The following is a 224,310-nucleotide window of genomic DNA, read 5'->3' as shown; positions in this document are numbered from 1 at the left end:
GGCTGCGGGCGGATGTCGAGCTGGGTGACGCGCACCGCGCCCTGGCGGAAGGCGGTGCCGACGCAGTCGGACGCGGTATCGCCGCCGCCGACGACGACGACATGCTGGCCGCCGGCGATGATCGGATGCGACGGCCAGGCCACCGACTGGATCGGCTCGCCGCCGACGCGACGGTTCTGCTGCACCAGATAGGGCATGGCGTCATAGACGCCGCCGAGATCGTCGCCCGGAATGTTGGCCGGACGCGGCGATTCCGAACCGCCGCAATAGAGCACCGCATCGTATCCGGCGAGCAACTCTGCCACCGGCTTGTCGACGCCGACATTGACGCCGCAATGGAAGGTCACGCCCTCGCCCTGCATCTGCTCGATGCGGCGGTCGATATAGTGCTTCTCGATCTTGAAGTCGGGAATGCCGTAGCGCATCAGCCCGCCGGGACGGCTCTCACGCTCATAAACGCTGACCTCGTGGCCGGCGCGGCCAAGCTGCTGCGCCGCCGCCATCCCTGCCGGGCCGGAGCCGATGACAGCGACCCGCTTGCCCGTCTTCTTCTCTGGCGGATAAGGCCGGATATGGCCGGTTTCATAAGCCTTGTCGGCGATTGCCTGTTCGACAGTCTTGATGGCAACCGGAATGTCCTCGAGGTTCAGCGTGCAGGCTTCCTCGCAGGGCGCGGGGCAGATGCGGCCGGTGAACTCGGGGAAATTGTTGGTCGAATGCAGGTTGCGGATCGCATTGTCCCAGTCGCCATTGTAGACGAGGTCGTTCCAGTCCGGGATCTGGTTGTGGATCGGGCAACCGGTCGGCCCGTGGCAGAACGGGATGCCGCAATCCATGCAGCGCGCCGCCTGTTTCTCGACCTCCTTGTCCGACATCGGCAGCGTGAATTCACGAAAATGCCGGATGCGGTCGGAGGCCGGCTGGTACTTGTGCACCTGCCGGTCGATTTCGAGAAAGCCTGTTACCTTGCCCATAGTCCAGTTCCTGCTGTCCAGATGGTGCGGTTTTCGCACCCGTTAACCCCTTGAGGCAGCCGTGGCAACCTTGCATCCGAGGTCAAACTGTCGCTGAAAGTTCCGCCGGGAAGCCTGCGCCTCCCGGCAAGTCGAAAAACCTATTCCGCCGCCACGCCCATGCGCATGCGTTCCATCTCGATCAGCGCGCGGCGGTATTCGACCGGCATGATCTTGCGGAATTTCGGCCGGAAGGTCGTCCAGTCGTCGAGTATCTCGCGGCCGCGTACCGAACCGGTGAAATGGACGTGGTTCGAGATAAGCTGGTAAAGCCGTTCCTCGTCATGGGTGGTCATGTCGCCCGAGACGTCGACGCGACCCTTGTGGTCGAGGTCACCGCCATGATGCAGCAGCCTTTCCATCAGATCGTCTTCTTCCGGAACCGGCTCCAACTCGACCATCGCCATGTTGCAGCGCGCGGCGAAATCGCCGGCCTCATCCAGAACATAGGCCACGCCGCCCGACATGCCGGCAGCGAAGTTGCGACCGGTCTGGCCGATGACGACGACGATGCCGCCGGTCATGTATTCGCAGCCATGATCGCCGACGCCTTCAACGACGGCGGCGACGCCCGAATTGCGCACCGCGAAGCGCTCGCCGGCGACACCTGCGAAATAGGCCTCGCCCTCGGTCGCGCCATAGAGGACGGTGTTGCCGACGATGATCGATTCCGCCGCGACGATCCTGGACTCCTCCGGCGGCCGGATGACGATGCGTCCGCCCGACAGGCCTTTGCCGACATAGTCGTTGGCCGCACCGACGAGATCGAACGAGATGCCGCGCGCCAGGAAGGCGCCGAACGACTGGCCGGCGGTGCCGGTCAGCTTCACCTGGATCGTGTCCTCGCGCAGGCCCTTGTGCCTGAAGCGCTTGGCGACTTCGCCCGACAGCATGGCGCCCGTGGAGCGATCGACATTGCGGATGTCGACCTCGATCTTGACCGGCTGCTTGCTTTCGAGCGCGGGCTTCGCCAGTTCGATTAGCTTGCGATCGAGTACATCGTCGATCGGGTGTTTCTGCCGTTCGGTCCAGTGCACCGCCTCATGCGGCGCGTCCGGCTTGAAGAACATCTTGCCGAAATCGAGCCCGCGCGCCTTCCAATGCTGGATCATCTCGCGCTTTTCCAGCAGGTCGCTGTCGCCGATGATCTGGTCGATATGGGTGTAGCCCATCTCGGCCAGCAGCCCCCTCACCTCTTCCGCAACATAGAAGAAGAAGTTGATGACATGCTCGGGCGTGCCCTTGAAACGCTTGCGCAGAACCGGGTCCTGCGTCGCGACGCCGACCGGGCAGGTGTTCAAGTGGCACTTGCGCATCATGATGCAGCCGGCCGCGATCAGCGGCGCGGTCGAGAAGCCGAACTCGTCGGCACCGAGCAGCGCACCGATGATGACGTCGCGCCCCGTGCGCAAGCCACCATCGACCTGCAGCGCAACGCGCGAGCGCAGCCCGTTCAGTACCAGCGTCTGGTGCGTCTCGGCAAGGCCCATTTCCCATGGACTGCCGGCATGCTTGAGCGAGGTCAGCGGCGACGCGCCGGTGCCGCCATCATAGCCGGAGATGGTGATGTGGTCGGCGCGCGCCTTGGCGACGCCCGCCGCAACCGTACCGACACCGACTTCCGACACCAGCTTTACCGAGACGTCGGCCGCCGGGTTGACGTTCTTCAGATCGTAGATCAGCTGCGCCAGATCCTCGATCGAATAGATGTCGTGATGCGGCGGCGGCGAGATCAGGCCGACGCCGGGCGTCGAGTGCCGGACCTTGGCGATGGTGGCGTCGACCTTGTGGCCGGGCAGCTGGCCGCCCTCACCGGGCTTGGCGCCCTGCGCGACCTTGATCTGCATGACATCGGAATTGACGAGATACTCGGCGGTGACGCCAAAGCGCCCCGAGGCGACCTGCTTGATCGCCGAACGTTCGGGGTTCTTGCTGCCGCCGGGCAGCGGCAGATAGCGGTCGGCCTCTTCGCCGCCCTCGCCGGTGTTCGACTTGCCGCCGATCTGGTTCATGGCGCGCGCCAGCGTCGTGTGTGCCTCGCGCGAGATCGAGCCGAACGACATCGCCCCGGTCGAGAAGCGCTTGACGATATCGGCCGCCGACATCACGTCCTCTATCGCCACCTTCTTGCGGCCGGTCTCTTCCGCAAGCTTGATCCTGAACAGGCCGCGTATGGTCTGGGCACGGGCCGTCTCGCTGTTGATCTGCGCGGAATACTCCTTGAACGTCTCCCACGAGCCCTGACGCACGGCGTGCTGCAAGGTGGCGACGGCGTCGGGCGACCACATATGGGCTTCGCCGCGCATGCGGTACATGTACTCGCCGCCGACCTCGAGGCTGTTGCGCAGCACCGGATCGTTGCCGAAACCGTCGGTGTGGCGGCTGAGCGTCTCGGCCGCGACCTCGTCCAGACCGACACCTTCGATCAGCGTCGCTGTGCCGGTGAAGTACTTCTCGACGAAATCCGACTTCAGCCCGATGGCGTCGAATATCTGCGCGCCGCAATAGGACTGGTAGGTGGAGATGCCCATCTTCGACATCACCTTGAGGATGCCCTTGCCGATCGACTTGATGTAGCGCGAGACCACCTCGTAGGCGTCGACCTCAGCCGGCAGTTCGCCACGCTTGTGCATGTCGAGCAGCGTATCGAAGGCAAGGTAGGGGTTGATCGCCTCGGCGCCGTAGCCGGCGAGACAGCAGAAATGATGCACTTCGCGCGGCTCGCCGGATTCCACGACCAGGCCGACCGCGGTGCGCAGACCCTTGCGGATCAGATGGTGGTGCACGGCAGCCGTCGCCAGCAGTGCCGGAATGGCGATACGGTCGGGACCGACCTGGCGGTCGGACAGAATGATGATGTTGTAGCCGCCGGCAACGGCCGCCTCGGCGCGCTCGCACAGACGCTCGACGGCGCCCTGCATGCCGGCCGCGCCCTCGCTCGACCCGTAGGTGATGTCGATGGTCTTGGTGTCGAAACGGTCCTCGGTGTGGCCGATCGAGCGGATCTTTTCCAGATCGCCATTGGTCAGGATCGGCTGGCGCACTTCGAGCCGCTTGCGGCGCGAATTGCCGACCAGGTCGAAGATGTTCGGCCGCGGCCCGATGAACGAGACAAGGCTCATCACCAGTTCCTCGCGGATTGGGTCGATCGGCGGGTTGGTGACCTGGGCGAAATTCTGCTTGAAGTAGGTGTAGAGCAGCTTCGACTTGTCCGACATCGCCGAGATCGGCGTGTCCGTGCCCATCGAACCCACCGCTTCCTGGCCGGTGGTCGCCATCGGCGACATCAACAGCTTGGTGTCTTCCTGGCTGTAGCCGAAAGCCTGCTGGCGATCGAGCAGGCTGACATCCTTGCGCAGCGCGCGCGGCTCGACCGGCTTCAGATCCTCGAGGATCAGCTGCGTGTTGTTGAGCCAGGTCTTGTAGGGATGCCTGGTGGCGATCTCCGACTTGATCTCCTCGTCGGAAATGATGCGGCCCTTGGCGAGGTCGATCAGAAGCATGCGGCCGGGCTGCAGCCGCCACTTCTTGACGATCCTCTCCTCCGGCACCGGCAGCACGCCGGCCTCTGACGCCATGATGACGCGGTCGTCGTCGGTGACGATGTAGCGCGCCGGCCGCAGCCCGTTGCGGTCGAGCGTGGCGCCGATCTGGCGGCCGTCGGTGAAGGCGACCGCGGCCGGCCCGTCCCACGGCTCCATCAGGGCTGCATGGTATTCGTAGAAAGCCTTGCGGTCGGCATCCATCAGCTTGTTGCCGGCCCACGCTTCGGGGATCAGCATCATCATGGCATGGCTGAGGCTGTAGCCGCCCTGGAACAGGAATTCGAGCGCATTGTCGAAGCACGCCGTGTCGGACTGGCCGTCATAGGAGATCGGCCACAGCTTGGAGATGTTGTTGCCGAACAGTTCGGAATCGACCGAGGCCTGGCGCGCCGCCATCCAGTTGTTGTTGCCGCGCACCGTGTTGATCTCGCCATTATGCGCGACCATGCGGTAGGGGTGCGCCAGCTTCCAGGACGGGAAGGTGTTGGTCGAGAAGCGCTGGTGGACGAGGATCAGCGCGGTCTCGAAACGCGGATCCGACAAATCCTTGTAATAGGCGCCGACCTGGTAGGCCAGGAACATGCCCTTGTAGACAATGGTACGCGCCGATAGCGACACACAGTAGGCGCCGATATCCTTGTTGTTGTTCTCGGCGTAGATACGGCCGGAAATCACCTTGCGCAGCAGGTACAGCCTGGCCTCGTATTCCTCGTCATCTGGAATGTCTGATGTGCGGCCGATGAAGACCTGGCGATGGAACGGTTCGGAGGCCGCAATATCGGGCGCCTTCGACAGCGATGAATTGTCGACCGGCACGTCGCGAAAGCCGAGCAGCGGCAGCCCTTCTGACTGCGCCGATTCGGCGATGATCTCTTCGATATGGGCGCGCAGTGCCGCATCCTGCGGCATGAACCAGTGGCCGACGCCGTATTGGCCTGCCGCCGGCAGTTCGACGCCCTGGGCCGCCATCTCTTCGCGGAAGAAATGATCGGGGATTTGCACCAGCACGCCGGCGCCGTCGCCCATCAGCGGATCGGCGCCGACAGCGCCGCGATGCGTCAGGTTTTCGAGCACGAAGAGCCCGTCCTTGACGATCTGGTGCGACTTAACGTTCTGCATGTTGACGATGAAGCCGACGCCGCACGCGTCATGCTCGTTGCGCGGATCATAGAGACCCTGCGCGGCCATGCCATTGGTGGTCAGGCCGTTGGTGGTCTGGCCTTCTTTGGTCAGAACGGTATTTTTAACGGCTGCCGCTTTCGTCTGCGCGGCCTGGCCGATAATCGCAGATGGCGTCAGTTCCGTCATCGTCCTGTCCTCCGTTCCGGCCCCTTGCACGTCTAGCATTTGGGGCGCTGGTCTACCTTGGGAAGCGCCTGGCTTCCGCTCTCATTCTTGCGGCACGTCTTTTCGAAATCCTTGGCGGACCGTGCGGTGCACCGCCGGTTCGTATCCGGTATCGTACAGGCCACAGCCGAGCCGTCTACCCGTCGCTCGCGGCAACGGCCGGAGTGGCCTAAATGATACGCCAATCCAGCCTGACTTGTGCGACAAAATAAGACAGCACTACTGTCCTAAATTTTTATGTCAGAAATCCTGGGCGTACACAAGACCGATTCACCAAATTCTTGGACGTTTGGCGACAGAAAATTACGTCAGGCGCTGTTGAAACGAAATTTCGGTCCCGGCACTCCTTCGTGATCGCCTTCGGCTTTACCGCTTTTTCAGCCCTTGGCCCTTGCGCGTCAAACCCCGAAACGGCCATGGTCGCGCTCTTGTCGCAACCAGACTTTCTCAACTAGACAGGGACTTTCCTGATGTTCTTTGCATCCGACAACTGGGCGGGCGTCCATTCCAACATTGCCGCCGGGCTGTCAGCCAATGCCGGCGGCTTTTCGACCGCTTATGGCGATGGCGATCTCGACCGCGCCGTCTACCAGCGTTTCAGCGAGATCTTCGAACGCGAGGTCGCGGTGTTCTTCGTCGCTACCGGCACGGCGGCCAACTCGCTGTCGCTGGCCGCTTACAACAAGCCCGGCGGCATTTCCTTTGCGCACCGGGAATCGCATATCATCGAGGACGAATGCGGCGCGCCGGAATATTTCAGCGGCGGCTCGCGTCTCCATGCTGTCGACGGCGCCCTGGGCAAGATCGACCCGCACAATCTTGAACGCGCCGTCGCCCGTTTCGCACCCGAGATCGTCCATTGGGGACGCCCGACGGCCGTCTCGATCACCCAATCGACCGAAGTCGGCACAGTGTACGGGCTCGACGACATTTCCATCATTTCGGAGATCGCTAAACGCTTCTCCCTGCCGCTGCATATGGACGGCGCCCGTTTTGCCAACTCATTGGTCGCGCTTGAGACGACGCCGGCCGAAATGACCTGGAAGCGCGGCGTCGACATCGTCTCGTTCGGCGGCACCAAGAACGGCTGCTGGTGCGCCGAAGCCATTGTGCTGTTCGACCTCGACCGCGCCAAGGAGCTGTCCTTCCTGCGCAAGCGCGCCGCACAGCTGTTCTCCAAGTCGCGTTTCATCGCAGCGCAGTTCGACGCCTACTTCAAGGACGGCCTGTGGCTGGACACGGCCCGTCATGCCAACGCCATGGCTGCGCGCCTGGCGGCTGCGATCGAGGATTCGGCAGCGGCGAAGCTCGCCTGGTTGCCGCAGGCCAACGAGGTGTTCGCGGTGATGAAAAAGGCGGAAGCCGAAAGGCTGCAATCCGCCGGCGCCGCCTTTTACGACTGGCACAGGCCGCACGGCTTCGACGGCCATGTCGGCGAGGACGAGTTGCTCTATCGCTTCGTCACCAGCTTTGCCACGACTTCAGATGAGGTCGATCGCTTCGGCCAGATGATCGCCTGAACTCGCGAGACCGCGCCAATGACAAAGCCACCTCTCGGCTCAACCATGCGGCTGGTTCGCCCGGCGCCAAACGTGCTCGGCTTCTACGATGGCCGCGTTGACGGCGTTCGCGCCTGGTCGGACGAGCCGAACTGGCTGGACGACGGCGCCTATGCCCTCGGCATCTGCACCTATGCGATCGTCGATGGCTCGCAGGCGCTTGTCTACGACACGCATATTTCGCTGCCTCACGCGCGCTTCATCAGGCAGACGCTCGAAGACATGGGCGCAACATCGATCCGAGTCGTGCTCAGCCACTGGCATGACGATCATCTTGCCGGCAATGAGGTGTTTCAGGATTGCGAGATTATCGCCAACACGCTCACCGCCTCGGCGCTCGCGAACAACCGGGCCGAGATCGAAAGCGGTGTTCCACCGATCAATCCTCTCGTGCTGCCGAACAGGACCTTCGAAGGCAGTCTTGACCTCACCGTTGGATCAATCGCCGTCGAACTGCGTCAGGTCGAAATCCACAGCCATGACGGCACGGTGCTGTTCATGGCTGGGATCGGCCTGCTGCTGGCAGGCGACACGCTGGAGGATCCGATCACCTTTGTCAGCGAGGCGGATCGGCTGGCGCAACATCTGGTCGATCTCGAACGCATGAGCGGGTGGCCGATAGACCGCATCTTGCCCAATCACGGCTCGCTCGAAGCGATTGAGCGAGGCGGCTACGACAAAGGCCTCATCGCCGCCACGCAAGCCTACGTTCAAAAACTGCTTCGCTGCCGGAATGAGCCTGATCTTGCGAAGCAGGATCTGAAAACCTGCGGCGCCGACATGTTCGCCACGGGCGCGGTCGAGTACTTCGCGCTGTACGAGCCCGTCCACCGGCAAAACGTCGAGGCCGTTCTCGCAACCGGCACCGATCGCTAAGCAAGGAAAGGCCGCGCCAAAAGCTCGAGGCCAAGCAAGATCAGGAAAATAAGAAACCAGCGCCGGAAGGTCGCCGGGCTGATCCGCTGCCGGAGCAACTGTCCGAGCCACATGCCGAGCAAGGCCGGCGCAACCGCCAGCGACGACATGGCGACATGCCCGACCTGGAACGCGCCGTGCGAGGCAAGGCCGGCAGCGAGCGCGATCGTCGACACGGTGAAGGACAGGCCGAGCGCCTGGATCAGATCGTCACGGCTCAAGCCCAGCGCCTGAATGTAAGGTACAGCGGGCACGACGAACACGCCGGTGCCGCCGGTGACGATGCCGGTAAGGAAACCGACGATGGGCGACGACCAGCGCTCGGCTGACGCGGGAACCGTCAACTGCCGCGCCAGCAGCGTATAGACGGCATAGACGATCAGCGCCGCCCCGAGGCCGGCCGTCGTCCATTTGACATTGTCGCTGGCCAGCAGCCATGAGCCGGCCAGCGTGCCGGCGACGATGCCGACCATCATCAGCCACAGCCGCCTGAGGATCCATCCGAAGCTCGGGCCGGCAAACAGCTGCCAGATATTGGTGACGAAGGACGGCACGATCAGCAGCGAAGCCGCGGCGACCGGCGGCATGATTGTGCCCAGCAGCCCCATCGCCAACGTCGGCAGTCCCATACCGGTAACGCCCTTGACGATGCCGGCCAGCAGGAAGGTCACCGCAATGGTTGCCGTTAGGGCCAGGGAAAAATCAGCCGAAAGATCAGACATCGCCCTTCATGGGAAGACGGCGCCCGCCGCAAAAGAGCCAGAACTCTTCGGTTGGGGTGACAGAGGCTGCGGCGAAAAAAAGCGGCGCCTCGCGGCGCCGCTTTCGTCTCGGGAGGAGACGCTTTCAACCTTGGGCGTTGTGACGCCGCCCTCTTGATCACGCGGCGTTCTTGGCCTCGATCTGCTTGGCGTTGGCCGAAGAGGCGGTAATCGCGATCTTGCGCGGCTTCAGCTCCTCGGGGATGTTGCGCTTAAGGTCGACGAAAAGCAGGCCGTTCTTCAGGGTGGCGCCGACGACCTCGACATGGTCGGCAAGCTGGAAGCGGCGCTCGAACGAACGCGAGGCAATGCCGCGGTAGAGCAGCTCGGAGCCTTCGCCATTGCCCTCTTCCTTGCGCTCACCCTTGACGGTCAGCACGTTGCGGTGGGCTTCGATCGAAATCTCTTCGTCCGAGAAGCCGGCAACCGCCATCGAGATGCGATAGGCGTCCTCGCCGGTGCGCTCGATGTTGTAGGGCGGATAGGTCTGCGCGCCATCGGGCTGGGCCAGCGAGTCGAGCATGGTGAACAGGCGGTCGAAGCCGACGGTCGAGCGATAGAGCGGGGAAAAATCAACGTGACGCATGAGGTGTTCTCCTGTTGAGCAACATGTTTGCGTGTGGCCGGTGCGAAACCCTGGAAAGGCGTTTCGGGTGGACCAGCAGCCCCGACATCGGCGGCTGCATCCGACATTTGGGGAGCGCAAAAGCGCATTTCAAGGATTTTTGAAGAGCGCCAATCGAGGCGTCGATGAACGGCAGATGAACCGCTGCTTCGGCGCCCGTTCAGCCGGCCGGCGCTAGAGTGCCCCCAGGATAAAGAACCAGGCGGCGCCGGATGAAAGCGCCGCGACGAGGCCGACCGGGTGTAACGTCCCTTCCTCCCGGATCGACAGAGGCCGGAAGCACGCCGCCGCAGGCTGCTTCCGGCCTTGCTTGTTGTTCGTCCGCCCCCTTGGCGTCCTCCCTTTGCTTTTCATCCATTGGCGTCTATCACCATGCCGACGCCCTGCCGGGTGAGACACCACGAAGACGCAAGCGCCTAATGACGGATCTCTTCCATCCCACGCCAGGCAATCCGCCGCCGCAAAATGTCGCCGGCGGCTTTTTCACCACGCGCGACGGCAAGAAGATCCGCTACGGCCTGTTTGCCGCGGTCACCCGGCCGCTGAAAGGCACCGTCGTGCTGCTGCCCGGCCGCAACGAGTGCATCGAGAAATATTTCGAAACCATCCGCAACCTGACCGACCGCGGCCTCGGCGTCGCCACGCTCGACTGGCGCGGCCAGGGCGATTCCGACCGGCTGATCGCCGACCCGCAACGCGGCTATGTCCGCTCCTTCTACGATTACACCGGCGACCTCGAACAGTTCTTCGAGGACATCGTGCTGCCCGACTGCCGCGGCCCGTATTACATCCTCGCCCATTCGATGGGCGCCGTGATCGCGCTGCTCGCGGCGCCGTCGATGGTCAACCGGGTGCGTCGAATGGTGCTGATTGCGCCTTTCCTGACGGTGCCCGACTCGCCCGTGTCGGCAAAAATGGCGCGCCGCGTCTGCTCGGTATTGTGCTTTCTCGGCTTCGGTCGGCTCTACGCCGCCTGGGGTCCGCGTCCCAGGGAAACCCTGCCCTTCGCCCTCAACAAGGTGACATCGGACCCCGGGCGCTATCAGCGCAACACGAAAATCTACGAGCACTATCCGCAACTGGCGCTCGGCGGGCCGACGATCCGCTGGCTGCAGGCGGCAATCAAGGCAGGCGAAGCCATCAGCGAGCCCGACTTCATGGCCAGGATCCAGGTGCCGCTGCTGATGATCGCCGCCGGCGCCGATCAGGTCGTCTCGACCAAGGCCGTGGAAGCCTACGCCAGGCGTCTGCGCCTCGGCTCGCTGCTGATGATCGATGGCTCGAAACACGAGATCCTGCAGGAGGCCGATGTCTATCGCGAGCAGTTGCTCGCCGCCTTCGACGCCTTCATACCCGGCAACGACGACCCCACAGCCTGATGCCACCGGCGCTGCATGTTGCGGCGCCTTGAGCTTGCGCCTGCTGACAGCCTTCTGTCAGGAGCAGCGTCGGCAGCACACAAAGAGCTAAAGATTCTGACAGCCGGTGCCGCCCCGGAATGCTCATCTCTCCGTGTCGAACCGAACGCCAAGGAGATGACGTCATGACCGAGAAAACCTGCGCTGCCTGCGATTGCCAGCTGGACGCCAATCCGATCCGCGTCAAGGTCGGCGGCAAGACCGTCGAGGTCTGCTGTGAGGAATGCGCGATTGCGCTGAACGAAGCCGGCGCATCAGTGGCCGGCGCATCAGTGGCCGGCAACGGGGAAGCCTGAGCGATGCGCCCCGATCATGCAGCGGCGGCGCAATGCCTCGCACATCAGCCGACAACTCAAACCGCGACGTTCCGGCGGTCCTTGCGGACACAAGGCATCGCGGCGGCCAACTGGATCGGCCGTCAACTGGAAAGGCGCCGAAGCCGCCTTGCCTTGCTCGAAATGACCGACGAACAGCTCAAGGACATCGGCCTGTCGCGCAGCCAAGCTCACTGCGAATACATGCGCCGTTTGTGGGACTGAGCCATGGCCGTACGAAGGGCCCGACAGGTGAAGTCTCCTGACAGGTTTGGACAAGCCAATCGCCTAATGTGCCGGAGCAGCTTTCGGCGCAAGGGTAGAATGCAACGGCCATGTCTCAGCTCACCATGTCGCAGTTCACGGTACAGACGCTTCTGGACACCGGCACCGTCAGGGTGAGGGATGTCCTCTGCAGCGGCGAATGCCGGCACAAGAGCGAAGAAGAGTGCACCGCTGCCACGCATCTTGTGTTTCCCTATCGCGGCGTCTTCGTGCGCCATGTCGGCCGCAACGATGCGGTCGCCGAAGCCAACCAGTTGTTGTTCTTCAACAACGCCGAAGGCTACCGGATCAGCCATCCCGTCGAGGGTGGCGATTCCTGCCTCGATCTCGTTGTCGAGGAGGCGCAACTGCAGGAGCTGACGCCGAAGGAGCAGTTGCGCTCGGGCAGCGCCGTGGCGTTTCGTCGTCAGCGCCGCCGCATCGACCCGCGGGCTCAGGCGCTGGTGGCGGTGCTGCGCTACAGCCTGAGCCGCAACATTGCCGAAACGCTGGAGGCCGAAACCCTGGCGCTGACGCTGGTGCGGCGCTCCCTCGGCGAGAGCACCTCGCATGCCGCCGGCGCCAGCGCTGGCCGGCAGAAGCTGGTCGATCGCGCCAAGCTCGTCCTGTCCTCGGATCTTTCGCGGCGCTGGACGCTGGCCGAGATCGCCGCTGAAGTCGGGGTATCACCGGTTTATCTCACGCAGGTTTTCCAGCAGGTCGAGGCGATGCCGCTCTATCGCTACCATCTGCGCCTGCGGCTGGCGCGCGCGCTCGACCTGCTTGGCCGCTACGACAATCTGACCACGCTCGGCCTGGACCTCGGCTTCTCCAGCCACAGCCATTTCAGCTCCGCGTTCAGGCAGGTCTACGGGCGAACGCCGGCGGAATTCCAGCGCTCGATCAAGCCGCGCTGATCGGGTCGACTATCAGCCCCGCAGGGCTGCCATTGCAGCCGCATGAAGCTCCGGCGTTGCGGCGGCCAGGATGTCGCCGCCCTTTTCCGCCGGACCGCCCTCGAATGTGGTGACGACGCCGCCGGCCTTTTCGATGATCGGGATCAGCGCCACGATGTCGTAGGGTTTCAATCCGGGATCGGCGACGATGTCGACGCTGCCCGAGGCAATCATGGCAAAGGCGTAGCAATCGGCGCCGTAGCGGGCGAGCTGGATCTGTTCCTCGAACGCGTCGTAGCGGGTGCGCGCCTCGCCCTTGAAAAGCGCCGGCGTGGTGGTGAACAAGGTCGCCTCGTCAAGCTTCGTCCTCTTGCGGGTCGACAGCTTCCGCGGCCCACCGGGGCCTTCGTAGTGGGAGCCGGAAGCGTTGGCGTAGAACAGCTCGCCGGTGAACGGCTGCGCCATCATGCCGGCGACGGCGTCACCGTCGACCGTCAACCCGACCAGCGTTCCCCACACCGGCAGGCCTGAGATGAAGGCGCGGGTACCATCGATCGGATCGATCACCCAGACATGCCTTGAGGAGATGTTTTCGCTGCCATGTTCTTCGCCAAGGATACCGTGATCGGGATACTCAGCCGAGATCAGCGCCCGAATGGCGCGCTCGGCCTCGCGGTCGGCCTCGGTGACCGGGTCGAAACTGCCTTTTTCCTTGTTGGCCACGGCGCCCTGTGCGCGGAAACGCGGCAAGGTTTCAGCCGCCGCTGCTTGCGCGATCCGGCGCATGAAATCGATGCTGATGTCCACGTGATTCTCCCGCATTACAGAGTGCCAACCCGGTCTGCCGGCACTTTCCCGCCAAAACAAGCCGGTTTATCGATTTATCAGAGACATCAGCGTTGCTGAAATGTCACACATCGGGACCATCGAAACGCATTTTCACATCAGAGTGAATTAAAAAAGCGTGGGATCGATTGACATTTGTGCATCGCACAATAAATTTGTTCTCGGACAGGTTTTCCTGTCCATGCCCTCCTTGGGCGTTTCCTCCCTAGACTTCGACCGTGTCGTGCAAACGATGCGGTCTTTTTTTACGCTGCGGGATGGCCAGCGCGGGATTGCATGAACAGCCGCCGCTCCGGCGTCATTCGGCGGCCAGCGGCAGGTCGACGAAGTGGTGGTCGGGCATCGCCATCAGGTCGGCCGAAAAGCGCGCCATATCGTCGCCCAGCGCATCGAAGCCGGCCGATTTCTGGAACGTCCGCTCATTCATGTAGAGGCCGCGATTGACCTCGATCTGCAGCGCATGCAGATGGCGCGCCGGCCGGCCGTAATGCTCGGTGATGAAGCCGCCTGCATAGGGTTTGTTGTGCGCGACGGTGTAGCCCATGCCGATGAGCAGGCCGATCGCCGTCTCGGTCAGGGCCGCCGTGGCCGAGATGCCGAAACGGTCGCCGACGATGAAATCCGGCCGCAGGCCGCTGTCGCCCACCCTGATGCTCGCCGGCATCGAATGGCAGTCGATCAGCACGGCATAGCCGAACCTGGCATGGGTTCTGGTCAAAAGCCGCTTCAGCGTCTCGTGATAGGGTTTGTAGACCGCCTCTATGCGCTGGACGGCCTCCGCCAGCGGCAGACGGCCGGAATAGATGTCGAGCCCCTCGCCCACCAGCTTGGGCACGGTGCCGAGCCCGCCGGCGACGCGCGCCGAGCGGATGTTGCAGAAGGACGGCACCGGCTCGGCGAACATGCGCGGGTCGAGTTCCCAGGGTTCGCGGTTGACGTCGAGATAGGCGCGCGGAAAATTCGCCGCCAGCATCGGCGCGCCCAGCGCCACCGCGCTGCCGAACAGCTCGTCGACATAGCAATCCTCGGAGCGGCGGATGGCGTTCCGGTCGAGCCGCGCCATGGCCAGGAAGCGGTCTGGATAATAGCGGCCGCTATGCGGTGAGTTGAAGACGAAGGGAACGCGCTGCTCGGCGCCCGATCGGATTTCGAAGGGTGGAACGACCGAAAAATCTTCGGCTGCCGTCGTCAATTTGAACGAACCCGGAAACAGCAATGCATCATGATGGGAAACTGCCACCTCATCGGCCGCATGTCCAGCATTTCGGCATGTCAGGAACCCCGTCAAATCAGGATTAATGCCGCCAACGTTCACTTGATGTTTACCGTCAGCTCCTCATATACAGGATGGTTAACGGGCTTGCCGGACGGCAGGCTTGGCTGGGGTGATTCGGACGGGACAAGATGGCACGCATTCTGCTGGCGGAAGACGACGACGACATGCGCCGGTTCCTGGTCAAGGCACTGGAGCGGGCCGGCTACCACGTCAGCGATTTCGACAATGGCGCCAGCGCCTACGAGCGGCTGCGCGAAGAACCTTTCTCCCTGCTGCTGACCGATATCGTCATGCCGGAGATGGACGGCATCGAACTCGCCCGCCGCGCCACCGAGATCGATCCCGACCTGAAGGTGATGTTCATCACCGGTTTCGCGGCCGTCGCGCTCAACCCCGATTCCAAGGCGCCGAAAGACGCCAAGGTGCTGTCCAAGCCCTTCCACCTGCGCGATCTCGTCAACGAGGTCGAAAAAATGCTGCAGGCCGCCTGAAGCACGCACAGTGTGATCTCGCCGCTTCGTCGGCGGCGCGACAAAACGAGCCTTTCTTTCCCTTTCCGGCTATTGACGCGCTGGACCAAAAATGGTGTATGCGCGGCTTCGGATGGGCGTGTAGCTCAGCGGGAGAGCACTGCATTGACATTGCAGGGGTCACAGGTTCAATCCCTGTCACGCCCACCATCCTTTCGATAACTTGGCCAAGCCCGTTTTTGGCGCACCCCTTCGACAACTTAGCCGGTAAGGCGGCCACCGCTTGTGGCAGCCGCCTCGTGTTTGTGGACATTCTAATGCTTGGCGCTCAAAAGTGGCCCCGGTTTTGAGACGACGACATGCATAAAAACAAAGACCTAAAGCGCGTCGTCTGAGTCCGTTCAAACGCGACGCGCTTTAGACGTGGTGCGGGCTTAGCGTCCTTGAAGGCGCAGGCTCGATGCCGTCCTCCATAAGAATATCCTTCTTGCGAGCGAACGCGACGAAGACGCCTCGTGCTGTCTCGGGTTCCACATCACCAATCAGAGCGGCTTTGCAAGCGCGAATAGCAGCTCTCTGCTCCGGGCTGTTGCCACACCATTCGGCTGCGAATTGATAAGCATCCGCGACCGTGTTGAGTTGGCGGGGGAAGCCCAATCCCACCCACACCCGGACTGGCTTTTCAAAAGGTTTCGATAGCATCATGACCTCCTTTCCTAATGCATGTCACCCAGAAGTATGCCGCGGTTCTGGGACAACGACATGCATCAAAACAAAGACTTAAAGCGTGTCGCATGAATCCGTTTCGCGACGCGCTTTAGGCAGTCACTCCTCCGCCTTCGCCACCTCTGCCCATCATCCACGGCATTGTCGTGGATACTTCTTCCTCAAGGATTCTGGCTGCTTTCGCAAAACCGCTGAACGCGTCTCTGGCTGCGGAAAGCGGATAATCGCTATCGAAAGCTCGCTGGCAGGCCCGCAATGCGGTTTGGTGAATGGGGCCGCGCCTGTCCTTCGGCCATTCATAGAGGAACTCCAGAGCGTCCTCGAGACACGTGATTTCCTGAACAAGGTTATCGCCGCTTTTCACGAAAACGGCGCTGTCAAACATCCGATCGTTCATATGATCCTCCAAATTGAACGAACCATTGAGTTTCATGGTTTGCGCGGTCCAGGCCAACTGCAGGCGCGCGACAGAGGCGCGCCAGTACGTCCTGCAGTGATCATCTTCGTTTCTCCGCAATCACAGCCTCCCGGCCGGAACCGGGAGGCGGACCCGCAGTTCAAAGTGTGACAGATCGACAGGATTACGCGGCTTTACGCGCGCGGTCCGTGTCTTGCGTGATCTGAGTGGCGGCCGTCGGCGTGTCGCCGACGCCGATGCTAATGCGGCGCGGTTTCAGCTCTTCGGGAATCTCACGGACGATGTCGATCGAGAGGAGGCCATTCTCCAGTTTGGCTGCCTTGATCTTCATGTGGTCGGCAAGCTTGAACGTCTGCCTGAAACTGCGATAGGCGATGCCCTGGTGCAGCAGCTGGCGTCCGCTCTGATCATCAGCCTTCTGGCCTACCACGACCAGTTCGGGTCCATGCTGGGTCAGCTCAACCTCATCCTGGCTGAAGCCTGCGATGGCCATCGAGATACGGTAATCGTTCTCGTCGACCTTCTCGATGTTATAGGGCGGCCAGTCTGGACGCGTGCCGCTGTCGAGCATGTCGAAAAGCCGGTCGAAACCGACGGTGGTCCGATAGAGGGTATCAAAGGTTCTCATAGCCACATCCTCCTTGAAGCAACATGGGTACAAGGACGCCGCCCCGTGCGGCGCCGCCATTTTTTGCCGAGCCTTATGGCCTTGGCGGAAATCGAATTAGGAGGCGCCCCAAATGAGTTCAAGAGCATCTCGAATTTTTTTTCGTAGCATCCTTCGCATCGACGGAAAGCGAAATCTGAGTTTCTACGGGACCTTCCCTTCGAACAGTCGAACAGCCCCTTGAAGTACAGATCCGGCGGGAAGTTTTCGCGCGATCTGCGCGACCGCATCGTCTACTGCCCCGCCGTCCCGTTTCGTATTCAAATGCCGGCCAGCAAGGAACCGGGTAGCGGCCTTCCGATCCGTAAATCCACCCTGTCGGGGCCGAAACGTCCCGGCACGTGCCGGGACGTTTCTGGCTCGCGGATCACTGTGGCCGCGGATCGGGCCTGTCGGGCTTGTCATGAGGGGTGTTGTTGCCTTCACGGCACGGTGTGCCGATGCCGCAGCATTTGCCGTTGTAGGTGACACCGGGCTTGGTCTTCTCGCATTCCCTCGGCGGTGCCGTTTGACACCCTGCCAGCACCGAAACCGCGATGGCGGCGAGAAATGCGTTTCTTGAAGTGATAAACATTGACGTTCTCCTTGATGGACCGTGTTTGCTACACACCGCTTGGTCGCGGGCGGCAGCGAAATGGTTCAAGGAAAATTGGAATCAGGCCGCGCCGAGGCGGACATCACCCTTCTCAATATGGTTGAGAAACCACGCATATGTCTGTTCCAATCCATCGCGAAGCGCGTAGCGCGGGCGCCATCCCGTCGCAAACAGCCGCGAAACATCCATCAACTTGCGCGGCGTGCCATCTGCCTTGGTCGTATCGAAGGCGATATCAGCCTCGACGCCGGCGACCGATGCGACGGTCTGGGCAAGCTCGGCAATGGTGACATCCTCGCCCGAACCGACATTGACGTGGCTGTCGCCGGCATAATTCTTCAACAGCCAGACCAAGGCACCGGCGGCGTCGTCGACATGCAGGAATTCACGCCGTGGCGTGCCCGAGCCCCAGACCTCGAGGCTGTTGCCGCCGCTCAGCGCCAGTGCATGCGCCTTTCGCATCAGGGCCGGCACGACATGGCTGGACTGGAGATCGAAATTGTCGCCAGGACCGTAAAGGTTGGCCGGCATCGCCGAGATGTAGTCGACGCCATGCTGGCGCCGATAGGCCTGGCACAGTTTGAGCCCGGCGATCTTGGCGATCGCATACCATTCATTGGTGGGTTCGAGCGGACCGGTCAGCAGCGCGTCTTCCCTGATCGGCTGCGGCGCGAGCTTTGGATAGATGCAGGACGAGCCGAGAAACAAAAGCTTGCCGACCTCGCTGCGAAAGGCGCCGTCAATGACATTGCCCTGCATAACCAGGTTTTGCTGCAGGAAATCGACAGGGAACCGGTCATTGGCCAGGATACCGCCGACTTTGGCGGCCGCCATCACCACCGCATCCGGCCTGTGCTCGGCCATCCAGCGCCGCACCCCTGCCTGGTCGAGCAGGTCGAGCCTGTCGCGCGATACGGTGAGTATCTCGCAGTCCTCGCTCGCCAGCCGGCGCACGACGGCCGAACCGACCATGCCGCGATGCCCGGCGACGAAGACACGCTTGCCTTTCAGATCAAATGTCGCGTCCATGAACCTGCCTCACGCAGAACGGCTGTTCTGCCGCGTGCCGCCGGCGGTGCGCGCCAGATCGGCCTGCACCATTTCCGCCACCAGATCCCTGAAGCCGGTCGTGTGCGACCACCCCAGCCTGGCTTTGGCCTTGGCGGGGTCGCCGAGCAGCAGGTCGACCTCGGTCGGCCGGAAATAGCGCGGATCGATGCGCACCAGGACAGTGCCCGAACCGGCATCGACACCGACTTCATCGACACCCTCGCCTTGCCAGCGGATGGTGCGGCCGGTCTCGGCAAACGCCAGCTCGACGAATTCGCGCACCGAATGCGCCTCGCCGGTCGCCAGCACGAAATCGTCGGCTTCGCTGTGCTGCAGAATGCGCCACATGCCCTCCACATAGTCGCGCGCATGGCCCCAATCACGCTTGGCGTCGAGATTGCCGAGATAGAGCGTGTCCTGCAGGCCATGATGGATCGAGGCGACGGCCCGCGTAATCTTGCGGGTGACGAAGGTCTCGCCGCGTGTCGGGCTTTCGTGGTTGAACAGGATGCCGTTGGCGGCGAACATGCCGTAAGCCTCGCGGTAGTTGACCGTGATCCAGTAGGCGTAAAGCTTGGCCGCGGCATAGGGCGAGCGCGGATGGAAGGGCGTCGCCTCGCTTTGCGGGACCTCGCGCGCCTTGCCGTAAAGCTCCGACGTCGATGCCTGATAGAAGCGCACCGACTTCTCCAGGCGCAGGATGCGGATCGCCTCGAGCAGCCTGAGTGTTCCCAGCGCATCGGCATTGCCGGTGTATTCCGGCGTCTCGAAACTCACCTGGACATGACTCTGGGCGCCGAGATTGTAGATCTCGCCGGGCTGTGTCTCCTGCACCAGGCGAATAAGGTTGGTCGCGTCGGTCAGGTCGCCATAATGCAGGAAGAAACGCGCACCGCGCTCGTGCGGATCGACATAGATGTCGTCAACGCGCTCGGTGTTGAACGAGGACGAGCGGCGTTTGACGCCATGGACAATATAGCCCTTCTGCAGAAGCAATTCTGCGAGATAGGCCCCGTCCTGCCCGGTAACCCCGGTGATGAGCGCCACTTTTTCCGTCATTGCCGCTCCGTCCGCATCCAATCCCGGCAACCGAATACAGATTTGGCGCGAGAACGCAAATCCCCCATACGGGGGACAGGTTTCAGCCAGCGATTGTGTCGTTCTCAGGCACCTGCAACCGCGCAGAAATGCTTCATCCTGGCCAGCGCAAGCTCGGGATCGGCGAGCAACCCTGCCTGGTCGGCAAGGCGGAAGATGTCGGCATAGTGCAGGATGCCGCGCGCCGACTGCATGCCGCCGACCATGGCGAAATGGTCCTGATGGCCGTTGAGCCAGGCCATGAAGACGATGCCGGCCTTGTAATACTCCGTCGGCGCCTCGAAGATCTTGCGCGACAACGGCACTGTCGGCGCCATCAGCGCGTCAAATCCGGCGCGGTCGCCGTCAGCCAGTTTCGCGAGCGCCGCACTGGCGACCGGCGCGATGGCGTCGAATATGCCGAGCAAGGCGTGCGAGTGCCGCTTCCCGTCGCCGGCAATCAGTTCGGGATAGTTGAAATCGTCGCCGGTGAACATGACGACGCCTTCCGGCAACCGGTTGCGCAAGGCAACTTCCTTGCCGGCATCGAGCAGGGAAATCTTTATCCCCTCGACCTTGCCGGCATGACGCTCGATGATGGCGACGACGGTGTCGAGCGCGGCCTCGAAATTGCCGCTGCCCCAATAACCTTTCAGTGCAGGATCGAACATGTCGCCCAGCCAGTGCAGGATGACCTTGCCGGATGCCTGGCTGAGGATGCGATCGTAGACCCTGATATAGTCGTCCGGACCCTTTGCGACCGCTGCCAGCGCCCGGCTGGCCATCATGATCGCCTTGCCGCCCTCGCCTTCAATGAAAGCGAACTGCTCCTCATAGGCGGCGATCACATCTTCGAGTGATCTCGAATTGGCCGGCGCCAGATGATCGGTGCCGGCGCCCGAGGCGAGGTCTGCGCATTCGACGCTGCGCGCCTCGGCGATCGAGCGCCGGATCAATTCCTGCGCATTCGCCCAGTCGAAACCCATGCCGCGCTGCGAGGTGTCCATCGCCTCGGCGATGCGGAAGCCAAGCCGCCACAAATGATGCCGAAACGCCATCGTCTTGTCCCAGTCGACCGCAGGCTTCGACCAGGGGTCGGTCATCGCGAAAGGGTCGGCGACGACATGGGCCGCGGCATAGGCGATGCGCGGGAAAACCGCACCGATTACGGGCTCGACCGGACTGCCCGCGAGCTTGTAGCTGACGCGGCCGCCATTCTGCGTAGGCAGGGTGATATCCATGGCAACCTCCGTTTTCGGCATCCTATAAATGGAACGTTCCAATAAATCAAGAAACTTTATGATTCCGGCGATTGAACCGGCCCAAACGTTGAAGAAGGCTAAGAGTCCTTGCTAGGAACCACATTCATCACCTTTTCGATCTCCGCAAGAATCCCGATTGACTCTCGTTTGGCAGAGTGATTAGAACGTTCCAATAGATTTTCTCATTTAGGCGGAGGAAACCACCGACATGGCCAGCCGGGCCAAGGCAACGATCCTGGACATCGCCCGCGAGGCTGGTGTGTCCAAATCGACGGTGTCGCTTGTGCTGCAAGGCTCAGGGCTGATCCGGCCTGAAACCGCGGTCAAGGTTCGCAAGGCGATCGAGGATGTCGGCTATGTCTACAACCGCGGCGCCGCCAATCTGCGCAAAGCCCATTCCAACGTCATCGGCATGGTCATCAACGATCTCACCAACCCCTTTTTCGCCGAGCTGGCGGTCGGCATGGAGCGCGTCTTCCAGTCGGCCGGCATCGTGCCCTTCATCGCCAACACGGCGGAGAACCCGGTGCGCCAGGAAGAAGTGCTGAAGTCGCTGATGGAACAGGGCGTCGCAGGCCTGATCGTGTCACCGGCACGCGGCACCACGCCGGGCGCCTTCCGTCGCCTCGAGATGGCGGGCGTGCCGGTCGTCTTCGCCATGCGCCGCCTGCCGGACAGCCGCATCCCGGTGATCGCTCCTGACAACCATCGCGGCGCGTATCTCGCCGCCGCCCATCTGATCGGCAAGGGCCATCGCCGGCTGGCCTTCTTCGGCGGCACCTCCGACCTGGTCGTCTATCAGGAGCGCCTGGGCGGTTTTCGTGAAGCTTGCGAAACATTGGGCATTGCCAGGCGCGACGTGCTTGTCGTCGAAGGCGAGACCAGCCGCAGGGGCGGCATCGCGTGCCTGGAAACCGCCCTTGCCATGGCCGAGCCGCCGACGGCGGCACTGTGCTTCAACGATGCCGTCGCCTTCGGCGTCATGCTGGCGCTGCGCAAGCGCGGGCTGGAGCCCGGCGCGGACTTTGCCGTCGTCGGCTTCGACGACGTGGTCGAGGCCGAGCATTATATGCCGGCGCTGACCAGCGTCTCGGTCGACACACCCGGCCTCGGTGAACGCGCCGCCCACGTCATGCTGAAGATGATCCAGTCGCGCATCACGCATGCCGAGGACCATATCGGCGCCGTCAATCTGGTCGTCAGGGACAGCTGCGGTCCCGATCGCGGCGCCCAGGACACATCAGCAGGAATGGGAGACGCGGCATGAGCGTCAAATGGGGACTGATCGGCGCCAGCACGATCGCCAAACAGTTCATGATCAACGCCATCCGCGCGCAAGAGGGTGGCGAGATCGCGGCGGTGATGAGCTCCAGTCCGCAGCGCGCCAAGACTTATGCCGCGGAACAGAATATTCCGCTTGCCGTCTCGACGCTGGACGATTTGCTCGGCGCCGAAATCGACGCCGTCTACATCTCGACCACCAATGAACTGCATCTCGAACAGGCATTGGCTGCGATCAAGGCGGGAAAGCATGTTCTGTGCGAAAAGCCGCTGGCGCTGAACAGCGCCGACGCGCGCACAATGGTCGCCGCCGCCAAGGAAGCCGGTGTCGTGCTTGGTACCAATCATCATCTGCGCAATGCCGGCGCCCACCGCGCCATGCGCGACGCCATATCAGCCGGCCATATCGGCAAGCCGATTGCCGCGCGCGTCTTCCATTCCGTCTATTTGCCGGAAAACCTGCAGGGCTGGCGCATTACCAAGCCTGAGGCCGGCGGCGGCGTGGTGCTCGACATCACCGTGCATGATGCCGACACGCTGCGCTTCGTGCTCGGCGACGACCCGGTCGAGATTTCGGCCTTCACCCAGTTGGCCGGCATGGCCAGCAGCGGGCTGGAAGACGGCGCCATGTGCATCTGGCGCTTCGGGTCGGGCATCATCGCCCAGTCGCATGAAGGCTTCACAACCAAGTTCGCCGATACCGGCTTTGAGGTGCATGGTTCCGAAGGTTCGCTGATCGCAAAAAATGTGATGACGCAGAAGCCAGTCGGCTCGGTGCTGCTACGCACCGCCAAAGGCGAGGAGGAACTGAGCTTCGACCGCGAAGACCTCTACGCCAGGTCGCTGCGCCAGTTCCATGCGGCCATGCGTGGAGAAGGCCAGCCCTCCGCCACCGGCGAGGACGGCGTCTGGTCCCTGGCGTCGGCCGAAGCAGCGTTGCAGTCGGCAAAATCCGGCAAGGCCGTCACTATCGATCCGAAAGGTGTCGCGTGAGCAAGCTCGTCTCCGCCGCTGAAGCAGCAAGCCTGATCAAGGACGGCATGACCGTCTCCGTCTCGTCGTCGAGCGGCCTCGGCTGCCCGGATGCCGTGCTGGCCGCCATCGGCGAGCGCTTCGACGCCGAAGGCCATCCCAAAGACATCACCACGCTGCACCCCATCGCCGCCGGCGACATGTATGGCATCAAGGGCATCGACCATCTGGCCAAGCCCGGCTTGTTGAAGCGCACGCTCTGCGGCTCCTATCCCTCAGGCCCCTCCTCGTCCGAGCCGCCGCAGATATGGAAGATGATCGGCGACAATTCGGTCGCCGCCTACAACGTGCCCTCCGGCATCCTGTTCGACATGCACCGCGAGGCCGCCGCCAAGCGGCCGGGCGTGCTGACCAAGGTCGGCCTCGACACTTTTGCCGACCCGCGCCACCAGGGCTGCGCCATGAACGCGGCGGCAAGCGAGCCGATCGTCTCGGTGCAGCAGTTCGACGGCGAGGAATGGCTCTATTTCCGCTCGATCGTGCCTGACATTTCGATCATCCGCGCCACCACCGCCGACGAGCGCGGCAACCTGACCTATGAACATGAAGGCGCCTATCTCGGCGGCCTCGAACAGGCGCTCGCCGCGCGCAACAATGGCGGCATCGTCATTGCGCAGGTCAAGCGCGTCGTCGAGAACGGCACGCTGAGGCCGCATGACGTGCGCGTGCCCGGCGTGCTGGTAGACCACATCGTGGTGGCGCCGGACCAGTTGCAGACGACGCTGACGCCTTACGACCCGGCGATTTCGGGCGAGATCTTCCGCCCGCTGTCAAGCTTTCGCAACGCCGAGATGAACGTCCAGAAAGTAATCGCGCGCCGCGTCGCCATGGAGTTGCGCGATGGCATGGCCGTCAATATCGGCTTCGGCATCTCGGCCAATGTGCCGCGTATCCTTCTCGAGGAAGGCCAGCACAGCAAGGTCACCTGGGTGATCGAGCAGGGCGCGGTCGGCGGCGTGCCGCTGCTCGATTTCAAGTTCGGCTGCGCTTCCAACGCCGAGGCGATCATGCCCTCGCCGCACCAGTTCATCTATTTCCAGGCCGGCGGCTTCGATGCCTCGCTGCTCTCCTTCTTGCAGATCGACCGCCATGGCTCCGTCAACGTGTCGAAACTCTCGGCCCGGCCACATGTCACCGCCGGGGCCGGCGGCTTTGTCGACATCACGGCACGGGCGAAAAAGATCGTCTTCTCCGGCTTCTTCAATGCCGGCGCCAAGCTTTCGCTCGCCGATGGCGGCATCCGCATCGACGCGGAAGGCAAGGTCAAGAAGGTCGTCAACGAGGTCGAACACATCTCCTTCTCCGGCAAGCGCGCCGTCGCTCAAGGCCAGGACATCACCTACGTCACCGAGCGTTGCGTGATGAAGCTGACGCCGGACGGTCTGATGGTGACGGAACTTGCGCCGGGCGTCGACCTCGAGCGCGATGTGTTGGCGCAGTCAGAGATTCCGCTCGGCATCGCCAACGATCTCAAGGTCACGCCGGCGGCTCTCTATCAGGACCGGCCGATCGGCCTGTCGCTGAATGGTGGCGCTTCGCTCGGAGGCGCGCATGGCTGAGCGCCTCGTCACCTTCGAGCAGGACGGCGCCATCGGCATCGTCACGCTGCGCCGGCCGGAGAAGTTCAACGCGCTGGACATTCCGATGCTGCGCGCGCTCGAGACAGCGCTCGACGAAGCCGAAATGGCTGAAGGCGTGCGCGTCGTGCTGATCCGCGGCGAAGGCAAAGGCTTTTGCGCCGGCGGCGACGTCGAGGCCTGGGCACAAATGAGCGCTGCCGACTTTCAGGTGCAATGGGTGCGCTACGGCCACCGTGTCTTCGACCGACTGGCGCGGCTGCGGCAGCCGACCATCGCGGTGCTTTCCGGCCATGCGTTGGGTGGCGGGCTGGAGCTGGCAGTCGCCTGCGACTTCCGTGTCGCCGAAACGCAGGTGAAGCTCGGCTTTCCCGAGACATCGATCGGCGTCGTCCCCGGTTGGTCCGGCACGCAGCGCGCCGTGCGCCGCTTTGGGGCCCAGATCGTGCGCCGCATGGCGCTCGGCGGCGAGCTCTTTGCCGCCTCCGACGCGCTTGCACTCGGCGTCGTTGACCGCGTGGTCGAGACCGGCCAGGCGCTGGCAGAGGCCAGGACTTGGGCCGAAAAAATCGCCGGGCGCGGGCCGCTCGCAACCGAAGCCGCCAAGCTGATGATCGCAGTCGCCGAAGGCGAGGAAAGTGCGGCCGCCACCGAGGCGCTCGCCAGCGGCTTCGTTGCGCTGACCGGCGACCTCAAAGCCGGCGTGAGCGCCTTCAAGGCCAAGCAGAAGCCGGCCTTTTCAAGATCCTAGAGAAAGCATGATGAACGCACCGCTCAACATTTCCATGCCGGCCGAGGCGTCCAAGGCGCCGAAGGCTTACAAGCTCCTGATCGACGGCAAGCATGTCGATGCCCGTGACGGCCGCACGATTGCGCGCAACAGCCCCGGCCATGGCTTCACCGTTTCGCGCTATGCGCAGGCCGGCGAGGCCGAGGTGGAGGCGGCCATGCAGGCCGCGCACAAGGCATTCGAGACCGGCCCGTGGCCGCGCACGAAGGCGGCCGAGCGCGCCGCCATCCTGCTCAAGACGGCCGACCTGATCGAGGCCCAGCTCGAAGACATCGCCCGACTCGATGCGCTGGAATCCGGCAAGCCGATCGCCCAGGCGCGCGGCGAGATCGGCGGCGCCATCGACATCTGGCGCTATGCCGCCTCGCTCGCCCGCACGCTGCACGGCGAAAGCTACGCCAATCTCGGCGACGCCATGCTGGGCGTGGTCCTGCGCGAGCCGATCGGCGTCGTCTCGATCATCACCCCGTGGAATTTCCCGTTCCTGATCGTCAGCCAGAAACTGCCCTTCGCGCTCGCCGCCGGCTGCACCGCGGTGGTCAAGCCGAGCGAAATGACCTCGGCCTCGACCTTCGTGCTCGGCGACATCCTGATGCAGGCCGGCCTGCCCGCGGGCGTCGTCAACATCCTGGCCGGCCTCGGCGCCGATGTCGGGGGGCCGATGGTCAGCCATCCGCTGGTCGAGATGGTGTCGTTCACCGGCTCTACCCGCGTCGGCAAGATGACCATGGCTTCCGCCGCGCAGTCGCTGAAGAAAGTCTCGATGGAGCTCGGCGGCAAGAACGGCCAGATCGTCTTCCCCGATGCCGATCTCGAGGCGGCCGCTGACGCAGCAGTGTTCGGCGGCTTCTTCAACGCCGGCGAATGCTGCAATGCCGGCAGTCGGCTGATCGTGCATGAAGCCATCGCCGACGATTTCCTCGCCACTGTCAAGGCCCTGACCGCCAAGGTAACGGTCGGCGACCCACTCGACGACCGAACCAAGGTTGGCGCGATGATTTCCGCCGACCATCTGACCAAGGTCGCAGATTACGTTGCGGCAGCAGCAAAAGACGGCAGCAATGTCTATAGCGGTGGCGGCCAATTGGCGTCCAATGCCGGCCAGTACCTCGATCCGACCATCATTCGCGGCGTTACCGAAGACATGGCTATTGCGCGCGAGGAAGTGTTTGGCCCGGTGCTCTCCGTGCTGACTTTTGGATCGATTGAAAAGGCGTTGCACATCGCCAACAACACGCCCTATGGTCTGTCGGCAGGGGTGTGGAGCGCCAGCATCGACACTTGTATGTCGGTGGCGCGTGGTGTGCGTTCGGGGACCGTTTGGGTGAACACATTCATGGAAGGCTTTCCCGAGCTGCCATTCGGGGGCTACAAGCAGTCCGGCATCGGACGCGAACTCGGCAAACGCGCTGTCGAGGATTATACCGAGGAAAAGACAATCCAGTTTCATCGCGGCCAGCGCACCGGTTGGTGGGTCGGCTGAGTTTGGAAGAACCCGGTGGGCTTCCACCGGTCGTGTAATGCAACAAGGGAGGTAGAACATGTTGCGCAAAATGCTTATCGGAACGGCTCTGGCGACGGCCTTTGCTTTCTCGGCCCATGCCGAGGACGTCAAGGAAGTGCAGATGCTGCATTGGTGGACGTCGGGCGGCGAAGCGGCTGCTCTCAACGTCCTCAAGGGCGACCTTGCCAAGGAAGGCTATGCCTGGAAGGACGTGCCGGTGGCCGGTGGTGGCGGCGACGCCGCCATGACTGCGCTGAAGGCGATGGTCGCGGCCGGCAATTACCCGACCGCGTCGCAGATGCTCGGCTACACCGTGCTCGACTATGCGGCGGCCGGCGTCATGGGCGACCTGACCGAGACGGCGAAGAAGGAAGGCTGGGACAAGTCGGTTCCGGCAGCCCTGCAGAAGTTCTCCGTCTATGACGGCAAGTGGGTCGCTGCTCCAGTCAACGTCCACTCCGTCAACTGGCTGTGGATCAACAAGGCGGTGATGGACAAGATCGGCGGCACCGAGCCAAAGACCTTCGACGACTTCGTCGCCCTGCTCGACAAAGCCAAGGCGGCTGGCGTTATTCCGCTCGCCCTTGGCGGCCAGAACTGGCAGGAAGCCACCATGTTCGACTCGGTTGTGCTGTCGACCGGCGGACCTGAGTTCTACAAGAAGGCCTTCAACGACCTCGACGACGAGTCCCTCAAGTCGGACACGATGAAGAAGTCGTTCGACAACCTCGCCAAGCTCGTCACCTATGTCGACCCGAACTTCTCGGGCCGCGACTGGAACCTTGCCACCGCCATGGTCATCAAGGGCGATGCCCTGGTGCAGGTGATGGGTGACTGGGCCAAGGGCGAGTTCAACGCCGCCAAGAAAACGCCGGGCACCGACTTCCTGTGCTATCGCTTCCCGGGCACGGAAGGCTCGGTGGTCTACAACTCCGACATGTTCGGCATGTTCAACGTTCCGGACGACCGCAAGGCCGCCCAGGTCGCGTTGGCCACCGCCACCCTGTCGAAGAGCTTCCAGTCGGCCTTCAACGTCGTCAAGGGTTCGGTTCCCGCCCGTACCGACGTTCCGGACACCGACTTCGACGCGTGCGGCAAGAAGGGCATCGCCGACCTGAAGGCTGCCAACGAAGGCGGCACACTGTTCGGCTCGCTTGCCCAGGGCTATGGCGCGCCTCCGGCGGTCGCCAATGCCTACAAGGACGTCGTTTCGAAGTTCGTCCACGGTCAGATCAAGACCTCGGACGAAGCCGTGACCGAACTGGTCAAGGCAATCGACGACGCCAAGTAAGCCCTGGCCGGCAAGACACCTTTCCCGCTTCGGCGGGGAAGGTTCGCCTCAGGATTGGCCGGCTGGCGCAATTCCAGGAAAAGTGTGAGCGGTTTTCCGGCCGGAATTGCGTAAAAGAAAGAGTTAGAGAGGTTCGCCGTTTCCGTGAAACGGTGAAACCCTCTTGAACACCATGCCGACCAGAGACCCGTATGCACGGGGCCGCCTTGCCTCCTGACGGCAGAGCACGGACGACCCTAACGGGAGGAGCCTCATGAGCAGTGTAGCGACGACCCAGATCAAGCTGACACCCGAGCGGTCTCGCCCCTCCGTGCGCGCGCGATTGCAGGACGCGCTGCCGAAGATCGTGCTGGCGCCGAGCTTCGCCATCACCATCGTCTTCGTCTATGGCTTTATCCTGTGGACTGTCTATCTGTCCTTCACTAATTCCAAGACCTTCCCGTCCTATGTCATTACCGGACCACGCGCGTATCTACGGCTGTGGGGCTGGACGTTCGACTCCGACCCGCCATCGAGCTGGTACACGTCGATCGTCAATATGGGCATTTTTGGCTTTCTCTACATCGCCATCTGCCTGGCGCTCGGCCTGTTCCTGGCCATCCTGCTCGACCAGAAGATCCGCGGCGAAGGCGTGCTGCGGCCGATCTATCTCTACCCGATGGCGCTGTCCTTCATCGTCACCGGCGTCGCCTGGAAATGGTTCCTCGACCCCGGCCTCGGTCTTGAGCAGACCTTGCATCAGTGGGGCTGGACGAGCTTCCATTTCGACTGGATCAAGAACAAGGATTTCGTCATCTACACGGTGGTCATTGCCGGCGTCTGGCAGGCCTCCGGCTTCATCATGGCGATGTTCCTGGCCGGCCTGCGCGGCATTGACGGCGAGATCATGAAGGCGGCGCAGATCGACGGTGCCACCACCTTCCAGCTCTATCGCCGCATCGTCATTCCGCTGCTGCGGCCAATCTTCCTGTCGGCCTTCATCGTGCTCGCCCACCTCGCCATCAAGTCGTACGATCTGGTGGTGGCGCTGACCAGCGGCGGCCCCGGTGGCTCGGCCTGGCTGCCGTCCAACTTCATGTATGAGTACACGTTCAAGCGCAACGAAATGGCTGTCGGCTCGGCCAGTGCCGTGATCATGCTGATGACCATCGTTGCCATCATCGTGCCTTATCTCTATTCGGAACTCAGGGAGAAGCCGCGATGAGCGCTGTCGCCACCCCTGCCCGCCCCGCTGCTTCCCAAAAGGCCTCCGGCGGCATGAGCACCAAGACCCTCAACCGCATCGTCATCTACGGGCTTCTGGCGCTGTTTGCGCTGTTCTATCTGATGCCGCTGTTCGTCATGCTGGTGACCTCGTTCAAGACCATGGACGAGATCCAGAACGGCAACATGCTGGCGTTGCCCACGGCGCCGACCTTCGACCCGTGGCTGAAGGCCTGGGGCGAGACCTGCGTCGGCCTCACCTGCGCCGGCATCAAGGGCTATTTCTGGAACTCGATCAAGATGGTGGTTCCAGCCGTACTGATCTCGACCATGCTCGGCGCGCTCAACGGCTACGTCTTGACCAAATGGCGTTTTCGCGGCGCCACGCTGGTGTTCGGGCTGATGCTGTTTGCCTGCTTCATTCCGTTCCAGTCGGTGCTGCTGCCGATGGCGACCATCCTCGGCAGCCTGGGACGTTTCGGCGTGAAGCTGCAGAATGCGACGGGTACGAGTTTCGGTCTCGGCAATCCGACGGTCAACCTGGTCTTCGTCCATGTCGTCTACGGCATCGGCTTCACTACACTGTTTTTCCGCAACTATTACGAGGCATTCCCGAACGAGCTGATCAAGGCCGCACAGGTCGACGGCGCCTCCTTCTTCCAGATCTTCCGCCGCATCATGCTGCCGAACTCGATGCCGATCTTCGTCGTCACCGTCATCTACCAGTTCACCAACATCTGGAACGACTTCCTGTTTGCTTCGGCTTACGCCGGCACAGGCGACTCCATGCCGATGACGGTGGCGCTCAACAACGTCGTCAACACCTCGACCGGCGTCGTCGAATACAACGTCAACATGGCGGCCGCGATGATCGCGGCTCTGCCCACCCTGATCGTCTATGTCGTCGCCGGCCGCTATTTCGTGCGCGGGCTGATGGCTGGCGCGGTCAAGGGCTGATCAATTCGGAAGGAACGACCATGGCTTTTCTGGAAATTGATGGGCTGAAGAAGCGCTTCGGGAATGTCGAGATCCTGAAGGGCATCGATGTCGAGCTCGAAAAGGGCGGCTTCCTGGTGCTGGTCGGCCCGTCCGGCTGCGGCAAGTCCACCTTGCTCAACACGATTGCCGGCCTGGAGCAGATCACCGAGGGCGAAATCCGCGTCGACGGCCGCGCCATCAACGATCTGCACCCATCCAAGCGCGACATCGCCATGGTGTTCCAGAGCTATGCGCTCTATCCGAACATGACGGTGGCCGGAAACATCTCCTTCGGCATGGAGATGCGCGGCGTGCCGGCCGACGAACGCCAAAAGGCGATCGACAAGGTGGCCAAGGTCCTGCAGATCGGCCACCTCCTGCAGCGCAAGCCGAGCCAGCTTTCCGGCGGCCAGCGCCAGCGCGTCGCCATGGGCCGGGCGCTGGTGCGCGACCCCAAGCTGTTCCTGTTCGACGAGCCTTTGTCCAACCTCGACGCCAAATTGCGCGTTGACATGCGCATCGAGATCAAGCGCCTGCATGCCACCACCGGCACAACCATCGTCTACGTCACCCACGACCAGATCGAGGCGATGACGCTGGCTACCAAGATCGCCGTCATGCGCGACGGCGAGGTGCAGCAGTTCGGCACCCCGGCCGAGATCTACAACAACCCGACCAATTTGTTCGTCGCCGACTTCATGGGTTCGCCGGCGATGAACCTGATCCCGGCGACCATTGCCACGTCGGGCAATGCGCTGTCCGTCGTGTTGGAGCGCGAGGCGCGCGAGCCGATCACGCTGCCGATGGCCAACGCGCCGGCGGGTCTTTCGGCATTCCAGGGCAAGCCGATCATCTTCGGCGTGCGCCCGGAAGCGCTGACCGATCCGGAAGGTGCGGAACGCAACGCCTCCAACATTGCCACTGCCGACCTGCACATCGAAGTGGTCGAGCCGGCAGGGTCCGACACGTTCGCGGTGACCAACCTCGGCGGCAAGGGCGTGGTGGCGCGGTTGCGGGCCGACGCCAACATCCAGCCGGGCACCAGCACGCCGCTCGCCTTCAACCTGACCAAGGCCGTGTTCTTCGATCCGGCGACCGAACACCGCATCCGCTGATCGAGATGGTCAGCCCCGATATCGTCATCATCGGCTCCGGCATCGGCGGCGCTACGATCGCTTCCGGCCTGGCCGGCAGCGGCGCCTCGGTCCTGATGCTGGAGCGCGGCGAGCCCTTGCCGGCAACGCCGCATGCCCGCGACACGCGCTCGATCTTCGTCGATGGCCACTACCGTCCGAAGGAGATGTGGCGCGAGCCCGGCGGCGGCGCCTTCAACCCCGGCAATTACTACTATGTCGGCGGCAATTCGAAATTCTACGGCGCGGTGCTGATCCGCTACCGCAAAGAGGATTTCGCCGCCATGGAGCACTTCGGTGGCGTCTCGCCGGCATGGCCGTTTTCCTACGATGAATTCGAGCCTTGGTATTCGAAAGCCGAGCAGCTGTTTCGCGTCCGCGGCTCGCTCGGCGAGGACCCGACGGAACCGTTCCACTCGATCCCCTATGCTTTCAAGCCGGTGCCCGACGAAGCGCCGATTGCGCGCGCCCGCGCCGAGCTGAAGGGACTGGGCCTGCACCCCGCCTCGCTGCCGCTCGGCGTCGACATCGACACCTGGCTGAAAGAGGGCAAGACCGGCTGGGACGCATTCCCCAACACCGCCCAGGGCAAGGTCGATGCGCAGACCGGACCGCTGACGGCTGCACTCAAGGACAGCAATATCCGGCTCGAAACCGGCTGCCATGTCGAATATCTCGAAGCGCCGTCCGACGACAAAAGCATCGCTGCCGTTCACTACCGTCAGAATGGCGAGCTGAAGAAAGTCGCGCCGAAGCTGGTCATCCTGTCCGCCGGCGCGGTCAATTCCGCCGTCATCCTGCTGCGCTCGCCTTCACCAGACGGTAAAGGCCTCGCCAACCGCTCCGACCAGGTCGGCCGCAATTTCATGAACCATAATTCGAGCGCCATGCTGGCGATCGATCCGCGCCGCAGGAACGACAGCGTCTACCAGAAGACGCTGATGCTGAATGACTACTATCTCTCCGACGGCAAAGGCGGCAAGCCGCTCGGCAACGTCCAGCTGCTCGGCAAGATCGACGGCAACATGTTGAAGGCCAACGTCAAACGCGTGCCGAAATTCGCGCTCGATTACATGGCCGGTCACGCCGTCGACTGGTATCTGATGTGCGAGGATCTACCCGATCCGGAAAGCCGCATCATGGTCGACGGCAAGGACATCGTCATGCAATGGCGGCGCTCCAACATGCAGTCGCTGGACGGGCTGACCAGGGTGATGCGTGAGAACTTCCGCGCCTGCGGTTATCCCATCGTGCTGTCGCGTCCCTTCGACAAGCGCACGCCCTCGCACCAGTGCGGCACGGTGAAAATGGGCGACCATCCGGCGACGTCGCCGCTCGACCCTTTCTGCCGCGCCTTCGACCACCCGAACCTGTTCGTTGTCGACGCCAGTTTTTTGCCGAACTCGGCCGCCGTGAATCCGGCGCTGTCGATTGCGGCACAGGCGCTGCGCGTGGCCGAGCATATTCGCCGAACGGACCTCGCGGCATGACCCGCCCCGCAGCAATCGTCACCGGCGGTGCGCGCGGCATTGGGCTCGCCTGCGCCGAGGCGCTGGCCGGGGACGGCTTCGACATTTTGATCGCCGACCTTGCCGAACAAGCGCCGGACGAACTGGCCGCCAACATCACCGCACGGGGTGCGGAGTTCGCCTATGTCCGTTGTGATATCGCCAACCTCGAGGATCACACGGCCCTCGTCGACGCCGCCATACGTGCCTTCAGCCGCATCGACTGCCTCGTCAACAATGCCGGCATCGGCGCCGTGGTGCGCGGCGATCTGCTGGAGCTGAAGCCCGAGAATTTCGACCGTGCGCTGGACGTCAATCTGCGCGGCACAGTCTTCCTTAGCCAGGCCATCGCCAAGGCGATGCTGGCGGCTCCCAGCAATCATCCGCGCTCGATCATCACCATCACCTCGGTCAGCGCCGATATGGCCTCGCCGGAACGCGCCGACTACTGCATCTCGAAAGCCGGCCTTTCGATGTGGGTGAAGAACCTGGCGCTACGGCTTGCGCCGGAAAACATCGGCGTGTTCGAACTGCGGCCGGGCATCATTCGCACCGACATGACCGCGAGCGTATCAGCCAAATACGACGCGCTTATCGACAGCGGCCTGGTGCCGGCAAAACGCTGGGGCGAAGCATCGGACATCGGCGCCGTGGTGGCGACGCTTGCCGCCGGCAAGCTCGGCTTTTCCACAGGCTCGATTATCAATGTCGACGGCGCGCTCTCCGTGCCTCGACTGTAGGTGGATAGGGTTATGACCGACTACATCATCGTAGGTGCCGGCCCGGCCGGCTGCGTTCTGGCCAACCGGCTGAGCGAGGATCCAGCGAACTCCGTGCTGCTGCTCGAGGCCGGCGGCAAGGACTGGCACCCCTACATCCACATGCCGGCGGGCTTTGCCAAGATGACCAAGGGCATCGCTTCCTGGGGCTGGTCGACCGTGCCGCAGAGGCACATGCAGGACCGCGTCTTCTGGTATACGCAGGCGAAGGTGGTCGGCGGCGGCTCGTCCATCAATGCCCAGATATACACGCGCGGCAACGCTCGCGACTACGACGCATGGGAGAAGGAAGAGGGCCTCGCGGGCTGGGGCTATCGCGACGTGCTGCCTTATTTCAAGCGCGCCGAGAACAACCAGCGCTTCGCCAACGATTTTCACGGCGACCAGGGGCCACTCGGCGTGTCGAACCCTATTTCGCCGCTGCCGATTTGCGAAGCCTATTTCCGCGCCGGCCAAGAGATGGGCATCCCCTTCAACCCGGATTTCAACGGCGCTAGCCAGGAAGGCGTCGGCTACTACCAGCTGACCCAGAAGGACGCCCGGCGCTCATCCGCTTCGGTCGCCTATTTGAAGCCCATCCGCGCCCGCAAGAACCTGACGGTCCGAACCGATGTGCTGGTCACCCGCATCGTGGTCGAGAAAGGCCGCGCCATCGGCGTCGAGATCGTCGACAAACCCGGCGGCGAGGAGACCATCATGCGCGCCGAGCGCGAAGTGATCGTCTCGTCCGGCGCCATCGGTTCGCCGAAGCTGTTGATGCAGTCGGGCATCGGCCCGGCTGATCACCTGAAATCGGTCGGCGTGACGCCGGTGCATGATCTGCCCGGTGTCGGCTCCAACATGCAGGACCATCTCGATTTGTTCGTCATCGCCGAATGCACCGGCGACCACACCTATGACAACTACGCCAAGCTCCACCGCACCGCGTGGGCCGGCTTGCAGTATCTGCTGCTGAAGAAAGGGCCGGTCGCCTCCAGCCTGTTCGAGACCGGCGGCTTCTGGTACGCCGATCCGACCGCCGCCTCGCCCGACATCCAGTTTCATCTGGGACTCGGCTCCGGCATCGAGGCCGGCGTCGAGAGGTTGAAGAACCCCGGCGTGACCTTGAACTCGGCCTTCCTGCGCCCGCGCTCGCGCGGCACGGTGCGGCTGAGCAGCGCCGACCCGGCCGACCACCCGCTGATCGATCCCAACTATTGGTCGGACCCTTATGACCGCGCCATGTCGATCAAGGGCCTCAGGCTTGCGCGCGAGATCATGCGGCAGAAGGCGCTTGCACCTTACGTGTTGCGCGAGGTGCTGCCCGGACCATCGCTCGCCAGCGATGACGAGCTGATCGACTATGCCTGCCGCACCGCCAAGACCGACCATCACCCTGTGGGCACTTGCCGCATGGGCCATGACGATATGGCGGTGGTCACACCGGACCTGCGCCTGCGCGGCATCGAGGGCCTGCGCGTCTGCGATGCCTCGGTGATGCCGCGCGTGCCTTCCTCCAACACCAATGCGCCGACCATCATGGTCGGCGAAAAAGGCGCCGACATCATCCTCGGCCGCGAGCCGCTGCCGCCGGCGGTGTTCTCCGGCAATCGGGCCGCATAGCCACTTAGGAGAACCACCAATGATCAGACACTGCGTCTTCGTACGCTTCCGCGGCGATGTGCCCGCCACCGAGCGCACGGCAATCCACGCCGATCTCGAAGCACTGCGCTCCGTCGTCGACGGCATGGACACGGTCCATTTCAGCACCAATGTCAGCCCGGAGCCGTTCGCGCGCGGCTTCGGCCATGCCTTCACCATAGACTTCCGCGATGCCGCCGACCGCGACGCCTATCTCGTGCATGAAGCGCATCAGCGCGCCGGCGCCCGATTGGTCGCAGCGCTCGAAGGCGGCACCGACGGGCTGATGGTGTTCGATCTCGACATTACGAAAAAGTGACCGCGCTTCTTTCGAAAGCCGGCTGACGCCTGTTCTCTTTTGCGCCCCAAGGAACATATCGTTCCCCAGGGGCGTTTAGGAGGAACGTCGTGGCTCTCACCGCGCAGCAGAAGAAAACCGTCCTTGCCTCCTTCCTCGGCTGGACGCTCGACGCTTTTGATTTCTTCCTTCTGACCTTCCTGCTCACCGATATCGCAACCGATTTCAACACTGACGTCCCGGCAGTCTCCAAAGCGTTGTTCCTGACGCTGGCGACACGCTTCATCGGCGCCTTCTTCTTCGGCAGGCTGGCCGACAAATATGGCCGCAAGCCCATTCTGATGCTCAACATCGTCAGCTATTCGGTGATCGGCGCGCTGGCTGCCTTCTCGCCCAATCTCGTGGCTACGCGCTGGCGCTGTTTGCCGGCGTGGTCGCCGTCTGCATCATCGTCGTCATCCGCTTCAGTCCGGAACGGCGCGGACAGGTGATGACAGTGCTCGGCTGAAGTATCAGGCTCTCAGCCCAGTCTGAGGGCCACGACACCGGCGACGATGCTGAGCGCGGCGGCGCCGCGCCAGCCTGTCATTTTCTCGCCGAGCGCGAAAACCGAGATCATCATGGCAAACAGGATCGACGTCTCCCGCAACGACGCCACCGAGGCGATCGGCGCCTTGGTCATCGCCCACATGACGATCCAGTAGGCCGCGCCGCTGAGCACGCCGGTGAACAGGCCTGCTTTCCAGTCACGCGCCAGCACGGGCAGCGCCTTGGGCCCGCGAAAGATGAGGCACAGCACCAGCGCCCACGTGGCATCGCAGATGAACAGCCATGCGGCATAGCTCGTTGCCGTTGCGGCCAGCCGCGCGCCGCTGCCGTCGGAGAGCGTGTAGCTGGATATGAAGATCGAAGTGCCGAGCGCAAAGCCGACTGCGCGCACATTGATCCGCTCCAGATGCGCGCCGCCGCGAAACGACATCACCAGCGTGCCGGCCGACAGCAGCAGGATGCCGAGGATGGCGAAAGGCGCCGGCATCTCCTGCACCACGACAACGCCGCCGAGGGCGGTCAAAAGCGGCGCCGTGCCGCGCGCCAGCGGATAGGTTTGGGCGAAATCGCCGGCCTTGTAGGCGCCGATCAGGAAAGTCCGGTAGCCCATGTGGAAAATCACCGAGGCGATGATGAAAGGCCACACTTCGGCCTTTGGAAACTCGACGAAGGGCAGCACGAAAAGCGCGGCAAACCCCATGCCCAGTGTCATCAGCGTGATCGACAGGAAGCGATCGAGATGGACCTTGACCAGCGCGTTCCAGATCGCGTGCATGGCGGCGGCGGCAAGCACCGCGAAGAAGACGAAAAGCGTCATCGAGGGCTCACCGATCTCCCGAGCTCAAAGGCGTTTCGAGATCGATATCGATCCGGACCGGAAAATGGTCTGAAGCGATCTCGCCTATATCGGCACTGACCGAGCGCACACGGTCCACGAACATGCCGCCGACGAAGCAATGGTCGAGCCGGCGTTTTGCCACTTTCCCGTCGATCGTTTTCACATGGGTGTGGAAATCGGCAGCCGGCTCGCTAGCGACGGCAGCGGCATCAACAAAGCCGTCGAGATAGGCCGCCCCGCGATGATAGGGCGTGCTGCCGACGATGCGGCTGTATTCGGCGCTGCCAGGCTCCATGTTGAAATCGCCCATCCAGATCGCAGCCGTCGGGTTCTCCGGCTCGGCCTCGCCACTGGTCCAGTTGCGCGAAGGCTCATCGTCCGCGCCGCTCCACGGGCCTCCCTCGAACGGCGCGCGGCGATGCTCGGCCAAGAGATAGTCGATCTGCTCCAGCCGCTCCTCCGCCGCGATATGGGCGAGGTGCAGCGACAGGACCCTTACCGGTCCGGCGGGTGTGCGGATCATGCATTCCAGCGCCGCATTGCGGGTGTTGAGCGGCTTGAGCGTGCGGCGCATGGGCAGCGCGTGCAGCCGCGACCAGGCGATCGGCAGCTTCGACAGCAGCATGGTGCCGAACTGGCGGCGGCGGTTGACGACCCGGCCGTCGCGCCGCTCACTGGCGTCCATGTCGAAGGCCGGGCCATAGACCCAGTAATAGCTAGGCAGCAGCTTGGACAGGACCTCCGGCTGGTCGTCCTCATTGGTGCGCTGCCAATGCCGCTCGACCTCCTGCAGCGCGATGATATCGGCGCTGTCGACCAGCTTGGTGCAGCGCGAAAGATCGTAACGGCCATCGCCGCCGAACCCGTACTGGATGTTGTAGCTGACCAGCTTCATTGCTTATCCGGCTCAATTTGGCTTTGGCAGTAGCGGTTCGGCAGATGGGTTGCAATGTACCGGCACGACGGCGGAACTGGGCCAGCGTCTATGATGTGGTCAGCGGCTGGAACCGGCCCGCCGGCGATGCCGCCAGTTCGGCCCAGTCGATCTCTTCCTCCAGCCGGTGGTAGGCTTCGTCGCCGATCGTGCCGTTGCTGCGCAACTCCTCGAGCGTGTCGCGCTGGCGGTTGATGGCATAGAGGCGCAGCCGGTCGTATTCGGTCGCGGCCTGAGCGTCCTCCGGGTTTTCCGCAATCAGGCGCTGCGCTTCATACTGTTCGCGCACGACGGCGGCGGCCGCAGATGTCTTGCGGCTCAGCACGTCCAGTGCTGCCTGCATGATGGCGACGCGCGCCTGCGCCACCTCATTGTCGACGGTTCTATCGGGGTCGAAGTTGATCCAGCGCAGCAGCGGCTTCAGCGTCATGCCTTGCAGCACCAGCGTGCCCAGCACCACCGCGAAGGCGGCAAGCACGATCGGGTCGCGGCCGGGAAAATCGGCCGGCAGCGCAATGGCCACCACCAGCGTCACCAACCCACGCATGCCGCACCAGCCGACAATGACGGCGCCGCCGAATGTCGGCAATTCCCGCCTTGCCTCTTGGCTGCCGAAGCGGGCAAGCCACCGGATGATCGCGACGTAACTCGCCACCCAGACAAGGCGCGCGACGATAACGACGACCAGCACCGTTGCGGCGAAAAGGAATGCTTCGCCTTGCCCGTCGCCGGCCAGCCTGCCAACGATCGTGCGTGCCTGCAGGCCCATCAGCACGAAAGCCAGCACGTTGAGCACGAACACGGCCGACTCCCAGACCGAATAGGTGCTGACGCGGCGTCTCGCCGACGACTGGCGCGGCGCCCTGCGCGCAATGGTCATGGCATAGACGACGATGGTGATGATGGCGGAAAGGCCGAGCCTGTCGGCGATGATCCACACGGCGAAGGTTCCGGCAAACTGCACCACCGTGCTGCTCGCCGCATCCTCGATGCGGCCGAGCGCCAGCAGCGAGACGCGGCCAAACAGATAGCCCGCGACCAGACTGCCGATCGTTGCCAGCAGGATCACCGGAACGGCGTTGCTGAGCATGATGGTGCCAAGCGCGGCCGAAACCGCCAGCCGGTAGATCAGCAGCGCCGTGGCATCGTTGAGCAGGCTCTCGCCCTGCAGGATGGCGGTGATGCGGTGCGGTACCTTGAACTGGCTGAGCACGGCGGATGCGGCCACCGCATCCGGTGGCGCGACGATGGCGCCAAGCGCGATTGCCGCCGCGATCGGCAGGCCGGCCATCTTCCAGCCGACGAAGGCAACCACCACGGTGGTGAAGACGACGGCGCCTAGCGCCAGCAGCGCGAGCGACAGCCGGTAGCGCTTGAGGTCGCGCAGCGACGTGTCATAGGCGGCGTCGAGAAGCACCGGCGCGATGAACAGGGCAAGCGCCAGTTCCGGATCGATCTCGATCGTCGGCGCACCGGGTACGAAGGCAATCGCGACCCCGGCCAGAGCCAGCAGGGACGGATAGGGGATTTCCAGCCGCCGCGACAGCGCCGTCAGCGCGACGGCAGCCAGAAGCAGGATGAGGGTAAGTTCGAATAGCGCCATGGCCCATCGTATCGGCGAAGCGGCATCATGGGCAGTGGCTGGATGGCAAGATGCTGTTGATTATCCAGCACTCGGGGTCCGGCAATGATACGGCCGTTCATCGCGCCAGCTCGAATCGACCGCCTCGGTCGCGCCAAAATGCTGCTTGCTAGTGCAGCACCAGCATATCGCTCGATGAGAACGATATGTCGGCCTTCTCGCCGACCGCGGGCGGTGGCGTTGCCGGGCTGTTGAAGGTGTCGAGCGACACCGTGTTGCCGCCGATGCCGACGCGAACGCGAATGACCGAGCCGAGGAAGTGCACTTCGGAGATTTCGCCCGACAGGCTTGAATCGCGCCCGGGTTGGCGTCCGAGCGAAATCGCCTCCGGTCGCAGCGCCAGCGACAGCGTGTCACCGGACTTCGAGCCGTTGAGCTTGCCCATTAGCGAGACTTCCTGCGTGTTGACGCGCACCTTGCCAGACGCGGCATCGGTGACAGTGCCTTCGAGCACGTTCAGCGTGCCGACGAAATTGGCGACGAACTTGGTCGCCGGCCGGTTGTAGATCTCGAACGGCGTGCCGACCTGCTCGGCCTTGCCGCCATACATCACCGCGATGCGGTCGGAGATCGACAGCGCCTCTTCCTGGTCATGTGTGACGAAGATGGTGGTGATGCCGAGCTTCTTCTGGATCGAGCGGATTTCCTCGCGCAACGACACACGTACCTTGGCGTCGAGCGCCGACAGCGGCTCGTCGAGCAGAAGCAGCTTCGGCTTCGGCGCGATGGCACGCGCCAGCGCGATACGCTGCTGCTGGCCGCCGGAGAGCTGGTAGGGATAGCGGTCGGCCATCTGCGGCAGCTTGATTATGTCGAGCATCTCGGCCACGCGTCTGTCGATGTCCGCCTTGGGCATGCCGGCGACCTTCAGGCCAAAGCCGATGTTTTGCGCCACCGTCAGGTTGGGGAACAGCGCATAGGCTTGGAACACCATGCCGACATTGCGCTGGTTGGGCTTTAGCCTCGTGATGTCCTTGCCTGCGACGACGATCTTGCCCGCCGACGGCTCTTCGAAACCGGCGACCATGCGCAGCACGGTGGTCTTGCCGCAACCCGATGGCCCAAGGAAGGAAACGAACTCGCCCGGCTCGACATCAAGATTGAAATCTTCGACCACGGTGGTGGCGCCGAAGGATTTTCGCACATGCTGGATGGAGAGGAATGGTTCGGCCATGGCTTTTTCTTTCGATCAGTACTTTGTCGATCAGTTCGGGCGGTTCGCCGATCTCGGCGCGAAACGGGACAGGATCTGGATCAGCGACATACAGCCCCAGGTGATGGCGAAGGCGATGATGGCAAGCGCCGCCGGCTCATAGGCGCGGTTGGCGCCAACGTTTTGCAGATAGGGGCCGAAGGCGGGCCGGTTGAGCAAGCTGGCCATGGTGAATTCGCCAATGACGATGGCGAAGGTAAGGAAGGCGCCCGACAGCACGGCGATCAGCACATTGGGCAGGATCACACGACCAATGATCGTGCCCCAACCGGCGCCAAGGATCTGCGCCGCTTCGGTCAGCGTCCTGACGTCGATGGTGCGCAGTCCGGTATCGACCGCGCGATACATGTAGGGCAGCGCCAGCATTGCATAGCCGATGACCAGCAAGGCATTTGTGCCCATGTCGGTCGCCAGGAACGGCAGCGGCGAATTCGAACCGTACATCCTGATATAGCCGAAGACGATGACGATCGCGGGAATGACCAGCGGCAGCAGCGTGATGAACTCTACGATCGGCCGCAGTTGCGGCAGGCGCAGTCGAATCCAGTAGGCGGCGGGCACCACGATCAACACGCCCAGAATGATGGTGAAGATGGCGGCAAGCACTGAGTAGCCAAAGGTCGCCTGAAAACGAGGGTCGCCAAGCACGATCTGATAGGCGTCGAAGGAATAAGCGCCGCGCCGCATGCGCAAGGAAAATTCCACCGTCGCGATCAGCGGAATGAAGAAATAGGCCGCGCCCAGCCCGAAGACGACCCAGGCCCAGAATTTTCCGGACTTCATTTCAGCCACCTCTCCGAGCGCGTCCGGAACCAGATGTAGAAGACATTGGCCAGCCCAGTGATGACGATCATGCCGAAGGCGATCGCATAGCCGAGATGGGCATTGTGCAGCACGTCACCGCGTATCTGCGCATAGAGCAGGATCGGCACGATGTTGAGTGAAGAGCCGGTCAGCGCATAGGCGGTGGCGATGGCGCCGAAGGCATTGGCGAAGAGCAGGATGACCGTGCCGAGGAAACTCGGCCAGATCACCGGGATGACCACCATGCGCCAGTATTGCGTCTGGGTGGCGCCAAGCGTCGCCGCAGCCTCGCCCCACTCCTTCTTCAAGCCGTCGATCGCCGGCGTGATGATGACCACCATTAGGGGAATCTGGAAATAGACATAGGTCAGCGTCAGGCCCCAGAACGACAGGATGTTGAAGCCGTGCGCGTAGATATTAAGACCGAAAAAAGTGTTCAGCATCACCGTGGCAAGGCCCAGCCGGCCGAGCGTGGCGATGAAGGCGAAGGCCAGCGGTACGCCGGCGAAATTGGAAGCCACGCCGGAGAATGTCAACGTCGCCGAACGTATCCACTCCGGCAGGCCGCCGCGCACGATGGCGATGGCGATGCCGAGACCTGCGAAGGCGCCGATCAGCGACGAGGAAAGGCTGACCTTGAGCGAGATCCAGTAGGCGGCGACAATCGATGGCTGCGCCAGTGCTGCTATGTTTTCGAACGTGAATTCGCCGGCATCGTTCTGGAATGCACCCAGCATCAGATAGAGCGTGGGTAGGATCAGGAACATGATGGCGAAGATGAAGAATGGCGCAACGCCGAGCCATTGCGTCGGCAGTCGCATTGCACGCGCCTCGCTGGGGGGCGCGGTCTTCCCGGCAACTGCGTGATCGGAAAGCGAGATATCTGTCATGCGCCGGCTACCGTCTCCGAGGAACACCGGGCGGCCGCGAGGCCGCCCGGTTGGTTTCAAGCCTTACTTGACGTTGGCGCCGACGACGGCATCCCAGTTCTTGGTGACGGCTTCCTTTGCCTTGCCCTGCTCGTCCAGCGTCGGGAACACCGCGGCAGCGTAAGCCTCGGCCGGCGGCAGCTTGGCCATCACGTCCGCCGGGAGCTTGCCGTTCTTGGCAAGATCGTTGAAGCGGATCGGGTGGCAATAGCCCTTCAGCCAGCCGATCTGGCCTTCGTCGGAGTAGAGATACTCCAGCCAGAGCTTGGCAGCGTTCGGATGCGGTGCGAAAGCACTGATCGCCTGCACATAGACGCCGGCAACGACACCGGTCTTGGGCACGACGACGTCGACGGGCGGATTGCCCTTCAGCGTGTCGCGACCGGCAAGTGCATTGTAATCCCAGGTCACCAGGATCGGCGTCTGGCCTTGTGCCAGGGTCGCCGGTTTGCCGATGACCGGCACGAAATTGCCGGCGGCGTTAAGCTTCTTGAAGAAGTCGAGACCAGCAGTGCCAGCAGCTTCGCCGGCAGCCGCACCACCGGAAATGCCGGCCGCGTAGACGGCCTGGATGGCCTGGTTCGAGGCGCGCGGGTCGCCGGCAAGCGCCACGGTGTTGGCGAATTCCGGCTTCAGCAGGTCAGCCCAGTCAGCAGGCGCTTCCTTGACGAGGTCCTTGTTCACCAGGAAGGATAGCACGCCATAGTAGTCGCCGGTCCAGTAACCATCGGCATCCTTGGCGCTGTCGGGGATCGAGTCCCAGGTCGACACTTTGTAGGGCTGGATCAGGCCGTCAGCCTTGGCGGTCGGGCCGAAGGACAGGCCAACGTCGATGACGTCGGGCGCCTGCGGGCCCTTGTTGTCCTTGTTGGCCTTGATCGCCTCGACCTCGTCGCCGGAGCCGGCATCGGGGTTGAGTTCGTTGATGGTGATCTCAGGATACTTTGCCTTGAAGCCGTCGATGACGGCGCCGTAGCCGCACCAGTCATGCGGCAGCGCGATGGTCGTGAGCTGGCCTTCCTTCTTCGCAGCGGCAACCAGTTCATCCATGGACTGGGCCGACGAGATAGCAGAGGTCGCCATGAGGGCGACGGCCGAAAGGGAAAGCACTTTCCCTGTGAACTTGAACATGTGTTCTCTCCGTTGAACTGGCGTCCTGGACGCCTGCGATGCGGTATCGGTTTCATATGACAGCCAGATGAAAGCTTTTTGAAACTGGCCCCCGGCGGTACGAAAAGTTAACTCTTTTTAACCGGCTGTAGCAATTAGCCTCTACTTAATTTCCCGGCTAAAGGTTTATTGCCTTGCTTTTTGCCCCCTTGCCCTTCCTTTCCCTTCGTTTTTAGATCACGTCCGGCGCAGAAACCGCCTCAGACAGTGCCGGCGATAGTGTTCTCGAGCAGCGTCAGCGCCGCCTTTTTGGTCAGCCTGACCGGGTTGCCGCCGGCGGTCGGATCGACCACCGCCATGTCGGCGATCAGCCCTTTGCGCTTCTTGTCCATGTCGAGCCCCTTGATCAGATCGGGCAGCGCATGCGGCACCTTCAATTCCTTGCGCAGCTTGATGATCGCTTTGGCAAAGCCGTCGAAGCCACCCTTGATGCCGCAATAGGCAGCGAGCCGGGCAATCCGCTCCTCGATGGAGTCGCGATTGAAGGCCAAGACATAGGGCATGAACACCGCATTCGTCATGCCGTGATGGGTGTCGTAGAGCGCGCCGATCGGATGCGACAGCGAGTGGATGGCGCCAAGACCCTTCTGGAAGGCGGCAGCACCCATGGCGGCCGCACTCATCATGTGCGCGCGCGCGACAAGGTCCTTGCCGTTGGCGTAGGCCTTGGGCAGGTTCTCGAACACCAGGCGCACACCTTCCACCGCAATGCCGTCGGCCATCGGGTGATAGCCCGGCGCGCAATAGGCTTCGAGGCAGTGCGCCAGCGCATCCATGCCGGTGCCGGCGGTGATGAAGCCGGGCATGCCGACCGACAGTTCCGGATCGGCAATGACGATTGCCGGCAAAAGCTTCGGATGGAAGATCACCTTCTTAGTGTGCGTCGCCTCATTGGTGATGACGCCGGCACGCCCGACTTCCGAGCCTGTGCCGGCAGTGGTCGGCACGGCTATGATCGGCGCGATGGCATCCGAATTGGCGCGCGTCCACCAGTCGCCGACATCCTCAAAGTCCCAGATCGGCCGCGTCTGGCCAGCCTGGAACGCGATCAGCTTGCCGAGATCGAGCGCTGAACCGCCGCCGAAGGCGATGACGCCGTCATGCTTGCCCTTCTTGAACACGGCGATCCCGGCGGTGAGGTTAGAATCGACCGGGTTCGGCTTCACCTCGGAGAACACGCCATAGGATACCTTGGCGTCGTCGAGGATTTTCAGCGTCGAAGCGACGACCGGCAGTTTCGCCAACCCCGGATCGGTGACGAATAGCGGCCGCTTAATGCCGGTGGCAGCGAGCACCTCAGGCAGTTCCTTGATGCGCCCGGCGCCGAAGCGGACGGTGGTCGGGTAGTTCCATTTGGAGATCAGCTTGGACATGTCTTGTCTTTCAAAAAATCAGATGGCTTCGCGCAGATGGAAGGATTTCGGCCGGGTCAGATTGTCGTAGCCGAGCGCCGAAAGGGCGACGCCTTTGCCGGTGTCCTTGACGCCGGTCCAGACCAGCGCCGGATCGAGGTAGTCGCAGCGGTTCATGAACACGGTGCCGGTCTCGACGCGGTCGCCGATCGCCACCGCATGCTCGATATCGCCGGTCCAGATCGAAGCGGTCAGCCCGTAGGGGCTGTCGTTCATCAGCGCGATCGCCTCCTCGTCGTTGCGCACCTTCATGATGCCGACGATCGGGCCAAAACTTTCCTCGCGCATGACGCTCATCTGGTGGTCGACGCCGGTCAGCACTTCCGGCGCCAGATAGGGCGAGCCGGCCTTGTCGTTAGCCACCTTCATATTGATGTGTGCGATTGCACCCTTGCGCAGCGCCTCGGCCTTCTGCTCGCGGATCAGGTCGGCAAAGCGCGCCTGCGCCATCGGCCCCATTGTCGTCGCCTGTTCTAGCGGATTGCCGACGGCATAATTCTTCGTCTCGGCGATGAAACCTTCGACGAACTGGTCGTAGACCTTCTCATGCACATAGACGCGCTCGATGCCGCAGCAGCACTGGCCGGAATTGTAGAAGGCGCCGTCGACCAGATTGGCCACCGCATGGTCGAGTTTGGCGTCGGGCAGCACATAGGCCGGATCCTTGCCGCCGAGTTCGAGCCCGAGCGTCATGAAGGTGCCGGCCGCCGCCTTCTCGATGGCGCGGCCGCCGCCGACCGAACCGGTGAAATTGACATGGTCGATCTTGCCCGAGCCGAGCAGCTTCTCGGTCTGGGCATGGTTCAGCACGACATTCTGGAACACGCCCTTGGGCAGCCCAACCTTGTCGAACGCCTGCTGGAACCGTTCGCCAACCAGCAGCGTCTGCGCCGCATGTTTGAGGATAACGGTATTGCCGGCCATCAGTGCCGGCACGATGGTGTTGACGGCGGTCAGATAGGGATAGTTCCACGGCGCGATCACCATGACGACGCCGAGCGGATCCTTCTTCACATAGCGTCGGAAGCCGTCCTTCGGGTTGGATGCCGGCACGGATTTCAGCGCGGCTTCAGCGATCTCGACCATGTAATTGGTGCGTTCCCTGACGCCGCCGAACTCGCCGCCATAGCGCACCGGTCGCCCCATCTGCCAGGCGATCTCCGGCACGATCTCGTCGGTCATCGCGACCAGCGCTTCGAGCATCGCCAGCATAAATTTGCCGCGCTCGACGATCGGCGTCAGCGCCCACTTCTCCTGCGCCGCCTTGGCGCGCTCGACCGCGGCATTGATCGCCTGGTCGGTCGCGATCGGCCGCTCGGCGTAAATCGAACCATCGATGGGCGATTTGAGTTTTACGGTTTCCAAAGGATACTCCAGTTTAGCAGGCTAGGGTGCGCAGATGGCCATTGCGGCCATAGCGAAGGATGGGCTCGTCACGCGTCACCAGAACCATGTCCAACGCTCTCGCACTTGCCATCAGTATCCGATCCATCGGATCACCATGAGGCGGACCGGGCAGGTTGGATGACGCAATCAGAATGGCTGGTGAGATAGCGCTGAGCTTTGCCGACATTCGCTCGATGAATCGCTCCACGAAGTCGAGTGGCGCCAATGGCAGATTGAGCCGGCCCTTGGCTACGCCAATTCCGATCTCCCATGCCGACATCGGCGAAAGATACAGACGGCCGTCATAGGCCGCTTCCGAAATCTCCCGGCTTGCGTGCGGATCGATCAGACTATCGTTGGCGACAAAGATCATCGCACATGTATCCAGAAGCAGGTTTGGCCCTTCGCTCATTTACGCACCGCAAGTTTGCCGTCACGCGCGTCAGCCTCACCGCCCAGATAGCCTCGGTCCCATGGCTCGTCATCGAAAGGTTTGGTGATATCAAATCCGGCTTCGATTGTTATTAGGCCCTTCATGAAACCAAAACCGGGGTGGCGATCCGCGCGCGCCTCCTTTGGCGCGGCAGGCACGCTACCACTGGGCGGCGTCGAAATGGGCACTTTGCGAACGCGGCGAAATACCAGTTTCCCACTCCCTATATTGACGGATTCGGTCTCGAACCCAGCCTCAAGCCACTCCCTTGTCATGGGATTGTTGCTCGGATTGTTGCTCCACCATGCAGGGTATTGCTTCGATGCGGGCAGCGGCAGATTGAGCACTCTCTCGATTTCGGCGAATGACATCGGAACGCGATCGACATTTTGGGCAATGAGAAAGTCCTTGAGCGGCGCATATTTGGACATTGCAAACTCCTCAATGTAGCGCACTGCAGTTTACAGGTACCATATGGTACTAACTTCACTACAGTGTCAACATTAAAGCTGTATAAAGTTTAATACCGCTCGAACCCCCTGTGCAGTTCCCAATCCGTAATGCGGCGGTCGTATTCGAATTGCTCCCACTTTGCGGTGTGGACATAATGTTCGAGCACATCGTCGCCGAGCGCCTGCTTCAGCATCTTCGACTTGGCCAGCGTCTCGGTGGCGTCGCGCAGCGTCTTCGGGATCTCCGGCAGGCGCGAGGCCTGGTAGGCATCGCCGACGAACGGCTTCTGCAGTTCGAGCTTCTCGTCGATGCCGGCAAGGCCGGCGGCGATCAGCGCCGCGAAAGCGAGATAGGGGTTCAGGTCGGCGCCGCCGATGCGGCATTCCATGCGGATGCCCTTGGTGCCCTCACCGCACAGGCGGAAGCCGGCGGTGCGGTTGTCCTCGCTCCACATGATCTTGGTCGGTGCGAAGGTGCCGGCCTGGAAGCGCTTGTAGGAGTTGATGTAGGGCGCCAGGAACCAGGTAAACTCCCTGGCATATTTCAGTTGCCCAGCCGCCCATTGCTGGCCAAGCGTGGACAAAGTCCAGTCCGCCTTCTTGTCGAAGAACAATGGCGTCTTGCCATCGGCGCTCCACAGCGAATTGTGGATGTGGCTGGAATTACCGGCGAGCCCGTAATTGTATTTCGACATGAAGGAAATCGACTTGCCTTCGGACTCGGCAATCTCCTTGGCGCCGTTCTTCAGGATGACGTGGCGGTCCGCCATGTCGAGCGCCTCGGCATAGCGCACATTGATCTCTTCCTGCCCCGGGCCCCATTCGCCCTTGGAGTTTTCGATCGGAATGCCCGCCGCTTCCATCTCGTTGCGAAGCCGGCGCATGACGCCTTCTTCCTTGGTGGTGATGCCGATCTGGTAGTCGCCGATATAGGGCGACGCGGTGTCGAGCCCCTGCCAGTGCTTCTTGCGGGCGGAATCGTAGGTCTCGTTGAACAGGTAGAATTCGAGCTCGGAGGCGAAGTAGCCGATATAGCCGCGTTCGGTGAGCCGCTTGACCTGCTTTTTCAGCATCGCGCGCGGCGAATGCGGAAGGTCGTCATGGGTGTGGTGGTCGAGCACGTCGCAGATCACCAGCGCGGTCTTTTCCAGCCACGGAATCCGCCGCAGCGTCGCAAGGTCCGGCTTCATGACGAAGTCGCCATAGCCCTTCGACCAGCTTGCCGCCTTGTAGCCCGGCACCGGCTCCATATCGATGTCGGCGGCGAGCAGATAGTTGCAGCCATGCGTCTCGTCATGAGCAGAATCCACAAAGTACTGCGCCAGGAAACGCTTTCCCGCGAGCCGCCCCTGCATGTCGACGATGCAGGCCAGCACCGTGTCGATCTCGCCACTGGAGACCGCTTTCTTCAACTGATCGAACGAGAAATTTCCGGCCATTCCTTTGGCACTCCAGCTAGCCGCTTTGGGCTTGTCACTTTGAAAGGGAAAAAGCCGTGGCTATCGAACTCGCCACGGCTTTGATTGTTGCTCAGGCAGATTCGCCGACAGCCTTTTCAGCGGCTGCAATGATCGCCTTGCGCTTGGCGATTGCCGCCTCGCCGATTGGCGGACCCTGGAAACGCCGGTTTTCAGTGGCGAACCAAAGAATTGCCAGGATGATGGCGAAGCCAACCGAATAGTACCACAGGCCCGGCACGAAGCTTGTGGCGGCAACCGGCGGATTGGCGGCAGCGTCGCCCGGTGTGCCGGGGATCGACACGACGAAGGCATGACCACCGATCGTGACCAGGACGGTTCCGATCATGACAATGACCGCGAAGACTTTTGACAAACCGCCCAGACGGAAGCTGCCAAAGGTGGTCCAGGTTTTTCCTTCGGCAAAGAAACCCGCAACAATCGGCATTGCATATGAAATGTAGAGATACATAGCGCAGCCGGTCGAGAGCGCGGCAAAGGCATTGAGTGGCGTCGTCACGGCGGTCAACACGACCGCCATGATGGCGGAGAACCAGATCGCCGCCACCGGCGTGCGATATGTCGGGCTGACCGAGCTCAGCAGGCCCGAGAATGGCAAGCCACCATCACGCGCAAACGCATAGATCATCCGTGATGTGGACGTCACGGCGGCTAATGCGCAGAGGAAGTTGGAAATGATCACACCGATCAGCATCAACTTGCCGATAAACGACGTCATGATGGCTGCGATGAAGAGATTGTTGAAGGAACTCCAGCCGGAGGCGGCGGCGGCATTCAGATCCGGGATGGCCATGATCATGACAAGGATCAGCACAAAACCGAACACGCCGGACCAGAAGACTGAATGCAGCATGCCCTTGTGCACCGTGTCGCGCGCATTGACTGTTTCTTCCGCCGTGTGTGCGGACGCGTCAAAGCCGGTAATGGTGAACAGCGGATAGAGAAGGCCGATGATGATCGCCATCAATGGACCGGTTTGCGGGGAAACGCCACCACCAGAAGCCCCGGTGTTGTTTACGAAGGTGAACGCCTTGCCGATGTCCAGGCTTGGCGCCGCCATCAGAAACATGATGATAAGGATGACGGTGACCCCGAGGATCAGGTAGCCGGAGAAATCCGTCAGTATGGTCGTCAGCCTGATGCCGAAATGGTTCAGCAGGGCTTGCGCCGCGGTGATGACGGCGACCGATAGAATTTGCGTCCCCATCCCCCAGCCGGAGACGTCCCAGCCGAGTACCGAACCGAAGAACAGATCACGCGTGATGAGATAGAGAAACACATTCACGGCCGGGATGACGAACAGCAGTCCCAGCAGATTGACGTAGGCCGTTGCCCAACCCCAGAACCGGCCGCCCAGGATTGACGACCAGTGATACAGGCTGCCTGCCGTCGGGTAGGCTGACGCGATCTGGCCAAGACAGGCCGCAACGACAAGCGCATACGCGCTGCCGATGATCCAGCCGATGGTCAGTGAGAATGGACCGCCCGTCGAAAGCGCGATCGGGAATGATCCAAACCCGCCGGACAGGATGCAGATGATCGAAAACGAGATCGCAAAGCTTTGGAATGCTCCCATGCGCCGCGATAGTTCCTGGGCGTAGCCCATGCTGTGAAGGACCTTCACGTCCTCCGATGTGTCCGTGTGTATCGGTGCTGCCATTTGAAGTCCCCTTTTTAACGTTCTTAGCTGGCCGATTGAACTGACTTTCCCATTGCTTGTCGCCGGGAACCCTTGGCCTCCTCGGGTTCCAGGTCAGAAAAAATGCCTGTGAGCAGATCCGCCCATTTCCGCTGCCCGGTCTCGCCGGAAATCTCGTCGTTGCGGATTTCGATCATCGCGCAGGCAAGGCCGCGCGAGCGTGCATGGCGCTCCAAAGTGAAATAGACGCGGTCGGCCGGCGAATAGGGCTCGTTGATGCCGACAGTGACGCCGGAGAGCCGCTGCAGCGCCGCTATCAGCGGCGACGCCAGCCGGCGGTCGTCATCATGGATGATGCCGATATGCCAAGGCCGGTTCTTGCCCTTGTAGACCGGCGTGAAGGAATGCACCGACACCAGCCGGGTGTCCTGCCCACGCGCCTGCCGGTCGTCGATGATCGATGCGATCGTGTCGTGGAACGGCCGCCACGACAAAGCGATGCGCTCGGCGCGCTCACTGTCCGACAGGCCGGCATTGCCCGGAATGGCCGTCGTCTCGCTGACCGGCGGCACCAGGTCCGGTGCCTCGAGCGGACGGTTGCAGTCGATTATCAGGCGCGAGATGCGGGTTTCGATGAGCGTCGCATCGAGGGCGGTCGCGATGCGGCGCGCCACCGGCAGCGCGCCGGGGTCCCAGGCGATGTGGCGGGAGAGGTCCTCGGCCGGCAGGCCAAGCGTGCCGAATTCGGACGGCAGGAAGTTGGAAGCGTGGTCGCAGGTCAGCACGAAAGGGCTGGACCCGCCGGGGTTCGTCACCCCTACGGTATCAGACGATGCAAGGCTGGCGGGCCGTGCTCTCTCCATAGTCTGCCGTCCCCTGGGGAGCGCTGTATCTTATGTTACGTATTTTGCCTCATTGCGTCCCTGTGGATGATTTCATACAGTTTGTCCGGCTTTGTCAAACGCGATTTCGGGGAAGCGGTCTGGACGGGCTCAGGGGTGGGGAAAACGATGATTTCCAGCATTGCCGAACTGATTTCGGACCGCATCGGCACGATGCCGGCCGGCGAGCGCCGCGCCGCGCAGACACTGATTGCGAACTATCCGCTGATCGGGCTGAAGACGGTCGCCGAGTTCTCGACCGCCGCCGGCGTATCGTCGCCGACCATCCTGCGCTTTGTCTCCAGGCTGGGGTTCCAGAACTATCCCGAATTCCAGTCGGCGCTGCAGGACGAACTGGCGGCGCAATTGCAGTCGCCGGCATCGCGCACGCTCAACCCGGCCTCCCCAAGCGGTGCAGTATCGCCAATGCTGGAGGCGACGCTGGACAATATGCGCGAGACCTTCAGGCATCTCTCCGACAGACAGCTTGCCGACATCGCCGCAAGGCTTGCCGACCGGCGCGGCAAGACATTCCTGATCGGCGGCCGCTTCACCGATCCGTTGGCACGCTACATGGCCGCCCATCTCGCCATCATCCAGCCCGATGTCTATCACCTTGCCGGCCAGGAGAGCATCTGGCGCGACCGGCTGATCGACATGGGCAAGCGCGACGTGCTGGTGATCTTCGACATCAGGCGCTATCAGGACAGTCTGGTCCGCTTTGCCCAGACCGCGCATCAGCGCGGCGTTCAGATCGTGCTGTTCACCGACCAGTGGCTATCGCCGATCGCCCGCTTCGCCCGCCATGTCATTGCCGGACGCACCGCCGTGCCTTCGGCGTGGGACTCTTCGGCCGCTCTGTTCGTTGTCGCCGAGACGCTGATCGGCGCCGTCACCAGGCAGCTCGAGGCCGACAGCGCCAGGCGCATCCGCGACCTCGAAAGCCTGCGCTGACACGTTCAATCCCCGCCGCAGGTGCGCAAAATTACGCAGATTTAATGTGCATGGAAGCGGCAGAATTGCCATAAAGCCATGATATTGCGGCCGCTTCGCACATACCGGGTGCGTCGCTGCGCGTTTTTTTGCTTGGCGAAACCGGTAGACGTTTTGCCAACCGGAGTGTCGATGGTCGCCTGGAAACAGATCGTTTTTGCGCTTGTGATCCTGGTCGCGGCTGTCCTCGCCTGGGCGCGATTCTTCCCGGGCGCGCCGGAGGTTCTGGCACGCTGGGGCATCGACTGGACCTATGCTTCGGCGCCCGCCACAACCGGCGCGGTCGACACGACGAAACAGGCAGGCGGTCGCAACGCTGCCGGCCGGCCGGCAAATGTCGTTGCCTTGCCGGCGGGCACGGCCACCATCAACGATCGCCTGCAGGCGATCGGCACCGGCCGCGCCAATGCCTCGGTGACGGTCAACCCGTACAGCTCCGGCCGGCTGGTTGAATTCCTCGTCCAGTCCGGTACCCGCGTCGACAAGGGGCAGATCATCGCTGTTCTCGATTCCGAGACCGAGGTGATCTCGCAGGATCGTGCCAAGCTCGCCTTGCAGGATGCCCAGGACAAGCTCGAGCGGGTGAAATCATTGAGGGCCTCCAACGCCGCGACCCCGGTCGCCGTCGCCGATGCCCAAGTGGTGCTGGCCGGCGCCAAACTGGCGCTGCAGGATGCCGAACTCGCCTTGCAGCGTCGTTCGATCGTCGCCCCTATCGCCGGCACGGTCGGCATCCTGCCGATATCGGCCGGCAATTACGTCACCAGCCAGTCGGCGATCGCCACGCTTGACGACCGCTCCTCCATCCTGGTCGATTTCCTGGTGCCCGAGCGCTTCGCCGCCGCCGTCAAGGTCGGCGCGCAACTGTCGGCGACGCCGATCGCCAATCCGAGCAAGGCCTATACCGGCACTGTGTCGGCCATCGACAACCACATCGACGAAAAGAGCCGCACTCTGCTGGTCAAGGCTGCAATCGCCAATCCAGCGGATTCGCTGCGCGCCGGCATGTCGTTCGGCATCACCATGCGCTTCCCCGGCGACACCTACCCGGCCGTCAGCCCGCTGGCGATCCTGTGGGGTTCCGACGGCGCCTATGTCTGGCAGATCGAGGACGGCAAGGCCAGGCGCGTTCCCGTGCGCATCATCCAGCGCAACACCGAGACGGTGCTGATCGACGCCGAGATCGAGGATGGCGACATGGTTGTGACCGAGGGCACCCAGAGCGTCAGCGAAGGCGGCGCGGTCCGCATCGCCGGCCAGGATCAGCGCGCCGCGGACGCGGCCGAAGGCTCATGACCGCGCCTGTCAGCACCGCCAGCGAAACCGGCTTCACCGCTCTCTTCATCCGCAGGCCGGTCATGGCCTTCGTGCTGAACACGCTGATCGCAGTGGCCGGCCTTGCCGCTTTCTACGGCGTCGAAATCCGCGAACTGCCCGATGTCGACCGCGCCGTGGTCACCGTGTCGACGGCCTTCGAGGGTGCCGCCGCCGAAACCGTCGACCGTGAACTGACCGACACCATCGAGGGCGCGGTCGCCCGCGTCTCCGGCGTCAAGTCGATCTCGTCGACCTCTTCCTTCGGCCAGAGCCGCGTCACCATCGAGTTCAACGATGGCGTCGATTTGAACGTCGCCGCCTCCGACGTGCGCGACGCGGTCGGCCGTGTCGCCAACATGATACCGGAGACCGCCGACCCGCCGCGCATCGTCAAGGCCGATGCCAATTCCGATGCCGTGATGCGACTGGCCGTCACCTCCGACACCATGTCGGTGCAGGACATGACGGTGATCGTCCAGGACCAGATCGAGGACGAACTGGCTGCCGTGCCTGGCGTCGCCGACGTTCAGGTCTATGGCGACCGCGACAAGATCTTCCGCATCGATGTCGACCAGAACAAGCTCGCCAGCCTCGGCTTCACTGTCGCCGATCTGAGGGCAGCGCTTGCCTCGGTCGCTTTCGATTCACCAGCCGGTTCGATCACCACCACCAACCAGGATCTCATCGTCCGCACCACGGCCGATGTGACGACGCCGGAAGAATTCGAAAACATCATCATCGGCGGCACGACGCGCATCCGCGACGTCGCCACCGTCACGCTCGGTCCCGACATCGGCCAGACCTCGTTGCGCTCCGACGGCAAGACCGGCATTGGCCTTGGCATCATCCGCCAGGCGGAATCGAACACGCTGGATATTTCCACCGGAGTGAAGGCAGCCGTCGCCAAGCTGCAGGAAAACCTGCCCAAGGGCATGTCGATCAAGATCACCAGCGACGACGCAGTCTTCGTCAACGGCGCCGTGCACGAGGTCGAGATCGCGCTCGGCCTGTCGATCTCCATGGTGCTGATCGTCATCTACATCTTCCTGCTCGACTGGCGCGCGACGCTGATCCCTGGTCTGTCAATGCCGGTCGCCATGATTGGCACCATCGCCGCCATCTATCTCGCCGGCTTCTCCATCAACATCCTGACGCTTCTGGCGCTGGTGCTGGCAACCGGCCTTGTCGTCGACGACGCCATCGTCGTTCTGGAAAACATCGTGCGACGGCGCAACGAAGGCATGGGGCCTCGTGCCGCCGCCGTGCTCGGCGCCCAGGAAGTGTTCTTCGCCGTCATCGCCACGACGCTGACGCTCGTTGCCGTTTTCGTGCCGATCTCCTTCCTGCCGGGACAGACCGGCGGCCTGTTTCGCGAATTCGGCTTCGTCCTCGCCATGTCGGTGCTGCTCTCCTGCGTGGTGGCGCTGACGCTGTGCCCGATGCTGGCCTCGCGCATGTTGACCGGCGCATCGCTCCACCATGAAGGCGGTCACGGCATTGGCGCGCACATGGGCGGTGCGCTGAACGCGGCCTACAAACGCGCCCTGCATGCCTGCCTTGGCGCGCCGTGGATCGTGCTGCTGGTCGCGGTGCTGTTTGCAGGCATCGCCTTCATGCTGTTCGGCACTATCCGCCAGGAGCTGACGCCGAGCGAGGACCGCGCCGTCGTGCTTCTGCGCATCAACGCGCCGCAAGGCGTCAGCCTCGACTACACCACCCAGCAAATGCAGAAGATCGAGCGGCTGATCCAGCCGCTGCGCGATTCCGGCGAGATCGTCTCGACCTTCGAAAATGCCGGCCAGAACGGCGCCTATAATTCAGGCTTCATGGTTATGACGCTGGCGCCGTGGGACGAGCGCACGCGCAGCCAGCAGGAGATCATGGCGCAGATAAGCCAGCTGACCCGGCAGGTGCCATCCGTGCGCATCTTCCCGGTGCAGGCCAATAGCCTCGGCATTCGCGGCGCCGGCAACGGCCTGCAATTCGCGCTGGTCGGCAACGACCGCAAGGCGCTCGGCGACGCGGCGGTGAAGATCATCGCCCGGATGCAGGCCGATCCGCGCTTCCAGACGCCGCGGCTTTCCATCGACCCGACGCAGCCGCAGTTGGCGGTGGCCATCGACCGCGAGCGCGCCTCCGATCTCGGCATCGACATATCGGGGCTCGCCAACACCTTGCAGGCGATGCTCGACGGCAACGATGTCGTCGATGTCTACATCGCCGACCGCAGCTATGGCGTGAAGCTGGTCTCGACCACCAACCCGATCAATGATCCGACCGATCTGGAAAACATCTTCCTGAAGACCGCCGACGGCCGCTTCGTGCCGATGTCGACCATCGCCACGCTGACCGAGCGCGCCGTGCCGCCGTCGCTGACCCGCGAACAGCAGCAGCCTTCGGTGGCGATCACCTCGAACCTGAACGGCAATTTCGCACTGGGTGACGCGCTCGGCGTTGCCGAGCAGATCGCCGCCCCGCTGCTGCCGCCGGGCAGCCACGTCCTGCCGCTGGCCGAAGCCGCGACGCTCGGCGAGACCAACAGCGCCATGATCACCATTTTCGGCTTCGCGCTGGTCATCATCCTCCTGGTGCTTGCCGCCCAGTTCGAAAGCTTCGTCAGCGCCGTCATCATCATGGCGACGGTCCCGCTCGGCCTTGCCTGCGCAATCTTTGCGCTGCTTTTGTCAGGCACCAGCCTCAATGCCTACAGCCAGATCGGCCTCGTGCTTCTGGTCGGCGTCATGGCCAAGAACGGCATCCTCATCGTCGAATTCGCCAACCAGCTGCGCGACCGCGGCCTCGGCGTGCGCGAGGCGATCGAGCAGGCCTCGATCATCCGCCTGCGGCCGGTGATGATGACGATGATCTGCACCATCCTCGGCGGGGTCCCGCTGGTGCTGGCCGCCGGCGCCGGTGCCGAAGCGCGCATCGCGCTCGGCTGGGTCATCGTCGGCGGGCTGGGTCTCGCCACCGTCTCGACGCTTTTCCTGACCCCGGTCGCCTACCTCCTGCTCGGCCGCTTCGTCACGCCGAAGACGCATGAGGAAGCGAGGCTGAAGCGGGAGCTTGAGGAAGCGGCGTACGCCAATGTCGAGCCGGCGGAGTAGCTCCGCTTACCCTCCCCTTGTGGGGAGGGTCGGACCGCAGGTCCGGGTGGGGGTGCAGCGCCAACTAACGTCGGTCCAGCGCTCCCGCGAATAACAGAGGTGGAGCCAAGACCCCCACCCCGACGAACGAGCAAAATTGCTCTTTCGTCGACCCTCCCCACAAGGGGAGGGTAGAAAGTCACGGCCTAATAAACACCTTCCCGTTCGGCTTGGCCAGCTCCGCCGGGGCCTTCGCCATCGCCTCATCCAGCGGTAGCACCGCCGTCACGTCGGTTGACCAGCGCCCATCCGAAAAGCGCTTCTGTGCTTCCATGATCGCCGGGCCGCGCTTGTCGCGGAACTGGCGCATCCATTCGACCAGCCAGAAGCCTTCAATGTGCTTGTGTTGGAAGATCATCTGGCCGGGCTCACGGATGACAGTGGTGTCCGGATCGAGCCGTCCATAGATGATCCAGCGCGAGCGCTTCGGCATGGCGTCGAAGATCGCCGAGGCCAGCGGCCCGGTCACGGCATCGAGGAAGATGCGCGGCTGCTCGGCCTTGACCACATCGCGTAGTGCTGCCTTGAAATCCGGCGCCTTCTCGTTGAGCACATGGGCAGCCCCGATCTCCTTCAACAGCGGAATCTGCTCGTCGCGGCGCACGGTGACGATCGGCCGGAACCCAGCCTCCTTGGCGAGACCCGCGATCAGCTTGCAAAGCTGGCTGGCACCGGCGGTCATGATGAAGGCTTTTTCGCCCGTCTCCTTGACGATGTCGAACATGGCGAGCGCCGTGAGCGGGTTGACGATCATCGCCGCGCCATCCTCGTCGCGGACCGTGTCGAGCAGCGGAATGCAGCCGGCAGCTTCGGCAACTGCATAGTCCGCCCACGCGCCCCAATTGGTGACGCCGGTGGTGAAGGCGATGCGCTTGCCGATCAGGCTTTTCGCATAGGGCTCGTCGCCGCTGGCAACGACCGTGCCGACACCCTCGAAGCCGGCCGGCTGGCCCTTGGCGCGCGGCTGACCGTACTGGCCCTTGATGAACATGACGTCGGACGGGTTGATCGAGGCGAGGCTGACCTTGATCAGAACCTGGCTCGGTCCGGGCGTCGGCACGCCGATGCTGCCAAGCTTGAGGTACGGCTCCATCGCCTCCAGCGCACTGCCGGAGGGCGTCCTGGTGTAGCCGTCGCCGGTCAGCAGCAGTGCTTTCATGTCTGAGGGGATCGCCATGGCGGGGCTCCTTACAGTTTGAGGATGAGCTTGCCGGATGCGCCACGGCCAAGCACGCGCGTCACCACGGCGGCGGCATCGGCCAGCGGATAAGTGCCTTCGATGGCCGGCCGAACCTTGCCGGCGAGATGCCAGCCGACCAGCGCCTTCAGATTGTCGGCATGGACGATCTGGTCGAGCGGCGCGAAATCGCGGGCGATAATGGCCTTCATCCGCTCAGACCTTTTCCTGCGTGTATTTCCTGAGCTCCGTACGCGCCACCTGCCGGCGGTGCACCGCGTCCGGCCCGTCGGCAAGGCGCAGGGTTCGCAGATGCGTCCATGAGCGTGCCAGCGGCGTGTCCTGGCTGATGCCTTGCGCCCCGAACATCTGCACCGCCTCGTCGGTGACCTTGAGCGCGACGCGCGGTGCGATGACCTTGATCTGGCTGATCCAGGGCGCGGCTGCGCGCGCATCGCCCTGGTCGATCATCCACGCCGCCTTGAGGCAGAGCAGCCGCGCCATCTCGATCTCCATGCGGCATTCGGCGATGATATCGAAATTGGCGCCGAGCCTGGCCAAGGGCTGGCCGAAGGCCTCGCGGCGCACCGAGCGCTGGCACAGCAGCTCCAGCGCCATTTCGGCCTGGCCGATGGCGCGCATGCAATGATGGATGCGGCCGGGGCCAAGCCGCCCCTGCGCGATCTCGAACCCCCTGCCCTCGCCGAGGATCAGGTTTCCCGCCGGCACCCTGACATTGTCGAAGCGAAGATGCATGTGGCCGTGTGGCGCGTCGTCATCGCCATAGACCTGCATCGGTCGCAGCTTGGTCACGCCCTTGGTACCGGACGGCACCAGGATCATCGAATGGCGGCGGTGCTGCGTCTCGGCTTCGCCGGTGCGAACCATGACAATGTAGATGGCGCAGCGCGGGTCCCCGGCCCCCGACGCCCACCATTTCTCGCCGTTGAGTACATAGTCGCCGCCTTGCTTTTCGCAGCGCATGGCGATGTTGGTGGCGTCGGAGGAGGCGACATCCGGCTCCGTCATCAGATAGGCCGAGCGGATTTTCCCCTCGAGCAGCGGCGCCAGCCATGCCTGCTTGTGGTCCTCCGAGCCATAGCGCTCCAGCACCTCCATATTGCCGGTGTCGGGCGCCGAGCAATTGAAGGTCTCCGCGCCGAGATGCGCCTTGCCCATCTCCTCGGCGAGATAGGCATATTCGACGGTTGACAGCCCATAGCCGCGCTCGGAGCCGGTCAGCCAGAAATTCCACAGGCCGCGATCCTTGGCCGTTTTCTTCAACCCTTCGAGGATCTCGGTCTGCCGCGCGGTGTAGACCCAGCGGTCGCCGCCCTTGCCGACCTCGCTCAAAAACTCATGATCGAGCGGCATGATCTCGTCGCACACCATGGCGGCGACACGGGCGTGGATCGGCTTCAGCCGCTCGGTCATGCCGAGATTCATGTCGCTCATCGCTCGCTAACCCTTCACGCTGCCCGGACATTTATCCGTGGCAAGGATGACCGTACTTCGGATAGCCTTGTCAACGCGAACTGTTGCCGGGCGGCAAGGAAGAGGCGGAGGATCGATGAGCTATCTCGACGAGCTGTTCTCAGTGGTCGGCAAGACCGCGCTCGTGACGGGAGCCGCGACCGGCATCGGCCGCATGGTGGCGACCGCTTTGGTCCAAGCCGGCGCCACCGTGATGATCGCTTCGCGCAAGGGCGAGGATTGCATCAAGGTCGCCGCTGAGTTGAACGGGCTCGGCGGCTCCGGCAGTGCCGAAGGCTTCGCCGGTGACGTCTCGAGCGAAGCAGGCATTGCCGCGCTGGTCAGCGAGGTCAAGGCGCGCACCGAGAAGCTGCACATCCTCGTCAACAATGCCGGCATATCCTGGGGCGCCTCGCTGGAGGATTTTCCCTATAGCGGCTGGGCCAAGGTGTTCGCCGTCAACGTCACCGCCGTCTTTCATCTGACGCGCGAATTGCTGCCGCTGCTGGAAGCCGCGGCCAGCGATGCCGATCCGGCCCGCGTCATCAATCTGGGCTCGGTGATGGGCACGCAGCCGCTGGCCGACGACGCCTATTCCTATACCGCGTCCAAGGGCGCCGTTCACCACCTGACGCGCACGCTGGCGATCGAACTCGCGGCGCGGCGCATCACCGTCAACGCCTTCGCGCCCGGTCCCTTCCAGAGCCGGATGACCGCCTTTGCCACGGGCACCGACGAAAAGGCCAGACATGTCGGCAGCCATGTCCCCATCGGCCGTATCGGCGTGGCGGATGACATCGGCGGCGCAACGCTCTATTTGTGCAGCCGTGCCGGTTCCTATGTCACCGGCGCCATCCTGCCGATCGACGGCGGGCAGTCGGTGCAGCATGGGCTGACACTGTTCAAGGAATGAGCCGCGGTCGGCGGCGAGGGGAGGACACCGCAGTGGAACCGATCAGTCTCGATGTGCTTCTGGCCAGCGTCGGCAAGGAAGTCGGCGTCTCGCCATGGCGCGAGGTCACACAGACCATGATCGACCAGTTCGCCGACGCCACCGACGACCACCAGTTCATCCATTGCGACCCCGAGCGGGCCAAAAACGAGACGCCGTTCGGCGGCACCATCGCGCATGGCTTCCTGTCGTTGTCGCTGCTCTCGGCGATGACCTTCGAGACCATGCCGCCGCTGGAAAAGGGCAAGATGGGCGTCAACCACGGTTTCGATTCGCTGCGCTTCCTGGCGCCGGTGAAGACCGGCGCGCGCATCCGCACCCGCTTCGTGCTGGCCGACGTCAAGGTCAGGCCGTCGGGCTGGGTGCAGACGGCGCATGACGTGACCATCGAGATCGAAGGCTCGAAGAAGCCGGCGCTGACGGCGCGCTGGCTGACGCTGACGCTGATCGAGCGTGAGCCGGAGACCGCATGAGCGGCGACGCCAACGCGCTGGACCAGACGGCACTAGCGCCCTATCTCGAGGCGCACATCCCGGGTTTTGCCGGGCTTCATTCCATCGAAAAATTCAAATCCGGCCAGTCGAACCCGACCTATCTGCTGACCGCGGCCAGCGGCCGCTATGTCCTGCGCGCCAAGCCGCCGGGCCAGTTGCTGAAATCGGCGCATCAGGTCGACCGCGAATTCACGGTCATGAAGGCGCTGGCCGGCACCGCCGTGCCGGTGCCGGCGATGCTGCATCTGTCGGCGGAGGCGACGCCGATCGGCCGCATGTTCTACGTCATGGATTTTCTCGACGGCCGCATCTTCTGGGATCCGGCAGTGCCGGAGGCCGCTGGCAACGATGAGCGCGCCGCCCTCTACGATGCCATGAACGCCACCCTGGCCGCCCTGCACGACGTCGATGTCGAGGCGGTCGGGCTCGGCGATTTCGGCAAACCCGGCAATTACTTCGAACGCCAGCTGGCACGCTGGACCAGCCAGTACCGCGCCTCGGAGACCGGCACGGTCGCCGACATGGACCTGCTGATCGCGTGGCTGGAGACGCATATGCCGGCCGATGACGGCCGAAAATCTCTCGTGCATGGCGACTACCGGCTGGACAACATGATCTTCGCGCACAATGAGTCGAAAGTGCTGGCCGTGCTCGACTGGGAACTGTCGACACTCGGCGATCCCTTCGCCGACATCGCCTATCAATGCATGCAATGGCGCCTGCCGCACGCCTCGGGCTTTCGCGGTCTTGGCGGCGTCGACCGCGCCGCCCTCGGCCTTCCTTCCGAGGACGCGTACGTCGCCGCCTATTGCCGGCGGCGCGGGCTGGGCGGCATCGACAATTGGAGCTTCTTCCTCGCCTTCTCCTTCTTCCGCTTGGCGGCCATCTGTCAGGGCGTCTACAAACGGGCGCTCGACGGCAACGCCTCCAATCCCGAAAAGGCCAGGACCTATGGCGAAGCGGTGAAGCTGCTGTCGCACCTTGCCGCCAAGCTGATCGACCGAACCTGAGTAGACAATGAGATAGTGTGGTCGGCGCGATTTGATGACAGATCGGATCAGTTCCGTTCCCCGACCGGGGAGCAAGCCCACACGGAGGCGGTGGCAACCGGCCTGGAAACAGGACGCAAACCGATCACCGTCTGTAGACAGAGCATGATGCCGAAAAGTGTGAAGCGGTTTTCGGACGACATCATGCTCTATCTATTTGATTTAGAGCCGGATTCAGATTCAGGTCAATTCGACCTGAAATCATCCGGCTCTAGCGCGCATCGCTGGAAATGAACTTCATGTGCCGGCTGACTTGCAGGGCGATGTAGACGACCAGCGAGCATCCGATCGGAAACACGATCTCAATGAGGCCGGTGGCGACAGCCTGCGGCAATGCCAGCGCAATGTCCTTGGCTGCGGCGGTCTCGATCGTCAGCGCCGTGATCCCGCCGCCGAACACCGCGCCGGCCAAGGCACCCGCCAGCATGAAATGCAGCGAGCGAGGTTCTTCCTTGGATGCCAGCGAAGCCAGCATCCAGCCCAGCAAGCCATACTCGATCGCCCGCAACATACCGAGCGTAGTGAGCGACAGGATCACGGGCTTTGCCGATACATCAAGCGCGCTCACCATCACCTTTTGCGTACCTTTGGCGATGCCCATGGCCAGCGGCCCCGAGATCATGGCGATCAGGCCGCCAAGCGAGGCTCGCACCTTGGTGATCGCCGTGCCGAGGCTGACGCCGGCGCAGACGAAGAATGACCAGGTCACGCCTTGCGCCAAGTCGATCAGAACCTGGGTTGGCGCCGGGTGCGAACCTGCCGCAAATCCGGCAGTCAGAATAAGCGCTTCCATGGCGAAGCCGATTGCGATCGCCAGCCATGCGACTATCACGACTCGCCTGAGCGCCAGCCTGGCGCCATGAGAAAGTGGATGTGCGCCCGGCAGCCCGGACGAAAGCTCTATCGCAGCCATAGAGGCCCCCCAAAACCGAAATTTCTTGCAGAGCCGCCAGATAGGCTTTGTTTGTAACGGTCCGATGTTGCCTGCGAGCGCCCATGTTACACATGCTGTGACATAGATGCTGGCGAAATAGACCAGAACGGACACGACTATTCGAGAGAAAGCTTGAGGTCGCTTTTTGATGTCCCTGGCAGCGCCCTTGCCCGTTTCCGTACAGCGTATATATTTAGCCATGCACAACCAACCAAAGGCACCGGGTCTTGCCACTGAGCGTCCAGAAACGCCGCGAAAAACAAAAAGCCGAACTGCGTTCCGAATTGCTCGACGCAGCCCACAAGCTCGTCAAGGAAGAAGGCTATGAAGGGCTGACCATCCGCAAGTTGGCCAAGCGGGTCGGCTATGCTCCGATGTCGGTCTATTCCTACTTCGCCGACAAGCAGGACATCCTGTTTGCGCTGGCCGAGGATGCCTTCGAAACACTTGCCCGCCGCATCGAGGAGCATCCTTCCGACGATCCGATCGAGGCCTTGCGTGCGGTGATGACCGAATATGCCGCCTTCGGGCTCGGCAACCCCAACGAATACCGCACCGTGTTCATGACCGAAAAGACCAAGCTGCCGGAAGGCAGAAGCTATGAGGACATGGAAGAGGCCAACCCGGCGATGAAAGCGCTGATATCCAGGGTCGAGGCCTGCGTTGCTGCAGGCAAGCTGCAGGGCGATCCGCGCGCCATCGCCACCATGCTTTGGGCAGTCGGCCACGGCACCATCTCGCTTTTGATCACGTTCCCGTTCTACCCCTTCGGCGATCCACAGGCTTTCGTGACGCGGATGTGCGATTTCACACTCGCCACGCTCAGCACCCAGAATGTGCCGCCGCTGACCGAGACCCCGGTCGACTGCTGAGCATCCCCGCCCCTCCAATTCAACGTCCGGCCTGACAGCTTCGGCTGTGTCAGTGCGACGCAATTTTCGGCATTCAAAAAATTTGTCGTACGCGTACGTTTTCCGACTTGAAAACCCATCTCGGTGGACGTATGTGTACGTTGTATCGTACATGTACGAAAAGAATTTAACCGATGGAGACTGACATGAACAAGACCCTTCTCGCCCTCGCCACCGTGCTGGCTCTCTCCGGCTCGGCTTTCGCCGCCAACAACACACACTCGACCAAGCAGGCCGCCACCTGCGTCGACACCACGACCAATGCCAAGCTCGATTGCGCCGTGACCGGCTCGGTCGAAAAGTCCGACGTCAAGGCCAAGAGCCCGCGTCTCGGCATCGAGATCAACCCATGGATCGTGCCGAGCACGTTCTAAGTTGATCGAGCTCGACCACCGAACAGCACAACGACTAATTTAAGGGCGGCAGGATAATCCCGGCCGCCCGTTTTTTCCTCAGCGCCCCCATTTTCTCAGCGCAAGCTGGGCTTCTCCGAGTTCAAACCTGGCGTAGCCGAACGGTTATTTCTTGCGCGGTTTGCGACCCGGCACCGTCTTGGCCTTGCCGGGTCTTGCCGGCGCGCCTGGGATGGCGGTCGAGGTGATCGACACCGGATCGCTGGCCGGAAACGTGTCCTCGAGGCCTTCCTCGAGTTCCTCTTCGGCAGTCACCTCGTGATGCTGCTCATGTTCGAGTGAGCGCACGGCGGACGTCTTGCCAGCTGACTTCGGCGGCGCTTTCGACGGCATCGTATGTTCTCCCTGATGAGGGAAGCAGAACGGCTTGACCCGTCAAACGTTCCTACGCCGCCGCGTCGCTGGCTGCTTCCGACAGGAAAGTAAAGACATAGTCCGAGAAGGAACGCCAGCACTCGACCCGGAAAGCGTCGGCTGCCGTGCGCAACAGCAGGATTTCGCACTTGCCGAGAATGGTGCGCGACGCCGCGCCCACCGGAAAAGCCTCGAGCGACAAATCCTGCGGGCAGCCTGCATTGATCGCGGCGGCAGCCGCCGGGCCGGTGACGGCGAAGGCGACGTTGCGGTGCGAGATGCCGACCGCCGAATGCAATGCGGTCACCTTGGCGCAGTCGGCAAGCGGATCCTTGCCGGCTTCGTCGATCACAAACCATTCGTCCGGTCCGAGCCACAGCGCCGTGCGGCCACCCTTGGCCGCCGAGGTCTTCGGCTGCTTCGGCAAGGTCAGGCCGAGCGCCTTCGACAGCGCCGCGACGGAAGCCTCCGGCGCGCGCAGCGACATGCGCTCCGCCGGCGGCAGCACCTCGACCTTGACATCCGTTGCGGAAACGACGCGTCCAGCCAGGGCCGGGCGGCGCTCGACCGACGGCGCTGCAGCTGGGGCCGTCTTCTTTGCAGCAGCCTTAGCCATTGAGGCGCCCTCCCGTCTCGTCGAAGAACACCATGCCGGTAACCTCGACTTCGATCACCCCGTTCGGCATCGGCACATAGAGCGTGTCGCCCATCCGGTCGCGGCCGCCGGCAACCAGCGCCAGCGCGATCGAGCGACCGCAATTTTCCGACCAGTAGCTGGATGTGACGTGACCGATCATCTTCATCGGGATCGCCTGCTTCGGGTCAGCGACGATCTGCGCGCCTTCCTCAAGCACCACTTTCGGGTCCTTGGTCTTCAAGCCGACCAGCTGCTTGCGGCCCTTGGCGACCAGATCGGGCCGCGTCAGGCCGCGAATGCCGACGAAATCGGTCTTCTTCTTGCCGACCGCCCAGTCGAGCCCGGCATCGTTCGGCGTCACCGTACCGTCCGTGTCCTGCCCGACGATGATGTAGCCCTTTTCGGCGCGCAGCACGTGCATCGCCTCGGTGCCGTAGGCAGTCGCGCCATGCTTTTGGCCCTCGGCCCACAGCGCTTCCCAGACGGCCTGGCCGTGATCGGCCGGCACGTTGACTTCAAAACCGCGCTCGCCGGTGAACGACATGCGAAACAGCCTGGTCGGCACGCCGCTGATCTTGCCTTCGCGCACCGACATATGCGGCAGCGCCTCGTCGGACATGTCGATGCCTTCGACCAAAGGCGCGATGATGTCGCGCGACTTCGGCCCCTGCACGGCGATGACCGCCCACTGTTCGGTGATCGAGGTCAGCCAGACGTTCAGATGCGGGAACTCGGTCTGGAGATAATCCTCCATATGGTTCATGACGCGGGGCGCGCCACCCGTTGTCGTCGTCACATGGAAACGATCCGGCGCCAGCCTGCCGACGACGCCGTCATCATAGATGAAACCATCCTCGCGCAGCATGATGCCATAGCGGCAGCGGCCGCGTTCCAGCTTCTCCCACGGATTGGTGTAGAGCAGTTCCATGAACCTGGCCGCATCCGGCCCGACCACTTCGATCTTGCCCAGCGTCGAGGCATCGAACAGGCCGGCATTGCTGCGGACCGCGACGCATTCGCGGTCGACCGCCTTGTGCATGTCTTCGCCCGCCTGGGGGAAATACCAGGCGCGCTTCCACTGCCCGACATCCTCGAACACCGCACCATGCGCTTCCGCCCAGGGATGGATCGCGGTCTTCCGTGTCGGGTCGAACAGCGGACCGCGCGAATGGCTGACTATCGCGCCGAAAGTGACAGGCGTATAGGGCGCGCGGAATGTGGTCAGCCCGACCTCGGGGATCGGCTTGCCAAGCGTCTCGGCGGCAATCGCAAGGCCGTGCATGTTGGACGTCTTGCCCTGGTCGGTCGCCATGCCGTTGGTGGTGAAGCGCTTGACGTGCTCGATCGAGCGCATGCCTTCATGCACCGCCTGGCGGATGTCCTTGGCGGTGACGTCGTTCTGAAAATCGACGAAGGCCTTGACCGTCTTGTCCGGCCCGGCGCCGGGCGCCGCGCCCAGCATGCCGCGCGACCAGCTTTCCGACGCGTCGACCTTCGGCTTTACGCCCTTGGCCACTTTGCCGCCCGCATCCTTCGCCGCCTTTGCGCCGGCCGCATAGGCCTCATCGATCGACGCCGAGAGCCCATCCGTACCGTTGCAGGCGCCGACCGAAACGCAGTCCTGCGCATAGATGCCCGGCACGAAGCGCTTGGTCTCGTCATTGAAGGCGACCTTGCCGCGCGACTGTGAGAACAGATGCACCGACGGCGTCCAGCCGGCCGACATCAGGATGGCGTCGACCGGAATGGTGCGCTCGCCGCCCCCATTCTTCGGCTGCACCGTCATCGAGGTCACGCGCAACTTGCCGCCGGCGCGGATCACCGCGCGGCCGAAATTGACCTCGATCCCGAGCGCCCTCGCCTCGTCGATCACAGGTCCGGTCGGATGGTCGCGCAGGTCGACGATCGCCGCCACGTTGACGCCGGCCTTCTTCAGGTCGATCGCGGCGGAGTAGGCCGAGTCATTTGCGGTGTAGACGCCGACATTTTTGCCGACCGCGACACCGTACTGGTTGAGATAAGTCCGCGCCGCCGAGGCCAGCATGATGCCGGGCCGGTCATTGTCGGCAAACACCATATGGCGTTCGATGGCGCCGGTCGCCAGCACCACGCGCTTGGCGCGTACCTGCCATAGGCGCTCGCGCGGCAAATCGTGGCCGGGGTTTTGCAGATGGTCGCTGACCCGCTCGACCAGGCCGACGAAGTTCTGCGCGTAGTAGCCGAACGCCGTCGTCCGCGACAAAACGCGGACATTGTCCAGGGCGGTGAGCTTGGCCACCGCGCCTTGCGCCCAGGCATAACCGTCCTGGCCGTCGATCTTCGCCCCGCTCTCGAAGCGCAGGCTGCCGCCGAAGCTGGCCTGTTCATCGGCGAGGATGACACGCGCGCCGGTTTCGGCAGCGGCGAGCGCTGCCGCAATGCCGGCCGCACCGCCGCCTAGCACCAGTACGTCGCAATGCGCATAGCGCGACGAATAATGGTCGGGATCTGGCTTGTCAGGCGAAACGCCGAGGCCGGCCGCGGCGCGGATCTTCGGCTCGTAGAGGCTCTTCCAGGCCGCCTTCGGCCACATGAAGGTCTTGTAGTAGAAACCGGCCGAAAACAGCGGCGATGCAATGTCGTTGACCGCGCCGACGTCGAAGGCGAGCGACGGCCAGCGGTTTTGCGAGTTGGCGACGAGCCCGTCATAGAGCTCCTGCACCGTGGCGCGGATGTTGGGCGCCTTGCGTGCCGCGTCGCGCTTGACCTCGACCAGCGCGTTGGGCTCTTCCGCTCCGGCCGACAGGAAGCCGCGCGGACGGTGATACTTGAACGAACGTCCCACCAAATGCACGCCATTGGCAAGCAGCGCCGAGGCCAGCGTGTCGCCTTCGATGCCGGTGTAAGACTGGCCGTCGAAAGAGAACCGCGCGGTCTTCGCCTGGCTGAGACGGCCGGCGCTCGGAATGCGGAACGCGCCGCTCATTTGGAAGCCATTTCGTTGGAGTTTTTGGGCAGCTTGGACGGTTTCGGCTCGCCGGCTTTGTAAGTCATGACGAACTTGTCGGTGACGGTGTCGCGCACCGCATTGAAGAAGCGTGCGCAGCCATGGATGTGGCGCCAGCGCTCATAGATGATGCCCTTGGGGTTCGAGCGGATGAAGAAGAACTTTTCAAAATCGTCGTCGCTCTCGCCCGCCATGTTGGCCGAACGCGCAATATGCGCCTCGCCGGCGTTACGGAACTCGAGCTCCGGGCGCTCTTCCTCGCAATAGGGGCAGCGGATGAGAAGCATTATCGTTCGTTCCTACAATTCGCCGTGGCCGACATGCGCGCCGGCCGGTTGGTTGCAAAGCCTCTGGCCCATCGCAGCAAAAGGCGCGACGAGCCGAATGCGCTCCTCTACACTTGCGGCGGGGCGAAACAGCTCGCGATACGCCATGTTGCCGATCGTGAGCTGAAACGGATCGGTCGTCACGATGACGCTGCGCGCATCGAATGTGTCGTCCTCGCCGAGATCGGAGGGCCTGTTCTCCATGAAGATGACCACCTTCTGGCCACCGCTCCACACGCATGCCAGAATGCCGGCGTCGATCGAAAACGGCCAATCGGCTTCGTTGCCGGCGCGGCTGATCGGCTGCGTCCGCACCTCGTCCGGTGACGGAAAATGGAACAGGTCCTGCTCCCCCGCCAGCACCAGCGGCACCGCTACAGCCAGTTCCACCATCATCAGTGCGCCACCGCCGCCGCTGCTGCCTCGTCGATGAGGCGCCCGGTGCGGAAGCGCTCGATGGTGAAGGGCGCGTTGATCGGATGCGGATCGTCCTTGGCAATCGTGTGGGCAAAGACATGGCCTGAGCCGGGCGTTGCCTTGAAGCCGCCCGTGCCCCAGCCGCAATTGACATAGAGGCCTGATACCGGCGTCTTGGCCAGGATCGGCGAACGGTCGGGCGTCACGTCGACGATGCCGCCCCACGAGCGCAGCATCTTCATGCGGGTGAAGATCGGGAACATCTCGCAGATGGCGTCCAGCGTATGCTGCAAAATGTGCAGGCCGCCGGTCTGCGAATAGGAGACATACTGGTCGGTACCGGCGCCGATCACCAGTTCGCCCTTGTCGGACTGCGAGATGTAGGCGTGCACCGTGTTCGACATCACCACGCAAGGCACCACCGGCTTAACCGGCTCCGACACCAGCGCCTGCAGCGGATAGCTTTCCAGCGGCATGCGCACGCCGGCCATGTTCATGATCACCGAGGAATGGCCTGCAGCCACCACACCGACCTTCTTGGCGCCGATGAAGCCGCGCGTCGTGTCGACGCCCATGACCGCGCCATTGGCCGCCCGCTTGACGCCGGTGACCTCGCAATTCTGGATGATGTGGACGCCGCGGGCCGAAGCGCCGCGCGCATAGCCCCAGGCCACCGCATCGTGACGCGCCGTGCCGCCTCGCCGCTGCAAGGCGGCGCCGACGACGGGATAGCGCGCCTGCCTGGAAATGTTGAGCGGCGGGCAGAATTCCTTCGCCTGCTCAGGCGTCAGCCATTCATTGTCGATGCCGTTGAGGCGATTGGCGTGGACATGGCGCTTCAGCACCTGGATGTCGTGCACATTGTGCGCCAGCATCATGACGCCGCGCGCCGAATACATGACGTTGTAGTTGAGTTCCTGGGAGAGCCCATCCCACAGCTTCAGCGCATGGTCGTAAATGCCGGCGCTCTCGTCGTAAAGGTAGTTGGAGCGGATGATGGTGGTGTTGCGCCCGGTGTTGCCGCCGCCTAGCCAGCCCTTTTCCAGCACCGCGACATTGGTGATGCCATGCACGGTGGCGAGATAGTAGGCGGTGGCCAGGCCATGACCGCCGGCGCCGACGATGATGACGTCATATTCCTTCTTCGGCTCCGGCGAGGACCATTGTTCCTCCCAGCCCTTGTGGCCGCGCATGGCCTCGCGGGCGATGGCGAATACCGAATATTTTTTCAACGTTCCAGCCTCGCAAATGGCGATGGGGTATTTTACGCAGCCCCGGCGCGCGAGGTGTATCACTAGCGAAACGGCGCTTCCACCCTTGCGCTGTTTGCGACGGCGCTTGCCGTTTTGCGCCGCGGTGGAAAAGACCTGCCCGGGCTGGCAGGCATGGCTGCGTTCGGACACACTGGCGATCGCGAGACTCTGGAGGACGAATATGGGCAACGCCTGGTGGAATCTGACCTTGCGTTTCCTGCTGGAACTTGCCGCCTTGCTTGGCCTCGGCTTTGCCGGCTGGAGCCTCTCCGGCGGATGGTGGCGCTGGCTCTTCGCCTTGGCCTTGCCGTTCATTGCAGTTGCGCTGTGGGGAACCTTCGCGGTGCGCGGCGATCCGAGCCGGTCCGGACGCGCGCCGGTTCCTGTACCAGGCGCAGTCAGGCTGGTGCTTGAACTGGCCATCCTGTTTGGCGGTGCAGCCGGATTCTATGCCGCCGGTCACACGACTACGGGCGTTGTCATCACGCTGCTCATCGCCATCAGCTACGCATTTTCGCTCGATCGCCTCGGCTGGCTGCTGAGCAATAGTCCGGCGCGCGGCGCTTGTGCCGCTGCGAAGCCATTCAGCAAGTCGAGCACGTATCGGGTGGCTAGCACCGTCCCGAACTGCGATCAACATCCCGGTTGCCGGCACAGCCGGCGCGATGAAAGGATGTAAAAAATGTTCGCACTCACCAATAAAATAGCGATCGTCACCGGCGCCAGTTCCGGCATCGGCCGCGCCACCGCAAAACTCTTCGCCGAAGAAGGCGCCAGGGTCGTCATCGCCGCCCGCCGCCAGGCCGAACTCGATGCGCTGGTCGTCGAAATCGAGGACGCCGACGGCACGGCAGTCGCGCTTGCCGGCGATGTCCGCGACGAAGCCTATGCAAAAGCCCTCGTCGATCTCGCCGTCGAAAAATTCGGCGGGCTCGATATCGCCTTCAACAATGTCGGCTCCGTCGGAACGATGGGTCCGATTTCGGAACTGTCGCTGGACGGATGGCGCGAGACGCTCGACGCCAATCTGACCAGCGCCTTTCTCGGCGCGAAATACCAGGTGCCGGCGATGGTCGAACGCGGTGGCGGATCGCTGATCTTCACCTCGACCTTCGTCGGTCACACAGTCGGCATGCCGGGCATGACCAGCTATGCCGCGAGCAAGGCCGGACTGATCGGCCTGACGCAGGTGCTGGCCGCCGAATACGGCCCCAGGGGCGTGCGGGTCAACGCGCTGATGCCGGGTGGCACCGACACGCCGTCGGCAACATTCAAGACGCCGGAATCACGCGCTTTCGTGGAAAACCTGCATGCCTTGAAACGTGTGGCTGTGCCTGAAGAGATCGCCCGCGCTGCGCTCTTCCTGGCATCGGATGCGTCGAGCTTCACCACAGGATCGGCGCTGTTCGCCGATGGCGGCGTCTCGATCACCCGGACGTGAAGCATTTCGCGGGTCATCGCCCGCGCCGATCAGCCATAGAACCCGAAACCGGACTTGCTTTTTCCTCGCGATTTGGCGATTCGGTTTCGGGTGAGGAGGACGGACATGCTGCTGATCAGGACCTATGTCGCCCAGAGCGCAATCGAAGGCGTCGGCGTGTTCGCCGCCGAGCCGATCAGGAAGGGCGCCTCGATCTGGCGGCTCGATCCGGATTTCGACCGGCTGATCCCGATGGACAAATACGAGGCGGCGCCGCCGCACCTCAAGGAATTGCTCGACCGCTATGCCTATCCGAGCCCCGACCGTCCCGGCTTCATGGTCTATGAAGTCGATAATGGCCGCTTCATGAACCACGCCGAGCGGCCGAACACGGATTTTTCGCAATATGGCGGCGCCACCGCCACTCGAGATATATCAGCCGGCGAGGAAATTACCTGCGATTACGGCGAATTCTTCGAGGATTTCGCACGGCTCCATCTGGCCAGCGCCTAGTTGGCGCCCTATCTCGGGGCTGCCGTGGCAAATTGGCGGTTGTCCTTCATTTCCAGTGTGGACAGCGCGGCCTGATTCTGCTATCAGCCGCCACAATTCGTGGTGTAAAGCGCCGCGGAGGCATGTGGCTATGGTCACTTGCCTGTTGATATCAAACCCGAAAGACAGGATTGCCCGTGCAGGTACTCGTCCGCGACAATAACGTTGATCAGGCGCTTCGCGCTCTCAAGAAGAAGATGCAGCGCGAAGGCATTTTCCGCGAAATGAAGATGCGCGGCCATTACGAGAAGCCTTCCGAGAAGCGCGCCCGTGAAAAGGCCGAAGCCGTTCGCCGCGCCCGCAAGCTGGCCCGCAAGCGCGCCCAGCGCGAAGGCCTGCTGCCGATGACGCCGCGCCCGGTTGCTGCCGGCGCCGCCGGTGGTCCTGGTGGTGCTCCGCGTCCGCCGCGGTTCTGACGCCAATTTTTCGTCCTTTTCGAAGGATACTCAGAGGTGGCGCGATGCGGAATCGCCGCCACCTTTTTGTTTGGAGCGCCGCCATTCTGTTGGAGGCCGTTCCCTTGAACGCGCAAACGGCGTTCTAGATTTTGTTACGAGAATCTGTGACCCGGCCCGGAGGGGGACCTGGACGGCGCGGCTGAAGTGAGGACAGGGCAGACATGAACGCAATCGGCGTAGAGCGCAGAACCACAATGCGCGGTTTGGCCCTGGCGGCAGCCCTGATGTCCGGCCTGGTGCTTGCCAGTTGCCAGAGCGTTCCGACCGGCGAATTCAACAACATCGACAAGGCGCAAGGCTCGAGCGAGAACATCTCCTCGCTGTCGGCGGTGATCCAGCGCAATCCGCAGGATCCGGAAGGCTACAATGTGCGCGGCTCGGCCTATGGCCGTGGCGGCCAGTATCAGGCGGCGCTGAAGGATTTCGACACCGCCATCCAGCTCAACCCGAATTTCTACCAAGCCTATTCGAACCGGGCGCTGATCCAGCGCTTCCTCGGCAACCAGGCGGCCGCCCTTGCCGACTACAACCGCTCGATCCAGATCAATGCAAATTATGACGCCGCCTATATCGGCCGCGGCAACCTTTATCGCAAGGCAGGCCAGACCCAGCAGGCCTTCAACGATTTCCAGAAGGCGATCCAGCTCGACACCACGGATGCCCGCGCCTACCACAATCGCGGCCTGATCTATCAAAGCCAGGGCCAGCACAAGTTTGCCATCGAGGATTTCTCGACCGCCATCTCGCTGGCGCCGGACGCCGCCGAACCCTACAACGGCCGCGGCCTCTCCTATCTCGCCATGAATGACGAGGACAACGCCTTCTCCGACTTCAACATGGCCATCAAGCTCGACGGCAAGAACGCCGAAGCCTGGTCCAACCAGGCGCTGATCTACGAGCGCCGCGGCGACAAGGTCAAGGCCTCGAAGGCCTACCGCGAAGCCGTCCATCTCGACCCGACCTACCAGCCGGCCAAGGACGGCCTGTCGCGCACATCGGGCGCCACCGCCGGCTGAGATGCAGCCGGCGCGCCGCCATCCGCGGCCTTTTATAACAACGTTCCATTCCTGATGCAGTGCGCCGCTTGAGCGGTTTCTCCCCGGGAAAGCGCAGAGCGCTTCCGCTAGGGATGCGTATCCAGAAAACCCCACTATCACCCAATCTTAACCACCGGGGGCAAAGCGTTAACCCTTGCCTTGATCGCGCCAAGTTTTCAGCGGAACGCTCCGGGCCATTCAACCGTTGTTGAAGGCATTTTTCGAAAGGACTGACCCATGATCAAGAAAATCATCTGTGCCGCGGCACTTGCCACGACGCTGCTTGCCGTTCCCGCCAGCGCCGGCAAGCTTCAGCTCGGCACGCTCGATTGCACCATCGACGGCGGCGTCGGTTACGTCATCACGTCGAACAAGGGCGTCGACTGCACGTTCCGTCCTTATCACCATGGGCCGTCCGAGAAATACACGGGGATGATCTCCAAGCTCGGCGTCGATCTCGGCCAGACGCATCAGGGCCAGCTGGTGTGGGCGGTTCTGGCCGCCACCCGCGGCCATGACGAGGGCGACCTTGCCGGCCATTATTACGGCGTCAACGCCGAGGCGAGCGTGGTGACCGGCGGCGGCGCCAATCTGCTGGTCGGCGGGCTGGACGGCGCCTTTGTGCTGGAGCCGCTCAGCGTCCAGGCGCAGACCGGCGTCAATGTAGCGGTCGCCGTGACCTCCCTGGAGCTGATCCACTCGTTCAAATAAGCATCGGCAAATAAGGATCGACTGATCCCTCTACGCGCGGCGCGGAACAGGTTACTGTTTCGCGCCGCATGCTTTTTGGGGGATCCGCCGTGCTGAAACCAGCCATCGCCGCCGCTATCACCATCATCTGTACCGCCCAGGCCCAAGCGCAAGGCCAGGGTATCGAACTCGGTGTGCTCGATTGCGCCATCGGCGGCGGCACCGGCTTCATCTTCGGCTCCAGCAAGGATCTGAGCTGCACCTTCACGCCGGCCGACAAGAGCTTTTCGCCGGAAGCCTATTTCGGCGCCGTCAACAAATACGGGCTCGACATCGGCACCACCAAGCAGACCGTCATGCAATGGCTGGTGCTGACGCCGCTGAGGAACATCTATGCGCCCGGCGCGTTGGCCGGCGACTATATCGGCGCCAGCGCCGAAGTGACCGCGGCGGTCGGCGCCGGCGCCAATCTCCTGGTCGGCGGCTCCTCGCAGGCCTTCACTCTGCAGCCGCTCAGCCTGCAGACGCAGACCGGTATCAACATTGCCATCGGCGTCAGCCAGTTTCAGCTGCGCAGCATTGAGAACTGACCGGCGCATCAAGCGGAGAGGTTTCCGGCCAATCTCGACCGTCTGCACTTCGACAAAAAGCCACTTGAGCTCAACTGCGCTTGAGGTTTTACAACTCGCCTGACTGAAACAGCGCGCATGGCCCCGCCGGAAAGCCCCCACTGGCTTCTGGCGCCATGCGCCGGCATCGAGATATGCAAAGGCAGGGTAAAAGAATGACTGAAATCACCAGCAACAAGGTCGACTGGCGGGCATTGTGGGCAAGCGGCGACCTCGCGCGCTTCTGCTTCATCAGCCTCGGCATCCTGCTGCACGCCACCAACGAGACGATGGTGGCGACGGTCATGCCGGCCATGGTCGGGGACCTCGCCGGTGTGCAGTTCGTCGGCTGGTCGCTGGCCGTCTACGAGCTCGGCGCCATTGTCGCCGGCGCAGCGGCCGGGCGGCTGGTCAGCTATGTCGCTCTACGCTCCAACGTCACGGTCGCCGCCCTGCTCTATGCCGTGGGCGCACTGATCTGCGCCACCGCGCCGTCCATGCCGGTGTTTCTTGGCGGCCGTCTGGTCGAGGGTCTCGGCGGCGGTGCGCTGGTGTCGCTGGCCTTCGTCTCGGTCGAGCGGCTGTTTAACCGCAGCATCTGGCCACAGCTGTTCGGCATCATGTCGGCGATCTGGGGCGTCGCCGCCTTCAGCGGCCCGATGCTCGGCGCGATCATGGTCGAGCTCCTGTCCTGGCGCTGGGCCTTCGGCGTCTTCGTGCTGGGTGGCATCGCCATGGCATCGGCAAGCTTCATCGTCCTGAACACGCCGGAAGCGACGAAGCCGCAAGCCGCCGCCGGCACCTCGCCGCCCTTCCCCTTTGCAGCACTTGGCTGCCTCGCCATCGCCGTCGTGCTGATCGCCACCGCAGGCGTCGACGTCGCCTTGCTTCGATCGTCGCTGCTGCTGGTCCTCGGCCTCGCCGGCCTGGCGCTGTTCGTTTTCGTCGACGCCATGAAGCCGCAATCGCGACTGTTCCCGTCGGGCCTGTTCTCATGGCGCTCGCCGGTCGGCAGCGGCATGAGCATGGTTGCCGCCTTCTCGGTGGCGACAGTCTCTTTTTCCATCTACGGGCCGCTTCTGCTTACCACGCTGCACGGCATCCCGATCCTGACCACAGGCTACATCATCGCCGCCGAATCGATCGCCTGGTCGATCCTGTCGATCGCCGTCGCCAATGCGCCGCTGCAGCGCGAACGGCAGATCCTCGTCATCGGCGCGCTGATGATTGCAGCCGGCCTCGCCGGTTTCGCCTATGCCATCCCCGCCGGCTCGATCCCGGTGATCCTGCTCTGCGCTTTGTTGCAAGGCGGTGGCTTCGGCGTGTCATGGCCCTTCCTGACCCGCATCATCGTCGCCTCGGCCCGCGACGGCGAGCAGACGATCGCCTCGGCCGCCGTGCCGACCATGCAGCGCATCGGCTACGCCGTGGGCGCCGCCATGGCCGGCATCATCGCCAATGCCAGCGGCTTTTCGGACGGGCTGAACCGCGAGGCAGCAGCGCACGTCGCCGGCTGGCTGTACCTGGCCTTCGTGCCACTTGGCATTGTCGGTTGCCTGGCGGCGTTGAAGATGGCTTTGGCGGCACGCCGGCCGCAATTGGCGACAGGCTGAGGGCACGGCGGATGGAGAATTTGGCGACAGCATTCCGCCGGCGCTGTCGGCGTCAAATGCCCTCGACCACAAGGCTGCTTGCAAGACCATGGCCTGCCCGATTGCGGAACCGGCGGCCGCTCAGGCTTGCAAACGCTCGGCGATGAGCGCGGCGAGCCGCGCCGCCACCTCGTCCTTGCCCATCTCAGGCCATTCCTCGACGCCGTCCTCCGAGACGATGCGCACCTTGTTGCGGTCGCCGCCCATGACGCCGGTGGGGCCGACGCCGCTTTCATGCGAGACATCGTTGGCGACAATGAAATCGGCGCCCTTCTTCTTCAGCTTGGCCTCGGCATTGGCAATCAGGTCCTGCGTCTCGGCGGCGAAGCCGACAACCAGCCCCGGCCGTTGCCCGTGATGACCGACGCCGGCGAGAATGTCGGGGTTTTCGACCATTTGCAGCGCCGGTGGGCCCTGGCCCGCCACCTTCTTGATCTTCTCGCCGGCCGTGCCAGCGGTGCGCCAGTCGGCGACGGCAGCTACGAAGACCGCGGCGTCCGCCGGCAACAACTGTTCGACGGCCGCTTTCATCTCGGCCGCGGTCTCCACATGCGTCGTCACAACGCCGGCCGGATCGGCAATGCCAACCGGACCGGAGACCAGGCGTACATCCGCGCCCAGTCTTGCCAGCGCTGCCGCAATCGCATGGCCCTGCTTGCCCGAAGAGCGGTTGGCGATGTAGCGCACCGGGTCGATCGGCTCATGCGTCGGCCCCGAGGTGACGATGATCCTGCGGCCGGCCAGCGGCTTCGGCCTGCTGTCGAGCAGTGCCTCGATCACTGCCACGATCTCCAGCGGCTCGGCCATGCGGCCCTCGCCCGCCTCGTTGCTTTCCGCCATCTCGCCCTTGGCCGGGCCGACGAAGGCGATGCCATCCTTGGCGAGCGTCGCCCGGTTGCGGCTCGTCGCGGCATGCGACCACATTTTCGGGTTCATCGCCGGCGCCATCAGCACCTTCTTGTCGGTGGCGAGCAGCACCGTCGAGGCCAGATCGTTGGCATGGCCGTTGGCGAGCTTGGCCATCAGGTCGGCGGTGGCCGGCGCCACCACCAAGAGGTCGGCCTCGCGCGACAGGCGGATATGGCCGACATCGTGCTCGTCACTGCGGTCGAACAGTTCGGTGAAGACATGGTCGGCCGAAAGCGCGCCGACCGAAAGCGTGGTGACGAACTCCTGCGCCGCCGATGTCATCACGACGCGCACCGCCGCACCGCGCTCGCGCAGCCGGCGGATCAGGTCCAGCGCCTTGTAGGCGGCGATGCCGCCGCCGATGATCAGCAGGATGCGCTTGCCGTCGAGGGTGCTGTGCGTTTTTGTGGATTGACCTCGCTGGGACAGATCGTTGTCAAAACCTCCATGAGGCTCAACCAAGCGGCGGATTGTTGCATGGAGGGTTTCGCTCTCGGGCATGCCGGCTTCCGCCGACAGCACGCTTTTGGCAAGCGCATCACGCGCCTCTTCCTCCATCGACACCCCGCGCGCCGCAGCGCGCTCACGCAATTTCTGCTTCACGTCGTCAGCTAGATTGCGGACAGTAATGGTGCCCATGACTTGCTCCGCGACATCAATAGCGCGACTGCAACGCTAGCACCACAGTTGCTAGCGTTGCAAGCGATCAGAGCAGCTTCCACGCGATATACACCAGCGTCAGCGCGATGACCCACAGCGCCATGCGGCCGGAGCGGGTGTAGCGCGCTTCGGCCTTACCGATGGCGCGCGATGTCGCTTCGTCGAAGCGCAGGCCGTGTTCGGCCATAAAATCGATCTCGCGCGACAGCCGTTCGGTGCGGGCGGCAAGATCGGGCGCTTGGCGGGCCAGCGCCAGCAGCGCCTTGGCGCCGTCGCGCGCGTCCATCAGCAGGCCGCTCGGGCCGAGATTGCCGGCGATCCACTGGCCGACCACCGGCTCGGCCGTCTTCCACATGTTGAAGGCCGGGTCGAGCGTGCGCGCGACGCCTTCGACCACCACCATGGTCTTCTGCAACAGGATCAGTTCCGACCGCGTGGCCATATCGAACAGTTCGGTGACCTCGAAGAGCAGCGTCAGAAGCTTCGCCATCGAGATGGTTTCAGCCGGCTGGCCATGGATCGGCTCGCCGATGGCGCGAATGGCCTGCGCGAAAGCCGCGACATTGTGCTGACGCGGCACGTAGCCGGCCTCGAAATGCACCTCGGCGACGCGCAGATAGTCGCGCGTGATGAAGCCGTAGAGGATTTCGGCGAGGAACCGGCGCTCCTTCTTGCCGAGCCGTCCGGCAATGCCGAGATCGACGGCGACGATATTGCCATTGGCCTCGACGAACAGATTGCCTGGATGCATGTCGGCATGGAAGAAGCCGTCGCGCAGCGTGTGACGCAGGAACGACTGGATCAGGTTGGTGGCGATCGCCTTCAGATCGTGCCCCGCCGCCGCGAGGCCGGCGATGTCGTTCATCTTGACGCCGTCGACCCATTCCATGGTCAGCACATCGCGCCCGGTGCGCTCCCAGTCGACCGACGGCACGCGGAAGCCCGGATCGTCCTTGGTGTTTTCGCCCAGTTCCGAAAGTGCGGCCGCCTCGAGGCGAAGATCCATCTCGATCTTGGTGGTCTGCGCCAGCGTCTCGGTCACCTCGACCGGCCGCAGCCGGCGCGACGACGGGATGTATTTCTCCTGCAGCCGGGCGGCGAGGAAATAGCTTTCGAGATCCTGGAAGAAGCGGCGGCGCACGCCAGGCCGGATCACCTTCACCGCCACCTTGGTATCGACACCGTCATGCATGGCTTGCGCGGGATGAACCTGGGCGATGGAGGCCGCCGCGACCGGCCCGCCGAACTGCGTATAGAGTTCGCCGATCTTGCGCCCGAGCGAGCCCTCGATCGCCGCCACCGCTTCCGCCTGCGAAAAAGTGTGCATCTTGTCCTGCAGCATGGCGAGGTCGAGCGCCATGTCGTTGCCGACGACATCAGGCCGCGTCGCCAGGAACTGGCCGAGCTTGACGTAGGAGGGTCCGAGCCGGACCACCGCCTTGGCCAGCCGGTCGCTGCGCTCATAAGCGAGCGCGCGGCGGCGGGTGAAGAGCCGGGCCATGCGCCAGCCGAATTTCGGCAGGCCGCCGAGTTCGTCGCCAGGCAATGCTGCGATCACGCCTTCGCGAACCAGCACCCAGCCGGCCCGTGCGAGCCGAAAGGCGGCGCCGACGCTGCTCATCGCCTACCCTGCTGCTGCAAACTGTGGTGCCTCAAAGCTTCCAGCCCGAATGCAGGGCGGCAATGCCGCCGGAATAGTTGCGGAACGACACGCGCCCGAAGCCCGCGCGGGTGATCATGGCAGCAAAGTTCTGCTGATTGGGAAATTTGCGGATCGATTCGACCAGGTAGGAATAGGGTTCGCCCTCGCCCGTCACCATCTTGCCGATCTGCGGAATGGCGTTGAACGACCAGGCTTCGTAGACCTTGTCCAGCAGCGGCATCTCGACCTCGGAAAACTCCAGGCACAGGAACCGTCCGCCGGGCTTCAGCACGCGAAAGGCTTCCGTCAGCGCGACATCGATGCGCGGCACGTTGCGGATGCCGAATGCGATGGTGTAGGCGTCAAAGGTGCTATCGGTGAAAGGCAGTTCCTCGGCATTGGCCTCGACGAAATCGGTGTTGCCGGACAGGCGCTTTTTCTCCGCGCGGTCACGGCCGACGCTGAGCATCGAGCCGTTGATGTCGAGCACCGTGGCATGCGCGTTGCCATGGCTGGCGTCTACAATGCGGAAGGCGATGTCGCCGGTGCCGCCCGCCACGTCAAGCACTTTCCAGCCCGGACGTTTCGGCGGATTGAGCCATGTCACCATGGCATCCTTCCACAGCCGGTGCAGCCCGGCCGACATCAGGTCGTTCATCAGGTCGTAGCGGTTCGCCACCTTGTGGAAAACATCGTTGACCAGAGGCTGCTTGTCGCCTGGCCCTACCTTCTTGAAACCATAGGAGGTTTCCATGCCGCCCGCGGCCGTGGTTCTCTCAACTGACATTATTTTGATCCGTCATAAAACCGGCGGGACCATAGCCGATCGATGGTGCGGGCGCTATTGTTTAAGGCGCGGTGTTCGGCCGCGCTTCCAGGTGGTGGGCTTTACGGCCTGGACTGATGAGACGGGATAACTGCATGCCTTTGAAAGCAGAACTGCACTGCCACATCGAGGGGGCAGCGGCGCCCGAACTCGTCATCCGTCAGGCGCAGAAATACGGCAAGGACACCTCGCTTTATATCCAGAACGGCTCCTTCGTCTGGCATGATTTCACCTCGTTCCTGGCGGCTTATGATTTTTCCGCCGACCTGTTCCGCACCGAGGAGGATTATGCCCGCCTCGCCGACCATTATCTGACCAGCCTTGCCCGCGACGGCGCCATCTATTCCGAGGTCTTCACCTCGCCCGACCATGCCGTCAGGGCCGGCCTGTCGCCCAAGGCCTATACCGATGCGCTCGGCGAAGGCATGCTGCGCGCCAAAGCCAAGACCGGCATCGAGGGCCGCATGATCGTCACCGGCGTACGCCATGTCGGCGTCGAGTCGATCGAGCAGGCGGCGCGCTTTGCGGCGCGCTGCGGAAATCCGCTGGTCACCGGCTTCGGCGTCGCCGGCGACGAGCGCATGGGCGAGATGGAGGATTATGTCAGGGCCTTCGAGATCGCCCGCGAAGCCGGCCTCGGCATCACCATCCATGCCGGCGAGCTGACCGGATGGGAGACGGTGCAGGCCGCACTCGACCATATCCGCCCGTCGCGCATCGGCCATGGCGTGCGCGCCATCGAAAACCCCGATCTGGTGCGGCGCATCGCCGATGAGGGCATCGTGCTGGAATGCTGCCCCGGCTCCAACATCGCGCTCAAGGTCTACGACAGTTTCGCCGATCACCCTTTCCCTGCGCTGCAGGCAGCCGGCTGCAAGGTGACGCTGAATTCTGACGACCCGCCCTATTTCTGGACTTCGCTGAAGCGCGAATACGACATCGCCGCCGAGCATTTCGCCATGAACGAAAAGGCGCTGGCCGCCATCACCCGAACCGCGATCGAGGCGGCTTTCGTCGACAGGAAGACGAAAAGCGCGCTGCTTGCCCGGCTCGATGCGAAGAGGTGAATGGTGAATGGTGAATGGTGAATGGTGAATGGTGAATGGTGAATGGTGAATGGTTTGCCGGCGCTTCGGCCTGTCAACCGCAATGATCGATCCATCGGGACTCGCAAACCTGCTCACTATTCACTATTCACTATTCACCATTCACTGGAGCAACCCATGCAGGGCGTCACCGTCGTCGACCACCCGCTTGTCCAGCACAAGCTCACCATCATGCGCAAGAAGGAGACGTCGACCGCCGGTTTCCGGCGGCTGCTGCGCGAGATCTCGCTCCTGCTCGGCTACGAGGTCACCCGCAACCTCGAACTGACGACGACGACCATCGAAACGCCGATGGAAACCATGGAAGCGCCGACGCTGGAGGGCAAGAAGCTGGTCTTCGCCTCGGTGCTGCGCGCCGGCAATGGCCTGCTCGAAGGCCTGCTCGACCTGGTCCCGGCGGCCCGCGTCGCGCATGTCGGCCTCTACCGCGATCACGAAACGCTGGAGGCGGTGGAATATTTCTTCAAGGCGCCGAGCGATCTCGCCGACCGGCTGGTGATCGTCGTCGATCCGATGCTGGCGACCGCGAACTCGGCCATCGCGGCCATCGACAAGCTGAAGGAGCGCGGCGCCACCAACATCCGTTTCCTTTGCCTGCTGGCGGCGCCAGAAGGCATCGAGCGCTTCACCAAGGCGCATCCGGATGTTCCCGTGTTCACCGCTTCCATCGACCGCCAGCTCAACGAGAAGGGCTACATCATGCCCGGCCTCGGCGATGCCGGCGACCGCATGTACGGAACCAAATGACGGCGGCTGGCAAGGCCAGCTGACATCCAGTCGTTTACCGCCCGTTTACGCAAAGCCGCGGTTTCGGGTTGGCGTTAAAGCGGCACACACCATACGTGGGCAAGAATGGGCCTTCACGAAGGTCCATTCATGCTGCGCAAGCTTGTCATTCTGGGCGTGTTCGCCGGAACGTCGGCATCGATCCCGATCGTCTATCAGTCGAATCCGCAGATTCTCGACAACCTGTTGAAGTCGACCGTCGCCGGCAAGCCGTCCGCGCAGCCTCAGCCCGAACTGAACATGGCCTCGGTTCCCGGCAAGCCGGCCGCACCGCTGCCCACTGGGCGCAAAGTATTGGTGGCGGCTGACGAGCGCGGCCATTTCACCTCCGCCTTCAAGCTCAACGGCCGCCAGGTCGACGGCATGATCGACACCGGCGCCACTTTGGTCGCCATCAACACCTCGACGGCGCGCCGCATCGGCATCTCGCTCAACCCGTCGGACTTCAACCAGCAGGTCAACACCGCCAATGGCGCGATCAGGGCCGCCGTGGTCAACATCGATCGCCTGCAGATCGGCAAGATCAGCGTCGACAACGTCCAGGCGGTAGTGCTCGACGACAAGGCTCTGCGCACCAACCTCATTGGCATGAGCTTTTTGCAGCGGCTGGCAAAATACCAGGTCGAAAACGGCACACTGTTGCTGGTGCAGTAGCGCGTTCCGCTACCCGCGCGGCAGCACGCGCCGGATGACAGTCTTGTCGGCGGCTGGTTTCGACGCCCCGATCGTATAGGCCGAAAGCACGGCGGCTGCGGCCGCTTCGGCCTCCACTTGCGTGCGGGCGTGGACCAGCGCCAGCGGCTCGCCGGCCCGCACCTCGGCGCCGAGCGGCAGCAGCCTGGTGATGCCGACCGCATGGTCGATCCTGTCGTCCGGCCGCGTGCGCCCGCCACCGAGCCCGACCACAGCAAGGCCGATATCGCGGGTGGCAATAGCGGTGGCAAAACCGTTGCCTGTCGCCTTGACCGCAAACTCCACCGCCGCTTTCGGCAGGTATTTTTCCGGCTTCTCGACTAAATCGGCGGGACCGCCAAGGGCTGCGACCATACGCGCGAAGGCGGCTGCCGCGCGGCCGCCGGCCAGCGTCTCGGCCGCGCGCCTGAGACCGTCCTGATTGGAGGACGCCAGCCCTGCCGATTGCAGCATCTCGGCGGCCAGCGCCAGCGTCACATCCTCCAGTCGCTTGTCGCGGAGCCTTCCGGTGAGGAAATCGACGGCGTTGCGCACCTCGACCGCGTTGCCGGCCGCCGACGCCAGCGGCTCGTTCATGCCGGTGACCAGCGCCGAGGCCTTCAGGCCGGCGCCGTTGGCGATCTCGACCAGGCTGTTGGCCAGTGCTGTCGCGTCGCGCGACTTCTCCATGAAGGCGCCATTGCCGACCTTGACGTCGAGCACCAGCGACTGCAGGCCAGCCGCGAGTTTCTTCGACAGGATAGAAGCAGTGATCAGCGGCACCGATTCCACCGTTCCGGTCACATCGCGGATCGCATAGAGCCGACGGTCGGCGGGCGCGAGATCGGCGGTCTGGCCGATGATGGCACAGCCGGTCTCGAGCACCGTCTTGCGGAAGCGCGCGATATCCGGCTGGCTGATATAGCCCGGGATGGCGTCCATCTTGTCCAGCGTGCCGCCGGTATGGCCAAGGCCCCTGCCGGAGATCATCGGCACATAGGCGCCGCAAGCGGCGACGATCGGCGCCAGCATCAGCGAGACATTGTCGCCAACGCCGCCGGTCGAATGTTTGTCGGTGACCGGACCCGGCAGGTCCGACCAGTCGAGCACATCGCCGGAATCGCGCATGGCGAGCGTCAGCGCCACCGCCTCGTCGCGGTTCATGCCGTTGAAGAACACCGCCATGGCAAAGGCGCCGACCTGACCGTCCGAGACGCTGCCCGAAGTCACGCCGGCGACAAAGGCCGAAATCTCCTGCGCCGACAGTTTCTGGCCATCGCGCTTGCGGCGGATGATTTCCTGCGGAAGCATCAGGCGTCGCCCTTCGGCTCCGGCAACCCATCCTGGAACACATGCGCAAGGATCGTCGCCAACCGTGCGCCGCCGATCGGCGCCATGTCCTTGGTCTCCTGGTGCGACAGTTCCGCCCCGGTCATCCCGGCGGCGAGATTGGTGATCACCGAACAGGCGGCTACGCGAAGCCCAAGGAAGCGGGCGAGAATGACCTCCGGCACGGTCGACATCCCTACCGCATTGGCGCCCATGATGCGCGCCATGCGGATTTCAGCAGGGGTTTCGAAACACGGACCGGAAAACCACATATAGACGCCCTTGTGCAGCGCCGTCCCTGTCGCCTTCGCCGCCCGTTCGATCGCCGCGCGCAAGCCGGCATCATAGGCTTCGGTCAGGCCGACGAAGCGGCGGTCGCTCGGCTCGCCGATCAGCGGGTTGGAGCCGGAGAAATTGATGTGATCGGTGATCAGCATCACCGATCCTGGCAGCATGTCGGGATCGACCGAGCCGGCGGCATTGGTAAGGATCAGCTTGGTGATGCCGATGCCGGCAAGCACCTCCAGCGCCGGCCGCATTGCAGCAGCAACGCCGTGCTCGTAGTAATGGGCGCGGCCGGACAGCATCAGCACCGGCGTGCCGGCGAAAAGCCCCGCGACCACCTCGCCGGCATGGCCAGTCACCCCGCTGCGGGGGAAACCCGGCAGGTCGGCATAAGAGATGCGCACGGCATTCTCGACCTGGTCGACAAGCCCGCCAAGGCCCGACCCCAGCACCATCGCCGTTGTTGGCGCCAACCCGTCCAGTCTTTCAACGAGGTGGTCCAGAGCTTCCTTCATATCAGCCAACTCTCACTTCAAAATGTCGCCACGAAACCCGTAGGGCAGCATGTCGCCCATGGTCACGGTCTCGACCACGCCGGTGTTGTCGCAAAGATAGAGCTTTGTGTCCGGCCGGCAGAATTCCGCCAGCCTTTGCCGGCAGCCGCCGCAGGGCGAGCATTTCGCCATGCGTGAGGCAATGACGGCGATTTCCACAATCTTGCCGCCACCGCCCATGATGTAATGGCCGAGCGCCGTGGTCTCGGCGCACCAGCCTTCCGGATAGGACGCGACCTCGATGTTGGCGCCGGTGAAGACACGGCCGTCTTCGGTGCGCAACGCCGCACCCACCGGAAACTTCGAATAGGGCGCGTAGGCCTTGGCCATGGCCTCCTGCGCGGCTTCGAACAGATCATGCGACATCTAGACGTTCTCTCCGACGATCGTGTTCAAAACCCGGCCATTTGCGTTTCCTGGCGCCTTTCGAGCACCAGCCGCATGTTCGACACAGTGCTCCTGGGCGCCCGGATCAACGTTCCTTGACATAGGGCACGCCGCCGGCGCGCGGCGGGATCGCCTTGCCGATGAAGCCGGCAAGCAGGATCACGGTCAGCACATAGGGCAGCGCCTGCATGAACTGCACCGGCACCTTGCCGATCAACGGCAGCGGCGAACCCTGCAGGCGGATCGCCGCCGCGTCGAGGAAGCCGAACAGAAGACAGGCGAACATAGCGTTGACCGGCCGCCATTTGGCAAAGATCAGCGCCGCCAGTGCGATGTAGCCCTTGCCCGCGGTCATGTCCTTCACGAAGCCGCCATTCTGCACCATCGAGAGGTAGGCGCCGGCAATGCCGGTCAGCACACCGGTGCAGATCAGGGCCCGGTAGCGCAGCCAAGCGACCGAGATGCCGGCGGTGTCGACGGCGGCCGGGTTCTCGCCGACGGCGCGTAGGCGCAGGCCGAAGCGGGTGCGAAACAACACCCACCAGGTGAACGGCACCATGGCGAAAGCGAGATAGACCAGGATCGAATGGCCAGAGAGCAGCTCGGAATAGATCGGCCCTATGATCGGCACGTCGTGGATCGCGGCAGCACCAGGCAGAGTGATGGCCTCGAAACGCTCGCCCGGCTGCAGCGCCGGCGTTCGCCCGCCCTGCTGGAACCAGGCTTGGCCCAGAATGATGGTCGAGCCGGCGGCGACGAAGTTGATGGCCACACCGGAGACGATCTGGTTGCCGCGATGGGTGATCGAGGCGAAGCCGTGCACCAGGGCAAAGGCGACCGACATCACGATCGCCATGCCGAGACCGAGGAAGGCCGAATGGAAGACCGAAGCGGCGGCCGCACCTGCAAAGGCGCCGACCAGCATCTTGCCTTCCAGCCCGATGTCGAAAACGCCGGCGCGTTCCGAATAGAGGCCGGCGAGGCAAGCGAGCAGCAGCGGCACCGACAGGCGTATGGTCGAGTCCAGGATCTGCACGATGGCGATGAAGACGTCCATCTCAGGCGCCCTTCCCTTTGACCGCTTCGATGCCGACCGACCTTGGACTGAACGAGGCGAACAGCGCCTGGACGTAGGGCCGGAACATGTGCTCCAGCGCACCGGCAAACAGGATGACCAGGCCTTGGATGATGACGATCATGTCGCGGGAAATCGCCGGCATTTCGAAGGCAAGTTCGGCGCCGCCCTGGTAGAGCATGCCAAACAGGATCGCCGCCAGCACGATGCCGACCGGATGCAGACGGCCCATCAGCGCCACGGCAATGCCGACGAAGCCGGCGCCGGAGACGAAATCGATCGCCACATTGTGCTGGTCGCCCATCACCGGGTTCAGCGTCATCATGCCGGCCAGCGCGCCCGAAATCATCATCGCGATAATGATGATGCGGGTCTCCGAAATGCCGGCATAGCGCGCCGCTTTCGGGCTGTGGCCATAGGTGCGCATCTCGTAGCCGAGCTTGGTGCGCCAGATCAGCAGCCAGACCAGGAATGCCATGAGCAGCGCCAGCAGGAAGCAGATGTTGAACGGCGCCGAGCGGATCTTGGCGCCGAACAGTTCGATGATCCAGTTGAGTTTGGGCAGTTCGGCGCCGGCGAGGAAGTTGCGCGTCTGCGGCGCCTGCGACGCCGCCGGCTTCAACGGCCCGACCAGGAGGTAGACCATGATCGAGGCCGCGATGAAGTTGAACATGATGGTGGTGATGACGATGTGCGACCCGCGCTTGGCCTGCAGATAGGCCGGGATCAGCGCCCACAGCGCACCGACGGCGGCTCCGGCGACGATCGCCAGCGGAAAGGTCAGCCACCACGGCAGCACAGTGTCGAAGGCGAGGCAGACCACGCCCACGCCAAGGCCGGCAATATAGGCCTGGCCCTCGGTCCCGATGTTGAACAGGCCGCAATGCGCGGCCACCGCCACCGACAGGCCGGTGAAGATGAAGGTGGTGGCATAGAACAGCGTGAAGGCAATGCCGGTTCCCTTGCCGAAAGCGCCCTCGACCAGGATGACGGCGGCACGAAACGGGTTTTCGCCGACCAGCATGACGACGAAACCGGCAACGATGAAAGCCACTGACAGATTGATCAGCGGGATCAGCCCATAATCGGCCCAGGCCGGCAGTTTGGCGTAAGGCGTGCTCACTCTGCCGCCTCCTGGCGATCGACACCTGCCATCAGCAGGCCAAGCTCGCCTTCGGTCGCCTCGGGGCCACGTTCGCCGACGATGCGCCCGGCAAACATCACCAGGATGCGGTCCGACAGCGAACGGATCTCGTCGAGCTCGACCGACACCACCAGCACCGCCTTGCCCTGGTCGCGCATTGCGATCAGCCGCTTGTGGATGAATTCGATGGCGCCGACATCGACGCCGCGCGTCGGCTGGCCGACGATCAGAACACCGGGATCCTGCTCCATTTCTCGCGCCAGCACGATCTTCTGCTGGTTGCCGCCGGAGAAATTCGCCGTCTTCAGACGCGGATTGCCGGGACGGATATCGTACTTCTCGATCTTGTCCTTGGCATCGGTCATGATGGCGTCGATGTTGAGGAACGGCCCTTTGAGGTAGCGCGGGTCGTCATGGTAGCCGAGGATCGAATTCTCGTTCTCCTCGAAGGCCAGCACCAGGCCGACATGATGGCGGTCCTCCGGCACATGGGCGAGCCCACGGTCGCGCAACTCGCCGGGATCGGCGGCCCCGGTCAGGTCGATCGGCTTGCCATCGAGCATCACCGAGCCGGAAACCGCGCGCCTGATGCCGGAAATCGCCTCGATCAGTTCGGACTGGCCGTTGCCGGCGACACCGGCAATGCCGACGATCTCGCCGGCGCGGATATCGAAGGAGATGTCGTCGACCATGGTGACGCCGCGCTGGTCTTTCACCGTCAGGTTCTTGACCGCGAGCTTGACCGCGCCGGCCTCCGTCTCGCCCTTTTCGACCCGCAGCAGCACGCGCCGCCCGACCATCAGTTCGGCCAGTTCGCCGACTGTCGTCTTGCTGGTCTCGCGCGTCGCCACCATCGTGCCCTGGCGCATGACCGAGACATTGTCGGTGATGGCCATGATCTCGCGCAGCTTGTGGGTGATCAGCACCACCGTTTTGCCCTGGTCCTTCAATTGCCTGAGGATGCGGAACAGATGGTCGGCCTCGGCCGGCGTCAACACGCCCGTCGGCTCGTCGAGAATCAGGATTTCGGCGCCGCGATAAAGCGCCTTCAGGATTTCGACACGCTGCTGCAGGCCGACCGGCAATTCCTCGATGATGGCGTCGGGATCGACTTCCAGCCCGTATTCGCGCTCGAGCCGCTCCAGTTCGGAGCGCGCCTTGGCGATGCTCTTTTTCAACAGCGCATCGCTTTCGGCGCCGAGGATGATGTTTTCCAGCACGGTGAAATTGTCGACCAGCATGAAGTGCTGGTGCACCATGCCGATGCCGAGCGCGATGGCGTCGTTGGAAGTCTTGATCGACGCCGGCTTGCCGCCGACACGGATCTCGCCGCTGTCGGCCTGGTAGAAGCCGTAGAGGATCGACATCAGCGTCGACTTGCCGGCGCCGTTCTCGCCGACGATGCCGTGGATGGTGCCGCGTGCGATCTCCAGATTGATGTCGCGATTGGCGCGAACGGCGCCAAAACTCTTGTTGATGCCGATCAGTTCGATTGCGGCTTGCGCCATGCAGCCTGTCCCACTCTTATTTTTTTATCGCTTGGTCAAAACGCCTAGCATGATGCCCCACCCGTGCCAATTGGCGGCGCAGTGGCCACTCTCGACAAATCCCGGTGCGCTTGTCAATTTCGAACGTGGCCGCAGACCTTCACATTCACTAATATGCAAGGCTCAACAGTCGCATCATGCTGCAACCGCGTGCACCAAGACCTGAGGAGTTTTGAATGATCATGCCTGTCGACCGGCTGACGACGCTGGAAATCCGCGCCGCTGAACAGGAAAAGACCATCGAGGAACTGTCGGGCCAGATCGTCGAGCAGTGGACGGCGATCGAACGCATGCAGCGCAAGCTCGATGCGCTGACCGGGCGCTTCATGGCGCTGGAGGAACAATCGGTACCCGACGTGCCGATAACCAAACCGCCGCACTGGTAGCAAGGAGAAGCCTATGGCCAGTGAAAGCGATCGCATTGCGCGGGCGGGCGATTATGTGCTTGGCCTGATGAACGATCGCGACCGCGAACGTGCCGAGCGCGACCTGGAGATCGATCCCGCCTTCCGCGACACGGTGATGCGGCTGGCCGAGCGCATGCATGTCCTCGACCGTGGTGCGCCATCGGGCGGCAGCGATCGCTGGCGGCTGATCTCGCAACGCATCGCCGAACTGCCGCAGATGCGTGTGATTGGCCAGGACGAAGCGAAGCCGGTGATCGGCAGACTGGAGCGGAAGCCCTATGGCGTCGGCGTGCATTCGCTCGGTGGCCGACGCGGCGCCGTCATCGCCATCGCGCTGATGGTAGTGTTTGCGCTGGGTTATCTCGTCGGACAGCTATAGGCCGAGTTCGCGCGACATCAGCAGCATCGGGTAGCCGTCCTGCTCAAACGACTCGACCACTGCCCAACCGAGCCCGGCATAGAAGTCTCGCGCCACCCACGTATAGAGGTAGGTCCTCTCCACACCGATCGCGGTTGCATGCGCTTCGATGGCTGCAACCAGCGCGCGGCCGATCCCTTTGCCGCGGTGGTCGCTATCGACGACCAATCCCGCCAGCCAAGGCGTCAGCTCATGCGCGGGTTCAATTTCGTGGCGAACCAGCAGGCAGGTCCCGACCGGGACCTCCCCTATCCGCGCCACAAGCGCCGCCTCGAAGCCATCTCCATTGAGCAACTCGCGAAGCCCGGCGACGTCCTCATTCAGCGTTCTTGCGCTGCCCTCGAAAAAGGCGGCGATGCGCAGTCGCGCCACTGCATCAACATCGCGTTCGGTCATCGGTCCGATGGTCGGCTTCACTCTCGCCTCTCAAGTTGCGGCCCCCGTCAAAACCCAAAAACAAAACCGCCGGACTCTCGCCCGGCGGTTTCAACTCTAATGGATAGAGATCAATACGGGCAGGCGTTGTCGGCGGTATAGTCGTGCACCTGGATCGTGCCGGCGATGATGTCGGCCTTGGCCTTTTCGACGGCAGCCTTCATCTCGTCGGTGACCAGCGCCTTGTTGTTGTCGTCCATGGCGTAGTCGACACCGCCTTCCTTGAGGCCGAGATTTTGCAGGCCGCCTTTGAAGGTGCCGTTCTTGCCGTCCATGAAGGCGGTGTAGACGGCCACGTCGACACGCTTCAGCATCGAGGTCAGCACCTTGCCGGGCTGCAGGCCGTTCTGGTTGGAATCGACGCCGATGCCGAGCTTGCCGGCATCCGCCGCCGCCTGCAGCACGCCGACGCCGGTGCCGCCGGCCGCGGCATAGACCACGTCGGAGCCCTGGTCGATCTGCGTCTTGGCGATCTCGCCGCCCTTGGCCGGATCGTTCCACGCCGCCGGCGTGTCGCCGGTCATGTTCTGGATGACGTCGGTCGCACCGGCTGCCTTGGCGCCGCCGACATAGCCGCATTCGAACTTGCGGATCAGCGGAATGTCCATGCCGCCGATGAAGGAGACCTTCTTGGACTTCGAGGCCATCGCCGCCATGATGCCGACGAGATAGGAGCCTTCATTTTCCTTGAAGACAAGCGAGCGGACATTGGGCATATCGACGGCATCGTCGATGATGGCGAAGTTGAGATCGGGATATTCCTTCGCGACCACCTTCAGCGCATCCTCCCAGGCAAAGCCGGCCATGACGATCGGGTTGCGGCCGTCTTCGGCGAAGCGGCGCAGCGCCTGCTCGCGCTGCGAGGCATTGGACACTTCGAACTCGACATAGGCGGTGCCGGTCTCGGTCTTGAACTTTTCGGCGCCGTGATAGGCAGCCTCGTTGAAGGATTTGTCGAACTTGCCGCCGAGATCGTAGAGGATGGCCGGCTGGACATCCGCGGCGAAAGCCGGAAGAACCATTGCGGTTGCGGCCAGGAGGCCGAGAACGATACGTTTCATGTGATCCACACCCTGTCGGTTATTTTTTTCCGTTACGCGCCGCCCGCCTGCCCGGTTCTCCGGCAGACATGCGGCATCAGCCAGGAGTGTACTCCCCTCCCGCTCAGGGCAATCTGGCACGGCCCGAAACAAAATTCACGCGGAATTTTGACCTTTTGGAAAAGCATGCCTCCCCTTGGAAAAGCAGGCTTGGGCAATGACTGCCGCGGACGATTGCCGCATTGTCGTCGCAAGTCCGCCGGGACAACCCATCAGCCCGGCGCGAATTCTCCGCCGCGCCGCCGGCGCCGGTAGCCGATCGCATAGAGGATGAAGGCAAGCACCGCGAACACGGCAAACCCCGGCTGGGCAAGCACCCAGGCGATGCCGCCATCCCATATCATCGGATTGACCTTGGCGCGCACGAAGGTCTCGAAGGCCGCGCGGGTGTCGGGCGAAACCGCCAGCCAGCTCGAATTCAGCGGCGTCATGACCAATGCGGAAGCCGCCACCGAGCGCGTCGCGTCGAGTACCGCCATGATGACGGCGACCGAGAGTGCGACCATGGCCGCGAGGCGAAACAAAAAACGCAACATCAGATCTTTCCCCCGGCCTGGTCCTCAAGCTCCTCCCGAGGACCTTCCGGTCACAGGCGAGGAATAGAATGCGTACGCCCGGCGCGCAATCGGCTTACGCGAATTTGAAGTCTATCGCTTGCGCCGATGAACGAGCCAGACGCCGAGGATACCGCCGACGATGGCGCCGACCACCAGCCCGACAAGGCCGATGAACACCGCGAAATAACCGCAGCCGCCTTCGAAACAGCTGATGTCGGTGACTTCGGCGATCCCTGCCCCGAGCGCGAAGCCGGCCACGGCGCCGACGACGGCGCCGAGGAGGATGCCGACCAGCGCGGCGACAACCGAGGCGAAGACCTGCGGTGTTTGCGCTTGCCGCTCGGTATAGACGGCTGCGGGTCCGGCATGGCGGCGCAGCAGGTAAATGCAGAACAGGCCGATACCGATTTCGGCGCCGGTGATGGTCAGGCCCCTGGCGGAGAAGACGAAATCGGGCACGGCCAGGGTATAGGCTTGCCGCGCCAACAGAAAGACGATGATGGCGATCTGCCAGATGATGAATTGGCGCGGAAAGTGCTCCGAGCGGCCGAAGGCGAGGCCGAGCAGGTAAAGCCCCCACAGGATGGTGATGATGTTGGCGGCGAGCCCGCCCAGCAGCAGGTAGAAGACTGTATCCGGCAGGCCGGAGCTGCCGACCAGCCACCGGGCCGAGACCAGCCCGTAGGCCGACCATGCCATGACGACGACAAGCCAGCCCACCGGGATGAAGGACAGGTCCGAACGCCCAGGCAGCGGCAGCCCGCTGCCTGGCACGCCTGCGGCCGGCGTTCCGCTGGCCGGCTGTTCATTGCTCGATGTCATGCCTGGACGTTGCCCCCGCAAAGCCTCCGCCTCACTCGACAGGGGGCCCGGGCCGAAGTCAAGCGCGCCCGGCTCTGCCGCCTCGCCCGTGCACACCATTCAGAGCCGAAAGCACCTTTGAAGCGGAGGCGTTGGCGGCCCCGCGAAACGATGCATGGCCGGCAAAGCGAATAGACTGCCGTTATGGCTTGGCATTCGGCGCCGGATCGACTAGATGAGCCCCGCGCCTGTTTGATTGACGGGCGCCGGGAAGGGCATCCGCTGGTTGGCGGTGTCCATCAAGCGGGTCTTCCCGCAAATCCCAAAGGGATGCATCTCCCCAACCCGCGTGGCAAAACCGGCCGGGCGCGAATGCAAGGACGGAGAGGTGGCCGAGTGGTTGAAGGCGCACGCCTGGAAAGTGTGTTTACGGGAGACCGTAACGCGGGTTCGAATCCCGCTCTCTCCGCCATTTATCGAGGAAAATCCAACAAAATCAACAGGTTATAAGGGTCGCTGCCACCATCCCACATTCCTACCCACATAGGAATATTTTCCTATTTATACACCTGACGTACCGGGAAGAATTCCTATGAATGAGTCGCGACAGGCCGGCACGGATTATGGTTCAGGTGAAGATGCCCACTATCGCCTGAACATGGCGCGTGAAATCGCTTAGCACGGTCGAGACTGGGCGTCCGCGAATGAACTCTGGTTCGGACAAGCTAAGATCGATCCCTACGGACAAATCGATGTAGGAACCCTTTCCGACTCTCGCGAAGGGTTGGCGTTTCTCGGTGATGGTGCTCGCACCCAGAAGCGCGAGGGATGTAATTCGCGCCTCTCCGAGGGCGAATCGTTTGATTCCGCTGGACGAGGCGATCAGCCTTTGATGCTTTCGAACGAGGTCGCAGGCGTGGAGGGAGAAGAGCAGTTGATTGCCACCGTCATAGGGTTTGAACGTGGCAATGGTCTCTCTGTCTGCATCCGAAAGATTGCGGAGTTTGCGTTTGATCCCGTCGTCCTCGAAGATGGCGAGCGATCGGGATATGGGAAAGTAAGTGTTTTGAGCACTCTTGCCGTTCCTAATCGCCAGAACACACGCTAGATTGTCTAGCGTGGCGCGTAATTCATGCACGATACTGCCGGCCTCTATGCGAAAGTCTGAAGGTATTTTCTTCACTAGCTGGACGTAAAAGGTGCCGTCTCCGCTATCCGCGTCCACTTCGTGCGATATGTGATAGGCGCCGGAACTTATGAACTGATCGATCTGCGCGCTAAGCGTCAAGCTGCGATTGCCGCACCACGTTATGCGATCTTGGGTTTCATCTAGGTCTGAAGCCATGCCAGAAACCCCCAAGGACAAAGACCTGGAAAAGGGCGACGAGGTTTTGCGTCGCCTGTTGAAGACGCCACCGAAGCCGCACGGCGATAAAGCTGCGAAGGAAAAGCCGGAAGCAAGACCGGCTAAACGTTCTCAGAACGCGAAGGCAAAGTAGCCATTAACTGGCCATCCAACCGCCGCCGCCGCGATTGCCCCGTTGGGGCGTAATGAAGGTTCCTGTCTTCTCATCAAAACCGCAGGAATGACACCTCCAATGAGTGAGGCCATTAGCTTGACCGCGATTATGCAGCAGCGATTTGATGCCTTTGTTATAGCAATTGGCACATATCTTATGAGGCGGTTCGCCGTTCTCCATACCAGCCTTCAGACGGTACATAAGAATACCGGGTGGCAGCTCCTCAAGCTGGTAGCGCTGTTTCTCAGCCTCCCATGTTTCGAAGCGTCTCACCTGTGCTTCAAGCTCGCCTACGCTGCCGGCCAACGTCGCATAAGCTGCTTGAGCCGTCATGATCCTCTCTTGCAAATCCATGACGGCGTTATTCCGAATGTTCGCGGCGTCCATCTCCTTAAGAGCCTTCGCCAAATCGAACATGGTCTTAAATGCGCTTATTCCCGCGAAGACTTCACCAACCATCGCCATTCTCCAAGAATCGAGAGATGACGACTTTACTTCTTTTTTCGCAAATGTAGGAGTCGGCGCGCTTTCTGCTTAGGCGTGACTGGCTTCACCAATTCGCCGATAGGCAAGGCGCTTGCCTTCATCGTTGCAAGCAACCGGTCATGGCGCTCGGGGTAGACACCAACTATGCCGCGCTTGAACCAGATAACATCCCCCAACCGCGTTTGAGGCATAGCCTCGCCACCTTCGGAGCGAACGCCGGGCTAGCGGCGTATTGGAGAGCAAGCTGTACAGGTCTGGTATGGCTTTAGTGCGCCGCACAAAGCCCATACATCCGACTCCCCGCGCAAGTGCCCCAGGTGGGACTCCGCCTGCAATCGCTACTCACTAGGAGTCGCGGAGGAAAGCAGAAATCCAAGAACCCAAATAAAAATGTAGTTCAAAGTATGGCTCCACGTTGTGCGACGTTGTGTCGCAGGGAAAATCTAGGGGACAAAAAAGGACAAACCGCCATTTCCGGGATTTTCCACGCGGAATTGTCTGGTATTATTGCGTTGTGTAATTGGCAATACTGCCGACTAGGAGAAAGCCCAATGAGTAACGAAAGTAATACTTTCATCCGCCGCCCAGATGTCGAAAGACTCACTGGGCTAAAGACCAGCTCTCTTTACGAACAGATGAAGGAGGGGAATTTTCCCAAGCCGATCAAGATCGGGGCGAAGGCAGTCGCGTGGCGGCTCGCGGACGTGACCGAATGGCAAGAACGCAAGATCGCCCAGCGCGATGCCGCAGCGGCATAAGGAGGAACGCACATGGCCGACGAAACATCTTTCAGCGCCCTCAAGAAGGGCATCGCCCCGGACCCGAAAGGTCCCGCACCCTCGGCGCCGCGTCGTGGACAATATTACGAGTCCTTTGTCGACTTCATGGCCGACAAGGAATTTTACAAGGGTGCCCACAAGAACGAGGTGCCTTATGGCGCAGAGCCTTGGCGCGGCGAGATGCAGGAAGGCAATAGGCGCGATCTGGAACTCCAGCGCGAAACACAGGCCAAGCAACAGCGGATTAAAGCCGCCGGCGCACCGCACGTCATCGTGGCGATAGCGGGCGAAGACACTGAAACGAGGGATTGGCTTATCGGGCTGATCGAGGGGAACGGCCATGCCGAAGGCTAGGCGGAAAAGCACACAGGTCGAGGCTCGGCGTATTCTCGCCGGGCTTCGTCTCGCCGATGGCGACTTGGCGAGCCAAGTGATGGCTGCGTCCGACAATGTGCCGGCTGTGATGATGGCGCTGATGTGGCTGGCGGCTGCCTGGGTCGAAGTGGAAGGGGCGTTCCGGCGGCTCTTTGTTGAGCACCATAAAGAGTGGCTGGCCGAGATCGAGCCCGCGAAGCTCGACCCAATGGCGGCGTTGCTGGAAGCTTGTCGTGCGATCGACGCGACGATGCGGATCATGGGCGTCGAGCCCAGCGCTGAACAGCAGGCCCTCGAAGCGCGCGCGAGGGCGTTGGCGGAGGCGGAACTTAGGCGGCGCGGCTTCTTTGACGAAAGCGTCCCGCTTGAGCCGGTCTAATTGGGTGAGGCCGAGAGATCTTCCTGCGCTCGCGACCTGAAGGAGTCGAGGAAATGGGAACGGTAATCAACCTCAATGAAGTGCGGGCGGCGCGGCAGCCGCCGCCAGACCCGCCGATTGATGAGGCGTTTGTGGCAGCGTGGCAGCCCATCTTCGAGGCGCTGGAACTCGTGGAAACCATTCAATTGCCGAGGACGGCGCGAGCGCGGGAACTGCTCTTGCGCGGATTGGCGGTGATGCTTGAGAGGGAACAGAGGAGATTGAGCCAGTGCGCGAAGCGATGAAAGCTGAGGCTTTCGATTGGGAAGTGTTGGGGCCGATCACGGAGGAGGACCTGGCAGCGCTGACGGCGGATGCCGAGGCGGAATGGAGGGCGTTTGAACGCGGGCAAGAACAGCCGACGGCGCGCGGCAACGGACCTCTAGTAAAGATGTTCGCGGAGCAACTGACCCGCAAGCAGCAGGCGTCCGCAGTCCCTGCCCCAGCCAAGACGGCGGACGCCACATCGGGACTTAGCCGCGTCCGAAATCCCAGCGGCATTGTGGCTTCACTGGACAACGCGGTGATGGCCATTCGGAAACTTGGAGTAATTTTTCGGTTCGATGAGTTCCGACAGAAGGTCATATGCGAGGGCCTTGAAGGGCGGCTCGGAGTGACGATGGATGACATCGTGCTGCACGTGCGCCGCGCGGTCATAGAGACGCTTGGTTTCGATCCTGAGCCATCGCACACTCGCGACGCGATCCGTCTTCTGGCGCAAGAGAATTCCTTCAATCCGGTGCTCGATCGAATTGAGGCGCATCCTTGGAACAAGGTGCCGAGGATCGACACTTGGTTGAGCGCGTATTTGGGCGCAGATGACAACGAACTCAATCGAGCCTTCGCGCGAGCGGTCTTGATTGCTGCCGTTCGAAGGGCGCGCCGCCCCGGATGCAAATTTGACTGCGTGCTTGTCCTGGAAGGCCCGCAGGGGCGCGGTAAGTCGAGTGTTCTGAAGATCATGGCCGGGGGCGAAGATTTCTTCTCGGACGAAATCGCTATTGGTGTGAGTTATAGGGAGCAACAGGAGCTCCTTCAGGGTAAATGGATTGTCGAACTCCCGGAACTGGCGGGTCTGCGGAATGCCGACATCAGGGTAGTGAAACAGTTCGTTTCGAAGACTCATGATCGGGGGCGGCCGGCGTTCGGGCGCTCTGTGGAGGAGATGCCCCGCCGGTGCATTTTCATCGGCACGACGAATGACTCTCAGTATCTCCACGACGCGACCGGAAACCGACGGTTCTGGCCGGTGACGGTGGGCAAGATTGATCTAAAGGGGCTGGCGGAAGACATGCCCCAACTTTGGGCAGAGGCCGCAGAGGCAGAACGCCAGGCCCCCGAGCCGATTTCAATCCCGGAAAGGCTTTGGGCAGCGGCGGCGGAACGACAGGCCGAAAGGGTGTCGGGCGACCCGTGGGAAGATTTGCTGCTCAGCGCCCTTCCCTTCCATGCGAAGCTTGCGGAGGGCGAACTGCGGATTTCAACGCAGACTGTCTTCGAGAAGGTAATGGGCATAGAGATGCGCTATGCGCGGATGGCCGACTACCGGCGCCTGGGCGATTGCATGCGCAAGCTTGGCTGGAGCGGCCCGAAGGTCCTCCGACTGGATGGCGCCAACGTGAAGGGCTACTGGAAAGCGCCCCTCACGTTGAGCGGGTGATATGGCTCTCGGGTGTGCGCTACCGGTGTTACCGGTCGCTACCGGTAGCGCCATAGACCTTTCCCCCGGATCATCGTTTCCATTCACAACGGTTTTAGACCGGTAGAACCGGTAGAACCGGTAGAAGCCATTCAAAATCAACGGTTTAATCGCTACCGCCCCGCTACCGCATCTACCGCTTTTAGCGGGCAAAACGAGGAAGAAAATGGCCGAACCTGAAATTAGCAAAGCGCTTCAGAAACTACTCGACATCATGACTTCGCCAGACGTGGCGGTCGAGCGATCGATTGAGGCAGCCAAGGCTATCATTGAATATGAAACGGTGCCGGAGGTCTTCGACCTAACGTACCAGTTCTTGATGGGCGTGGCACATGACCCCAAGACAGATGTTGGGCTACAACTGGAGGCGCTGAAGCTCATTCGAAAGGTCGAGGCCAGGCGCGTGTCACCCGGAACCACGAAGGGCGCGGACCCGATGGAAGGCCTTGGCCTACGGCTGGAGGCGGCGCGGCTGCGGATGGAGGCGAAGCGGAAGTTAGTGAACTAATTAACTGCTTGGAGGCCCTTTTACCTACAGAGTCCAATGCATACGTTCCAGTAAAGCGCGGGAGAATCACCATGCCGGAAGACCTTCTTATTGGACGATATATCCATGGTGAGGCTACAGTGGGCCCGCTTCAGGATGGTATGCACATAGTCTTCGAGAAGTCCCTGACACCGGTGTTCGAGGGGGACATGCTCATTGTGGAGATGCCTAAAGGTGAGATGATCCTTCACGTCATTGAAAACTTGGGCGATACCATTTCTGTCAACGGGCTGGGACCGAATTCGGCATCATGGAATTTCCATATCGAGCGAGTGGAAGGCAATGCCTGGGCGGTTCGGCTTGATCCTCAGCATAAGGAATTGCTTGCTTTCACAGGTAAGCGTCCGAGTAGGGGTTGAGGCAACTTTTTCACCGAAGGTGGCGATACAATTTTCCAATCTCACCGGCCTCTGCCGCTGACCATCGCTGAGGCATTGCGCGGAAATCTGCAAACGGTGGTCCGGCGTACCCTTACTGCTCTTGTGGCACCCCACCGGCCTGAGCCTAGAAATCGCCATCGATGAGCTCTTGCGAATGACTGACATCTTGCGGTGTTGCCGCCCCGCTGCAACAACTGTAAACCGGTATTGGTAGCTGGGGGCAAGGATGGCTTATTTACCGGACAACAATCTTAACTATCCCGTTCACATACAAATCGGCGGATCAACTGGAAGTGGCTTTCACCTAAGAACCGAGACCGCCCTTTGGTTAATCACCGCGAAACATGTTTTGTTTCGGGCGGACGGAACGCTGTACAACAACACCGCAGAGACCACGTCCTTTTGGGCCAAATTTTCGGCGCGCAATCTTATCTCTCTTGACCTTGCCGTTTTGACAGCAGCGGGCTCAGTTCGGCGGCACGCGGCAGCGGACGTAGCAGCGATAAAGCTTATGACTATCGCTGCTGGCGCTGCTACTGGAGAAAGTGATCCGGGAGTCACCGCTACCATTCCACAAGGGTCGCACCTTGTGGGCGTAAATGCGCTCGAAACAGTGCTGCCCTTCGACGAGGTCGGCATTTCGAACGAAGCCTTCTTGTTTGGCTATCCCGTGTCGATCGGTCACGCTGGGCAGTTAGAACCCGACAAACCGTTGATTAGGCGTGGAGCTATCGCAGGGCTAAACGAAGCAAACAGAACGATAATTCTTGATGCGCCGTCGTATCAGGGAAACAGTGGAGGCCTTGTTGTTGAATGCATCGATGAGGTCTTCGAAAGGCGCTTTCGTGCCATCGGTATCGCAGTAGCGTTCGTGCCGTTCTATGAGAAAATGCAAAGTCTCCATTTCAAGACAGTCAATACGAATATCGAAAATTCGGGCTACACTATCGTCGAGCCAATCGACAAGATTCTAGAGACCATCGCGTGAAAGCAGGCGCAAATCGTTCTCCCCGCATATGTGCTTCACCCGCCCGATACGCTGTCTTTGCGTTTGGAAACCACCCTCCAGCCCGCTTGATCGATGGGGTGGAAGATCGATCCGCATCCCCCTGCAAGGCCTCGCTAAGGCGAACTGCATTTCATTCGCAGCACTCAGCGACTAGGTAATCCGATGCAGCCAATGCAGCTGAAAAGTCACTGTTCTTGAGCCTTGCCGCTACCTTTTGCGATGCGTTCGCCACGTTGGCGTCAATCACACACAAAAGCTGATGAATGGCCTGTAATGCCCCTGGGTTCTTGGAGTGGGCCCTCCTGTCGGGGTGCATTGACTTGAGGCTTCGAAGCCCTTCGGAAGCGCTTATTAGGCCTCTCGCGGCTTCAACAAAATCAACGAACGGGTCTGAGACAGGAGACCCAATGTAGACCGCTCCCTGCTCGCCGCCTCTGCCAACCAGGATTGCGTATCCTCGGATCTCGTTCACGCGCCGCATGACCGCTTCGATCTGCGTGTCTATAAGCTTGTCGATTTCGGCTGCTTGAAGGATCGCAGTTTGCGTTCCGATAAATCGCGCCTGACTCCGGGCCTCCTCGGCTTGCTGCATGGCCACATCTCGGTTCAGCCGAAATTCCTTCCGCGTCAGCCGCAACTCCTCCCGCTGCAATGCGAGTTCCTGCGACTGAACCATCGTGGCTACGAAGAGCCAGAGAAACGCGAGTGGCGCGCACACGCCTGCAAGGAAATCGCCAAAGGTGTTCAGCGAGAGCTTGTCATTGGTGATGTGAAGAAAGCCTTCGGCCCCGCTGTCCATCAACACGAACGCAATGAAGGCAACATAGATTGCTGTCACTATGCCCCCGAACTTCACCCATCCTGATGCTCTTTGTGGGCGAGCCGGCAAAGCTTCCACGTCCATGTATTCTCCCCCTTCAACCCAAGGCGAGAGCTTACGCCGCATTCCTTCAGAATGCGAAACACGCTGCCCGCCCAATCCCCAACTTCTCAGCGATGGCTTCGCCCGCCCCTCACCTTTCAGCGGTGCTTGATCCGCTGCACAGTACCGACGCTAACGCCGTGCCTGGCAGCGAGCGCGCGGACGCTGCCCTCATCACAAGCGATTGCCTGCTCCGTCGCCTTGGCAACGCGAGGGCGGCCCAGCCTCTTCCCCTTCGCCCGCGCCGAGTTGAGGCCTGATTTGACGCGCTCGCTAATCATCGCGCGCTCGAACTCCGCGAACACGCCCATCATCTGAAACATGGCCTTGCCCGCAGGCGTGGTCGTGTCGATGCCCTGCTGATGGAGGAAGAGATCAACGCGAAGCGCGTGGAGGTCGGAGAGGAAGGCAACGAGGCCCTGAAGTGAACGGCCCAATCGATCAACGCTCCACGCCATCACGACGTCGAAGCGCCGGCGGGCAGCATCTTTGCAGAGCGCGTCGAACGCGGGGCGCTTGGCGCTGGCTCCGCTAACGCCGTGATCGCGGTAGACTTGGACAATGTCCCACCCAGTGCGGCCCGCAACTTCGCGCAATTCGCGCTCTTGTCGGTCGGTGGTCTGCTGGTCGGTCGATACGCGAAGATAGAGTGCGGCGCGCATGGCGTTCGCCCTTTCCATGATGTGGCATAGCGTTCAACCGGACGGCCAGCTTTCACGAGCCGCCCAGCTGAACATTCGCGATGCGCCGGTTAGATGGTTAGCTCGAACTCGGTCGCAGCCTTGGCGGCAAGCGATGCCTGATGGGCAGTCCTAGCCTGAGCGTCGAGGCGGTCGCGTTCAGCGTTGGGAAGCCCCGTGAAAAGCCCCATGAGGAACTTGTTCCGGTCCTTCGCGTCGGTCTGCTCATACCGAGCCTTGCTCTCGGGGCTGAGCGCGTTGCGAACCATCTGGCGGATGAACCGAACGTGCGGCTCTTCCGCAGGACCAGCCGTCCTGCCGATCGCGCCCTCGATCAGCCGCTTGCGCTTGGCATCGAAAGCGGCGCTGGCCGCCTCCTGACTCTTCGCGCCCGCGTATGCGTCCTGCAGAGATTGGAGCGCGAAGCCCATCAGGTATTCAACCGAGGCGTCAGGAAGGGCTTGGCCGTCCAACGTCCATTTGCCCTTTTCGACGGCCAAAGTGGCCTCGCCTAAATGGCCGAACTCGCGATGTGAAAACGTGCGCACTACTTGCATAGGTGTATCTCCTTCAATGGTGCGGCTGCGCCGCGTTAAGTGACTGAATTTACTCGAAAAATGTCCCTCTACTATGCGCGGCAGTCAAGCGCAATGTGCGAAAAACAAATGGTTTTTGAACGCAAAAATGACAGGCTCAAAAGCCCGGATTTCCGCGCTTTCAGCGGGGGCGTTTCGGAGGGGTTTTTTGAACACGCATTCCGCGTGTCGCGGATCGGTTCGGAGGCCTGGGGTATGGCTCAATGCGATGTGTTGGCGATCATCGCGGATGGCGGGCGGGGCGACCGTGCGCGGCGTGGCCGTGGGCGGGCCGTGTACGCGCGTTCATGCCATCGACCGTCCATATGACCGGGACAATGCGCCCGCCCACCACGCGGCCAATGCGGGCAACGAATGCGTATGGTCTTTGAACTCGAGACCCCCCACCCCCTTTTCACAATTCGGTGGGGGGCCTTTCGCTGGTGCCACCGGGACGCCCCGCCCCGGCCTGGTCCCTCGCAAATTTTGTGCGAAATTCCGGAAGTCCTTCAGCGGGCCACCCTTGCTGCGTGGTCTGCCAAAGGTTGGAAGCCCCAACTTCATTCAGAGAGCCGACCGGCCTTACGGATCATTACATTCAGGTTTCGAAGAAATGAATTTACATGGCCGTAATGCGCGCTGCCAAAAAGCGAAAATTCTCTGGACCTAAAATCTTCTGCGTACCGTCCAGCTGGGGAAGAGTCGTTTATGCGCGCCGTCAATCCGTTGTTAAGAATGCTCTGCATTTGAACAGCGAAATCGTAAATTGATACAGCCTCCTTGTTTCCAGTTTTATTCCCAGAATGATCGATTTGTTCGAGTTCAAACATTGGCCTGGTTGACAAATAATCCCTAAAATCCTTCGGCGTGGGGACGTCAAAATCTCTGGTCAAGTGCTCAAAAATCAACATCCGTCTCTGCTGGTACGCAACTATTGCAGGGAAAGCCAACAGCATCGGAAACGGGATATTATTATCCGACAGCTCGACGATGCTCCAAAGGATGCCCAAGCACTGGTCGATATCGCGCAGAGATAATCCGAATCCGGTAGCCATCGCGGCAATTGATTCAGTGTGCGTTTTGCCACGGAAATCCATAATGCGGTCGTTGTCGAAACCCAAGGATACCCAACGGGCGGCAACGAACGCATTCAAACTCGGCTTATCAAACGTGTAGGTCCGATCGAAAAACCGGAGTAAGTAGCGCTCCGCATCGAATCCTTGGCCATAAACCGCCTTGATCGTTTCTGCCAACTGATCGGAATGTGTGGCAGCTATGAAAATGACGTTGGGGACATCGAAGAGGTGTTTAATCCTCTCCAACAGGGCAACCGCGTAAATTGGTCGGCAGCGGTCCAGTTCGTCTACGATAACAAACAATGGCTGCTCGTCTTTCACGCCCTCCGAGAGCCTGCGCCGAAAATCGTCTATTGCTTCTTGTCCCTCGTCAAACAGGCGGAGCGCTCGTTCAGCATAGTCGTTGGCAGACTCAAGGCTGGCGTCAGCAACCGATTTAATGACTTCCTCAGCGATCCCATCGACAGCTGACTGTCCGATCACAAATGCGGCGCCGCGACTGAGTAGGCCCTTGCCAGCTCGGATTGCAATTTTGCCGGCATTGTCTTTCAGCGCCTTTTTGAAAGACGCTTTCTTCCCCGTCTGCCCAAGGGCTTTAAGTACAGCGGACATAACGGCGAAGATTGGATCTTCTGCGTGATCGTCACGCCAGGCATCAACCAGCGCTACGTTGCAGCCGTCCGCCTCGAGTTGCTTGGCCATCTGGTTCACAAAGTACGTCTTGCCGGCTCCCCATGGGGCAGTCACGTTGATCGACGTTCCCCGCTCACCGACGCGAACCGCGAGCTCGTTACGGCGAAGCAAGTAGTCGATCAGAAATTTAGCGTCATCTCTGCGGTTAAGAAGATCGCCCAGCCAAATGTCCGACACCAGCTTACCTCCTCTAACTCGGGGCATCACTGGTGGAGGTGATAGCGGTGTTTGGATCAATTCAGCAACAGCGAATGACACCGACTCGGTCGCTTGTTAGCCCTTTCGCCGTCCTGGGTTCAGCGGGGCAATCGGTTCAGCGTCTTTCGGGGGAATGGCGAATAACTCAGAGACGTCGTGACCAAGAACCTTCGCTACTTTTTCGAGCGTCGTGAGCGTCGCATTCCGCTTGCCGCGCTCTAGGTAGCCGACATACGCGCGTTCGATCTCGGCGACATACGCAAGGTGGTCTTGCGACATGCCCTTCTCAACCCGCAAACGCCGGACATTCCAGCCTACCCGTTCCCTGACATCCATTTAGTCAGAGCAACATCTGGCACTCTATGAAACCACGTCATATAAGACGAGTATTGGTGACATCGAAGGCGCGGGCATGGGCCTCAAAGGACATTCGATCAGAGGCGGTTTCTTTGTGGCGGCGTGGCTTATTCTGACGCAAGGACAAGCGCTACCCCAAAGCCAGGGGCAGTCACAATATGACATCGACCCAAAGCTCGTGGGGCTCAGCGCGACTGAAAGGAAATCCGTACTGCTCTGCGTACGTGGAACCATCAGCATAAACTATCGCGACACCGTCGCTCAAAACTTTCTGAAGGGTGGAAACGATGCCGCTTGGGCATTGAAGGTCAGCGGCTTCGAGAGCTTGCAGATGTCGGAGCTGGCCAAGGCGGCCGACTGGCCGGATATGGAGACCTATTACAATGCCGAAACCAAGGCCGCCGAGCAGCTGATAGAAGGCAAACTTAGTCGGGATGGCTATGAGGACGTTGCGCGACAAAATAAGGGGGCCTTGAAAAGAATCTTCGACGCCGACTCAACCGGGCTTGATGAGCACAAGAGAAATTTTCAGAGATTTCAGGCGATCTGCAATGACATCTCTTCCACATTTATCGTCCGAGCCAAGGGCTCAGCCTCATCCAAATAGGACATGCGCTAAGTTGGGCCGCTGTGGCACCTATCTTGCTGTCGCGGCAAAGCCGGCCCATGCGGTCATAAGCTTGCGGCGCTTCTCCAAAAGGTCGCCGCGCTGGTACGCAGCCTCCGTCTTGTCAGATAGGACGTGGGCTAACGCCGCCTCTGCAATCTCGCGCGGGAAATTTGACCTCTCGGCGGCCCAATCGCGGAACGTAGAGCGGAAGCCGTGGACTGTCAGACCCCTCATTCCCTCCATGCCGCGTAGCAGTTCTAGCATCGCCATGTTGCTCAGCGGCTTCCCGGTTCGGGCGCCGGGGAAAAGATAGGGGCTATCCGCCTCGCGCGGAACGCTCTTCAAGATGTCGATCGCACGATCCGAGAGCGGGACGCGATGCGGTCGGTCGGCCTTCATGCGCGCGGCCGGGATGGTCCAGAGCTTGTTGGCGAAATCAATCTCGCTCTCCATCACCCCGATAGCCTCACCTGTGCGGACGGCAGTAAGGATTGTGAACTCAAGCGCTCGGGCCGAGATGCTATCCATCGATCGGAGCTGCGACATGAATGCGGGAAGCTCGGCGTATGGCATCGCTGCGTGGTGCTCGACTTTGGCGACTTTCGACCGTGCCGGAAGCAGCTTGTCGAGGTGCCCGCGCCACCGTGCTGGGTTGTCACCGCTGCGGTAGTGTCGTGCCTTCGCCCAATCGAGCACCAATTCGACGCGACCTCTGACGCGGGTAGCTGTTTCAGTTTTCGTCGTCCAGATCGGCTCAACGATTTGCATCACGTGGGCGGTGTCCACCTTCGCGACCGGCAAGTCGCCGATTACAGGCCACGCATAAGTTGCGAGCGTATTGCGCCACTGCTCCGCATGTTTGACGTTCTTCCACCCCGCCTTCTGCGCCGCGATGTAGCGTTCGGACGCCTGCTTGAACGTGATCCGCTTGGCATCGTCGGCGCGGAGAGTAGCTGTGCGCTCGTGGCGCTCCTCAATAGGGTCTTTGCCGTCCGACACGAGTTGCCTTGCCGCCCGCGCCCTCTCCCGCGCCTCCTTAAGGTTGAAGGTCTGAACGTCCCCAAGCCCCATGTACCGGGCCTTGCCAGCAAGCATGAAGCGGAAGAGCCAGGACTTTGTGACGTCGCCGTCTTGCGCACCCTTCGCGGTACTCTTCGCCACTTGCAAATAAAGCCCGCCGCCGTCACCGTACGTGCCTGGCTTTGATTTCTTCGCCACCTCGACGGCGCTTAGATTGTTGATCGACCTGGCCATACGCCCGCCCAGCACTATTGTTTGCGATGGGCAAAACATACCTACAATCCAACCCACAAACAAGCATTGGATTTAGCTGGAATTGGGCAGAACTCTTCGGATTGATTTTGGCTATTTTTCCGTTGTATTTGTTGCGTTTTCGGAACTCGGCGGAACCTGTCGTGAGTGCGGCGGACGGACGCTCTCTCCGCCATTATCAAGCCATTGAAACCGCTGCGATTTTCCATCCCAGCGGGTGCGGCTGACTTTACTTCACATGCTCGCCCTGGGTTCATGGCGGATTGCCGGCTTGCTCGCCAAGCCAGGCGCAGAAATGCCGCGGAGCGATCCGGCGGTCGCCGTCACCTGTTCAACCGCCAGAGTTTCAAAGGCGTAGCCGGACCTCTGTCTTCACTCTTCGTGCCCCATCTGTCACCGTCGCAACCAACGCGTTAGTGCCGCCTGGTGCGGTCTCAGGTCGCAGATGAGGTAATTCCATGAATTATAACGATATCGACCTCAATCTATTGCGGGTCTTTGACGTGATGATGCGGGAAAGGAGCGTGACGCGGGCGGCTACCGAATTGGGCAGAACACAATCAGCTGTAAGCCACTCCCTGTCGAAGCTTCGGTATCTATTGCGGGATGAATTGTTCACCAGAGATGGCGGCGAGATGCGGCCGACTCCCCGGGCAGTTGAGCTGCTGTCGAATATTTCCGCCGCACTCGCAACGATCCGCGCATCGATCGACCGGCATCAGATCTTCAATCCAGCAACGACGCGGCGCAACTTTCGCGTTGGACTTACAGATTATCATGCCATGGTTTTCATCCCGGGCCTCATTCGAGAATTTTCCAGGCAAGCTCCTGGCGCGACGCTGAACGTCATTCCCGCAAACGGACCCGAAATCGGTTCATCGGTCTATCTGAGACAAGTTGACTGCGCGCTGACGGGAGCAGCGATACGCGACGACCCAGGTCTCTTGAAGGTGGAGCTTGGCCAGGACCGATTGTTTTGCGCAGTGTGGAGCGGAAGCAAGATCGCCAGAAGCGCAATGACGCTGGAAACCTATCTGGCCAGTTCCCACCTCCAGATTTCCGCAGATGGCCTGGCGGAAGGCCTCGCGGATGCCGCCCTCAAACAGATGGGTCTTCGCCGCAATGTCGTTGCGACCATCTCGAACTATCCGGTGCTGCCCTGGGCGCTTCGCGGCACTGAACTGATTACCCATTGCGGTGATGCCATCCTGCAAATGCTGGATGAGAGGAGTGAGGTGACGTTGGTCCCGCCACCCCTTCCGATAGCGAATGTGAATGCCTGGCTTATTGTTCACCGCCAGATGGCGAATGACCCGGGAACCAGGTGGCTCCGGGAAATCATCGTGGGAATCTACAACGAATCGCGGAGCAAGAGACACCAAGGCACCCTCGGAGCACCGGGGTCGGCCGTAAAATAAGTCGCGGGCGCTGCTTCACCACTCAACCGCTTTTCAGCTGGGAGTGCTTCGCAACTATGAGCAGCGCTCATTTTCACAATGAGAACAATCGATTTGACGAATACTTGGGCTGGAGAGCACATTCCCTTCAACAATAACAGGGGAATGCCGAAATGAGATCAACGTTCAAGGGCCTACTTGCCCTCGCCATCGCGTGCACCGCCTCCTCGGCGTGGTCCGCAACCCTCGACAATGTCAAGAAAAATGGCGTGCTGACCTGTGGCACGAATTCGGCCACGGCTGGCTTCAGCCTTCCCGACAATGAAGGCAAATGGACCGGATTTGTCGTCGATTATTGTCGCGCCGTGGCCGCTGCCGTGCTCGGGGACGCGCAAAAGGTCAAGTTCATCCCATTGACGCCAAAGGATCGCTTCACCGCCTTGCAGTCGGGAGAGATCGACATTCTCGCCCACAACGCAACCTGGACATCGTCCCGCGATACGTCGCTAGGCATACTGTTTGCCGGCACGTATTTCTATGACGGCCAGGGGTTCATGGTGCGCAAGGCGGACAATATCACGTCAGCCAAGGGACTTGACGGCGCATCGATATGCGTCACCCAGGGCACCACGACCGAGTTGAACCTTGCCGACTATTTTCGCTCGCAGTCGATCAAGTACACGACGGTTGGTTTCGCAGACGAGGAAGCTGTCGTGAAGGCTTATGAGGAGGGACGTTGCGACGTCTTGTCCGCAGACACCTCCACCTTGAACGCGTCGCGGCTTCGCATGGCCAAGCCGGACGACAGCATTGTTCTTCCCGAGCTGATCTCCAAGGAGCCGCTTGGCCCGGCCGTGCGGCAGGGTGACGACCAGTGGCTCAATGTGGCGAAGTGGACGCTCTACGTCATGGTGGCCGCGGAGGAATACGGGGTCACCTCCAAGAACGTCGATGCCATGAAATCGTCGGACAACCCCAGCATCCGCCGCTTGCTTGGCGTGGACGGCAGCATAGGCAAGGACATCGGGCTCGGCGATAACTGGCCGGTCGAGGTGATCAAGCAGGTCGGCAATTACGGCGAAGTGTTTGATCGCAATGTCGGCAAGGATTCGCCGCTGAAAATGGAGCGCGGCATGAACGCGCTCTGGAACCAAGGCGGCGTTCAATACGCTCCGCCGATCCGCTAACGCATGTCGCTCAAAAATGGCCCCGGTTTTGAGACACGACATGCATAACGAAGACCCTAAAGCGCGTCGCCTGAGTCCGTTCAATGGCGACGCGCTTTAGGCAAAGGCATGGTTGCAAGGCGCTGGCGTGTTACCGTCAGCGCCTTGCACGGACCCGATAGGAACAGCCCATGTCCCATTTGTCGCTTCCCGCGCCGTCGCGCAGGAGGTTGTCGCTGCACGATACGAAGGTGCGGGGCATCTTCTACCAGCTCTTGCTCGCCGGCTGCCTGCTGGCCTTGGCCCTGGGCATCGGCATGCAGACTGCATCGAATATGCGGGTCCGGGGGATTCCGCTCTCATTCGACTTTTGGAATGAGTCTGCCGGCTTCGACATCAATCAAACCCTGATACCGTACGATGCATTGTCCAGCTACGGTCAGGCGTTCTGGGTGGGAGTGGTCAACACCCTCTACGTCAGTGTCCTCGCAATCCTGTTTGCGACCTTGCTTGGCTTCGTCATCGGCGTTGCCCGCCTGTCGCCGAACTGGATCGTTTCGAAGGTGGCGACCGCCTATGTCGAGCTTGTGCGCAATGTTCCGTTATTGCTGCAGCTGCTGTTCTGGTACAACGCCGTCCTCAAGCCGTTGCCCTCGCCGAAGGCGTCCATCGCCATTCCCGGCGGCATCTACCTCAACAATCGCGGCCTCATCGTTCCGGAGATTCATTTGCATCCGGGAGCGGGTCTGGTGGGCCTGGCATTCGTTGCGGCCATTTCCTGCTGCGTTGCATTCTGGTTTCGCGCCAGGAGCGTCCAGAGACGGACGGGCAGGCAGCTGCCGGTGCTTCTGGTCAGTCTGGCGACCTTGACAGGATTTCCGTTGGTCCTTTTCCTGGCGGCTGGCGAGCCGGTCTCGTTCGTCGCTCCGCAGCTGCGGGGTTTCAATTTTCAAGGCGGGCATCAGCTCTATCCGGAGTTTGCCGCTCTCCTGATCGGTCTGTCGGTCTACACCGGTTCATACATCGCCGAGATCGTGCGAGGTGGAATCCAGGCAGTGCCAAAGGGCCAGACCGAGGCTGCGCATGCGCTGGGGCTGGCGCCGGGCAAGACGCTTCGTCTGGTCGTCGTTCCCCAGGCGCTGCGCATCATCATTCCCCCTTTGACAAGCCAGTATCTCAATCTCATCAAGAACTCGTCGCTTGCCGTGTTCATCGGCTATCCCGACCTCGTTCAGATCTTTGCAGGCACGGTGCTCAACCAGACCGGAGCCGCCGTCCAGGTCATGGCGATTACCCTGTCGGTCTATCTCGTTATCTCCCTTGCCACGTCATTGGCCATGAACGTGTGCAACCAACATTTTGCAATCGTTGAGAGGTGACGGGTGAGCGATCAGTCCATGCGTTCGCCAGTTGTGATCAGCGCACTCATACCAGCCATGGCGCCTCCCGCGGACGTTCGACCGGGTCCAGTGAGCTGGATGAAAAAGAACCTGTTTTCGACGCCGTCTTCAGGCGCGCTGACAATATGCTTTGTCCTCCTAGCCGCGTGGCTGCTGCATCACTTCCTGAGCTTTGCGATCTTCAACGCGGTCTGGAGCGGCGGCCATGAAGCTTGCCGTGCGAACAGCCAGGGGGCTTGCTGGCCTTTCATCGCCGAGAAGTTCGACTACCTGCGATACGGCGCGTATCCGGTTTCCGAGCGGTGGCGCGTGGACCTTGCGCAGGCGATCGGCGCCATCCTCATCGTTTGGCTCCTGTGGACGAAGGCTCCGCGGCGCAAATTGGCGGCGTTGCTGTTCTTCCTCGTCTACCCCGTGGCCGCGTTCGTTCTCGTGCGCGGCGTTGCCTGGCTTCATTTGCCTGTCATCGATACGACGCTCTGGGGCGGTCTCTTGATCACGTTGCTGATGTCGATCGTGGGTATCGTCTTCTCGCTTCCGATCGGGGTTATCCTGGCGCTTGGGCGCAGGTCGGAACTCCCTTTCGTCAAGACGGTTTGCGTCACGTTCATCGAAGTCGTCCGCGGCGTGCCGTTTATCACAGTGTTGTTCATGGCGAACTTCATGATGCCGCTCTTCGTCCCGGATTATCTGACGCCTGATCGTCTGTTGCGCCCGCTCATCGCGATAGCGTTGTTCTCGTCCGCCTATATGGCCGAGGTCGTGAGAGCCGGCCTTCAGGCGATCCCGAAGGGGCAACAAGAAGCGGCCAAGGCGCTCGGGATCGGCTACTTCGACATGATGCGCCTGATCGTCCTCCCTCAGGCGTTGACGATCGTCATACCGAGTATCGTCTCGACCTTCATCGGTCTGTTCAAAGACACGACTCTGGTCGCCGTCGTCGGCATCGCGGATTTCCTGAAGGCCGTCGAAACGGCGCGCGTCGATCCGAACTGGGCAGGCCCGACGATCTCATCAACCGGCTACCTCTTTGCGGGGCTGGTCTACTGGAGCTTTTGCTTCGGCATGTCGCGTTACTCGCAATCTGTGGAGCGCCAATTGGCGCGTGGCCACAAATCCTAGGAGGCGCTGATGATGCCGCAAGCAATGCCCGCGGCAAGGTGACTATCAAATGGCTTGTGCAGACACGCCCGCATCGACGCTTGGGCAACGACATATCGCGGGAATAGATTTCGACCAGATCCACGACCGTCAGCAGTTCGGATCCGTCAAATGGGCCAACCAGTGGGACGAGTTCTCTCCCCAGGTCGAGGGCCAGGACCTGCTGTCGCTGTGGACGGCGGATATGGACTTCCGCGCTCCGGAAACCGTCATCGCGCGACTGCGCGAGGCCGCGGAGCATGGCATTTACGGCTACACACGCCGCGATCCGCGCCACTATGAGATCGTGCAATCGTGGTTCGCGCACCGGCACAACTGGTCGCCGAAACTGGAGACCTTGCTTCCCGCGCCGGCGATCATGCCGTCCGTGGCTGCGATACTGCGAACCTTCACCAAGCCCGGTGACGGCGTCATTGTGCAGTCGCCCGTGTACTCGCCCTATTTCGAAGTTGTTCAGGGAAACGGGCGGGTTCTGCTTACGAACCGGCTGAGGCTGCAGAACAACAGATATGAACTCGATCTCGAGGATTTCGAGAAACTGGCGGCCGGCGGTGCCAAGGCATTCCTGCTGTGCAATCCTCACAACCCTGCCGGAATGGCCTGGACACGCGAAGAATTGGCGGCGCTCAACGACATCTGCGAGCGCCATGGCATCCTGGTCATATCCGACGACATTCACTGCGACATAAGGTTGTCGGATCGTCCCCACATCGTCTTCTCCTCCATCTCGGAAGATGCTGCGGAGAAATCGTTCATCTGCACCGCTCCAACGAAGACTTTCAATCTTGCCGGGGTTCCTTCGGCAATCATTTCGGTAGCCAGCAAAAAGCGCCGCGAGGCGCTTCTTGCCGCAATGCAGGCGTCATTCATGGTGAATGCGAACTTTTTCGGCCGCCTGGCTTTGGAGGTTGCTTACAGCAGCGGCGCGCCGTGGCTCGACCAACTCACGCGCTACATCGCCGGCAACATCGATCTGGTTTGCGAGTTCGCCGGTGAACACCTTCCAGGCATCACGCCCATGCGGCCCGACGCATCGTTTCTGGTGTGGTTGGACGCGTGCGCGCTCGATCGCCGAGTGGGTGGGATTCAGAAGTTCTTTGTCGATTGGGCCGGGGTTAATCTCTACGACGGCCGCGTCTATGGGCGTGGCGGCGAAGGCTTCATCCGCCTGAATGTCGGCTGCCCGCGTCCTCTGCTGCGCCAAGGGCTGGAGCGCATGTCCAGCGCGCTGGCATCCCTGTGATCGAGCCCCAGGGTGCTTCGGATGCGAGCCTGGTACTTGATGCCGGCAGCCGGTAAGGAAACGTCCGAGGGCCGACGAGCCGGGTGGCCCGCAAGTCCGGATCCATAACCGTGCCGGACACGACCCTCAAGCCAAAGTCGACATGTCCATCTTGATCGCCGCTACCATTTCACAGCGAACCCGAGCTTGGCGCCCAGGGCGTGGCTATCGCCAAAATCCTTGAGGCTTGTCCGCGCTGTCCCTTCTCCGAAGACTGCGTAGCGGCCGTCCGCCCAGCTCAGCGAGCCACCGAGGCCGACACCGCCCCACAGCGCCTGATTTTCGCTGACCAGTTTCGTGCCAGACACATCGACATCATTTCCGTCGAGGAAGTCGTAGTAAAGGTTGCCGAGCCCGTAAATGTGCGTGCGGCTGACTTGCCCCGCATCGTCCACCCACTGGTCTTCATAGTCCGCGGAGAGGCCGAGGCGGCCGACGAGACTGTTGCTGCTGCCGGGCGACACGACGGCGCCAAACGGGTCGGTGAACGCGTCGAAGTCGACCGAGGAATAGGCAAGCTGGGCCTGCGGCGTCAGCGACCAGTTGCCGTTGAGGGCGATCGTCTGTCCGGTCTCCACGCTCAGCCCGTAGCCGAAACCGTTGTTGCCGTCCGCAAGCGTGGTGCCCAGCGTGGCCGACCGGATGTCACTGTCATACCATGTCGCCTCGGCCTGCGCGTCGACGTAGAAGCCACCGCTGCCGAACCAGGTGAGCGTGCTGCCGACGCCGTAGCCGGTGGCAGCGATCGACCCTGCCCCGAAGATCGAGGAGACGTCCGACGACGCGGTTCCGTAGTGGGCCGTAATCCCTCCGATCAGGGTACCGGCGTCGCTTTCGTGCAGCAGGCCATCGACGCCGGCCTGCAGCTTCCAGGTGGTCACGTCATAGTTCGTGCCGGAGGTCGACGTCTCCGGCTTGATCTCGGCATGGGCAGCTTCGATGCGCGCCCATATCGCCTTGCCGTCGACCGAGCCCTGGCCTGGCAGGTCCGCACCTTGCGGCGTAGCACCCTCGCCCCACGACCGATTGCCAATGCGTTGCTGCATGGTGCCCAGTTCATTGAAGGCCTGCAGCACCCCTTCATAGGCCTCGTACAGAGGCACGCCGGGCGAATAGAGCGGCTGCGGATCGGGATCGCCGTTGACCAGGGCCGAGCGCAGATACCAATCGCCATCGGCCGGTGTGCTGACGCCGTTCTTGTAGAGCCTGTATGCGTAGGCGCCCGCGACGACCGCTGCATCGTCTTCGAAGGTATAATTGCCGTCGAGCGAGAAGCTGCCGTTTGAGACGCCGCCGACGTCGACGATCTTGATGCCTCCGACCGTTTGGGCGCCCGACCCGCCGAAATTGACGACCTGAAGGGTACCCGTCCCTGACGTGTTGCCGGCGATCACCAGCATATTGGTCGGCGAACCGTCACCACCGAGCGCCGTGTTGAGGATGACGGCGCCGCCATTGCCGATATAGTCGCCGCTGACGGTAAGTGTGTCGCCTGGGTCGCCACCCGCGATGCGCACCGTTCCGGCGTTGCTCAGCCCCGCAATCGTCTGGGACGTGCCGGCAAGATCGAGCGTGGCGCCCGAGGCGACGGAAAACTGCGAGGAGGAACTGAACGCGTTCGCAGCGCCCGCGGCAAGCGTGCCGCCGCTGACCGTAGTGGCGCCGGTAAAGCCTGAGTTGTCCAACGCAAGCAGCAGCGTGCCTTGGCCGTCCTTGATGAACGTACCGGCGCCCGAGAGCACGCCGGCATAGCTGGCGGAGGCGACTTGGTCGAATGTGAAGGAGGCGCCGGCGCCGATCGCGACATCGCCACCGAAGCGCTCGGCTGCCGAGGCGAGGCCGCCTTGATTGACGGTCCAGTCCAGCAGCGACGTGCCTGACAGCGTCAGCACGCCGGCGCCATCCTTCATCATTGCGCCGGTGCCGGAGATATCGCCGGCGAAGCTGGCGTCCGCCGCCTGGTCGAACACGACAGTGCCGGAATTGCCGATGTCGCCACGAATCGAGGTTGCATCGCCGACCAGCGTGCCAGCGCTGACCAACGTGTTGCCGCCATAGCTGTTCGTTCCCGTAAGCGTCAGCGTGCCGGCGCCGGTCTTGGCAAGGCTGCCAGCGCCAGAGATCGCACCGGACAAGGTCAGGTCGGCCACTGTGTCGAAGGTGCCGCCGGCCGACGAAAGCGTGACGTCGCGCGCCGAGCTGAACGCCGCTGTGTTGCGCAGCGTCCCGCCGGAGAGCGTCAGGCCGCCAGCGGCAACGCCGAGATTGTTGTCGGCTGAAACAGATAGCACGCCGCCCAGGACGGTGGTGCCGCCCGTGTAGGTGTTGGCGCCGGACAGCACCAGCGTGCCCGCATCGGTCTTGGTCAGGCTGCTGGTCCCGGTTAGCACGGAGGCGATGGTGGCGGTGTAACCTGCTCCGGCCACCGTGCCGTCGCCGACCCGAATGATGCTCTCGCCGCCAGCGCCATCAAGCGTGATGGCTTCGCCTTCGATGCGGTAGCCATCGGCGGCGAATTGCATGCCCGTAATCGCAAGCGCGCCGGCGCTGCCGTCGGCGATGACGGTGCCGCCGAGCGTCTGGAAGATGGCGAAGCCGGGCTGCGGCTTCATCGCGCCAGTTACCAGGCCGGTGCTCGTCGTCCAGTTCAGGCTTGTCGCCGTCCACGTGCCGTTGCCGCCGTCGACCAGATCGTTGTTGGCATTCCCGGCCGCGTCACCGTCCCAGAACAACAGGTCGTTACCGACACTGCTGATAAGATTGACCTGGTTGGCGACAGAAGTCTGCACCGTCAAATCGGCCGCCGTGACGCCGGCCGGCAGATTGCCGAGTTCGAGACCATTGTCGGTGAGGGCGCCGCCATAATTGATGAGCCGGTAGACGCCAGGGCCAAAGCCGCCTACATCGGTGATGTTGAGGCTGCCGTCCAGCGTCAGCGCTCCGGTCACCTCGATCAGGTCGTTGACACCGCCGCCGACAATTCCTGCCTGGCCGAGCTCGTAGTCGAGCATAGAACCGGAGCTCAGGCTGAGCGATCCGACCGTAAGCGTACCCGGACTGGAGCCGGGGGCCAGCACGCCGCCATCGGCGACGATCACCGCGCCGCCTATCGAGCCGGAGCCGCCCAGCGTGCCGCCGCTGTTGACCGTCGTTTCGGTATTCCCAAGCGAACCTTCGACGACGAGCTTGCCCCCGTCGACCTGGTGCGGCCGGAATAGGTGCTGTCGCCGTTGAGCACCAGGGTGCCGGCGCCCTCCTTGTAGACGCCGCCCACGCCGCTCAGCTCGCCATTTGCGGTCAGCGTCGTACCCGCCGCCGCGCGGAAGTAGCCATAGGCGGAAGTGAGCTTGACATCGCGGCTCATGGCGAAGCTTGCTGTCGTGCCGAGTTCGCCGCCGTCGAGTGTCAGCAGGCCCGTAGCGGCACCCAGATTCTGGTCCGACGCGACCGAGATGCTTTTGCCGGTCCCGACCTTGGTGCCGCCGCTGTGGGTGTTGGCACCGGTCAGCGTCAGCGTGCCGAAGCCTTCGATGTCGACGCTGCCCGAGCCGGAGATATTTCCGCCGAAGGTGTGGGGGCCGAGGTCGAGAAACGAGACAGCGCCGTTGTCCAGGATGTCGCCACGGATCGCCACGGTGTTGCCGGCAAGCGTTCCTGCATTGACGATGTTGCCACCCGTATAGCTGTTGGACAAATTGCTGACGTTGAGCGTGCCGGCGCCGCTCTTGACCAGTGTGCCGGTGCCGGTCACCTGGCCTGACACGTCCAACTGCGTGCCTGCCACCGTGTCGAACCCGCCGGTCGAATTGATCAGGACATTGCGATTGGTGGCGAAGCTGGTGGTCGTGCGCAACGTGCCGCCGTCGAAGGTCAAGCCGCCCGAGAGGGCGCCCAGATTGTTGTCACTCGAAATTTGCAGGGTCCCGCCGGACAAGGTCCAAGGCGTGACGGCAGTTGTCGTCCCCGTTAGGGTCCAGGTGCTGTTTCCGGTTTTCTCGTAGAACCCAAACCCGTCATATTTGGCGCCAGCGCCGATCTGCGACACACCGAAACTGGCGCTGATATCGCCACCCAGCTTGAATGTATCCGCGGCGCTGAAAGCGACCACATTGCCTATGATGGTGGAGCCGGCCTGAATCTCCAGCGAATTGACGCCGCCGGTGAACTGGATGGCTTTGCCGGCTGCCGGCGTTCCGCCACCGGTGCCGACGGCACCGCCGCTGATCGTACCCGCATTGATGACCCCGATGTTGGCGCCCTTGATCCCTGCGGCGCCATCGCCGCCTGCCAAGGAGCCCTGACCGCCACTGCCGCCAACGATCGTCGCACCTAGCTTGTTGATGACGGTTCCACCTGAAAGCAGCAGAACAGCGGCGCCACCGTCCCCACCGCCGCCGAGAACTGTTCTTCCACCGGCACCCCCGAGCAGATTCCCGCTGTTCTGGATTGTCCCGCCGCCCATCAGGACGATGGCAGCTGCGCCGCCGCCACCACCTGCTTGGACCCCAATTGTGGAAAGACTCGTGCCGCCGGTAACGCTGCCGCCCGCCTCTACAAACACGTTTGCGGACGAGAATATGCCGACGCCGCCACCACCGCTGCCGCTGTTGCCATTGGTCCCACCTCGGCCGCCAGTGCCACCACTCACCGATCCTGTGCCAGTGACTGTAACGTCGGCCGTGGCACTGACGCCCACACCGCCACCGCCACCGCCGCCGCTCCTGACGACGCCATTCGTGCCAGGGGAGCCCAAAGCGCCGGCCCCGCCGCTGATGCTGGTTGCAATGGTCCCGTCTGTCGAGATGACCAGACCCGTAGCACCAGTGGCACCGGCAACGCCATTTGGGTTGTTGGCTGTCCCACTTACCGCTCCCGATCCTCCTGGCGCCCCGTCACCCGTCGTGAGGTCAATGCCGCCACCACCGCCACCAGCGGTCGCGCCATTGGCGGCATTCTGACCCGTGGCACTCGCGAGCGCGCCGTCAACGCCACCTTGTCCAGCGCCTGCGCTGCTACCATTGCCGCCATCGGCCCGAGCCGGCGCGGCGCTCAGCGCAAGGGCAACAGTTAGGATCGTCAAGGCGGAAGTGCCGGAGCGAAGCGACACGACTTGCGGCAAGCGCGCGAGATGCAAAACCCAAAACCCATCACGCGCAATCCGCTCCGCCATGCCTAAGCTCCCTGATTCCTGAGTGCGCGAAGGCAGCATGAAAGCTATTCGCCCGCAAGAAGTTTATAGTCGTGAGAGCTACCAAGAAGCTAACGGTGATCAGTAAAATGAAGTCTGCGACTTTTGAGCGACAGAAAATAGTCAATATTAGATATAGCTTATTAAACAGAGACCTTACGGAATCGCGAGAACAATCTCGCTGCATGAATTTATGCGGAAACGTTCGGACCTCCTGGGCCCAGCCGATCCCATCGGGCGGAGGTGAGTTTCGCCTCTACGGGGCGATGAGGCGCTAGGCTGCCCCTTGGGCGACCCTCACTATCCTGCAAGAAGTGATTCTGTAATCGACTCCCACTCTGCGTCTAGCTTGCCAGTTGCCACAGGCTGCCCGGCGCGGCGGTACCAGTAGGCTGCATTAGAAAGGTCGCCTTCTTTGCGGTGCAGATAGGCATGAACCCATACAGAGGCCGGATCAGATTCGTTGGCCTGCACACACTCATGCGCCCGCTCCCAATCGCCCTGTCTATCCCACCATAGAGCGTGGAGCGCCATCCCAAGATTCGCCGGGGGCTCTACACCCTGAAGGGTCGCACGGAACTCGTCGATGTCCATAGTTACCTCGCCTCTGGCTACGCCGGTCCTGTCCCGTTCCGTGCAACGAAATGCGCCCTCTGCCGGTGATTTGCTCTGCCGACTTTAGCAATGGCTCTGGCGATCTTTAGCGGAAACGGGGTTTTCGCTCGGCAAAGGCCGCATCAAGGGCTTCCAATTGACGAATGCTCGTTGCAGGGCTGCTTCCTGCTTCTAAGCTTCATGGTCGGCAGAAGCTGCCACGGAAACCAAAGGCGCTTCCAGGCTCCATGTTATGCCATGCGGACCGTGTTCGAGAATTCCCTGCCCACTGACCGCTGCGGGCGCAACCCGCTTCAGCACAACGGTTCCAAAGCCACCTTGTCCGACAGTCTGGACCTGCGGACCATCGGATTCGGCCCAGGTGAGGTGAAAGAGCCTCGAAGCACCGGAACCGGTGATGCCCCATGTGACCGAAATCCGGCCCTTGTCCCCTGAGAGCACGCCGTATTTGGCCGAGTTGGTCGCCAGTTCGTGGAAGGCAATCCCGAGATACTGAACTGCGTTGGGACTGAGCACCAATGATGGGCCCGACATTTCGATCACATCCCCCGCGGGAAAGGCTCGACCTGGGCCGCCAAGAGGTCGCTGATCGTGGCACCCTTCCAATCCGCCGAAACAAGCAGGTCGTGAGATCGCGACAACGCCATGATGCGCTCGCGCACCTGGGTTTCAAAGTGTTTTGGCGTCTCCGATCGCTTGTTGGTCTCCCGGATCATCGACAGGATGACCGAATACTGGTTTTTCACCCGGTGGTTGACCTCGCGCATCAGCATGCGGATGCGGTATTCATTCTCCTTCGCCGACGTGATGTCTCGCGCTATCTTCGATGCGCCGGTGATCTGCCCGGTTGCGTTACGCACGGGCGATATCGTCAGCGAAACCGGAACCAGGCTGCCATCCTTGCGCAGGCGGGTCGTTTCGAATGGTTCGACGCGCTCGCCGCGGCGAATGCGTTGGAGGATGCGGGGTTCCTCGTCCTGATGGTCTTCGGGGATCAGCATGGTCACCGACCGGCCAATCGCTTCGTCGGCGGTATAGCCGAAAAGCCGTTCGGCGCCGTGGTTCCAGCTTTTTATGATGGTGTTGAGATCCTTGCTGACGATAGCGTCAAATGAGGATTCCACGATCGCTGACAGGTGCTGCCTGGTTTCTTCGGCACGCTGGCGGTCCGTCAGGTCCAGCAGCATGTTGACGGCGCCAATCAGAGCGCCGTGCTCGTCCCGCAGCGGTGTCGGGTAGGGCAGGAACGGAAAAAACGATCCATCGGGACGCTGCGCAACAGCTTGCTGATTGCGGACCGGCCTGTTCTCCTTGAGCGCGATGGCCATCGGGCATTCATCGTGCGGCAATTCCTTGCCGTCGGCACTGAACAGCTTGAACGTCACACACCATTTATCCTTGCCGACCTCAGGCTCCCTGCCTGCCAGATCGGCCGCGGCGCGGTTGTAGTAGGTGATCGTCCCATCCTGATCGGTCGTGTAGATGGCGACGGGTAGGCCGTCGAGTATCTGGTGATAGGTACTGTCATGCTGCCTGAGCTCCGAGCGGGTGTGCACCAAGTCGGTTACATCGACCGTGAAGCACCGGGTGTTGATCAGCTTGCCGTCCCGGAAATGTCCGCTTGAGGTGACTTCGACGTGCTTGATCGATCCATCGCTGGCCCTCAATCGCGCCGGATATCTTACGATCTTCTCGCCATTGGCAAGGCGACCCAAAATGTCCTCTATGACGTCCCGGTCGGGATAGAACTCGGCGATGTGGCAACCGAGGTAGTCCTCTGCGGGATAGCCGAGAAGGTCGAGCTCAGCCTGGTTGGCATGCACGATTACGCCGTCTGCGTTCACCAGATGGAGGGCAACGGCGCCGTTTTCGAAGAAATCCTTGTAATCGAAATCCAGACCGTCATTGCTGGACACCCCCGGGTTTTCGAAGGCGACAACATTCGCCTGTGTTGCTTCATGCATCCCAAACACCTTGTCCAGTCCAACCAAATATAATGCGGCTTGGATCAGTTGGTTCCCATTGCTCGCGGTCTCGACCCGCTGCGTACGGGAACCGGACCCTAAAAGGGTCGTAGCCTCGACTCGTCTTCCATCTACAAACGTGCGATCATCCGCGCATGGGCAAACCCTTGGTCCTTGTCGTCGACGACGAAGCCTTGATAGCACTGGATATGGAGTCCACTCTTTCGGAGGCGGGCTTTGCCGTGGCATTGGCGGCGACATGTTCCCAGGCGAAACGTTTTCTTGCGGACCATACCCCCGCCGCAGCGATCCTGGACGTAAGGCTGTCGGACGGCGAGGCTGTTGACGCGGCAAAAACCTTGGCAGGGCGGGCGGTTCCTTTCATCGTCTATTCCGGCCTGGGGCTCGAGGAAACCCCCGAAGCGTTCTCGTCCGGCGTAAGAGTGATGAAACCCGCCGGACCTGCAGAGGTGGTCCGGGCTCTCAAAGCGATGACCGCCGGGCAGCAGAAGGCGACGGGATAGCCGTGCTCTGAGCACCTTCGGTCTAAACTAGCCAGGCGCTGCCGGAGCAGCTGCCGTGCCTCACGGAGCAGCGAATTGCGGCCGGTGCCGATCAGGCGAACAAGGTCGCGCGCTTGATCCTCGGTGATGCCGGTCTCTTTGGCAGTTGACAGCACCAGTGCTTCATTCCCTTCCACTTTCTTAGGGTTGTGCTCGTCCTTGCCCGTGCTGATCATGCCTTCTCCATCGGCTCAACGCCAGGATCTGAGACTCATTCTTCGACGCACGGTCAACCTCGCTGTGCCGCGTTTGAGCGACAGAGATAGCGGGTCAATTATTGCGTTGCCAGAAACGATCCTGGCAACAGCCAAGTGGCCGGGTCCGTTCGTACGATAAAGCGCCCCGCGCAGGGACGGCGCCAGCATGGGCCAGATCGACCAGACAGATTGACCGGTCCTATGCCTCTCCGAAATCGGTTTCGTTTCTTGACGTCGGTTGCCGCTCGTAGTCAACGGGCGGCGGCAGGAGCATGATTTCGGTCTCCTTGCGGCCGAACTCTCGGCCGATCTGGAACGCCGCGTAGATCGCGCCGAGGCGGATAAGGAATCTAAGCATGGGGGTTCTCCTTCGATGTTAGGAACCGCAAGGCCGCGAGATTGTTCCATGGTTTGCGAGTGGGGACGATCTTGCCGTCGCACCAGGCATTCCAGCGCCGGCGCGGCAATCTGAGACATGGCGGTGCGGCTAGGCTGTTGCGGCCGTTGCCTGGGCCGGGATCCGTTTTCGAGGGGCCGGACGGCGTCGATCGCGGCGTTTCGAAACGACTTTGAGGGGAACGGCCGGCGCTGGAGAAAGTGCGCCAAGCACAGCGTTGACCATGCCGTGCGCTACGAAATCGGCGCTGATGTCGGCGGCCAAAGCTTGCCTTTCTTGCCCGACATCGCCCTGCTCCGCGTCTGACCAGAACACAATCCCAATTCTCAAACCTGCCTTGGCGCGCTTCAGTCTCCGGACCAGAAAGCGGGCATGCTTGAGCGAATCCCGGTTCAGGAAACCGACCACGACGGTGTCGATCGCCTCTAGTTCGAGACGACGAATACCTGCCGGCTCCATATCGACAAAACTGGCCTTCGCCACCGTAGCACCTTGCACCTCCAGCACCTGAGCGAGCATGGCGGCAGCGGCATCGTCGAGTTCGCCGCGACCGCCGGCACAAAGCACCGACATGTCCTTGCCGTCGGGCAGCTCGATCTCTTCCTCTTCGACGCCATCTGTTTCCCTGCTCGCGCTCCCTTCCGCGGTGGTTGCCGGCGCATCTTCCTCGCTTGCCTCTTCCTGTGCATCGTCGGCAAGATTTGCCACAAGAATTTGGGCGCTCGCCGCCACCTGCCTTCGCTGTTGATCGCCCATCACGCCACGCATGCGGTCCTGCTCGCCCAACAGGAGAGCAGGAATGGCGACAGTGTCGTAGAAATCGATCAGGTACTTCTCCTCGAGGATCTCCTCGGCATGGTCAGTGGCCTCGTCGGGATCGCCGGCCAGGAGCCGTTGATAGAGCCGGGCGTGAGATTCAAGGACGGGCTCGTTGCCAAACAGGACGTCGAGAAATTCGAACTGCGGAACATGTCGCCCGAGGACGACGAGGCAAACTGTCAGCGGCGTCGAAAGGACCAGGCCGAGCGGCCCCCACAACCATGTCCAGAAAATTGCCGCAACGATGATTGCCAAAGGAGAAAGTCCCGTGCGCGAGCCATAGAGCCACGGTTCGATGACGTTGCCGGTTACCAATTCCATGACGACAAACAGTGCGGCGGTCCACAGCACCAGCGACCAGCCGGGCGCAACCGCCAAGGCCAGAAACAAGGGCAGCAGCATGCCGATAACAGGGCCGATATAGGGAACGAAGCGCAGCGCCAGTGCCAGCAACCCCCACAGCAGCGCGTTGGGAATGCCGAGCACCCAAAGGCCAATTGCGATTGGTATCGCGTAGACGATATTGACCACCAATTGCATGATCAGATAACGGCCAACCCGTTTGCCGGCATCCTGCAATGCCTGCGTTGTGCGATGGAGGTCGCCATAGCCGACGAGGCGGATAAACCGGTCGCGCAGATCCTCGCGCTCAAGCAACATGAAGATGACGACGATGATGATCAGGCCAGCTGATGCCAGCGGGCTGATCAACGGTCCGATGATGTTCTGCAATACCTCCAGAGGTCTCTCGCGGGCGACGATCTCGACGGGAACAGGCTCGCGCCGGGGCTTGTCGGCCGCAGGCGGCGCCACATCCTGCTTGTCGATCTCCTGACCGACACGCTCGATCACCCCGCTCAGCCTGGCAATTATGCCGCCACCAACGCCCGTCTCCTTGAGGGAACGTACCTTGGTCAGAATGTTTGTCTGGTAGACGGAAATGTTCTGAGCAAGCTCGCTTACCTGGGTCGCAACAATGAAGCTGAACAGGCCCAGGGCCGCGAATGCGCCAATCACGCTCAGAAGCACTGCGGGCAGCCGAGGCAAGCCGACACGCTTCAGTGCGGAGACCATCGGCACCAGAGCAAAGGTCAAAAGCAGCGCGATGGCAATGGGAAGGAACACCTCACGACCGAAATACAGCGCAGCTACTGTCGTGACGATGGTTGCCACGGTAGGCAGAGCTGTGCGCGGATGGGCATTGCCTGCCGCAAGAATCCGTCCTAGCCCCCGCTCGGACGATGAGATGTCGTTTCGACGATTGGCAGCCACGTGATTCCCCCCGTTTCCTAGCGATAGTTAGACCCATTCGCCTGCCGGGCAATGTTTAGCAGGGCCGAATACATACGTTTTGCGGTTTTGCGCCCTGGGCGCTGTGCTCTGACGGTTCAGTCGATATCGTCGGAGCCGCAAATCTGTGGTAAAGCCGCCGCCCAACCAACCAAAGGACGACATCTGTGAGCGAACCGACTGTGGCCGAAGCGACCGAAAGTATCTATGCCTCGCTGCGGGCGGACAATGCCGACATCGACGCCCATATCGCGACGCTCAAGGCTGCGCTGACACGAGAGGGCGCAAAACAGGCGGTGTTCGATCCGGCAAAATTGGCGCAGAACAACCGCTCGGGCCGTAAGTTGATGCAGGCTTATTTTCGCCAGCGCGGCGTGAGCGTGAGGTTTTCGGACCAGTAGCGCGCTGCAGCTTGGGGAACGGCGTCCCAACGGACGGTCCGTATCTCGCCCGCTCCGCCCTGCGGTGGACTTTCGTCAATCCTAGGCGAATGCCCGCATTGCCCTGCCCAGGTCGGTGTCGCCCCCTGCCCCTGCAGCTCTTGACGGAAACCGGTGCCTCCTGTTTGAGGTGGGCCAGGACGTTTGCTGCATGGGGAGATGGGCAAGGGTGGGCAAACAGTGAAGCGCGTTCTTCAGATGCTTGCCGCGGCGATCATCGCGTCCGGGGCGACCGGCTGCACGAGCATTTCCTACTACGCGCAGTCGTTGCAGGGTCACGCGCAGATCATGGCCGCGCGCAGGAATGTCGGGAAACTCATCCTTGACCCTTCGACGCCCGAGGCATTGCGCGCGAAATTGACGTCGGCCAGCGCGATAAGACGGTTTGCGACGGATGAACTGGCATTGCCCGAGAACAGCAGCTACCGCAGCTATGTCGACATCCATCGCGACGCCGTGACCTGGGCCGTTTTTGCCGCGCCGCAATTCTCGCTCGCGCCGCGAACATGGTGCTTTCCGGTTTTCGGCTGCGTTCCATACCGGGGTTATTTCTCCCGGAAATCCGCGGCTGAAAGCGCTGTCGAGCTCCAAAGACAGGGCCTCGACGTCTATGTCTCGGGCGTCACCGCCTATTCCACGCTTGGCTGGTCCAGTGACCCGCTGCTGAGCACGATGCTTCGTCAGGACGACACCTATCTCGCAAGCCTTGTTTTTCATGAACTGGCGCATCAGCGCTTCTATGTCGATAACGATTCCGCATTCAACGAGGCGTTCGCCGTTGCCGTCGAAACCAGCGGCGTCAGGAAATGGCTCCGCGCCGCCGGCGACCGGGCCGGATTGCGCCGATACGAAGCCGACCGCAAGCGCGGCGCCGATTTTCTCGGACTGGTGTCGAAAACGCGCGACGAGTTAAGGCAGGTCTATGGTAGTCCCCGCACCCCGGAAAAGATGGCGGCCGCCAAGGCAGCAACCATCGACCGGTTGCGGATGCGCTATCGGCGGATGCGCGACAGGCACTGGGCGGGATACCGGGGATACGACGCCTGGTTCGCTGCCCCGATCAACAACGCCAAGCTCGCCGCAACTTCTGTCTACGGTGAACAGGTTCCGGCCTTTCTTCGCTTGTTCGACCTGTGTTCCGGCGACTATCCGAGGTTTTACGCTTCTGTCCGGCGGATCGCGGATTTGCCCAAATCGTCCCGCGCCGAAGCGCTCAAGGCTGCTGACACGTGCAATTGACTTGAACAAGCACAGGCAGGTCCTGACGATCACCCCAGCGACAGTTCCTTCGTCTGGTGTCTCAAAACGAGGCCGACCGCGCCCAGCAAGGCATCGTTCTCGGTGTGCTTGCCAACGATGATGCGCGTGCGCAGCGCGGGAGCGACATCCCGGGACTTGATCAGCGTGTGGCGTTCATAGGACGCGATCAGCGGCGTCAGCAGAATGTCCCCTGCCAAAGCCATGTGGCCGCCGATGATGATAAGCGGCGGATTGAGCACCGAGCCGATCAGGCCGAGACCCCGGCCGGCGATCTCGGCGGTATCCTCGATCATCCGCAACGCCCTGACGTCGCCCTGCTCGGCCATGGCGATGACATCGTCCATGGTGACTTGCCGCCCAACGACACGCGAGATCTGTTCCAGCGGTCGGGTAAAACTCGCGTAGAGCTCCAGGCACCCGCGATTGCCGCAGCGGCAAAGGTCGCCGCCGGGATCGATGCTGATGTGCCCGAATTCGCCGGCGCCGCCGGCGACGCCCGTCACCAGCCGGCCATGCTGGACAATGGCCCCGCCGACACCCAGATCGATCTTGAACAGCACGAAATCGTCCTGGCCGACGGCCGCACCCCACATCAGCTCGGCAATGGCCGCGCAGTTGCTCTCGTTGTCGGCGAAGATCGGCTGTTCCAGAACGGGTCCGAACACATCTCGTATGTTGACGCCGGCCCATGTTGGAACCATGCTTGCGCGCAGCACCACTCCATCGCGGCTGACAGGGCCGGAGACGGAGACACCAACCCCCAGGAGCCCCGCCATCGGCAGACCATTTTCCCTGTAGGATTGGGCAATCGCCGATTTGACCGCCTGGGCCGCCTGTTGCGGCTGGTAGTCCAGCGCCATTGGAATATTTTGTTCGGCAATGACGGAATGCGAGACATCGGCGACGATGAGCCGTATCTGCTGAAGAGCCAGGTGAATGCCGACGCAGGTGCCCGCTGTCGGATTGAGCGTCACCGCCGCGGCTGGCCTGCCGATGCCTCTGATGCCGTCGCGGCTGGTCGGGGCTTCGATCACCATTCCAGACTTTTTCAAGCCGTTAAGCGCGGTTGACACCGTCGAGCGCGCCAGACCGGTGGCGCGTGCGATCTGCAACGCCGAGAGTGCGCCGCGCTCGCTCAGGCAGCGCACGATCATGCTCTCCGGCGACGCGGAGGGTCTGTCGATCAGCCAGGTTCTAAGCGAAGGTTTTGTCATAGCTCAACATAAACATCGTTGACTGATAGCTCCAATATGTCATCTTGGAAAGAACTCGAGATTGACGCATCTCGCCGGCGGCGGCTTCAAACCGCGGCCATAAGCGGTCGAGACGAACCGTGCAACACGATATGGGAGTGAAACGATGAAGTCCGTCATGACCGCGCTTGCGGCCGCTGCTGCGTGCACATTTTTCGCCGGGGCAGCCTTCGCCGAACCCAAGACGAACCTTTTGCACCAGTGGGCGACCGGATCGGACGCCCAGGCGATCGCCAAGCTCGGCGAGATGTTCACCGCCAAGGGCGGCAAATGGGAACAGACCTCGATCGCCGGCCACACCGCCAATACGCTGGCCAAGCTGCGCGCCGACGTGATCGCCGGCAATGCCCCGCCTGCCGTGCAGCTCAAGGGCCCTGAGATCGCCGAATGGAACGAGACCGGCATGACCGCCGATCTCGACGAGTTGGCGGCCTCGGAAGGGTGGGAGAAAGTGGTGGCGCCGGAATTGCTTCCGGTGATGAAGCCGACCGGCAAATGGGTCGCCGCGCCCATGAACATCCACCGCATCAACTGGCTCTGGGCCTCGCCCAAGGTCATGCAGGCGGCCGGCGTGGCGGAAATGCCGAAGACCTGGGCCGAGTTCAATGCGGCCTGCGACAAGATCGTCGCCACAGGCAAGATCTGCATCTCGCATTCGACCGCCGACTGGACGGATTCGACGGTGTTCGAGGTCGTGCTCTACGGCCAGGACATCGATCTCTACCGCAAGGCCTTCGTCGAAGGCGATGTCGAGTCCATGCGCAGCCCGGGGATGGTCAAGGCCTTCACGCAGATGCGCCTGATGACGAGCAGGTACATGGATCCGGGCATGGTCGGCCGCGACTGGGATTCGATGTCGGCGCTCGTCGGCAAGGGCGACGCGGCGTTCCACATCATGGGCGACTGGACGATCGGCCTTTTGACCGCCGCCGGCTTCAAGGAAGGCACCGACTATGTCTGCGCCCAGGCGCCGACCGATTGGGGCAAACCCGGCTTCATCCTCAACTCGGACTCGGTCGTGTTCTTCAAGCAGAAGGACCAGGATTACATCGACGGCCAGAAGCTGCTGGCCAGCCTGATCCTGTCGCCCGACTTCCAGACGGTCTTCAACCAGGCCAAGGGCTCGATCCCCGCACGCCTGGATATCGATCTGTCGAAGGGCTTCAATCCGTGCCAGCAGCTCTCGCAGAAGGATCTGCAGGCTTCGATCAAGGAGGGCACGCTGGTCCGCTCGATGGCGCACAACATGACCATCCCGCAGAAGATGCGCGGCGCGATCATGGACTCCATTACCGAGTTCGTGGCGACGCCGGACATGTCGCCCGAGGATGGCGCCAATGCGATGGCCGACGCGGCGGAAGCACAGAAATAGACGGGAATGGCCGGGCGCCATCCGCACCCGGCCGTCCGCCATCCTGGTCCCGCGCTCCGCCAGTCCTGTGCTCTGCCAATCTCCGTGCTCTGAATGTCAAATCACGACCTGATCCTGTCGGTACCGGCGCCCGCCCGCCCCTGGCGCGAGCGGCTGGGCTCCGCGATGCCCTTGCTGGTGCTCGGCCCCTCTCTCGTGGCGAGCTTCGTCTACGTCTTCGTGTTCACCGGCTGGACGCTCTATATCTCGCTGTCCAACTCCTCGCTGCTGCCGACCTACGGCTTCGTCGGCCTGGACAACTACGCGTCGCTGTGGGCGAACCGGCGCTGGAACATCGCCTACAACAACCTGTTTTTCTTCAGCGCTTTCTACATCGTCGGCTCGATGGCGGTGGGACTGCTGCTGGCGATCCTGATCGACCAGCGCGTGCGCGGCGAAGCGGCCTGGCGCACGATCTTCCTCTATCCGCTGGCCGTCTCCTTCATCGTCACCGGCACGGTCTGGAGCTGGCTCTACAATCCGACCGACGGCATCCAGGCCATGGTGCGCGGTTTCGGCTGGGCGAGCTTCAGTTTCGCACTCGCCAGCGACCGGCACTATGCGATCTACGCGGTGATCATCACCGGTGTCTGGCAGGCCTCGGGCTTTGCCATGGCGCTGTTCCTGGCCGGCCTGCGCTCGGTGGATCAGGACCTCGTCAAGGCCGCGCAGATCGACGGCGCATCGACGTTCCGCATCTATCGCAAGGTGCTTCTGCCAACCATTGCGCCGATCTTCCTGGCGGTCGCCGTCATCCAGATCCAGTTCGCCATCAAGACCTTCGACCTCGTGGCGGCCCTGACCAAAGGCGGCCCGGGGATCTCGACCACCTTCCCCGCCATCTACGTCTATGACCTGATGTTCCAACGCGGCCAGATCGGCGAAGGTGCGGCCGCCGCCATCATGATGCTTGCCGCTGTTGCCGTGGTGCTGGTGCCCTATTCATTCTGGGTGGTCTGGCGCCGGCGCAAGGAAGCCGGCCATGGCTGACGTCTCCCTGGACCAGTCGCTCGACCGTCGCGCTGCCGCAGTCGCGTCGCGCCGGCATTTTCTCACCCGCTTCGCCATCTATGGGCTGCTGGTCGTCTTCGCGGCGATCTACCTGGTCCCGTTGCTGGTGGTGGTGCTGAATTCATTCCGCGACCAGCAGGAGATCGCGCGCAACGGGTTGATCTCGCTGCCGCGCAGCTTCCGCCTCGATGCCTGGGGCCAGGCCTGGAGCACCTATTGCATCGGCGGCACCTGCGAGGGCATGCAGCGCAACTTCTACAACTCCCTGAAGATGACGATCCCGGCCACGATCATCTCGACGGCGGTCGGCGCGATGAACGGTTACATCCTGTCGAAATGGCGCTTCAGAGGTTCGGAAGCTTTGTTCACCTGCATGCTGCTCGGCGTCTTCATTCCGGGCCAGATTTCGTTGATGCCGTGGGCGTTCATCCTCGGCAATCTCGGCCTCAGCAATTCGGTCTACGGGCTCGTCCTCATCCACGTCATCCAGGGCATTTCGTTCACCACTTTGTTTTGCCGCAACTACTACGTCAGCATCCCCGACGACCTGATCAAGGCGGCGCGCATCGACGGCGCCGGCTTCTGGCGCATCTTCCGCAAGATCATTCTGCCGCTCTCCTCACCGATCCTGATCGTCACGGTGATCTGGCAGTTCACCGGCATCTGGAACGAATATCTGTTCGGCGTCGTCTTCACCTCCGGGCAGCAACAGCCGATCACGGCAGCGCTCGTCGCGCTGACGGCAAGCGGCACCAATGTGCGCGCCTACGATGTCATGAGCGCCGCCGTGCTGATCGGCGCGCTGCCGCCGCTGCTGATCTATCTCTTCGGCGGCAAGTATTTTGTGCGCGGCCTGACGCAAGGTGCCATCAAATGAGGCGCGATCAAGTGAAGGGCATCGCATGTCGACATTGACCATCCGATCGCTGCGCAAGAACTACGGTGCGGTCGAGGTGCTGAAGGGCGTCGATCTCGAGGCGCAGGACGGCGAGTTCATCGCGCTGGTCGGACCCTCCGGCTGCGGCAAGTCCACTCTGCTGGCGATGATCGCCGGGCTTGAATCTGTTACCTCCGGCGAGATCCGCATCGACGGAAGGCTGGTCAATTCGGTGCCGCCGAAGGACCGCGACATCGCCATGGTGTTCCAGTCCTACGCGCTCTACCCGACGATGACGGTGCGCGAGAACATCACCTTCGGCATGGAAAGCCGCCGCGTCCCGAAGCCGCAGCAGGACGAGGCCGTCAGTCGAGTTGCTGCCTTCCTGCAGATCGAACCGCTGCTTGGCCGCAAGCCCGGACAGCTCTCGGGCGGCCAGCGCCAGCGCGTCGCCATGGGCCGGGCGCTGGTTCGCGATCCCAAACTGTTCCTGTTCGACGAGCCGCTTTCCAATCTCGATGCCAAGCTGCGGGTCGACATGCGCACCGAAATCAAGAAGCTTCATCACCGCGTCGGCAAGACCACGGTTTACGTCACCCACGACCAGGTCGAGGCGATGACGCTGGCATCGCGCATCGCCGTGATGCACCAGGGCGAGGTCCAGCAATTCGACGATCCCGCCACGATCTACAACCGTCCGGCCAACATGTTCGTCGCCGGCTTCATGGGGTCGCCGGCGATGAATTTTTTGGCCGCGGAACTGAGCCAGGAAGGCGGCCGCCCGACTGTCGTCCTGCAGACCGCCGACGGCAAGACGGCCAGCCTGCCGATCGTCCAGGCGCTCCCATCCGACACGCCGCGACAGCTTGTGCTCGGCATCCGTCCCGAGCATATCTACCGCTTCGATCCCGACCTTGCGCGCCGCAAGCCGGGCATCGCGCAGATCGATGCAGTGGTCGAACTGGTCGAGCCGACAGGCGCGGAGACCATGGCCGTCCTGCGCCTGGGCGGCAAGGAAATCACCGGCCGTTTCGACCCCGACGGCACGCCGCTTATGGGCGAGACGGTGACGCTCGGCATCGACATGGCGCGTGCGTGCCTGTTCGACCCGACGACTCAACGCCTGATCTGACCGAAGCTTGATCTGAAAAGAGTTCCGCCTTGTCCTTCGCCACCTATCCGAGCCTGTCCGAGCGTGTCGTGCTGATCACCGGCGGTGCGTCGGGCATCGGCGCCGACACGGTCCGCGCCTTCTGCGCCAATGGCGCGCGCGTCGCGTTTCTCGATCTGCAGCAGGAGGCCGGCGAGCAGCTTGCCCGCGACCTCGCCGCCGCGGCAGCGCACGCGCCCCTGTTCCTGCGCTGCGACGTGACCGATATCCCCGCCCTCCAGGCCGCGATCGGCACGGTGCGCGACCGCGTCGGGCCTGTCGCGGTGCTGGTCAACAACGCCGCCGACGACAATCGCCTCTCGGTCGCCGACGTGACGCAGGAATACTGGGACCACGCCCAGGATGTGAACCTCAGGCACCACTTCTTTGCCGCCCAGGCCGTGCATCCGCACATGCAGGAATTGGGCTTTGGTTCGATCGTCAATTTTTCCTCGATCGCCTGGCGTTTCGGCGCATCAGAGATGGCCCCTATGCGGCGGCCAAGGCTGCGGTGGTCGGGCTGACCTTCGCGCTGGCGCGGGCGTTTGGCCCCGACAACATCCGCGTCAACGCCATCGAGCCGGGCGCCGTCATCACCGACCGGCAGCGGGAGCTTTGGTACAAGACCCAAGGTTCGGTCGACCAGGTCGTGCAGCGCCAGGTGATCCGCAAGGTTCTGCTCGGCGAGGAGATCGCGCGCACGGTGCTGTTCCTCGCCGCCGACGACAGCCGCATGATCACCAAGCAGTCGATCACCGTGGATGCCGGCCTGAGATGACCACACCTGACTCAAAGGATCGCTTCATGCTCGAGGTCGGCCTGAACCCCTACGGCCTGACCTATCATCTCGGCCTCCAGGGCCGCGGCACGCCACGCGCCAATCCGCAGCCGGCGGGGCTCGAAGGTTTCATCGCGCTCGCGACCGAACTCGGCGCGCGCGTGCTGGAGATCTGGGTGCCATGGCTGAGCGAGCTTTCCGACGACGCGGTGATCGCGCTGCGCGAACGGCTCGCCGGCCTTGGCATCACGCCGGTCGTCAGCGGCGGCCTGCTGGTGGGCGAACCGCTCGACGATGCGTTTCGGGCCGCGCGCCTGCTCAAGGCCAAAATCATCCGGACGGCGCTGACGCCCATTCTCTGCGGCGACCGCAACGCCGCCGGCGAAAAATGGAGCGAGTACGTCGGCATCATTCGAGAGCGATTGGTGGAATGGGGTCCCCGCGCGAATGCCGAAGGGTATGTCCTTGCGATCGAAAACCACCAGGACTTCACCAGCCGGGAACTCGTCGAATTCTGCGCGCTAGGTGGTGACAGTGTGGGCGTCACCTTCGACACCGGCAACACGTTCCCGGTCGGCGAAGCGCCGCTCGATTTTACGAAGGTGATCGCCCCCTATGTCCGCCATGTCCACCTCAAGGATTACCGCGTGCAGTTCACGACCGAAGGTTACCGGCTGATCCGTTGTGCCATCGGCGACGGTGCGGTGCCGTTTGCCGAGCTGTTCGCCATTCTTGGCCAACACCACGATCGCATGACCGCCGTCCTCGAACCGGGCGCATTGGAGGCGCGGCATGTCCGCTATCTCAGCGACGACTGGTGGCGCGGCTACCCCGAGAAGACGGCGCGCGAATTTGCCGCCTGCCTGGCGGCCGCGCAGCGCAACCGGCTGCCCGACGATGCCGACTACCGCACGCCTTGGGAGCGCGAAGCCGACGTCTCATTGGTTTCCTATGAGCTCGACATGATCCGGCGCAGCGCCGCCAACATGCGCAAACTGATGGAGCATATCCGATGACGGCACGTGAACTCGATGGATTGACCGCCTTCGTAACCGGCTCCGGCCGTGGCCTCGGCCGCGTGATGGCCGAGCGCCTGGCCGAACTCGGCGCCAATGTCGCGATCCACGACATGGACGAGGAAGCGCCGGCGAAGTACGGCGAGTTTGCCAATCTCGGCGAAGTGGTCGAGCGCCTGAAGCGGCACGGCACGAAGGTCACGTCGGTGACCGGCAACATCGGCGACCAGAAGGCGGTTGCCGAGATGAAGCGCAGGATCGAGGCCGATCTCGGCGACGTCCATGTGCTGGTCAATTGCGCTGGCGGCGACATCGGCGCCAAGGGCGGCAAGCCGAACCCGAACAATGCCCTCGACATCGAATTGGACGACATCCGCGTGCTCACCGAGAACAATCTGATCGGCACGATGCTGGTCTGCCAGGCCTTCGTGCCGCCGATGAAGCAGCGCGGCGGCGGCTCCGTCATCAACATCGCGTCGGCGGCGGCCCATCTCGGCTGCTCGCCCGAGGTCGTCTATTCCACCTTGAAGGCCGCGGTCGTGCATTACACCCGCTGTCTGGCCAAGGAACTGATCGACGACGGCGTGCGCATCAATGCGGTCAGCCCCGGCGCCACCAAGATGGCACGCTTCCAGGCGACCCGCACGGTCGATCCGGAGCGCATGGATTCCAGCCGCAAATCGCTGAACCGCTATGCCGAGCCGGAGGAGATCGCCGAGGCGGTGGCCTTTCTAGCCGGCCCCCGCGCACGATTTATCAACGGGCAGGTGCTGCGGGTGGATGGCGGGTTTACGATCTTTCCGGGGTGATGGGGGAGGCCTCGAATTTCAATTTCGGGGCCGAAAGCGGAAGGTCCGTTTTCGGGATTCCTGGGTTAAATTGCCCCCTCACGCCTCGAGCTTTTCGCAGCGTCAAAACGGCTGTGGAGGGATTGGCAGGCTATACCGCTGACGAAGCGCACATGTGACGCACCGAGGATAAGTAACCCCGCTTGGTCACGCGGGCGCTGCCGACCGGTTGGTCGAAACTGGCGCTGGCACTCGCTATTCACGAAATTGCCGATCACCCTGACGAGGTCCACTAAGCAATGGTGAACGTCATTTCTGAAGTCGCAAGCAACTCGGCCGCCCTACTCCATTGAGGTCAGCCATGACTTCGCGGAGCCGACGCAATCTCTGCTGGAGCCTGCATGCTTCTTCAGGCGCGAGCGCTGTGTCTCAGTGCGGCATGAATCCTTTTCTCAGCCAAGCCAATATCTTGCTCCCATTGAGGACCCTGCGGACACGCCCGGCGGCCCAGCCAGCCTGCATGGTGGCGCCGGTGTGGCAACTGCAGACGATCTCATGCAACTGCCAATCGGAGAGTTCGAAGAAGCGTCTGGCTTCCCCGTAGGTATCCGATTGCATGCCCGACGCACGCAGCAGTGGATCGTCAAAGGCGACACTGATCGCCGATCCGACCGCGCGCGCTTCTCCGCGGACAGAGGGATGCAGATGCTCAGTCCCGGTGAGAGCCACAAGGGAGCGCGTCGGATTTCGATAGAGCAGTTCCGCCCACCGCTCTATCCGTTGCGTCCTTGTAGCCAGCAGAGCCGGCGATAGTGGACTGATGTCCGCGACTGACTGGAGTTGATCGAGTGTCTGGTGCTTCATGACTGCCTCCTGTTGGTCGTTCCAATCCCTAGGCCTTTGCTGCAGGATTGGCTCACACGCTAAGCCGCCTCGTAAAGGAGCGGCGGCCGATCAGGTGTTGCCACCAATCGCCCACAGGCACCGCGCGGCGGCATCTGCAGCGACACCAACTGCATTCCTTCGCCAATGTTCCAGCGGGATGAAAAAAACTGTGCGGCCGGCCGACCCGACGGACCCGGCTGGCGCACGCAGGATCCTGAACTGCTGGACGATGATGACGCAGGCCTGGAAAGGCGGCTAGGTTGGACCTTGCTTTTCAGGCTTGACCATGATGTTTCACTACCCGCTCGGTCATCGCGGGAAGGCCAGGAGCAGAGCCGCTGGCAACGGTGAGTTGCGGACGAGGGCGGGCGGTGGAGGACGACGCCCTTGGGCCGCCAGGTCACTGAAGGACCAACCGAAGCGGCGCTTCGGGCGTAAAAGCGATGTCCTTGTAGGTCTGCAATGTCTACTTATGGAGGAACGGCGGCAAGGCCTCTTTGACCGGCATGGGGCGCATTGCTGACCGGCAGATTTTCGGCCGACAGCAGACCCTCTGCTGCTTGGGTACCCAGCACGCAAGCTGACATGTGAGACCTCGGTGCGAAGGCCGGGACCAGGCCCTCTCCAGGTTCGCATGTTGGCGCTGAAGCGCCTTATCGTTCAGCCTCGCGGCACATAGATCATATGAACCGTATCGTCATCGATCAATGTGCTCGACACCAGTTGCAGCGCAGGCCTTGCCTCGTGGAAGAAAGGCTTGCCCTTGCCGAGCACGAATGGCCTCACGTGCAGGTGATATTCCTCGATCAGGCCCAGCCCGGTCATAAGACCGGCCAGTTCCGGACCGGAAACGCTCAGGGTACCCTCCGTGCGGGCCGCGATCTCGCGAATCTGCGTTTCAATATCTCCGGAGATGAGGGTGGCGTTTGGGCCTACCCGTGAAAGTGTGCGCGAAACGACCCATTTGGGCAGCTTGCGCCAGAGTGTCGCGAACTGGCGAAGCGGAGCGTCCCATTCCGCGTGATCATCGTCCCAATAGCGCATGACCTCGTACATCCGGCGGCCATACACAGCGCCGGTATGGTTGCGAATCGTCTCGATCCAGTACTCGAAGTGCTTCTGGCTTGGTGCGCCCATGACCAGATTTCCGGCAAGGTCATCGACATAGCCATCGATGGAAACGTTCATTCCCAAGATAAGTTTGGCCATAAGCAGCGCCTTCACATAGTCGGTTCACGGACTAACCGCTTGTAATTTGCAAGCAGTCAGACGCTATAGCAACTGATTGCAAATCGCAAGTAGCATAGAAAGAAGCGTTCGTGCCGCAAACGAGCCCTGCCTTGTCCCATCAACCCTGCATCCGTCCCGGCTATCGCCCTCTAGGCCTGCCTTCCCGAATCAAGCTGCACCCCAAGTCGCTCGTTCCGTCTCCACCGCACCACGGCGCGATAGCTGGTATGATCGACCGGCACGTGAAGCACGAAACGGTCGGGGATTGCGATATCGGCCTTCACCCGCAGCTCCGCGCCATGGGCGTGCTGGTTACAAACCAGACAATTGATACTGGCGTCGCCAACGCGGATTGTCGCTTCCTTCAGAACAAGATCACGGATAAGCGACCGTCGCTCTATCGGTGGGTCAGCCGGCATTGCCTTATCCCTCTGATTTGACGACCTGAAACTCTTCTGAACCCGGAATGGAAAGCGCACTACCGGCCCAGCGGTTGCCTCGAAAGACTGACGAGCTCGGCTTCGTCGACCACGCCGGCCATATAGTTCGCGATAATCCGGGATGCGATGGCGTCGCGTGCTTCGGGCGACTGACCGTCGCGCTTAAGCTGCTCGAATACACGGCCCAACAGCTCGAGTTCGGATGGCTGCAAAACGCCGGCCTCGGTGGCTTTGCGTCGAATGGGCATTTGTGATCCTCCACTACGGTCAACAACATACGACCGCGGCAGGGAAACTCAACTCACCTGTCGAGGGCGCCGCGCGGGCGGCGCCGACCACAAATCCCGTTTTCGAAACGCGACGCCCTCAGCCGGCGGCCTCAGCCGCCTTGCGCCGCGCGTCGCTGACCGTCAGCCAGACTGCCGAGACCAGGAAGTAGAAGGCGCCGAACGCGGCATAGGGCGCGACATCGGTGATCCCGACCGTCGCATCGCTGCCCGCCATCTTCACGAAAAAGATGCCGGCGAGCGCCGACTGGGCGCCGCTCAGCACCATTGCCCACTGCGCGCCGGACTTCCAGCGCCGGACCGCGGTTGCCAGCTGAAAGAGGCCCGACAGGACCGCCCAGACGCCGAACACCGCGAGCACCGCATTCATGCTTTTGCCCAGAGCAATGGCGACCGCCGCCGTGGTGATGATGCTGATGACGAAGTTCAGCAGCTGCGTTTTGTTGCGGCTTAGCCCACCGCTGCGCTGGGCGTCGACGAAATTGGCCAGCGCATCCCAGGCGGGATAGGCGACCAGCATGATGGCTGCCAGGGACGGCATTGTGCTGGCGACGGTAAAGGCCAGCAGCACCCAGGCGGCCGCCACGGCAAAGCGTATGAAATAGTAGCTCTTGAGCCATGAGGATTGGTTGGCTTCATTCGTCTTGGCAAGCATTTTCGGATTTCCCTTTTTGTGTTTACCTACTAGAAGGTAGGCATGATGGACGCGTCGAGGGAATTCGGTGAAGGGGCTCGCCGCCCCTGTCGCGCAAATTCCTGTTAGTGAACCTTCCGAGACAGACGCTGCACGGTTGGCGTCAGAATGGTGCCGAACATGGCGGGGTTGCCATAGGCGCGCGCGGACAGCATGGCGCCATGAACGGTCGCCATGAAGGTCTCGGCCTCCAGCTCCGCCGAGCCTGCAAATCCGAGAATCCCCTGCTCGGCGCCGTGCTCCATGACCCTGGTCAACCAGGACGACAGAAACCTGAAGTAAGCCCGCACTTCGACGGCAATTTCAGCCGGGAGCGCAGGGAGTTCGCTGGCAAGCAGCGCGCAGACGCAAAACGGGACGCTCGCATCTTCAATGCATTTTGCCCAGTAGTCGGCATAGGTTTGAAGCAGTGCAAGCGGGTCCGAGAGTTTACTTTCCAGATCTGCCATGCCGGCCTCGGTACGCTCGCGATGGCGCGCCACAAGCGTGCGGACAAGGTCGACCTTGCTGGGGAAATGATGGTGGATGCTCGCCTTGCGGATCCCCACCTCGCCGGCGATATCGGCATAACTGAATCCGTTGTAGCCGCCGGCCACGATGAAGTTTCGCGCGGACGCCAGAATCTGATCGGAGGTCGCCACAAAGTTGCTCATGGCGTTTACCTACCTACTAGTAGGACAGCTGTCAACACCGAATTTCCGAGCGGGAGTTTTTCACTCAAGCGATACTGATCTGGCGTCCATAAATACAAAGCCCGCCAGCAAAGCCGGCGGGCGCAATAGTCATAAGATACGCCACTAGAACCAGCTTCGGTCGCGTTCCTGGCTTTGCCCGAGCAGCATGCCGATCAACAACCCGGCAATGCCGCCAAGCACGAAAGCGCTGCTGATGGTGCCGGGATTTTGCTGGACGGCTTCGGACACCGTCTGCGCCTGCGATCTCAGCTGCTGCGTTGCCCGTGCCGCGCGCTCGGTCGCGCTGCCGTACCAGCCGCCGGCTTCGCCGACGGCATCTTCTGCACGCTCGGCAAGCGTCCGGTTGATCTTGCTGATCTCGCGCCTCAGCGATGCGACCTGCTTCTCCATGGCCTCCTGGGCCTCTCGGGCGGAAATCTTCGGGGTGTCCTTCGGGGTTTCCTTCGCGGTATCCTTCGGGGTGTCCTTCGGGGTGTCGTTCTCGGCCATGGCTGTTCCTCTCGTTGAGGCAGGGGGAACGGCCAACGGACAAGGATGGTTCCGCCGCCTGCGCTCACAGTCATTCACCCGGCCGGCCGCCAACTTTGGGAACACTCTCCCGATCCAACGGTTGTGGCTGATGGAGGGCACGCATTTGTCGAATCGATCGAGCCATGCTGAAACGCTGCGGACGGTCTCCGACCTGCTCCACCGCGCCCGCCGTGTCATTCGCGACGGCGGCCATGCGGCGGCGATGTTCGAAATAGACACGCTGCTGCAGGTCGCACAAACAGAGGTTGCGCGCCGCCTCGAACGCAACGATCGCTGAACCTCGATAGGCCACCGCGGGCGGTGTTCATTTGCGGGCGGCGAAGGCCTCGTTTCCCTTTGCGATGGACTTGCAAGGCGCCCATCGAGCGGGTCGCCGTCCGCGCCACGCGTCGACATCGCAAAGGCGCAAAAGCCGAGGATGAGGGGCCATCATCGCGGCATCGACCCTCCCGGCTATAACGCTTTGGCGGCGGAACAAAGCTTGGCCGCACTGGTTAGGCTCACAGCACGATGTGTGCCCCAACGAGGATCTCTGTCCATGAAAACACGTGTTCTTCTAGCTTCGCTGGCCACCGCCACAGCCATGGTCTTCGCCCTGCCCGCCTTCGCCGCCGACAGTGCTCAGGACTTTGTCGACAAGGCCGCCATCGGCGGCATGTTCGAGGTGGATTCGAGCAAGATCGCCGAGGGCAAGGCGCAGGATCAAGGCGTCAAGGATTTCGCCAAGAAGATGATCGACGATCACGGCGCCGCCAACGCCAAGCTTGCGACCATCGCCGGCGAACAGAAGCTGAAAGTGCCGACGGAGCTGGACGCCAAGCACAAGGCCGATCTGGAGGCTCTGCAGAATGCCAACGATGCCGTCGACAAGCCCTATGTCCAGATACAGCGCGATGCGCATTCGGAGGCGGTCACGCTGTTCGAGAGCTATGCCAAGGACGGCGACAACGCGCAGTTGAAGACCTTCGCCTCCGAGACCTTGCCGACGCTCAAAATGCATCAGGAAATGGTCGAGAAGATCGCTTCCGCCGACAATGCATCGTCGACCACCAGCTCCACCACCCCGGCCGTGAGCACGACCGACACCACCAATCCGGCCGCCCCGATCCCGGGTGCCAACAGCTTCACCGAGGATCAGGCCAAGAGCCGCATTCAGGATGCCGGCTTCTCCGGCGTGTCCAAGCTGACCAAAGACGACCAGGGCATCTGGCGCGGTCAGGCCACCAAGGATGGCAAGACCACGACCGTGGCGCTCGATTATCAGGGCAACGTCGTTGCCGGCGCCAACTGAACCTCTGAACCAGATCGAGGAGATCAAGACCATGAAAACCGTAACCGGACTTTTCGACAACTACGATGATGCCTCCGATGCCGTCGGCGAACTGGAGGCAATCGGAGTGCCGCAGGCCGACATCAGCATCGTCGCCAACAATTCGGATGACTGGTACGACGACGGCGACACTTCCAACGCCGCCGAGGATGCAGCCGGCGGCGCCGGTCTTGGAGCCGTCATTGGCGGCGCCGGCGGGCTTCTGACAGGGCTCGGCATCATGGCCATTCCTGGCGTCGGTCCGGTCGTGGCCGCAGGATGGCTGGCCGCCACCGCGGTCGGCGCCGTTGGCGGCGCGGTCGTCGGTGGCGCTGCCGGTGGCATCGTCGGGGCGCTGACCGAGTCCGGCGTCCCCGAAAGGGATGCGCATGTCTATGCGGAGGGCGTTCGCCGCGGTGGCACGATGGTGACCGCCAGGGTCAGCGACGAACTCGCCGACGAGGCAGAGCGTATTCTTGGCGAATCCAACTCGGTCGATCTGCAAGACCGCCGACGCGCCTACGAAGCCGATGGCTGGACCGGCTTCGATGCCAATGCCGACCCCTACACCGACATCGAGGCCGAGCGCGACAAAACGCGCAACGCCAGTCCACTCTGATCATCGAGCCCCGCCGCCGTACGGCGGCGGGGCCAAGGGTGCTGTCGGCGCGCTGCGAGCGACATTCAATTTCGGCCATATGGGGCGGGTCTATTCGGACCTGCCCCTTTTCGCTGTTGCCTTGGCTTGACCGGCTCTTGCCGTGTTAGCATCGAACCAACGAAACCAGCCCCAGGAAGGCATGAGCCCGTCCCCGCAACTGATTGCCGAATGGCCGTTGTCGCCGTCAGCGACACTCGGGTCCGCCGTGCGCTCCAAGGGGATCGAACGTGAAGTCAGAGCCCGGCTGCCATGGGCAGTCAGGAAGCACGTCAAGGCCGAGACGGGGCGCATCGCATTGCGAATGTCGAGATCCGAAGCGGAAGCGTTCAAGGCCGCCTCTGCCAGTATCTCCAAAACACTGGAGGGAGTGGAGGCGCTGCCTGTGCTTCCACGCGAGGTCGAGGATATCCTTACGATCTCTTCGCGCGAGCGCCACAAATGGCTCAAGGACGGTCGGCTGCAAAGCACCGGCACACGCACCGTCAAGATGCGTGGGCGATCAAAGTCTGTCACCTTCCACGTTTTCGACCCGCGCCACATCGAGGACGTCCTGGACCGCGATTTGGCAACCGTGTGGAGAGAGCAGGATGTCCAGGAAGTCGCCGAGAACAGGCGGCGCGGCGCGGGCAAGGCCGCGTTGACGCGCGCGGGAAAGGGCACTGGCCAAGCGCGCACTGCGAGGAACGCCCGGGACACGGAGGGCCCGCCGCCCGGACTGAAGGGCTGGGATGCGTTCGAGGACGAAGGCCTGCTGCGATAATGATGCTGGTGCTTGCCCTTGTCCTTCGTGCGGGGCGAGCCTCCGCCTCAGCGCATCAATCCCGCTGCCCGCAGCGCGTCCTCGATGACCTTGGTGATCCCGCCCGCCGGACCGCCTGGCGGATTGACAGGCTCCGGGGCCGGATCGACACGGACGGCTCGCGGTTTTTCCTTCGGCGAGAAAGGCTGCAATGCAGTGCCTGAAGCGGCCTTGGCTTTCGCCGTGCGTCGTACCTCTGGCTTCGTCAGCCCCCAGAAACGGGCGATGTGGCGCGTCGAGGAAATCCCGGCATCCAGCATGAACGGCCCTGCTTTGCCGAGAGCATTGTCGCCGCTCGCCTGCAATGGCGTGCCATGGCCCATGCCGGCAATGCTGTATGCCTCGACCACGTCGCGGCCTTTGCCATCGGACCAGACTTTGCGGCTCTGACCGTCGACCTTTTCCGTGCGTGTCGGCGCTTGGGCGAGGCCGTGCACGCCCTGCCATTGCGCCAGCACCGCGCCGGCATTGGAAGGCACCACGGTCGTGTCGGCCGAGCCCTGCCAGATCGAAATCCTCGGCCACGGCCCCTTGTGCGGCGAAGCCTCCCGCAACAGACGCTGCAGGTCGGTTCTGGACGGGCCGCCATGGCCACGCATGCGGTCGAAGGCTTCGGGGATGGTCGAGGCGCTGCCATAGGCAAGCCCGGCAATGATCGCGCCACCGGCAAACACGTCCGGGTAGGTCGCCAACATCACCGCCGCCATGGCGCCGCCAGCGGAAAGGCCGGTGACGAATATCCGCTTGCGGTCGAGACCGTGAGTGACCACCGCCGCCTCGATCATCTGGCGGATGGACAGCGCCTCGCCGCCGTCGCGGCTTATATCGCCTGGCACGAACCAGTTGAAGCAAAGATTGGCGTTGTTGGCGCGCTGCTGCTCGGGGAAAAGCACGACAAAACCCTGCTCGTCGGCGAGCTCGGTCCAGCCGGAACCATGATCGTACGCGGCTGCAGTCTGGGTACAGCCATGCAGCACCACGACCAGCGCCGCCTGCTTCGGCAGGTTTTCAGGGAGATAAAACCGCGCACGCAAGGCGCCGGGATTGGACCCGAACCCTGTCATCTCGGACAGGTGGTCGTCCTTGCTCAGCCCTGCACCGGCTGGCCGGCGGCGCATCGCGCTCAGCCGGGCGATCGTATCGGATATGTCTCGCAAATCGGTATCCTTGCGCGCCGGAATGGGCAGACTCGTGCACACAACGCACACGCAGCAATATCGTTGCTGCACTGCACAATAACAAGCGGCGCGACCGATTAAATGACCCGGTGGATCACAGGATCCGCTGCACAGCTTGTACGACGAGCGCAATTTGCGCCCGGCTGACCTCTTGTCAGTCAGCCGGTCGAGGCCGGCAGGCGCTGGTTACCAGCGCTGATGCACGTAGGGCTTGATGTTCTCATCATAGACCGCCTTCACCTTGGCCATCAACTCGGAGGACAACGGCGCAAGCTCCGCCGCTTCCGCATTGGAAACCGCCTGCGCCGGATTGCGGGCGCCGGGGATGACAACCGTCACCGCGTCGAACATCAGGATCCAGCGCAGCGCGAATTTCGCCATCGTGGTGTCGCCTGACACCAGCGGCCGCACCTTCTCGACCGCCGCCAGCCCGACCTCATAGGGCACGCCCGAAAACGTCTCGCCGACATCGAAGGCTTCGCCATTCCTGTTGAACAGGCGATGGTCGGTGGTCTCGAACTTGGTGTCCGCCTTGAACTTGCCTGACAGCAGGCCGCTGGCCAGCGGCACGCGGGCGACGACGGCGACGTCGTTCTTTTTCGCCTGGTCGAAGAACAGCTCGACCGGGCGCTGGCGGAAGGCGTTGAAGATGATCTGCACGCTGACGACGCCGGGATATTGCATCGCCTTCAACGCCTCTTCGACACGCTCGACGCTGACGCCGTAATTGCGGATCTTGCCCTGCTCGGTGAGCTTGTCGAGACGCTCGAACACCTCCGGATGATAGTAGAGATCGGTCGGCGGGCAATGCAGCTGCACCAGGTCGAGCGTGTCGGTCTCGAGGTATTTCAGGCTGCGGTCGATCCAGCCGGTGAGGTTCTCGACGCTGTAGCCCTCGACCGTCTGCTTCGGCAGCCGCCGTCCGGCCTTGGTGGCGATGAACGGGCGCGCGCCGCCGCGTTCCTTCATCACCCGCGCGATCAGCTTTTCCGAACGGCCGTCGCCATAGACGTCGGCGGTGTCGAGGAAGCTGACGCCGGCATCGAGCGCGGCATGCAGGGCGGCGACCGCATCGTCGTCATTGACCTCGCCCCAGGCGGCGCCGATCGCCCAGGCGCCGAAGCCGATCTCGCTGACTGATCTGCCGGTACGGCCAAATTTCCGTGACTGCATTTTGCTTCCTGACTTGCGGCTTTGATGACGGTTCTGATTTCGGGAGCCTCATACCGCATGGCAACGCGATTGACATCCCTCTTCCTGGGATTTACCAGATTACAGGGTTGTATGACAACGGGGTAAGACTGCAACAGTGGGAGCCGGGAGGAACATGTCGCTGATGCGCGAACTTTATCTCGGCGGGGTCGCCGGATGAGCAGTCCATCAACCGTGGTTGGCTCCCTAATCGTGAACAGCCTTGTCGCGCAGATCCTCGAAGCGGGCATAGCTTTTGGTCAGATGGCTGCGCATGGCGCGGCGCGCGGCGTTGACGTCCCTGCCTTCGATGGCCCCGATAATGGCGCGATGCTCGCGCTGCATGCGGTCGAGATATTTTTCCCGCTCGGCCTCCGTCATCCGGTCGAGCCGCGTCCACTGGCGCGGGATCATGGCGCTGCCGAACGTGTCGAACAGCCGGGTGAAATTCGCATTCTGCGTCGCCGCGAGAATGGCGCGGTGGAAGCCGAAATCCTCTTCCGAACCGGAGCCGCCGGCGCGCACCGCCGCCTCCAGCGCGTCAAGCTTCGCGCCCATCTGCTGGAGCGCCGCATCGCTGCGTCGCTCGGCGGCAAGGCCGGTCGCTTCCACCTCGATGCCCATGCGCAGTTCCAGCACCCGCAGCACCTCGTCGATCGATTCGAGATCGTCGGGCAGGACGGAAAACGTCTTCGGCATCGGCTCCTTGGCGACGAAGGCGCCGAGCCCCTGGCGCGTGGTGATCAGCCCGCGCTCGCGCAGCGCAGCCAGCGCTTCGCGCACCACGGTGCGGCTGACGCCTGTGGCAGCAACAATCTCCTGTTCGGTCGGCAGCCGCTGGCCCGGCGCAAGATCGCCGGATTCGATCTGCGCGATCAGCGTGTTGACGAGCCCGGTCCTGAGATTGGGCGCCTGCGGTATGGCATCGAAAGTCATGGGCTCCGCCATTGGCGCGACTCCGGTTCGATTCTTGTTCAAAGGATTGCATCGACGGGTGCCCGCCGCAAGGTGACGAAAGGTGAGCCCGCCGGTGTGGGTCCAAGGAGAATTACATGAAAGAACCCGAGGATTGCATGAAAGAACGCATCGGCTTCATCGGCCTGGGCAGCATGGGCGCCGGCATGGCCGACAATCTGTTGCGCAAGGGCTGGCCGCTGACGGTGCATGTCCACAGCAGCCGCACGGCCGCCGACCGGCTGATCGCCGCCGGCGCCACCGAAGCGCCAAGCCCGCGCGCGCTCGCCACCGCGAGCGACATCGTCATCCTGTGCGTCACCGGTTCGCGCGAGGTCGAAGCGCTGGTCAAGGGCGCAGACGGGCTTGCTGCGGCCAAGACGCCGCTGCTGATCATCGACTGCTCGACCTCCAATCCGTCATCGACGACAGCGCTTGCCGCCGACCTCGCGGAGCAGGGGATGACGCTGATCGACGCGCCGCTGGCGCGCACGCCCAAGGAAGCCACCGAGGGCAAGCTCGACGTCATGGTCGGCGGCCCGGCCGAAATCGTCGCCCGAGCGCGGCCGGTGCTCGAGGCCTACGCCGCGCGTGTCGTCCACACCGGCCCGACCGGCAGCGGCCACACCATGAAGTTGCTCAACAATTTCGTCTCGATGGGCTATTCCGCGATCTATTCGGAAGCGCTGAGCCTCGGCGCCAAGGCCGGGCTGACGCCCCAGGTCTTCAACAGCGTCATTTCCGGCAGCCGCATGGATTGCGGCTTCTACCAGGCCTTCTTCGACTTCGTCCTCAACCGCAACGAAAACGCCCAACGCTTCGCCATCGCCAACGCGCTGAAGGACATGACCTACCTCGCCTCCTTCGCCCAGGCCGCCGGCATCGCCAACCCGATCGGCGCCGCTGTGCGCAATGGGTTCGCCACGGCCGTCACAACAGGCCATGGCGAGAAGTTCGTGCCGGCGCTGTCGGATATTGTAGCGGGGTTGAATGGGGTGTCGCTGGTGGAGGCGGCGGAGTAAAACCTCGTACGGCGCTCCCCAAATCGGGCGCTTTCTGGTGGCAGCGGAGGCGATGCACAAGAGCATCGTCGGTCCGTTCCTAGCGTACCCGAGTGAGCACTACCGCGCGCTTCGTGAGGTCCACGAACCGCTGTTAAAGCGATTGTGACAAGAAGGCTGAGTTCATCCAATGGAACGGGACAGGACCGGTGCAACTGCGTGAGAAGCCGTCGAGCTAACAAGCGCGTTGCGCTAGCCCACAAACCACGTCAGCCCCAGAAGCAACATGCCGAACGCGACCACACAGTCGAGAATCCTCACCTGCCGAACACCGATTAGAGCCAGCCCGGTGCCAAGAAGCCCGCCGATCGTTCCCGTAAGTATCAACTGGGTCATGCTGCCTCCGACATTCGAACCGTAGCACAATGCCCGTAACATGCCCAGCGCAGCGCGGGAATCTCAGGTGTAGCTGCTACCTATTACCGAATTTTTTCCAGGCCGCGACCTCTGCGATAGCGATTCCTCGCCCTCATAATGGGGAGAGGTGGCTCGGCGAAACCGAGACGGAGAGGAGGCCAGCGCTGACATGTGCTATGGGCGCGATTGAGGGCGCGGGCCGAAACCGCTATCCCGAAACCTCCTTGCGGAGAAACCTTCCACAGTCATGAATTGCCCGCGCCCATCACCGATCCCTCCATGTCAAACCGCAAGATCGGTCGAGCGCGACATGTCCGGAACCGCCTATCTGGTGTCGCCACGCAGGACGAGACGTTTGATGACGCCACCTGAAAACTACCATGCCCGGATGCAGCGGGTGCTGGACCACATCGACCAGCATCTGGACGGCGATCTGGGCCTGGAAGCGTTGAGCGGCGTCGCGGCGTTTTCGAAATTCCATTTCCACCGGCAGTTCACGTCTACCTTCGGCTTGTCCGTGCATCGCTATGTCCAGCTCGCCCGCCTGAAGCGCGCTTCGTACCGGCTTGCCGAGAGCGACGCCCAAAGCGTCACCGACATAGCGATGGATGCCGGTTACGACGCACCGGATGCCTTCGCCCGCGCCTTTCGGCAACGGTTCGGACAATCGCCTTCGTCGTTCCGGAAGTCTCCCGACTGGGGGGCGTGGCTCATGGCCTTCGGGCCGCTCGACAAAGCAAGGACCACGCTCATGCAGATAATCTTCGAACCCGCCGACGTGATGATCCGCGATGTGCCGCCGACGCCGGTGGCGATCATGGAGCATCGCGGCGACCGGGCGACGCTCCAGGACACCATCCAGCGCTTCATCGCCTGGCGCAAGGCGGCCGGCCTCTCGCCCGAGACAAGCCCGACCTTCAACATCTTCCGTTCCGAAAGGGAGCCGGCGAACCCGGCCGATTACAGCATGGATATTTGTGCCGGAACCGACCTGCCGGTAGAAGGCGGGCCGATCGAGGACGCGCAGATGAAGGCCGGCGTGATCCCCGCCGGACGATGCGCGGTGCTGCGCTATCCCGGCAACACCAACAATCTCGAGCCGGCAGCGCTTTACCTGTACCGCGAATGGCTTCCGGCCAGCGGCGAGGAGGCGCGCGACTTTCCGATCTATTGCCAACGGCACTTTTCGTCGAACGGACCGGTGCGCGAGGTGGTGCTTGAGCTGTTTCTGCCGCTGAAATAGCGCGGTGGGGTGGCGGCCTATCTCCGGCCCTGAGCTGGTTGAGCCGACGACCGTGTGAAATCTGATATGGCGCTCCCCCACTCCGTCTCGGCTTCGCCGAGCCACCTCTACCCCCACATTCGTGGGGGAGTGGAAACCCAAGCTTTTGAAGGGCTGCGATCTCGGAGATTGGCATTTCCTCATCCCCCATGAAATGGGGGGTCCGAAGGACGGGCGAGACCCGTGGCTCGCCCCGGCAAGGTGGCTCGGCGAAGCCGAGACGGAGTGGGGGTCAGCGCCGCCATAGGCGATTGGCCCAGCGCGCGGACAAGGCGAGGTTATCCCTAAGCCTGCCCGCGCACAGCCTTCCGCAACCGCGAATGCCGTACCGGAGACGCTGCCTCGGGCCCCGGCGCTATCTCCGCAGCTTCCCCCTCATGCAACCCCACCCGCAGCGCAGCGCCCGCCAGGTGGTCGCGCATCGCGGCTTGCGCCCCTTCGGCGTCGCCGGCACGGATCGCTCTCAGGATGCGCTCATGTTCGCCGAGCGTGATGCGGGCCATGTCGTCCGACTTTTGCTGGTTGCCGGCGGCGAGGATGCTTTCGCGCACCCGCTCGGACACGAAGACCAGGAATTGGCCCATGTAGGAATTGCGCGTCGCCTCGGCGACGGTGCGGTGGAATTCGAGGTCGCTGCGCAACCAGGCGACGCTGCCATAGGGGGCGGCGCGCATGCCGGACAGCGCATCGCCCATGGCTTTGAGATCGGCGTCGCTGCGCCGTTTTGCGGCAAGGGCCGCCGCCTGCACTTCGAGGATGCCACGCAGTTCGAACAGATTGCGAAACGAGTCGGCGCGCTGCAGCGTCTCATGGTCGATGGTCAGCACCGTCGGGTTGTTGCTCTCGACCACGAAGGCGCCGCGTCCCTGCTGCGACCAGATGCGGCCTTCCGAGCGCAGCCGCGCGATCGCCTCGCGCACCACGTTGCGGCTGACCCCGAAAGTGGTTGCCAGCGCCGCCTCGGTCGGCAGCTGGTCACCCGGCTTCAGCCGGCCTTGCGCGATCTCGCGCGAGATGGAACTGGCCACCAGAGTGGAGAGGTGTGGGCCGCGATTGACCTTGTCGAGTTTCAGCGTCATCGCTCACCTATAGTCGACGGCGGGTGCGGACGCCAGAATGCGGCCGTTGCTGAGAATGTGGCGCGGGTCGAATGCGTCCTTGATGCCGGCGGCGAGGTCGAGCGTCACCGGATCGATGCGTTCGAGGAACGCCTTCTGCTTGACCCGGCCGATGCCGTGCTCGGCGCTGATCGAGCCGCCATAGCGATCGACGACGGTGAAGATCTCGGCTTCCGCCTGCTCGAACAGATGTTCCATCGCCTCGGTGCCCATGCCTTCCGGCGGCACGACGTTGAGGTGGATGTTGCCGTCGCCGACATGGCCGTAGGTGACGGCCAGCGCGTCGGGCCGGGCTTTCTCCAAGGCGGCCAGCGCATCGGTGACGAAATCGGCAAGCCTGGAGATCGGCACCGACACATCGGTGCGCAGGTAGCGCCCGCCCCTGCCCTGCCGCTCGACCATGATCTCGCGGTAGAGCCACAACCGCTCACCTTGAGCCCTGGTCGAAGCGATGACGCCGTCCTCGACGATGTCCTCGACGCTGCCGAGAAACCCCAGCAGCATGTTGGAGAGGTCGATCAGCCCGCCCGACGACACCTCGATCAGCACATAGACGGGATAGGGCTGGCTGAGCGGATCGGGAAAATCCTGGCCTTCGCGCATGGTGATCTCGATGCCGCCGCGCAGGATCAGTTCGAAGGCGGTGAGCAAATCGCTGCAATCGCGCCGCGCCCTTGCATAGAGTGCCATCGCGTCCTCGACGGAGCGCAGGCCAACCAGCGCGGTTTCGATCTGCGTCGGCTTGGGGAATAGTTTCAGCGCCGCCGCGGTGACGATGCCGAGCGTGCCCTCCGAGCCGATGAAGATCTGCTTCAGATCATAGCCGCGATTGTCCTTGCGCAGCACTTTCAGCCCGTTCCAAATGCGGCCGTCGGCCAGCACCACTTCGAGGCCAAGCACCAGGTCGCGCGTCATGCCGTAGCGCAGCACGTTGAAGCCGCCGGCATTGGTGGCGACATTGCCGCCGATGCGGCAGCTGCCTTGCGCGCCGAAGGTGATCGGCAGCAGGCAGTCGCTCGCTTCAGCCTCGCGCTTGGCGTCCTCGAGGATGCAGCCGGCCTCGACCACCATGGCAAAGTCGATCGGGCTGATCGAGCGAATCTTGTTCATGCGCTCCAGCGAGATGACGATCTCGCCGCCATCCGCCGCCACTGCGGCGCCGACGAGCCCGGTCAGGCCGCCTTGCGGCACGACCGGAATGCGCTCGGCATGGCAGAACCGCATCAGCGCCGACATCTCCTCCACCGAAGAGGGCCGCGCCACCGCCAGCGGCCGGCCGAAATGATCGCCCGACCAATCGCGGCTGAAGCGCGCCAGATCCGCTTCATCGGTCAGCAGCCCACCATTCGGCAGCAGGCCGGCGAGGGCTGCGATCTGCGATGCGGAGGTTGGCGGCACGGCATTCATGGATTTGCTCTAGGCCCCTAGGCAAAACGGCTGGACAAATACCGGCGTTGTCGTGTTATCATACAACCCTGATTGAGAACATCAACCGAGGCCATCTTGCCGCCAAGCGTTCGATGTGGATGATCAGAGCCGCAAATCACAGAATTCGGAGGACTTCCAAAATGAGCGACGCCCCGGGCTTTCGCTATATGCACACCATGATCAGGGTGCTCGACCTCGACAAGTCGATCGCCTTCTACACCGAGGTGCTCGGCATGACCCTGCTGCGCCGCGACGATTACCCCGGCGGCAAGTTCACCAACGCCTTTGTCGGCTACGGCCCCGAGGACAAGGAAGCCGTCGTCGAGCTGACGCTGAACTGGGGCCGCGAGGAACCCTACGAGATCGGCACCGGCTTCGGCCATCTGGCGCTCGGCGTCAACGACATCTACGCCGTCTGCGCCGAACTGGAAAAGCGCGGCGCCAAGATCCCGCGCAAGCCCGGCCCGATGCAGCACGGCACCACCCACATCGCTTTCGTCGAAGACCCCGACGGCTACAAGATCGAGCTGATCGGCCTCGACACAATGTGATCCGATCGGGCCGGACCGCATCGGCCTCGCGCCGATGCGGTCCCGTCCTGTCCGCGCTTGCCTGGGAGGCGGGATCACTTGATGACCGCGATCTTGCTGCGGTCGATGGTGATGGCGACGGCAGCGATCAGCACCGCGCCGAACACCATATTTTCCAGGAAAATATTGACGCCGACGAAGGTCATGCCGATGCGCACGATCGAGATGATCAGCGCGCCGACCGCCGTGCGGGCAACGCCGCCGAGCCCGCCGGTGATCGCCGTGCCGCCGACGATGACGGCGGCGATGGCCGGCAGCAGCAGCTGGTTGGCCAGCACCGGCGAACCGCTCGACAGCCTGGCTGCCAGCACGACGCCGGCGATGGCCGCGAGCATACCCGACGCGGCAAAGGCGATGATCTTGGTGCGGTCGACATTGATGCCGGCCGCCCACGCCGCCGGTTCGCCGGCGCCGACCGCGATCGCTTGCCGGCCGAAGCGCGTGTAGCGCAGCGCCAGAAAGGCGGCGATGCCGATGACCGCCGAAATCAGCACCACCACGGGAATGCCGGCGACAGTGGCGTTGATCCAGGCGGTGTTTTCGCGACCAGCCTCCTCGATGGTGATGGCGCGGCCATTGGAGACCCAGAGCGCCAGGCCGGTGACCACGCCGCCGGTGGCGAGTGTCGCGACGAAGGACGGCACGCGCAGCTTGACGTGGACGACACCGCTCAACACGCCGAAGGCGAGCCCCGACAGGATCGCCACCGGAAAGGCGGCGAGGCCGAGCGACGGCAGCAATTGCGCCAGGATGACGCTGGCCAGCGATGCCACCGCCTGGATCGACAAATCGATGCCGCCAAGCAGGATGGCGAAGGTGACGCCGGTCGCCAGGATGAACAGCACGGCAGTGTTGGCAAACAAAAGCGCCACGGTCTCGCCGGTCAGGAAGCCGGGCGCGGCGATCTCGATGATCAGCAGCAGGCCGACCAGCAGGATCAGCGGAATGGCGCCTTGCGTCCACTTGCCCTCGAAAACCTGCCTGATGGAGAACGCCTCATTCATCGGTTCACACCATTGCCCTGAGAAGATCGACCTGGTTCGGCTTGTTGCCCGGACTGGCATCGAAGCGCGCGGTGATTGCACCGTCGCGCATCACCAGCACCTGGTGCGACAGACCGATCGTTTCCTCCAGCGTGTCGGAAATCAAAAGGATCGCCACGCCTTGCGCGGAGAGGTCGCGCACCAATTCGTAGACCTCTTCCTTGGCGCCGACATCGAGCCCGCGTGTGGGATGGTCGAGCACCAGGATGCGCGAGCCCGCCGTCATCCAGCGCGCCAGCACCACCTTCTGCTGGTTGCCGCCGCTGAGCTTGCGGCAGGCGGCATCGGGACCGGGCGCCTTGATGCGCAGCCGCTTGATCCAGTCGGCGGCAAGCCGGCGCTCCTTGCCATAGTCGATGGCGCCATGGCGCATGACGCTGGAGAGATCGGCCAGCGAAATGTTCTCCGCGATCGACAGGAACATCACCAGCCCTTCGAGCCGGCGCTCGCGCGGGACATAGCCGATGCCCTTGCGCACAGCCGGCTCCGGCGAGGAGAAGCGCACGGCATCGCCGCCGATTTTCATCTCGCCGGCATCATGCTGGACGAAGCCGCCAACGGTGCGCGTCACCTCCTCGCGGCCGGAGCCGACGACGCCGGCAATGCCGACAATCTCGCCGGCCCGGATCGAGAGATCGACGCCGTGATAGTAACCGTTGGCGCCAAGCCCCTTGGCCTCGACCATCACGATATCGCGCGGCGCGAGCTGGCGGGCCTCGCGGTAATATTCGGCCTGCAGGCCACGCCCGACCATGATCTCGTGCAGCTCCGGCGCGGTGACTTCAGCTGCGCGGTGCTCGGCGACGACCGCGCCGTCCTTCATCGTGTAGACACGGTCGGAGATGTTGAGCACCTCGTCGAGGCGGTGCGAGACGAACACAAAACTGGCGCGGGATTTAAGCGAGCGCACCCGCGCGAACAGCACCTCGATGTCAGCGGCGTTGAGCACCGAGGTCGGCTCGTCGAGCAGGATGAGCAACTGCCGCTCGACCACTTCCTCCAAGGTCAGCGCCTTGGCGAGCTCGACCATCTGGCGTGCGGCGAAGGTGAGTTCGGAGGTGCGCGCGGTGACGTCGATGTCGATGCCGATCTTGGCCAGTTGCCGCCGCGCCGCCGCGTTCATGGCGCGCCAATTGACGAGGCCGAAGCGGGTGAAGCGGTCCTCTTCGCCGAGATAGATGTTTTCGGCAACCGTCAGGTTCAGCACCAGCGACTGCTCCTGGAACACCATGCCGATGCCATGCCTGGCCGCATCACGGGCGTTGCGCATGCGCAGCTGTTCGCCATCCAGCGTGAGCGAGCCGCCATCCGGCCGGTAGCCGCCGGCCAGCACCCGCATCAGCGTCGACTTGCCGGCGCCGTTCTCGCCGATCAGCCCGACAACTTCATTGGGCCGCACCTCGATGGAGACGTCGCGCAGCGCCTGGACGCCGGGGAAATTCTTGATGATGTTGGACGCCTGCAGCATGGCGTTCACTTGACGATTTTCAGGCGGACACGGTCGAGCGACAGCGCCACCGCGGCGATGATCATCAGACCCTGCACCGTCTGCTGGATGTAGGGCGAGATGCCGAGCAGGATCATGCCATTGGCAAGCACGGTGACGATCAGCACACCGATCAGCGTGTTGACGACGCCGCCCTCGCCGCCGGTCAAAGCGGTGCCGCCGACGACCACTGCGGTGACCGCTGCAAACAGCCTGCCGTCGCCGATGACGGCGTGCGACTGGCCGAGCTGTGCCGCGGCCAGCACGCCGGCAATGCCGAAGAAGAACCCTGCCAGCGCAAAAGCGGTGATGCGCACGCGCACGACATTGACGCCGGAGAGCTTGGCGACATCCTCATCACCGCCGATCGCCAATATGTGGCGGCCGAGCTTGGTGTGATACTGGATGACAGTGGCGAGCAGGAAGGCGCCGAACGCGACCCAGACCGCCACCGGCAGGCCGAGGAAACGGTGCAAGGCCAGGTCGCGGATCGAGGCGTCGTTCAGCTTGATGGCCGTGCCGCCCAGCATATAGACCGACAGGCCGAGGCCGATGAACCACATGCCGAGCGTGCCCATGAAGGACGGGATGCGCAGCATGGTCTGGACGAGACCGCTGACGAAGCCCATGGCGGTGCCGGCGGCGATGGCAGCGAGCACCGCCCACCACCCATAGTCGTTGCCGTTGCCGTCATTGGCGGCGAGCAGCACAAGCACCATTGCCGCCACCGAAAGCGTGCCTTCGACTGCAAGGTCGATGCTGCCCATCAGGATGATGAAGGTCAGCCCCATCGCCAGCGTCAGCGGCACGGCGGCGGAATTCGCAAGCCGCACCAGATTGCGCAGCTCGATGAAATTGGGGTTGGCAATGGCGATGAGTACGCAGAGTACAATCAGCACCGCCAGCGGCGCCAGGCTGCGCCAGCGCCTGCCGCCCAGGAATGTCGCGATACGGCCGGGGAACGATGTCATAGGCGTCGTCCGCTCGATGTCCGAAACGGACTTCAGGGGTTCTGTATGGATTGTCAAGAAACCGCTTCCCGTCTGCTGGTGACAGCCGTCGCGACAAGGGGATCGCGACGGCTGCGGGAGGAAGCGGGCCGCCAGGGAGTTGCAGCCCACTCCGATGGATCAGGTGCGGATTGCTCCGGTGACCCGGCCCCACAGATCGTTCCAGTCGATCTCGGGCTTCGCATCGACATTGGTCTTGTAATATTCCTCGACATTGTCGTGCGAGATCAGCACCGCCTTGCCGTAGAACTCACGGTGCTCCGCGGGCTCCTTGGTCGGGTCGAACTTGCCGATCTTGGCGTTGTAGCCGATGGCCAGACCCATGCCGCCCTGCCAGAACGGATCCGAAGTGACGGTGCAGGCGAACTCGCCGGTGCGCACCGCATCGACCGCCGTCTTGATGCCGTCGACGCCGACGATCGGCACCTTGCCGGCGAGATTTTCGGCACGCAGCGCTTCCAGTGCGCCGGAGCCCATATCGTCATTGGCCGCCCAGATGCCCTTGATGTCGTCGCCGAAGCGGGTGAGCAGATTGCCCATCAGGTCGAAGGCTTCGGTCGACTTCCAGTTGGCGACCTGAAAGTCGAGCAGCTTGATGTCCGGGTTGGCGGCGAGCGCCGCATCGAGGCCCTTCTTGCGTTCGATCGCCGCCGTGGTCGAGATCAGGCCGCCGAGTGCGACGATGCCGCCCTTGCCGCCTATGGTCTTGAACAGGATCTCGGCGATGGTCTTGCCGCTGTCGATGCCGTCGAACTCGATATGCGAGACATAGTTCGGGTTGAAATCCTTCGGGTGCAGATCCCCAGGCTTGTTCCACTGCGTCACCACATAGGCGCCGGCCTTGCCGCAGGCTTCCACGATCGGGCGCGCATCGGGCGTGTCGTTGGGATCGGAATTCAGCACCATGTTGCCGCCGGTCTTGGCCAGCATCGCCTTGATGTCGGCAATGCCCTTCTCGCTGTTGCCTTCCGAAACCAGCGTGACGTGCTCCAGCCCGGCCCATTTGGCATACGCTTCGGCGCCGGTCTTCCACACCGCGTGATAGGGGTTGGACAGCGAGCGGATCGACGTCACCAGTGTCGGCTTGTCTTGCGCGCGCAGCACGCTCGGCATGGCGAGTGCCGCCACGCCGGCGGTGGCGCCCATCATCAGCGTGCGCCGATTGACCGCAAAATTCTTCGTGTCGTTCATACCTCGAAACCTCCCGATTGAATTCTGTTCCGCCCGGCATCTTGCGCAGGGAGCGCGGCCGGGACCTCCTGGTGAGGATCGTCAAGCTCCTCCACTTGTACGACAACCCTTCAACACGATAACCATACCCTTTCTCTTGACGTGGCACAAGCGACTTGAGATCGTCGCGCGCAAGAGGAAGGGGCGGTGATTTTCATCGCCCGCCGGAGCATGATCCCTAGAAGTGGGAACCGGTTTTCTCGGACAAATCGGGAAACCGTTTTGTCCGGAGATCATGCTCCAACAAAGAGAGCCTGGGAGTGGAAATGACGGATTACATCATCGTCGGCGGCGGCTCGGCCGGCTGCATTCTGGCCGCGCGGCTGAGCGAGGACCCGGACGTGTCCGTCGTGCTGCTCGAGGCCGGTCCGCCCGACACCGACCGCTACATCCATTTGCCGGTCGGCTTCTTCAAGATGACGTCGGGGCCGCTGATCTGGGGCTATGACACCGCGCCCGGCAAGGAGATCGACGGCCGCACCATGGTCTATCCGCAGGCGCGTGTGCTCGGCGGCGGCTCCTCGATCAACGCCCAGGTGTTCACCCGTGGTTGCCCGCAGGACTACGATGGCTGGGCGACCGACGATGGCTGTGCCGGATGGAACTATGCCGACGTGCTGCCCTACTTCGTCCGCTCCGAGGGCAACGACACGTTTGCCGATGCGCAGCATGGCATTGACGGCCCGCTCGGCGTCTCCAGCGGTGCGCCGCATCCGCTGACCCGCATCTTTGTCAAGGCGGCGCAGCAGGCGGGCCTTCCTTTCCGCGCCGACTTCAACGCCGGTGAGCAGGCGGGCGCCGGCTTCTACCAGACGACGACGCGTCGGGGGAAACGCTCGAGCACGGCGGTCGCCTATCTGAAGCCGGCGCTCGGCCGCAAGAATCTGACGCTACGCACCGACGCCTCGGTCAGCCGCATCGTGGTCGAGAACGGCCGCGCCATCGGTGTAGAGATCATCGTCAATGGCCGCACCGAACTGCTCCGCGCCGAGCGCGAAGTCATCGTCGCCGCCGGCGCCATCGGCTCGCCGAAATTGCTGATGCTGTCCGGCATCGGCCCGGCCGTGCATCTCGGCCAGCACGGCATCAAGGTGGTCCACGATTCCAAAAACGTCGGCCAGAATCTGCACGATCACATGGACGTCGATGTCGTCGCCGAGCTCAACGGACCGCACGGCATCGACCGTTACAAGAAGAAGCGCTGGCAAGCGGTCGCCGGTCTTGAATATGCGCTGTTCGGCAAGGGGCCGGTGGCCTCCAACATTGTAGAGGCCGGCGGCTTCTGGTGGGGCGACCGCGCGGAGAAGACGCCGGACATCCAGTTCCATTTCCTGCCCGGCGCCGGCGTTGAGGAAGGCATCGGCTCGGTTCCCGGCGGCAATGGCTGCACGCTGAACTCCTACCATGTGCGCCCGCGTTCGCGCGGCAGCGTCACGCTCAAGTCCGCGGACCTGCGCGATGCGCCCATCATCGACCCCAACCCGTTCGCCGAGCGCTATGATCTCGAACGCGCCATCGACGGCATCGAGATCAGCCGCGAAATCCTGTCGCAGCCAGCCTTCGCCAGATACATCAGCCGCGAGCATCTGCCCGGCAAGGCGATGCAGGGGCGCTCAGCACTCGAAGCCTTCGCCCGAGAACATGGCCGCAGCGCCTATCACCCAGTCGGCACCTGCCGGATGGGCGGCGATGCCGACAGCGTCGTCGACCCCGAGCTTCGCGTGCGCGGGCTGCAAGGCCTGCGCGTCTGCGACAGCTCGGTCATGCCAAGCATCGTGTCCTCCAACACCAACGCGGCCGTGGTCATGATTGCGGAGAAGGCTGCGGATCTGATTGCGGGGCGAACGCTGCCGGTGGCGTAAGCAGGACAATCGCATGTGGTGGCGCCACGCGATTGCCCTGCCTTGAGCACCTGTCGCTGAGCGCATAGCACTCGAACCGCACTAAAAACGACAGCCTCCCGCAGCGCCTTCAACCGACGCTTGCGCAACCCACCAACCGACCGGAAACCCTCGGTTGCGGGCTCGTTGCCGACCCCTGCGCGGGGATGTGAAAGCGCTTTTGCGCCAGTCCGCGATCACACCATATGAACCGATCCAAGCTCTGCTAGCTTGTGGGCGTGGGACTTGTCCCGCTTTGGCCGGTGCTTCAGGCAACCCCATCCCAACCCCCGCCCCTGTGGCGCCGGCCATCCCCCTCCCTTCTGCCAGGCTTCCCGACCTGCCATCCTCAGCCGTCCTTGCCAACTTCGAGGTCGACGACGAGGCTTGATGCGTTGCATGCAGATCCAGACCATCGAGCAGCGTATCGAGGAATTTCACATCGGCTGTCTGGACGACCTCCTGAAAGGCGACCAGATCCGGGTCGAGCCGCCCCAGCTCCCGGTTGATGGCCGCCAGGCGCTCCGGTTCGCCTTCCGTGTTGCAGACATTGAGAGTAACGAGGTGTAAGTGCATAGGATTTTTCCTCAATGTTGAACGACCCTCGACGCACGCGACGCGGATAGGTGCCACGATAGGGTTCCGTGTCTGGTGACGTTCAGCGACCCGCCGCCTCGATGCGTTCCACGCGGTGCGCGAAACGGCTTGGCCATCGGCGCGGTTCGGCTTGCCAAATGCCGCCATGCCGCCCATACACGGCTGAACAACCGCGCCGAGGGTCCGCGCCCATTTTGCCAAAGGATACTCTCCGATGTCTGTGACGCCGTCCCCGTGGTCAAAACCGTGACGGCTTCCCTCGCAAGCCTGGGCTGGACGGATTTCTTCAGCGACCAGCTTGAAGCCGATGAGGCAGACCTAGTGCCGACGCGCATCGCCTCGGTGCACCGCGACCGCCTGGCCGGTCTGTCCCGGGCAGGGCCAGTGGATCTGACGCTGCCGGCCAATGCCAACACCGGCGACTATGCCGTCGGCGACTGGGTGCTGGTCGAGCCTCACACGCATCTGCTGCGCCGCCGCCTGACCCGCAAGACGGTGCTGGAGCGCCGCACACAGGGAGGCAGGGTGCCGCAGCTGGCCGCGGCCAATGTCGACACGCTGTTCATCGTGACGTCCTGCAATGCCGATTTCAACATCGCCCGGCTCGAGCGCTATCTCGCGCTGGCCAACGAGGCCGGAACGACGCCGGTGATCCTGCTGACCAAGGCCGACACCGCTGACGATGCCGAGGCTTACCAACGCCAGGCCGCCGCCCTGCAGCGTGGACTGGCCGTGGTGATGCTGAACCCGCGCGTCGCCGATGCCGCAGCGGCGCTTGCTCCCTGGTGTGGCGCGGGGCAGACGGTAGCGCTGGTCGGCTCCTCCGGGGTCGGCAAATCGACGCTGGTCAACACGCTGGCCGGATCGGCGCAGCAATCGCCGCAACAGACGGCGGGCATTCGCGAGCACGATGCCAAGGGTCGCCACACTACCACAGCCAGATCGCTGCACGCCATTGCCGGCGGCGGCTGGGTGATCGACACGCCGGGCATGCGCACGCTGCATGTCAGCGACGTCGCCTCCGGCATCGACACGCTGTTTGCCGAAATCACCGAGCTTGCCCCGCTGTGCAAGTTCCGCGACTGCACTCATGTCCACGAACCGGGCTGCGCGGTGCAGGCTGCGTTGAAGGCGGGTACGCTCGACCCCGAGCGCCTTGCCCGCTGGCGCAAGCTGTCGGAGGAAAACCAGGGCAACACGCCGGTTCAGAGCGGGCCGCGCGGCAACAAATCGCCTGCCGGGCGCCCGAAGCGGCGTTGAGAGGAAGGAATTGCGGAACGAGACGTCGGAGGCCCGGCATGTGCCGGGCCTCCCTTTTTTCACTCTCCGCGCATCGTTGCCTGGAAGGTCGGCAGGTGCTTCTGCTGCGCCTCCAGCATGCGCTCGCGGTAGACGCCATAGATGACGTCGGTGTCGTGCAACGTCACGCCGGCAATGGTCGGCGAGGCGAAGACCGGCAGTTCGATGCCGCGCTTGGCGAGCTGCTCGGCGGTGCGCGCGATCAGCTCATGCGCCAGGATCATGGCAAGCACCGTCGATGAGCCCGACACCGGCCGGCTCCAGCCCTCGACCGGCACGATGGCGTCCTCGATCGGCGAACAGGTGTCGATGACGAGGTCGGCGGCATCCGCCAGCCGCTTGCCGGACGAGTGCGTCGCCGGCTTGTCGAGATTGTTCTTGCTGGTGACAGCGACGACGAAGATGCCGCGCTTCCTGGCATAGAGCGCGGTGTCGATACCGGACGAGTTGCGGCCGCTATGGCCGAAGATGATGATCGAATCGCCCTTGTTGAGCGGCTGGTGGTCGAGGAATTTTTCGGCGTATTTTTCCGTACGCTCCAGCCACAAAAGCTCGCGGACGCCGCCGGCGCCGAGCACATTGTGCCACATCACGCGCGGGTCGGTCAGCGGGTTGAAGCCGACATAGCTGCCATAGCGCGGAAACACTTCCTGCACCGGCAGCACCGAATGGCCGGAGCCATAGAGATGCACCAGCCCGCCGCCCTCGAGCGAGTCGGCAAAGCGGCTGGCGGCCTGGCCAAAGGCCTCTTCATTGGCTTTCGCAGCCTGGTCGATGAGGGCGGCGAGACGGTGGATGTAGAGATCGGACACGTGGGTACTCCTGTTTGCTGTGTCGGTCTGGAATGGATCAGCTTCTCGGGTTCAGCGGCACGCGTCCGGCGCGCAGCGTCGAGCGGATTTCGTAGCGGTCGCCGCGCATGATCGAGACGGTGAATTCGAACGGGCCGCGCTCGTCGGTGGTGATGCGTTCGACGACGAAGGCCGGGCTGCCGACGGCGAGGTCGAGCAGTTCGGCGTCCGCCGCGCCGACCGCGCCGACCCGGTAGTTCTCCCGCGCGGCCACCGGCACGATCCCGTAATGGCGCTCCAGCGCCTCGTAGAGCGAGCCCTGCAGCAGGCCGGCATCGAGGAAGCCCGGCACGCGCACCGCCGACAGCTGCGCCGTCTGGATGCCGATCGGCTCGTTGTTGCCGAGCCGCAGCCTGCGAATGCGCACCACCGGATCGCCCTCCTCGATCTCCAGCGCGCCGGCAGCCGCCGCGTTGGCGGTGGTCAGGCTGCAGTCGAGCAGACGCGAGCCCGCGACCACGCCCATATTGCCCATCTCCTGGGTAAAGCTGGTCAGCTCACGCGTGCCGGCGACCAGCGTGGTCGAGCGCACGAACGTGCCGCGGCCATGTTCGCGCCTGAGCAGCCCGGCCTCCTCGAGATTGCGCAGCGCGTGGCGCAGCGTGATGCGGCTGACGCCGAACAGGGCGCACAGCCTGTCCTCCGCCGGGATCTGGTCGCCCGTTGCCCATTCGCCGCTCTTGACGATGGCTCGGATCGCCTCTTCGACCTGGTACCAGAGCGGCTCCGGCCGTCTGCGGTCCGGTTGCTGAAAGCTTGCTTCGCTCATCGCACCTGCCTCCACCCTTGCCCAACGGCGCCGGCCAGCGCCGCGCCGACCAGACCGGCGCGGGGACCGAACTTTCCGGGCTTGACGTCGATGCCGCGCAGATGCGGCGGCAGTTGACGTCGCAGCGCCGCAAGCAGCGGCGGCCGGATCACATCCAGCGCGTCCGCCAAACCACCCGAAATCAGCACCGCTTGCGGATCGAGCAGCGCGACAGCGCCTGCAAGCGCGGTGCCGAGCTGTCGCGCCGGCAGTTCAAGCAAGGTGAGTGCAGCCAGCTCGCCGGCCTGGGCAGCGGCGATCAGTTGGCGGCCGTCGGCAAGGCCGATCTGTCCGGCAAGGGCATCGAGCGCCCGGCCCGACGCGACGCGCTCCAGCCAGCCGCTGCGCTCTTCACCATGATCCCTCACGTCGGCGCAGGCCCAGCCGAACGAGCAGGCGCCGCCATGCGCGCCGGCAACGATGCGGCCATTGGCCAGCACCGCCGAACCGATGCCGGTGCCGATGGCGAGCAGGATCGCATCCGGCAGGTTTTTCGCACTGCCTTCGACAGCCTCCGCCAGCAGCGCAATCTGCGCGTCATTGCCGAGCGCTACGCGCAGTTTGGGAAACAGCGGCTGGATATCGACGCCGTCGAGGAACGGCAAGTTGGGGATCCAGCGGCAGATTGAGCCCTCGACCAGACCCGGCACCGCGATGCCAAGCGCTGAGACCGGCCCGGCCTCAGCGCACAGCGCGTCGATGCGCGCAATGAAGGCACCAAGGGTTGCCGGCGCCGGCTCGCTGCCCAGCGCCTCCAACGCACCGACATCGCCCGTAGATACGGCGGCGCGCAGATTGGTGCCGCCGAGATCGATGGCGAGTACCCGCCTCATCGACCGGACCCTTTGCCGAAGGGGAGCGAGAACAGGCCGCTGCCGGCATTCCACGAATGCGACGCCGCCGCGAAGGCCTGCGCATGGCGCGTGCCACGCAGGCAGCCGCGCAGCCGGTAGAGCGAACTGTAATAGTCGACATAGGGGAAGCTGCTCAGGCCGCGCGCCAGCTCATACTCCATGACCGCGTCGCGCCAGGCCTCGAACCCGTCGCTGACATCGACGAGATGCTCGGGCCGGAAGCCGTCATCGTCCTCCCAGTTCTCGCCGAACAGCAGCAGTTGCGGCGTGTGCGCCGGATGGTCGCTGGCAACGGTCGGCAGTCCGGCGAAGAAGATACCGGTCTTCGTCAAATGCGCGGCGGCGCGATGGTCCTTGTGCCAGCTGCCGTGCCAATGGGTGATGACGATCTCGGGTTTCAGCTCGCGAATGATGTCGCCCACTTCGAGCGCCGTCTGATCGTCTGTGGGCAGGAAGCCGTCGCGCAGGCCAAAGCTACGCATGGCGACGCCGAGCCGCTCCGCCGCGCTGCCCGCTTCCTCTTCCTTCTGCACGCAATAATGCGCGGGAACCAGGTACGGATGGCCCTGCTCACCCATGGTCAGATGCAGGAAGGTCACCGTGGCGCCGCGCTTGACGGCAGCGGCCGCCAGCGGCCCGGCCATCACCTCGGCATCGAAGGCGTGCGCGCCGACCACCAGGATCGATTTCGCCGCATAAATCCTGTCTTCGATCATTTCATGCCCCCTCCGGTACCGACGCCTTCGCGAATCTGGCGCGCCAGCAGACAATACATGATCAGGATGGGCGCCATGGATATCGCCAGCGAGGCGAACACCAGGCCCCAGTCGGTGCGGAACTGGCCGACGAAGACGCTGATCGCCAGCGGCACCGTCTTGTAGCGGTCATCGAAGATGAAGATCAGCGGGAAGAAGAAATCGTTCCACACCGCGATCGCGGTGAAGATTGCCACGATCGACACCGCCGGCTTGACCATCGGCAGGATGATCTGGAACAGGATGCGGACCTCGCCGGCGCCGTCCATGCGCGCCGCCTCGTCCAACTCGGAGGGCAAGACGCGCATGAAATTGGCGAAGATGAAGACGGCGAAGGGAATGCGGATCGCCGAATAGACCAGGATCAGCCCGGTCAGCGAATCCAGCAGGCCGAGATTGCGCATCAGCGTGAACAGTTCGACCGAGGCCAACCGGATGGGCAGCATGATGCCGGACAGGAACAGGCCGAGCATGATGGCATTCCAGCCAAGCTTGTAGCGGCTGAGCGGATAGGCGGCCATCGCCGAGACGACGATGGTGAGGATGACGGCGCCGCCCGTGACGATCAGGCTGTTGATGAAATTCTGGCCGAGATCGGCGCGCGTCCAGGCGTTGACGAAATTGTCGAAGGCAAAGCTTTGCGGCAGGCCGAGCCTGTTGTCGTAGATCTCGGCCGTGGTCTTGAAACAGGAGACGATGAGGATGTAGAGCGGCAACAGCACGGCCGCCGTCCAAACGACCAGCACCGTCCAGCCGGGCAGCCGCGCCAGCTGCCGAGAGATGGCCGGTCTTTGCGAAATCGCCAGCGCGCTCATAGCTGCACCGTGCGGCGGTCGAAGAAGCGCAGCATCATGAGCGTGCCGATGCTGAGGATCAAAAACAGCACGGTGCCGAGCGCCAAAGCCAGACCGATATCGGTGATGCCGACAGCACCTTCCGCGCCGAAGGCCAGCCGGTAGAAGTACGTCACCAGCGTGTCGGTCGAATAGCTCGGATTGCCCTGCACGCCCTGCATGACATAGACGAGGTCGAACTGGTTGAAGGTGTTGATGAACGACAAAGTCGTCAGCGTGCCCAGCGCCGGCATCAGCAGCGGCAGCGCGATCGAGAACAGCATGCGCGCATTGCCGGCGCCGTCAAGTTTTGCCGCCTCGAAAATCTGGCCGGAAATCTGCCGCAGACCTGCCGTGTAGATCAGCACCGGCAGGCCCATCCAGTTCCAGGCATCGACGGCGATCAGCATGGCGAGCGCGGTGTGGCTGTTGCCGAGCACGGTTAGGCTGCCCTGGTGCAGGCCGAGCCCGTTCAGCGCCCATTCGACGACGCCACCCGGTGCCAAAAGCAACCGCCACAGCGCGCCAATGATGACCGGGCTCAGCACCGCCGGAAAGAAGAACACCGACTGGAAGAAGGCCGCACCCTTGTCGCGCAGGAATAGCAGCCAGGCGAACAACAGGCCGAGGCCATTTTGGAAGACCATGATGCCGAAGAACCAGGCGGTGTTGTGCCACAGCGCGCCGTAGATCCGCGCGCCGCTGGGGAAAACGAACAGCCTTGAGAAATTCGACAGGCCGGCGAACTCGACCATGCGCAGCCCCTTCCAGACGAAGAAGCTGCCCCAGAGCGACATCCCCAGGGGATAGAGAACGAACAGCGCATAGACCGCCAGCGCCGGCAGGATGAACAGCACGGCCATGCGCTGCTGCGTGCGGCGAAGGCTGCTGGTGCGGCGAAGGGTGCTCATGCGCTTTTCTGGTCCGTGAGAGGCCGGCCGCTTTGCGACCGGCCGCGCCTACTGCTTCGGCTTGAACCAGGTGGCGACTGCGGCCTGCATGTCGGCCGCCAGCTTCTCCGGCGCGATGTTGCCTTCGACCATGTCGATGATCTCCGACTGCAGCACCGAAGACGCCGTCGGCGACTGCCAGCGGAAGCCGACCAGCGTCAGATAGGGCGTCGAATTCTTCGCCATCTCCATCATCGAGGCCAGCACTGGATCCTTCACCGTCACATCCGTGCGGGCCGGCGGCCAGCCGAGCTCGTCGGCGAACATCTGCGCGAACTCTGCCGAAGCCATGAAGCCCAGCACCTTGGTCGCGGCTTCCTTGTTCTGGCTCTCGGAGACCAGGCCATAGGAGCCGTCGGAGAAGGCCGAGGTGTAGAGTTTTGCCCCGGCATCGTCGGCGGGGAACGGGAAGATCGAGAATTTCAGCTTCGGGTTCTGCGCCTTGAAGCTGCCGTTCTCGAACGAACCGCCGAGGAACATCGCCGCCTTGCCGCCGATGAACTGCTGCGTGGCGGTGGTGTAGTCGATGCCGGCGAAGCCGTCGGGGAAATACGGCTTCAGCTCGGCGAAGCGCTTCAGCGCCGCGACATAGCGCGGATCCTCGAAGGTCGCCTTGCCGCTCATCATCTGGTCGTAGAATTCAGGACCATAGACGGTCGGGCCGACGACGCCGACGGCGATCTCCAGTTCCCAGGCCGAGCCGTTGGCGCCGCCGGTGGCGATCGGCGTGATGCCGGCCGCCTTCAGCTTCTCGCAGACAGCGGTGAAATCCTTGTAGGTCTTCGGTATCTCGATGCCCTGGGCGGCGAAGATATCCTGGTTGTAGAAGACGCCCATCATCGGCACCGAATAGGGCACGCCATAGAGCTTGCCGTCGCTGCGGCCGCGCGCGCCGCCAAGCGCCGCGTCCTCCATGTTCTTCAGCTCCGGCACGCTGTCGTCCAGCGCGTCGAGATAGCCGGCCTCGACGAAGGGCTGCAATTCGCCATAGGCCTTGAGCTGGGCGATGTCGGGCCCGCGCCCGCCGCGCAGCGCCGTGCTCAGCCGGTTCTGGTAGTCGGCATCGGGCGTGAACTGGATGGCGACCTTGATGCCGGGGTTCTTCGCCTCGAAGGCATCGAAGATGCGGCGCATCGCTGCCTCGTCCTCGGTGCGCCAGCTCCACAGCGTCACCGTGCTGTCGGCGGCTCGCGCCGGCAATGAGGCGAAGACGCCGGCGCAGGCGGCGGCAAGGCCGCCGATCAGGCCAAGTGCTGCGCGCCGGTCAAGTGAAAGCATGCTCATTGCCAGTCTCCCATTGTTCTCTGTCCTTGGCGTCCCGCGGCATTTCCTGCCGTGAGAGAGCCATTGGCTCGGGAAAAGTCATTATAATGACATAGCGGCATTCGCAAGAGGTCTGCTGCGCCTCAGGAATGGCGGCGTTGGCCCCCTCACGACATTGCAGTACCCGCATCCGTTTGTTATCTAACGATAAATATCCACATTCCAGCGCTGCAAAGAAATCTGTGACCGTGCCATGTGAGACTTTTTCGCCAGCAAGCCCTTGCGTCGCCGCGCTAACTTGTCATAACGTCATTGTGAACCGATAGGAGGATGAGGAATGTCGTTTGCCTGGACGTCGAAACTGGCACTGGCCGCAGGCCTCGCCATCCTGCCCACCACCGGCTGGGCGCAATCGGTCAACATCTCCTATCTCACCCACTGGTCGCCGGAGACGGTCGCGCTGCTGGAAGCGGCGGCCAAGGATTATGCCAAGACCAATCCGGATGTCAGCGTCACCGTGCGCGCCGTCCCCTTCGGCGACCTCCTGACCACGCTGCGCTCGCAAGGCGGCGGCGCGGACGGCCCGACGATCGGCGGCATCTACGATCTCTGGTTGCCGGAACTGGCGCGCGACAAGCTGGTCGCGCCCGCCCCCGATGCGGTGGCCAGCGAGGTCAAGGCCGCATGGCCGGCGGGCATCACCAGCGCCGCCTCGGTCGGCGGCACGCTCTACGGCATCCCCAACGAAATCGACGTCTATGCGCTGAACTACAACAAGGCGCTGCTCAAGCAGGCCGGCATCGCGGCGCCACCCAAGACCTGGGACGAGTTCAAGGATGCGGCCAAGAAGCTGACCAACCAGGATGCGGGACAGCAAGGCTTCGGCATGATCAACTCCTGGGCGGCCGGCGTCGTCCACCCCTTCGCCTCGCTGCTGGTCTCCAATGGCGGCGACCTGGTCAAGGACGGCAAGCCGGTGCTCGACAGCCCGCAGGCCGCGGAGACTTTCCAGCTCTATGAAGACCTGATCAAGTCGGGCGCCAGCGTGCCGTCGATGGCGACAGCCGACGCCAACACCACCGGCCCCTTCCTCGACAATTTCGTCTCCGGCAAGACCGGCATGATCATCATGGCCAATTGGTGGGAGAGCGCGCTGAAGGCCGGCATGGGCGACAGATTCGCCGACATTGCAACGGCGCCGATTCCCGTCGGCCCGAGCGGCGACAAGCCGCATTCGATCTCCTACTCCTGGATGACCGTGGTCAACGCCAATGCAGGTGCCGCCGAGCAGAAGGCGGCGTGGGACTTCCTCGCCTGGCTGAACAATCCAAAGTCCGGCAAGAACGGCGCTTCCGCGATGTCGGATATCCTCATGTCGATGGGCATCCTGCCCTCACGCCTCTCCGACATCGAGGCGCACAAGGACAAGCTCGGCTCGGAATTCCTCTCCGGCTATGTCAGCGTGCTCACCGACGCCAAGCCGTTCCCGGTGGTGCCGGGCGGCCAGGAATTCTCGGAATCGCTGCAGCAGACGCTCGAGGCGTTGCAGTATGGCCAGGTCTCGGCCAAGGATGCGCAGGCGACGGCGCAGGCCGACGCCATTTCGATCCTGGAGCGCGCCGTCAAATAATGATTCAGAGGTACCGTGCCTCGGCGGGCATCATGCTGGCGCCCGCCGTGACGCTGATCGGCATCTTCGTCCTGTTGCCGATGCTGCTCACCGTCTGGCTGTCGTTCCAGGACTGGTCGACGCAGACACCGTTTTCCAGCGCCGGCTTCGTCGGCCTCGACAATTTCCGCGAGATTTTTGGGGTCTCCTCGGTCGGCCGCGATTTCAAGGCCGCGCTCGTCAACACAGCCGTCTACACCGCGCTCTCCGTCGTCCTCATCCTGCCTCTGTCGGTGGCCTTCGGGCTGATGGTCTACCAGCGCGATGTCGCCGGCGGCATGGCGCTGCGCACGGTGCTGTTTGCCACCTACATGGTGCCGATGATCGCCGTGGCGCTGGTCTGGTCGAAACTCTATTCGCCGAGCGAAGGCCCGCTCAACCAGATGCTCGGCCTGATCGGCATCGGCCCGCAGCCTTTCCTGTCGTCGCCGCGCTCGGCGCTGATCTCGATCATCTTCCTCAATGTCTGGCAACAGGTCGGTTACTTCACCGTTTTGGCGATCGCCGGGCTGACGCAGATCCGAGGCAGCCTCTACGAGGCGGCGAAGCTCGATGGCGCCAGCCGCTTCGAGCAGTTCCGCTTCATCACGCTGCCGCTGATGCGGCGCACGCTGTTGTTCAGCGCCGTCATCGCCATCATTAACGCCGTGCAGGTGTTCGAGCCGGTTGCCCTGATCACGCAGGGCGGGCCGGTCGGCTCGACCAATGTGCTGACCTACCACATCCGCCGCGTCGGCATCGAGCGTGCGCAGGGTGGACTGGGTTCGGCCATGGCGGTGATGCTGATGCTGTCGCTGATTGTCGTCGTCTGCGCGCTGTTTGCTTTCGCCAACCGGAAGAACGACGAATGAGCGCGGGATCGTCGAGCCGGCTGTCGCGCCGGCGCCCGTCCGGCCACAAGGCGCTGCTGGCGACGCTGATGCTGCTGGTCGCCGTTGCCTCGGCCTTCCCGCTGGTGTGGATGGTGCTGTCGAGCCTCAAGACGCCGGCCGAGAGCATGCAGGTGCCGCCGGTATGGATCCCCCTTACGCCGAGCCTCGACGCCTATGAGAAGGTGTCGGGCGTGGTCAATGTCGGCCGCTCGATGTGGAATTCTCTGGTCATCGCCTCGATCACCACCGCCGGCATCCTGCTGACCAGCATGATGGCCGGCTACGCATTCGCCAAATACCACTTCCCCGCCAAGTCGCTGCTGTTTTCTCTGCTGATCGCCACCATGTTCCTGCCGCCAATCGTGACGTTGATCCCGCTCTATCGCCTGGTCGGCTCGATCGGCCTCAACGCCAGCCTCGCCGGCATCATCGTGCCCAATCTCGCCAATGCTTTCGGCATCTTCCTGATGCGCCAGTTCATCTCCGGCGTTCCCGACGAGCTCATCGACGCCGCGCGCATGGACGGCGCCTCGGAGTTCTTGATCCTCTACAAGATCGTCGCGCCCAGCATCGCCCCCGCAATCGCGGCTCTGGCCCTCTTCGCCTTCGTCTACCACTGGAACAGCTATCTGTGGCCGCTGACCGTGCTGCAGGGCAATGCCGACGCCTATCCGATCGTCATCAGCCTGAGCCGCCTGCTCAGCTACAACAGAGGTGCGGTCAACACCGGCCTGGTGATGGCCGGCGCGACGCTGGCCGTGCTGCCGCCGCTCATCCTGTTCGTCTTCCTGCAGCGCTTCTTCGTCGATTCCATCGTCGGCTCGGCGATCAAGGGATAGCTCGCCTCACCCGAACCTTGCCGCCGTCCAAGCCCCGCCCGCAGCATTCGACTCCACCGCCGCCGAGACAAACTTCACCCCGCGCGCGCCATCGATGACATCGGGCACCTGTGCCGCGCGCGCCGGATCAACCGTCCCGCCCGAACGGTGCGCGCGAACGATATCGGCGGCGTCGCGGTAGATATTGGCGAAGGCCTCGATATATCCCTCCGGATGCGCCGCCGGCATGCGCGACACGCGCTGGCTCTCAGTGGTCGAGCCATGGCCGCCGCGCACCAGCGTGCGGGTCTCCTCGCCGTAGATGGAGAAGCGCAGTTCTTCCGGCCGGCCGCCCGACCATTCGAGCCCGGCTTTGTCGCCATAGATGCGCACCGAGAGATCGTTGTAGTGGCCGGGCGAGGTCTGGCTGGCCAGGATCGTGCCGCGCGCGCCGCCCGTCCAGCGCACCAGCACATGCGCATTGTCGTCGAGCCGGCGTCCGGGGACGGCGGTGAACAGATCGGCCGACACCGCCTCGGCCTCGCATCCGGAGATGAAGCTCGCCAAATTGAAGGCATGCACGCCGATGTCGGCCAACACCGCCGACTGGCCGGCGCGCGCCGGATCGGTGCGCCATTCCGCCTGCTTCTGGCCCTCGGCGTCGATCGGCTTGGTTAGCCAGTCCTGGATGTAGGCGCCATGCACAGACACGATGCGGCCAAGCGCGCCCGCCGCCACCATCTCGCGCGCCTGGCGGACCATGGCGTAGCCGGTGTTGTTGAGCGTGACGACGAAGCGGCGCTTTTTCACCTGCGCCAGCGCCACCAGTGCTTCTGCGTCGGCCAGCGTCGTCGACAGCGGCTTGTCGCAGATCACGTCGATGCCGGCCTCGAGAAAGGCCGTGGCGATCGGCGCGTGCAGATGGTTGGGCGTGACGATGACCACCGCCTCGATGCCATCCGGCCGCGCTGCTTCGGTTCGCGCCATCTCGCGATAGTCGGCATAGCTGCGATCCGGCGCGATGCCGATCTCGGCGGCCGATGCGGCCGCGTTTTCCGGGTCCGACGACAGCGCGCCGGCGACCAGCTCGATCTGGTCGTCCAGGCGCATGGCCAGCCGATGCACGGCGCCGATAAAGGCATTGCGGCCGCCGCCGACCATGCCGACCCGCAGCCGCTTGCCGGCTGATCCGTCCGATGTTGCGTAGGCCATTTTCAAGCTCCTCCCGGCACACCGCTTTCGAATACGATTTCCAATTTTCATATTGTAAAACGATCGTATCGCGCTAGCCTGAAATCATGAGTGGGGCAAGCAAGGCATCCGGACGGTCCAGCACCGACGAGGCGGCGACGCGCAAGCGCGGACGCTCGCTGGCCGCGCTTGGCTACATCCAGCCGCAGACCTATGAGGAGCTGCGCGCGGTGCTGTCGTCGGGCACGGTGCATTTCCCCAAGCGGCTGCGCCAGGTGGCAATCTTCCTGTGGCAGCATCCGAGCGACGTCGCGCTCGGCACCATCGCGCAGGTTGCGGCACAGGCCGGCGTGCAGCCCTCGACGCTGGTGCGCTTTGCCCAGATCTTCGGCTATTCCGGCTTTTCCGATTTCCAGGGCCTGTTCAAGGAGCACATCAAGGGCTCATGGCCGGAAGGGCGCGGCGAACCGCGCACCGAGACCGAGCCAAATCTGCATTTCCTGCACGGCATGGTCGGCGCATCGCAGGCCTCGCTGGGCCGCATCGAGACCGGCTTCGACGTCGAGAGTTTCGACAAGATGGTGGCGCTGCTGGCGGCGGCCGAGCTGATCTATGTCATCGGCTCCAAGCGCGCCTTTCCCGTCACCGCCTATCTCTCGCTGACGCTCTCGCAGCAAGGCGTGCGCAACGTGCTGGTCGACAATGTCGGGTCCTCCGCACTCGACCAGATCGGCTGCATCGGCGGCCGGGATGCCGTGCTCGCTGTCTCGTTTAGCCCCTACAATTCGATCACGCCCGATCTCGTCGCGGTGGCGCATGAGCGCAAGGCGCGTATCGTCACCGTCACCGACAGCACCTTCAGCCCGCTGATCCCGCTCTCGGACAGCTGGCTGGAAGTGGTGGAATCCGACTTTGCCGGCTTCCGCTCACTGGCGGCCTCGCTCGCCGTTGGGATGGCGCTGGTCCATGGCGTGGCGGCGCGGCGCGACGAATGAGGCGTCACTGGTCCAATTGACTATCGGGAATTGTCGTTCCATATTTCTCAAAATAGAAACTTTATTCCCGGGAGGAGGAATGGAGATCCGGCTTGACGGCAAGGTGGCTCTGGTCACCGGGTCGACGCAAGGCATTGGCCGCGCCATTGCCGAGACGCTGGCGCGTTCCGGTGCCGCCGGGCTGTTGGTCACCGGGCGCGAGAGGGCGCGTGGCGAGGTCGTGGCGGCCGAGCTTTCGCAATTGGGCACGCCGACCATCTTCGTCACCGCCGACCTTGCCGATGCTGACGCCCCCACCCTTCTGGCGCAGGCCTGCATCGAGCGCTTCGGCCGCATCGATGCGCTGGTCAACGCCGCCGGCCTGACCGATCGCGCCTCTTTCCTCGACGCCAGCCTCGACGATTGGGCGGCGCTGTTTGCCGTCAATGCGCGCGCGCCGTTCTTCCTGATGCAGGCGGCGATTGCCGACATGAAGCAGCGCGGCCAAGGTGGCGCCATTCTCAACATTCTGTCGATCAACGCCCATTGCGGCTCGCCGGAGCTTGCCGTCTATTCCGCCACCAAGGGCGCGCTGGCGACGCTGACCAGGAACGCCGCCAACGCCCACCGCTTCGACCGCATCCGCGTCAACGGCATCAATGTCGGCTGGACCGACACGCCGGCCGAACGCATCATGCAGGCGGAGACATTGGGCAACGGCCCCGGCTGGCTCGACAAGGCCAATGCCGCGCAGCCTTTCGGGCGGCTGCTGACCCCGAACGACATCGCCAGCCTCGCCGTCTTCCTGCTGTCCGACGCCGCCGGCCCGATGACCGGCGCGGTTGTCGACCAGGAGCAGGCGGTGATCGGAGCGAACCGGTGAGCGCTTCCATCGAAACGCTTGGGCCGGCGCTGCTCGATCGCTTGCCGGCATCGGTGCAGACACCGTCCTATGACCGTACGCTCCTCTCGCCCGGCATGGCGCATCTCGGCGTCGGCGCTTTCCATCGCTGCCATCAGGCCGAATACACCGACGATCTCATCTCGCTGCGCTTCGACCGTTGGGGCATCGTCGGCATCAACATCCGTCCGCCCCGCCTTGCCGACACGCTGGGACGGCAGGGCGGGCTCTACACAAGGCTGATCCGCGAGAACAGCCACATCGAGGCGCGCGTCATCGGCAGCATCGTCCGGGTGGTCGACAGCCAGGAGAGTGCGGCACCGGCGATGGGTGTGCTGATCTCACCCGATATCGAGTTGGTGACGATGACGGTGACCGAAAAAGGCTATTGCCACGTCCCGTCCAGCGGCGAACTCGACCTTGGCCATCCCGACATCGTCCATGACCTCGCCAACCCCGAGACGCCACGCAGCGTTCCCGGCCTGTTGGTGCGGGCGCTGGAGCAGCGCAGGGCCACAAATGGGCGGCCGCTGACACTGCTGTCCTGCGACAACATTCCGGCCAATGGCGTTATCCTAGCCAATGTCGTGCAGACCTTCGCCAGGCAGCGCGGCAATGGCTTGGCCGCATGGATCGCAGCCAATTCCGCCTTCCCTTCGTCAATGGTCGACCGCATCGCGCCGGCGGTAACGCAAGATGACCTCGACAGTGTCGAGCAATGGTTCGGCTACCACGATGCCGCCGTCGCTGTCGGTGAGCCGTTCCGGCAGTGGGTGATCGAGGAAAAATTCGCCGGCCGCATGCCGCGCTGGGATCTGGTCGGCGCCACCTTCGTCGACGACGTCACGCCGTTTGAGCATCTCAAGATGCGGGTGCTGAATGGCGCCCAGACGGCACTCGCCACGCTCGGCGTTCTGGCTGGTCTCGAGCACACATCGGATGCCATGGCCGACCCGCTGCTGTCGGACTTCATCAGGCGCATGCTGGTCGAGGAGACTGTGCCGACGCTGATGCCGGTATCCGGCGTCCTGCCGCTTGCCTATGTCGAGCAGAGCCTTGCCCGGCTGAAGAACATCGCGATCCGCCACCGCAACCACCAGGTCGCCACCGACGGTTCGCAGAAGATCGTCCAGCGCCTGCTCAACCCGATCCGCGACCGGCTCGCGATGGGCCAGAGCATCGGCCTGCTGTCGGTGCCGGTCGCCGGCTGGATGGCCTATCTGATCCAGGCCTCGGAACGTTTCGGCAGACGCTGGCCGGTGTCGGATCCCTATGCCGGCAAGGTCGCCGCAATCGCCGACGCGACGGGTCCCGATGCCAGCGCGCTGGTGTCCGCCATCCTTGCCATCGACGGGATATTCGACCCCGGCCTTGCCGCTGACGGGACGTTCCGCGCGGCCGTCACATCGGCGCTGGGCGACCTGCTGTCGGACGATCCGACGGCGGCTGTCCGGCACAGTCTCGAACAAGATGAGGTCGCGAGGTTGAAGCGATCCAAACAATCGGCATTATAGTCGTCGGGTCTAGGGAGGCAGAATGAAACTAGGAGTGCTTACAGCACCGTTTGCGGAGACGCCGCTTGGCGAGGTCGCCGGCTGGGCGCACTCGGCCGGCTTCGAGGCGCTGGAAATCGCCTGCTGGCCGAAGACCTCCGGCGCGACGCGGCGCTATGCCGGCACCAGCCATATCGACGCTGCCTCCACCTCGCCCGCGCAGGCCAAGGAGATCGTCGCTTCGCTGACGGAGAAGAAGCTGACGGTCTCCGGCCTAGGCTACTATCCCAACCCACTGCATCCGGACCCTGCCCATCGCGAGGCCGTCATCGGCCATCTGAAGAAGGTCATCGTGCTGGCCGCCAATATGGGCGTGCCGGTGGTCAACACCTTCTGCGGTGGCGATGCCTCGAAGACCGTCGACGTCAACTGGCAGGACGCGCTGAAAGTCTGGCCCGAGACCGTCGCCTATGCGCGCGGCCACGGGGTAAAACTCGCCTTCGAGAACTGCCCGATGATCTTCAGTTATGACGAGTGGCCGGGCGGGCACAACATCGCCTACTCACCCTACATCTGGCGGCGCATCCTCGAGGCCTGGGGCGGCCAGGTCGGCATGAATTTCGACCCCTCGCATCTGGTCTGGCAGATGATCGACCAGGGCCGCTTCATCAAGGAGTTCGGCCCCTACATGCTGCATGTCCACGCCAAGGATTTGATGATCGATCATGATGGTTTGTATGAGCGCGGGATTCTTTCCGCCGGGATAGGCTGGCAGGTGCCGCGCATGCCGGGATTGGGCGATGTCGACTGGAGCGGCTTCTTCTCCGGCCTCTACCGCGCCGGCTACGACGGCTCGGTCATCATCGAACATGAGGACAGGCGGTTTGAAGGCAACGACGATGCGGTGAAGCGGGGCTTCCTGCTCGCCCGCGACGTGCTGCGCCCCTTCGTCAAATGACGAGGTGAATGACTTGGTCCGATTCTGCCGAAGGGTCTGGCCCTGAGACGAAAAACAACAATGTGGAGGAGTACTGACATGAAGAAAACACTGACCATGGTCCCGTTGCTTGCGGGCGCTGCCTTGCTGGCATCGATGGGCGTGTCGTCGGCCGAAGCCAAATATACGATCGGCATTTCCAACACCGTGCAGGGCAATGGCTGGCGCGAGGAAATGGTCTGCGCCATGAAGGCGCAGGCGCTGGCTTCGGGCGAAGTGACGAAGCTCAACATCGCCCACCGCAACACCGATGCCGCCGGCCAGCTCGAAGACATCCGCAATCTGATCAGCGCCAAGGTCGACGCCATCGTCGTCAACCCCGCTGATCCCGCGGGCATCAAGGCGGGCCTGGAAGAAGCCACCAAGGCCGGCATCGTCGTCGTTGCCGTCGACCAGGCGGTGACCGAACCGTCGGCCTACATCATCTCCAACAACCAGGAACAGTATGCCTATCTCGGCGCCAAATGGCTGTTCCAGCAGATGGGCGGCAAGGGCGAAGTGTTCTACATGCGCGGCGCCGCCGGCGCCTCGGCCGACAGCGACCGCGACAAAGGCTTCAAGAAGGCGCTGGCCGAAAACCCCGGCGTGAAGGTGGCGCAGGAAGTCTTCACCGGCTGGCAGCAGGATCAGGCCAAGCAGCAGATGCTGTCGTTTTTGGCCACCGGCACGCCGTTCAACGGCGTGTGGACGTCGGGCATCGACAACGTCATCGTCGACGCGCTGGTCGAATCGCAGGCGCCGCTGGTGCCGGTGGTCGGCGCCGACAATGCCGGCTTCGTCGGCCAGCTGAGCTCGGTGAAAGGTCTCGTCGGTGCAGCCGTCACCAACCCCGGCTCGATCGGCGGCGCGGGCGTGACGCTGGCGCTGCAGATCCTCGACGGCAAGAAGCCGGCGCAGCAGACCGTGCTGGTCGACCCGCAGCTGTGGGACAACGCCACCGACGAAGGCAAGGCCAAGCTGAAGGCAGCCGCCGACCCGTCGCTGAGCCCGGAATGGCCGGTCTCGATCTCGATCCCGGAGTGGACGACGTACACCAAGGAGCAGATCATCGCGTGCAAGGGGCCGGGGGAGTAAGGCTGGGCTTGAATGAATTAGCGAGGACGGCGAACTGCCGTCCTCGCTATACAGACTAGCGCTCTACAGCGCCCCCCTCTGCTTTCGCTAATTTTCTATGTCGCAAGACGAGGGACGGCGCCGGAACTGCCAATCTCCCCCCTTGTGGGGGAGATGTCCGGCAGGACAGAGGGGGCGCCGTAGAGCGCCGACATTAGTTTCTGGAACCATCAATTTTGACAACAAACCATTTGACCACCAGCCCCCTCCTCGACGCCACCGGCGTCGCCAAGAACTACGGTGCAGTTGCAGCACTTCGCAACGCGTCGCTCTCCGTCCTGCCCGGCGAAGTGCACGCGCTGATGGGCGCCAACGGCGCCGGCAAGTCGACGCTGGTGAAGATCCTGACCGGCGCCATTCCGGCGAACGCCGGCCGCATCCTGATCCGCGGCGAAGCGCGCGACATTCGCTCGCCCGCCGCCGCGCGCCGCGCCGGGCTGCTGCCGGTGTACCAGGAGCCGTCGCTAATCCCCGATCTCGACGTTCTGTCCAATCTCAGGCTCACCGGCACGCCGGTCGAGCCGTTCCGCGCCTGGGTGCGCGAGCTCGGCATTCTTGACCTCGATCTGCGCGACACCGCGCGCGACATTCCGCTGGCCGTGCTGCGCGTGCTCGACCTGGCGCGGGCGCTCGCCGTCGAGCCCGACGTGCTGCTGCTTGACGAGATGACGGCGGCCCTGCCCGCCAACCTCGCCGAAAAGGTGCTGGAAGTGGTGCGCCGCCAGGGCGATTCAGGCCGCGCCGTGATCTTCATCTCGCACCGCTTCGTCGAAATCTCCGCACTATGCGACCGCGCCACCGTGCTGCGCGACGGCGAGACCGTCGGCGTCGTCGACATCGTGCCGGGCGTGGAAGAAAAGATCGTCGAGCTGATGCTCGGCACCCGCATCGTCAAAACCCATGTCGCGGCCCGCAGCGCTGCCGAGAAGGCCGCGCCCGCGACCACCCGGCCGCGCATTTCGGTGCGAAACCTGCGCGTCGGCGCCAAGCTCAGCGATGTCTCCTTCGATCTCGCCGACGGCGAAGTCGCCGGCGTCGTCGCGCTCGAAGGCCAGGGCCAGGACGAGTTGTTCGCCGCCCTTGCCGGCTCGATCCGGCCCTCCGGCGGCACCATCGAAGTCGATGGCCAGCCGGTGAAATTCTCGCATCCGATCGACGCCATCCGCGCCGGCATTGCCTATGTGCCGGGCGACCGCTCGGAAGCGCTCGCCATGCAGCGCTCGGTGCGCGAAAACATCGCGCTGCCTTTCAGCGCTGCCTTGCGCAACTGGGGTCCGATCAACATGCGCCGCGAACGCGCGACCGTGCTCAGCGCCATCGAGCGGCTGCAGATCGACACCCGCGCCCAGGGCGAAGTGCAGCGCCTGTCCGGGGGCAATCAGCAGAAGGTGACCATCGCCCGCTGGATCGCGGCGGATGCCCGCACCATCCTGTGCTTCGACCCGACGCGCGGCATCGATGTCGGCACCAAGCAGGAGATCTACAAGCTGCTGCGCGAACTCGCCGGCAACGGTAAGTCGGTGCTGTTCTACACCTCGGAGCTGGAGGAGGTGCAGCGCGTCTGCGACCGCGTCATCGTCATCTTCGGCGGCCGCCTCGTCGACATTTTTCCGGTCGAGGAGGCCGACGAGCCGGCGCTGATGCGCGCCGCCTACGGCCTGCCGCGCGGCGCCAAGGCCGACATCGGCATTCTGGCAGACCCGACCGCGAACACTTCGGCTTCGCCGGAGGCGACGCCATGAGCCATTTCCTGCGCCGCCAGGGCTGGGTTGTCGGCCTGTTCGCCCTGCTCATCGTCCTGTTCATCGCCACCAGGATCATCCAGCCGGCCTATGGCAGCAATGATTTCGGCTCGCTCGCCCGCGCCGTTCTGCCCTATGCCTTCGCAGTCGCCGCGCAGACGGTGGTCGTCATCGCCGGCGGCATCGATCTGTCGGTCGCCGCCATGATGGCGCTGACCAGCGTCACCGCGGCCTCGATGATGAATGGCGCGAGCGAGGAATACGCGCTGTTCGTGGTGCCCTTCGTGCTCGCCATGGGTTTCGTGCTCGGCGCGCTCAACGGCCTGCTCATCGTCGTCACCCGCGTGCCCGACATTGTCGTCACCCTCGCCATGCTGTTCGTGCTGCAGGGCGCCGCCCTGCTGGTGCTCGACGCGCCGGGCGGCGGCATCGCCGAATGGCTGAAGGTGCTGATCTCCGGCACCGTTCCGATCCCCGGCCTGCCCGACACCATAGACGCCTGGCTGCCCAAGGCGCTGCTGGTGCTGATCGTCTGCCTCTGCGTCATCTGGATCCCGCTGCGGCGCTCGCGCCTGGGCCTCTCCATCTACGCCATCGGCTCCAGCGAACTGGCGGCGTTCCGCTCCGGCGTGCCGGTCAAGCGCACCCGCATCATCGCCTATGCGCTGTCCGGCCTGTTCGCCGCCTTTGGCGGCCTGGCGCTGACCATGAGCACCGGCATCGGCGCCCCCATCCCCGGCCCCTATCTGCTCGCCAGCGTCGCCGCCGTGGTGCTGGGCGGCGTCGCGCTTGGCGGCGGCAAGGGCGGCCTGCTCGGCCCCATCGTCGCCGTCTTCGTGTTGAGGCTGGTGCGCACCGACCTGACGCTGCTCGCCATCGACCCGAATGTCACCGCGATTATTGAAGGGCTGATCATGGTGGCGGTGGTGATGTTCGGGGCGTTTATCACCATGCGGGGGCGGCAATGATGGGTGTGCTGTCGCAGAGAGACGTCGGCGTTCCTTCGCGCCCCCCTCTGTCCTGCCGGACATCTCCCCCACGAGGGGGGAGATCAGGTGTCATCGCCGCTTTCGCCAGCCTTCAACGGTGCAAAAAGGAGCGAGGCGCTGAAGCTGCCAATCTCCCCACAAGTGGGGGAGATGTCCGGCAGGACAGAGGGGGGCGCCGTAGAGCGCTAGCCTCGCAAAACGCCACCCCAAGAGCCGCCCCATGAGCACCACGGCCATCACCCCGGTCCCCTTCGGCCGCCGCATAAAGCGCTTCATGGCCGATCGCCCGCTCATCCCGCTGATCGTCCTGCTCGCCATCCTGGTTATAATCCTGCAGGTCCTGCGCCCCGGCATCGTCAACGAGCGCTGGATCGCCAACACCATCAAATTCGCCATCCCGCTGGCGATCCTCGCGGGATGCCAGACCATGACCATGCTGACCGGCGGCATCGACCTGTCGGTCGGCACGGTTGCGACGATGAGCGCCTTCATCATGGCCACGCAAGTGGTCAACCAGGATCCGGCGGTGGCGTTCCTCCTGGCGATGATGCCGGCGGTGCTGATCGGCCTCGTCAATGGCATCGGCGTCGGCGTCTTCCGCGTCCACCCGCTGATCATGACGCTGGGCACCAGCCTGATCGGCACCGGCTGCCTGCAGGTCTACCAGCGCACGGTGATCGCGTCGGGCGCAAAAATCCCCGACTTCCTGGCTTGGCTCGGCACCGGCGTGACATGGGGCTTCCCCAACGCGCTGCTTTTGTTCGTGCCGCTCGCCGCCCTCATCGTCTTCACGCTCGCCCGCACCGGCTTCGGCCGCCTGCTCTACGCCGTCGGCGACAATGAGCGCGCGACCCGCCTGTCGGGCGTGCAATACTGGCAGGTCGTCACCGCGCTCTACGTCACCTCCAGCGTGCTCGCCGGCATCACCGGCCTGCTCTATATCGGCCTGATCAAGGCGCCGTCGCTGTCGCTCGCCGAACCGCTGGTGCTGCCCTCGGTCGCCGCCGCCGTCATCGGCGGCACCTCCATCTTCGGCGGCCGCGGCGGCTACACCGGCACCATCATCGGCGCCCTGATCCTGACCGTGCTGACAACACTGCTGACCATCCTGCAGATGCCGGAGGGGGCACGGCGGATCTTGTTCGGGCTGATCGTGCTGTTCGTGACGGCGGCGTATTTGCGGATTGTGGAGGAGCGGTAGGGGCCGAGGCCAGCGCCAGCCCTCACTCCCTCTCGGCTTCGCCGAGCCCCCTCTACCCCCACGTCCGTGGGGAGAGGAAATGCCAAGCTTTTTGGCATGGAGGAACCCAAGCTTTTCGAGAGAGAGGGACACCCAAACTTTTGAAAGCCGCGACCTCGGAGATTAGCGTTTCCTCGGTAGTGTGTTGAGAGTTCTGCAAATTCGCTGAGAGAGGGCGGTCATGGCAGGCTGGTGATGTTCAACGTCACCGATTCCCTGGAAGGAACGCCACCATGACCAAGACAGAAGGTAAATCGACCAGCGCTGCCGTCAAAGACATTCTGCTTTCGAACCCGGAGGGGCTGCACGAAGTGATCCGTGCGGTAATGCAGGAGGTTCTCGAGGCCGAGATGGAGGAGGCGCTGGGTGCTTCGAAGGGCGAACGCACGCCTGAGCGCCTTGGGTATCGCTCGGGTTACTACGGCCGCACCCTGGTCACCCGGGTGGGCAAGCTTGAGCTGCGGGTTCCACAGGACCGGGCGGGTCACTTCTCCACCGAGCTGTTCGAGCGCTACCAGCGTTCCGAGCGGGCCTTGGTTGCGACGCTTGCGGAGATGTATGTGCAGGGCGTGTCGACCCGCAAGGTCAAGGCGATCACGGAAGAGCTGTGCGGTCATGCGTTCTCGGCTTCGTCGATCTCGGCCATCAACAAGCGCTTGGACGAGAGCCTGAAGGCGTTTGCCGAACGACCGCTTCAGGAGCCATTCCCCTACCTCATTCTCGATGCCCGCTACGAGAAAGTGCGCGAAGCCGGCATCGTGATGAGCCAGGCGGTGCTGATCGCGGTCGGCATCGACTGGGACGGGCGCCGGCAGATCCTGGCCGTGGAGATGGCCAATCGCGAGAGCCGCTCGGCCTGGAAGGACTTCCTCGTCGGCTTGAAACGACGCGGTCTCAAGGGCGTCGAACTGGCCGTGTCCGACGACCATGCCGGCCTGGTCGCGGCGATCGGCGAGGTGATCCCAGAAGCAGCATGGCAGCGCTGCTACGTCCACTTCCTCAGGAACGCGCTCGATCACCTGCCCAGGAAGCACGGCGACGACTGCCTGCAGGAACTGCGCTGGCTCTACGACCGGCGCGATCTCGCCGAGGCCAAGGCCGATCTCGCCGCGTGGCTGTCCAAATGGTCCGCCCGCTACCCGCGGCTGACCACCTGGGCGGAAGAAGCCATAGAACAGACGCTGACTTTCTTCCGGCTGCCGCGTCAGCATCACAAGCACCTCAAGTCCACCAACATGCTTGAACGGCTCAACGAGGAAATCCGCCGGCGCACCTATGTCGTGCGCATCTTCCCGAACGCCGAAAGCTGCCTGCGCCTGGTCAGGGCGCTGGCCGTCGAAACCAACGAAAACTGGATGGAGGCCAACCGCTATATCAACATGGATGATCTGCGCGAGCACAAGAAGCTCGCTCTACGCCAAGCCGCATGACCAGTTTCATGATCGCCCCATTTTGCAGAACTTGACGCACACAACCGTTTCCTCTTCCCCCACGGATGTGGGGGAGAGGTGGCTCGGCGAAGCCGAGACGGAGTGGGGGAGCACCCTATGCGGTTGCCACCATCCTGGGCGACCTTGCCCACCCAGACGCAACGCCCCTTACTTCAACGAAATCGCCATCCCGCTCAAATCTGCATTCACCTGCAGCCCCACCTGCCGGCCCGTAAGCTCGAGCTGGGCGCCCTTGTCGTTGGTCATGACGATCACCTGCGCCCCCTTGCCGAGCGCGCCGCCACCGCCGGCCGCGCCATAAACGCCGGTCGCATCCCGCACCCTGCGGATATGGCGCACGGTGCCCCGGAAATAGGTCTTGGAAACCCCGAACGCGAAGCCGCCCGAAACGCCGCCGATCGTGATGGGATAGGAGCGGCCATGGAAGGTCAGCGTGCCCTCGCCGCCCGAGCCGCCGACGAAGAAGGCCGCCTTGTAGACGGCAAAGCGGATCGTGCCGCTATCGGCATGCGCGGCGCTGGCAGCGCTGACGGACACAGTTGTGATGGCCGCAACCGCGAGCGAACGAAAGCTGGACGAGATGGTCATGGTGGGAGCTCCTCAAGTGCGCCGCTCACCCAACCGGCAGGGCTCGTCGGCGTCGTAACCAACCTGAACAGTTTAGGCTTGGATTTGGTTCCAGGGAGAGCCCTCGGTGGGTCAAGGCGCAAAGCTGGTGGGGAGAGCGGAGGAGCGCTTCATACAGAGCTGGCAATGCCAATGCCTCGGGGCAAGGGCTATCGCATATGAGCTTGTACGAAGAGGACCACCACTCTAACTTGCCGGGGCGAGCCAGGGTTTCGCCCGTCCTTCGGACCCTCACAAGGCGGAGGGAACGCTGCCGCACGCCCAGCCCTTTTTTAAGTCGACTTAGACGGTTTTGCGGAAATCAGCGCCAACCTAGTCTCCCTCCCCCTTGTTGGGAGGGATTGAGGGCGGGGGTATTCGTAGGGCGCAAGCCTCCGCTATGGTCCCTGTGCAAACCAATCCCAGCCCTACGGATATTTCCCCGGCTTTGGTGCGTAGATTTGCGGATCGAAGTCCAAATCCTTCGGCAGCGGCAGGCTCGAGCACTGCAGATGCATCTGGCGCGCCAACAGCCTTCGCTGCTGCTGCTCATGCTCCTTGATCGCCGCCACGAGACCCATGCTGTAGGGCCCCAGCACGACGCCGGCGGCCCATCCCGGATGCTCCTTCTCGCGCGCGTCGTAATTCATGGCATCGGTGCGGGCCTGCTGGCATTCCGGCGTCGCCCATTTCGGGTCTTGGGTCGAGAGCGAGGCTCCATACTGGACCGGAGACGATACGCACCCTGCCACTGTCGCAGTCAACGCGACGACCATTGCAATTCTCATCCGCAAGCCCCTCCTAATGTAGGAGGCGACTACAAGACGATTCCAGCGGGAAAAAGGCAGCTTCAGGATGCGGATTTTGCAGGGCCGCTCACCCCAGCAGGTTGCGCGCCGTGCGCATGAAGATCTTCGAACCGATCGGGATCAGATCGTCGGGAAAATCATAATCGGGATTGTGCAATGACGGGGTGCGCTCGCCCGCGCCGAGGAAGAACATCGCCGACTTCGCCTTGTGGCCGAAAATGCCGAAATCTTCCGAAGCGCGCATCGGCAGGGCTTCCTCGCTGCGCGCGACGCCCTCTTCGTCCAGCGCGCGGTTGAGATGTTCCACCGCGTCCGGCGCATTGACGCTGGCGACGAAGATTTCGTGATAGTCGCAGCGCACGGACAGGCGGTGCTCGGCCGCTATCCTGGCGGCCAGCGCCTCCGCAGCTGCGACCAGCTCCGCCATGCGCTCGTCACGCCTTGTGCGCAGCGTCGCCCAAACCTCGGCGTAGCCGGGCGCGATGCCGAACACGGCCTCGCCCATCGTCGCATGGGTGACGGTGACCATGCTGAAATCGTCATCGGCGAAAGTGCCGCGCCCCAGTGCCGGAAGCGCCGGCATCAGCTGGCTGATCGCCGGCATCGGCGACACGCCGGTTTCGGGCATGGAGGAATGCGCGGTCTTGCCGTCCAGCACGATGCGGATGCCGCGCGAGGCGCAGTTGACGACGCCGGGCTTGAGACGCACCTCGCCGAACGGCACGCCCGGCAGATTGTGCAGCGAGAAGGCGAAGTCCGGCGCGATCTCGCCAAAGCGTGGATCGGCGACGACGCCGGCCGCACCATTGCCGGTCTCCTCCGCCGGCTGGAACATCAAGACGACGCGGCCGCGGGCCGGCCGCTCACGCCCGAGCTGGCGGCCAAGTGCGGCGAGGATCGCGGTGTGGCCGTCATGGCCGCACATATGCGATTTTCCCGGCACCTGCGAGGCATGCTCGACGCCCGAAAGCTCCTCGATAGGCAGCGCATCGATCTCCGAGCGGAACAGCACCGTCGGTCCCGCCTGGCCGCTGTCATAGACCGCCGCCACGCCATGACCGCCGAGGCCGGTCAGCACCTTGTCCGGCGCTGTATCGGCGAGGAAGCTGACGACTTCCTTGGCGGTCTGTTCTTCCTCGTTGGAGATTTCCGGGTTTTGGTGCAGCTTGCGGCGCCATGCCGTCAGCTCGATGATATCGCGATTGGTGAGGGTCATGGCTTGGGCTCCGCTTTGGTGCTGCAGGTTACACAAACACGATAGGGTTTTTCTCACGCCGTGCCATGCTGATCAATTCCACTGGTCCATCTGCCTGTCTTGTGTGAGCGTAGATGACGACATCCCATGACCACCACACAACCCAGAGAATTTCCAGCTCCGCACTGAGGCCGTCGATCTCATCTCCGACATCCGGTGGCTTCTCCTGAAAAGCGCCGCGTGCTCGCCTGTGCGACATCTTTGCTTCCATCCACCCGAAGGAACGTTTCGGAGCAACAATGGCCAGGCGGTTTGCGTTTCTCTTGGTTCGCGACTTCACGCTGTCGCCGCTGTCGCTGTTCATCGACACGCTGCGGCTGGCCGGCGATGAAGGCGACCGCAGCCGCCGGATCGAGTTCGACTGGGAGATCGTCGGCGAGCGTGGCCTGCCGATCCGCGCGAGTTGCGGTGTCGAGTTGCTGCCGACCAAGGCGATCGGCAATCCGCAGGAGTTCGACAATGTCGTCGTGGTCGGCGGTCTGCTCGACACCAACCGCAGCCTCAGCTCCGAAAAGGAGGCCTTCCTGTTGCGGGCGGCCGAAAAGTGCGTGCCGCTGACGGCACTCTGCACCGGCAGCTTCGTGCTCGCGCGCTACGGCCTGCTCGATGGCTACAGTGCCGCCGTCAGCTGGTTCCATATCAAGGATTTCCGCAGCCAATTCCCTGACGTGAACGCCCATGCCGACAGCCTGTTTTCCGTCGATAGGGGCCGCTCGACCTGCGCCGGCGGCACGGGTGCGGCCGACCTTGCCGGCCATTTCGTGTCGCAGTTCATCGGCCGCAAGGCGGCGGAAAAAGCCGCCAAGATCCTCGTGCTCGACCGCATCCGCTCGAGCCTGGATGTGCAGCCCGTCGGCGATCTCTTTCCGGCCGCGTCGAGCCGAGCGGTGAAACGGGCGCTGCTTCTGCTAGAAAGCAATCTCCAGGAGACGCTGTCGGTCGCCGAGATCGCGGGCCGGTTGCATTTATCCCGGCGCCAGCTTGAGCGGCTGTTCGGCGCCGAGCTCGGCATCGGCCCGATGGCCGCCTATCTTGCGCTGCGCGTACATCAGGCCAAGTCGCTGCTGGAGGGGAGCGACTTGGCAATCGGCGACATCGCCTACCGCTGCGGTTTTCCCAATGCCGGCCATTTCAGCCGTGTCTTCCGCCATCAGACCGGTATCACGCCGACCCATCTCAGGCATCCGAACCGAATGTCCGGTGTCTTTGCCGACGGCAAGGGGAGCGGTCCCTAAGCCTATATTGGGGCGTGCGATCTCGCCGTTGGTATGATAATATCATACCAACCTGATAGGAGGGATCCATGTCCGCCACCGAAAAACGCACCTTCAGCCTGCCGGCCGAGCAGGCTGCTTTCATCGACCAGCTCGTTCGGTCCGGCACATACGCGACCAGCAGTGAAGTGATCCGCGCCGGTCTTCGCGCATTGCAGGAACGCGACGCCGCCGTGGAGCGCTGGCTGCGTGAGGAGGTCGCGCCGACCTATGATAGGTGGAAGGCAGACCCCTCCCAGGCCATCCCGGCCGACAAGTCTTTTGACAGCATCCGCGCACATCACGCAGCTCGCCTCAAGGGGAACGTGTGAAGCGCCGGCATGTTGTCCTTTTGCCGGAAGCCCAGACGGACCTGTTATGGATATACGAGACGGTCGCTCACGCATCCGGCAACCTCACCGCCCTTCGCTACATCGAGCGGATCGAGCGATTTTGCCTGGGTCTCGACTATGCCTCGGAACGCGGAACCCTAAGGGATGATGTGCGGCCGGGGCTTCGCATCGTTGGCTTCGAGCGCCGCCTGACTGTGGCCTTCACCGTAGAAGGCGACCAGGTGGTGATTCTCAGGGTGTTCTACGGCGGCGTCAACTGGGAGGACGAGTTGGCGCCTATCGCTCCGTGAACGCCCGCGCGAACGAGTCCAGCATCGGCCGCGCCAGATATTCGAGGAAGGTTCGGTCGCCGGTGCTGATAAACGCCTCGACCGGCGTTCCCGGGTAAAGCTGCTCGGCTTTCACGCCCTGCGGCAGCGTGTCGGTGATCTTCAGCCTGGCGCGGAAATACGCCTCATGCGTGGTTTCATCGATCAGCCGGTCGGCGGAAATTTGCGTCACCGTAGCCGGGACCTCAGGGGTGAGGCGCGCGTTCAGGGCGGACAGCCTGAGCTTCGCCGGCTGGCCGACGCGAACCAGGTCCACGTCTTTCGGTCGCAGCTTCGCGTCGACGATGAGGCCCGACGCGGTCGGCAGGATCTCCATGATCTTCTGCCCCGGCGCAATCACGCTGCCTTTGGAGTTGTAGATCGAGGATACCACGATGCCGGCTGCCGGCGCCTTGATCGTCGTGCGCCCCAGCACCGCCTCGGCTGCGGTGATCTGTTCGCCGATGTCGGCCAGGCTGGTGCGAACCTCGTCGAGCTTGGTCAGCGCGTCCTCGACGCGCTGCGTGGTCGCGCGCTCGACCTGCGCCTGGGCTTCGACGATCTGCGTCTTGGTCGCTGCGATATCCGCCTCCAGCGCGCCGGCCTGGCCGACCAGATCGGCCTCGCTGCGCAGAAGCTGCGAATATTCGCTGCGGTTGGTGAGACCCTTGTCGAGCAGGCCGGTCTTGATGCCGAGTTCCTTCTTCACGATCTCGGCTTGTTGCTGGATCGCGAGTTTCTGCGCCTCCAGTCCCAGCGCCGACTCACGATGCATGGCGACGCGCTGCGCCAGGATCGACTGCTCGGAGCGGAACCGGGCGAGCCTGGCCTCGAACTCCTTCTGCTGTTCGTGCACCAGATTGTCGAAATCGCGCTGGAACGGCGCGGGTGCTGCTTCGGCGATCGGCGCCAGCCTGTCCGATCCGTCGCGCTCGGCCTCAAGTCGCGCGGCACTTGCCCTGAGCGCGATCGTCTGTCTGGTCAGCCGGTTGAGGTCGGTCTCGGCCGCCCTGCGGTCGAGCAGGACCAGCGGTTCGCCTTGTTGCACGCGGTCGCCTTCATGCACCAGCAACTGCTCGATGATGCCGCCCTCGGGGTGCTGGATGAGGATGTTGCCGCCCGTTGCCGAGATCGTGCCGGAGGTGATCACCGCGCCGGAGAGCGGCGCGTTCGCCGCCCAATAGCCGAAGCAGCCGACGAAGAGCGCTATGGCCACGTAGCCGACGACGGCCATGCGGCGGAAGTCGGTGCGCGGTCGACCTTCAAAGGCGAGGCTCTGCTGCATCATCGTCTATGACCCGAAGCGGACGCTGTGCGGGCGCACGGTCGGCACGAACGAGCCTGTCACCACCGCGCTCCCGGCCTTGCCGGCCGCCGGTTGCCTCAGCACCTCGCTGGCGGGGCCGAAAGCTTCGACCATGCCGTTGCGCAGGACCATGACGCGGTCGCAGGCCGCGGCGATCGAAGGGCGATGCGTGATGACGACTGTGGTGACGCTTGCACTTCGCGCGGCCGAAAGCATAGCTTCGAGCGCCGCCTCCCCACTGCCGTCGAGATGGGCGTTGGGCTCGTCCAGCACCAGCATGCGTGGCTTGCCGTAGAAGGCGCGCGCCAGCCCTATCCGCTGGCGCTCGCCGCCCGACAGCACGGTATGCGACGGGCCTATCATGGTCTGATAGCCGTCGCGCAGCGTGAGAATCAGCTCATGCGCCTCGGCGCGCCTGGCCGCTTCGACGATCGCGGCGTCATCGGCGTCGGGTTCGAAGCGGGCGACATTTTGCGCGATCGATCCCGGGAAAAGCTCCACCTCCTGCGCGAGATAGCCGATATGCCTGCCAAGCTGGGTTTCGTCCCAGCTCCTCAGGTCGGCGCCGTCGACCCTGACCGCGCCGCCGGTCGGCTGCAGCGCGCCCACAAGCAATTTCGCCAGCGTCGATTTGCCGGCCCCGCTCGGGCCGACGATCGCCACCGCTTCGCCGGCGCCGATGGCAAAATTCAGCCGCTTGAGGATGGGCTCCGTGCCGAAAGAGGCATTCGGCGCGATGAAGAACAGATCCTGCACCGAAATCGCGCCCAATGGATCGGGCAGGACGAGCTTGCGCCCCTGCGCTGGTTGCGCCGCAAGGGCGGTGTCCAGCCGCTTCCAGCATCGCTTGGCGTCGACGATCTGCCGCCAGGATCCGATCAGCTGGTCGAGCGGCTGCAGCGCGCGCGAGGACACCAGCGACGAAGCGAAGATCATGCCGGCGGTCATCTGCCCCTGCAGCACCAGCCACGCGCCGGCGCCGAGGATCGCCAGTTGCAGCATCATGCGCAGCGCCCGCGACGTCGCGCTGAAGATCGCATTGGCGCTTCCGGAACGGTCATGCAGGGTCAGCGCCTCAGTGACGTGCTGTCCCCAGACCGCGGCGGCATTTTGCACCATGCCCATGGCGCGCAGCGTGTCGGTGTTGCGGGCAAAGGCCTGCTCCGCCTGGCTGGCCACCGCCGAGCGTTCCGCCGACATGGCATCGTTCCTGCCGATGGCAAGCTGGTTGGCCACAACCAGGAGAAACAGCAGCACGGCGCCGGCGAGCGTCAGCCAGAACAGGACGGGATGGATGAAATAGAGCAAGGCCAGGAAGACGGGCGCAAACGGCAGGTCGAACAACACCGCCACGCCGCGCGACCTGATGAAGGCGCAAGTCGTGGCAAGGTCGTTCAGCGGCGACAGCCCGCTGCCGGCATGTCTGGCGCCAAGCGAGGCGGCGAATGTCCGCGCGCCCAGTTTCAGGTCGACGGTGGCCGCAACACGTTGCGCGTAGATGGCGCGGACCGCGTCCAGCAGGCCGAGGAAGGCGAGCGCGAGGACCGCCATGGCCGAGAGATAAAGCAGCGTCTCGACGCTGGAGGACGGCAACACCCGGTCATAGACCTGCAGCAGATAGAGCGGGATCACCAGGAGCAGGATGTTGATCAGCAACGAAAAGATGCCGATGTCGGCTATGCCGCGCAGGAAGACCGGGCGCAGGCCGATGGCCGCATCCCTGAGTGGCGCGCGGTCCCGTGACATCTAGACCGCGTGCTCGGCTGTCGTGCTCAGATGGCTCTGCTGCAAATCGTTCAGCGTATAGGCGTGGATATAGTCGATCTTCATTTGCGCGGGCGTCGCCAGATGGTCGGGCGGCGCGCCGGCTTGACCGCCGACCGCAAGGTCGACCAGCATATACATGGGCTTGTTCATATCGGACGGCGTCGCCGCTTCCGCGACCTGGACGCCATCATAGGTCCACACCAGCTTATCCGGCGTCCACAACAGCCCATAGGTGTGATAGCCGTCGGTGTTGGAGACATTCACCGTAGACCCGACCGTGGTGTGGGTTCCCGTCTCATTTGTGTGCGCGGTCATGAGAAGCGCATTCGGGTTCTGCCCATACATTTCGATCACGTCGAGTTCCGGGGGCCATGAACCGTCTTCGGGCAGAAGCCAGAAGGCCGGCCACGCGCCGGCATTTTCCGGGAGATCGGCCCGCATTTCGAAATAGCCATAGGTCTGCGAGAAGGTGTCGTGCGTCGTCAGTATGCCGGAAGTGTATTCGTAGTTGTTGATCAGCGGCTTGATGTCGTCGGGCGCATGCGCCGCGGTTATGGTGAGCACGCCGCTTGCGACGCTGAACGGATGGACCGAGCTGGTCGGCGCATAATTGGCGTCGATATACCATTGCAGCTCGCCGTTCTGGGGCTGCGAGCTGCCGTTCTGCGCCCCCCACCAGAAATTGGAATCCCAGATGCCGCTCTGGCCGTTCCACAGGCTCAGCGTGTTGAAATCGTCGTTGAAGGACAGCGTCATGCCGGTCTTGTCGATCGGCAGCTCGAACTGGCCGGGCTGAAACTTGTCGATCGTGGTGCTGTGGAACACCAGCACCTCGCTCGAGCCGAGGTTCAGCTGCACGTTCGATCCCACCTGGACCATATTGGCGTGGACGGCCTCGAACGAGGTGAAGGCATAGCCGTTGAGGCGCACCGTGTCGGTCGCGCCGAAATCGGAGATAAGGTCGCTGCCATTGCCCTTGGTGATGATGAAGGTGTCGGCGCCGGCGCCGCCGATCAGCACGTCATTGCCCTTGCCGCCGTCCAGCGTCTGGCTGCCAGCGCCGCCCGTTATGATGTTGTCCTGACCATTGCCGAAGGCATAGTGGCCGTCGCCGGTGACGACGAGGTTCTCGAAATTCGCGGGCAGCTTGTAGCTCATCCAGGTATCGATCGTGTCGACGCCCGCGCCGTAGTTCTCGACCGCTTTGTTGATCGTCGAATAGAGATGGTAATAGTCGTCGCCCGCGCCGCCATACATGGTGACCTTGACGTTGGTGTCGCCCCAGAAGGAATCGTTGCCCGAGGTGCCGTAGCGGTAAGGCGCGCCTCCAGTCGCCGAGAACCAATGGGTGGAAGCGCCGGTATACGGAAGTGGAATGCCTTTGGCGTTGAGGACTGTGGTCATTCCGACACTCCTTGCGCGTGCTGCCTTGGTCGTTCGACAACCTTCGAGCGACCATTTCGGATCAACTCTTAAATTGATCCGTCGTTCCAGGGAATCATTCTATAGTACACCAAGGAGATCGTCGCCCATCATTTAATAGATAATGCCGAAGGCGTTAAGCTGATCCTAATACAACTTTGTAGGAGAGACTTACAATTTTAATAAATTGTGAGATCCGCGCCGAAAAGTTAGGCAACCTGTCAATGATGCATGCAATTTGACGCGACACGACCGCCTGCCTGAGGCGGCGGTCGAAGTCGCGGGCGGATGGCCGCGGGCAAAGGGCTCAAGAAAATTTGACAGGCTATGTCGGACCGGGTGAGGTTCACCCGTCCTTGGGGCATCGGACAACGAAACCACAAAGGATACCGAAGAGATGCCAAGCACCGTACGTTTGCACCGCGTTCTGACGACCAGCCCGGAGAAGGTCTACCGCGCATTCACAGAAGCCGACGCGCTGGCGAAATGGCTTCCGCCGAACGGCTTCACTTGCACGGTACACAGCTTCGACGCGAAAGTCGGTGGCGCCTTCAAGATGTCGTTCCGAAACTTCACGACGGGCGGCAGCCATTCCTTCGGCGGCGAATATCTCGAACTCGTTCCCGGCGAGCGCCTGCGCTACACCGACAGGTTCGACGACCCCAATTTGCCCGGCCAGATCGAAGTGACCGTGCTCCTGAAGAAAGTGTCGGTCGGCACCGAACTCGACATCACCCAGGCCGGCATTCCGGACGTTATTCCGGCTGAAGCCTGCTATCTCGGCTGGCAGGAGTCGCTGCGCAATCTGGCAAAGCTCGTCGAACCCGAGATCAATCAGTAGAGCCCATCGGATCGGCGGCGCCGCCCAGCCAGTCCGCGCCGCCGACAATGCCGAGCCGAGGACTCATCCCTCACGGCCCGGTGCAGACCGGCAACGGTTGCGGCGGCGGTGGCGGGTTGTCCTTGGCGTATTGCGCGATGATCGGCTCAAGGCTCTTTCGCGGCCAGAATTTCGGCTTGCCGATCTCCTTAAGGCAGGACGCATTCCAATAGGCGCCCGATTTACCAACGGCGGCGATGTCGCGCGATTCCGGGTAGATATAGAGCGTCGTCGGATTGCCCTTCACCATCGAAATGATCTGGTCGGCGTCGGACGGCGACCAGCTGGTGCAGCCATTGCTGCGGCCGCCGGCATAATCCACCAGCTTGCCGTATGGCACGAAGCCGTCATGGTCGGCATAGGAGCTGTTCGGGTTCTTGCGCAGGCACATGCCGCGCAACAGCCGCGCCGCGTGGCCACCGATCACCCGCTGCCTGGCATTCGCCGTCTCCCCCTCACCGTCGAACTGGATGAAGGTGCGCAGCAGCGCCTGGTCCTTTTTTGCGCCGATGCGGTAAAAACCCTTGAATGAGGTCTTTGCCTCGCCGGTCATATAGGCGCCACCGGTCGTCAAGGACGAGTCCAGGGCATTGCCGAAGTTTTTCGCGCAGCGTTTGCCGTTGGAGAAATCGACCACGCCTTTCAAATTGCGGCCGCCGCCATGGCCCGACGAGATCGCCCTGAACGACTGCTTGGCCTCGCAAATGACGTAGTAGCGCCGCCCTAGCACGCCATTGCCGAGATCGCCGGGGCGCGTCGCATCCATGGCGAAATAGCACCCATTGTGGACCGCGCCTTGCGCGACCTTTTTCAGGTAAAGCGCGCGCGCCCGCTCCAGCACCACTTGCGAAATCTCGCCGTCGTCATTGCCGACATGGGCCTGCAGCCAGGCCGGTATATCGGAGGACGCGGCAAAAGACCGGGCAGACACCGTCAAGGCGATGCCGGCGATGGCGAGGAGGCCAAAGACAAAGACAGCCAGAGATTTCAACCGCACCGGACAACCCTCCCGCCCGAACCGTTCTGCGATTCTCGGAAACCCATCATAAATCGTCGCGCGCCGATCGGCGAAACACATCTTGTTCAGAACCGCGCAAGCAAGTCAGGTAGCTGCCTGTTCGCCTTTCAGAGCGCCAGGCTGCCCTGTTCCGCCTCCGCGGCATTGGGGTCGCCCGGCGCCGTCGCCCAGGCGAGCTCGACCAGCGTCACCGTGCGGCGGCCGGTGCCGTCGAGCTGGCAGACGATGAGGCCCTGCTCCTCGATATAGGTGAGCAGCCGCCGGGCGCGCCGCAGCGAATGCGAGCCGTAGGCGCGCGCGATCGCCGCGTCGCTCGGGCACGGCCAGCCCTCCTTGGCGGCGCGGGCGATCATCATGAACACGCCCTGCATGTCCTCGGGCAGCAGCGAGGCGCGCACGGAAACGTCCTGCCAGGCGTCATCGCCTGCCATGTCTGCGCCGAGCCCGGCGCGGGCACGCGTCAGCATGCGACGGAATTCTGAGAGGTCCGGCACCACCGAAGCGAGGCCTTCGATGCGGCAGCGGACGACGAACTCCTGATAAAGCACGCCGATGACGCGGAAACCCGCATCGGGCTGCGCCAGGATGGCGCGCAGGACACGGTCCACCCGCTCTCGCCGCTCGGCCATATCCTCGGCGCTTACCGCCGGTTCCGCAGGTTCCGGGCGGATCTCCATCGCCGCCGATTTGGCCGCCATCAGCTGGTCGAGCAGCTCCGGCGACGCCATCCGGCGCGGCGCGCGCATCGTCTCGGGCGGCGGCGCCGCCAGGATGATGGCGCGCGCGTCTTCAAGCGCTGTTTCCGGCATTGCCATCAGCCGCGGCGTACCGTTGCGCGGGCTGGTCTCGGTCTGGCCGATGCGCACGCCCAGCGGACGGCGCGACAGCGCTGGGCCCAACGCCATGAAGTGCCCGCGCTCCAGGTCTCGAAACGCCTCGGCCTGACGCCGTTCCATGCCCAGAAGGTCGGCGGCGCGCGCCATGTCGATATCGAGGAAGGTACGGCCCATGAGGAAATTGGACGCCTCCGCCGCGACATTCTTGGCGAGCTTTGCCAGCCGCTGCGTGGCGATGATGCCGGCAAGGCCGCGCTTGCGGCCGCGGCACATCAAATTGGTCATGGCGCCGAGCGAGAGCTTTCGCGCCTCGTCGGACACTTCGCCGGCCACGGCGGGCGCGAACAGCTGCGCTTCGTCGACCACCACCAGCATCGGATACCAATGCTCGCGGGCAACCTCGAACAACCCGCCGAGAAAGGCAGCGGCGCGCCGCATCTGGTTCTCGGCATCGAGCCCTTCGAGATTGAGCACCGTGGAGACGCGGTGGATGCGCGCCCGCTCGCCGGCTGCTTGCAGGCCACGCTCCGTATGCTCCTCGGCATCGATGACCAGATGGCCGTAATGGTCGCCCAGCGAGACGAAATCGCCTTCCGGGTCGATGATGGTCTGCTGCACCCAGGGCGCGCTCTGCTCCAGGAGCCGGCGCAAAAGGTGCGATTTGCCGGAGCCGGAATTGCCTTGCACCAGAAGCCGGGTCGCCAGCAGCTCCTCAAGGTCGAGCGCCGCCGGCGCACCCGCCGTCGTCTGTCCCATCTCGATGGCTACGGTCATGTCACGACTCTCCTTGCGGACAGGGCTTATCAACCCGGCCGCGAGCCGTCGAGCGCGCCATGGCAACTCGCCCGCTGTTCCACACCTATGCTGCCAAAGCGCCACACATCAGCCCATCTGCCCAAAGGGAAGCACATCAAGCGGAGTTGACCGGCGGCAGAAGCGGCGCGTCCAGCCCGTCGAAGGGATCGCGCCAGGCATCGATGGCTTCGAGCCGGCGATACCAACCCAGAACAGAGGGATAGTCCGCCAGCGGCAGGCCGGCTGCATCGTTGAACGGCAAAAACGTCGCCATACGGAAATCGGCATAGGAGAGCGACTTGCCCACAAGCCATGGCCGCTTGGCGAGCTCCGCCTCGAGAATCGCTGCCGCGATGCGGAACTCCGCCAGCCCCTCCTCGACCTTGCCCTGGTCGACGGGCCCAATCCCGTAGCGCTGCTTGGTTCCGCGCTCGAAATGCACGATGTCGCAGGCCCGGACGAAATTCTCCTTGCCCCAGCTCAGCCAGCGGATCATGTCGGGTTGGTCATCGCCGCCGCGCCAGAAATCCGAACCCGCTTCGCGCGACAGAAGGCAGGCTATGGCGTCTGCTTCCCACAGGCTGCCGCCCGGCCATGCCAATATCGGCAGGGTAAGATTGGGATTGAGCTGACGAAACCGCTCAGCCTGCCCGGGCGCCATGGGTGCCGCAAACTCACACTCGACCTTGGCCTGCAGATGACGTGCAGTTGCAACCGCGAGGCGCGGATTGGGATTGCGGCTGAAGTACAGTTTCATGTCCCGTCCTGGACGCTGTGGGCTCGATCCTATCAAACACGCAAACGTGCCCTCCAGGCAATCTGGTCGGACCACGATTCCGCTGGCACACGCCGTCGTTCGGCGTATTATTTCCTTCGGGAGAGGGTTCTTGGCAGGAGGAAGCCATGAACGTAGTGCCGAGCGTACCTGTCATCGACGTGACAACCCAGAACCTTGTTTCCTCTGCGCTTTCCAGATTCCGCGCCGGCGATACCGTCTCGACTAGAGCGGCGCTCGACGCCATCCGCCGCATGGATCCAACCTGTGTCGACAGCGACGACGATCTCGTCGAACTCGTCGTCATGGCGGCAATTGGTAAGACCATGGCGGTCGTGTTCGACCACCGCTCCCGCTAGCCCTGTGGGACGAACCTGTCCCGTTCAACTCGCTTGAGCTCGAGTGGGTTCGGTTGGCGAGCTTTTACAGCTGCAGCCCGGAAGCGGACGTCTTCGTGCGCGAAGCCGGCAATAGCATAAGCGGGTAAACCTCAGATCCCCAAGGGATGTGGCATGTAGCCGACGAAGCCGCCGATCTTCCAGTGGCCCGCCACCTTCCTGCAAAAATACAGCGTCTGCCATTTCAGCTTGTCGACGCTGCCATCGGCCTTGGCCACCGAGCCGTTGAACTTCTTGTGCAGCACGGCGCGGTCGCCATCGACATCGATGTCGCGCATGTTGGTGACGCGAAACAGCGCCTCGCGCAGCGGCTCGGCGTATCTGGCCGCCGCCGTCTCCTTGGCCTGGCGCAGCCATTCGTCGCGATAGACGGCAAGGCTCGGGAATTGCAGACGCCAGGCGTCGGCATCGCTGAGGAAATGCGCATGCATGCCGAAGAAGCTGTCGGCGAGGAAATCATCCTCGACCATCGACCAGTCCTGACCGATAAAGGCGTCGATGTCGCGCCGCACCAACATTTCCCAGAGCGCGTGGCGATCGGCATCGCCCTCTGGAAACGGGTTCTTGTCGAAGGTCATTGAAATCTCCTGTCGGGAAAATGCGACGCGCAAGATGCTGGCGAGCCTGCGATAAAGCAACACGCGTTTGGAAAAATGCTGCTTTCCAAAAAGCCCCCTATGAGGATCACCGGGACAGGCGTAGAGCGGTCGTCGAAAACGGGGCGCGGCCCGCCATTCTGAACAGGAGTTTCCTTTGCCTAAAGAGTGTTTTGGAACATCCCACGTGCCGCTGTCGCCGGCCGTGCGCGCCGGGGATTTCGTCTACATCTCAGGCCAGGTGCCGGTCGACAGCGACCGCATCGTGGTCAAGGGCGGCATCACCGAGCAGACCGAGCAGGTGCTGCAGAATGTGAAGGCGGCACTCGCGCTGGCCGGTTGCACCATGGACGATGTCGTCAAGACCACGGTCTGGCTCGAGGACGCGCGCGACTTCGGCGCCTTCAATGCCGTCTACGCCAAGCACTTCCCGAAGAATCCGCCGGCCCGCACCACGGTCGAATCGCGGCTGATGATCGATATCAAAATCGAGGTCGAAGCCGTCGCCTACCGGCCGGTTTGACCAGTCGGGGCATGATCTCGAAAAGTGGAAACCGGTTTTCTCGGACAAACGGAAACCGTTTTGTCCAGAGATCATGCCCCAAAACGAAGAGAGGCAGGCGCCGATGCAGTTCGATCTCCTGATCAAGGGCGGCCGCCTGATCGATCCGGCCTCGGGCCTGGACGCGCCGCGCGATGTCGCCGTTGCGGGCGGACGCATCGTGGCCATCGAGGCGGCGATCGATGCCGAGCACGCCACCAAGATAGTCGATGCTCGTGATTGCATCGTCACACCCGGCCTCATCGACCTGCACAGCCATGTCTACTGGGGCGGCACCTCGCTTGGCGTCGACGCCGACCGGCTGGCGGCCAAGAGCGGCACCACCACCTTCATCGATGCCGGCAGCGCCGGCGCCGGCAATTTTCTGGGCTTTCGCCGCCATGTCATCGAGCGCTCGAAGGTGCGCATCCTGGCCTATGTCAACATCTCCTTTGCCGGCATATTCGGCTTCTCGCAAAGCGTCTCTGTCGGCGAATGCAGCGATCTCAGGCTCTGCGAGCCACGCGAGACGGTGGCTGCGGTGCGCGAGCACGCCGATGTCGTCGTCGGCGTAAAAGTGCGCTCCGGCAAGCATGCCGGCGGCGCCAGCGGCATCGCGCCGGTCGATCTCGCGCTGGAAGCCGCCGACCAGGCCGGCCTGCCGCTGATGGCGCATATAGACGAGCCGCCGCCCGGCCGCTCCGAAGTGCTGCCGCGGCTGCGCAAGGGTGACATCCTCACGCACTGTTTTCGCCCGTTCCCCAACGCGCCGGTCTTCGCCTCCGGCGCGGTGCGGCCGGACATGCGGCTGGCCCGCGAACGCGGCGTCATCTTCGACATCGGCCACGGCATGGGATCGTTCGACTTCGCCGTGGCGAAAGCGATGCTGGCCGAGGGCCTCGCGCCCGACGTCATCTCCAGCGACGTGCATCTCTATTGCGTCGACGGTCCGGCCTTCGACATACTGGTCTGCATGTCGAAGCTAATGGCGCTGGGCATGCCGCTGGTCGAGGTGCTGCGCGCCGCCACGCAAAGGCCAGCCGAGGCGATCGCCAGGCCGGAGCTTGGGACGCTGAAAGTTGGCGGTGTCGGCGATGTCGCGGTGCTGAGACTGCGCCCCGGGCGCTTTACCTTCGTCGATGCGGTCGGTGCGGCGCTGATCGCGGATCAGCGGCTCACATCGGACGGCATCGTCGTGGGTGGTGTCTGGTGGCCGAACGAAGCCGCCGACCACAACGAGACCGAGCGCTTCGAGGCCCACACGCACCATACGCATGTCGAGGTCGCGGCACGGCATTTCGGGCGTGGATAATCTCCCTCCTTGAGGGGGAGATGGCCGGCAGGCCAGAGGGGTCGGTTCGACCGGACGCAAGCTCCTCGCGGCAGCTGGAGGTCAGCGCTCCACGCGCGGCGACCCCCTCTGTCGCCTTCGGCGACATCTCCCCCTCGAGGGGGAGGAGATCGCTAGCGCCCTGCGTTACTCACCGCCCCAAACACCGGCGTCGCAATCCCTTCCATCCGCGCCTTGATCTGCAGCGCCACATATTTCGAGTAAAACCGCGACAGCGCCAGATTGCCGCCGTGGAACCACAGCGCGTCCTGCGCCGTCGGCTTCCACATGTTCCGCAGCTCGCCTTGCCAAGGACCGGGATCGCCCTTGACGCCGGAGCCGAGGCCCCAGCATGGCCCGACCTTGTCGGCGACCTCGCGCGAGACGATGGCCGCCACGGTCTCGTTCATCGACTGGTAGCCGGTACAGGCGACGATCGCATCGACGGCCAGCTCGCTGCGGTCGTCGAACAGGATGCCGGTCGGCGTCAATGAACTGATGCCGACGCCGCTCTTCACTTTGATCTCGCCATTGATGATCAGTTCGCAGGCGCCGACATCGATGTAGTAGCCGGAGCCGGTGCGGTAGGCCTTCATCAACAGCCCGGTCTCGTCCTCGCCGAAATCGATGGCGAAGCCGGCGGCGCGTAGCTGGTCGTAGAAGTCTGCGTCGCGTGCCTTGATCACCTCGTAAAGATCCCGCTGGCCCTTGGGTACAAGCGCGAACGGCGTGGACGCGACGATCAGGTCGGCCTTGTCGGTGCTGATGCCGCGCGCCAAAGCCTTTTCCGAGAAGATCTCGAAGCCGACTTCCATCAGAGTGTCGGATTTCACCACTGTCGTCGGCGACCGCTGGATCATGGTGACGTCTGCGCCGCTCTCCCAGAGGTCGACGCTGACATCGTGCCCCGAGCTTGCCGCGCCGATGACAGCGACACGTCTGCCGCGGAATTTCTCGCCGCTTGCATACTGGCTGGAATGCAGGAGTTCGCCCTTGAAGGTCTCGGCGCCGGGCAGCGCGATCTGGCGTGGCGGGCCATAGGCGCCGGTGGCAAAGACAATGTGCTTCGGCTTCAGCGTGATCTGCCGGCCGACGCGGTCGACCACCACAGTCCACACCTTCTCGGCCTCGTCATAGCTGGCGCTGACGCATTTGGTGGCGACCCAGTAGTTGAGCTCCATCACCCTGGTGTACATCTCCAGCCAGTCGCCCATCTTGTCCTTGGGCGTGAACACCGGCCAGTTCTCCGGGAACGGAATGTAGGGCAGATGGTCGTACCAGACCGGATCGTGCAGCACGAGCGAGCGATAACGGTTGCGCCAGGAATCGCCGGGGCGCGCATTTTTCTCGATGATGATGGTGGGCACGCCGAGCTGCCTCAGCCGCGCGCCGAGCATGATGCCGCCCTGCCCGCCGCCGATCACCAGGCAATAGGGCTGCTCGGTGGCGCCGAGGTCGCGCGTCTCGCGCGCCCGCGCCTCCGCCCAGGTTTCGCGCTTCGGATCGGCCTTGTGACGGATGCCGAGCGGCCGCGCCGGTCCCTTTTGTTCCTCGAACCCCTTGAGATCACGCATCGCCGTGAACAAGGTCCGGCAGCGGCCGTCCGTGAGGCGCACAATCCCCTCGCCCCGCGCGACCGCCGTTTCGAACGTGAACCAGGCCTCGACGGTGCCCTCATCCGAGGTCGCCTCGCCGGACAGCGTCCAGTGTGAGGGCTTCGCTTCCGCCAGCGTCGCTTGCAGCATGTCGCGGATCGCATCGCGGCCTTCCATCGTGGTGATGTTCCAGGTGAAAGCCAGCAGATCGCGCCAGTAGCAATCCTCGACGAACAGGTTGGCGGCCGCCTCGGCGTCATCAGCTTCCAGCGCCCGTGCAAGCGCGCAAAGCCATGTCGCCGCCTGTTTCGATGGTGCCATGTCGAGCATCTGTTTTTCCCTCGTTTTGCGTTCCCATTGTTTCGAAAGACGGCGGCGCCGCAAGAGGGGTCGCGATATCATGGCCTCGGTTTCTAGCGGCCCGGAACGGAGCCATCTCCCGGAAATCTTTATAGGAATTTTATATCTTTCCTCCGCGGCCCGTCTCGAACCTTTATGGCGATCGGGTCCATATTCCACTTCGAGCAAAACGCTCCGGACGCCATAGCCCTCGAAGCTACGGCGGGTCGTCCTCATGGAGTTTATGGCTCGCCAGTCGCTGGGGCCAAATACAAGCAGAAGCAAGGACCAACACAAATGGACATCGTCGTCATCGGAGTCGAGGTTTTGTTCTTCGGTCTTTCCCTCGCCTACATCAAAGCTTGCGACGCTCTTTAAGCGGAAGGATCGCAACATGTTTGTCGATTACATCCTCGGTGGCGGCGTGACCTTGTTCCTGCTCGTCTACCTCACATACGCCCTCGTTCGCCCAGAACGCTTCTGAAGCAAGGCACGGAAAGCCATGACACTCAACGGATGGATACAGATCCTGGTTTATTGCGGGATCGTCGTTTTGCTGGTGAAGCCGCTCGGCGGCTACATGTACCGCGTCTTCAATGGCGATCGCACCTTTCTCTCGCCCATACTCGGGCCCGTTGAGCGCGGCCTCTACCGCATTTCGGGAACCAGTGAACGCGAGGAGCAGCACTGGACGACCTACGTGGCAGGAATCATCTTCTTCAGCCTTGCCAGCTTCCTGGTGCTGTACTTTCTGCAACGCCTGCAGGGCGTCCTGCCTTACAATCCGGCCGGGATGGCATCGGTCGAACCCAATCTCGCCTTCAACACTGCCGTCAGCTTCGTCACCAACACCAACTGGCAGAATTACGGCGGCGAAAGCACGTTGTCCTACCTCGTACAGATGGCCGGCCTGACTGTTCAGAACTTCATGTCGGCCGCCGTGGGCATTGCCATCGCGGTGGCGCTGATCCGCGGCTTCGCCCGCGCCTCGGCCAAATCGATCGGCAATTTCTGGGTCGATATGACCCGCTGCACGCTCTACATCCTGCTGCCGCTCAGCATCGTGCTCACCCTTGTCTATGTCTGGCTCGGCATGCCGCAGACGCTGGGGCCGTATGTCGATGCCACCACGCTCGAAGGCGCCAAGCAGACGCTCGCCCTTGGGCCCGTCGCCTCGCAGGTTGCCATCAAGATGCTCGGCACCAATGGCGGCGGCTTCTTCAACGCCAATGCCGCGCATCCTTTCGAAAACCCCGACGCCATCTCCAACATGATCCAGATGGTGACGATCTTCGCGCTGGGTGCCGCACTCACCAACGTCTTCGGCCGCATGGTCGGCAACCAGCGCCAGGGCTGGGCGATCCTGGCCACGATGGGTGTGCTGTTCATCGCTGGCGTCGTTATCTGCTACTGGGCGGAAGCCGCGGGCAATCCGCTGGTCCATGCGTTGGGCGTCGACGGCGCCAACATGGAAGGCAAGGAGAGCCGCTTCGGCATTGCCGCTTCGGCACTATTCGCCGTCATCACCACGGCTGCGAGCTGCGGTGCGGTGAACGCCATGCATGACTCGTTCACAGCACTTGGCGGCCTGATCCCGATGCTCAACATGCAGCTCGGCGAAGTCATCGTCGGCGGCGTCGGCGCCGGCTTCTACGGCATCGTCATGTTCATCGTCATCACCGTGTTCGTCGCCGGCCTGATGGTTGGCCGCACGCCCGAATATCTCGGCAAGAAGATCGAGGCCAAGGAGGTCAAGATGGCAATGCTCGCCATCCTCGCTCTGCCGTTGGTCATGCTGGTCTTCACGGCAATAGCGGTCGTGCTGCCAAGCGCCGTCGCCTCGATGGCCAATGGCGGTCCGCATGGCTTCTCCGAGGTTCTTTATGCCTACACTTCGGCGGCGGCCAACAACGGCTCGGCCTTTGGCGGCCTTTCCGGCAACACGCCCTGGTACAACATCACGCTCGGCATCTCCATGTGGGTGGGTCGCTTCTTCGTCATCATTCCAGCGCTTGCCATTGCCGGCTCGCTAGCGACGAAGAAGACGGTTCCGGCTTCCGCCGGCACCTTCCCGACCGACGGCCCGCTGTTCGTCGGCCTGCTCGTCGGCGTCATCCTGATCGTCGTCGGCCTGACCTTCTTCCCGGCACTGGCGATCGGACCGATCGTCGAGCACCTGGCTGCCATCAACGGCCAGACATTCTGAGGCTTGTCATGTCCTGGTTCTACCCAAAACGCATGAAGGCCCGGCCGCGAGCCGGCCCACGAGCCGGCAATGAGGGGGAGGAAACGCCCCCTCCCTTCCCCAGCGTATCTACCTTCCTCGGCCTCGCGGCAGTCATGATCGTGATCTGGCTGCTGGCCTATGGTCCGCCGCCCCTCTTTTCGGCATCCGATCGGTCGGTGCCGGCCAACAGTTCAGATACTGGAGCCACCAAATGAGCCAGTCCAAATCCGCGAGCATCATGGATGCCCGCATCCTGTGGCCGGCCATCGGCGGCGCCTTCAGGAAACTCGACCCCCGCACGCTGGTCAGGAACCCGGTGATGTTCGTCGTCGCCATCGTCTCGCTTCTTACCACGGTCCTGTTCGTCAAGGATCTCGCCACCGGCGGCGGCGATTTCGGCTTTACGCTGCAGATCATCATCTGGCTGTGGTTCACCGTGCTGTTCGCCAACTTCGCCGAGGCCGTCGCCGAAGGCCGCGGCAAGGCGCAGGCCGATTCGCTGCGCAAGGCGCGCACCGAAACCCAGGCCAAGCTGCTTGCCGGCGAAGACCGCTCCAGGTTCAAGCTGGTGCCCGGCACCAGCCTGAAGGTTGGCGACATCGTGCTGGTCGAAGCCGGCGACATCATCCCGTCCGACGGTGAAGTGATCGAAGGCGTGGCCTCGGTCAACGAGGCGGCAATCACCGGCGAGTCCGCACCCGTCATTCGCGAATCCGGCGGCGACCGTTCGGCGGTCACCGGCGGCACGCAGGTTCTGTCCGACTGGATTCGCGTGCGCATATCAGCCGCCTCCGGCCACACCTTCCTCGACCGCATGATCTCGCTGGTCGAGGGTGCCTCGCGCCAGAAGACGCCCAACGAGATCGCGCTCAACATCCTGCTCGTCGGCATGACGCTGATCTTCGTGCTGGCCACCGCCACGATCCCGAGCTTTGCCTCCTATTCCGGCGGCTATATCCCGGTGACGGTGCTGGTCGCGCTGTTCGTCACCTTGATCCCGACCACCATCGGCGCCCTGCTGTCGGCCATCGGCATTGCCGGCATGGACCGCCTGGTGCGCTTCAACGTGCTGGCCATGTCCGGCCGTGCCGTCGAAGCGGCGGGCGACGTCGATACGCTTTTGCTCGACAAGACCGGCACCATCACGCTCGGCAACCGCCAGGCCACCGAATTCCGCCCGGTCAAGGGCGTCACCGAACAGGAACTGGCCGATGCCGCGCAGCTCGCCTCGCTCGCCGACGAGACGCCTGAGGGACGCTCGATCGTCGTGCTGGCCAAGGAGAAATACGCCATCCGCGCCCGTGACATGGCAACCTTGCATGCCAGCTTCGTGCCCTTCACCGCGCAGACCCGGATGAGCGGCGTCGACATCGATGGCTCGTCGGTGCGCAAGGGCGCCGTCGATTCGGTTCTCGCCTATGTCAGCCAGTCGTCATCGGCCACTCACGGCACGCGCCCCGGCAGCGACACCGTCAAGGATCTCCAGGCGATCGCCGACGAGATCGCCAAGTCGGGCGGCACGCCGCTGGCCGTCGAGCGTGACGGCCGCCTGCTCGGCGTCGTCCACCTCAAGGACATCGTCAAGGGTGGTATCCGCGAGCGCTTTGCCGAACTGCGCAAAATGGGCATCCGCACCGTGATGATCACCGGCGACAATCCGATGACTGCGGCGGCGATCGCAGCCGAAGCCGGCGTCGACGATTTCCTCGCCCAGGCCACGCCCGAGGACAAGCTGAAGCTGATCCGCGACGAACAGGCCAAGGGCAAGCTGGTCGCCATGTGCGGTGACGGCACCAACGACGCGCCGGCCTTGGCGCAGGCCGATGTCGGCGTCGCCATGAACACCGGCACGGTTGCCGCCCGCGAGGCCGGCAACATGATCGACCTCGATAGTGACCCGACCAAGCTGATCGAGATCGTCGAGATCGGCAAGGCGCTGCTGATGACGCGCGGCTCGCTGACGACCTTCTCGATCGCCAACGACGTCGCCAAATACTTCGCCATCATCCCGGCCATGTTTGCCGTCTTCTACGTTGCGCCGGGACATACAATCGGCCCCCTGCAAGCGCTCAACATCATGCATCTGGCGACGCCGCAGAGCGCCATCCTGTCGGCCATCATCTTCAACGCGCTGATCATCATCGCTCTGATCCCGCTGTCGCTTAAAGGCGTCAAATACCGCGCCATCGGCGCCGGCGCGCTGCTCAGCCGCAACCTGCTGGTCTACGGCCTCGGCGGCATCATCGTTCCCTTCGTCGGCATCAAGGCGATCGACATGATCGTCACCGGCCTCGGCCTCGCTTAAGGAAATACGTCCATGCTCACTCAGATAAGACCCGCTGTTATCATGATCGTCTTTTTCACCGTTTTGACCGGCCTGATCTATCCCCTGGGCATGACCGGCATCGCCCAGGCGCTGTTTCCGCACCAGGCCAATGGCAGCTTGATCGAGAAAAACGGCACGGTCATCGGCTCCGAACTGATCGGCCAGGGCTTTGCCGACGACAAGTATTTCCATGGCCGCCCCTCGGCTGCCGGCGACGGATACAACGCCGCAGCGTCCAGCGGCTCCAATCTCGGTCCAACCAACCCCAAGCTGATCGACCGCATCAAGGGCGATGTTGCAAAGCTGAAGGCGGAGAACCCGAACCAGCCGGTGCCGATGGATCTGGTGACGACGTCCGGCAGCGGCCTCGACCCCGCCATCAGCCCGAACGCCGCCTATTTCCAGGTCGCTCGGGTGGCCAAGGCCAGGGGCTTCGACGAAGCCAAGGTCAAGGCGCTTGTCGACAGCCATGTCGAAGGCCGCGAACTCGGCTTCCTCGGCGAGCCGGTCGTCAATGTGCTGGCGCTCAACCTGGCACTGGACGATACCAAGCAGTGAGAGACAATCTCTGAAGCCAGGGGCCAGGGATCGACACGATCCTCGGCGCCGTTCATGATCGAGCCTGATGCCGGACGCCAGAAGCAACTATACCAGACCCTCTCCGGACGCGCTGCTCGAGCATGCGGAACGGGAAGAGCGCGGCCGCCTGCGGATATTTCTGGGTGCTGCACCCGGTGTCGGCAAGACCTACGAAATGCTGATGGCCGGCCGCGCCATGCTTGCCGACGGCATCGACGTGGTCATCGGCATCGTCGAAACCCACGGCCGCAAGGAAACACTGGCGCTGGTCGAAGGCTACGAGGTCATCCCGCGCCAGAAGGTCGACTACAAGGACCGCGTGCTGAATGAGATGGACATCGATGCCATTCTCGCCCGCCGCCCCGCGCTGGTGCTCGTCGATGAGCTCGCCCACACCAACGCACCCGGCAGCCGCCACCCCAAGCGCTATCTCGACGTCCAGGAAATCCTTGCGCGCGGCATCGACGTCTACACCACGCTCAATATCCAGCATGTCGAGAGCCTGAATGACGTCGTGGCGCAGATCACCCGCGTCAGGGTGCGCGAAACGGTCCCGGACTCCATCATCGACCAGGCCGACGACATCGAGATCATCGACCTCACGCCCGACGACCTGATCAAGCGGCTGAAAGAGGGAAAGGTCTATTTCCCCAACACTGCCCAGCGCGCAGTCGAAAACTATTTCTCGCCGGGCAATCTGACCGCGCTTCGGGAATTGGCGCTGCGCCGCACCGCCCAGCGCGTCGACGAGCAGTTGCTCAACCACATGCAGTCGCACGCCATTCCCGGCCCCTGGGCGGCGGGCGAAAGGGTGCTCGTCTGCGTCGATGCGCGTCCGGGCGGAGCGTCTCGTGTCCGCTATGCGCGCCGGCTGGCCGACCGGCTGCGCGCACCGTGGACGGCGCTGCATGTCGACACGCCGCGTTCGGCCGCCATGTCGGAGGAAGACAAGGACCAGCTGGCCACGCTCTTGCGCCTGGCCGAGCAGCTCGGCGCCGAGGTGACGACCATTCCGGGCCAGAACGTCGCCCAGGACATCGTCCGCCACGCCATGGCCAACAACTTCACCCATATCGTCGTCGGCAGGCCGACCCGCTCGCGCTGGCGCGAACTGATCGAGGGTTCGCTCACCTACGATCTGATCCGCAATGCCGGCGATATCAGCGTCCATGTCATTTCAGGAACGGAGCGCGACCACGAGGCCACGTCGAGGGTCAAGGCGGCGGCCGAGCAGACGCCATTTCAAATCTGGCCTTATCTTTTCTCGACCGTCTATGTCGCCGGCGCGCTTGCCGTCAGCGCCGTTCTCGATCAGTTCCTCGACGTTCGCAACCTTGCCAGCGTGCTGCTGCTGGCGGTGCTGACATCGGCAGTGACCTTTGGCCTGTGGCCGGCGCTGTACGCCTGTTTCCTCAGCGCCATTGCCTTCAACTTCTTCTTTCTCGAGCCGCGCTACACGATGACGATCCGCGATCCGGAGAGCATCGTTGCCTTCGCCGTCTTCCTCGTCGTTGCCGTCATCGCCAGCAATCTGACGGCGCGTGTGCAGCGTCAGGCAGCCGCCGCCCGTTCACGCGCCCGGGCCACCGAGGACATCTACCTCTTTTCAAAGAAGCTCGCCGGCGCCGGCACGCTCGACGACGTTTTGTGGGCCACAGCCTTCCAGATCGCCTCGATGCTGAAGCTGCGCGTGGTGCTGCTTTTGCCGGAAGAAGGCACGATCACCGTCAAGGCCGGTTATCCCCCCGATGACACGCTGGCCGAGGCCGACATCGCGGCTGCACGCTGGGCTTGGGAACACAACCGGGCTGCCGGCCGTGGCGCCGATACCCTGCCCGGGGCAAAACGCCTCTACCTCCCCTTGCGGACCGGCCGTACCGCCATCGGCGTCGTCGGCCTCGACAATGACAAGCAGGGGCCGCTCTTGACGCCCGAGCAACAGCGCCTGCTCGACGCGCTGGCCGACCAGGCGGCGGTTGCCATCGAGCGCATCCAGCTGGTCGCCGATGTCGACCGCGCCAGGCTGGCGGCCGAGGCCGACCGCTTGCGCTCGGCACTGCTGACGTCGATCTCGCATGATCTGAAGACGCCGCTGGCGGCCATCATGGGCGCGGCCGGCACGCTCAGGGAATTTGCGCCGGCACTGCCCGAGAACGATCGGGCCGAGCTGCTGACCACCGTGCTCGACGAGTCCGAACGGCTGAACCGCTTCATCGCCAATCTGCTCGACATGACCAAGATTGAATCGGGCGCCATGGAACCGAATTTCGCCCTGCACTATGTCGGCGATGTCGTCGGCTCGGCCTTGCAGCGGGCACGCAAGATCACTGCCGGGCACAAGACCGAGGTTGATATTCCGGCCGACCTGCCGATGCTGAAGCTCGATCCCGTGCTGTTCGAACAAATGCTGTTCAATCTGCTCGACAATGCCGCGAAATACGCGCCACAGGGATCGACAATCCGGCTGCAGGGCTGGGCCGACAATGGCTCCGTCGCGCTGCAGATCATGGATGAGGGACCGGGCATTCCGCCCGCCGACCTGGAGCGCGTCTTCGACAGCTTTTACCGGGTGCGCAAGCGCGATCAGGTCCAGGCCGGCACCGGGCTCGGCCTGTCGATCTGCCGGGGCTTCATCGAGGCGATGGGCGGCACGATCATGGCGGCGAACCGCAGCGATCGCCCGGGCGCAGTCTTCACAATCCGCATGCCGAGGTTGGTACAATCGTCCGATACGGACGTATCAGGTGTGGACGAGCAAGCATCTGGTGATCCGGCATGACAAATTCCAATGTCAGCATACTGGTCGTCGATGACGAGCCGCCGATCCGCAAACTGCTGCGCGTCGGCCTCGGCAGCCAGGGCTATGCGGTCAGCGAGGCGCCCAATGCCGGGGCCGCGATCGAACTCGTCGATGCACAAAAGCCGGATCTGATCCTGCTCGACCTCGGCCTGCCCGGCATGGGTGGCCTCGATCTCCTGCGCAAATGGCGCGGCGACGGCCTCGACGTGCCCGTGGTCATCCTGTCCAGCCGCACCGACGAAGCCGGCATCGTCGCGGCGCTCGAACTCGGCGCTGACGACTACATCACCAAGCCGTTCGGCATGAACGAACTGGTCGCCAGAATCCGCGTCGCGCTGCGCCACCGATTCCAGCAGCAGGGCGAAAAGCCGGTGTTTCAGACCGGCGATCTCTCGGTCGACCTGGTCAAGCGCATCGTCAAGGTCGAAGGCAAGGAGATAAAGCTCTCCCCCAAGGAATACGACATATTGCGTATTATGGTGCAGCATGCCGGCAAGGTGCTGACCCACCATTTCCTGCTGAAGCAGGTGTGGGGCGATTCGACCGACGTGCAGTATCTCAGGGTCTATGTCCGCCAGCTCCGGCAGAAGATCGAAAAGTCGCCCGACCAGCCGCGCTACATCACCACCGAGACCGGCGTTGGGTACCGGCTGCGCGAGGTTGAGTGACCGGACGTTTTCCGCTCAGTCCGCCGAGAGTTCCGCGGTCCGTGCCAGTGCGCCGCCGAACCCGTTGAGCGGGATGGTGAAACTCACCGCTTGACCGGTGTCGGCCGCGAAGGCGTCGATCTTCAGCGTGGTGGCTGCCTTGAGCAGCGGCGTGACGCTGGCATCGAACGCCACCGGCACCAGGCAGCCGACGGCCTGGCAGGTGTTGAACGGCAGGCTGCCTTCCAGCTTCTGGTCGTCGATGGTCAGGCTGACGCCTTTGGCGAGCGCCAGGCCGAACGGCAGCGCCAGCGTTCCGGCGGCGTCGTCGCCGCTCTTGCTCGACAGCTCGATCGCCAGCAGGCGCTGGTTGGACTGCTTGTTGAACTGCTGATGCGACAGGCTGCAAACCTTGGCCGTGCCGGTTACCTGGCAATTGACCGTCCAGTCGCCATGTGTCTCGGACAGCGCCGAGGCGCCGCCAGGCAATGTCGGGCCGGCAGCAGGGGCGGGCGCTGCGGCGGCAGGCGCCGCCTTGTCGGTCTTGGTTTGCGCCGCGACTGCCACCGGGCCAAGAATACAGATGCTGCCCAGTAGCGCCGCGAAATATACTTGCCTGCTTTTCATCGATATGCTCCCGATTGTGCCTCGAGTCAGCCGCGATTGAGCCCGAGATCCGCGCCCGATAGAGCGGTCAATCGATCTTTTCTGTCAAGTGCGGCAGGCCGCATCCTCAGGGATTTCGCCAACCCGTGGCAGATCGGCCAACCGGCCCATGGCAGATCGAGACGAACGCCCTATATAGAGAGGAGGTTATATCTGTACGGGAATGAACTGATGTCGACGCTTCGCCTATCGACAGTTCTCATGTCGGCAATGCTGGCGGCGGCAACGCTCGCCGGCATCATGCAATCTGCTGCGGCTCAGTCCGTCAATCCCAGCGCCAACCGGCTGATCCAGCAGAACCAGCTGCAGCAATTGCGCAACAGCCTGCAGCGGCAGCAGTTCCAGCAACAGCAGCAGCAATATCGCGAGCAGGACCGTCGGATCGTGCCGCAGCCGCGCCCCGAAGTGCCCGTCGTCCGGCAAGCTTGTCCGATTCAGATCGTCAACAACCAGATTGTGCGTGTTTGCCGTTGATATCGGTCGCCTGCGATTTACTTAGTCGACTTATTTACTAAAGATGCTCATTGCCTCGCGGGCATATCAGGGGTTTGCAGGCGGCGTGCGGCTGTGCGCCCGCCCACCGGATTTCAGCACATGGCGACGACTAAGAAAAAGGCGGTACGCAAGGCAAGGCGAGGCGAACACATTCGCCAGGTCGCCGCCATTCCCTTTCGCCTGGACGTTTCAGGCAATTTCGAAGTGATGCTGGTGACGTCGCGAGCGACGAAGCGCTTTATCGTGCCCAAGGGCTGGCCGATGAAAGGAAAGAGCGGGCGCAAGGCCGCCACCATCGAGGCGCGCGAAGAAGCCGGCGTGCTCGGCAAGACCCGCAAGGCGCCGGCCGGCAGCTATTCCTACTGGAAACGGCTGGAGCACAATTTCGTGCGTGTCGACGTCGTCGTGTATCTGTTGGAGGTTTCCGAGGAACTGGCCAACTGGCAGGAGGCCAAGAGCCGCCAGCGGGCCTGGCTCAAGCCGCAGGACGCGGCGTTGCTCATCGATGAGCCGGATCTCTCGACGCTGATGGCCAACCTGGCGCCGCCTCAGCCTGCGGTGCCAGACCCGACCTGACCAACCTCACTTGCCCTCGTCCCCTTCAGCGGGACCCTCATCCCCCTCAGCGGGAAATGGCCGCAGCGGCGTGCCCGTATAGGCCCACAGCCATTCGCGCGGCAGCGGCCCTTTGTTGCGCTCGCTTTGCTGCGACTGTTCCCATGCATGCGCCAGGATGCCCACCGAGCGCGAGAGCACGAACAGGCCGCGCGTCAACGGCGGCGGAAAGCCGAGCTCGCCATAGATGACGGCGGTGGCGCCGTCGATGTTGAGCGGTATTTTCTTCCCCTTGCGCCGTGCCACCTCTGATTCGACGGCCTCGGCGATGTCGGCAAAGCGTCCGCTGACGACGCCGCGCGCGGCAAACTCGCGCGTCACTGCGATCAGGCGCGGCGCGCGCGGATCGACCGGGTGGCAGCGATGGCCAAATCCCGGCACATAGCCTTTCTCCTCGGCGAAGAAACGGTCGAGCCGTGCGGCTACGGCTTGGTCCAGCGCAACACCCTGGTCACGTGCCACGGCAATGTCGCCATAGAAGGACAGCGCCTGTTCGCCGGCGCCGCCATGCACGTCACCCAGCACGTTGACGGCGGACGCCATGGCGCTGTTGATGCCGACGCCGCAGGTGATGGCCATGCGGGCAATGGCGATCGACGGCGCCTGCGGCCCGTGGTCGACGGCCGCCCCCAGCGCAATACCGAGCAGCGCCGCCTGCTCCTTGCTCGGCAATTCGCCGCGCAGCATCAGCCAGATCGTTGCCGGAAAGCTGACGCGGCCGATCAGCTCCTGGATTTCATAGCCGCGCAGCCGGATGATGCCGGGGCTCATCTCGATGATGCCGGTCTGCCACCACTCCTCGCCGCGCTCGCGGCCGGTTTTTCTCTCGCTCACGCGCTTCTCCTGGCGCGCGGCGGCAGGGTGGAAAAAACCTCGTCCATATGCTCACCCAGCACCGGTGGCGGCAGGACCGGCAAGGGTGCCGCGCCATCGACCATGAAGCCGCCGCGCACCACTGTCAGCGGCTGCTCCATGCCGGGCAGACCCTGGAAACGCGTGGTCATGTCGCGCTCGACGACCTGGCGCTCGCCAAGCACTTGGGGGATCGTCAGCACCCGGCCCGCCGGCACGCCGGCGCGGTTGAATTTTTCCTCCCAGGCTGCGGCCGAGGCGCTCGCCAAGGCCGTCTCGATCAGCACCTTCAGCACAGCGCGGTTCTGCTTGCGCGTCTCGCGCTCGGCAAAGCGCGGATCGTCGGCCAGTTCCGGCTGGCCGATCAGCCGGCAAAGCGTGACGAACTGCTCCTGCTTGTTGGCGGCGATGTTGAGCAGGCCGTCGCCGGTGCGAAACGCGCCGGAGGGCGCAGCCGTCATGTTCTCATTGCCCATCGGCTGCGGCTCGACACCGGCGGTCAAATAGTTGGACACCGGCCAGCCCAGCGCCGACAGCGTGCATTCGAGCATCGAGACATCGAGAAACGCGCCCTCGCCCGAGGTCTTCTGCTTGACCAGCGCCGCGGCGATTGCGAAGGCCCCGACCAGCCCGCCCAGCGTGTCGGCGACGGGATAGCCGACCCGCAAGGGTGCTGTCTCCGGCGTGCCGGTGATGCTCATGATGCCGGACAGCCCCTGGATGATCTGGTCGTAGGCCGGATTGTCGCGCATCGGCCCGGTCTGGCCGAACCCCGATATGGCGCAATAGACGAGACCCGGACGAACCTCTTTCAGCGCCTCATAGCCAAGCCCCAGCCGCCCCATCACGCCCGGTCGAAAGTTCTCGACCAGCGCATCGGCGGAGGCGACGAGATCGAGGAAGCGTTCGCGGTCGGCTTCGCTCTTGAGATCCAGCACCACCGATCGCTTGCCGGCATTCTGGGCCAGGAACGATGCGCCCATCCCCGCCTTGTTGAGCGCCGCCGAGGCACCAAGCTGGCGCGCCAGATCGCCGCCTTGCGGCGTCTCGACCTTGATGATATCGGCGCCGAGCAGCGCCAGCTGGTAGGCGCAGTAAGGGCCCGCCAGCACATTGGTCAGGTCGAGAATGCGGATGCCGGCAAGCAGATCGGTCATGATGCTCCAGGTTGCTCAGGCATCGCCCGGCACATGCTCCGGTCCGCGACGGCGCCGGTGCTCGATGAAGGCCCAGATATGCGGCCCGGCTAGGCCGATGAAGGCGAGGATCAGCAGCACCAGCGACAGCTTGTGGGTGTAGAACACCGACCAGTCGCCGTTCGAGATCGTCATCGCCCTGCGGAACTGCGTTTCGGCGAGCGGCCCCAGGATCATGCCGATGATGACCGGCGCTGTCGGGAAATCGAAGCGCCGCATCAGGAAGCCGGCGGTCCCCAGGAGATAGAGGATGACGAGGTCGATCGGCGATTGCGAGATGCCGTAGGTGCCGACGGTGGCGAACACGAGGATGCCGGCATAGAGCTGCGGCGCCGGGATTTTCAACAGCCGTACCCACAGCCCGATCAGCGGCAGGTTGAGGACGACCAGGATGACGTTGGCGATGAACAGGCTGGCGATCAGGCCCCAGACCAGATCGGCCTGCGTCGTCAACAGCAGCGGTCCCGGATTGATGCCGTAGCTCTGGAAGGCCGACAGCATGATTGCGGCGGTCGCCGAGGTCGGCAGGCCAAGGGTGAGCATCGGCACCAGCACGCCGGCGGCAGACGCATTGTTGGCGGCTTCCGGTCCGGCAACGCCCTCGATGGCGCCGACCGTGCCGAACTCCTCCTTGTGCTTCGACAGCTTCTTTTCGATGGCATAGGACAGGAAGGTCGGGATCTCGGCGCCGCCGGCAGGCATGGCGCCGATCGGGAAGCCGATAAAAGCGCCGCGCAGCCATGGCTTCCACGATCGTCCCCATTCGGCCGCTGTCATGTAGAGCGATCCCTTGAGCGGCACGATCTCGTCCTTGCCGGCATAGCGGCGCGAGGCCATGTAGAGCGTCTCGCCGACGGCAAACAGGCCGACCGCGGCAATGATGACATCGACGCCATCGAGCAGTTCGTTCATGCCGAAGGTGAAGCGCGGCTGTCCTGTCTGCAGGTCGACGCCGATCATGCCGATGACGAAGCCGATGAACAGGCTGGTGAGGCCGCGGACGGAGGACGAGCCGAGCACCGCCGAAACCGTGATGAAGGCGAGCACCATCAGCGAGAAATATTCGGCCGGACCAAAGGCCAGCGCGAACTTCACCACCACCGGCGCCAGGAAGGCGACGCCCATCGTGCCGATGGTGCCGGCGACGAAGGAGCCGATCGCCGAGGTCGCCAGTGCCGCGCCGCCGCGACCCGAGCGGGCCATCCTGTTGCCTTCCAGCGCGGTGACGATGGTGGCGCTTTCGCCCGGCGTGTTGAGCAGGATCGAGGTCGTCGAGCCGCCATACATGGCGCCGTAATAGATGCCGGCGAACAGGATGAAGGAAGCCTCCGGCGCCACCTGGTAGGTGATCGGCAACAGAAGCGCGATGGTCAGCGCCGGCCCGAGGCCGGGCAGCACGCCGATGGCGGTGCCGAGCGTGGTGCCGACCAGGCACCACAATAGGTTCATCGGCGAGAAAGCGACGGAAAATCCGTGGGCGAGATGGCCGAGCGTCTCCATGGCGTCAGCCCCTTACAGTGGCGATGATCGCGTCGATCACCGTGTTCAGCTGGTTTTCGATGAAGCCGGCGCCAATGTTGACGCCGAGCGCCCTGGCAAAGCCGAAATAGGCGGCAAGCGCCAGGATCAAGCCGGTCAGCGCATCGCGCAGCGTGTGCTTGCTGCCGAAGCCATAACAGACGAGCACGAACATGATGACCGAGGCGGCGGTGAAGCCGAGCGGCTGGATCAGCACCAGATTGGCGACCAGGCCTGCAACGACGATGCCCATCGCCTTCCAGTCGGTCGGCGTTTCCTTTTCCTCCTGCGGCTGCCAGCCGCCGCGCAGCGCGGCGACGATGAGCAGCAGCGAAAGCACGATCATGCCGGTCATGGTGATGTAGGGAAAGACGGTCGGCCCGACCTTGGAATAGAGCGGCGAAACCGGGATCGCCAGGGTCTGCCACGCCACGGCCGCAGCACAGGCGAGAAGCCCGATGCCGATCAACAATTCGGGCATGGCAAGGCGCGGGGGCGCCGGCTGCTGGTCGCTGGTGCTCATCGATGTCCTCCCGAGATGGCCGGCATCCTCCCGCCGGCCGCATCCGCAGTTTCACTCCCAGCGCATGATATGTCCATGCCGCAGGCGAATGTCGGAGGGGCGGCCGTGGCCGCCCCTGAAGACATCAGGCGAGGCCGAGATCCTTGAGGATCGCGGTGATGCGGGCGGTGTCGTCGACGAGGAATTTCGCATAGTCGTCGCCGGTAAGCAGGATGGGCGTCCAGTTACGGTTCTTGCACTCGGCTGCCCAGGCATCGCTCTTGGCCATGGTCTCGATCATCGTGACCATCGCCGCCTTGTCGGCGTCGGAGACGCCTGGCGGTGCGAAGACGCCGCGCCAGTTGAACAGTTCGACGTCAATGCCGGCTTCCTTCATCGTCGGTGCGTCGATGCCGTCCTGGCGCTTGTCGGCGGAGATCGCCAACAGCCGAAGCGCGCCCGCCTTGACCTGCTCGGAGAACTCGCCGAAGCCGGAAATGCCGGCCGCCACCTGGTTGCCGAGCAGCGCCGACAGCGCCTCGCCGCCGCCGGCGAAAGGCACATAGGAGAGGTTGGTTGCCGGAACGCCGACCGTCTTGGCGATCAGCCCGAACAGGATGTGGTCGGAGCCGCCGGCCGAGCCGCCGGCCACGGGAACCTTGGTCGGATCCGCTTTGAGCGCGGCGACGAAATCGCCGGCCGTCTTGAACGGCGAATCCGCGGGCACCACCAGCGCCTCGAACTCGCCGGTGAGGCGGGCGATGGGCGTCACTTCGGAAAGGTTGTTGGCCGATTTGTTGGCGATGATGGCGCCGACCATGACCATGCCGGCCACCATCAGCGAATTGCCCTTGCCCTTCCACTGGCTGATGAACTGCGGCAGGCCGACAGTGCCGCCGGCGCCGCCGACATTGGTGATCTGCGAGCCGGAGATCAGTTTTTCACTGCGCAGCACCTGGTCGATGGTGCGCCCCGTCTGGTCCCAGCCGCCGCCGGGCGCGGCCGGCACGAAGATCTGGATCTGCGGTGCATCCTGAGCGAAAGCGGGCGTCAAATGCGTTGCGACGAATCCGGCAGCGCCTGCGGCCGCGGTGCTCATCAAAAATCTGCGTCTGTTCAGCATGGGATTCCTCCAAATCACGACACCTCCTCCGGTGCCTGCCAGAAACGTAGCCTGAAAACAGACCCGCTCGGCAAAAATTCATGCCGATTTCGGTACGTTCTGTCAACAGGAACGCTGTTCTACTAGACAGAACCATGGATGTGCGGCACAATCGCTTCGGCCGGCCTTTGTCCGAGCAGGTAAACTGGAATGAAACTGTTCGTGAGATGACCGAAGCGCGATCCCAGCCGTTGCCGGCCGATGGTGTTGCCGCGCTCGACCGCGCGATCGCCATTCTCGACGCGTTCGCGACCGCCGACCGCTCGCTCAGCCTGGCCGAGATCGCGGCGCGCACCGGGCTCTACAAAAGCACCATTTTGAGGCTGGCGAACTCGTTGCTGCGCGGGCAGTTGCTGGAGCGGCTCGACGATGGCCGCTACCGCATCGGACCTGCCACCTTCAGGCTTGGCGCGCTTTACCAGCGGTCGGTCGTGGCGGTCGACATCCTGCTGCCGATCATGCGCGATCTTGCCGAACGCAGTTGGGAAAGCGTCGCCTTCTATGTCCGCTCCGGCGACGCCCGCACCTGTCTCTACCGCGTCGAGTCCAAGCACCCGATCCGCTACACGATCCGGGAAGGCGACCTGCTGCCGTTGCTCGCCGGCTCTGGCGGCCGCGTGCTGGCAGCGTTTTCGGGCCAGCCGGGCGAACCATACGAGACCATCCGCAAGGCCTGCCACTATCTGTCGATCGGCGACCGCGACCCGGAGACGGCGGGCGTCTCGGTGCCGGTGTTCGGACCGGGCCGCGTTCTGCTCGGCGCCTTGACGCTGGCCGGCCCGTCGACACGCGTCGATACGGCGTTCCTGCGCCGCATGACACCGGACCTGCTGGAGGCCGCCGCTCGCGCCACCCGCGCCTTCGGCGAGGATGGCTCGATGCTGGAGCAGGCAGCGCGCCTAGCCGGCGCTGAAACCGTGATCGGCCTCAGTTCGCCTTGACCAGCACCACGCGGCGGTTCTTGGCGCGGCCGGCTTCGTCGTCATTGCTGGCGACGGGCGCCATCATGCCGGCGCCGGCGGCGGTCAGCCGGCCGCCATCGATGCCATATTTCGAGACCAGCGCCGCCTTTACCGACTGCGCCCGCCGCGACGACAGATCGATATTGTAGTCGAAGGCGCCCTGGTTGTCGGTATGACCGACGACGATCACCGCCATGCCGGGCTCGTTGGTCAGAAGCGTCGAGATCTCCTTCAGCGTCGGTTCCGATTCCGGCTTGATGTCGGCCTTGTCGGTGTCGAAGAAGATGCCGTAGAGCGAGATGGAGCCGGTGGCCGACAGCGAATCCGCCATCTTGGCCGCTTCGACCACCACCATCTTCTTGTCGCGCGCCTTGGGCTCCAGCACCTGAACGACGGCAATGGTGCGGCCGTTGAGTTCCTTGCAGTAGAGGTCGTCGATCAGCGAATAGGCCTGAACCGTGACATAGGCGTCGCCGCCGTCCTGCGGCAGCTTGGCGGCGAAGAAGCGCTGGTCGTTGATACCGGTGGTTACCGCACAGGCGCCATTGGAAAAGGCCGCGTCCTTGACGTCGCTTTCATGGAAGAAATACATCATCAGGCTCATGTCGCCGCCGCCACCGCTCGACGACCGGTCGGCGGCGCCGCCGCACTCTTCCTTCTTGCATTCGAACAGGACTTCGCCGCCGGCGGCCGCGATCACATCCTGGTAGTTGCGCAGCACTTCGAGCGGGGAGCGCTCGGCCGGCAGCACATAGGCGATGCGGGTCAGCGCGCCTTCGACCTCGGCCTTCTTGTCCGGCGCGAACACACGGTTGTTCATCGTGTCACGGGCATCCGGATCGGCGCTCGGCTTCAGCGGCGACAGCGGCACTGTTAAATCGGTATAGGCGAATTTTTCGTAGGAGACGATGAACGACCCCTCGTAGCGCTTGGCCAGATGATTGTCGGCACCGCCCTCGATGTCGGCGGTCGGCACCGTCGCATCGGCGCCCGCCAGTTGCACGGCCGCCAGGAGCAGCAGCCCCGCCCAGAAAAGCTTCAGAAATATCGCATTGATCGCACGCATGGTCGGCTCCCCCAAAGAGCAATTCCAGGAAAAGTGTGAGCGGTTTTCCCACAGGAATTGCGTAGCTAGATTAGAATAGCCAACCCTGGCAGAACGTGGAAATTGCGTCGATGAAGCGCTTCACACCCGCCGTTCGAGCAGGATCGTCGGCCCATCGTGATAAGTGGTTTCCAGGACCTTGGTGTAGCCGCACTTTGCCGCGACGTTCAACGAGCCGGTGTTTTCCGGATCGATGATGCAGACGGTTCTCGCGCCGGCAAAGGTTTCGTCGCCCCAGGCTAGGGCCCTTCTGACGACTTCGCTGGCAAGACCCTTGCCATGCGCTTGCGGCGCCAGCGCCCAGCCGGCTTCCGGAATGCCCTCGAGCGACGGCTCGATGTCGCGCTTCAGATCGTGGAATCCGGCCTCGCCGATGAAGCGACCGCTGGCCTTGTCCTCGACCGCCCAGAAGCCGTAGCCGAGCAGCGACCACAGGCCGGCATGCCGCAGGAACCGCATCCAGCTTTCCTCCCGCGTCCGCGGCTTGCCGCCGATGAAACGGGTGGTGACGGGGTCGGCCCACATGACAGCATAGTCGTCGAAGTCTTCGATCCGGTGCGCCCGCATGATGGTCCGTTCCGTTTCGAGAACCGGGACGCCGGCTGTTTTTGGACTGCCCATGAAACTCTGCCTCCGTTGACGGTCAGCGCTTAGCAAACCAGCGCGCCCGGACAAGGGCCAAGCCGGATCATCATTCAGCCAGGGAAGCTTCCGAACGGCCTGGCGCGACCAGGCGGTCGAAGCGAACAGCGTCGGCTTACTTTCAGCCGTGCCAGACCATCTTCATGTAGAGCCCACCGCGCCGCAATTCGTCCAGCATCTGGTCGAGCCGCTTCTGCCTGGTGTCGCTGCGTTTGGCGCGGGCGACCCAGCCGAGATAATCGTTCTTCTGGTAGTCCGGCCGCGCCTCGTAGGCCGCTGTCAGTCCTTTTTCGGTCAGGGCGATGCGGATGTCGTCCGGCATCGGGTTCAGGGCGCGCTTCAGTCCGGTCATTTCAGAAAACCCCAGCTGTCAGGATGGCGACGCCGATGGTCCAACCCAGGTCCGCCTCTGGGAATTCTGCCGAACGATGCTACCTTTCGCAACCGGTCCGGCAAGGGCCGGTCTCGATACCGCCAATGGGAGGAGAACGCCATGGACACCACCGATCTCGTGCTTGCCATTTTCCATCATCTGCTGGTGTTCTCGCTGGCCGGCATCATTGGCGCCGAATTTGTCCTGATCCGCGGCGACCTCTCCGCCGCCACGCTGAAGCGGCTTGCCGGCATCGACCGCCACTACGGCATCCTCGCGATGTCGATCATCATCGTCGGCATCGGCCGCGTCGTCTACGGCCTGAAGGGCTGGGAGTTCTATGTCTACAACTGGGTGTTCTGGGCCAAGATGGCGGCGTTCGGCATCGTTGGCCTGCTGTCGATCATCCCGACCATCCGCTTCATCTCCTGGAACCGGCAAGCCAGCGCCAGTCCCGGCTTCCAGGTGCCGGCGGCGGAACTCGCCTCGGTGAAGACCTATGTGCGCGCCGAGGCCTTCATCTTCCTGCTGATCCCGGTCTTCGCGGCGGCGATGGCGCGCGGCTACGGTTATTGAAGCAACGCCAACACGAAACCCCATCTTCGCCGGGCATACTCCCCTGATTGCCATGGTTGCGCACGACTGTATTTTGCAGTTTGCGTCAGGCGACAATCTGTTAGCTTGCCTTTGTTGCACCCTGCTGCCTGACCTGCACAGCGATCGGAGATTGATATCCTGGGAGGAGAATTACGATGAGGAAAATTGTAGCCGCCCTGGCCGCCGCCGCGGCCGTCACGCTTTATTCGTTCACCGCCAGCGCACAGACGTATCCCGAGCGCACCATCACCGTCGTCGTGCCGTTTGCGGCCGGCGGTCCGACCGACACGGTTACGCGGCTCGTCGCCGAAGCCATGTCGAAGGATCTCGGCCAGCAGATCATCGTCGAAAATGTCGGCGGCGCCGGCGGCACGCTGGGCGCCGGCCGCGTCGCCAACGCCGACCCGGATGGCTACACGCTGCTCCTCCATCACATCGGCATGGCGACCAGCGCGACCCTCTACAGAAAACTCGCCTACGACACGCTGAACGGCTTCGAGTATATCGGCCTCGTCACCGAGGCGCCGATGGCGATCGTCGCCCGCAAGGATCTGGAGCCGGCCGACCTGAAAGGGCTGGTCGAATACGCCAAGACCAACAAGGACACCATCACCGTCGCCAATGCCGGCATCGGCGCTGCCTCGCATCTGTGCGGCATGCTGTTCATGAGCGCCATCGGCACGCCGCTGGTCACCGTGCCCTACAAGGGCACCGGCCCGGCCATGACCGACCTTCTCGGCGGCCAGGTCGACATTATGTGCGACCAGACCACCAACACCACCAAGCAGATCCAGGGCGGCACGATCAAGGCCTATGCCGTCACCACGCCGGAGCGCCTCGACGTGCTGAAGGACGTGCCGACGACCATCGAAGCCGGCCTGCCCGCGGTGCAGGTCGGCATCTGGCACGGCCTCTATGCGCCGAAGGGCACGCCGGCCGAGATCACCGGCCGACTGTCGAAATCGCTCCAGGTCGCGCTGAAGGACCCCAACGTCATCGCCCGCTTTGCCGAACTCGGCACCAAGCCGTCGTCCGAGTCCGACGCGACGCCGGCAGCGCTGAAGGCCAAGCTGGAAGGCGAGATCACGCGCTGGAAGCCGATCATCGAAGCCGCCGGCCAATACGCCGACTGAGGCTTGAACGGGGCGCTGCCGGCGCCCGTTTTCGCTTTGACATCCGTTTCACATTTGCAACGGCAGCCCGTCGCAAGGTCAGGGGAGGACCGCCATGAAACCTTTCGCCATCGACAGGACAAACGGCCTGTGCGCCGCGCTGTTCATCTTTTTCGGCGCCTTTTTCGCGATACAATCGCTCGGCCTCGAAATCGGCACCGCCTTCCGCATGGGACCGGGCTATTTCCCGCTGGTGCTTGCGATCGTGCTGATCGTGCTCGGCGCCATCATCCTCGTCCAGGCGGTGCGCGTCGAGGGCGAGCCGATCGGCCCCATTGCCTGGCGCGGCATGCTCTTCATCCTGCCGGCGCCGATCTTTTTCGGCATGACCGTGCGCGGCCTCGGCTTCGTCCCGTCGATCTTCCTGACGGCGCTGATCGCCTCTTTTGCCAGCGCCCGCATGAAGCCGCTGACGGCACTTCTGCTGTCGGCCGGCCTGACGCTGTTTTCGGTGCTGGTCTTCAGCTACGCGCTCGGGCTGCCATTCCAGCGCTTCGGCCCCTGGTTGCCCCAATGGCTGGCATTGTGAGGCGCTGAGATGGACCTCCTCAGGAACCTCGAACTCGGCTTTTCGACGGCCACCACGCCGGCCAATCTGGGTTTTTGCCTCATCGGCGTTCTGCTCGGCACGCTGATCGGCGTCCTGCCCGGCATCGGCGCCACCGCAACCATCGCCATGCTGCTGCCGATCACCTTCCAGATCGGCGACCCGGTCTCGTCCCTCATCATGCTGGCCGGCATCTACTACGGCGCCCAGTATGGCGGTTCGACCACCGCCATTCTCATCAACATGCCCGGCGAATCCTCCTCGGCCGTGACCGCCATCGACGGCTACCAGATGGCCAGGAACGGTCGCGCCGGGGCGGCTCTGGCGATCGCCGCGATCGGCTCGTTCTTCGCCGGCACGGTGTCGACCTTCCTGGTCGCCGTCTTTGCCCCGCCGCTGACGGCAATAGCCCTGCAATTCGGCGCGGCCGAATATTTTTCGCTGATGATCGTCGGCCTCGTCTCGTCCATCGCTCTCGCCCATGGCTCGATCGTCAAGGCGCTGGCGATGGTCGTGCTCGGCCTGCTGCTCGGCATTGTCGGCACCGACATCTACACCGGCACGCCGCGCTTCACGCTCGGCATCCGCGAATATGCCGACGGGCTGAACTTCGTGGCGGTGGCGGTCGGCGTCTTCGGCGTCGCCGAGATCCTGCGCAATCTCGAAAACGAGCACGAGCGCTCGGTGATGATCAAAAAAGTCTCCGGCCTGATGCCGACCCGCGACGACTTCAAGGCGATGGCAGCACCCATCGTGCGCGGCACGATCATCGGTTCGGCGCTCGGCATCCTGCCCGGCGGCGGCGCGGTGCTTGCGGCCTTTGCCTCCTACACGGTCGAAAAGCGCGTGTCGAAACACCCGGAGGAGTTCGGCAAGGGCGCCATCGCCGGCGTCGCCGGACCGGAATCGGCCAACAATGCCGGCGCCCAGACCTCCTTCATTCCGATGCTGACGCTGGGCATTCCGGCCAATCCGGTCATGGCGCTGATGATCGGCGCCATGATCATCCAGGGCATCGTGCCCGGCCCCAATGTCGCGATCGAGCAGCCGGCGCTGTTCTGGGGCATCATCGCCTCGATGTGGATCGGCAATCTGATGCTGATCGTGCTGAACCTGCCGCTGATCGGGCTGTGGGTGAAGCTGCTGACGATCCCCTATTATGTGCTCTTCCCGATCATCATGGCGTTCTGCTCGATCGGCGTTTACAGCGTCAACACCAACGCCTTCGATCTCTACGCAGTCGCCTTCTTCGGCCTGCTCGGCTACATCCTGACCAAGCTGCGCTGCGAACCCGCACCCCTGCTGCTCGGCTTCGTGCTCGGCCCGCTGCTCGAGGAAAACCTGCGCCGCGCCATGATCCTGTCGCGCGGCGACCCCTCGACCTTCGTGACGCGGCCGATCAGCGCCGGCCTGCTGCTCGTCGCACTGGCCGTGCTCGTCGTCGTCTTCCTGCCGTCGGTCAAGAAGAAGCGCGAAGAGGTGTTCGTGGAGGAAAGCTAGTTGTCGGGACGCCGGGCGCCGCGATTTCCACGAGCGGCGCCGGCACGTCTGTCGTCTTCACCTCGGCCTTGCAGAGATCGGCGATGACGCAGGCCGGGCAATCGGGCTTGCGCGCCTTGCAGACATAGCGGCCATGCAGGATCAGCCAGTGATGCGCATGGCGCATATACTCGTCCGGGATGATCCGCAGCAGCCCTTGCTCGACCTGTTCGGGCGTCTTGCCTGGCGCCAGGCCGAGGCGGTTGCCGATGCGGAAAATATGGGTGTCGACCGCCATCGTGTGCTGGCCGAACGCCATGTTGAGCACGACATTGGCGGTCTTGCGCCCGACCCCCGGCAGCTTGACCAACTCATCGCGCTCGCTGGGCACCTCGCCGCCGTAATCGCGTATCAGCGCCTCCGAGAGCGCCACGACATTCTTGGCCTTGTTGCGCCAGAGTCCGATGGTGCGGATGTACTCGCCGACCCTGGCTCCGCCCAGCGCCAGCATCTTTTCAGGTGTGTCGGCGACCTTGAACAACGCCCGCGTCGCCTTGTTGACGCCGGCATCGGTCGCCTGCGCCGACAGCACCACGGCCACCAGCAGCGTGAAGGCGTTGACGTGCTCGAGCTCGCCCTTCGGCTCGGGCCGCTGCACCGAAAACCGCCGGAAGATCTCATGCACCTCGGCGGCGCTGTAGAGCGAACGGAGCCGCACCGGCCGCGGTCGCGGCTTGGCATTCGAGCCGTCGCACCGCCCGGGCGGCAGTTCACTTTTGGATAGGGAAAGATTTTTGGACTTGGGGCTGGCCATTCCCTTCCTATAATATCCTGGGATGAGCGACACAAACGCCTCGTTTCAGGCCGACGAGCCATTCTTCCAGGCGCTGCTGACACCGCACCGCTCGCTGGGCCGCACCGGCTTTGCCGTGCTGATGGGCGCGCTGCTGTTCGGCTGGGTGGTGACCGGGGCGTTTTTCCTGTCGCGCGGCGCCTGGCCGGTGTTCGGCTTCTTCGGCCTCGACGTCATCGCCGTCTACGTCGCCTTCCGCGCCAACTATCGCGCCGCCCGTGCCCGCGAGGAAGTGTCGGTGTCGCGCACCAGCCTCGACATCCGCAAGACGGCGCCCTCGGGAAAGTCGGAAGCGCATCGCTTCAACCCGTTCTGGGCGCGCTTTTCCGTCGCTCGCCATGCCGAGATCGGCATCACCAGGATGACGGTGGAAGCACAAGGACAGAATGTGCCGATCGGATCATTCCTGGACCCAGACTCCCGCGAGAGTTTTGCTGTGGCCTTTTCGCGGGCACTGACAAAAGCCAGGACGCGCTAGAGCCGCCGCATTAGAACCGGTAGCGTAAAATCCTGCCGACCTTGCGCAATGCGGGAATGTGTCTCCACAGTCCGATGAACAGTTTCGCGGACCAGCCCATGTGCGCGGTGCGTTCGGCGCTGTAGGCCGAGATGTCATCGACAAAGCGCAGCTTCGGAACGGCACGCTCCAGTACCTGCGGGTCGTCGATCGCCCAGTGAACCTCGGCGCCCGTCGCCCTGATGGTCGGATTGAGGCGCAGCATCTTCAGGCCGAAGTGGCTGTAGGCGTCGAACATCAGCTCGCCGCCGGCAAGATGCGCGACAAGGCGGGACAGCAGCCGTGGCCCCTCCTCTACCGGGAGATAAGGCGTCAACCCCTCCATCACCACGACGGCCGGACGATTGCGCGGCACTTCTGCCAGCCAGTCTGGGTCGGTTACCGAAGAGCCGACGAGGTGGTAGTGGTCCCGGGACGGGTAAAGCTTGCGCCGGAGCGCGATGACATCCGGAAAATCGACATCGAACCACTCCACGCCTTCGGGTGGATCGACACGGAAAATGCGCGTATCGAGCCCGCAGCCGAGATGCAGCACGATGGCGCCGGGATTTCTGGCGATGAAGTCCTGAACGCGGACATCATACGTCTTGG

At 63.2% G+C, this 224,310-nt stretch carries 223 protein-coding genes, 2 tRNA genes and 1 pseudogene (2 of these 226 running past the window's edge); 112 read left to right on the top strand and 114 right to left on the bottom strand.

Annotated features, from left to right (window positions below):
- Together NKL04_RS31355 and gltB are read right to left on the bottom strand one after the other, a co-directional pair.
- Positions 1–974: the 5' portion of a glutamate synthase subunit beta gene (locus NKL04_RS31355; protein WP_023671207.1), read on the bottom strand. It extends 481 nt beyond the left edge of the window; the window shows 974 of its 1,455 coding nt (coding positions 1–974); the start codon lies at positions 972–974; its stop codon lies beyond the left edge, outside the window.
- Positions 975–1,114: 140 nt separating this feature from the next.
- Positions 1,115–5,866, bottom strand: coding sequence for a glutamate synthase large subunit (gene gltB / locus NKL04_RS31350; RefSeq protein WP_023701032.1), 4,752 nt, complete (start codon positions 5,864–5,866; stop codon positions 1,115–1,117).
- A gap of 509 nt (positions 5,867–6,375) precedes the next feature.
- Between gltB and NKL04_RS31345 the strand changes: the two genes are divergently transcribed.
- Together NKL04_RS31345 and NKL04_RS31340 are read left to right on the top strand one after the other, a co-directional pair.
- Positions 6,376–7,425 carry a threonine aldolase family protein gene (locus NKL04_RS31345; protein WP_023701031.1) on the top strand — a complete coding sequence of 350 codons (1,050 nt, stop codon included), beginning with the start codon at positions 6,376–6,378 and terminating at the stop codon, positions 7,423–7,425.
- Positions 7,426–7,443: 18 nt separating this feature from the next.
- Positions 7,444–8,340, top strand: coding sequence for an MBL fold metallo-hydrolase (locus tag NKL04_RS31340; protein ID WP_023701030.1), 897 nt, complete (start codon positions 7,444–7,446; stop codon positions 8,338–8,340).
- Here the strand turns inward: NKL04_RS31340 and NKL04_RS31335 are convergent.
- The gene (locus tag NKL04_RS31335; RefSeq protein WP_023701029.1) at positions 8,337–9,101 is read right to left on the bottom strand and encodes a sulfite exporter TauE/SafE family protein; all 765 of its coding nucleotides are present in this window, start codon (positions 9,099–9,101) and stop codon (positions 8,337–8,339) included. The genes NKL04_RS31340 and NKL04_RS31335 overlap by 4 nt on opposite strands.
- Positions 9,102–9,258: 157 nt before the next feature.
- Positions 9,259–9,726, bottom strand: a complete 468-nt coding sequence (locus NKL04_RS31330) for an Hsp20 family protein (protein ID WP_023671202.1) — start codon at positions 9,724–9,726, stop codon at positions 9,259–9,261.
- Positions 9,727–10,184: 458 nt separating this feature from the next.
- Between NKL04_RS31330 and NKL04_RS31325 the strand changes: the two genes are divergently transcribed.
- The 4 genes from NKL04_RS31325 to NKL04_RS31310 all read left to right on the top strand — a co-directional run bounded on the left by NKL04_RS31325 (position 10,185) and on the right by NKL04_RS31310 (position 12,678).
- A complete protein-coding gene (locus tag NKL04_RS31325) occupies positions 10,185–11,144 on the top strand; it encodes an alpha/beta fold hydrolase (RefSeq protein WP_023683237.1) in 960 nt (319 codons plus the stop codon).
- 164 nt (positions 11,145–11,308) lie between these two features.
- Positions 11,309–11,479: a hypothetical protein gene (locus tag NKL04_RS31320; protein ID WP_023683236.1), complete on the top strand. Its 171-nt coding sequence runs from the start codon at positions 11,309–11,311 to the stop codon at positions 11,477–11,479.
- Between the two features lie 3 nt (positions 11,480–11,482).
- Positions 11,483–11,722 carry a DUF1127 domain-containing protein gene (locus NKL04_RS31315; protein WP_023683235.1) on the top strand — a complete coding sequence of 80 codons (240 nt, stop codon included), beginning with the start codon at positions 11,483–11,485 and terminating at the stop codon, positions 11,720–11,722.
- 125 nt (positions 11,723–11,847) lie between these two features.
- A complete protein-coding gene (locus NKL04_RS31310; RefSeq protein ID WP_023683234.1) occupies positions 11,848–12,678 on the top strand; it encodes a helix-turn-helix domain-containing protein in 831 nt (276 codons plus the stop codon).
- 12 nt (positions 12,679–12,690) lie between these two features.
- Here the strand turns inward: NKL04_RS31310 and hisN are convergent, their stop codons facing one another.
- Complete coding sequence (hisN, locus tag NKL04_RS31305) at positions 12,691–13,464, bottom strand: histidinol-phosphatase (RefSeq protein ID WP_023683233.1); 774 nt, start codon at positions 13,462–13,464, stop codon at positions 12,691–12,693.
- 337 nt (positions 13,465–13,801) lie between these two features.
- A complete protein-coding gene (locus NKL04_RS31300; protein WP_023701028.1) occupies positions 13,802–14,743 on the bottom strand; it encodes an N-formylglutamate amidohydrolase in 942 nt (313 codons plus the stop codon).
- A 164-nt stretch (positions 14,744–14,907) separates the two neighbouring features.
- Here NKL04_RS31300 and cpdR point away from each other — a divergent pair, with 164 nt between their 5' ends.
- Both cpdR and NKL04_RS31290 read left to right on the top strand, forming a co-directional pair.
- The gene (gene cpdR / locus NKL04_RS31295; protein WP_023671195.1) at positions 14,908–15,270 is read left to right on the top strand and encodes a cell cycle two-component system response regulator CpdR; all 363 of its coding nucleotides are present in this window, start codon (positions 14,908–14,910) and stop codon (positions 15,268–15,270) included.
- 114 nt (positions 15,271–15,384) lie between these two features.
- Positions 15,385–15,459: transfer RNA gene (locus NKL04_RS31290), tRNA-Val, on the top strand.
- A 207-nt stretch (positions 15,460–15,666) separates the two neighbouring features.
- Here NKL04_RS31290 and NKL04_RS31285 read toward each other — a convergent pair.
- The 7 genes from NKL04_RS31285 to NKL04_RS31255 all read right to left on the bottom strand — a co-directional run bounded on the left by NKL04_RS31285 (position 15,667) and on the right by NKL04_RS31255 (position 21,023).
- The gene (locus tag NKL04_RS31285; RefSeq protein WP_245260022.1) at positions 15,667–15,954 is read right to left on the bottom strand and encodes a DUF982 domain-containing protein; all 288 of its coding nucleotides are present in this window, start codon (positions 15,952–15,954) and stop codon (positions 15,667–15,669) included.
- A gap of 112 nt (positions 15,955–16,066) precedes the next feature.
- Positions 16,067–16,492, bottom strand: a complete 426-nt coding sequence (locus NKL04_RS31280) for a DUF982 domain-containing protein (protein WP_348529190.1) — start codon at positions 16,490–16,492, stop codon at positions 16,067–16,069.
- 64 nt (positions 16,493–16,556) lie between these two features.
- Positions 16,557–17,021 carry an Hsp20 family protein gene (locus NKL04_RS31275; RefSeq protein WP_023671192.1) on the bottom strand — a complete coding sequence of 155 codons (465 nt, stop codon included), beginning with the start codon at positions 17,019–17,021 and terminating at the stop codon, positions 16,557–16,559.
- 406 nt (positions 17,022–17,427) lie between these two features.
- Positions 17,428–17,634 (bottom strand): hypothetical protein, encoded by a 207-nt coding sequence (locus tag NKL04_RS31270; protein ID WP_023710933.1) that lies wholly within the window; start codon positions 17,632–17,634, stop codon positions 17,428–17,430.
- 81 nt (positions 17,635–17,715) lie between these two features.
- Complete coding sequence (gene fcl / locus NKL04_RS31265; RefSeq protein WP_023701026.1) at positions 17,716–18,684, bottom strand: GDP-L-fucose synthase; 969 nt, start codon at positions 18,682–18,684, stop codon at positions 17,716–17,718.
- Positions 18,685–18,693: 9 nt separating this feature from the next.
- Positions 18,694–19,764: a GDP-mannose 4,6-dehydratase gene (gmd, locus tag NKL04_RS31260; protein WP_023701025.1), complete on the bottom strand. Its 1,071-nt coding sequence runs from the start codon at positions 19,762–19,764 to the stop codon at positions 18,694–18,696.
- A gap of 104 nt (positions 19,765–19,868) precedes the next feature.
- Positions 19,869–21,023 carry a dihydrodipicolinate synthase family protein gene (locus NKL04_RS31255; RefSeq protein ID WP_023701024.1) on the bottom strand — a complete coding sequence of 385 codons (1,155 nt, stop codon included), beginning with the start codon at positions 21,021–21,023 and terminating at the stop codon, positions 19,869–19,871.
- Between the two features lie 229 nt (positions 21,024–21,252).
- On the opposite strand from NKL04_RS31255, the gene NKL04_RS31250 reads away from it, so the two are divergent.
- The 14 genes from NKL04_RS31250 (at position 21,253) to NKL04_RS31185 (ending at position 36,529) form a co-directional block, all read left to right on the top strand.
- Positions 21,253–22,311 carry a LacI family DNA-binding transcriptional regulator gene (locus tag NKL04_RS31250; RefSeq protein ID WP_023695643.1) on the top strand — a complete coding sequence of 353 codons (1,059 nt, stop codon included), beginning with the start codon at positions 21,253–21,255 and terminating at the stop codon, positions 22,309–22,311.
- Entirely contained in the window at positions 22,308–23,318 is a 1,011-nt protein-coding gene (locus NKL04_RS31245; RefSeq protein WP_023695642.1) for a Gfo/Idh/MocA family protein, read from the top strand. Before NKL04_RS31250 ends, NKL04_RS31245 begins: the two co-directional genes overlap by 4 nt.
- Positions 23,315–24,916, top strand: coding sequence for an acyl CoA:acetate/3-ketoacid CoA transferase (locus tag NKL04_RS31240; protein ID WP_023701023.1), 1,602 nt, complete (start codon positions 23,315–23,317; stop codon positions 24,914–24,916). The genes NKL04_RS31245 and NKL04_RS31240 overlap by 4 nt, the downstream gene beginning before the upstream one ends.
- Positions 24,909–25,685, top strand: coding sequence for an enoyl-CoA hydratase/isomerase family protein (locus NKL04_RS31235; protein ID WP_023671185.1), 777 nt, complete (start codon positions 24,909–24,911; stop codon positions 25,683–25,685). Before NKL04_RS31240 ends, NKL04_RS31235 begins: the two co-directional genes overlap by 8 nt.
- A 10-nt stretch (positions 25,686–25,695) precedes the next feature.
- Positions 25,696–27,207, top strand: coding sequence for an aldehyde dehydrogenase family protein (locus NKL04_RS31230; RefSeq protein ID WP_023701022.1), 1,512 nt, complete (start codon positions 25,696–25,698; stop codon positions 27,205–27,207).
- A gap of 58 nt (positions 27,208–27,265) precedes the next feature.
- Positions 27,266–28,519, top strand: a complete 1,254-nt coding sequence (locus tag NKL04_RS31225; RefSeq protein WP_032888198.1) for an ABC transporter substrate-binding protein — start codon at positions 27,266–27,268, stop codon at positions 28,517–28,519.
- A 253-nt stretch (positions 28,520–28,772) separates the two neighbouring features.
- On the top strand, positions 28,773–29,723 hold the full coding sequence (locus NKL04_RS31220) for a carbohydrate ABC transporter permease (protein ID WP_023671182.1): 951 nt from the start codon (positions 28,773–28,775) through the stop codon (positions 29,721–29,723).
- The gene (locus NKL04_RS31215; RefSeq protein WP_023671181.1) at positions 29,720–30,679 is read left to right on the top strand and encodes a carbohydrate ABC transporter permease; all 960 of its coding nucleotides are present in this window, start codon (positions 29,720–29,722) and stop codon (positions 30,677–30,679) included. The genes NKL04_RS31220 and NKL04_RS31215 overlap by 4 nt, the downstream gene beginning before the upstream one ends.
- 20 nt (positions 30,680–30,699) lie before the next feature.
- Positions 30,700–31,815, top strand: a complete 1,116-nt coding sequence (locus NKL04_RS31210) for an ABC transporter ATP-binding protein (protein WP_023671180.1) — start codon at positions 30,700–30,702, stop codon at positions 31,813–31,815.
- A 5-nt stretch (positions 31,816–31,820) separates the two neighbouring features.
- On the top strand, positions 31,821–33,323 hold the full coding sequence (locus tag NKL04_RS31205) for a GMC oxidoreductase (protein WP_023701020.1): 1,503 nt from the start codon (positions 31,821–31,823) through the stop codon (positions 33,321–33,323).
- Complete coding sequence (locus tag NKL04_RS31200) at positions 33,320–34,081, top strand: 3-ketoacyl-ACP reductase (RefSeq protein ID WP_023701019.1); 762 nt, start codon at positions 33,320–33,322, stop codon at positions 34,079–34,081. The genes NKL04_RS31205 and NKL04_RS31200 overlap by 4 nt, the downstream gene beginning before the upstream one ends.
- 12 nt (positions 34,082–34,093) lie before the next feature.
- Positions 34,094–35,722 carry a GMC family oxidoreductase gene (locus NKL04_RS31195; RefSeq protein ID WP_023701018.1) on the top strand — a complete coding sequence of 543 codons (1,629 nt, stop codon included), beginning with the start codon at positions 34,094–34,096 and terminating at the stop codon, positions 35,720–35,722.
- Between the two features lie 19 nt (positions 35,723–35,741).
- Positions 35,742–36,059 (top strand): Dabb family protein, encoded by a 318-nt coding sequence (locus NKL04_RS31190; protein ID WP_023701017.1) that lies wholly within the window; start codon positions 35,742–35,744, stop codon positions 36,057–36,059.
- 89 nt (positions 36,060–36,148) lie between these two features.
- The gene (locus NKL04_RS31185; RefSeq protein WP_023701016.1) at positions 36,149–36,529 is read left to right on the top strand and encodes an MFS transporter; all 381 of its coding nucleotides are present in this window, start codon (positions 36,149–36,151) and stop codon (positions 36,527–36,529) included.
- A gap of 29 nt (positions 36,530–36,558) precedes the next feature.
- On the opposite strand, the gene NKL04_RS31180 is transcribed toward NKL04_RS31185, so the two are convergent.
- The 14 genes from NKL04_RS31180 to NKL04_RS31115 all read right to left on the bottom strand — a co-directional run bounded on the left by NKL04_RS31180 (position 36,559) and on the right by NKL04_RS31115 (position 51,780).
- Positions 36,559–37,404 carry an EamA family transporter gene (locus tag NKL04_RS31180; RefSeq protein ID WP_023701015.1) on the bottom strand — a complete coding sequence of 282 codons (846 nt, stop codon included), beginning with the start codon at positions 37,402–37,404 and terminating at the stop codon, positions 36,559–36,561.
- A 7-nt stretch (positions 37,405–37,411) separates the two neighbouring features.
- Complete coding sequence (locus NKL04_RS31175; protein ID WP_023701014.1) at positions 37,412–38,320, bottom strand: endonuclease/exonuclease/phosphatase family protein; 909 nt, start codon at positions 38,318–38,320, stop codon at positions 37,412–37,414.
- 88 nt (positions 38,321–38,408) lie between these two features.
- The gene (locus NKL04_RS31170) at positions 38,409–39,962 is read right to left on the bottom strand and encodes a cation:proton antiporter (protein ID WP_023804695.1); all 1,554 of its coding nucleotides are present in this window, start codon (positions 39,960–39,962) and stop codon (positions 38,409–38,411) included.
- Between the two features lie 148 nt (positions 39,963–40,110).
- Positions 40,111–41,175 carry an ABC transporter ATP-binding protein gene (locus NKL04_RS31165; protein ID WP_023701013.1) on the bottom strand — a complete coding sequence of 355 codons (1,065 nt, stop codon included), beginning with the start codon at positions 41,173–41,175 and terminating at the stop codon, positions 40,111–40,113.
- Between the two features lie 30 nt (positions 41,176–41,205).
- Positions 41,206–41,997: an ABC transporter permease gene (locus tag NKL04_RS31160; RefSeq protein WP_023671171.1), complete on the bottom strand. Its 792-nt coding sequence runs from the start codon at positions 41,995–41,997 to the stop codon at positions 41,206–41,208.
- Positions 41,994–42,908, bottom strand: coding sequence for an ABC transporter permease (locus NKL04_RS31155; RefSeq protein WP_023817252.1), 915 nt, complete (start codon positions 42,906–42,908; stop codon positions 41,994–41,996). The genes NKL04_RS31160 and NKL04_RS31155 overlap by 4 nt, the downstream gene beginning before the upstream one ends.
- Before the next feature lie 63 nt (positions 42,909–42,971).
- On the bottom strand, positions 42,972–44,078 hold the full coding sequence (locus NKL04_RS31150; protein WP_023671169.1) for an ABC transporter substrate-binding protein: 1,107 nt from the start codon (positions 44,076–44,078) through the stop codon (positions 42,972–42,974).
- A 239-nt stretch (positions 44,079–44,317) separates the two neighbouring features.
- Positions 44,318–45,490, bottom strand: a complete 1,173-nt coding sequence (locus tag NKL04_RS31145) for an iron-containing alcohol dehydrogenase (protein ID WP_023683212.1) — start codon at positions 45,488–45,490, stop codon at positions 44,318–44,320.
- Positions 45,491–45,508: 18 nt separating this feature from the next.
- Positions 45,509–46,894 (bottom strand): aldehyde dehydrogenase family protein, encoded by a 1,386-nt coding sequence (locus NKL04_RS31140; RefSeq protein WP_023701010.1) that lies wholly within the window; start codon positions 46,892–46,894, stop codon positions 45,509–45,511.
- Positions 46,895–46,907: 13 nt separating this feature from the next.
- On the bottom strand, positions 46,908–47,327 hold the full coding sequence (locus NKL04_RS31135) for a type II toxin-antitoxin system VapC family toxin (protein WP_023804693.1): 420 nt from the start codon (positions 47,325–47,327) through the stop codon (positions 46,908–46,910).
- Entirely contained in the window at positions 47,324–47,779 is a 456-nt protein-coding gene (locus tag NKL04_RS31130; RefSeq protein ID WP_023686443.1) for a DUF7662 domain-containing protein, read from the bottom strand. Before NKL04_RS31130 ends, NKL04_RS31135 begins: the two co-directional genes overlap by 4 nt.
- Positions 47,780–47,868: 89 nt before the next feature.
- On the bottom strand, positions 47,869–49,239 hold the full coding sequence (locus NKL04_RS31125; RefSeq protein WP_023701008.1) for a glutamine synthetase family protein: 1,371 nt from the start codon (positions 49,237–49,239) through the stop codon (positions 47,869–47,871).
- 91 nt (positions 49,240–49,330) lie between these two features.
- Positions 49,331–50,884: an amino acid permease gene (locus tag NKL04_RS31120; protein WP_245271391.1), complete on the bottom strand. Its 1,554-nt coding sequence runs from the start codon at positions 50,882–50,884 to the stop codon at positions 49,331–49,333.
- A gap of 77 nt (positions 50,885–50,961) precedes the next feature.
- Positions 50,962–51,780, bottom strand: coding sequence for an N-formylglutamate amidohydrolase (locus NKL04_RS31115; RefSeq protein WP_023701006.1), 819 nt, complete (start codon positions 51,778–51,780; stop codon positions 50,962–50,964).
- Between the two features lie 147 nt (positions 51,781–51,927).
- Here NKL04_RS31115 and NKL04_RS31110 point away from each other — a divergent pair, with 147 nt between their 5' ends.
- The 3 genes from NKL04_RS31110 to NKL04_RS31100 all read left to right on the top strand — a co-directional run bounded on the left by NKL04_RS31110 (position 51,928) and on the right by NKL04_RS31100 (position 57,215).
- Entirely contained in the window at positions 51,928–52,752 is an 825-nt protein-coding gene (locus tag NKL04_RS31110; RefSeq protein WP_023671160.1) for a MurR/RpiR family transcriptional regulator, read from the top strand.
- 171 nt (positions 52,753–52,923) lie between these two features.
- Positions 52,924–54,087, top strand: a complete 1,164-nt coding sequence (locus NKL04_RS31105) for an efflux RND transporter periplasmic adaptor subunit (protein ID WP_023751351.1) — start codon at positions 52,924–52,926, stop codon at positions 54,085–54,087.
- Positions 54,084–57,215, top strand: a complete 3,132-nt coding sequence (locus tag NKL04_RS31100) for an efflux RND transporter permease subunit (RefSeq protein WP_023701004.1) — start codon at positions 54,084–54,086, stop codon at positions 57,213–57,215. Before NKL04_RS31105 ends, NKL04_RS31100 begins: the two co-directional genes overlap by 4 nt.
- Before the next feature lie 178 nt (positions 57,216–57,393).
- Here the strand turns inward: NKL04_RS31100 and NKL04_RS31095 are convergent, their stop codons facing one another.
- The 3 genes from NKL04_RS31095 to NKL04_RS31085 are packed head-to-tail and all read right to left on the bottom strand — an operon-like array spanning position 57,394 to position 59,886.
- Entirely contained in the window at positions 57,394–58,431 is a 1,038-nt protein-coding gene (locus tag NKL04_RS31095) for a zinc-binding dehydrogenase (protein WP_023691846.1), read from the bottom strand.
- 11 nt (positions 58,432–58,442) lie between these two features.
- Entirely contained in the window at positions 58,443–58,727 is a 285-nt protein-coding gene (locus NKL04_RS31090; RefSeq protein WP_198029303.1) for a zinc-binding dehydrogenase, read from the bottom strand.
- The gene (locus NKL04_RS31085) at positions 58,648–59,886 is read right to left on the bottom strand and encodes an acyl-CoA dehydrogenase family protein (protein WP_023701002.1); all 1,239 of its coding nucleotides are present in this window, start codon (positions 59,884–59,886) and stop codon (positions 58,648–58,650) included. Before NKL04_RS31085 ends, NKL04_RS31090 begins: the two co-directional genes overlap by 80 nt.
- 115 nt (positions 59,887–60,001) lie before the next feature.
- On the opposite strand from NKL04_RS31085, the gene NKL04_RS31080 reads away from it, so the two are divergent.
- Genes NKL04_RS31080 through NKL04_RS31070 form a run of 3 tightly spaced genes read left to right on the top strand, consistent with a single transcriptional unit; the run spans position 60,002 to position 62,360 of the window.
- Positions 60,002–60,817, top strand: a complete 816-nt coding sequence (locus NKL04_RS31080; RefSeq protein ID WP_023701001.1) for an SDR family oxidoreductase — start codon at positions 60,002–60,004, stop codon at positions 60,815–60,817.
- Entirely contained in the window at positions 60,814–61,329 is a 516-nt protein-coding gene (locus NKL04_RS31075; protein ID WP_280791431.1) for a MaoC family dehydratase, read from the top strand. The genes NKL04_RS31080 and NKL04_RS31075 overlap by 4 nt, the downstream gene beginning before the upstream one ends.
- Positions 61,326–62,360 (top strand): phosphotransferase family protein, encoded by a 1,035-nt coding sequence (locus tag NKL04_RS31070; RefSeq protein WP_023700999.1) that lies wholly within the window; start codon positions 61,326–61,328, stop codon positions 62,358–62,360. The genes NKL04_RS31075 and NKL04_RS31070 overlap by 4 nt, the downstream gene beginning before the upstream one ends.
- Positions 62,361–62,610: 250 nt before the next feature.
- Here the strand turns inward: NKL04_RS31070 and NKL04_RS31065 are convergent, their stop codons facing one another.
- On the bottom strand, positions 62,611–63,567 hold the full coding sequence (locus tag NKL04_RS31065) for a hypothetical protein (RefSeq protein ID WP_156932556.1): 957 nt from the start codon (positions 63,565–63,567) through the stop codon (positions 62,611–62,613).
- Here NKL04_RS31065 and NKL04_RS31060 point away from each other — a divergent pair.
- Positions 63,561–64,205, top strand: coding sequence for a TetR/AcrR family transcriptional regulator (locus NKL04_RS31060; RefSeq protein WP_023671149.1), 645 nt, complete (start codon positions 63,561–63,563; stop codon positions 64,203–64,205). The two genes, NKL04_RS31065 and NKL04_RS31060, sit on opposite strands and share 7 nt — an antisense overlap.
- A 185-nt stretch (positions 64,206–64,390) precedes the next feature.
- Positions 64,391–64,618, top strand: coding sequence for a hypothetical protein (locus NKL04_RS31055; RefSeq protein ID WP_023686456.1), 228 nt, complete (start codon positions 64,391–64,393; stop codon positions 64,616–64,618).
- A 144-nt stretch (positions 64,619–64,762) separates the two neighbouring features.
- On the opposite strand, the gene NKL04_RS31050 is transcribed toward NKL04_RS31055, so the two are convergent.
- The 6 genes from NKL04_RS31050 to NKL04_RS31025 are packed head-to-tail and all read right to left on the bottom strand — an operon-like array spanning position 64,763 to position 70,609.
- Positions 64,763–64,990: a hypothetical protein gene (locus tag NKL04_RS31050; RefSeq protein ID WP_023671147.1), complete on the bottom strand. Its 228-nt coding sequence runs from the start codon at positions 64,988–64,990 to the stop codon at positions 64,763–64,765.
- Between the two features lie 52 nt (positions 64,991–65,042).
- Positions 65,043–65,627, bottom strand: a complete 585-nt coding sequence (locus NKL04_RS31045; RefSeq protein WP_023686457.1) for a sarcosine oxidase subunit gamma — start codon at positions 65,625–65,627, stop codon at positions 65,043–65,045.
- Positions 65,620–68,613 (bottom strand): sarcosine oxidase subunit alpha, encoded by a 2,994-nt coding sequence (locus tag NKL04_RS31040; protein ID WP_023700997.1) that lies wholly within the window; start codon positions 68,611–68,613, stop codon positions 65,620–65,622. The genes NKL04_RS31045 and NKL04_RS31040 overlap by 8 nt, the downstream gene beginning before the upstream one ends.
- Positions 68,610–68,921, bottom strand: coding sequence for a sarcosine oxidase subunit delta (locus NKL04_RS31035; RefSeq protein WP_023683197.1), 312 nt, complete (start codon positions 68,919–68,921; stop codon positions 68,610–68,612). The genes NKL04_RS31040 and NKL04_RS31035 overlap by 4 nt, the downstream gene beginning before the upstream one ends.
- 12 nt (positions 68,922–68,933) lie before the next feature.
- A complete protein-coding gene (locus NKL04_RS31030) occupies positions 68,934–69,356 on the bottom strand; it encodes a hypothetical protein (protein ID WP_023700996.1) in 423 nt (140 codons plus the stop codon).
- Positions 69,356–70,609, bottom strand: coding sequence for a sarcosine oxidase subunit beta (locus NKL04_RS31025; RefSeq protein WP_023686460.1), 1,254 nt, complete (start codon positions 70,607–70,609; stop codon positions 69,356–69,358). Before NKL04_RS31025 ends, NKL04_RS31030 begins: the two co-directional genes overlap by 1 nt.
- Here NKL04_RS31025 and NKL04_RS31020 point away from each other — a divergent pair.
- From NKL04_RS31020 to NKL04_RS30985, 8 genes are all read left to right on the top strand, one after another.
- Entirely contained in the window at positions 70,584–71,309 is a 726-nt protein-coding gene (locus NKL04_RS31020; RefSeq protein ID WP_245271390.1) for a YrdB family protein, read from the top strand. The two genes, NKL04_RS31025 and NKL04_RS31020, sit on opposite strands and share 26 nt — an antisense overlap.
- 3 nt (positions 71,310–71,312) lie before the next feature.
- A complete protein-coding gene (locus tag NKL04_RS31015; protein WP_023671140.1) occupies positions 71,313–72,071 on the top strand; it encodes an SDR family oxidoreductase in 759 nt (252 codons plus the stop codon).
- Between the two features lie 105 nt (positions 72,072–72,176).
- Positions 72,177–72,563, top strand: coding sequence for an SET domain-containing protein (locus tag NKL04_RS31010; protein ID WP_023671139.1), 387 nt, complete (start codon positions 72,177–72,179; stop codon positions 72,561–72,563).
- A gap of 176 nt (positions 72,564–72,739) precedes the next feature.
- Positions 72,740–73,018: a 30S ribosomal protein S21 gene (gene rpsU / locus NKL04_RS31005; RefSeq protein ID WP_023671138.1), complete on the top strand. Its 279-nt coding sequence runs from the start codon at positions 72,740–72,742 to the stop codon at positions 73,016–73,018.
- Between the two features lie 203 nt (positions 73,019–73,221).
- Positions 73,222–74,076, top strand: coding sequence for a tetratricopeptide repeat protein (locus tag NKL04_RS31000; protein ID WP_023700994.1), 855 nt, complete (start codon positions 73,222–73,224; stop codon positions 74,074–74,076).
- Between the two features lie 258 nt (positions 74,077–74,334).
- Positions 74,335–74,808, top strand: a complete 474-nt coding sequence (locus tag NKL04_RS30995; RefSeq protein WP_023671136.1) for a DUF992 domain-containing protein — start codon at positions 74,335–74,337, stop codon at positions 74,806–74,808.
- An 89-nt stretch (positions 74,809–74,897) separates the two neighbouring features.
- Positions 74,898–75,377 (top strand): DUF992 domain-containing protein, encoded by a 480-nt coding sequence (locus tag NKL04_RS30990; RefSeq protein ID WP_023671135.1) that lies wholly within the window; start codon positions 74,898–74,900, stop codon positions 75,375–75,377.
- A gap of 194 nt (positions 75,378–75,571) precedes the next feature.
- Positions 75,572–77,008 carry an MFS transporter gene (locus tag NKL04_RS30985; protein WP_023740927.1) on the top strand — a complete coding sequence of 479 codons (1,437 nt, stop codon included), beginning with the start codon at positions 75,572–75,574 and terminating at the stop codon, positions 77,006–77,008.
- Positions 77,009–77,128: 120 nt separating this feature from the next.
- Here NKL04_RS30985 and coaBC read toward each other — a convergent pair whose 3' ends face one another.
- The 3 genes from coaBC to ubiE all read right to left on the bottom strand — a co-directional run bounded on the left by coaBC (position 77,129) and on the right by ubiE (position 81,045).
- Positions 77,129–78,595, bottom strand: coding sequence for a bifunctional phosphopantothenoylcysteine decarboxylase/phosphopantothenate--cysteine ligase CoaBC (gene coaBC / locus NKL04_RS30980; RefSeq protein WP_023700992.1), 1,467 nt, complete (start codon positions 78,593–78,595; stop codon positions 77,129–77,131).
- 67 nt (positions 78,596–78,662) lie between these two features.
- Complete coding sequence (gene ubiB / locus NKL04_RS30975) at positions 78,663–80,237, bottom strand: 2-polyprenylphenol 6-hydroxylase (RefSeq protein ID WP_023683189.1); 1,575 nt, start codon at positions 80,235–80,237, stop codon at positions 78,663–78,665.
- A gap of 31 nt (positions 80,238–80,268) precedes the next feature.
- On the bottom strand, positions 80,269–81,045 hold the full coding sequence (gene ubiE / locus NKL04_RS30970) for a bifunctional demethylmenaquinone methyltransferase/2-methoxy-6-polyprenyl-1,4-benzoquinol methylase UbiE (RefSeq protein ID WP_352724851.1): 777 nt from the start codon (positions 81,043–81,045) through the stop codon (positions 80,269–80,271).
- Positions 81,046–81,179: 134 nt separating this feature from the next.
- Here ubiE and NKL04_RS30965 point away from each other — a divergent pair, with 134 nt between their 5' ends.
- The 3 genes from NKL04_RS30965 (at position 81,180) to NKL04_RS30955 (ending at position 83,630) form a co-directional block, all read left to right on the top strand.
- Positions 81,180–82,151 (top strand): adenosine deaminase, encoded by a 972-nt coding sequence (locus NKL04_RS30965; RefSeq protein ID WP_023695615.1) that lies wholly within the window; start codon positions 81,180–81,182, stop codon positions 82,149–82,151.
- 156 nt (positions 82,152–82,307) lie between these two features.
- Positions 82,308–82,937, top strand: a complete 630-nt coding sequence (gene upp / locus NKL04_RS30960; protein ID WP_023671129.1) for a uracil phosphoribosyltransferase — start codon at positions 82,308–82,310, stop codon at positions 82,935–82,937.
- Between the two features lie 129 nt (positions 82,938–83,066).
- Complete coding sequence (locus NKL04_RS30955; RefSeq protein ID WP_023695614.1) at positions 83,067–83,630, top strand: TIGR02281 family clan AA aspartic protease; 564 nt, start codon at positions 83,067–83,069, stop codon at positions 83,628–83,630.
- Positions 83,631–83,639: 9 nt separating this feature from the next.
- On the opposite strand, the gene deoA is transcribed toward NKL04_RS30955, so the two are convergent.
- The 6 genes from deoA to NKL04_RS30925 all read right to left on the bottom strand — a co-directional run bounded on the left by deoA (position 83,640) and on the right by NKL04_RS30925 (position 89,930).
- The gene (gene deoA, locus NKL04_RS30950) at positions 83,640–84,959 is read right to left on the bottom strand and encodes a thymidine phosphorylase (RefSeq protein ID WP_023700990.1); all 1,320 of its coding nucleotides are present in this window, start codon (positions 84,957–84,959) and stop codon (positions 83,640–83,642) included.
- Entirely contained in the window at positions 84,959–85,777 is an 819-nt protein-coding gene (locus tag NKL04_RS30945; protein WP_023700989.1) for a purine-nucleoside phosphorylase, read from the bottom strand. Before NKL04_RS30945 ends, deoA begins: the two co-directional genes overlap by 1 nt.
- 12 nt (positions 85,778–85,789) lie before the next feature.
- Positions 85,790–86,182: a cytidine deaminase gene (cdd, locus tag NKL04_RS30940; RefSeq protein ID WP_023683183.1), complete on the bottom strand. Its 393-nt coding sequence runs from the start codon at positions 86,180–86,182 to the stop codon at positions 85,790–85,792.
- Between the two features lie 106 nt (positions 86,183–86,288).
- Positions 86,289–87,260, bottom strand: coding sequence for an ABC transporter permease (locus NKL04_RS30935; RefSeq protein WP_023683182.1), 972 nt, complete (start codon positions 87,258–87,260; stop codon positions 86,289–86,291).
- 1 nt (position 87,261) lies between these two features.
- Positions 87,262–88,401, bottom strand: coding sequence for an ABC transporter permease (locus NKL04_RS30930; RefSeq protein ID WP_023686470.1), 1,140 nt, complete (start codon positions 88,399–88,401; stop codon positions 87,262–87,264).
- Positions 88,398–89,930 (bottom strand): ABC transporter ATP-binding protein, encoded by a 1,533-nt coding sequence (locus NKL04_RS30925; RefSeq protein WP_023700988.1) that lies wholly within the window; start codon positions 89,928–89,930, stop codon positions 88,398–88,400. The genes NKL04_RS30930 and NKL04_RS30925 overlap by 4 nt, the downstream gene beginning before the upstream one ends.
- A 215-nt stretch (positions 89,931–90,145) precedes the next feature.
- Here NKL04_RS30925 and NKL04_RS30920 point away from each other — a divergent pair, with 215 nt between their 5' ends.
- Together NKL04_RS30920 and NKL04_RS30915 are read left to right on the top strand one after the other, a co-directional pair.
- Positions 90,146–90,355, top strand: coding sequence for a SlyX family protein (locus NKL04_RS30920; RefSeq protein WP_031209371.1), 210 nt, complete (start codon positions 90,146–90,148; stop codon positions 90,353–90,355).
- A gap of 13 nt (positions 90,356–90,368) precedes the next feature.
- Complete coding sequence (locus NKL04_RS30915; protein WP_023700986.1) at positions 90,369–90,755, top strand: hypothetical protein; 387 nt, start codon at positions 90,369–90,371, stop codon at positions 90,753–90,755.
- On the opposite strand, the gene NKL04_RS30910 is transcribed toward NKL04_RS30915, so the two are convergent.
- From NKL04_RS30910 to NKL04_RS30895, 4 genes are all read right to left on the bottom strand, one after another.
- Positions 90,750–91,211, bottom strand: a complete 462-nt coding sequence (locus NKL04_RS30910; protein WP_023700985.1) for a GNAT family N-acetyltransferase — start codon at positions 91,209–91,211, stop codon at positions 90,750–90,752. The two genes, NKL04_RS30915 and NKL04_RS30910, sit on opposite strands and share 6 nt — an antisense overlap.
- A gap of 89 nt (positions 91,212–91,300) precedes the next feature.
- On the bottom strand, positions 91,301–92,290 hold the full coding sequence (locus NKL04_RS30905; protein ID WP_023671120.1) for a BMP family lipoprotein: 990 nt from the start codon (positions 92,288–92,290) through the stop codon (positions 91,301–91,303).
- A 251-nt stretch (positions 92,291–92,541) separates the two neighbouring features.
- Positions 92,542–92,865 (bottom strand): hypothetical protein, encoded by a 324-nt coding sequence (locus NKL04_RS30900; RefSeq protein ID WP_023691865.1) that lies wholly within the window; start codon positions 92,863–92,865, stop codon positions 92,542–92,544.
- Positions 92,866–92,976: 111 nt separating this feature from the next.
- Positions 92,977–93,708 (bottom strand): DUF2569 domain-containing protein, encoded by a 732-nt coding sequence (locus NKL04_RS30895; RefSeq protein WP_245271389.1) that lies wholly within the window; start codon positions 93,706–93,708, stop codon positions 92,977–92,979.
- A 361-nt stretch (positions 93,709–94,069) separates the two neighbouring features.
- Here NKL04_RS30895 and NKL04_RS30890 point away from each other — a divergent pair.
- Positions 94,070–94,159 (top strand) — tRNA-Ser (locus tag NKL04_RS30890).
- A gap of 156 nt (positions 94,160–94,315) precedes the next feature.
- Here the strand turns inward: NKL04_RS30890 and NKL04_RS30885 are convergent.
- Complete coding sequence (locus NKL04_RS30885) at positions 94,316–95,032, bottom strand: hypothetical protein (RefSeq protein WP_023700984.1); 717 nt, start codon at positions 95,030–95,032, stop codon at positions 94,316–94,318.
- On the opposite strand from NKL04_RS30885, the gene NKL04_RS30880 reads away from it, so the two are divergent.
- Positions 95,031–95,186: a hypothetical protein gene (locus tag NKL04_RS30880; protein ID WP_023700983.1), complete on the top strand. Its 156-nt coding sequence runs from the start codon at positions 95,031–95,033 to the stop codon at positions 95,184–95,186. The genes NKL04_RS30885 and NKL04_RS30880 overlap by 2 nt on opposite strands.
- A 3-nt stretch (positions 95,187–95,189) precedes the next feature.
- Here the strand turns inward: NKL04_RS30880 and NKL04_RS30875 are convergent, their stop codons facing one another.
- Complete coding sequence (locus NKL04_RS30875) at positions 95,190–95,666, bottom strand: hypothetical protein (protein ID WP_156951466.1); 477 nt, start codon at positions 95,664–95,666, stop codon at positions 95,190–95,192.
- Positions 95,667–96,244: 578 nt separating this feature from the next.
- Here NKL04_RS30875 and NKL04_RS30870 point away from each other — a divergent pair.
- The 8 genes from NKL04_RS30870 to NKL04_RS30835 all read left to right on the top strand — a co-directional run bounded on the left by NKL04_RS30870 (position 96,245) and on the right by NKL04_RS30835 (position 100,879).
- Complete coding sequence (locus NKL04_RS30870; protein ID WP_023700980.1) at positions 96,245–96,451, top strand: helix-turn-helix transcriptional regulator; 207 nt, start codon at positions 96,245–96,247, stop codon at positions 96,449–96,451.
- A 12-nt stretch (positions 96,452–96,463) separates the two neighbouring features.
- Positions 96,464–96,826: a hypothetical protein gene (locus NKL04_RS30865; protein ID WP_023700979.1), complete on the top strand. Its 363-nt coding sequence runs from the start codon at positions 96,464–96,466 to the stop codon at positions 96,824–96,826.
- Positions 96,813–97,226 carry a hypothetical protein gene (locus tag NKL04_RS30860; RefSeq protein ID WP_023700978.1) on the top strand — a complete coding sequence of 138 codons (414 nt, stop codon included), beginning with the start codon at positions 96,813–96,815 and terminating at the stop codon, positions 97,224–97,226. Before NKL04_RS30865 ends, NKL04_RS30860 begins: the two co-directional genes overlap by 14 nt.
- A gap of 53 nt (positions 97,227–97,279) precedes the next feature.
- Positions 97,280–97,510: a hypothetical protein gene (locus tag NKL04_RS30855; RefSeq protein WP_023700977.1), complete on the top strand. Its 231-nt coding sequence runs from the start codon at positions 97,280–97,282 to the stop codon at positions 97,508–97,510.
- Positions 97,495–98,925 carry a virulence-associated E family protein gene (locus tag NKL04_RS30850; RefSeq protein WP_023700976.1) on the top strand — a complete coding sequence of 477 codons (1,431 nt, stop codon included), beginning with the start codon at positions 97,495–97,497 and terminating at the stop codon, positions 98,923–98,925. Before NKL04_RS30855 ends, NKL04_RS30850 begins: the two co-directional genes overlap by 16 nt.
- A 205-nt stretch (positions 98,926–99,130) precedes the next feature.
- Positions 99,131–99,472 (top strand): hypothetical protein, encoded by a 342-nt coding sequence (locus NKL04_RS30845; protein WP_023700975.1) that lies wholly within the window; start codon positions 99,131–99,133, stop codon positions 99,470–99,472.
- A gap of 71 nt (positions 99,473–99,543) precedes the next feature.
- The gene (locus tag NKL04_RS30840) at positions 99,544–99,870 is read left to right on the top strand and encodes a hypothetical protein (RefSeq protein ID WP_023700974.1); all 327 of its coding nucleotides are present in this window, start codon (positions 99,544–99,546) and stop codon (positions 99,868–99,870) included.
- A gap of 247 nt (positions 99,871–100,117) precedes the next feature.
- Complete coding sequence (locus tag NKL04_RS30835; protein ID WP_023700973.1) at positions 100,118–100,879, top strand: trypsin-like peptidase domain-containing protein; 762 nt, start codon at positions 100,118–100,120, stop codon at positions 100,877–100,879.
- 151 nt (positions 100,880–101,030) lie between these two features.
- On the opposite strand, the gene NKL04_RS30830 is transcribed toward NKL04_RS30835, so the two are convergent.
- From NKL04_RS30830 to NKL04_RS30810, 5 genes are all read right to left on the bottom strand, one after another.
- Positions 101,031–101,804 carry a hypothetical protein gene (locus NKL04_RS30830; protein WP_156951464.1) on the bottom strand — a complete coding sequence of 258 codons (774 nt, stop codon included), beginning with the start codon at positions 101,802–101,804 and terminating at the stop codon, positions 101,031–101,033.
- 116 nt (positions 101,805–101,920) lie between these two features.
- A complete protein-coding gene (locus NKL04_RS30825; RefSeq protein ID WP_245271388.1) occupies positions 101,921–102,484 on the bottom strand; it encodes a recombinase family protein in 564 nt (187 codons plus the stop codon).
- Positions 102,485–102,573: 89 nt separating this feature from the next.
- Positions 102,574–103,059: a hypothetical protein gene (locus NKL04_RS30820; RefSeq protein ID WP_023700970.1), complete on the bottom strand. Its 486-nt coding sequence runs from the start codon at positions 103,057–103,059 to the stop codon at positions 102,574–102,576.
- 578 nt (positions 103,060–103,637) lie between these two features.
- Complete coding sequence (locus NKL04_RS30815) at positions 103,638–105,023, bottom strand: KAP family P-loop NTPase fold protein (RefSeq protein WP_198029302.1); 1,386 nt, start codon at positions 105,021–105,023, stop codon at positions 103,638–103,640.
- A gap of 96 nt (positions 105,024–105,119) precedes the next feature.
- Positions 105,120–105,380 (bottom strand): helix-turn-helix domain-containing protein, encoded by a 261-nt coding sequence (locus tag NKL04_RS30810; RefSeq protein WP_023700968.1) that lies wholly within the window; start codon positions 105,378–105,380, stop codon positions 105,120–105,122.
- Positions 105,381–105,456: 76 nt separating this feature from the next.
- Here NKL04_RS30810 and NKL04_RS30805 point away from each other — a divergent pair, with 76 nt between their 5' ends.
- The gene (locus NKL04_RS30805; protein ID WP_023700967.1) at positions 105,457–106,008 is read left to right on the top strand and encodes a hypothetical protein; all 552 of its coding nucleotides are present in this window, start codon (positions 105,457–105,459) and stop codon (positions 106,006–106,008) included.
- Between the two features lie 30 nt (positions 106,009–106,038).
- Here the strand turns inward: NKL04_RS30805 and NKL04_RS30800 are convergent, their stop codons facing one another.
- Positions 106,039–107,265 (bottom strand): tyrosine-type recombinase/integrase, encoded by a 1,227-nt coding sequence (locus NKL04_RS30800; protein WP_023700966.1) that lies wholly within the window; start codon positions 107,263–107,265, stop codon positions 106,039–106,041.
- Positions 107,266–107,741: 476 nt separating this feature from the next.
- Here NKL04_RS30800 and NKL04_RS30795 point away from each other — a divergent pair, with 476 nt between their 5' ends.
- From NKL04_RS30795 to NKL04_RS30775, 5 genes are all read left to right on the top strand, one after another.
- On the top strand, positions 107,742–108,701 hold the full coding sequence (locus tag NKL04_RS30795; protein WP_023700965.1) for a LysR family transcriptional regulator: 960 nt from the start codon (positions 107,742–107,744) through the stop codon (positions 108,699–108,701).
- 152 nt (positions 108,702–108,853) lie between these two features.
- Positions 108,854–109,867 carry an amino acid ABC transporter substrate-binding protein gene (locus NKL04_RS30790; RefSeq protein WP_023686475.1) on the top strand — a complete coding sequence of 338 codons (1,014 nt, stop codon included), beginning with the start codon at positions 108,854–108,856 and terminating at the stop codon, positions 109,865–109,867.
- A gap of 209 nt (positions 109,868–110,076) precedes the next feature.
- Positions 110,077–111,225, top strand: coding sequence for an amino acid ABC transporter permease (locus tag NKL04_RS30785; RefSeq protein ID WP_348529188.1), 1,149 nt, complete (start codon positions 110,077–110,079; stop codon positions 111,223–111,225).
- A gap of 18 nt (positions 111,226–111,243) precedes the next feature.
- Positions 111,244–112,368, top strand: a complete 1,125-nt coding sequence (locus NKL04_RS30780; protein ID WP_031209365.1) for an amino acid ABC transporter permease — start codon at positions 111,244–111,246, stop codon at positions 112,366–112,368.
- A 49-nt stretch (positions 112,369–112,417) separates the two neighbouring features.
- Positions 112,418–113,650, top strand: a complete 1,233-nt coding sequence (locus NKL04_RS30775; RefSeq protein WP_050593557.1) for a MalY/PatB family protein — start codon at positions 112,418–112,420, stop codon at positions 113,648–113,650.
- Positions 113,651–113,811: 161 nt separating this feature from the next.
- Here NKL04_RS30775 and NKL04_RS30770 read toward each other — a convergent pair whose 3' ends face one another.
- The 6 genes from NKL04_RS30770 to NKL04_RS30745 form a co-directional block, all read right to left on the bottom strand.
- Entirely contained in the window at positions 113,812–116,787 is a 2,976-nt protein-coding gene (locus tag NKL04_RS30770; RefSeq protein ID WP_156951462.1) for an autotransporter family protein, read from the bottom strand.
- An 8-nt stretch (positions 116,788–116,795) separates the two neighbouring features.
- Complete coding sequence (locus tag NKL04_RS30765; protein ID WP_156951461.1) at positions 116,796–118,442, bottom strand: autotransporter-associated beta strand repeat-containing protein; 1,647 nt, start codon at positions 118,440–118,442, stop codon at positions 116,796–116,798.
- Between the two features lie 110 nt (positions 118,443–118,552).
- Positions 118,553–118,708, bottom strand: coding sequence for a hypothetical protein (locus NKL04_RS30760; protein ID WP_156033724.1), 156 nt, complete (start codon positions 118,706–118,708; stop codon positions 118,553–118,555).
- 469 nt (positions 118,709–119,177) lie between these two features.
- The gene (locus tag NKL04_RS30755) at positions 119,178–119,471 is read right to left on the bottom strand and encodes a hypothetical protein (RefSeq protein WP_023704064.1); all 294 of its coding nucleotides are present in this window, start codon (positions 119,469–119,471) and stop codon (positions 119,178–119,180) included.
- A 192-nt stretch (positions 119,472–119,663) separates the two neighbouring features.
- Entirely contained in the window at positions 119,664–120,035 is a 372-nt protein-coding gene (locus NKL04_RS30750; RefSeq protein ID WP_352724839.1) for a sensor histidine kinase family protein, read from the bottom strand.
- Positions 120,032–121,483 (bottom strand): PAS domain S-box protein, encoded by a 1,452-nt coding sequence (locus NKL04_RS30745; protein WP_352724837.1) that lies wholly within the window; start codon positions 121,481–121,483, stop codon positions 120,032–120,034. The genes NKL04_RS30750 and NKL04_RS30745 overlap by 4 nt, the downstream gene beginning before the upstream one ends.
- 128 nt (positions 121,484–121,611) lie before the next feature.
- Between NKL04_RS30745 and NKL04_RS30740 the strand changes: the two genes are divergently transcribed.
- Positions 121,612–121,980: a response regulator gene (locus NKL04_RS30740; RefSeq protein WP_023671108.1), complete on the top strand. Its 369-nt coding sequence runs from the start codon at positions 121,612–121,614 to the stop codon at positions 121,978–121,980.
- 435 nt (positions 121,981–122,415) lie between these two features.
- Here NKL04_RS30740 and NKL04_RS30735 read toward each other — a convergent pair whose 3' ends face one another.
- Together NKL04_RS30735 and NKL04_RS30730 are read right to left on the bottom strand one after the other, a co-directional pair.
- Positions 122,416–122,574: a hypothetical protein gene (locus NKL04_RS30735; RefSeq protein WP_023671107.1), complete on the bottom strand. Its 159-nt coding sequence runs from the start codon at positions 122,572–122,574 to the stop codon at positions 122,416–122,418.
- 129 nt (positions 122,575–122,703) lie between these two features.
- The gene (locus NKL04_RS30730; RefSeq protein ID WP_023686481.1) at positions 122,704–124,704 is read right to left on the bottom strand and encodes an AI-2E family transporter; all 2,001 of its coding nucleotides are present in this window, start codon (positions 124,702–124,704) and stop codon (positions 122,704–122,706) included.
- Positions 124,705–124,889: 185 nt separating this feature from the next.
- Here NKL04_RS30730 and NKL04_RS30725 point away from each other — a divergent pair, with 185 nt between their 5' ends.
- Positions 124,890–125,123: a hypothetical protein gene (locus tag NKL04_RS30725; protein ID WP_023671105.1), complete on the top strand. Its 234-nt coding sequence runs from the start codon at positions 124,890–124,892 to the stop codon at positions 125,121–125,123.
- Between the two features lie 237 nt (positions 125,124–125,360).
- Entirely contained in the window at positions 125,361–126,401 is a 1,041-nt protein-coding gene (locus NKL04_RS30720) for an aminopeptidase (RefSeq protein ID WP_032997286.1), read from the top strand.
- 29 nt (positions 126,402–126,430) lie between these two features.
- Here NKL04_RS30720 and NKL04_RS30715 read toward each other — a convergent pair whose 3' ends face one another.
- Positions 126,431–127,636 (bottom strand): ROK family transcriptional regulator, encoded by a 1,206-nt coding sequence (locus NKL04_RS30715; RefSeq protein ID WP_023700960.1) that lies wholly within the window; start codon positions 127,634–127,636, stop codon positions 126,431–126,433.
- 145 nt (positions 127,637–127,781) lie between these two features.
- Between NKL04_RS30715 and NKL04_RS30710 the strand changes: the two genes are divergently transcribed.
- The 7 genes and pseudogenes from NKL04_RS30710 to NKL04_RS30680 all read left to right on the top strand — a co-directional run bounded on the left by NKL04_RS30710 (position 127,782) and on the right by NKL04_RS30680 (position 134,727).
- Entirely contained in the window at positions 127,782–129,047 is a 1,266-nt protein-coding gene (locus NKL04_RS30710) for an ABC transporter substrate-binding protein (protein WP_023700959.1), read from the top strand.
- A gap of 93 nt (positions 129,048–129,140) precedes the next feature.
- Positions 129,141–130,076, top strand: a complete 936-nt coding sequence (locus NKL04_RS30705) for a carbohydrate ABC transporter permease (protein ID WP_023700958.1) — start codon at positions 129,141–129,143, stop codon at positions 130,074–130,076.
- Complete coding sequence (locus NKL04_RS30700) at positions 130,069–130,974, top strand: carbohydrate ABC transporter permease (protein ID WP_023671100.1); 906 nt, start codon at positions 130,069–130,071, stop codon at positions 130,972–130,974. The genes NKL04_RS30705 and NKL04_RS30700 overlap by 8 nt, the downstream gene beginning before the upstream one ends.
- 25 nt (positions 130,975–130,999) lie before the next feature.
- Entirely contained in the window at positions 131,000–132,106 is a 1,107-nt protein-coding gene (locus tag NKL04_RS30695; protein ID WP_023700957.1) for an ABC transporter ATP-binding protein, read from the top strand.
- 68 nt (positions 132,107–132,174) lie between these two features.
- Positions 132,175–132,902: pseudogene (locus NKL04_RS30690) on the top strand (SDR family NAD(P)-dependent oxidoreductase).
- A complete protein-coding gene (locus NKL04_RS30685) occupies positions 132,899–133,918 on the top strand; it encodes a sugar phosphate isomerase/epimerase family protein (protein WP_023700955.1) in 1,020 nt (339 codons plus the stop codon). The pseudogene NKL04_RS30690 and the gene NKL04_RS30685 overlap by 4 nt, the downstream one beginning before the upstream one ends.
- Positions 133,915–134,727: an SDR family NAD(P)-dependent oxidoreductase gene (locus NKL04_RS30680; protein WP_023700954.1), complete on the top strand. Its 813-nt coding sequence runs from the start codon at positions 133,915–133,917 to the stop codon at positions 134,725–134,727. Before NKL04_RS30685 ends, NKL04_RS30680 begins: the two co-directional genes overlap by 4 nt.
- A 408-nt stretch (positions 134,728–135,135) precedes the next feature.
- On the opposite strand, the gene NKL04_RS30675 is transcribed toward NKL04_RS30680, so the two are convergent.
- The 7 genes from NKL04_RS30675 to NKL04_RS30645 all read right to left on the bottom strand — a co-directional run bounded on the left by NKL04_RS30675 (position 135,136) and on the right by NKL04_RS30645 (position 139,426).
- On the bottom strand, positions 135,136–135,570 hold the full coding sequence (locus NKL04_RS30675) for a hypothetical protein (protein WP_023671095.1): 435 nt from the start codon (positions 135,568–135,570) through the stop codon (positions 135,136–135,138).
- Between the two features lie 681 nt (positions 135,571–136,251).
- On the bottom strand, positions 136,252–136,800 hold the full coding sequence (locus tag NKL04_RS30670; protein ID WP_023700953.1) for a dihydrofolate reductase family protein: 549 nt from the start codon (positions 136,798–136,800) through the stop codon (positions 136,252–136,254).
- 170 nt (positions 136,801–136,970) lie between these two features.
- Complete coding sequence (locus tag NKL04_RS30665) at positions 136,971–137,240, bottom strand: hypothetical protein (protein WP_023733541.1); 270 nt, start codon at positions 137,238–137,240, stop codon at positions 136,971–136,973.
- 59 nt (positions 137,241–137,299) lie between these two features.
- Positions 137,300–137,509, bottom strand: coding sequence for a hypothetical protein (locus NKL04_RS30660; protein ID WP_023671091.1), 210 nt, complete (start codon positions 137,507–137,509; stop codon positions 137,300–137,302).
- 118 nt (positions 137,510–137,627) lie between these two features.
- Positions 137,628–138,203 carry a DUF308 domain-containing protein gene (locus NKL04_RS30655; RefSeq protein WP_023700951.1) on the bottom strand — a complete coding sequence of 192 codons (576 nt, stop codon included), beginning with the start codon at positions 138,201–138,203 and terminating at the stop codon, positions 137,628–137,630.
- Positions 138,204–138,307: 104 nt separating this feature from the next.
- The gene (locus NKL04_RS30650; protein WP_023700950.1) at positions 138,308–138,895 is read right to left on the bottom strand and encodes a TetR/AcrR family transcriptional regulator; all 588 of its coding nucleotides are present in this window, start codon (positions 138,893–138,895) and stop codon (positions 138,308–138,310) included.
- Between the two features lie 144 nt (positions 138,896–139,039).
- Positions 139,040–139,426, bottom strand: a complete 387-nt coding sequence (locus NKL04_RS30645; protein WP_023700949.1) for a hypothetical protein — start codon at positions 139,424–139,426, stop codon at positions 139,040–139,042.
- Positions 139,427–139,556: 130 nt separating this feature from the next.
- Between NKL04_RS30645 and NKL04_RS30640 the strand changes: the two genes are divergently transcribed.
- The 4 genes from NKL04_RS30640 (at position 139,557) to NKL04_RS30625 (ending at position 142,198) form a co-directional block, all read left to right on the top strand.
- Entirely contained in the window at positions 139,557–139,745 is a 189-nt protein-coding gene (locus tag NKL04_RS30640) for a hypothetical protein (protein WP_023671089.1), read from the top strand.
- A gap of 261 nt (positions 139,746–140,006) precedes the next feature.
- Positions 140,007–140,759 carry a DUF4142 domain-containing protein gene (locus NKL04_RS30635; RefSeq protein WP_023700948.1) on the top strand — a complete coding sequence of 251 codons (753 nt, stop codon included), beginning with the start codon at positions 140,007–140,009 and terminating at the stop codon, positions 140,757–140,759.
- Positions 140,760–140,790: 31 nt separating this feature from the next.
- A complete protein-coding gene (locus NKL04_RS30630) occupies positions 140,791–141,396 on the top strand; it encodes a general stress protein (protein WP_023698781.1) in 606 nt (201 codons plus the stop codon).
- 181 nt (positions 141,397–141,577) lie between these two features.
- The gene (locus NKL04_RS30625) at positions 141,578–142,198 is read left to right on the top strand and encodes a hypothetical protein (protein WP_027049775.1); all 621 of its coding nucleotides are present in this window, start codon (positions 141,578–141,580) and stop codon (positions 142,196–142,198) included.
- Positions 142,199–142,245: 47 nt separating this feature from the next.
- Here NKL04_RS30625 and NKL04_RS30620 read toward each other — a convergent pair whose 3' ends face one another.
- The 3 genes from NKL04_RS30620 to NKL04_RS30610 form a co-directional block, all read right to left on the bottom strand.
- Positions 142,246–143,394, bottom strand: coding sequence for an extracellular catalytic domain type 1 short-chain-length polyhydroxyalkanoate depolymerase (locus tag NKL04_RS30620; RefSeq protein ID WP_023700946.1), 1,149 nt, complete (start codon positions 143,392–143,394; stop codon positions 142,246–142,248).
- Between the two features lie 207 nt (positions 143,395–143,601).
- Positions 143,602–144,588 (bottom strand): aldo/keto reductase, encoded by a 987-nt coding sequence (locus tag NKL04_RS30615; protein ID WP_023700945.1) that lies wholly within the window; start codon positions 144,586–144,588, stop codon positions 143,602–143,604.
- 225 nt (positions 144,589–144,813) lie between these two features.
- Positions 144,814–145,554, bottom strand: a complete 741-nt coding sequence (locus NKL04_RS30610; RefSeq protein ID WP_023700944.1) for a FadR/GntR family transcriptional regulator — start codon at positions 145,552–145,554, stop codon at positions 144,814–144,816.
- Between the two features lie 125 nt (positions 145,555–145,679).
- Here NKL04_RS30610 and NKL04_RS30605 point away from each other — a divergent pair, with 125 nt between their 5' ends.
- Positions 145,680–146,582 carry an NAD(P)-dependent oxidoreductase gene (locus NKL04_RS30605; protein WP_023700943.1) on the top strand — a complete coding sequence of 301 codons (903 nt, stop codon included), beginning with the start codon at positions 145,680–145,682 and terminating at the stop codon, positions 146,580–146,582.
- Positions 146,583–146,813: 231 nt separating this feature from the next.
- Here NKL04_RS30605 and NKL04_RS30600 read toward each other — a convergent pair whose 3' ends face one another.
- Complete coding sequence (locus NKL04_RS30600) at positions 146,814–146,957, bottom strand: hypothetical protein (protein WP_023756462.1); 144 nt, start codon at positions 146,955–146,957, stop codon at positions 146,814–146,816.
- Between the two features lie 379 nt (positions 146,958–147,336).
- On the opposite strand from NKL04_RS30600, the gene NKL04_RS30595 reads away from it, so the two are divergent.
- Complete coding sequence (locus NKL04_RS30595; protein ID WP_031209356.1) at positions 147,337–148,221, top strand: AraC family transcriptional regulator; 885 nt, start codon at positions 147,337–147,339, stop codon at positions 148,219–148,221.
- A 323-nt stretch (positions 148,222–148,544) separates the two neighbouring features.
- On the opposite strand, the gene NKL04_RS30590 is transcribed toward NKL04_RS30595, so the two are convergent.
- Positions 148,545–149,339 (bottom strand): FadR/GntR family transcriptional regulator, encoded by a 795-nt coding sequence (locus tag NKL04_RS30590; RefSeq protein ID WP_023671079.1) that lies wholly within the window; start codon positions 149,337–149,339, stop codon positions 148,545–148,547.
- 3 nt (positions 149,340–149,342) lie between these two features.
- Positions 149,343–150,785: an FAD-binding oxidoreductase gene (locus NKL04_RS30585; RefSeq protein ID WP_023700941.1), complete on the bottom strand. Its 1,443-nt coding sequence runs from the start codon at positions 150,783–150,785 to the stop codon at positions 149,343–149,345.
- 161 nt (positions 150,786–150,946) lie between these two features.
- Here NKL04_RS30585 and gloA point away from each other — a divergent pair, with 161 nt between their 5' ends.
- Positions 150,947–151,357, top strand: coding sequence for a lactoylglutathione lyase (gene gloA / locus NKL04_RS30580; RefSeq protein ID WP_019856614.1), 411 nt, complete (start codon positions 150,947–150,949; stop codon positions 151,355–151,357).
- Positions 151,358–151,431: 74 nt separating this feature from the next.
- Here the strand turns inward: gloA and NKL04_RS30575 are convergent, their stop codons facing one another.
- The 4 genes from NKL04_RS30575 to NKL04_RS30560 form a co-directional block, all read right to left on the bottom strand.
- Positions 151,432–152,400 carry an ABC transporter permease gene (locus NKL04_RS30575; protein WP_023700940.1) on the bottom strand — a complete coding sequence of 323 codons (969 nt, stop codon included), beginning with the start codon at positions 152,398–152,400 and terminating at the stop codon, positions 151,432–151,434.
- A gap of 4 nt (positions 152,401–152,404) precedes the next feature.
- Positions 152,405–153,907: a sugar ABC transporter ATP-binding protein gene (locus tag NKL04_RS30570; protein ID WP_023700939.1), complete on the bottom strand. Its 1,503-nt coding sequence runs from the start codon at positions 153,905–153,907 to the stop codon at positions 152,405–152,407.
- A gap of 5 nt (positions 153,908–153,912) precedes the next feature.
- Positions 153,913–154,896 carry an ABC transporter permease gene (locus NKL04_RS30565; protein ID WP_023700938.1) on the bottom strand — a complete coding sequence of 328 codons (984 nt, stop codon included), beginning with the start codon at positions 154,894–154,896 and terminating at the stop codon, positions 153,913–153,915.
- Positions 154,897–155,055: 159 nt separating this feature from the next.
- On the bottom strand, positions 155,056–156,126 hold the full coding sequence (locus NKL04_RS30560; protein WP_023700937.1) for a sugar ABC transporter substrate-binding protein: 1,071 nt from the start codon (positions 156,124–156,126) through the stop codon (positions 155,056–155,058).
- A gap of 305 nt (positions 156,127–156,431) precedes the next feature.
- Between NKL04_RS30560 and NKL04_RS30555 the strand changes: the two genes are divergently transcribed.
- The 3 genes from NKL04_RS30555 (at position 156,432) to rsgA (ending at position 159,902) form a co-directional block, all read left to right on the top strand.
- Positions 156,432–158,027 carry a GMC family oxidoreductase gene (locus NKL04_RS30555; RefSeq protein ID WP_023700936.1) on the top strand — a complete coding sequence of 532 codons (1,596 nt, stop codon included), beginning with the start codon at positions 156,432–156,434 and terminating at the stop codon, positions 158,025–158,027.
- 417 nt (positions 158,028–158,444) lie between these two features.
- On the top strand, positions 158,445–158,615 hold the full coding sequence (locus tag NKL04_RS30550; protein ID WP_023700935.1) for a hypothetical protein: 171 nt from the start codon (positions 158,445–158,447) through the stop codon (positions 158,613–158,615).
- Positions 158,616–158,888: 273 nt separating this feature from the next.
- Positions 158,889–159,902: a ribosome small subunit-dependent GTPase A gene (gene rsgA, locus NKL04_RS30545; RefSeq protein ID WP_245271387.1), complete on the top strand. Its 1,014-nt coding sequence runs from the start codon at positions 158,889–158,891 to the stop codon at positions 159,900–159,902.
- 59 nt (positions 159,903–159,961) lie between these two features.
- On the opposite strand, the gene NKL04_RS30540 is transcribed toward rsgA, so the two are convergent.
- Genes NKL04_RS30540 through NKL04_RS30510 form a run of 7 tightly spaced genes read right to left on the bottom strand, consistent with a single transcriptional unit; the run spans position 159,962 to position 166,276 of the window.
- A complete protein-coding gene (locus tag NKL04_RS30540; RefSeq protein ID WP_023700933.1) occupies positions 159,962–160,753 on the bottom strand; it encodes a sugar isomerase domain-containing protein in 792 nt (263 codons plus the stop codon).
- A gap of 37 nt (positions 160,754–160,790) precedes the next feature.
- The gene (locus NKL04_RS30535) at positions 160,791–161,561 is read right to left on the bottom strand and encodes a GntR family transcriptional regulator (RefSeq protein WP_023683130.1); all 771 of its coding nucleotides are present in this window, start codon (positions 161,559–161,561) and stop codon (positions 160,791–160,793) included.
- On the bottom strand, positions 161,558–162,433 hold the full coding sequence (locus NKL04_RS30530) for an ROK family protein (protein WP_023700932.1): 876 nt from the start codon (positions 162,431–162,433) through the stop codon (positions 161,558–161,560). The genes NKL04_RS30535 and NKL04_RS30530 overlap by 4 nt, the downstream gene beginning before the upstream one ends.
- Positions 162,430–163,170, bottom strand: a complete 741-nt coding sequence (locus NKL04_RS30525; RefSeq protein ID WP_023698618.1) for a PIG-L deacetylase family protein — start codon at positions 163,168–163,170, stop codon at positions 162,430–162,432. Before NKL04_RS30525 ends, NKL04_RS30530 begins: the two co-directional genes overlap by 4 nt.
- Positions 163,167–164,024: a carbohydrate ABC transporter permease gene (locus tag NKL04_RS30520; protein WP_023700930.1), complete on the bottom strand. Its 858-nt coding sequence runs from the start codon at positions 164,022–164,024 to the stop codon at positions 163,167–163,169. Before NKL04_RS30520 ends, NKL04_RS30525 begins: the two co-directional genes overlap by 4 nt.
- A complete protein-coding gene (locus NKL04_RS30515; protein ID WP_031196540.1) occupies positions 164,021–164,953 on the bottom strand; it encodes a carbohydrate ABC transporter permease in 933 nt (310 codons plus the stop codon). The genes NKL04_RS30520 and NKL04_RS30515 overlap by 4 nt, the downstream gene beginning before the upstream one ends.
- A 48-nt stretch (positions 164,954–165,001) precedes the next feature.
- Positions 165,002–166,276 carry an extracellular solute-binding protein gene (locus NKL04_RS30510; protein WP_023700928.1) on the bottom strand — a complete coding sequence of 425 codons (1,275 nt, stop codon included), beginning with the start codon at positions 166,274–166,276 and terminating at the stop codon, positions 165,002–165,004.
- Between the two features lie 316 nt (positions 166,277–166,592).
- On the opposite strand from NKL04_RS30510, the gene NKL04_RS30505 reads away from it, so the two are divergent.
- Genes NKL04_RS30505 through NKL04_RS30495 form a run of 3 tightly spaced genes read left to right on the top strand, consistent with a single transcriptional unit; the run spans position 166,593 to position 169,635 of the window.
- Positions 166,593–167,885: an ABC transporter substrate-binding protein gene (locus NKL04_RS30505; protein ID WP_023700927.1), complete on the top strand. Its 1,293-nt coding sequence runs from the start codon at positions 166,593–166,595 to the stop codon at positions 167,883–167,885.
- Positions 167,885–168,775, top strand: coding sequence for a carbohydrate ABC transporter permease (locus NKL04_RS30500; protein ID WP_023700926.1), 891 nt, complete (start codon positions 167,885–167,887; stop codon positions 168,773–168,775). Before NKL04_RS30505 ends, NKL04_RS30500 begins: the two co-directional genes overlap by 1 nt.
- Positions 168,772–169,635 (top strand): carbohydrate ABC transporter permease, encoded by an 864-nt coding sequence (locus NKL04_RS30495; protein ID WP_031209354.1) that lies wholly within the window; start codon positions 168,772–168,774, stop codon positions 169,633–169,635. Before NKL04_RS30500 ends, NKL04_RS30495 begins: the two co-directional genes overlap by 4 nt.
- A gap of 6 nt (positions 169,636–169,641) precedes the next feature.
- Here NKL04_RS30495 and NKL04_RS30490 read toward each other — a convergent pair whose 3' ends face one another.
- Positions 169,642–170,826 carry a Gfo/Idh/MocA family protein gene (locus NKL04_RS30490; RefSeq protein ID WP_023700924.1) on the bottom strand — a complete coding sequence of 395 codons (1,185 nt, stop codon included), beginning with the start codon at positions 170,824–170,826 and terminating at the stop codon, positions 169,642–169,644.
- A gap of 86 nt (positions 170,827–170,912) precedes the next feature.
- Here NKL04_RS30490 and NKL04_RS30485 point away from each other — a divergent pair, with 86 nt between their 5' ends.
- The 9 genes from NKL04_RS30485 to NKL04_RS30445 all read left to right on the top strand — a co-directional run bounded on the left by NKL04_RS30485 (position 170,913) and on the right by NKL04_RS30445 (position 181,684).
- Positions 170,913–171,800, top strand: a complete 888-nt coding sequence (locus NKL04_RS30485; RefSeq protein WP_023698626.1) for a MurR/RpiR family transcriptional regulator — start codon at positions 170,913–170,915, stop codon at positions 171,798–171,800.
- A gap of 79 nt (positions 171,801–171,879) precedes the next feature.
- Entirely contained in the window at positions 171,880–172,662 is a 783-nt protein-coding gene (locus NKL04_RS30480; protein ID WP_023700923.1) for an SDR family oxidoreductase, read from the top strand.
- Positions 172,659–174,194, top strand: a complete 1,536-nt coding sequence (locus NKL04_RS30475; RefSeq protein ID WP_023700922.1) for a mannitol dehydrogenase family protein — start codon at positions 172,659–172,661, stop codon at positions 174,192–174,194. Before NKL04_RS30480 ends, NKL04_RS30475 begins: the two co-directional genes overlap by 4 nt.
- A gap of 22 nt (positions 174,195–174,216) precedes the next feature.
- Positions 174,217–175,131 (top strand): sugar phosphate isomerase/epimerase family protein, encoded by a 915-nt coding sequence (locus NKL04_RS30470; RefSeq protein ID WP_352724818.1) that lies wholly within the window; start codon positions 174,217–174,219, stop codon positions 175,129–175,131.
- Between the two features lie 78 nt (positions 175,132–175,209).
- The gene (locus NKL04_RS30465) at positions 175,210–176,244 is read left to right on the top strand and encodes an ABC transporter substrate-binding protein (RefSeq protein ID WP_352724817.1); all 1,035 of its coding nucleotides are present in this window, start codon (positions 175,210–175,212) and stop codon (positions 176,242–176,244) included.
- Between the two features lie 230 nt (positions 176,245–176,474).
- Positions 176,475–178,025 carry a sugar ABC transporter ATP-binding protein gene (locus tag NKL04_RS30460; protein ID WP_023703321.1) on the top strand — a complete coding sequence of 517 codons (1,551 nt, stop codon included), beginning with the start codon at positions 176,475–176,477 and terminating at the stop codon, positions 178,023–178,025.
- Positions 178,022–178,993 (top strand): ABC transporter permease, encoded by a 972-nt coding sequence (locus tag NKL04_RS30455; RefSeq protein WP_352724816.1) that lies wholly within the window; start codon positions 178,022–178,024, stop codon positions 178,991–178,993. Before NKL04_RS30460 ends, NKL04_RS30455 begins: the two co-directional genes overlap by 4 nt.
- Before the next feature lie 241 nt (positions 178,994–179,234).
- The gene (locus NKL04_RS30450; protein WP_023703323.1) at positions 179,235–180,215 is read left to right on the top strand and encodes an ABC transporter permease; all 981 of its coding nucleotides are present in this window, start codon (positions 179,235–179,237) and stop codon (positions 180,213–180,215) included.
- 272 nt (positions 180,216–180,487) lie between these two features.
- Complete coding sequence (locus NKL04_RS30445) at positions 180,488–181,684, top strand: IS256 family transposase (protein ID WP_023700062.1); 1,197 nt, start codon at positions 180,488–180,490, stop codon at positions 181,682–181,684.
- 168 nt (positions 181,685–181,852) lie between these two features.
- On the opposite strand, the gene NKL04_RS30440 is transcribed toward NKL04_RS30445, so the two are convergent.
- The 3 genes from NKL04_RS30440 to NKL04_RS30430 all read right to left on the bottom strand — a co-directional run bounded on the left by NKL04_RS30440 (position 181,853) and on the right by NKL04_RS30430 (position 184,336).
- On the bottom strand, positions 181,853–182,293 hold the full coding sequence (locus NKL04_RS30440; protein ID WP_023686526.1) for a lipid-binding SYLF domain-containing protein: 441 nt from the start codon (positions 182,291–182,293) through the stop codon (positions 181,853–181,855).
- Positions 182,294–182,739: 446 nt separating this feature from the next.
- Entirely contained in the window at positions 182,740–183,099 is a 360-nt protein-coding gene (locus NKL04_RS30435; RefSeq protein WP_023744109.1) for a hypothetical protein, read from the bottom strand.
- An 88-nt stretch (positions 183,100–183,187) separates the two neighbouring features.
- Positions 183,188–184,336: an amidohydrolase gene (locus tag NKL04_RS30430; protein ID WP_023700064.1), complete on the bottom strand. Its 1,149-nt coding sequence runs from the start codon at positions 184,334–184,336 to the stop codon at positions 183,188–183,190.
- A 278-nt stretch (positions 184,337–184,614) separates the two neighbouring features.
- Here NKL04_RS30430 and NKL04_RS30425 point away from each other — a divergent pair, with 278 nt between their 5' ends.
- From NKL04_RS30425 to NKL04_RS30415, 3 genes are all read left to right on the top strand, one after another.
- A complete protein-coding gene (locus NKL04_RS30425) occupies positions 184,615–185,610 on the top strand; it encodes a GlxA family transcriptional regulator (protein WP_023700065.1) in 996 nt (331 codons plus the stop codon).
- A gap of 68 nt (positions 185,611–185,678) precedes the next feature.
- The gene (locus tag NKL04_RS30420) at positions 185,679–185,960 is read left to right on the top strand and encodes a type II toxin-antitoxin system ParD family antitoxin (protein ID WP_023669694.1); all 282 of its coding nucleotides are present in this window, start codon (positions 185,679–185,681) and stop codon (positions 185,958–185,960) included.
- Entirely contained in the window at positions 185,957–186,271 is a 315-nt protein-coding gene (locus NKL04_RS30415) for a type II toxin-antitoxin system RelE/ParE family toxin (protein ID WP_023698644.1), read from the top strand. The genes NKL04_RS30420 and NKL04_RS30415 overlap by 4 nt, the downstream gene beginning before the upstream one ends.
- Here the strand turns inward: NKL04_RS30415 and NKL04_RS30410 are convergent.
- From NKL04_RS30410 to eglC, 3 genes are read right to left on the bottom strand one after another with little or no spacing between them, the layout of a single operon-like run.
- The gene (locus tag NKL04_RS30410; protein ID WP_023735099.1) at positions 186,258–187,577 is read right to left on the bottom strand and encodes an HlyD family type I secretion periplasmic adaptor subunit; all 1,320 of its coding nucleotides are present in this window, start codon (positions 187,575–187,577) and stop codon (positions 186,258–186,260) included. The two genes, NKL04_RS30415 and NKL04_RS30410, sit on opposite strands and share 14 nt — an antisense overlap.
- 3 nt (positions 187,578–187,580) lie before the next feature.
- Positions 187,581–189,341, bottom strand: coding sequence for a type I secretion system permease/ATPase (locus tag NKL04_RS30405; protein ID WP_023700067.1), 1,761 nt, complete (start codon positions 189,339–189,341; stop codon positions 187,581–187,583).
- Entirely contained in the window at positions 189,342–190,766 is a 1,425-nt protein-coding gene (gene eglC / locus NKL04_RS30400; protein WP_023700068.1) for an endo-1,3-1,4-beta-glycanase EglC, read from the bottom strand.
- 415 nt (positions 190,767–191,181) lie between these two features.
- Between eglC and NKL04_RS30395 the strand changes: the two genes are divergently transcribed.
- A complete protein-coding gene (locus NKL04_RS30395) occupies positions 191,182–191,625 on the top strand; it encodes an SRPBCC family protein (protein ID WP_023683102.1) in 444 nt (147 codons plus the stop codon).
- 70 nt (positions 191,626–191,695) lie between these two features.
- Here NKL04_RS30395 and NKL04_RS30390 read toward each other — a convergent pair whose 3' ends face one another.
- The 3 genes from NKL04_RS30390 to NKL04_RS30380 all read right to left on the bottom strand — a co-directional run bounded on the left by NKL04_RS30390 (position 191,696) and on the right by NKL04_RS30380 (position 195,070).
- On the bottom strand, positions 191,696–192,661 hold the full coding sequence (locus tag NKL04_RS30390; RefSeq protein WP_023744105.1) for a hypothetical protein: 966 nt from the start codon (positions 192,659–192,661) through the stop codon (positions 191,696–191,698).
- 128 nt (positions 192,662–192,789) lie between these two features.
- Entirely contained in the window at positions 192,790–194,292 is a 1,503-nt protein-coding gene (locus NKL04_RS30385) for a helicase HerA domain-containing protein (protein ID WP_023691930.1), read from the bottom strand.
- A gap of 136 nt (positions 194,293–194,428) precedes the next feature.
- A complete protein-coding gene (locus NKL04_RS30380) occupies positions 194,429–195,070 on the bottom strand; it encodes a glutathione S-transferase family protein (RefSeq protein WP_023700072.1) in 642 nt (213 codons plus the stop codon).
- Between the two features lie 146 nt (positions 195,071–195,216).
- Here NKL04_RS30380 and NKL04_RS30375 point away from each other — a divergent pair, with 146 nt between their 5' ends.
- Positions 195,217–195,447, top strand: coding sequence for a hypothetical protein (locus NKL04_RS30375; protein ID WP_023669703.1), 231 nt, complete (start codon positions 195,217–195,219; stop codon positions 195,445–195,447).
- 131 nt (positions 195,448–195,578) lie between these two features.
- Here the strand turns inward: NKL04_RS30375 and NKL04_RS30370 are convergent, their stop codons facing one another.
- Positions 195,579–196,064: a hypothetical protein gene (locus tag NKL04_RS30370; protein WP_023700073.1), complete on the bottom strand. Its 486-nt coding sequence runs from the start codon at positions 196,062–196,064 to the stop codon at positions 195,579–195,581.
- A gap of 175 nt (positions 196,065–196,239) precedes the next feature.
- On the opposite strand from NKL04_RS30370, the gene NKL04_RS30365 reads away from it, so the two are divergent.
- Positions 196,240–196,605, top strand: coding sequence for a RidA family protein (locus NKL04_RS30365; RefSeq protein ID WP_023707576.1), 366 nt, complete (start codon positions 196,240–196,242; stop codon positions 196,603–196,605).
- A gap of 103 nt (positions 196,606–196,708) precedes the next feature.
- Positions 196,709–197,935, top strand: coding sequence for an amidohydrolase/deacetylase family metallohydrolase (locus tag NKL04_RS30360; RefSeq protein ID WP_031209127.1), 1,227 nt, complete (start codon positions 196,709–196,711; stop codon positions 197,933–197,935).
- 152 nt (positions 197,936–198,087) lie between these two features.
- Here the strand turns inward: NKL04_RS30360 and NKL04_RS30355 are convergent, their stop codons facing one another.
- Entirely contained in the window at positions 198,088–199,878 is a 1,791-nt protein-coding gene (locus NKL04_RS30355; RefSeq protein WP_023691934.1) for a flavin-containing monooxygenase, read from the bottom strand.
- Positions 199,879–200,281: 403 nt separating this feature from the next.
- Between NKL04_RS30355 and NKL04_RS30350 the strand changes: the two genes are divergently transcribed.
- The 6 genes from NKL04_RS30350 to NKL04_RS30325 all read left to right on the top strand — a co-directional run bounded on the left by NKL04_RS30350 (position 200,282) and on the right by NKL04_RS30325 (position 208,487).
- Positions 200,282–200,371: a K(+)-transporting ATPase subunit F gene (locus NKL04_RS30350; protein ID WP_023691936.1), complete on the top strand. Its 90-nt coding sequence runs from the start codon at positions 200,282–200,284 to the stop codon at positions 200,369–200,371.
- A gap of 18 nt (positions 200,372–200,389) precedes the next feature.
- Entirely contained in the window at positions 200,390–202,093 is a 1,704-nt protein-coding gene (kdpA, locus tag NKL04_RS30345) for a potassium-transporting ATPase subunit KdpA (RefSeq protein WP_023700077.1), read from the top strand.
- 232 nt (positions 202,094–202,325) lie between these two features.
- Positions 202,326–204,419 (top strand): potassium-transporting ATPase subunit KdpB, encoded by a 2,094-nt coding sequence (kdpB, locus tag NKL04_RS30340; RefSeq protein WP_023699135.1) that lies wholly within the window; start codon positions 202,326–202,328, stop codon positions 204,417–204,419.
- 12 nt (positions 204,420–204,431) lie between these two features.
- Complete coding sequence (gene kdpC / locus NKL04_RS30335) at positions 204,432–204,998, top strand: potassium-transporting ATPase subunit KdpC (RefSeq protein WP_031209129.1); 567 nt, start codon at positions 204,432–204,434, stop codon at positions 204,996–204,998.
- Positions 204,999–205,065: 67 nt separating this feature from the next.
- Entirely contained in the window at positions 205,066–207,798 is a 2,733-nt protein-coding gene (locus tag NKL04_RS30330) for a DUF4118 domain-containing protein (RefSeq protein ID WP_352724807.1), read from the top strand.
- Positions 207,795–208,487, top strand: a complete 693-nt coding sequence (locus NKL04_RS30325) for a response regulator transcription factor (RefSeq protein WP_023700081.1) — start codon at positions 207,795–207,797, stop codon at positions 208,485–208,487. Before NKL04_RS30330 ends, NKL04_RS30325 begins: the two co-directional genes overlap by 4 nt.
- A 15-nt stretch (positions 208,488–208,502) precedes the next feature.
- Here the strand turns inward: NKL04_RS30325 and NKL04_RS30320 are convergent, their stop codons facing one another.
- Positions 208,503–209,093 (bottom strand): invasion associated locus B family protein, encoded by a 591-nt coding sequence (locus NKL04_RS30320; RefSeq protein WP_023691943.1) that lies wholly within the window; start codon positions 209,091–209,093, stop codon positions 208,503–208,505.
- 240 nt (positions 209,094–209,333) lie between these two features.
- Between NKL04_RS30320 and NKL04_RS30315 the strand changes: the two genes are divergently transcribed.
- Positions 209,334–209,606, top strand: coding sequence for a hypothetical protein (locus tag NKL04_RS30315; protein ID WP_023669716.1), 273 nt, complete (start codon positions 209,334–209,336; stop codon positions 209,604–209,606).
- Between the two features lie 120 nt (positions 209,607–209,726).
- Positions 209,727–210,203, top strand: coding sequence for an NUDIX hydrolase (locus NKL04_RS30310; RefSeq protein ID WP_023700082.1), 477 nt, complete (start codon positions 209,727–209,729; stop codon positions 210,201–210,203).
- A 6-nt stretch (positions 210,204–210,209) separates the two neighbouring features.
- Here NKL04_RS30310 and NKL04_RS30305 read toward each other — a convergent pair whose 3' ends face one another.
- The 5 genes from NKL04_RS30305 to NKL04_RS30285 form a co-directional block, all read right to left on the bottom strand.
- Positions 210,210–211,076 carry a citryl-CoA lyase gene (locus NKL04_RS30305; protein ID WP_023700083.1) on the bottom strand — a complete coding sequence of 289 codons (867 nt, stop codon included), beginning with the start codon at positions 211,074–211,076 and terminating at the stop codon, positions 210,210–210,212.
- Positions 211,073–212,251: a CaiB/BaiF CoA transferase family protein gene (locus NKL04_RS30300; RefSeq protein WP_023700084.1), complete on the bottom strand. Its 1,179-nt coding sequence runs from the start codon at positions 212,249–212,251 to the stop codon at positions 211,073–211,075. Before NKL04_RS30300 ends, NKL04_RS30305 begins: the two co-directional genes overlap by 4 nt.
- Before the next feature lie 15 nt (positions 212,252–212,266).
- Positions 212,267–213,790, bottom strand: coding sequence for a tripartite tricarboxylate transporter permease (locus tag NKL04_RS30295; protein ID WP_023700085.1), 1,524 nt, complete (start codon positions 213,788–213,790; stop codon positions 212,267–212,269).
- A 4-nt stretch (positions 213,791–213,794) separates the two neighbouring features.
- Entirely contained in the window at positions 213,795–214,331 is a 537-nt protein-coding gene (locus NKL04_RS30290; protein WP_023700086.1) for a tripartite tricarboxylate transporter TctB family protein, read from the bottom strand.
- Between the two features lie 124 nt (positions 214,332–214,455).
- The gene (locus NKL04_RS30285; RefSeq protein ID WP_023691946.1) at positions 214,456–215,433 is read right to left on the bottom strand and encodes a Bug family tripartite tricarboxylate transporter substrate binding protein; all 978 of its coding nucleotides are present in this window, start codon (positions 215,431–215,433) and stop codon (positions 214,456–214,458) included.
- Between the two features lie 206 nt (positions 215,434–215,639).
- Between NKL04_RS30285 and NKL04_RS30280 the strand changes: the two genes are divergently transcribed.
- Positions 215,640–216,413 carry an IclR family transcriptional regulator gene (locus NKL04_RS30280; RefSeq protein WP_023691947.1) on the top strand — a complete coding sequence of 258 codons (774 nt, stop codon included), beginning with the start codon at positions 215,640–215,642 and terminating at the stop codon, positions 216,411–216,413.
- Here NKL04_RS30280 and NKL04_RS30275 read toward each other — a convergent pair.
- The 3 genes from NKL04_RS30275 to NKL04_RS30265 all read right to left on the bottom strand — a co-directional run bounded on the left by NKL04_RS30275 (position 216,400) and on the right by NKL04_RS30265 (position 218,533).
- Positions 216,400–217,500, bottom strand: a complete 1,101-nt coding sequence (locus tag NKL04_RS30275) for an OmpA family protein (protein ID WP_023700088.1) — start codon at positions 217,498–217,500, stop codon at positions 216,400–216,402. The two genes, NKL04_RS30280 and NKL04_RS30275, sit on opposite strands and share 14 nt — an antisense overlap.
- A 120-nt stretch (positions 217,501–217,620) precedes the next feature.
- Positions 217,621–218,160: a GNAT family N-acetyltransferase gene (locus NKL04_RS30270; RefSeq protein WP_023700089.1), complete on the bottom strand. Its 540-nt coding sequence runs from the start codon at positions 218,158–218,160 to the stop codon at positions 217,621–217,623.
- A gap of 142 nt (positions 218,161–218,302) precedes the next feature.
- Complete coding sequence (locus NKL04_RS30265) at positions 218,303–218,533, bottom strand: YdeI/OmpD-associated family protein (RefSeq protein WP_023683083.1); 231 nt, start codon at positions 218,531–218,533, stop codon at positions 218,303–218,305.
- Between the two features lie 141 nt (positions 218,534–218,674).
- Here NKL04_RS30265 and NKL04_RS30260 point away from each other — a divergent pair, with 141 nt between their 5' ends.
- From NKL04_RS30260 to NKL04_RS30245, 4 genes are all read left to right on the top strand, one after another.
- Complete coding sequence (locus tag NKL04_RS30260; RefSeq protein ID WP_023700090.1) at positions 218,675–219,130, top strand: DUF2214 family protein; 456 nt, start codon at positions 218,675–218,677, stop codon at positions 219,128–219,130.
- A gap of 176 nt (positions 219,131–219,306) precedes the next feature.
- Entirely contained in the window at positions 219,307–220,284 is a 978-nt protein-coding gene (locus tag NKL04_RS30255) for a tripartite tricarboxylate transporter substrate-binding protein (RefSeq protein ID WP_023700091.1), read from the top strand.
- Positions 220,285–220,378: 94 nt separating this feature from the next.
- Complete coding sequence (locus tag NKL04_RS30250; RefSeq protein ID WP_023686558.1) at positions 220,379–220,852, top strand: tripartite tricarboxylate transporter TctB family protein; 474 nt, start codon at positions 220,379–220,381, stop codon at positions 220,850–220,852.
- A gap of 9 nt (positions 220,853–220,861) precedes the next feature.
- Positions 220,862–222,370: a tripartite tricarboxylate transporter permease gene (locus NKL04_RS30245; RefSeq protein WP_023683079.1), complete on the top strand. Its 1,509-nt coding sequence runs from the start codon at positions 220,862–220,864 to the stop codon at positions 222,368–222,370.
- On the opposite strand, the gene nth is transcribed toward NKL04_RS30245, so the two are convergent.
- On the bottom strand, positions 222,330–223,163 hold the full coding sequence (gene nth / locus NKL04_RS30240; RefSeq protein ID WP_023700092.1) for an endonuclease III: 834 nt from the start codon (positions 223,161–223,163) through the stop codon (positions 222,330–222,332). The genes NKL04_RS30245 and nth overlap by 41 nt on opposite strands.
- Positions 223,164–223,185: 22 nt before the next feature.
- Here nth and NKL04_RS30235 point away from each other — a divergent pair, with 22 nt between their 5' ends.
- Complete coding sequence (locus tag NKL04_RS30235) at positions 223,186–223,680, top strand: DUF2244 domain-containing protein (protein WP_023700093.1); 495 nt, start codon at positions 223,186–223,188, stop codon at positions 223,678–223,680.
- A gap of 10 nt (positions 223,681–223,690) precedes the next feature.
- Here the strand turns inward: NKL04_RS30235 and NKL04_RS30230 are convergent, their stop codons facing one another.
- Positions 223,691–224,310: the 3' portion of a class I SAM-dependent methyltransferase gene (locus NKL04_RS30230; RefSeq protein WP_352724801.1), read on the bottom strand. It continues 367 nt past the right edge of the window; 620 of the gene's 987 nt are visible here — the last part of the coding sequence; its start codon lies off the right edge, out of view; its stop codon occupies positions 223,691–223,693.

Origin of the sequence: Mesorhizobium sp. C264A (assembly GCF_040324515.1) — a bacterium.
GTDB lineage: Bacteria > Pseudomonadota > Alphaproteobacteria > Rhizobiales > Rhizobiaceae > Mesorhizobium.
This window is presented reverse-complemented; position numbering and strand designations above follow the sequence as displayed.

Bases quoted from the DNA above. Each gene is read 5' to 3' on its own strand.
- gltB (WP_023701032.1), bottom strand. From the start codon at position 5,866: ATGACGGAACTGACGCCATCTGCGATTATCGGCCAGGCCGCGCAGACG.
- NKL04_RS31345 (WP_023701031.1), top strand. From the start codon at position 6,376: ATGTTCTTTGCATCCGACAACTGGGCGGGCGTCCATTCCAACATTGCC.
- NKL04_RS31340 (WP_023701030.1), top strand. From the start codon at position 7,444: ATGACAAAGCCACCTCTCGGCTCAACCATGCGGCTGGTTCGCCCGGCG.
- NKL04_RS31335 (WP_023701029.1), bottom strand. From the start codon at position 9,101: ATGTCTGATCTTTCGGCTGATTTTTCCCTGGCCCTAACGGCAACCATT.
- NKL04_RS31330 (WP_023671202.1), bottom strand. From the start codon at position 9,726: ATGCGTCACGTTGATTTTTCCCCGCTCTATCGCTCGACCGTCGGCTTC.
- NKL04_RS31325 (WP_023683237.1), top strand. From the start codon at position 10,185: ATGACGGATCTCTTCCATCCCACGCCAGGCAATCCGCCGCCGCAAAAT.
- NKL04_RS31320 (WP_023683236.1), top strand. From the start codon at position 11,309: ATGACCGAGAAAACCTGCGCTGCCTGCGATTGCCAGCTGGACGCCAAT.
- NKL04_RS31315 (WP_023683235.1), top strand. From the start codon at position 11,483: ATGCGCCCCGATCATGCAGCGGCGGCGCAATGCCTCGCACATCAGCCG.
- NKL04_RS31310 (WP_023683234.1), top strand. From the start codon at position 11,848: ATGTCGCAGTTCACGGTACAGACGCTTCTGGACACCGGCACCGTCAGG.
- cpdR (WP_023671195.1), top strand. From the start codon at position 14,908: ATGGCACGCATTCTGCTGGCGGAAGACGACGACGACATGCGCCGGTTC.
- NKL04_RS31285 (WP_245260022.1), bottom strand. From the start codon at position 15,954: ATGATGCTATCGAAACCTTTTGAAAAGCCAGTCCGGGTGTGGGTGGGA.
- NKL04_RS31275 (WP_023671192.1), bottom strand. From the start codon at position 17,021: ATGAGAACCTTTGATACCCTCTATCGGACCACCGTCGGTTTCGACCGG.
- NKL04_RS31270 (WP_023710933.1), bottom strand. From the start codon at position 17,634: ATGTTTATCACTTCAAGAAACGCATTTCTCGCCGCCATCGCGGTTTCG.
- fcl (WP_023701026.1), bottom strand. From the start codon at position 18,684: ATGGACGCGACATTTGATCTGAAAGGCAAGCGTGTCTTCGTCGCCGGG.
- gmd (WP_023701025.1), bottom strand. From the start codon at position 19,764: ATGACGGAAAAAGTGGCGCTCATCACCGGGGTTACCGGGCAGGACGGG.
- NKL04_RS31255 (WP_023701024.1), bottom strand. From the start codon at position 21,023: ATGGATATCACCCTGCCTACGCAGAATGGCGGCCGCGTCAGCTACAAG.
- NKL04_RS31250 (WP_023695643.1), top strand. From the start codon at position 21,253: ATGGCCAGCCGGGCCAAGGCAACGATCCTGGACATCGCCCGCGAGGCT.
- NKL04_RS31245 (WP_023695642.1), top strand. From the start codon at position 22,308: ATGAGCGTCAAATGGGGACTGATCGGCGCCAGCACGATCGCCAAACAG.
- NKL04_RS31235 (WP_023671185.1), top strand. From the start codon at position 24,909: ATGGCTGAGCGCCTCGTCACCTTCGAGCAGGACGGCGCCATCGGCATC.
- NKL04_RS31230 (WP_023701022.1), top strand. From the start codon at position 25,696: ATGAACGCACCGCTCAACATTTCCATGCCGGCCGAGGCGTCCAAGGCG.
- NKL04_RS31225 (WP_032888198.1), top strand. From the start codon at position 27,266: ATGTTGCGCAAAATGCTTATCGGAACGGCTCTGGCGACGGCCTTTGCT.
- NKL04_RS31220 (WP_023671182.1), top strand. From the start codon at position 28,773: ATGAGCAGTGTAGCGACGACCCAGATCAAGCTGACACCCGAGCGGTCT.
- NKL04_RS31215 (WP_023671181.1), top strand. From the start codon at position 29,720: ATGAGCGCTGTCGCCACCCCTGCCCGCCCCGCTGCTTCCCAAAAGGCC.
- NKL04_RS31210 (WP_023671180.1), top strand. From the start codon at position 30,700: ATGGCTTTTCTGGAAATTGATGGGCTGAAGAAGCGCTTCGGGAATGTC.
- NKL04_RS31205 (WP_023701020.1), top strand. From the start codon at position 31,821: ATGGTCAGCCCCGATATCGTCATCATCGGCTCCGGCATCGGCGGCGCT.
- NKL04_RS31200 (WP_023701019.1), top strand. From the start codon at position 33,320: ATGACCCGCCCCGCAGCAATCGTCACCGGCGGTGCGCGCGGCATTGGG.
- NKL04_RS31195 (WP_023701018.1), top strand. From the start codon at position 34,094: ATGACCGACTACATCATCGTAGGTGCCGGCCCGGCCGGCTGCGTTCTG.
- NKL04_RS31190 (WP_023701017.1), top strand. From the start codon at position 35,742: ATGATCAGACACTGCGTCTTCGTACGCTTCCGCGGCGATGTGCCCGCC.
- NKL04_RS31180 (WP_023701015.1), bottom strand. From the start codon at position 37,404: ATGACGCTTTTCGTCTTCTTCGCGGTGCTTGCCGCCGCCGCCATGCAC.
- NKL04_RS31175 (WP_023701014.1), bottom strand. From the start codon at position 38,320: ATGAAGCTGGTCAGCTACAACATCCAGTACGGGTTCGGCGGCGATGGC.
- NKL04_RS31170 (WP_023804695.1), bottom strand. From the start codon at position 39,962: ATGGCGCTATTCGAACTTACCCTCATCCTGCTTCTGGCTGCCGTCGCG.
- NKL04_RS31165 (WP_023701013.1), bottom strand. From the start codon at position 41,175: ATGGCCGAACCATTCCTCTCCATCCAGCATGTGCGAAAATCCTTCGGC.
- NKL04_RS31160 (WP_023671171.1), bottom strand. From the start codon at position 41,997: ATGAAGTCCGGAAAATTCTGGGCCTGGGTCGTCTTCGGGCTGGGCGCG.
- NKL04_RS31155 (WP_023817252.1), bottom strand. From the start codon at position 42,908: ATGACAGATATCTCGCTTTCCGATCACGCAGTTGCCGGGAAGACCGCG.
- NKL04_RS31150 (WP_023671169.1), bottom strand. From the start codon at position 44,078: ATGTTCAAGTTCACAGGGAAAGTGCTTTCCCTTTCGGCCGTCGCCCTC.
- NKL04_RS31145 (WP_023683212.1), bottom strand. From the start codon at position 45,490: ATGTCCAAGCTGATCTCCAAATGGAACTACCCGACCACCGTCCGCTTC.
- NKL04_RS31135 (WP_023804693.1), bottom strand. From the start codon at position 47,327: ATGAGCGAAGGGCCAAACCTGCTTCTGGATACATGTGCGATGATCTTT.
- NKL04_RS31130 (WP_023686443.1), bottom strand. From the start codon at position 47,779: ATGTCCAAATATGCGCCGCTCAAGGACTTTCTCATTGCCCAAAATGTC.
- NKL04_RS31125 (WP_023701008.1), bottom strand. From the start codon at position 49,239: ATGGCCGGAAATTTCTCGTTCGATCAGTTGAAGAAAGCGGTCTCCAGT.
- NKL04_RS31120 (WP_245271391.1), bottom strand. From the start codon at position 50,884: ATGGGCTACGCCCAGGAACTATCGCGGCGCATGGGAGCATTCCAAAGC.
- NKL04_RS31115 (WP_023701006.1), bottom strand. From the start codon at position 51,780: ATGGAGAGAGCACGGCCCGCCAGCCTTGCATCGTCTGATACCGTAGGG.
- NKL04_RS31110 (WP_023671160.1), top strand. From the start codon at position 51,928: ATGATTTCCAGCATTGCCGAACTGATTTCGGACCGCATCGGCACGATG.
- NKL04_RS31105 (WP_023751351.1), top strand. From the start codon at position 52,924: ATGGTCGCCTGGAAACAGATCGTTTTTGCGCTTGTGATCCTGGTCGCG.
- NKL04_RS31100 (WP_023701004.1), top strand. From the start codon at position 54,084: ATGACCGCGCCTGTCAGCACCGCCAGCGAAACCGGCTTCACCGCTCTC.
- NKL04_RS31095 (WP_023691846.1), bottom strand. From the start codon at position 58,431: ATGGCGATCCCCTCAGACATGAAAGCACTGCTGCTGACCGGCGACGGC.
- NKL04_RS31085 (WP_023701002.1), bottom strand. From the start codon at position 59,886: ATGAGCGACATGAATCTCGGCATGACCGAGCGGCTGAAGCCGATCCAC.
- NKL04_RS31080 (WP_023701001.1), top strand. From the start codon at position 60,002: ATGAGCTATCTCGACGAGCTGTTCTCAGTGGTCGGCAAGACCGCGCTC.
- NKL04_RS31075 (WP_280791431.1), top strand. From the start codon at position 60,814: ATGAGCCGCGGTCGGCGGCGAGGGGAGGACACCGCAGTGGAACCGATC.
- NKL04_RS31070 (WP_023700999.1), top strand. From the start codon at position 61,326: ATGAGCGGCGACGCCAACGCGCTGGACCAGACGGCACTAGCGCCCTAT.
- NKL04_RS31055 (WP_023686456.1), top strand. From the start codon at position 64,391: ATGAACAAGACCCTTCTCGCCCTCGCCACCGTGCTGGCTCTCTCCGGC.
- NKL04_RS31050 (WP_023671147.1), bottom strand. From the start codon at position 64,990: ATGCCGTCGAAAGCGCCGCCGAAGTCAGCTGGCAAGACGTCCGCCGTG.
- NKL04_RS31045 (WP_023686457.1), bottom strand. From the start codon at position 65,627: ATGGCTAAGGCTGCTGCAAAGAAGACGGCCCCAGCTGCAGCGCCGTCG.
- NKL04_RS31040 (WP_023700997.1), bottom strand. From the start codon at position 68,613: ATGAGCGGCGCGTTCCGCATTCCGAGCGCCGGCCGTCTCAGCCAGGCG.
- NKL04_RS31035 (WP_023683197.1), bottom strand. From the start codon at position 68,921: ATGCTTCTCATCCGCTGCCCCTATTGCGAGGAAGAGCGCCCGGAGCTC.
- NKL04_RS31030 (WP_023700996.1), bottom strand. From the start codon at position 69,356: ATGATGGTGGAACTGGCTGTAGCGGTGCCGCTGGTGCTGGCGGGGGAG.
- NKL04_RS31020 (WP_245271390.1), top strand. From the start codon at position 70,584: ATGGCGAATACCGAATATTTTTTCAACGTTCCAGCCTCGCAAATGGCG.
- NKL04_RS31015 (WP_023671140.1), top strand. From the start codon at position 71,313: ATGTTCGCACTCACCAATAAAATAGCGATCGTCACCGGCGCCAGTTCC.
- NKL04_RS31010 (WP_023671139.1), top strand. From the start codon at position 72,177: ATGCTGCTGATCAGGACCTATGTCGCCCAGAGCGCAATCGAAGGCGTC.
- NKL04_RS31000 (WP_023700994.1), top strand. From the start codon at position 73,222: ATGAACGCAATCGGCGTAGAGCGCAGAACCACAATGCGCGGTTTGGCC.
- NKL04_RS30995 (WP_023671136.1), top strand. From the start codon at position 74,335: ATGATCAAGAAAATCATCTGTGCCGCGGCACTTGCCACGACGCTGCTT.
- NKL04_RS30985 (WP_023740927.1), top strand. From the start codon at position 75,572: ATGACTGAAATCACCAGCAACAAGGTCGACTGGCGGGCATTGTGGGCA.
- coaBC (WP_023700992.1), bottom strand. From the start codon at position 78,595: ATGGGCACCATTACTGTCCGCAATCTAGCTGACGACGTGAAGCAGAAA.
- ubiB (WP_023683189.1), bottom strand. From the start codon at position 80,237: ATGAGCAGCGTCGGCGCCGCCTTTCGGCTCGCACGGGCCGGCTGGGTG.
- ubiE (WP_352724851.1), bottom strand. From the start codon at position 81,045: ATGTCAGTTGAGAGAACCACGGCCGCGGGCGGCATGGAAACCTCCTAT.
- NKL04_RS30965 (WP_023695615.1), top strand. From the start codon at position 81,180: ATGCCTTTGAAAGCAGAACTGCACTGCCACATCGAGGGGGCAGCGGCG.
- upp (WP_023671129.1), top strand. From the start codon at position 82,308: ATGCAGGGCGTCACCGTCGTCGACCACCCGCTTGTCCAGCACAAGCTC.
- NKL04_RS30955 (WP_023695614.1), top strand. From the start codon at position 83,067: ATGCTGCGCAAGCTTGTCATTCTGGGCGTGTTCGCCGGAACGTCGGCA.
- deoA (WP_023700990.1), bottom strand. From the start codon at position 84,959: ATGCTTCCGCAGGAAATCATCCGCCGCAAGCGCGATGGCCAGAAACTG.
- NKL04_RS30945 (WP_023700989.1), bottom strand. From the start codon at position 85,777: ATGAAGGAAGCTCTGGACCACCTCGTTGAAAGACTGGACGGGTTGGCG.
- cdd (WP_023683183.1), bottom strand. From the start codon at position 86,182: ATGTCGCATGATCTGTTCGAAGCCGCGCAGGAGGCCATGGCCAAGGCC.
- NKL04_RS30935 (WP_023683182.1), bottom strand. From the start codon at position 87,260: ATGGACGTCTTCATCGCCATCGTGCAGATCCTGGACTCGACCATACGC.
- NKL04_RS30925 (WP_023700988.1), bottom strand. From the start codon at position 89,930: ATGGCGCAAGCCGCAATCGAACTGATCGGCATCAACAAGAGTTTTGGC.
- NKL04_RS30920 (WP_031209371.1), top strand. From the start codon at position 90,146: ATGATCATGCCTGTCGACCGGCTGACGACGCTGGAAATCCGCGCCGCT.
- NKL04_RS30915 (WP_023700986.1), top strand. From the start codon at position 90,369: ATGGCCAGTGAAAGCGATCGCATTGCGCGGGCGGGCGATTATGTGCTT.
- NKL04_RS30905 (WP_023671120.1), bottom strand. From the start codon at position 92,290: ATGAAACGTATCGTTCTCGGCCTCCTGGCCGCAACCGCAATGGTTCTT.
- NKL04_RS30900 (WP_023691865.1), bottom strand. From the start codon at position 92,865: ATGTTGCGTTTTTTGTTTCGCCTCGCGGCCATGGTCGCACTCTCGGTC.
- NKL04_RS30895 (WP_245271389.1), bottom strand. From the start codon at position 93,708: ATGACATCGAGCAATGAACAGCCGGCCAGCGGAACGCCGGCCGCAGGC.
- NKL04_RS30880 (WP_023700983.1), top strand. From the start codon at position 95,031: ATGCCAGAAACCCCCAAGGACAAAGACCTGGAAAAGGGCGACGAGGTT.
- NKL04_RS30885 (WP_023700984.1), bottom strand. From the start codon at position 95,032: ATGGCTTCAGACCTAGATGAAACCCAAGATCGCATAACGTGGTGCGGC.
- NKL04_RS30875 (WP_156951466.1), bottom strand. From the start codon at position 95,666: ATGGTTGGTGAAGTCTTCGCGGGAATAAGCGCATTTAAGACCATGTTC.
- NKL04_RS30870 (WP_023700980.1), top strand. From the start codon at position 96,245: ATGAGTAACGAAAGTAATACTTTCATCCGCCGCCCAGATGTCGAAAGA.
- NKL04_RS30865 (WP_023700979.1), top strand. From the start codon at position 96,464: ATGGCCGACGAAACATCTTTCAGCGCCCTCAAGAAGGGCATCGCCCCG.
- NKL04_RS30860 (WP_023700978.1), top strand. From the start codon at position 96,813: ATGCCGAAGGCTAGGCGGAAAAGCACACAGGTCGAGGCTCGGCGTATT.
- NKL04_RS30855 (WP_023700977.1), top strand. From the start codon at position 97,280: ATGGGAACGGTAATCAACCTCAATGAAGTGCGGGCGGCGCGGCAGCCG.
- NKL04_RS30845 (WP_023700975.1), top strand. From the start codon at position 99,131: ATGGCCGAACCTGAAATTAGCAAAGCGCTTCAGAAACTACTCGACATC.
- NKL04_RS30840 (WP_023700974.1), top strand. From the start codon at position 99,544: ATGCCGGAAGACCTTCTTATTGGACGATATATCCATGGTGAGGCTACA.
- NKL04_RS30835 (WP_023700973.1), top strand. From the start codon at position 100,118: ATGGCTTATTTACCGGACAACAATCTTAACTATCCCGTTCACATACAA.
- NKL04_RS30830 (WP_156951464.1), bottom strand. From the start codon at position 101,804: ATGGACGTGGAAGCTTTGCCGGCTCGCCCACAAAGAGCATCAGGATGG.
- NKL04_RS30825 (WP_245271388.1), bottom strand. From the start codon at position 102,484: ATGCGCGCCGCACTCTATCTTCGCGTATCGACCGACCAGCAGACCACC.
- NKL04_RS30820 (WP_023700970.1), bottom strand. From the start codon at position 103,059: ATGCAAGTAGTGCGCACGTTTTCACATCGCGAGTTCGGCCATTTAGGC.
- NKL04_RS30810 (WP_023700968.1), bottom strand. From the start codon at position 105,380: ATGGATGTCAGGGAACGGGTAGGCTGGAATGTCCGGCGTTTGCGGGTT.
- NKL04_RS30805 (WP_023700967.1), top strand. From the start codon at position 105,457: ATGGGCCTCAAAGGACATTCGATCAGAGGCGGTTTCTTTGTGGCGGCG.
- NKL04_RS30800 (WP_023700966.1), bottom strand. From the start codon at position 107,265: ATGGCCAGGTCGATCAACAATCTAAGCGCCGTCGAGGTGGCGAAGAAA.
- NKL04_RS30795 (WP_023700965.1), top strand. From the start codon at position 107,742: ATGAATTATAACGATATCGACCTCAATCTATTGCGGGTCTTTGACGTG.
- NKL04_RS30790 (WP_023686475.1), top strand. From the start codon at position 108,854: ATGAGATCAACGTTCAAGGGCCTACTTGCCCTCGCCATCGCGTGCACC.
- NKL04_RS30780 (WP_031209365.1), top strand. From the start codon at position 111,244: ATGCGTTCGCCAGTTGTGATCAGCGCACTCATACCAGCCATGGCGCCT.
- NKL04_RS30775 (WP_050593557.1), top strand. From the start codon at position 112,418: ATGGCTTGTGCAGACACGCCCGCATCGACGCTTGGGCAACGACATATC.
- NKL04_RS30760 (WP_156033724.1), bottom strand. From the start codon at position 118,708: ATGGTAGCAGCGCAGGCGCTGGACAAGGTGGCGTTGACGGCGCGCTCG.
- NKL04_RS30755 (WP_023704064.1), bottom strand. From the start codon at position 119,471: ATGGACATCGACGAGTTCCGTGCGACCCTTCAGGGTGTAGAGCCCCCG.
- NKL04_RS30740 (WP_023671108.1), top strand. From the start codon at position 121,612: ATGGGCAAACCCTTGGTCCTTGTCGTCGACGACGAAGCCTTGATAGCA.
- NKL04_RS30735 (WP_023671107.1), bottom strand. From the start codon at position 122,574: ATGCTTAGATTCCTTATCCGCCTCGGCGCGATCTACGCGGCGTTCCAG.
- NKL04_RS30720 (WP_032997286.1), top strand. From the start codon at position 125,361: ATGCTTGCCGCGGCGATCATCGCGTCCGGGGCGACCGGCTGCACGAGC.
- NKL04_RS30715 (WP_023700960.1), bottom strand. From the start codon at position 127,636: ATGACAAAACCTTCGCTTAGAACCTGGCTGATCGACAGACCCTCCGCG.
- NKL04_RS30710 (WP_023700959.1), top strand. From the start codon at position 127,782: ATGAAGTCCGTCATGACCGCGCTTGCGGCCGCTGCTGCGTGCACATTT.
- NKL04_RS30705 (WP_023700958.1), top strand. From the start codon at position 129,141: ATGTCAAATCACGACCTGATCCTGTCGGTACCGGCGCCCGCCCGCCCC.
- NKL04_RS30700 (WP_023671100.1), top strand. From the start codon at position 130,069: ATGGCTGACGTCTCCCTGGACCAGTCGCTCGACCGTCGCGCTGCCGCA.
- NKL04_RS30695 (WP_023700957.1), top strand. From the start codon at position 131,000: ATGTCGACATTGACCATCCGATCGCTGCGCAAGAACTACGGTGCGGTC.
- NKL04_RS30685 (WP_023700955.1), top strand. From the start codon at position 132,899: ATGACCACACCTGACTCAAAGGATCGCTTCATGCTCGAGGTCGGCCTG.
- NKL04_RS30680 (WP_023700954.1), top strand. From the start codon at position 133,915: ATGACGGCACGTGAACTCGATGGATTGACCGCCTTCGTAACCGGCTCC.
- NKL04_RS30675 (WP_023671095.1), bottom strand. From the start codon at position 135,570: ATGAAGCACCAGACACTCGATCAACTCCAGTCAGTCGCGGACATCAGT.
- NKL04_RS30670 (WP_023700953.1), bottom strand. From the start codon at position 136,800: ATGGCCAAACTTATCTTGGGAATGAACGTTTCCATCGATGGCTATGTC.
- NKL04_RS30665 (WP_023733541.1), bottom strand. From the start codon at position 137,240: ATGCCGGCTGACCCACCGATAGAGCGACGGTCGCTTATCCGTGATCTT.
- NKL04_RS30660 (WP_023671091.1), bottom strand. From the start codon at position 137,509: ATGCCCATTCGACGCAAAGCCACCGAGGCCGGCGTTTTGCAGCCATCC.
- NKL04_RS30655 (WP_023700951.1), bottom strand. From the start codon at position 138,203: ATGCTTGCCAAGACGAATGAAGCCAACCAATCCTCATGGCTCAAGAGC.
- NKL04_RS30650 (WP_023700950.1), bottom strand. From the start codon at position 138,895: ATGAGCAACTTTGTGGCGACCTCCGATCAGATTCTGGCGTCCGCGCGA.
- NKL04_RS30645 (WP_023700949.1), bottom strand. From the start codon at position 139,426: ATGGCCGAGAACGACACCCCGAAGGACACCCCGAAGGATACCGCGAAG.
- NKL04_RS30640 (WP_023671089.1), top strand. From the start codon at position 139,557: ATGGAGGGCACGCATTTGTCGAATCGATCGAGCCATGCTGAAACGCTG.
- NKL04_RS30635 (WP_023700948.1), top strand. From the start codon at position 140,007: ATGAAAACACGTGTTCTTCTAGCTTCGCTGGCCACCGCCACAGCCATG.
- NKL04_RS30630 (WP_023698781.1), top strand. From the start codon at position 140,791: ATGAAAACCGTAACCGGACTTTTCGACAACTACGATGATGCCTCCGAT.
- NKL04_RS30625 (WP_027049775.1), top strand. From the start codon at position 141,578: ATGAGCCCGTCCCCGCAACTGATTGCCGAATGGCCGTTGTCGCCGTCA.
- NKL04_RS30615 (WP_023700945.1), bottom strand. From the start codon at position 144,588: ATGCAGTCACGGAAATTTGGCCGTACCGGCAGATCAGTCAGCGAGATC.
- NKL04_RS30610 (WP_023700944.1), bottom strand. From the start codon at position 145,554: ATGGCGGAGCCCATGACTTTCGATGCCATACCGCAGGCGCCCAATCTC.
- NKL04_RS30605 (WP_023700943.1), top strand. From the start codon at position 145,680: ATGAAAGAACGCATCGGCTTCATCGGCCTGGGCAGCATGGGCGCCGGC.
- NKL04_RS30600 (WP_023756462.1), bottom strand. From the start codon at position 146,957: ATGACCCAGTTGATACTTACGGGAACGATCGGCGGGCTTCTTGGCACC.
- NKL04_RS30595 (WP_031209356.1), top strand. From the start codon at position 147,337: ATGACGCCACCTGAAAACTACCATGCCCGGATGCAGCGGGTGCTGGAC.
- NKL04_RS30590 (WP_023671079.1), bottom strand. From the start codon at position 149,339: ATGACGCTGAAACTCGACAAGGTCAATCGCGGCCCACACCTCTCCACT.
- NKL04_RS30585 (WP_023700941.1), bottom strand. From the start codon at position 150,785: ATGAATGCCGTGCCGCCAACCTCCGCATCGCAGATCGCAGCCCTCGCC.
- gloA (WP_019856614.1), top strand. From the start codon at position 150,947: ATGAGCGACGCCCCGGGCTTTCGCTATATGCACACCATGATCAGGGTG.
- NKL04_RS30575 (WP_023700940.1), bottom strand. From the start codon at position 152,400: ATGAATGAGGCGTTCTCCATCAGGCAGGTTTTCGAGGGCAAGTGGACG.
- NKL04_RS30570 (WP_023700939.1), bottom strand. From the start codon at position 153,907: ATGCTGCAGGCGTCCAACATCATCAAGAATTTCCCCGGCGTCCAGGCG.
- NKL04_RS30565 (WP_023700938.1), bottom strand. From the start codon at position 154,896: ATGACATCGTTCCCCGGCCGTATCGCGACATTCCTGGGCGGCAGGCGC.
- NKL04_RS30560 (WP_023700937.1), bottom strand. From the start codon at position 156,126: ATGAACGACACGAAGAATTTTGCGGTCAATCGGCGCACGCTGATGATG.
- NKL04_RS30555 (WP_023700936.1), top strand. From the start codon at position 156,432: ATGACGGATTACATCATCGTCGGCGGCGGCTCGGCCGGCTGCATTCTG.
- NKL04_RS30550 (WP_023700935.1), top strand. From the start codon at position 158,445: ATGCAGATCCAGACCATCGAGCAGCGTATCGAGGAATTTCACATCGGC.
- NKL04_RS30535 (WP_023683130.1), bottom strand. From the start codon at position 161,561: ATGAGCGAAGCAAGCTTTCAGCAACCGGACCGCAGACGGCCGGAGCCG.
- NKL04_RS30530 (WP_023700932.1), bottom strand. From the start codon at position 162,433: ATGAGGCGGGTACTCGCCATCGATCTCGGCGGCACCAATCTGCGCGCC.
- NKL04_RS30525 (WP_023698618.1), bottom strand. From the start codon at position 163,170: ATGATCGAAGACAGGATTTATGCGGCGAAATCGATCCTGGTGGTCGGC.
- NKL04_RS30520 (WP_023700930.1), bottom strand. From the start codon at position 164,024: ATGAGCGCGCTGGCGATTTCGCAAAGACCGGCCATCTCTCGGCAGCTG.
- NKL04_RS30515 (WP_031196540.1), bottom strand. From the start codon at position 164,953: ATGAGCACCCTTCGCCGCACCAGCAGCCTTCGCCGCACGCAGCAGCGC.
- NKL04_RS30510 (WP_023700928.1), bottom strand. From the start codon at position 166,276: ATGAGCATGCTTTCACTTGACCGGCGCGCAGCACTTGGCCTGATCGGC.
- NKL04_RS30505 (WP_023700927.1), top strand. From the start codon at position 166,593: ATGTCGTTTGCCTGGACGTCGAAACTGGCACTGGCCGCAGGCCTCGCC.
- NKL04_RS30500 (WP_023700926.1), top strand. From the start codon at position 167,885: ATGATTCAGAGGTACCGTGCCTCGGCGGGCATCATGCTGGCGCCCGCC.
- NKL04_RS30495 (WP_031209354.1), top strand. From the start codon at position 168,772: ATGAGCGCGGGATCGTCGAGCCGGCTGTCGCGCCGGCGCCCGTCCGGC.
- NKL04_RS30490 (WP_023700924.1), bottom strand. From the start codon at position 170,826: ATGGCCTACGCAACATCGGACGGATCAGCCGGCAAGCGGCTGCGGGTC.
- NKL04_RS30485 (WP_023698626.1), top strand. From the start codon at position 170,913: ATGAGTGGGGCAAGCAAGGCATCCGGACGGTCCAGCACCGACGAGGCG.
- NKL04_RS30480 (WP_023700923.1), top strand. From the start codon at position 171,880: ATGGAGATCCGGCTTGACGGCAAGGTGGCTCTGGTCACCGGGTCGACG.
- NKL04_RS30470 (WP_352724818.1), top strand. From the start codon at position 174,217: ATGAAACTAGGAGTGCTTACAGCACCGTTTGCGGAGACGCCGCTTGGC.
- NKL04_RS30465 (WP_352724817.1), top strand. From the start codon at position 175,210: ATGAAGAAAACACTGACCATGGTCCCGTTGCTTGCGGGCGCTGCCTTG.
- NKL04_RS30455 (WP_352724816.1), top strand. From the start codon at position 178,022: ATGAGCCATTTCCTGCGCCGCCAGGGCTGGGTTGTCGGCCTGTTCGCC.
- NKL04_RS30450 (WP_023703323.1), top strand. From the start codon at position 179,235: ATGAGCACCACGGCCATCACCCCGGTCCCCTTCGGCCGCCGCATAAAG.
- NKL04_RS30445 (WP_023700062.1), top strand. From the start codon at position 180,488: ATGACCAAGACAGAAGGTAAATCGACCAGCGCTGCCGTCAAAGACATT.
- NKL04_RS30440 (WP_023686526.1), bottom strand. From the start codon at position 182,293: ATGACCATCTCGTCCAGCTTTCGTTCGCTCGCGGTTGCGGCCATCACA.
- NKL04_RS30435 (WP_023744109.1), bottom strand. From the start codon at position 183,099: ATGAGAATTGCAATGGTCGTCGCGTTGACTGCGACAGTGGCAGGGTGC.
- NKL04_RS30430 (WP_023700064.1), bottom strand. From the start codon at position 184,336: ATGACCCTCACCAATCGCGATATCATCGAGCTGACGGCATGGCGCCGC.
- NKL04_RS30425 (WP_023700065.1), top strand. From the start codon at position 184,615: ATGGCCAGGCGGTTTGCGTTTCTCTTGGTTCGCGACTTCACGCTGTCG.
- NKL04_RS30420 (WP_023669694.1), top strand. From the start codon at position 185,679: ATGTCCGCCACCGAAAAACGCACCTTCAGCCTGCCGGCCGAGCAGGCT.
- NKL04_RS30410 (WP_023735099.1), bottom strand. From the start codon at position 187,577: ATGATGCAGCAGAGCCTCGCCTTTGAAGGTCGACCGCGCACCGACTTC.
- NKL04_RS30405 (WP_023700067.1), bottom strand. From the start codon at position 189,341: ATGTCACGGGACCGCGCGCCACTCAGGGATGCGGCCATCGGCCTGCGC.
- eglC (WP_023700068.1), bottom strand. From the start codon at position 190,766: ATGACCACAGTCCTCAACGCCAAAGGCATTCCACTTCCGTATACCGGC.
- NKL04_RS30395 (WP_023683102.1), top strand. From the start codon at position 191,182: ATGCCAAGCACCGTACGTTTGCACCGCGTTCTGACGACCAGCCCGGAG.
- NKL04_RS30385 (WP_023691930.1), bottom strand. From the start codon at position 194,292: ATGACCGTAGCCATCGAGATGGGACAGACGACGGCGGGTGCGCCGGCG.
- NKL04_RS30380 (WP_023700072.1), bottom strand. From the start codon at position 195,070: ATGAAACTGTACTTCAGCCGCAATCCCAATCCGCGCCTCGCGGTTGCA.
- NKL04_RS30375 (WP_023669703.1), top strand. From the start codon at position 195,217: ATGAACGTAGTGCCGAGCGTACCTGTCATCGACGTGACAACCCAGAAC.
- NKL04_RS30370 (WP_023700073.1), bottom strand. From the start codon at position 196,064: ATGACCTTCGACAAGAACCCGTTTCCAGAGGGCGATGCCGATCGCCAC.
- NKL04_RS30360 (WP_031209127.1), top strand. From the start codon at position 196,709: ATGCAGTTCGATCTCCTGATCAAGGGCGGCCGCCTGATCGATCCGGCC.
- NKL04_RS30355 (WP_023691934.1), bottom strand. From the start codon at position 199,878: ATGCTCGACATGGCACCATCGAAACAGGCGGCGACATGGCTTTGCGCG.
- NKL04_RS30350 (WP_023691936.1), top strand. From the start codon at position 200,282: ATGTTTGTCGATTACATCCTCGGTGGCGGCGTGACCTTGTTCCTGCTC.
- kdpA (WP_023700077.1), top strand. From the start codon at position 200,390: ATGACACTCAACGGATGGATACAGATCCTGGTTTATTGCGGGATCGTC.
- kdpB (WP_023699135.1), top strand. From the start codon at position 202,326: ATGAGCCAGTCCAAATCCGCGAGCATCATGGATGCCCGCATCCTGTGG.
- kdpC (WP_031209129.1), top strand. From the start codon at position 204,432: ATGCTCACTCAGATAAGACCCGCTGTTATCATGATCGTCTTTTTCACC.
- NKL04_RS30330 (WP_352724807.1), top strand. From the start codon at position 205,066: ATGCCGGACGCCAGAAGCAACTATACCAGACCCTCTCCGGACGCGCTG.
- NKL04_RS30325 (WP_023700081.1), top strand. From the start codon at position 207,795: ATGACAAATTCCAATGTCAGCATACTGGTCGTCGATGACGAGCCGCCG.
- NKL04_RS30320 (WP_023691943.1), bottom strand. From the start codon at position 209,093: ATGAAAAGCAGGCAAGTATATTTCGCGGCGCTACTGGGCAGCATCTGT.
- NKL04_RS30315 (WP_023669716.1), top strand. From the start codon at position 209,334: ATGTCGGCAATGCTGGCGGCGGCAACGCTCGCCGGCATCATGCAATCT.
- NKL04_RS30310 (WP_023700082.1), top strand. From the start codon at position 209,727: ATGGCGACGACTAAGAAAAAGGCGGTACGCAAGGCAAGGCGAGGCGAA.
- NKL04_RS30300 (WP_023700084.1), bottom strand. From the start codon at position 212,251: ATGACCGATCTGCTTGCCGGCATCCGCATTCTCGACCTGACCAATGTG.
- NKL04_RS30295 (WP_023700085.1), bottom strand. From the start codon at position 213,790: ATGGAGACGCTCGGCCATCTCGCCCACGGATTTTCCGTCGCTTTCTCG.
- NKL04_RS30290 (WP_023700086.1), bottom strand. From the start codon at position 214,331: ATGAGCACCAGCGACCAGCAGCCGGCGCCCCCGCGCCTTGCCATGCCC.
- NKL04_RS30285 (WP_023691946.1), bottom strand. From the start codon at position 215,433: ATGCTGAACAGACGCAGATTTTTGATGAGCACCGCGGCCGCAGGCGCT.
- NKL04_RS30280 (WP_023691947.1), top strand. From the start codon at position 215,640: ATGACCGAAGCGCGATCCCAGCCGTTGCCGGCCGATGGTGTTGCCGCG.
- NKL04_RS30275 (WP_023700088.1), bottom strand. From the start codon at position 217,500: ATGCGTGCGATCAATGCGATATTTCTGAAGCTTTTCTGGGCGGGGCTG.
- NKL04_RS30270 (WP_023700089.1), bottom strand. From the start codon at position 218,160: ATGGGCAGTCCAAAAACAGCCGGCGTCCCGGTTCTCGAAACGGAACGG.
- NKL04_RS30265 (WP_023683083.1), bottom strand. From the start codon at position 218,533: ATGACCGGACTGAAGCGCGCCCTGAACCCGATGCCGGACGACATCCGC.
- NKL04_RS30260 (WP_023700090.1), top strand. From the start codon at position 218,675: ATGGACACCACCGATCTCGTGCTTGCCATTTTCCATCATCTGCTGGTG.
- NKL04_RS30255 (WP_023700091.1), top strand. From the start codon at position 219,307: ATGAGGAAAATTGTAGCCGCCCTGGCCGCCGCCGCGGCCGTCACGCTT.
- NKL04_RS30250 (WP_023686558.1), top strand. From the start codon at position 220,379: ATGAAACCTTTCGCCATCGACAGGACAAACGGCCTGTGCGCCGCGCTG.
- NKL04_RS30245 (WP_023683079.1), top strand. From the start codon at position 220,862: ATGGACCTCCTCAGGAACCTCGAACTCGGCTTTTCGACGGCCACCACG.
- nth (WP_023700092.1), bottom strand. From the start codon at position 223,163: ATGGCCAGCCCCAAGTCCAAAAATCTTTCCCTATCCAAAAGTGAACTG.
- NKL04_RS30235 (WP_023700093.1), top strand. From the start codon at position 223,186: ATGAGCGACACAAACGCCTCGTTTCAGGCCGACGAGCCATTCTTCCAG.